We start from the raw sequence: 230,686 nt of genomic DNA on the forward strand, positions 1-230,686 counted from the left end.
CCACGCGCCGGTGGGGGTGAGCACGGCCTCGAAGCCGTTGTCCTCGGCCGCGGCGCCGATCTGGTTCAGATACCGCAGGCTGGCCGGGCGGTCACCGGACATGAACGTGCCGTGCCCGCCCGCGACCAGCCCGCGGGAATCGCCGTAGGTGGGGAGGAACCAGTGGAACGACAGACTCATGCGGAGCCAACTCCCTTCCGGAGACCGTGGCCGGGTCACCCTGGTGACCGCCGCGCACGCGAAGCGACCCGAACCGGCTCCCGGTCCGCGACGATGACAGACCCGCGACGCCTCGGGGTAGCGGGTTAGATCGAGGGCGGTGCGCCTTGTGGGCGCGCCGCAGTGATCCATGCTGAGCGCTCGACCGGCCGGGGTCACGGTTTGGAACCAGGCCGGTTTTTATTCGTGTGTCCGTACGTGTCACTATTTCCGTACTAGACGTAACCACGGATAACACGTAATCTGGCCTCAGCACGCACCCCACGGTGTGCGAGGCGGACGGACGAAACGAGTACCTCAATGACGCGGCATGTCGACGTACTGATCATCGGCGCTGGGCTGTCCGGAATCGGCATGGCCTGCCATCTCACCAAGGAGCAGACGGGACGCAGCTACGCGATCCTGGAGGGCAGGACCGCCATCGGCGGCACGTGGGACCTGTTCCGCTACCCCGGCATTCGATCCGACTCGGACATGTACACCTTCGGTTACGGCTTTCGGCCGTGGAACGGCACGAAGGTGCTCGCCGACGGACCGAACATCCGCCGGTACATCGAGGAGACCGCGGACGAGTACGGCGTCACCGAGCACATCCGGTTCGGCCGCAAGGTGACCACGGCGCGCTGGTCCAGCGAGACGTCCACCTGGACGGTCGAGGCACTCGACGAGCAGACCGGCGAGACCGAGGTCTACACCAGCGATTTCCTGGTCGGCTGCACCGGCTACTACGACTACGACAACGGCTATCGTCCGCGGTTTCCCGGCGAGGAGAACTTCGGCGGGCAGATCGTGCACCCGCAGCACTGGCCCGAAGGCCTCGACTACTCCGGCAAGCGAGTGGTGGTGATCGGGTCCGGCGCCACCGCGATCACCCTGATCCCGGCCATGAGCGATACGGCGGCGCACGTCACCATGCTGCAGCGCTCACCGACGTACATCACCGCGCTGCCCGCCGACGACCCGGTCGCGGTGGGGATGAAGGCCGCCAAGGTGCCCGCCGCACTCGCCTACCGGATCGGGCGCGCGCGCAACATCGCCTTGCAGCGCGCCAGCTTCCAGCTCTCCCGCACCAATCCGGAGGCGGCGAAGAAGCTGCTGCTCGCCGCCGTGCGAATGCAGGTCGGCTCGGGCATCGACATGCGCCATTTCACCCCGTCCTACAACCCGTGGGACCAGCGTCTGTGCGTGGTGCCCAACGGTGACCTGTTCAAGGTCCTGCGCAGTGGCAAGGCGTCCATCGTCACCGACCGCATCGAGACGTTCACCGAGACCGGCATCCGCCTGGCCTCCGGCGAGGAACTGCCCGCCGACCTGGTCATCAGCGCCACCGGTCTGAGCGTGCAGATGCTCGGCGGCATGAGCCTGGAGATCGACGGCGAGCCGGTGGCCACCCGGGATCGGGTGGTCTACAAGGGCGCGATGCTCGACGGCGTGCCGAACGCGATGATGGTGCTCGGCTACACCAACGCGTCCTGGACGCTGAAGGCCGACCTCGCGGCCGAATACTTCTGCCGCGTGCTCAACCACATGAAGGCGAACGGTTTCACCCGGGTCGAGCCCGTGGCCACCGACCGCGATCGCGGTACCGACTCCGTGATGGGCGGCGCGCTGAGCTCCGGTTACATCCAGCGCGGCGACGCGGTGATGCCGCGGCAGGGCACCAACGGCCCGTGGCAGGTGATCAACAACTACTTCCGCGACCGCAAGCTGCTGCGCAAGGGCGCGCTGGAGGACGGGGTGCTCTCCTTCAGTCGTGCCGAGAAGGCGCCGACCGCCGCACCGCGGCTGGAAGGCACGCGCAGCGCCTGAGTGTCGTCCGGCGTTTCACCGCGGCGGGCACGACCAGGTGCCCGCCGCGAATCCGGACAACTCGCACAGCGCGGTGCGCGGGTAGTAGGGGCCCATGATCTCTGCGGCATGCTCCGGCGGAGTTCCGCCGGGCACGTTCTGCACGGCATGCGGAAAGTCACTGTCCGGCAACATGTTCCGCAACACCAGCAATTGCTGTCGATCGGCGTGCGCGGCGTCGAAGGGTACGAAGGTCGCACCCGGGATCCGCTCGATCCGTTCCCGCTGCCGCTCGGTGCCGACGACGTAGGTTAGCCGTCGGCATCGACGGCGGTCCGGTCGTCCGTGCGGCATCCGTCATCGATCGTGCCGTCCGGCAGCGGATTACGGGCCACCGGGCCCGGCGGGATCGACGGGTAGGCGCACCTCGAGAAATAGCGCACGTCCGCCACCGAACGCGGCCACGGCGCCGGATGCTCGCCCCGCGCGGTGCGCGGCGCCTTGCCGCGGACGACGAGCACGCGGTCGTCGCGTGGCGGCACCAGCGCGTAGCGCAGATAGGCGTTGTCGACGTTCGGGAACGCCGAGACCGGGCCGCTGGTGTCGACGCGCGCGAAGCCCGTGCTGTCGGCGCCGGGACCACCCGAGGGCGAGTAGGTCCGCATGATCAGGAACCCCGGCTGCCCGGTCATCGCGTTCGCGGGTGCGAGCGGCAACGTATTCGGCTGCCCGGCGGCGACATCCGGACGCACGGCGATCGTGTACGGGCCCCGGGTGCGGTAGGCGTCCGCGACGGGTTGGCATCGCCGGGCTCCGGTTCGATCCGATAGTCGGCGATCGCCGACGAGACACCGTCGCGGGTGAATCCGTTGAAGGTCGAGGTGTTGAACGACAGGTACCGCGCATCGGGGAAGTGGCCGCGCAACGTCGCTACAGACCCAGCAGAGTCTCCGAGACCGTCACCATGGCGTCGCGGTACTCGGCGCGGCTGGGTCCGTCGGCGTCGCGGCGGGCCAGCACGCCTGCGGTGAGGGCGTAGCCGATGGTTTCCGCGATCACGCGCGGCGCGACCGCCGGGGTGATGCGGCCCGCGTCGAGCTGGCGCTGAAGATACCGGGTGAAGCGGCGGATCGGGCGCTCGGTGATCTCCGCGGCCAGGGCGGCCACCCTGGGGTCCACCGCTCCGCGTTCGTCGATCAGGCGCAGCAGCGGTCCCGCCGTCGCGACCGCGCCGGCGAACGACTCGATGGTGGCCCGCAACATCGTTCGCGGGTCGTCATCCTCGATACCCGGCTCCTGGGCGGCGAGGAAGTCGTCGCGCACCCGCTCGGCCAGCGCGAAGAAGATCTCTTCCTTCGAGGCGAAGTAGACGTACATCGTGGCGCGGGAGACACCGGCCTCGGCGGTGATCGTGGCGACCGTGGTGTTGTCGTAGCCGCGCTCGGCGAACACCCGCGCCGCGGCGTCGAGGAGGTCGCGGTGCCGGGAGGTGTGCGAGCGCTCCCGCGCGGCGCGCACCGACCAGGTGGACTGGGTCACGCAGGTCATCGTCGCGCATATTGACGTTGACGTCAATGTCAACGAGACTGACGGCATGCAGGTCGTCGTGGTGAACAGGGGAGAAGTGGCGGTTCGCGTGCTGCGCACCGCCCGGGAACGGGGTTGGCGAACCCTGGCGGTGTACACGGCCGAGGAACAGCACGCGCTGCACGTCCGTCTGGCCGACGAGGCCGTGGTGTTGCCGGGTGTCGGAGCCGCCGCCTACCTCGATGTGGCAGCCGTCGTCGCGGCGGCCGCGAAGGCGGCGCCGGGCGCACTCGTGCACCCGGGTTACGGATTCCTCAGTGAGAGCGCGGAATTCGCACGCGCGTGCGCGGCGGCCGAGCTCGTGTTCGTCGGTCCGTCACCCGAGGCGCTCGGCGTCTTCGGCGACAAGACCGCGGCCCGCGCAGCAGCCGAGCGCGCGGGCGTCCCGGTGATTCCGGCGACCCGTCGCGGCGCGGACTTCGCCGAGGTCGAGGCCCTGCTCACCGCTCATCCCGACGGGGTGATGGTGAAGGCCACGGCGGGGGGCGGAGGGCGCGGTATGCGGGCGGTGGGCGATGCGGCATCTCTCCCGGAGGCATTCGAGCGCTGCCGCGCGGAGGCGCTGGCCGGATTCGGTGACGCGGGGGTCTACGCGGAGGCGCTGGTCATCGACGCGCGCCACGTCGAAGTGCAGATAGTCGCGGACGGACGGGCGGCAACGGCCGTCGGTGACCGCGATTGCAGCGTGCAGCGCAGGCAGCAGAAGCTGGTCGAGGTGGCGCCCGCTCCCCAGCTGTCCGAGGCGCTGCGCGAGCGATTGCACAGTTGGGCCGTGCGGGTCGCCGAATCCGTCGGCTGTCGCGGCGTCCTCACCGTCGAGTTCCTGGTGCGCGGCGAGGACGCGTGGTTTCTCGAGGTCAATCCGCGACTGCAGGTCGAACACACCGTCACCGAAGCGGTCACGGGTATCGACCTGGTCGCCGTGCAATGCGATCTCGCCGGTGGCGCGACACTGGCCGATCTCGCGCTGCCCGCCCCCGGGACCGCACGCGGCTGCGCGGTGCAGGCGCGCCTGAACGCCGAAATCCTCACCTCGGGCGGCGATGTACTGCCCGGCACCGGCACACTGGCTCAGTTCGCTCCGCCGACCGGCAGCGGCGTGCGGGTCGACACGGCCGCGTTCGCCGGGATGCGGCAGGACGCGCGTTTCGATTCCCTGCTGGCGAAGATCATCGCTTCCGGTCCGTCGTATCCGGCCGCGCTGCGCCGGTGCGCGGACGCGCTGGCCGAGACCGTCGTGGCCGGGGTGGACACCAATGCCGCGGTGCTGCGCGCGGTCCTGGCGGAGCTGGCCGACGGCCGCGTCGTGCCGACCACCTGGTTCGAGCGGCACATCGACGAATTGATCGTGCGTGCCACGGATTTCCCGAGCCCGGTCGCGGTTGCGCCCGTCGCGGAAGTCGCGGCGACGGCGGTGACGCTGGCGGACGACGAACAGGCGGTGCTGTCGCCGATGGGCGGCACGGTGGTCGCCATCGCCGAGCCGGGCGCGATCGTTCCCGCGGGCGGCGAGGTCGCGGTGCTGGAGGCCATGAAGATGCAGCACGTGGTGCGCGCCGAGCAGGATTTGCGGGTGCACCGCCACGTCGTGGCGCGGGGCGCGGTGGTCGATCCGCATGCGCCGCTGCTGGTCTTCGTCGCCGCCGAACACGACGGAGCGGTCCTCGACGAGGTCGCGGTCGACTTGGACGCGATACGCGCCGATCTCGCCGAGGTGTACGCCCGTCACCGTGTCGGACTGGACGAATCCCGGCCGGAGGCGGTCGCGAAGCGGCGCCGGCTCGGGCGGCGCACCGCGCGCGAGAACATCGCCGACCTGGTCGATGCGGACAGCTTCGTCGAGTACGGCGCGCTCGCGGTCGCCGCGCAACGACTGCGCCGCAGCCAGGAGGATCTGATCGCGAACACCCCGGCGGACGGGTTGATCGCGGGCGTCGCGACCATCGATGCCGAGCGATTCGGTCCCGACCGATCTCGCGCGGTCGTGCTGTCCTACGACTACACGGTGCTGGCGGGCACCCAGGGCATGCGCAATCACGTGAAGACCGACCGCATGCTCGAACTCGCTCGTGAGCAACGGCTTCCGGTGGTCTTCTTCACCGAGGGCGGCGGAGGCAGGCCGGGCGACACCGACTACCCCGGTATCTCCGGCCTGGACGTCACCACTTTTCGCGCGATGGGCGCGCTCTCGGGGCGGGTCCCGCTGATCGGCATCGTGTCGGGGCGCTGCTTCGCGGGTAACGCGGCGCTGCTCGGCATGTGTGACGTCGTGATCGCCACTCCCGACGCGAATATCGGCATGGGCGGTCCCGCCATGATCGAGGGCGGCGGGCTCGGCGTGTACGCGCCGGAGGACATCGGGCCGGTCGAGGTGCAGCGCCGCAACGGCGTCCTGCACGTCGTCGCGGCGGACGAAGCGGACGCGGTGGCCACCGCCCGCCGCTATCTCGCCTACTTCCGAGGCGCGACCGAGGATTGGACCGCACCGGACCCGCGCCTGGCGCGGCACGTGGTCCCGGAGAACCGCTTGCGCGCATTCGACATCCGCGCCGCCATCGAGTCCGTAGCCGATGTCGGGTCGGTACTCGAGTTGCGCCGGGACTGGGCGGTGGGGATGGTCACCGCACTGATCCGGGTGGAGGGACGGCCGTTCGGCTTGATCGCCAACAACTGCCACCACCACGGTGGCGCGATCGACGCTCCCGCCGCGGACAAGCTCAGCATGTTCCTGCGCTTGTGCGACACCCACGGTCTGCCGATCGTCTCCTTGTGCGACACACCGGGCTTCATGGTCGGTCCGGAGGCGGAAAAGGACGGCACTGTCACGAAATTCAGCCGCCTTTTCATCGACTCGGCTGCGCTCTCGGTCCCGCTGGGAACCGTCATCGTGCGCAAGGGTTACGGTCTCGGCGCTCAGGCCATGGCCGCGGGCTCCTTCCGCTCACCCCGGTTCGTCGTCGCCTGGCCCACCGGGGAGATCGGCGGCATGGGTCTCGAGGGCGCGGTCCGCTTGGGGTTCGCCAAAGAACTGGCCGCGATAGAGGATCCGGTGCAGCGGCAAGAGGCGTTCGACAACTTGGTTCAGCTCGCTTACGCCAACGGCAAGGCCCTCACCGCCGCAACCGTGCTCGAAGTCGACGACGTCATCGACCCGGCCGACACCCGCCGCTGGATACGCACCCTGCGCTGACCCGCGACTGGTGTGGGCGTCAGGGCTTTCGAGCGACCGCGCCGCGTCACCGCGGACGTGGCCGTGGCGCACCGCCATACTCGGCGTCGACCGATACGTGGACAACTGGAGGTGCGCATGGCGCGTGAACTCGACGACCTGCCGTACGCGCGGTATCTGACCGACCTGGACGGCGGCCTCGAGGCGGAAGGCGACTACGACTGCGTCCGGGTGGACGGCGGCGAACTGGACGACCTCGACCTCCGGCACGCGCGATTCAGCGAGTCGGTGTTCACGACGGTCGGGTTCACCCGGGGGAGCCTGCGCTACAGCCGGTTCGCCGACGTGTGGCTCCGCCACGTGCGCTGGGTGGGCACCGAACTGGCCGACACGGTATGGCTCGACGGCGAGGTGGTGTCGGGGGCGATGTCCGGTGTCGACTTCGCGGGCGCGAACCTGCGACGGGTCCGGTTCGAAGGCTGCAAGTTCGACTCGGTCAACTTCCGCGGGGCCCAGCTGCGCGAGGTGTCCTTCATCGACTGTGTGCTGCGCGATTGCGATTTCGCCGACGCCGCGCTGACCGACATCACGGTGCCCGGCTCGGCGCTGGTCCGGCTGTCGTTGCGCAAGGCCCGGCTGGCGAAGGCGGACCTGCGCGGTGCGACCGCGCTCGACTTCACCGATGGGCTCGACAGCCTGCGCGGCGCGACGATCACCACGCTGCAGCTGATGGATCTCGCGCCCGCCTTCGCGCGCTCCGTCGGCATCACCGTGCGGGATTGAACCCGGCCGCGGCGTTCTCTGGTGAACGGCTTTCCGGCCAGGACAGCCGGCACCACCCACGGGCTCGAAAAGGACTGTGCGCCAGCGGCTGCCGGAACGCCATTTCGGCGAAGCGCCGATGCGCCGGACACCTGATTGATACATTGCGCCGACACCGCGCAGTACCGCTTCATCGAGGATGCGAGCCATGGTCGATCGGGATTCCCTCCGCAGCACCGTCGGCGTGCGCGCTCTGGTGCGCATCGCCGGAGAGCGGGGCATGGCGCCCGCGGAGTGCCTGGCCGGTACGGCGCTGGCGCCTGCCGAACTGGGTGACCCATCCGCCGAGATCACCGCGCACGACGAATTGCGGATCGTGCACACGGTGCTCGGCCGCTTCGGCGACGAGCCGGGGCTCGGCCTCGCCGCGGCGGTCCGCCACCATCTGCGCTCGCGTGGGCCGTGGGGACTCGCGCTGCTGGGCAGCCGGACCCTGCGCGAGCTGATCGAGGTGGGGCTGCGCTGTGTTGGTCGCACGGTGCCGTTCGGGCGGTTGACGGTCGAGGAAGCCGACGGCGAAGCGCGCCTGGTGTTCCAGGACGCCGACATCCCGGCGGGCATGCGGGCGTTCTTCGCCGAAGCGACGCTGGCGGGACTGCCCGCCTTCGATCGAGAGCTGTTCTCCATCGGCGTCCCGGTGCGGCGGGTAAGTTTCCGGCACGCGTCCCCACGCGACATCACGCGCTATCGCGACATCTTCGGCGTCGTGCCGGTCTTCGGTGCGCCGGTGAGCGCGGTGGTCTTCGACCGCGGGACGCTGGACCTGCCGCTGCCCCCGGCGAACGACACCGCGCGGGACAACTGCGGGCAACTGTGCCGCGACCTGCTCGACCGGCGCCGGGCGCGCACCGGCGTCGCGGCGTCGGTACGCGACCGCCTGGTGCGCACTCCCGGTGAGATCCCCGACCAGGCGACGGTCGCCCTGGGGCTGTACATGAGCTCGCGCACCCTCTCGCGGCGACTGCACGAGGAGGGGACATCGTTCCGGGCGCTGCTGGACGAGGTGCGCAAGACCATGTCGGAGGTGTTGCTCGCGCACACCGACATGACCACCGAACAGGTCGCCGCCCGGCTCGGCTACGCGGAGGCGGCCTCCTTCATCCGCGCTTTCCGCCGCTGGCAGGGCTGCCCGCCGCAGACGTTCCGCTCCCGGGGCAGGCAGTCGCATCGCACACCCGAATTGGTCTGAGCGTCATCGGCTCCGGTCGGGCGGGCCATCCGGCGCGACCCGGCCTTTCCGCGCCGGTGCGGGCAGACCGTCCGCTATCGTGCGGGCGGGTCGATCCAGTACTGGGATCAGAGGGCGGGGACGCTCCCGTACTATCGCGATCGGAGTCGGCCTGCCGGGGAGATGAAGGAGGAGGGTGTGGAAGTTCGCACCAGCAACGAGCCACTGTGGTTACGGTTGGGCCAACGACTTCCGGAGCATACCGTGGGCGCCACGGCGCCGTCGGCCGAGGAAACCGTCCGATGAGCGAGGAGGGCGCCGACCTACGCTGCGCGGGATGCTCGGCGGTCGGACTCGACAGCCGCCGGTGCGCGTCTTGTGATCTCGAACTCGGTTACCGGTACGTGGCGCTGCCCGGGAACGATCCGGCGCCGTGCGCCGACTGCGGGGGAGACCGGTTCCACGACGACGGCCGCTGTGCGCAGTGTGGCCGGTCCCGGACGATGCCGGATCGCTTCGACACCGATCTGGGCGCGGTCGCGGTGCTCACCGATCGTGGCATCGCCCACGCGCGCAACGAGGATGCCGTCGCCGCCGGGGTGCTCGAAGCCGTGGTGCCCGGAGTGCCGACGACCGTCGTGATCGCGGTGAGCGACGGCGTGTCGACCTCGTCGCGACCGCAGGTGGCCTCCGGTGCGGCGGTCCGGGCAGGCGTCGGCGCCACCGCCGCCGCGCTCGCCGCCGGACAGCCCGCGGCCGAGGCGATCATGACCGGGCTCGCGGCCGCGGCGCAGGCTGTCCGCGAGGTCGACGTTCCCGACGGTCCCGCGCCGTCGTGCACCTACGTGTGCGCCATCGTGTCGCACAACGGCGCCGAGACCGACGTCACCGTGGCCAACGTCGGGGACAGCCGGGCGTATTGGCTGCCCGCCGACCGCGGCGGCGAGCCCGCCCAACGGTTGACCGTGGACGACTCGTGGGCGCAGGCGCTGGTCGACGCCGGTGCGATGGACGAGCGCGCCGCGATGGCCGACCCGAGGGCGCACACGCTGATCCGCTGGCTCGGCGCGGACAGCCCGGCGAAGCCATGGGCGGACAACTGCGTGCGGACGGTGCGCGTCTCGGGACCGGGCATGCTGCTGCTGTGCTCCGACGGACTGTGGAACTATGCGCCCGCCCCGTCCGCGCTGGCCGAGCAGATGGCGGGTGCGGCTCCCGCGGCGGCGGCCGCCGCGCTCGCGGAGTTCGCCTTGCGTTGCGGCGGCGGTGACAACATCACGGTCGCGCTGGCGCCCGTCCCGTGGGAGGCGCGTTCAGCGGTTCCATAGACAGCCATGTTCATGGTTGCGTATGGTCGTCGACTATGACGAAGTTCGCCGGCAAAACCTGCCTGATCACCGGCGCGGCCAGCGGTCTCGGTCGCAGCACGGCGCTCGCGGCCGCGGCCAAGGGCGCCGCGCTCGTGCTGACCGATATCGCCGCCGAGGGTCTGGCACGGACCGCCGCCGAGGCGCGCGCCGCCGGCGCGACCGTCCACCTGGCCACGGCGGCCGACGTCAGTGACTACGACCAGGTCGTCGCGCTCGCGGCCGAGGCACACGACGCGGTCGGCAGCGTCGACATCGTCATGAACGTGGCGGGTATCGCCACCTGGGGCACCGTCGACCGGCTGACCCACAGCCAGTGGCGGCGCACCATCGATATCGACCTCATGGGCCCGATCCACGTGATCGAAGCGTTCGTTCCGCCGATGATCGCGGCCGGACGGGGCGGCCACGTGGTGAACGTGTCCTCGGCCGCGGGCTTGTTCGGGTTGCCATGGCACGCCCCCTACAGCGCGAGCAAGTTCGGCCTGCGCGGAGTGTCGGAGGTGCTGCGCTTCGATCTCGCGCGCCACCGAATCGGCGTCAGCCTGGTGTGCCCGGGTGCGATGGCCACGCCGATGGTCGACAGCGTCGACATCGCGGGCGTCGATCGCACGGCCGAGGCGGTACAGCGTGGCATCGCGCTGTTCATGCGGCACGCGGTCACCCCGGAGGCCGCGGCCCGATCGATCGTGCGCGGCGTGGAGCGCAACCGCTACCTGGTCTTCACCTCGCCCGACATCCGCGTCGGCTTCTGGGCGCAGCGGTACTTCCCGCCCGCCTACAACGCCGCGATGCGCGGGTTGAACTGGGCGATGAACCGCTATGTCCAGGAGAAGGCAGGCGCCGCCGCGAGCTGAGCGCAGCGGGCCACCGAAGTGGCCGCGCCCGAGCGGAAACCATTGGACGCCGCCGTGCGCGCTCGTCATGATCGACGCCATGACATCGGCTGTCTACCTGGTCACCGGCATTCAGGCCGCGGGTAAATCCACCGTCGCCCAGGCGCTGGCCGAACGGCTGCCGCGCTCGGCGCACGTGCGCGGAGACGTGTTCCGCCGATTCGTGGTGCAGGGCCGCGCGGAGATGAGCGCCGTCCCCTCCGCCGACGCGATCGCCCAGCTGCGGTTGCGGCATCGGTTGGCCGCCGCTACCGCCGACGCGTATGCCGAGGCCGGGTTCACGGCGGTTCTGCAAGACGTCGTCCTCGGCGAATTCCTGCCATGGACGGCGGATCTGATTCGCACCCGGCCGCTCTATGTCGTCGTGCTGGCGCCGCGCCCCGAGGTGGTCGCCGCACGCGAGGCCGGGCGCGGCAAAGACGCCTACGACGAATTCACCATCGCGGCCCTGGACAGTGTGCTGCGCGAGAACACGCCCCGAATCGGTCTGTGGCTCGACACCTCGGAGCTGACGGTGGAGCAGACGATCGATCGGATTCTCACCGACGCCGAGCCAGTGCGGGGCTGAAGCCCCGGTCGCCGTGCGCTCACTGGGAATCGCGCGGCACTTGAAGGGGAGTGAGCGAGCTGGTGGCCGGGCCTTCGAGCAGCGTGCCGTCGGCGGCGAAGCGCGAACCGTGCAGCGGGCAGTCCCAGGTGCGTTCGGCATCGTTCCAGTTGAGGATGCCGTACAGGTGCGGGCAGACGGCGGAGACCCGGTTGGTGACGCCGTCCACCGTGCACACGGCGGTCGGATGCAGGCCTTCGCGCAGTACCGTGCCACAGCCTTCGGCCGGAGCGACGCCGTCGCGGTGCGTCGCGACGCGCAACCAGCCCGCCGAAAGCTGTTGCGCCACCGCGCTGTTGGTCTTCGTCACCGCGGGCAGCGCCTTGAGTTCGTCCGGGCGCCAGCTGGCCAGTGCGCCCGCCCAGCGCGGCGGCGCTCCGGTGAGCCGTCCGGCCAGCGCGATGGCCGCGGCCACACCATTGGTCAGCCCCCATTTGGCGTAGCCGGTGGCCAGCTGGATCTCGTGCTGCCCGGGCAGCAGCGGACCCACGTAGGGTAGTTCGGCGACCGGCGAGTAGTCCTGGGCGGACCAGCGGTGCGTCGGCTCGGCGCTGGGGAACCAGGTTCGCGCCCAGTGCACCAGGTCCTCCACTTTCTCGCGGGTCGATCCGCCGCGGCCGACGACGTGGCCGTTGCCACCGACCAGCAAGAGTTCTCCGTCCGGCCCCTCCGCGCGACGCAGGGAGCGGGTGGGGCTGCCCGCACTGATGTACATATCGCGCGGAATCGGCTCGTCCACGGTGAACGCCGCCAGATAGGAGCGTTGCGGAACGAGGCGGGCGAAGAACCCGCCGCGATCGAGGATCGGTGTGCCGGTGGCCAGCACCACACGGCGCGCGCCGAGGTCGCCGTGTTCGGTCGACACGACGAGGTCACCCTGCGCGCCGTGATGCACGCCGCTCACCAGGGTGGATTCGTAGATCGGCGCGCCGTGCGCCTCCACATCGGCCGCGAGCGCGGCCAGCAGCGCCATCGGGTCGAGCTGCGCCTGATCGGCCAAGCGGACCGCGCCGTGCGCGGGGAACGGCACCTCCAGATCGCGGAGCAGTTCGGTGGGCAGTCCCGCCTTCTGGGTGGCGGCGTACTCGGCGCGCACGGCCGACATCTCGTCTTCGTTCTGCGCGTAGGTCAACGCGGCTACGCGATCGACCGCGACGCCGTGTGCGGCGCAGAAACGCAGCAGCCATTCCTGCCCTTCCCGATTCGCCGCCACATAGTCGCGCAGGACGTCGTCGGAATGGTGCCGGGCGATCTGCTGGGCCCGAGTCCCTTGCAGCAGACTGATTTTGCCGGTGGTAGCGCCGGTCGTCCCCGCCCCGACGCGCCTGCCTTCGACGACGGCGACCTCCACGCCGTGCTCGACCAGCAGCAGCGCGGTCACCAGTCCGGTGAGCCCACCGCCGATCACCACCGTGTCGAAGCGCGATCCCGGCGTCAACCGCAACCGCGCCGGGACCTGCGCTTCGTGCAACCATAGGGACGTCATAAGCCCGAGATAGCCGGTCTCGACGAGGTGAAACGCCCGTGCCGCATCCTCGTCACACCCGCACCCGACCGCTGAGCTGCCGATCCGCCGCGGCGAGCACTTCGGCCGCGCTGATCATCGAAAGTCCGGGCGCGGGAGTGTCCGCCAGTGGATCGCTCACCCGCCCGGCCCAGAGGGCGACATGCGCCTCGCGCTCGGGCGGCGGCCCCCAGATCGCGGGCGAATCGGGGCCGAAGATCAGCACCGACGGGGTGCCGAACGCCGTGGCCAGATGCCCCACACCGGTGTCGCCGCTCAGCACGAGAGCCGCGTCGGCCACGGTCACGGCCAGCTGCCGCAGCGTGAGTTCCCCTGCCAGCACACTGCTTTCGGGGAGTCCGGCCTGTTCGGCCACGTCCCGTGCGAGCGGGCGGTCTGCGGCACTGCCGACGACACGCACCGGGCAGCCCCAGTCGCCCAGGCCGGCCGCCACGGCTGCGAACCGCTCGGCGGGCCAGCGGCGGGCAGGCGCACCGCCGGGATAGACGACGATGCAGCGGCGCTCGCCGGTGCTCTCCGGCGGCGGGGTGATGTCCAGTCGCGCCGGGTCGGCGGGGATGCCCGCCCATTCCAGCAGTCGGCACCACCGCACCGTCTCGTGCAGGCCGGGCTCCCACTGTGGGCCCGGCAGCTGGGGAAAATCTTTGTGACGATAGGCGATCGTCCGCTCCGGATCGAGCGCGAGCAGTGCACCGGTGCTCTCGGCCGCGGCGCTGTGCAGATCGACCGCGAAAGTGGGCGGTGGCGCGTTCCAGCGCAGTGCGCTCGCCATCGGTGTGGCGTGCAGGTCGTCGACGCAATTCGCCAATTCGATCACGGGCCGTAGCCAGCCGGGTGCGGCGAGGACGAGCCGGTGTCGCGGGTGGGCGTCGTGCAGGGCGCGCAGGGCGGGAATCGCGGTCAAGAGCTCCCGCAGCCCGTGAGCGCGCAGCGCGAGCGTGACAGTCACGGAATGCCTCCAGATTCGGCGCTATGGGCACGGACCCCGCCACCGGGTCGACGTCGTCGGCGGCCCGGGGCGGGTGTGCCACAAAGCTTCGAGGTAGACGCGTCTCGAAGCCCGCCGGTCAGTGCGCTCCTCGACGCCGTTGTCGAGGGTTGCGCCGCAGTCCGGCGGTACTCCCACCGGGTTCGGCGCCTGGATGACCACGGTGGGAGCGGTATTTGCGTGGCGCGTTATTTCGGCACGAAAATGCCGGTGAGATCGGCCTTCCGGATCGGGGTGTCCGGATTGGCCTGTGCCGCGCACATCAGCTTGATCGCCGCGATAGCGGCATCGACGGTCCGCGCGTCGGGCGTCCCCTCGCCTTCGCGTTCCTGCTCGAGGAACTTCTCGGTGGTGATGCGCTGCTTGTCGGGATCCTGGGCGACGTATTCGTTGCAAGGGGTGTCGCCGCCCTTGTTCACGATCTTCTCCGGCTCGTCGCCGCACCCAGCCGCACTCAGTGCCAGCGCCGCCAGAACGGCTATGCCCATCCGGCCGGGCCTGCCCAGGGCGCTCATCGGCCGAACCCCGCCAGCGCCGAGGCCAGATCCGGCACATCGAGCGCCTCGACAGCTTGCTGACGCACGTCGGGGCAGTTCTGCGTGGTGATGGCGTCGATCCTGCCGCGGTCGGTGACGACCATATCGTTCAGGCCGCCGTTGCGGGCCGCCCAGTTGTGCACGGTGCCGTTGAACGTCACCTTGGCCACCGTCGCGCCCTGTCCGCGCCAGGTATCGATATCGGCGCGCATCATGTCGCACAGCTGCTGCGCGTCTTCCGCGGTGATCTGGTCGGTGTTCGGCACCTGCGCGGTGGTCGGGCCCGGCATGGTGATCGAGACGGTCGCCGGCTCGGGCGTCGACGCGCCCGGATCGGCCACGTCGTTCGAACATGCGGTGAGCGCCGAACCGGCCGCCAGCGCGCCGACGAGCAGGGCAAGGCGACCGAAGGGCCGGTTGAGCTGGTGTGTCATTCTTTCTCCCTCAGAATCGACCGCCGATCAGTGACCGGCGGCGTCCCGCAGCCGTTTGCCTTCGCGTACCTTGATCCGGCGGTGCTCGGCGACGATCACGAGGACGCCGACGAGGATGCAGAGACCGCTGACCACCCCGGCGATCACCGCCCAGCCCGCGAATCCGTATCCGGCGGCGGTCAGCGTGAGCGCGAGGCTCACGATGCCGATGGCGACCAGGATGATCCCGGGCCAGTTACGGGCGTCCTCGATGGATTCTCCGGCGTGTGAGCGGGAGGTGCGGGTGTCGTCGGGGAACGTGTGGGACCGGTGCTGCTCCCCAGCGCCGGATCCCGCGCTCGACTCGTTCGGTGCTGGCAGCATCGGATGTCCTTTCTCTTGGGCGGCAACGATTTCGGTGCGGGGCCGCCCCCGGGGCCCGGAGCGTTCGACTCGGATCATCCGGGGCGGCCATACCGGACGGATGCCCGCGTTAGCGGATCCGAAACGGGGGTACGACGTGAGCGAGCAGCCCGATCAGTGGGCGCTCGTACGGCGAGAAGTCCCAGGAGGACCCCGATGACAACAGCACGGGACATCATGACCCCGAATGTGGAATGCGTCCGCTCCAGCGACACGGTGGTGGCGGCCGCCCAGCGAATGGCGGAGCTGAACGTCGGCGCCTTGCCCATCTGCGGTGAGGACAACAAGTTGAAGGGAATGCTCACCGACCGCGACATCGTCGTCAAAGTGATCGCCCAGCGTAAGGACCCGCTCGGGGTCGACGCGGGCGAGCTCGGCGGAGAGTTGGTCACCGTGGACGCCGACGACGACGTGCGCAAGGTGATGTCGGTGATGTCGCAGCATCAGGTACGCCGCGTGCCGGTGCTGGAGCAGGGCCGGCTGGTGGGCATCATCGCGCAGGCCGATGTCGCGACCATGGTGGACAACACCCAGTCCGGCAGCACGGTGGAGGCCATCTCGACCGACTTCTGAGCTCGGCCCGCTCAGACCGCGGCAGGGTGCAGGTCGTAGACCGCGTACGCCGCACGGATCACCGGCTGGGCGACATTGCGCACCCGGATGCCGCCCGGCGTGGTGCCGCGCTCCGCTCCCGCGTGCGCGTGCCCGTGCAACGCCAGGTCGGCGCCGTGCTCATCGATCGCCTCGCCGAGCAGGTAGGACCCGAGGAACGGGTAGATCTCCCTCGGCTCGCCGTGCAAGGTGTCGCTGATCGGGGAGTAGTGCGTGAGCGCGACGGTGACGTCGGTGTCCAATGTCGCCAGCGCCTCGCCGAGCGCGGCGGCCACGTCCACGGTGTGCGCGGCGAATTCTCGCATGATGGGTTCCCCGAAGACGCTCGCGCATTTGCCCGCGAACCCGCCGCCGAAGCCCTTCGTGCCCGCGACCCCGAGCGTGCTCCCGTCGAGGTTCAGGGTTACCGCGGACCCTTCCAAGACCGTGATGCCGTGGTCGTCGAGGACGGTGGCGATCTCCTCTTCGGCGTCGCCGTGGTAATCGTGGTTGCCGAGAACGGCGACGACCGGCACGCCCAACTCGGCGAACTCCGCCGCGACGACCCTCGCTTCGTCGACGGTGCCGTGGCGCGTCAGGTCGCCCGCCAGCAAGAGCGCGTCCGCGCGCGAAGGGAGGTCGTGCAGGGCGGGCCGCCACTGCCCTTGCGAATCCGAGCCTAGATGTACGTCGCCGACCGCGGCTATCCGCATGCCGCTCAACTCCTTTCGGGTCCGTCCTGCTCCATCGTCTCGGTGTCGACGGGCGCCGTGGGACGGGTGACATGGACGTCGTTGTGGATCCGCGCGGACGGAAGCTGCTCGCGCACAATGGTTTCCATCTGCTGTTTACGCTGCTCGCTGCTGACCTCGCCGCCGAGCACCACGACGTCACCGCGAATGGTCACCTGCACACCGAGTTCGGCGGTGCGAGGGTCCTCGGCGAGCGCCCGGCGCAGTCGGGCGACGAGGTATTGCGGCTGCTCCATCTACTCCACCTTTCCGGTGCGGGTGATGCCGAGATCGTCCAGCAGGCCCATGAAGGCCCGCGCGTAGGGCGAGGCCTTGGTCTGCTCGCGCGCCGACTCCCAGTCCACCTGTTCGCGTAGGTCGCGCGCGATGTGCAGGATCGGGCTCAAATCGAGGCGGTGCGCGTCGAAGACCAGCATCTTGTCCACCATGAGATCGGTACCGCTGATCACCGGAGCCTTGGCGGGCCCGATCCGCATTTCCGTGGCCCGGTCGAGCAGTTCGTCGGTCACGTCGCGATCATTCGGGCGGTGGATCACGTCGACGAGAATGTCGTCGGCGTAGACCTTGCGCAGCCAGTTCTCCGGCGGGTCGCACACCCGCAGACCCGCGCGGGCCAGTGTCTGGATCGCCCGCGCGCTGTCCTCCGGTTTCACGAAGATGTCGACGTCGTGCTGGGAGGCGGGGCCGCCGCGGGCGTAGACCGCGCAGCCGCCCGCCACCGCGAAACGGATGTCCGTCGCGGCCAGTGCGTTCACCGTGCGGGTGAGCGCGTGGAGCAGCTGATCGGTAGTCGCAACCATGCAGCGGTGGTACCCGGCGGACGCCGGGTTAATCGGCGTTTCTCCGGGTATGCGACCCGATACCGGGGGCCGCGCGCGGCGTCGTACGGGGCTTTCGGACCATCGGCTTCGGGACCGAAAGGAGCGACTCATGCCCAAGACGACCGCACGCGGTGGAGTCGAGAAGTCCGAGTTGCCGAGCACCCTGCAGCGGTCGGAGCAGAAGGCGCAGCGCACCTTCGCCGAGGCGCACGACGCCGCGCTCGAACAGTACGACGGCGACGAGGAACGCGCCTACCGCGTCGCTTACGCCGCGCTGAAGCACAGTTACGAGCGGGTCGGCGACCGTTGGGAGCCCAAACCCAGCCGCGGCCCCTCCGACGAACGAGCCGAACAGCGCGGCCCGAACGCGCGGGGAGAGACCGCCGAGGGCGTGAATGCCAACGCTTCGAAGGAGCATCTGCTGGCCATCGCCCGGCGGCTGGCGATTTCCGGGCGCTCACGGATGACCAAGGACGAACTCGTCGAGGCGATCAAGAAACGCAATCGCCAGGAGGCGGCGCGTGCCCGAGAATGACGACGACTGGGCGCGCCGCGCGCGTGGCGAGACCGAACTCGAACGACTCGATCGGAACTGGGGCAGCCTGGTCCAGGAACTGCGCGTGGTGCAGACCGGTGTGCAGTTCCTGTTCGGGGCGTTGCTGATCCTGCCGTTCCAGGCGTCGTTCGGCACGCTGTCACCGGGGATGCGGGCTCTGTATATAGCCACGCTGGCCGCGGTGGTCGGCGCGACTGTGTTCTTGATCGCGCCGGTGTCCTGGCATCGGATCTTGTTCCGCAGGCACCGCTTGGGCAACGTCGTCGCCGCGGCGCACCGCTGTGCGATGGCAGGCGTCGCGCTGCTGGGGCTGGCCTTGATCGGGGCGGTGGTTCTCGTGGTGGACTACGTGACCGGGGCGATCGCGGCGGTGGTGACCGGCGTGGTCACCGTCGCGCTGTTCGTCTCGACCTGGCTCGTCGCGCCGTGGCGCTGGCGCCGCGCGTCCGAGAAGGACGCCGAAGCCGACCACTGCTGACTCACCGGGCCCAGGCTCACCGGGCCCAGGACACGACCTCTCCCGCGCGGGCGGGGGCGCCGCGGTGGTAGGCGCTGAGCGTCTCGGTCGCCACCCGATCCCACGAATTCCGGCTCGCGGCTCGCTGATAGCCTGCCGCACCCCATGTTTCGCGCAACGTCGAGTCGGTGAGCAGCGGGCGCACCGCCCGTGCGATCGCGTCGGGTTCGGGCGGTGCGACGAACCGTCCGGTGACGCCGTCGACCACCGTGTCCAGCAGACCGCCGACCGCGGTGGCGACCACCGGCTTCCCGCACGCCATCGCCTCCAGCGCCACCCGGCCCGATGGCTCGTACCAGGGGGTGCAGAGCACGACGTCGGCGGAGCGGTACAGCCGCGGCAACATCGGCCGCGACACCGATCCGGCCAGCCGAAGTCGTTCGCGCACACCGTGATCCGATGCGATGCGGCGCAGCCTGCGGCCTTCGGCGTCGTCTTCGTCATCGGCGGCGGGGCCGCCCGCGATCACCAGCTCGGTGTCCGGGAGGTCCGGCAGCGCCCGGATGACCGGGTCGAATCCGCTGCGCCGCACCAACTCTCCCGCCGCGAGCAATCGGTACGTGGCATGCCGGTCGGCGGCGGCGCCCTCCGGGGTGAACGTGGTGAGATCCACCCCGCACGGCACCATCGAGATGCGGAATCGCGGCACGCCCATCCTGGCCAGCTCCGCGACCTCCTCGGAGCAGGTCGCCACGACGTGCGCCGCTCGCGTCGCGATGAGCCGCTCGAATCGGATGCGCGAGCGAGGGCTCGGGTCGGCGAGACCTTCGCTGCGTCGCTGCACGGTGCCGAGCCCGTGGAAGGTCAGCACCACCGGAATGCCGTGCGCGCGTGACGCGAGTTCGGCGGCGAGCCCGGACTTCCAGTAGTGCGCGTGCACGAGGTCCGGTTGCTCGGCGGTCCAGTGCCGCCGCAGGAAGGTGCCGAAGTCGCCGAGATAGGGCAGGGTCCGATCGATCGGTAGCGGAGTCGGCGGTCCGGCTTGGACGTGTACCACCCGGTAGCCGCCCTCGGCGATCAGTTCGGCGGGTGCGCGCGAAGCGGTGCGCCGGGTATAGACCGTCACCTCGTGCCCGCGCCGCGCATACGCCGCGGACAGTTCGGCCACGTACCGGCCCCGGCCGCGCCCATCGGCGGGACCTTCCTCGGCGAGCGGGCTGGCGTCTTCGGAAACCATGGCAATCTTCACCGGGTGCTCCGTTCTCGTCGCGGGCGCGCGAATCCGCGCGGCTGCCCTACGACCGGCATCGCGTGACGTTCGGGATAGATGTTCGGGGTATGCCCCGGGGCGGCCCGATGAAACCCCACTTCAGCGGCCATATCGCCAGCCGAACGGTCGGTTCGTAACGGTGGGTGGAGCGTCCGGCGGCGGTCACGTTCTCCTACCGAACGCTGTCGATAGCGGGTCGGCCGTGCCACACTGTAGGGAGGTTGAGATCACAGCCGACCCCGGTTCGACGCATTCGGCGCAGCCGGTCGATGGGACGGCACGGCAACCGATTCGCGTTCGCGCCGTCCTTCGCCCTCAAAGCGCTGCCGAGGACTGGATACCCCCTACACGGGAGGTTCGACTTGTCTGCCATTTCTCTGCTACGGGAGCACGCGGAGGGCGTGCATCTCAATGGTTCGGGACCGGGGCGTCGCAGGGACAGCCGGTTGTGGGCACAGCGGGTGGACCGCCGCCGCGAATGCGTGGTGGTTCGAGTCGAAGGCGAGTTGGACGCCGCCGTGTCGGCCGAGTTCTTCGAGACGGTCGACCGTGCGTTGCAGTCCCCGTGCGATGCCGTGGTGATCGATCTGCGGGCGGCGAGGTTCATGAGTCTGCGCGCTGCCGTACGGCTCGGCGCGCTGCGCAGGGACGGGGTCGGCCGTCCGGATCTGCGAATCGTCGCGGGCGGACCGGGAGTGGAGCGGGCACTCGAGGTGACCGGCGTGCGGTCGTTGTTCCCCAGTTACCCCTCCATGCGGACAGCCCTCGACGCCTGAGCGGGGCGCCGCCGCGGAGCCTGCCGGTGCGACCCGTCCCGATCCGGTCACATCGGGTGCACCGGCATCGGATACTTCAGCGGTGAGTGATAGTAGGTCGGTGCAGCCCGAGGACGCTCTCGCGCTGGATCAGGTGATCGGCATGGGAACGCCGCAGAGTGTCGGCAGTTTCCGATTCTGGTTCGCCGACCAGCGCTGGGAATGGTCGGACGAGGTCGCGTCGATGCACGGCTACGCACCGGGGACGGTGACGCCGACCACGGAGCTGCTGCTGAGGCACAAACATCCGGAGGATCGTGACGCGGTGGCCAGCGCATTGGCGCGTTCGGTCGAGGACGCGGAACCGTTCTCCAGCCGACATCGCATCATCGATACCACGGGCATCGTGCGCCACGTGATCCTGGTCGCCGATCGTTTGGCCGACGAGTCCGGTGCGGTGGTCGGCACCGCCGGGTACTACGTCGACGTCACCGAGACCCTCGAGGAGCACCGGCAGGAGACGCTCGACGGCGCCCTGCCCGAGCTCTACGCCGCCAGGGCGGTGATCGAACAGGCGAAGGGCGCGCTCATGCTGGTCTACGGCATCGGCCCCGAGCAGGCGTTCCGGGTGCTGAGCTGGCGGTCGCAGGAAACCAACGTCAAATTGCGCACTCTGGCCGCGCGTCTGGTGGCCGATCTGCCCGGCCTCGCGGGCATCACGCCGGGTCTGCGGACCGAGTTCGATCATCTGCTGCTCACCGCCCACGAGCGCATCGACGACGTCTGACGGGCGTTTCGATCCGCCTGCGGCGGGTACGTCCTCGACGAGGAACGGGCGGTCTTTCTGCTCCACCGTCCGCGGCGTCGGCGGTGTTCCGGTGGCTCACCGGAACCCGCAGCGGTATCCAGGCCACAGGGCAGTGGCTGCGAGGACAAGGTGGTGATGGGCAATGGGGGAGTGGACTTTCCGATCCTCTACCGAGACGACGACAGTCGGGGTACGGGTACCCGCCCGGCTGGAGCAGTTGACCATGCTGCGCGCCCTCGCGGAGACCGTTGCCCTCATCGCCGACTTCGCCCTGGACGAGGTGACCGACATCCGGCTCGCGCTCGACGAGGTGGCCACCTCGCTGATCGTGGACGCGACCGCCGGTTCCATGATCGACTGCGAGTTCACCTACGACACCGACAAGATGTTCGTGCACGTGTCCTCGGTCGCCGCGACCGATTCGGTGGTCGGCCGAGCCGGCTTCGGCTGGCACATCGTGCGGACCTTGACCGACTCGATCGCCGCGGCTCAGGGATCCTACGACAGCGTGCTGGGTGGGTACCCGACCGTGATCGACTTCAGCTGGGTGCGGGGGGCGCCGAATGGCAGGTGAGCCGAGGTCGCGCGGGGACACCTACGACAACATCGAGCCGCTGTTCGAGAAGATCGCCGCTCTGGACCCGGACGATCCGCGCCGCGAGCCCATGCGTCAGGAGCTGATCGAACGCTGTCTTCCCCTGGCCGAGCACATCGCCCGCAAGTTCGCCGGGCGCGGCGAGAACTTCGACGACCTGTTGCAGGTCGCCCGCCTGGGATTGGTGCAGGCCGCCGACCGCTTCGACGTCGCGCGCGGGTCGTCGTTCCTGTCCTTCGCGGTGCCCACCATCATGGGCGAGGTCCGGCGGCATTTCCGGGACAACACCTGGGCCGTGCGGGTGCCGCGCCGGACGAAAGAGATCCAGCTGAGCATCGGCCCCACCGTCGAAACGCTGTCACAGCGGCTGGGCCGGATGCCGCGAGCCAGGGAGATCGCGGCGGCGCTGGACGTCGATCTGGTCGAAGTGACCCAGGCTCTGATCGCGGGCAACGCCTACCAGTCGTCGTCCATCGACGCGGTCGTCGGCGCCGACGCGGAGAGCGCTCCGCAGCCGCTGCTGGACAGCCTCGGGATCGAGGAGCCCTCCTATGACCTGGTCGAAGATGTCATGGCGGTGAAACCTCTGCTCGGGGAGCTTCCCGAGCGGGAGCGCCAAGTGCTGATCATGCGATTCTTCGAGTCGTTGACGCAGAACCAGATCGCCGAGCGGCTCGGCGTCTCCCAGATGCATGTCTCGCGCATCCTGTCCAGAACGTTGAACTCGCTGCGCGAGCAAGCGCTGCGGGACTGAGCGTCGGGCGCTACACCGGGTTCGGCGGCGCCGGGTCCGGTGACGGGCCGGGCAGTCCAGGGTCCGGTGACGGGCGGCCAGGGTCCGGCGCCGGGGGCGCCGGCGACGGCCCCGGAGGTCGCGGCGCGGGGCCGGGCACCGGCGGCAGCGGATGCGGATCTGGTTCCGAAGGAACGGGATTCGGATCCGGAATGGGGTCCGGCTCGGGAATCGGCGGCACCGGATCCGGTTCGGGGATGGGCGGCACCGGGTCCGGCTCGGGTGTGGGTAGGACCGATTGCGCCGCGCTGAGGCTGGACATGCGAACTCCTCCTTCTGGTCGGCGATCGCCGTGCGCCGCGGCAAGATCCGCGCGTCCGGCCGATCATCGGGCGGTTACCCATCGATCGCCGGACGAACCGGGCCGCGCCGGTGCGGTGCGCCGTTCGGCCGACCAGTTTGCGGATTATGTCCGACGGGTAGTCAGACAGGAGCCGGAGAACAGATGCCGATGGCTCGAGGAGCTCGTCATGACCGACCAGCGCCGACCACGCACCCGGAATCCGCGGTTCGGGCCGGGTGGTTCAGCGCCGACCCAGGCCGAGGGGATTTCCGTCACCAGGAATCACGACGTGATCCGTCGCTGGGCCGAACAGCGTGGCGCCCGGCCCGCGACCGTGCCGGGCAGCGAGTACAACGGACGGCTCGGGGTCCTGCGCTTCGACTTCCCGGGGTACGGGGGTGCGGTACTGCGCCGGGTGGGATGGGACGAATGGTTCGCCACGTTCGACGACAGGAAGCTGCGTTTCTGGTACCAGGAACCGAGCTCCGACCGTCCGCCGAGCAACTTCAACCGCTTGGAGCCGCCGCGATAGCCGGTGGACCGCTGGAACGGGCGTGAGACCGGTCACCGTCGCGCCTCCGCGACCGGAACAGGCGAAGTATGTGACGCAGGGCACGATTTCGACGTGAGCTTTCGCTATCGGGCCCGTGGTCGATGCGGGCGCAGGGGTATTCGGCTTCGCGATCGAAAACCTTTGCTGCCCAGCTAATTTCATGAATCGTTGCACCCTTGGCAGGCTACGGTGTCGCAGGGATTGTGGGTGGGGCCGGTCCCCCCTGTGCCCTGCCGAGGCCGCCGGGCGTATAGCGTCGAGAGAAGAACGAAGGGGCCCGCAACGGTCTGCCGGACGTTTACCGGCTGCGAACACGGGTACTCGAAGCCGAGCAAGGGTTGCTCGAAAAGCGGAAGGTCGCGTCGGAATGGGGATGCGGTTGTCCGCATCGTGACGCGCTTCCGCATGTCTGCAAGGGATAAGGTCTTGAGCGCAAACCTGATGATCGTGGAAGACGACGACCGGGTCCGTGGTGCATTGCGGCTCGCCATGGAGGACGAGGGCTACGACGTCGACGAGGCGGAGGAAGCCGAGGACGCGCTCACGCATCTGCGCAGCAATGGTGTTCCCGACGTGATGATCGTCGATCTGATGCTCGGTGGCATGGACGGATTCGAGTGTATTCGCGAGATCCGCCGTGACCACGATGTTCCGATCATCGTGGTCAGCGCCCGCGACGACACACATGACGTAGTGGCCGCGCTGGAGGCCGGCGCCGACGATTTCGTCACCAAGCCGTTCGAGATCAAGGAGATCACCGCCCGTATGCGCGCGGTGCGCAGGCGTTCCCGCCCCACCGCCGAACGGGAATCGCCGCAGGAAATGGTGCTCGAGGCCGATGAAACGGCGCCGCTGGTGCTCGCCCAGGACAGCGGTGTCGTGCGCCGCGGTGACGAGGAGATCCGGCTCACGCTCACCGAGTTCCGTTTGCTGTGTGAGCTGGCCGAGTCACCGGGGCGGGTGCTCAGCCGCACGGTGTTGCTCGAACGGGTTTGGGACCGTGGGTTTTTCGGCGACGAGCGCATCGTGGACGTGCACATGCGCCGGTTGCGCACGAAGATCGAACGGGATCCGTCCGATCCGCGCGTCGTGGTGACGGTGCGCGGGCTCGGCTATCGCCTCGATGTCCGGCGCTGAGCGCTGCCTCGACGTCCAACGCTGGAGTCCGAACGCCTGGAGCCTGCGCGCCCGGGTAACCGCCGTCTTCGCGACGATCGCCGCGCTGATGTCGCTGGTCCTGGTCGTCTCGGTGTTCGTGATCAGCCGTGGCTACCTGGAGGCGCAACGAGCGAGCGCGGGCAGCGAGTCGCCCGCCGATCTCAACGCCGATCTGGATCTGCTGCGCAATGTGCTGATCGGCTGCGCCGCCGTGGTCACCCTGATCGGCGCGGCGGTCGGCTGGTGGGCGAGCAGGCGGGTGCTCACCCCGCTGCACCAGCTCGCGGGCACCGCAGCACGGATCGCCTCCGGCGACCTCGACCAGCGGCTGCCCGCGACCGGGGACCAGGATCTCGCCATCACCATCGAATCGTTCAACACCATGGTCGACTCGCTGCAACGGCGCATCGAGCGCGAACACCGGCTCTTCGGTGACGTCAGCCATGAGCTGCGCACCCCGCTGACCACCTTGATGGCCAGTGTGGATGTGCTCAACCGGCACCGCGGCGATCTGCCGGAACGTTCGCAGCGGGCGCTCGGCCTGGTCACCGCCGAGGTGGAGCACCTGCGCAAGCTGCTGGACGATCTGCTCGCGCTGGCGCGGGTGGAAGCGGGTATGCACCACGGCGACGCCGAGCCGCTGTCGGTGCGCGACCTGCTGGTCCACACCCTGGCCGACCGGCGCTACCCGGGCGATCTGCTCACGGTGCGCCAGGACGTCACCGTGCGCGGCCGCAAGGTGGAGCTGGAACGCGCGGTGGCCAACCTGCTGCACAACGCCGACCGGCACGGCGGCGGTGTGCTCGCGGTCACCGTCGACCGCGACGGCACCGATGCCGTGCTCACCGTCGACGACGCGGGCCCCGGCGTGGCGCCCGCGGACCGCGCCCGGATCTTCGAGCGATTCGCGACCGCCCGAAGCGGCCGCCGCTCGCCCGATGGGACGGGCATCGGTCTGGCGTTGGTCGCCGAGACGGTCGCCACGCACGGCGGCCGCGTGGATTGCACCGACCGGCCGGGCGGGGGCGCGCGATTCGTCGTGCGGTTGCCCCGGCTCGGCGACATCCATCCGTAATACGACCGTAAAGAAGTCGACTGGTTCACCTCAAAGTCGCTTCGTAAGCCTGGATAAGTACTGCTGACCGACGAGGAGTTGTATGTCACTGCCAACCCTGTCCCCAGCGGAGATCGAGCGATCGCGCGTCGACAACGCCGCGGCCGCCCTGGGAGCCACCCCGAACCGGAAAGACACCGGACCGGCCGTGGTCCTGCGCACGCCCCGGTTGGGCGACGGCGCTCCGATGTGGCGAATCGCCAAGGATTCCGCGGTGCTCGACGTCAACTCGAGCTACGCCTACCTGTTGTGGTGCCGGGATTTCGCCGGAACCTCGGTGGTCGCCGAATCGGACGGCCGCGTGGTGGGATACGTGATCGGATTCGTCCGCCCGCAGGCCCCCGACACCGTGTTCGTCTGGCAGATCGCGGTGGACCGCGCGGCGCGCGGCCGCGGCATCGCCGCCGAGCTGCTGCATACCTTGCTCAACAGCGTTGCCGCGCAGGGCGTTTCGGTGCTAGAGACGACGATCTCGCCGGACAACGCCGCTTCCGTCGCGCTGTTCACGTCGGTGGCGAAGGAGAGGGACGCGGAACTGACCAAGCGTCCCTTGTTCGACTCCGGCGTCTTCCCCGACAACCACGCACCCGAAGACCTGTATCGCATCGCCCCGACCGCCCGCACCACCGAGGAGGATCACCGATGATCAACGCCGACACCACCGTTTTCGAGAGCCTGGAGTCGAACGTGCGCGGTTACTGCCGCGCCTGGCCCACCGTGTTCACCACCGCGAAGGGCAGCTGGCTGCGCGACGAGGAAGGCAAAGACTACCTGGACTTCTTCGCGGGCGCGGGCGCGTTGAACTACGGCCACAACAACGACGTGCTCAAGCGCTCGCTGCTGGATTACATCGCCGGCGACGGCATCACCCACGGCTTGGACATGTCCACCGCGGCCAAGCGGGAACTGCTGGAGGCATTGCGCGACACCCTCTTCACCCCGCGCGGCCTGGACTACAAGGTCCAGTTCCCCGGCCCCACCGGCGCCAACGCGGTCGAGGCCGCGCTGAAGCTGGCGCGCAAGATCACCGGCCGGGAAACGATCGTCAGCTTCACCAACGCCTTCCACGGCATGACCCTCGGCGCGTTGTCGGTCACCGGCAACGCGGCCAAGCGCGCGGGCGCCGGTGTGCCGCTGGTGCACGCCGCGCATATGCCCTACGACGGCTACTTCGACGGCACCACCGCCGACTTCCAGTGGATGGAGAAGGTGCTCGACGACACCTCGTCCGGCTTCGACCGCCCCGCCGCGGTGATCGTGGAAACCGTGCAGGGCGAAGGCGGCGTCAACGTCGCCCGCGCCGAATGGCTGCGCCACCTCGCCGGTCTGTGCGCGGAGCGGGAGATCCTGCTGATCGTGGACGACGTCCAGATGGGTTGCGGCCGCACCGGACCGTTCTTCTCCTTCGAGGTCGCAGGCATCACGCCCGACATCGTGACGCTGTCGAAGTCGATCGGCGGCTACGGCCTGCCGATGGCGCTGGTGCTGTTCAAGCCCGAGCTGGACGAGTGGTCGCCGGGTGAGCACAACGGCACCTTCCGCGGCAACAACCCGGCGTTCGTCACCGCGACGACCGCGCTGCGCCACTACTGGTCCGACGACGCCCTGCAGACCGCCACCCAGGCCAAGGGTGAGAAGATCGCGCGCACGCTGGGTGAGCTGGCCGGATACTTCCCCGGTATCTCGACCCGTGGACGCGGCTTGGTGCATGGCGTCGTGTTCGACGACCCCTCGCAGGCGGGTAAGGTCTGCCAGATCGCCTTCGAGCGCGGCCTGCTGGTGGAGACCTCCGGTTCCACCGACGAGGTGGTGAAGCTGCTGCCGCCGCTGACGGTCACCGAGCAGGAGCTCGACCAGGGCCTGCACATCCTCTCCGGCGCCGTCGAGTCGGTGTGCGGCGGAATGGGGGCGGTCGCATGATCGTGCGCACGACCGCGGAGATCACCGGCACCGAGCGTGACGTGGCGGGCGAGGGCTGGCGCAGCAAGCGCATCGTCCTCGGTGGCGACGGCGTCGGCTTCTCCTTCCACGAGACCACCATTGACGCGGGGACGGTGCACGAGTTCCACTATGTGCACCACGTGGAAGCCGTGTGGCTCGTCGAAGGCGAGGGCACCCTCACCGATCTGGACAACGGCGTCACCTACGAGCTCGCACCCGGCTCGATGTACCTGCTCGACGGACACGAACGTCACCGCCTGGAGGTGCGCACAACGATGCGGATGATGTGCGTGTTCAACCCGCCGGTGACCGGGCAGGAGGTTCACGACAGTAACGGCGTCTACCCGCTGGTCGCCGCGACGATCGGAGGTTGAGAACACCAATGGTTCTGCAGCACACCGAAACCCCGCCCGAGACGGCTCGCTACGATCGCTACCCGACCCGTCTCGGCGCGCCCGCTCCGCACTTGGAGCGTGCCGACCCCGCGGTGTGGGGGGAGGTCGAGAGCGCGGAGCTCGCCTCGTTCGACGCCGACGGGTTCGCCATCCTCGACCAGCTGCTCACGCCCGACGAAGTGACCGAATTCAGCGGCGAGATCAGCAGGCTCGCGAACGACCCGGCCCTGCGCGATGACGACCGGGTCATCGTGGAGAAGTCGTCGAACCGGGTGCGCTCGGTCTTCGAAGTGCACAAGCTGAGCGAGGCGATCGCCGACCTGGTGCGTCAGCCGCGGGTGCTCCAGTTGGCCGAGCAGGTGCTGGGATCGCCGGTGTACGTGCACCAGAGCCGGGTGAACTACATGCCCGGCTTCCGCGGCACCGGTTTCTATTGGCACTCCGATTTCGAGACCTGGCACGCCGAGGACGGCATGCCCGCGCCGCGTGCGGTGAGCCTGTCGATCGCGCTGACCGACAATTACCCGATCAACGGCAGCCTCATGGTGATGCCGGGCTCGCACCACACCTTCGTGCCGTGCCTGGGCAGCACCCCGGCGGAGCACTATCGGGAGTCGTTGCAGGAGCAGGAGATCGGCGTGCCGACGACCGACGACATCACCGCGCTGGCGAACCGCTACGGGATCAGCCAGTTCACCGGCCGGGCGGGGTCGGCGCTGCTGTTCGACTCCAACCTGATGCACGGATCGTCGAACAACATCACGCCGTTCCCGCGATCGAACATCTTCGTGGTGTTCAACAGCGTGCACAACACGCTCGTGGAGCCGTTCGCCGCGCCGGCGCCGCGACCGGGCTACATCGGCAGCCGCGATTTCACGCCGCTGTCGGCCTGATCGAGAGCCGCCCCGCGCGTGGGGCCCGCCCGATCGTTGGGCAGAGCCGCACGCGCGGGGCGTTTCGCATGGCCTGCGGCCCCGGGCATCGGTACCGGGTCAGGGCACGCGCCGGATCGCCTCCGGAGTGAGGTCGGCGATGGTCGGGTACCCGTCCACCGCCATGAGCAGGTCGGCCTCGGCCAGCAGCGAACGCAGCACGTGCACGAGGCCGTCGACGCCGCCGAGGGCGAGCCCGTACGGGTACGGGCGGCCGATACCCACGGCCGTCGCGCCGAGCGCCAGCGCTTTGACGATATCGGCGCCGGTGCGGACGCCGGAGTCGAACAGCACGGGCAGGCCGTCGGCCGCCGCCACCACCTCCGGTAGATGCTCGATCGCCGGGATGCCGCCGTTGGCCTGTCTGCCGCCGTGATTCGAGCAGTAGATGCCGTCGACGCCCGCGTCCTTGGCTCGCCGCGCGTCATCGGGATGACAAATGCCCTTCAGCACGAGCGGCAGGTCGGTCAGCGATCGCAGCCAGGCCAGGTCGTCCCAGGTCAACGCGTTGCCGAACAGCGAGATCCAGGTCAGGATGGCGGTTTTCGGGTCCTGTTCGGGCGGGCTGGGCAGCAAGGCGCGGAACACCGGATCGCTGAAGTAGTTGGCCAGGCAGTGCCCGCGCAGCTGCGGAAAGTTGGAGATCGCCAGATCGCGCGGTCGCCAGCCGGGCACCCAGGTGTCCAGGGTGACCACGATGGCCTTGAAACCCGCGGCCTCCGCCCGGCGGACCAGGCTCTGCGCCAGATCCCGGTTGGTCGGGGTGTAGAGCTGGAACATGCCGGGGGTGTCGCCGAACTCCGCCGCCACGTTCTCCAGCGGATCGACGGTGAGGGTGGAGGCGACCATCGGGACGCCGGTGCGCGCGGCGGCCTTCGCGGTGGCGATGTCGCCGTGCCCGTCCTGGGCGCACAGTCCGATCACGCCGACCGGGGCCAGGAAGATCGGTGTCGGCAGCGTCATCCCGAACAGCTCGATCGAAAGGTCGCGCGTCTTGCTCGCGCACAGCATGCGGGGGATCAGGCCCAGTTTCTCGAAAGCCGTCACATTGGCGCGCTGGGTGAGTTCGTCGCCCGCACCGCCCGCCACATACGACCAGATGCCCGGCGGCAGTGCCGCGCGGGCCTTCGCCTCCAGGTCGGCGTAAGTCATCGGAAGATCGGGCAGCACACCCCCGAGCCCCTGGAAGTAGATCTCGTTCTGGTAGTCGCCGAAGTTGGTCACGCTGCTCCTGTCCACGTCTCGATGCATGAATGTATCCGATACGTTCCTGTAGCGATCTCGGTTCCGGTCAGGCGCGCAGCGCGTGATACAGGGTCAACCAGCGATCGGGGGAGACCAACCCGACCGGCTGTTCGAGCGGTATCCCGGCCACCGCGCATGCGTTGCGCACGGTTCGGGCCGGGAACTCTCGGCGCAATGACGCCGCGACGCTGCCCCCGACGCCGGAGAAACCCAGCTCGACCACCCGGCGGTAGTCACCGATCTGCTCGCGTGGCAACAGCGCGACGGGCCGGTTGCGCAACCGCAGGACGGCGGCGTCGACCTGTGGCACCGGATGGAAGCTGTGCCTGCCGACGCGCGCTCCGAGTTCGATCGCCGTCGTGGGCCAGTGGCCGACGGTGAGCTTGGTCCACCGGCCGTAGGCGCCGGAGTGCTTGCGGGCGAACTCGAGCTGGGTGAGCAGGGTCGCGCAGGTGAGCTCTCGCGCCGCCAGGCACCAGCGCACGATGTCGGTCGTGATGGCGAACGGCACGTTGGCCACGACCGCGAACGGCTCATGTGGTGGATGCACGGTACGGAAGTCCTGGTGGTACAAGCGGATTCGGGGATCGTCGGCGTATCGACGGCGCAGTAGGGCCGCGTAGCGCAGGTCCTTCTCATAGGCGCGCACCCGGCCTGCCGTGCCGAGCAACTGCCTGGTCAGCATGCCGTCACCGGGTCCGATCTCGAGGACGAGGTCGTCGCCGGTGACGCCGGAGGTGCGCACGATCAACCGGGCGGCGCCGGCATCGGTGAGGAAATTCTGCGACAGCCGCTTGCGCGTGGTCGTGGAGTGGCCGCCGTTGCCGCGGGCATGCGAAACAGAACGATGACGGGACATGGGTGTCCTCCGAACGGAGTGGTCGAATCAGGAAGGTTGATTCGCCCGGACCCATGCCAGGGCACGAAGAGTCCGGCGGCCTATCGGCCGCCGACGTGGATTCCGATCGAACGGATCAGGAGATCGGAGCGTTACGGTGCGCCGGCAGAGCCCAGGCCTCCGTACGCAGCCGGATGTAGTACGCGCCGACCGCGCACGCTCCGTTCACACCAGGACTGCCACACATGCCCCGCAACGTACGACATTCGCGCAGTCGGGTGCCACTTCTTTTCCGGTGAGGTGAGTGATCCCGGGGCGCTTGCCGGAATCTGCCGCGCCGTGCTCAGCGCGACGTCGGCTGGCCGACCACGTCCGGGTCCTGCTGCTCCGCGGCGTAGGTCCGCCAGGACTTGGCTTCCGCGTGCTTGCCCAGCTGATCGAGCACATCGGCGAGTTCGGCGATGGCGCGAGGTTCGCGGCGGTCGGCGGCGGTGCGCCACCAGGATTCGGCTCCGACCGGATCGCCACGCCGCAGTCGCACCATGCCCAGTTCGTACGCGGCGCCCGCATGCCCCGCCTCGGAGGCCTGGGCCCAGAGACCGCACGCCTGTTCTTCCTCGCCACGCCGGTACATCGCGACGCCGAGGTCGTAGAGCGCGCCGCGGTAGCCGGGGTCGCCCGACTGCCCCGGCCTGCTCTCCCGCGGCGAGGGGCCAGCTGTCGCAGATCGTTCCCCGGGCTGCGCCGGCCCGTCGGGTGCCGGCGCGCTGCCGGGAACCCGACTGCTCGACAAGGCAACCGGTGTACTCGCCGCGGATCCGGTGCTCGTGAACGGCGAGCCCCCCGTATCCCCTGCGGGCGGCGCGGGTGCCTGTGGGATGGGGGACGACTCGACCGCCTGCACAGTTTGCGGCTCCGCGGCCGGAGCGCCGGAAGGCGTTGTCCGAGTCAGGACGGGGGTGTGCGTGGGGGTGGGGTCGAAAGCGGGGTACGAGTCGCCGGTGGTCCAGGGGCTCGTGGCCGGTGGGGTGGAACCGGTGTGCGGACCCTCGGCGGCGGGGCGGCCGTCGCCGGGGTTCGGAAAGGCTGGTGCGGTCTGGGATTCTGCTGGTGACGGATGGGAACCGGGTGGCGAAGTCCGGGTCGGGTCGGGCGTGGGTGCGGGGTCGAAAGCGCGGTACGAGTCCCCGGTCGCCCTAGGATTCGTGGCCGGTGGGGTGGAACCGGTGTGCGGACCCTCAGCGGTGCGGCGGCCGTCGCCGGGGTTCGGAAAGGCTGGTGCGGTCTGGGATTCTGCTGGTGAAGGGCGGGAATCGGGTGGCGAAGTCTGCGTCGAGGCGGGTGTGGCGGTCGGGTCGAAAGCGGGATACGAGTCCCCGGTGGTCCAGGGATTCGTGGCCGGTGGGGTGGAACCGGTGTGCGGACCCTCGGCGGCGGGGCGGCCATTGGCGGGGTTCGGAAAGGCTGGTGCGGTCTGGGATTGCGTAGGCGGAGGGCTTGGATCGTGCCGAGCGGTCTGTGCCGAGCCCGGAATGGGTGTGGCTGCGGGGTCGAAAGCGCGGTACGAGTCGCCGGTGGTCCAGGGGTTCGTGACGAGTGGGCCGGAACCGGTGTGCGAGCCGTCTGGTGCGGGTCGGGTGGTAGGGGAGGGCGGAAGTTCCGGTGTGGGCTGCGGATTGCCGATCAGCAGCCCGGCCGCGTGGCGTGCGGGGTCTTCGGGCGGATGTGTGTGCGCGACCGGAGGGCCGAAGGCGCCGTAAGGGTCCGCTGTGGCTCTACCGCTCGCGCCCCGGGAATCGGGAACAGACCGCTGCGCAGGTGGTTCGGCCCGGGCATGCGGTACCAGCAGGCCGGATGCCGAACTCGCGCCATCGGTTTCGGGCAGGGTGCCGCTGGTGGGTGGGGTGCTGCCTATGACGCCCGCGACCGGCGGTTCGGCCGATCGGCTCGGCGTGGGATGCCCGTTGTCCGGAGCCGGAACGCCCAGCGCAGATCCGGGAGTTTCCGGAGTCGACTGGCCGGTGCGCGACGACTGCATGTTCACGAAGAGGCTGCCCGAGCGCCGGAGCCGGCCGTCGTCTGGCGCTTGCCCGTTCGCGGGCCGGTGGCCGTTCCCCGCCACCGGCGGCTCGGGGGCGAGCGGCTCGATACGAGCTGCCGGTCCGGTCGAGGCGGGCGCGGCATCGATGCGGGGCACCGGCATGGTGGGCGCGGTGGGCGGACCTGCCGAGAAGGTGGGCGCGGCCATCCCGATCGGGGAGGTCGCGAGCGCGGCGGGCGCCGACGGTTCCGCCGCGACGGCTGAGGCTGCGGTGGATACTTCCACGACCAGATTCGCGAAGTTCGGCGGCCCCTCGCCGATGCTGCACCACAGGACGACGCGACCGTTGGGCCGGTGCTCCACGACGATGCCGTAATTACCCGACCAGGACTTCTGCGTGCCGAATTCGTCCACCCAGACCGGGGTCAGGGTCACCAGGGTCGCCGCGGCGGTCGGCGTGACATCGAAGCTGACCCCCGCGGCCAGCGCGTCGCTCCACGCGTCGACTCCGGCGAGCGAACGTCCGTGCAGGTCGAGATAGCCGTCGACGACCGAGAGCCCCATGCCGAGCCCACGCAGTCCGGTGGGCGGCGCCGCGGAGATCATCGTCAAGGTGACGGTGGTGGGCGCCGGGCCGACCTGCTCGGTGTACATCGGATAGACCATGCTGCCGTGCCAGACGATCGGGTCCGCACTCTGGTAGCGCGCGGCCAGCGGCAGCTCTTCGGGCGTATTCCGGGCAGCCCACGACGAATACCGCTCGTTCACTGTCGCGCGCCTGCCTTTCCACCCGATCCCGACCACCGCCCCCGCGCCGGGCGGCCGGGTATACCGTACTCGCCGCGAACCAGAACTGCGCCGTGATCCCCTGGCGGCCGGTATGCCCCTGGCCCTAACGCTACCGGGGAGTTCACCCCACTTCCCAATGGTGCGCAGCGGCGCGTCCGGCTCCCCGTCGGCACGGAATCGACCACACGGCGGTCGTCTCCCGCGGAGATGGACGGGATCCACCGGCCTTGCGCGCGACAACGCAGTGTGTGCCGTCGCGGGCACCGCCGTGACCGTCAGGCTCTCAGGGGGCGCGCAGCCCAGGGCTACCGACGCCCGGCGGCGAGCCGTTCCAGCGCGGCCAGGTCCTTTTCCAGCATCCGGAACAGCCAATACACGCCGATGAACGCCATCGCGCTGCCCGCGCAGAGCACTCGGAGCGGAACGATGACGGCGGGGATGTCCTCCGCCGGGATGAAGGTCGCACCCACGACGCCGAGCAGCGGGACGGCGGCGGCGACGGCCAGAAAGTATGTGCTGTCGGCGTCCAGTTGCCGCAGGCGCTGCGCGTCCTCGGTGCCGACCCCGCTGTGCGGGAGGAACATCGGATACAGCGACCGCACCGCATAGAAGGTCACCAAGAAGTAGGGGTAGGCCATCGCGATGGCGCCGCAGACGATCTGGGTGAGGAAGAAGTGCAGGTAGGACGCCGCGGTGATCTGGTTGCCGGACACCTGGACCGACACCGGGACCGCCACGCCCGCGAGCGCCCAGAGGGCGAAACACGTGAGCACGTTGCGGCTGCCCAGCCGCAAGGTGTCCGTCCTGGCCTGCGCCAGGGTCTGCGAGTCGTACGGTCTGCCCTTGCGCAGCCCGCGCGAGATCGACCAGAGCCGGGCGATCAGCAGATTGGTCACCACGAAGCCGATCAGGAAGCACACGGCATAGGTGCCGAGCGCGATCTGGTCGAAGCGGTGCTGCGCCTTCGCGTCGAGTTTGTCGATGATCAGCGTGCGATTGTGGTTGTAGCTGTAGAGGATCGCCAGCGCATTGGGTACGGCGATGGCCAGCGCCATGATCGGGTGCATCAGCAGGCGGGCGCGCGAGCGCCTGCTGTTCGGCGGCGGGTCGACGAGATCGCGAGCACGGGCGTCGAGGCTGACCGCCAGCTGCTGGGCCATATCGGCGCCGGACGGCCAGCGGTTGGCGGGATCCGGGTCGAGGGCCCGAACCAGGGCGCGTTGCAACGCCTCCGGGCAGTCCGGTGGCAAGTCCGCATAGGGCAGATCCCGCGGGCTGTGGGCTCGGCGTTCGAGCATCGCGTCGAGGGCGGTGCGATCGCCCCCGCCCGCCGCGTCGTCGAAGGGCTTGCGGCCGGTGAGCAGTTCCCAGAGCACCACGGCCAAGGCGTACAGATCGCTGCGAGTGTCGAGATCCGCGGCGGCGGCGGGCAGGTCCGGATGTACCGCGGCGAGTTGCTCGGGCGGCATGTACGCCAGCGAACCGCCGAAATAGGCGACCGGGCTGTCACCGGAGACGTTGCCGCTGAAGCTGATGTTGAAGTCGGCGAGCTTGGGGACGCCGTCGGCGGTGAGCAGGACGTTGGCCGGCTTGACGTCGCGGTGCAGCACTCCGGCTCGGCCCGCGTAGTCGAGCGCCTCCGCCAAGCGCAGCCCGAGCCATGCGACGGTCTCCGGCCAGGACAGCCCGGCCAGCTCCGCCCGCAGCGGCGATTCACTGGGCCGGATCTCGCCTTTCGCGGCGAGCACACCGTCGATGACGTCGAGCAGCATCGCTCCGTCGCGCCGTGACTGCGGTGTCGCGCGGACGCGTTCGAGCACCGTGAACAAGGTGCCGCCCGGCACGTACTGCATGTACAGCAGCCGCAGTTTCCGGTCGGCCAGCACGCGCTGGTCGAAGACGCGCACGATGTAGTCGTGGTCGAGCTGGGCGAGTGTCTGGGGCTCGGTGCCCTTGTCGCGGGAGATCTTCACCGCGACCAGTCGCTGCATCGATCGCTGCCGCGCCAGGAAGACCCGGGCGAACGCGCCGCGGCCCAGCCCGGTCATCAGGTCGAAGTCGTCGATCCTCTGTCCCGCGGCGAGGGTGTCGAGGTCCGCCGGTTCGGCGGCGGCCGTCATCAGCGTGCTGTGGTAGTCGTCGGTGGCGAGCAGCTCCGAGAGCTGGTCGGCCTGCTCGGGATAGGCGGCGGTGTATTCGGTGACATCGACCGAGCCCCCCGCGTGCTTGCGGACGTGGAACTCCTCGTAGATCAGGTCCGGCGGCAGCGGCCAGGTGCGCAGTTCCGGGAGTTCCTCGACATACTGGGCCAGCCGTTTCGGCGCGGCTGCGCGACCCCAGCGGTTGGCCAGGTCGACTTTGATCAGTTCGATCAGCGAGACCCGGCGGATCGCGGGGGAGTCCGGCAGATACGCGGCCAGATCCGGGGGAGTCTCGGCCGTGCGCCACGCGTCGGCGAAGCGCTCGACCACGTCGGCGACGCCGGTGCCTCGCGCCTCCGCGGGCGATCGGCCTGATGCGACCGTCGCCCCCTCAACCGGCGGGGCGGGGTGCGCCATGAGGGCATCGTAGCGCCGCGACCGAACGGAATCGGCCGTTCGGCGGGGTGATCGGCAGTGCTTTCGCCGAATCCGCCATGGCCGACCAAGCGCTTGCTACGCTCGATCGATGATCTCCACGGTGGTCTGGGGCACCGGCAATGTGGGCCGCGCGGCCATCCGGGCCGTCGACGCCCATCCGGCGCTGCGCCTGACCGGGGTGCTGGTGCGCAATCCGGAGAAAGTCGGTCGCGACGCGGGCGAACTCGGCGGACTCGGTCGAGAACTCGGCGTCGCCGCCACCGGCGACATCGGCGGCGTTCTCGATGCGCGCCCGGCCGCGGTGGTCTACGCGGCCTCCGGCGATATCCGCCCCGACGACGCGCTCGCCGATATCGTGCGCGCACTACGGGCGGGCTCGGTGGTCGTAACCCCGGCCCTCTACGCGCTCTACGACCCCCGCAACGCGCCGCCGGAGATACGGGACCCGGTCCTGGCCGCGATCGCCGAGGGCGGCGGATCGCTGTTCGTCTCCGGAATCGATCCCGGGTGGGGTAACGACGTGCTGCCCCTGCTGATCAGCGGGCTCGGCAGCACGGTGGAAACGATCCGCTGCCAGGAGATCTTCGACTACTCCACCTACGACCAGCCCGATTCGGTGCGCTATCTGGTCGGCATGGGTCAGCCGATGGACTACCAACCGCCGATGCTCGCGCCGTCGGTGCCGACCATGGTGTGGGGCGGTCAGATCCGGCTCATGGCCCGGGCGCTCGGCGTCGAACTCGACGAGGTCCGCGAGACGCTGGACCGGCGCGCCCTGGACAGCACCGTCGCCACGACGTCCATGGGCGAGTTCGCGGCGGGCACCCAGGGCGCCGTGCGATTCGAGGTCCAAGGCATCGTCGAGGGGCGCCCGCGTCTGGTCGTCGAGCACGTCACCCGCATCCACCCGTCCTGTGCCCCCGACTGGCCCACGCCGGCCGACGGCGGCGCCGGGGCGCACCGGGTGATCATCGAGGGCCACCCGCGTATCGAAGTGACCGTCGAGGCCACCGACGAAGACGGCAACCGCTCCGCGGGCGGGAACGCCACGGCCGTCGGCCGCCTCGTCGGCGCCATCGAATGGCTGGTGGCCGCGAAACCCGGACTCTACGACGCACTGGACATCCCCTTGCGTCCCGCGGTCGGCAAACTCGGAAGGAAGCATCCATGATCATCGACATTCCCGAGGGGAAGGACCCGATCGGCTACGTGTGGGGCGAAATGGTCCCCGGTATCGGCGTCGCCGCCTCGAATTTCTCGCTGTCGGTGTACTCGCACAGCACCCTCGGTCTCCGCGAATTCGAAGCGGCCAGGCTGCGCATCGCCCAGATCAACGGCTGCCTGTTCTGTATGGACTGGCGAACCGAGCGCGACGGGGCGAAGGTCGAGCCCGAATTCGCCGACGCCGTCACCAACTGGCGCACCACCGACGCCTTCGATGAACGCACCCGGCTCGCCGCCGAATACGCCGAACGCTACGCCACCGATCACCACAATCTCGACGAGGAATTCTGGGGCCGGATGTTCGCCCGGTACAGCCAAGCGGAAGTGGTCGAACTGAGCATGAGCATCGGCTCATGGCTGGCTTTCGGACGCCTGAACCACGTCCTGGGCCTGGATTCGGTCTGCGTACTGCCGAGTCATTCCACCGGCCGATAGCAGACGGCCCCAGCGGTCACGCCGGAATTCTCGACACCCACGCGGGCTGCCCATCGACCAGGCCCAGTTGGAACTCCTCGGGAGCGTCGAGCACGGCTCCGAGTTGGCGCAGCGCTTGATCCGCCGAGATCTCCGCGGGGAAACGGATGTATTCGAGGGTGGCGCCGGATATCCGGGCCCGGAACCGGTACCGGAATTCGACCTGGCCCGCGTAGGTCAGCGCGATGCGGCCCTGCCAGTCGATATCGTGCCTGCCGTCGGCGCGCCGGGTGAAGAACACTTCCTGGTCGGCGACCGAGTCGTGGCCGAGCAGATAGATGTTGAACGCCAGGAATTCGACGTCGTCGGCGTGGGCCAGGGGTAGTGGATCGACCGTGAGGCGTTGCGGCTGCCCGGATTTCAGCAGAAAGGGACGGCCCGGCGCCGCGGCGCGCAGCCCGGTGGCGTCGTCCTCGCCCCAGTACGTGGACGACAGGGTGCAGCTGTGATAGTTCTGCCAGACGATCGGCGACAGCCAGCTTTCGCCGTCCTGCTCGTCGCCGTCGGGATCGCGTTCGGCATTGTATGCCGCGGACCGCAGATGCAGATCGAACCACAGACTGCCGACCTGGTCCATGCGGCCGGTCCACGCGAACTCTTCGATCGCGTGCCCCTCCGGCCACGGATTTCCCGGGAAAACGATTCTCCCAGCCGGCGAAAAACGCACCAGGTCGGTCCTTTCCATGCCGACACACCCTAGCGACCGAGACCGACAAACTCGACATGCCAGATCCGGGAAGCCGCGTGCGCCCCGGCTTCCGCCTCAGGCGTTGGCCGGCGCTTCCTCCTCCGGCTGGTCGGCGGGCGGCTCCTCCACCGTGCGCTTGGGCCCGGTGAACCACCTGCGGGCCGACACCAGCCACCAGATACCGATGGCGCCCACCACGCCGACCAAGGTGATCGGCGCGTAATTGACGGTGTTCCAGGTGAAATCGCTGTGCCACGGGTACCCGCGCGCGTCGGTGGGCAGGATGAACAGGAAGCTGATCAGCGCGATCCAGATCAGCGCGACCACGCCGACCGGGCGGTACCACGCCCCCAGCCGCCATGGGCCGGTGCGGAATCGCGCTCCGTGACGCTGGCGCAACAGGATCGGAATGCCATAGGCGATGTAGAGCCCGATCGTCGCGACCGAGGTGGCCGCCGCGTAGGCGGTCGGCGCGTTCGCCGGCGGCACCAGCATCGAGGGAATCAGCAGCACGAAGGCGAAGAACGAGATGAACAGCACCGCGTTCACCGGCACTTTCCGCGCGGAGAGCCGGGACCAGTACTTCGAACCCGGCACCGCCCCGTCGCGGGCGAACGCGAACAGCATCCGGGAAGCCGAGGTCACCGAGGCGTATCCGCAGAACAGTTGCGCGACCGCCGCGATGATCAGCAGCAGGCCCGACCAGAACCCGCTCAGCGAGTTCTCCAGGATGTAGATCACGGGGTATCCGCTGTTCTTCTCCGGATCCAGCGCGTCGTTCAGGTCAGGGATGGCGAAGGTTACCGCCATGATGAGCAGATATCCGGCGATCGCCGAGACGATGATGGTGTTGATGATGCCTTTGGCCGCCATCCGGGACGCGTCGTGCGTTTCCTCCGACATATGGGCCGAGGCGTCGTAGCCGGTGAACGTGTACTGCGCGTGCAGCAGCCCGAGCAGGAAACTGAACGCCACCCCGCCGAATCCGATCGCGCTGTTGTCGACCGTCTCGGTGAAAACGAATTCGGCGCTCTGGTGGTGTCGCGCGCCGAACCCGAGCACGATCACGAAGATCGCCACACCGCCGACGTGCCACCACGCGGACACGTTGTTGATCACCGCCGACAGATGCGGGCCGATCACGTTCAACACGGCGTGCAGGACCAGGATCGCGGCGAACACCAGAAAGATCGCGGTGCGATCGGTGCCGATGTCGATTCCGACGACATTCAGCACGACCGTGGTGAAGATGGCCGCGCCGTAGTCGATCGCCGCGGTGACGGCGATCTGTCCGATCAGGTTGAACCATCCGGTGAACCAGCCCCATACCGGTCCGCCCAGTTCGGCGGCCCACCAGTACAGCCCACCCGAGGTCGGGTAGGCGGAGGCCAATTCCGCCATGGCGAGCCCCACGAACAGCACCATGACCGAGACCAGGGGCCACCCCCAAGCCATCGTGATCGGTCCGCCGTTGGCCAAACCGATGCCGTAACTGGCCAATCCACCGGTGAGGATGGACACGATGGTGAAGCTGATGGCGAAATTGGAGAAGCCGGACCAGGATCTGGCCAGTTCCTGTTTGTAGCCCAGTTCGGCGAGCCGACGTTCGTCGTCGGAAGGGGATCGGTTCTCGGTCATATCGTGCTCCCGGGTCAAAACGCTGCCCTCATACCGCGTTTGCCAGACGTTCAGTGTGAAGTACCGATCGGTCAACCGCACGGCAACCAGCAAATCCGCCGAACGGCGGCCCCGGCGGCCGTGCGGTGGACGCCGAACGTAGCGTGAGGACCATGAGCGAGCGACTGGTGGTCATCGGTGGTGACGCGACAGGGATGTCGGCCGCCTCGCAGGCGCGCCGGATGAAGGACGCGAGCGCGCTGGAGATCGTCGTCTTCGAACGCGGCCGGTTCACCTCGTACTCGGCCTGCGGCATTCCCTACTGGGTCGGCGGGCACGTCGCCGACCGGGACGCCCTCATCGCCCGCACACCGGAGGAGCACCGCTCCCGCGATATCGACCTGCGCCTGCACACCGAGGTGATCGAGATCGATGTCGACGGCGCCAGAGTGCGCTACCGCGACCGAGAATCCGGCGCACCGGTGTGGCTGCCCTACGACCACCTGGTGATCGCCACGGGCGCCCGGCCGCTGCGCCCTTCCCTGCCCGGCATCGACGCGAACGGTGTGCACGGCGTGCAGACCCTCGACGACGGGCAGGCGTTGCTCGAGACGCTGGAGCAGGCGCGCGGCAACCGCGCCGTGGTCGTCGGCGCCGGCTACATCGGCGTGGAGATGGCCGAGGCCCTGATCCGGCGCGGCTACGACGTCACGATGGTCAACCGCAGCGCCGAACCGATGTCGACGCTCGATCCGGACATGGGCGCCTTGGTCCGCGACGCCATGTGCGGAATGGGCATCAAGGTGGTCGGCGACGCGGAAGTGTTCGAGATCCGCACCGGTGCCGACGGCCGGGCCACCGCGGTCGTCACCGACACCGCGGAATACCCCGCGGACGTCGTGGTGCTCGGTATCGGCGTGCGCCCGGAGACCGACCTGGCCCGCGCCGCCGGTCTGCCGCTCGGGCAGCACGGCGGGCTGCGGACCGATCTCGCCATGCGGGTACGGGGGCACGAGAACGTCTGGGCGGGCGGCGATTGCGTGGAGGTACTCGACCTGGTCTCCGGCCGCGAACGCCACATTCCGCTGGGTACGCACGCGAACAAGCACGGTCAGATTATCGGAGCGAACATCGGCGGGGGATACGCGGTCTTCCCGGGCGTCGTCGGCACCGCGGTCAGCAAAGTGTGCGAACTGGAAGTGGCGCGAACGGGTCTGCGCGAGAAGGATGCTCGGGCGGCGGGCCTGCAATACGTGGCCGTCACCGTCGAATCCACCAATCGTGCGGGCTACTACCCGGACGCGGCCCCGATGACGGTGAAGATGCTCGCCGAGCGTTTCACCGGCCGCTTGCTCGGCGCCCAGATCGTGGGGCAGGAGGGGGCGGGCAAAAGGGTGGACATCGCGGCGGTCGCGCTGACCGCCCGGATGACCGTCGAGCAGATGACGATGCTCGATCTGGGCTATGCGCCGCCGTTCTCCCCGGTGTGGGATCCGGTTCTGGTGGCCGCCCGCAAGGCCGTCATGGTGGTCCGTCAGCGCGGGTGACCGCGCTCAGGCGTCGAAGAGTTCGAGCAGTTCGGTCTTGCCGAACATGACCGCGGCGGCGCGGGCCGACGGGGTACCCGCGTCCGGGTCGGCGCCCGCCGCGGCGAGTTGTCGCACGATGTCGGTCTCGCCCTTGAAGACCGCCCCCGCCAGTGGGGTCTGGCCCTTGTCGTTGGCGCGGTTCGGATCGGCGGACCGTTTCAGCAGCGCCGCCACGGCATCGGCGTGCCCGTGGTAGGCGGCGAGCATGAGCAGCGTGTCGCCCGTGTCGTTGGCGAGGTCGACCGGCACGCCCGCGTCCACGTAGGCGGCCAGGCTCGCGGCGTCTCCGCGGCGCGCGAAGTCGAACACCTTGGTGGCCAGCTCGATCAGTTCCGGGTCGATCTCCTCAGCGCTCATCCGCTCACTCCTATCACGAAACTCGAATCAGCGCTTGGCGGCGGGCTTTCCCAGTTGTTCGCGCACGATGCGCAGATCGGCGACGAATGCCTCGTAGGCCGCGGTCCGGTCGGGCGCGCGCAGCACCGATGACGGGTGCACCGTGGCGATCACGCGGAAGTCCGCCGTATCGATGACCTCACCGCGGCGCGCGCTGACCTTGAACGACGGGCCGAGCACCGCCTGCGCGCCGATCGCGCCGAGACACACCACCAACCGCGGCCGCAGCAGAGCGAGTTCGGCGTTCAACCAGGCCGAGCAGGCGACCACCTCGGTGCGGCCCGGCTGCTTGTGAATCCGTCGCTTGCCGCGCTCCACGAACTTGAAGTGCTTCACCGCGTTGGTCACGTAGACCGCGTCGCGGTCGATGCCGACCTCCGCCAGTGCGCGGTCGAGCAGGCGTCCGGCCGGACCGACGAACGGCTCACCCAGGACGTCCTCCTGATCGCCGGGTTGCTCGCCGATCAGCACCACGTCCGCGTCCGGGGGACCGGCGCCGAACACCGTCTGCGTGGCGTGGCGGTAGAGATCGCAGCCCTGGCAGTCACAGGCTGCTTGCCGCAGGCGCGCCAGATCCGCGTCCTCGGGTACGAACATCGCGGCGCCGGGTGCCTTCATCGCGGTTCGCCTCCTGCCTCGACGGGGGCCGCGACCACCGTTCGCCGCCTCCTGCAGTGTCTGGTGCTGGTGGCGGCTTACCCGTTTCCGCGGCCCGCACGCCACCGACGCCGATCTGCCTCCCACATGCTGAAGGAGCGGACCGAGGTCGGTATAGTCGCCGCGGATGAGTAGTGTCACCGCCACCGCCGCAACGCCGATGTCCCAGCACCGTCGACTCGGGCGTGTGGTGCGGCTGGCACCGGTCCTCTCGGTCGCCTTCTCCGCGTTCTGTCTCCTGACACCGGTCTGGCCGTTCCACAAGATCACCGGCGGGTTCATCGACCTGCAGGTGTATCGGCTGGGCGTGGACGCCATGCGGCACGGCGCCGACATGTACGGGCAACTGCCGCAGACCACGATCGGGGCGGGCCTGCCGTTCATCTACCCGCCGTTCGCCGCGCTCGCGCTCGGCCCCTTCGCGATGCTGCCGTGGGACGTGGCCGCGCTGAGCTTCTTCGTCTCCTCGGTGGCCGCGCTTGCCCTGACGCTCTATCTGGTGGCGCGGCGAGTCTGGCCGGACGAGGAGCAGCGACGGCTGGCGGTCTGGGCCACCGCATGTGCCACTCCGCTGGGGCTACTGCTGGAACCGATTCACTCCACACTGGACTTCGGTCAGGTCAACCTGCTGCTCATGGCGCTGGTCGCCGCCGATTGCCTCACGCACAAGCCGCGCTGGCCCCGGGGGATGCTGATCGGCATCGCCGCCGCGATCAAGCTGACGCCCGCGGCTTTCGTGCTCTACTTCCTGGTCCGCCGGGACTACCGCGCGGCCGCGACCGCCGCGGTCACCGGTGCGGCGGCGACGGCGCTCGGGTTCGCGATCCTGCCCAAAGAATCCGTCAAGTACTGGTTCGGCGGACTCGGCAACGTGTCCGGGCTGAGCGGCTCGGCTTTCCACACCAACCAGTCGATTCAAGCGGTGTTCGCGCGCTTCGAGGTGCCCGAGCCCGCGTTCACCGTCATCTGGCTGGTGCTGGGCGCCTTGCTGCTCGCGCTGGTCGTCACGGCGATGCGCCGGGCCGCCGACCTGCCCGCGCTCGCGCTGGCCCTCAACGCCGTCTTCACGCTGCTGGTCTCGCCGATCTCCTGGTCGCACCACTGGGTGTGGATCGCGCCGGCCTTGTTCGCCGTCGTCGGTTACGCGTCCCGCCTGCCCGGCAGGCGGGCGATCGGTTGGTGGGCGACATTCGTGGTGACCGCCGCGGTGTTCGTCATCGGCCCGCACAACTGGCTGCCCGACGGCGAGCATCGTGAGTCCGCGTGGACGCCTTGGCAGCATTTCATCGGCAACACCTACGTGTGGTTCAGCGTGGTGCTTGTCGTGCTGTTCGTACTCACCAGCAGGCGGTCGGTCACGAAGCGCGCCGACCCCGCACAGCTCGAACCGGCGCACCCGTCGGACGCCGAAACCTCGGCGCTGTCGGCGCGCTGAGGCGCGAGCGGTAGGGCCGTACGGCCGCATCAGCTCATGCCGACCGCTTCAGCTCATGCCGGGTGCGGACGGCGCGACGAAAAGGAAGCTCTTCTCCTCGACGCGCGAGTCGATACGCCACTGCCCGTCGACACGGACGAACGTGTCCAGGTACCAGAGGCCGCAGAACATCATCGTGGGTGGTCCGTCCCCGCCGGACACCATCATCGGGTTGTGGCACATTGTCCGCCCGGTGGCCGTGTCGCCGTCGACTGCGATGGACGAGTTGCTGATCAGGTGTTGGAAGGCCGGGAAGTTCGGTAGCACGGAGGCGAGGAATTCCTTGGTCGCCGCAAGGTCGCCTACCGAGCCACCCATCGCCGAGTAGTCGATGTGCGCGTCGGGGGTGAACACCTCGTCGAGCAGGTCCCACTGCCGAGTGTCGACCGCGTGCGAATAGCGCACCATCAGGTCTTCGATCTCGAGTCGATCCGAAATCTCCTGCAACGACAGCATGCCTGCCTCCGATTGACGTCGATACCCGATAGATGCCACCAGGGTTCGGCGTCCGAGGCAAGATCCGCCGCGGGCTAGGTCCGGTGCGGCAAGATGTTCAGTACCAGTGTGAGCCCCGCCACGATGCTCACACCCGCCACCAGAGTGGCGAACACGGACTGCGTGATCGTGGCGATGCCTATCGAAAAGGCAAGGCACGTGGCAAAAGCAAGCGCGCCGGTTCCCGGTTCCACACCGGCGATCCGGGTTGGTCGGTGATCCGTCATAGCTATGTGATACCCAGCGCGAGCCGTTACGAAACCGTGATAGGCCCTCGGTTTTCCGCCCCGGCGTGTTCGCAGGTCATAGCCTCGAGTGCCGGTCGGGCAGGTGATTTCGTGGCGGCGACGCCCACGGCGTATCGCGGTCTGATCCGTCAGTTGCTCTCGATCGACTCGGTCGAGACCTTCGTGTTCCCGTGCGTCGCCCTCGACAGCCCGCTGCGGCAACCTGCTCGCCGACGAGCGTGCGGTGCAAGTGTTGTCGGCCCGGGAGGAGGCCTGGTTGCGCCGGGTCGATGTCACACAAGCGTTGGCGCAGCGGGCTTATCGCCAGGCGGCCGCGATCGTGGTGGAGGTGGTCGATCCCGGCCGCGAACTCCGGCTGGTATCGCGTTGCGCTCGACGGTGTGCGACGAGTGCGGGAGACCGCGGACGTCACAGTGGGGACGGCCGACCTCGCGGCTGTCTATCTCGACGGAACCACCTGGCGCGCATTGGCTTTCGCGGGGACGTGTGGACGAGCATCACCCGTGGGCGGACGCGCTGTGCGCCACCGACGGGTTGTCGTTCTCGGGGACCTTCTGCTGAGCGCACCGACCGGCGTACAGTACGTACGTACGGTTTGGTAGCGACTATCGGAGCGGCCGATGTGGGATCCCCGGCAGTACCTCGCGTTCGACGACCATCGGTCCCGTCCCTTCTTCGACCTGATGACCAGGGTGACGGCGACCGAGCCGAGGGAGGTGGTCGACCTGGGCTGTGGACCCGGGCATCTCACGGCGATCCTGGCGCGGCGTTGGCCCGGTGCGAGCATGCGAGCCATCGATTCGTCCCCGGAAATGGTGGCGGCGGCGCGTGATCGCGGCATCGACGCGACGCTCGGGGCGGTGCAGGAATGGCGGCCGAGCGCGGAGACCGACGTTGTCGTCTGCAATGCCGTCCTCCACTGGGTACCCGAGCATCGCGGCCTGCTGTCTGAGTGGATGCGGCAACTACCCACGGGCGCGTTCCTGGCCGTCCAGGTACCCGGAAACTTCGACGCGCCGTCTCACCGGGCGATCCGGCAGGTGGCCGCGCGTGACGAGTGGCGCGACCGGCTCGCCCGAGCGGGCATACTCGAGCCGCGGGCGGTGCTCGATCCCGCCGGATACGCCGACCTGCTCGCCGTCTCGGGCGGGGCTGTCGATGCCTGGGAAACGACCTACCTGCAGCGCTTGACCGGTGACGACCCGGTGCTGGAGTGGGTGACCGGCACCGCGCTGCGCCCCGTGCGCGGCGCTCTGGACGACGAGCAGTGGCAGGAGTTCACCGCTCAGCTCGCCCCGTTGCTGCGCAGCGCCTATCCCCGGCGCGTCGACGGCACCACCTGGCTGCCGTTCCGCCGGGTGTTCGCCGTCGGCTGCAAGCAGTAGCGGACGCGTTCGTCCGGTACGGACAATCGCAGGACAATCTGCTGTCCGAGGCCCGAGTGCAGGCTTGTGCCCCGGGCGTCGGCGGACCGAACGCCCGGGGCCTTCCGCCGGTCGGCGGGTCGTCACCGGGCTTGCTCGTGCGCCGTCGACAGCAGTCGGGTGACGCGGGTGCGCAGCTCGCCGGGTACCGCGCGCACGCCGATCGACGGCAGCTCGGCGGCCACGTTGGCGGCGAGTACCCGCAGCTTGGTGTTGGTTTCCTGGGATCGAACGCGCAGCAGCGTGAACGCCTCGTCGGCGTCGACCCCGTAGACCAGCATCACCGCGCCCTTGGCTTGCTCGATCACCGCCCGCGCGGCGACCGGATCGAGGTCACTCGCCGTTGTGCCGTCACCGTGGTAGCTCACACCCCCGCACTACCCGGCCTCGGCGATTCGACACCGATTGCGGCAGACCGGCCGAGTCCGTGGATGTCCTCGGCCCAGCAGGAGGGGTTGACTGCGGTCGCCGGGATCGCGATACTTCGAAAGTCATAGCGATTGCGTATAACTTGTCCTTCGGCAACGCGACGGAGACAGATCAATGATGATCCATACTGCAGTCGAAGCGCTTCTTCTGGCCCAGGTGGAAGATCCCGTCCCCGAGGCTCCCCCGAACTCGGAGAAAATCCTCCAGCTGTTCCGGTATTTCACCTGGTTCGTGATTCTCTCCGGTGTCACCGGCATCGCCTACGCGGGAGGAAAATTCGCCTGGGAGAAGTGGAACGGCGGTCCACTCGCATCGGCGAAAATGGTGGCGGGTGGCATGCTCGGCGGCGTCATCGCCACCAGTGCGGGCACGATCATGAACGCGCTGATCGGTTGATCCGGTCGGCGGGGCCCGATGCGGCTCCGCCGTCCGCCGGTGTGCTCGAACTGGCCCTCGCTGCTAGTCGGTAACCTCCAGTTCGACCAATTGACCTGGGGTAAAGGACTTCTCGCGCCGGTTGGTCTCCACGCCGAAGACCGCGACCACGAGGTCGCCACCCGGCTGGACCACTCCCGCTTGCGTGAGGGTGCCGTAACCGACGACGGATTCGCCGACGTGATCGGCGAGCTCCGCCGCCGGGATTCGAATTGTCCTGCCCATGGGGCACCTCTATCGGGTCGAAGTGTCACGGCCTGCTGTGTCACTGTTCGCAGAACTCGATCCTAATCCGCTACGGCAGGCGCAGTACCCCCCTCCTGCCGCGGAAACACGCCGGGGCGCCGGAGGTGTCACAAACTCCACCGTCAGGACGGAATTCCCTGCGCCATAACGATTTACCTTCGCGGCATTGACCGGTTCGTGACCACGGCGAGCGCGCCGGCGACCTTGGCCCGGAAGTGCGGGCACTCGCGGAAGTCCTCGGCGTCGCAGTCGAGCGCGTGCGAAATGGTCTCCAGCGCTGCGGTGTCCCGGCTGATCCGGTGCGCGAGCTGGTCGCGGTGCGCGCGCAGCAGCTCGCGGCGAGCGGTGCGGTCGGATGCCTCGGCGAACAGCGCGGCGAGTTCGTCCAGTGACAAGCCGACCTGTTTGCCGAGCAGGATCATGGCCACGGTGTCGGCGTCGTCGTCGTGATACCGGCGACGCCCCGCGCCGTCGCGCCGCGGCGCGAGCAGTCCGACGTCCTCCCAGTGCCGCAGCACATGAGTGGCCAGACCGAACCGCGCCGCGAGCTCACCGATCGACATCTCGCCGCCAGCCATACCCGCACTCTAGGCGGCGCGGGCGGTGAGCCGCGCATACAGCCCGATCGGATGACGCCGCGGGCGTACCGGCTCCCGCCGCACCGTCGCCGCCTCGAAGCAACGGCGCAACGCGCCGAGTGCGGCCGCCGCGCGCACGAATCGGAAGTCGTAGATCGCCACGGTTCCGCCGGGACGCAGTACGCGCGCCAGCTCCGTGATCCCACGGTCGACCTGCGGCCACTCGTGCATGCTCAGGCTCGAGACGACCAGGTCGAAGCTGTCGTCGGGGTAGGGGAGCGCGCCGACGTCGCCGACCGAGAGCTCGGCCGCACCCGACAGCGCCGCCTCGGCGAGATCGATCATGTGCGGCGACAGGTCGACGCCGTGCAGCCGCAGATCGGGTCGCCGAGAAGCCAACTGCCCCAGCAGCTTTCCCGGACCGGCCCCGACATCGAGCACCCACGCGCCGGGTCGGGCGGCCGCGTCGATGTCGGTGGCGATGTGGCGATACAGGCCACCGAGCAGACGAGTCGCCCGCTGGTCGTAGCCCCGGCTCTGCTTTTCTCCGAACGTTGTCATGGTTGCCTCTCCTCGTTGTGCGCTCAGCTTGCGAGTTGAGGTCGACCTGAAGTCAAGCGACTCGGGGAGCCTTCCGGTGCGCTGCCGGATCGAGGGGAATCCCACCGGCGGCACACCGACCATGGCAGTTCGAGCCCGAGCAGCCCGAGTTACGGCTGGACGGGATATTTCCGGTCGAGCCATTGCCCGAATGTCGGCCCGGCGATGATCGCATCGGGTCCGGGCAAGAGGGCGCCACCGGCCTGCAATTCGTGATTCGGGTCGTCGGTGTCGACGATCTCTTCCACCCGGGCCGGTTCACCCCGTCGCGCCGCCACTTCGGCCGCGGCCGCGGCGAGGTCGAATTCTTCCGGCCCGGCGATCTCGGTCGACTCGGGCGCGGTCGGCGAGACGGCCGAGTCGGCCAGTTGCTCGGCGACCGTGCGGGCAGCGACGAGCTGCGCCCGGTACTTCGGGACGTATGCCGTGTCGCCGCGGGTCGTCCAGTCGAGCATCATCTCGGTGAATTCGTGGAATTGCGCCGCGCGCAGGATGCGCACAGGCACCGGACCTCGGCGGTAGGCGTGTTCTTGTGCCAGTTTCCCGGCATAGTGCCCCGCGGTGAATCGGTCGATGCCGATGATGGAGATCAGGGCGATTCGCTGCACCCCGGCAGCGGCGGCCTCGCGTTGCACATTCTCCGCGATCGTGCGGAAGAAATCGGTCACCGCTTCGGTGTCGGTAGTTGTCGCGTTGACCGCGTCCACCACGGCATCCACGCCGGCCAGCGCTCGAGCCAAGCCGTCGCCGGTGTAGACGTCCACACCGGCCGATCGGGCAATGGGGACGACGTCGTGGCCCCGGCTCGCCAGGACGTCGATCACATCCCGGCCGATCAGTCCGCTTGCTCCGATGACTGCTACTCGCATCGCAACCTTCCTCTACTCAGTGGTCCGGTGAGTAGACGAAGTAGGCACGGCCGGTGTGACAAGATCGGGTTCCGAGCACAGCCGCGCCGCATCGGTCGATCCACGCGCGGCGGCAACCGCTCGGTTTGTGCTTTTCAGACGTCGAGTTCGGGTGCGCGTCGGCGACCTACCCGGCACAGCGCCGGCCCGGACTCGGGCGAAGACATCGAACAGTTACGTGCGGCCGCCCTCGATCGGTGCGGCCGCACTGTAGGGCTCAAATGCACCAAACGGCGCTTCCGAGCGGAATGCAAAGAACGACCGAGCCCCACACCGGCGTCGCCGCGTCCGATGGCGTTTCGGCGGAAGCGGCGGGAGCCGCGATGACACCCACGGACAGGGCCATTGCGGTCGCGGCGAGGATTTTCGTAATTTTCATGGACATTTGTACATCCTTCGACTCGAGTGAAATCTCTAACTCATGGATTTCATAGTTCACCCATAGGGCGGTGAGCACCAGGCAAAGAAATGTCAAGTTCCCCGGTATTGCGTAACAGGAGGATCACCGGTGGTGCTCTTTCCGGGGCATCGGCGGCGAATCGGGGTCGAAAACATACCGCAGGTTGCCTTGTCCCCCGGTCACTACCCAAATTTGCGCCTCGGGCGCTGCTGAAGCGTCTTTGCCCAACGGATACCCGGTCTCGTATGGTACGGGCAACCGCTGTCGTGGGCCGCCGCCGACGCGCCGTCGATTACCTTTCGGGTCGAGCGCGAACGCCGGTCGGTAACGGTGATCGTTACGTCCGACCAGGACCGCCGCGTCGAATGCACGCGGGTAAAGGCGCTGGCCGGGCGTTGCCGGGCGCGCGGTGGGCCGAGGCCGGACACTTCCCACTGGAGGTGAGCTTTGCCCGAATTGGGGCAGTGATCCGGCCCTAAACTGAGCGAATGGTGCAGCCAACGCCCTGGCAGTCGAACAAAACTGGAGACGGCCGGTCCGCCCAGCAGGATCAGGCGGAGGGCGGCATCGCCCCCGTTAGTCCGCAGGCAATTCGGGCTGCGCTGCGCGGATATTGGGGCTACGCGTGGGCCGCCGTCGGTAGTCTCGTGACGCTCTTTTTGCTGTTCCAGCCTTGGATCACCGCCGCGGGCGCCGACGGCAGGGTCAGCTCCACCGCGTTCGGCCGGATGGAGATCACCACGCGCTTCCTGAACGCCTGGTCGGCGTCGAAGCCGCGCACGCCCCACATCACCGGTTTCTGGGCCCTGCTGGCCTGTGCCGCCATCGTGATCGCCATCTTGGCGATCCTGATCAACCTACGCCTGCGCATCGAGGCACTCAGTCGATTGGCGACGATAGCCACGTTGGTCACCTCGCTGTTCGTGCTGTTCACCGTGCTCTACATCAACAGCAAGGGCCCGGAGTTGAAGGCGATGGTGGGGCGCAGTTCGGATCTGGGCGGACAAGTCGGATCGCTCATCAACTGGGCCTTCGGCAACGGCAAACTCGTCGTGCCGGGCATCGGGCAGGTCGCGTATACGTCCGCGGGTCTCACGCCTTGGGCGCTGCTGGCCGGTGCGACGTCGCTCGCCTCGTCCGTCGCCGCTGTCACGCAGTGGATCCGCAACAGGTCCGGCGGTCTCTTCCACCTGCCGTGGCGCATCAACGTCGTCTCGTCGAAGCGGCCTGCCGACGCCGACGACGCGGACTGATCCGCGCAAGCTGCACCAGGGCGGGCCGGAGTAGACTCGCCCGAATCACCGTATGAGTACGCAGTCCGAGGCGGTATCGCATGGTCGGCACAGAGGTACTCATCGTCGGCGCGGGCCCGGTCGGACTGACCGCGGCGATCGAGTTGGCCCGGCGCGGTGTCGCCTGCCGGATCGTGGACGCGCTGCTCGAACCGCCCCGCTATGCGAAGGCCGTGGGAATCCAGCCACGAACGCTGGAGGTGTTCGAAGGTCTGGGCGTGCTGCGCCGGATCCTCGACGCGGCAATCCAGTTGCGCGGCCAGTTGGTCTACGTGAACGGCGCCGAGGTGGCCAGGACGGAACTGACGCTGCCCGCTGACGTGCCCTACGCATTCGTCGGGCTACCGCAGTACGTGACCGAGCGAATACTCCGGGAGCGTTTGGCGGAAACCGGCACCCGCATCGAGCGCGCCACCGAACTCACGACTTTCGACCAGGACGACAACGGTGTGCGTGCCGTGCTCAGCGCGGCGGACGGTGAGCACTGCGTCGACGCGCAGTTCCTGATCGGCTGCGACGGCGCGCACAGCGTCGTCCGCAAGACGCTGGGCCTGGCTTTCCAGGGCGCGGCGTTCACCGAGCAGTACATGCTCGGCGATGTCGAACTCGATTGGTCGCTACCGCCCGGCTACGGGATCCGGTCGATGCATCGGACCGAGGACGGCGCCGACGACTTGCTGGTGTGCATACCGCTGCCGGGACGTGGCCGCTATCGGGTGTCGATGCTGGTCCCCGACGAACTCCGCAGCGCGGAAACCCGCGACCCCGACGAGCTCGGGCACGGGTTCGAACGCGGACCGGCGCCGCAGCTGCGACATATCCAGCAGGTTCTCGATCGCCTCGCGCCCGAGCCGGCCACCGCGTCGAACCTGCGGTGGTCGTCGGTCTTCCGGATCAGTCACCGGATCGTCGATTCGTATTCGCGCGGAAGGGTTTTCGTGGCCGGCGACGCGGCGCACATTCACCCGCCCACCGGTGCGCAAGGAATGAACACCGGTATCCAGGACGCGCACAACCTCGCGTGGAAGCTCGCACTGGCGATCAGCGGCGACAGTTCGCCCCACCTGCTGGACAGTTACGACGCCGAACGCAGGCCGGTCGGCGCAGAGGTGGTCGGGCGGACCGTGCGCAGTGCAAGGGAGGGCATCGGGGCCGGCGAATCGGACCCGGATCTCGTCATCCGGCGAGAGGCCCAGCTGCTGATCGACTACGGCGACAGCCCGATCGTCGCGCGCACGGCCGACGGCGCGGCGGGTCCGTGGGCGGGCGTACGCGCCCCCGACGCCACGGGCTTGAGCCGTGACGCGGTCACCTTCCCGATCCGCCTGTTCTCTTTGCTCGGCCGGACCAACCACACCCTGCTCCTCTACGCCGACGACAGCACCGCAACCGACATCGGGACACTGGAGGAGCTCGCCGACACGGCCCGCCGGAGGGCGCACAGGCGGCTGGACGTGTACCTTCTCGCCGCGCCCGGCACCCGGGTCGAGGAGACGCTGCTGCCGGTCGTCCGGGATGGTGACGGCAATTTCGCCAAGGCTTACGGCGCTACCGGCGGAGCCGTCTATGTGGTGCGTCCCGACGGATATCTCGGCTATGCACGGCACCGAGCCGCCGCGAACGACCTGGCGAACTACCTCGCCGCCACCTTCCGCTGAACGCCGTTCGGTGCGCCGGTTCCAGCCGTACCCCGATCCGATCCCCCTCTTGCGCATTCCGGACCTGATCGGGTACGCCAGATATCAGGAGGTGTTCGATGCCGTCCGCACCCCGGTCCCCGACGCGGACAGAAGAGGTCATCGTGCCGGCCGAACGCACCCGGCTGGCCGGGATACTGGCTGTGCCACCGGACGGGACCGCCTTGATCGCCTTCGCACATGGCAGCGGCAGCGGCAGGCGCAGCCCGAGGAACCGGTTCGTCGCCGAGGTTCTCAACCGTGCCGGGTTCGCGACGATGCTGGTCGATCTGCTGACCGTCGAGGAGGAGGGCGACCGCGCGCATGTCTTCGACATCGAGCTGCTCGCTGGCCGCCTGGTCGAGGTGACGCGCTGGCTACGGACCCGGCCGGACCTCGGCGGCCTGCCCACCGGATATTTCGGTGCGAGCACCGGGGCGGGCGCCGCGCTGTGGGCGGCGACCGAGCCGGGTACCGAGATCGCGGCGGTGGTCTCGCGGGGCGGTCGGCCGGACCTGGCCGGTCCGCGGTTGAGTTCGGTCCGCGCACCGACACTGCTCATCGTGGGCGGTAACGACAAATGGGTGCTGGGGGTCAATCGGGAGGCTCAGCTACGGATGCCATGTCCGAGCGAACTCGACATCGTCCCCGGCGCGACTCACCTGTTCGAGGAGACCGGCGCGCTCGAACAAGTCGCCGACCTGGCCGCCCAGTGGTTCCACCGCCATCTCACCGCCGTGCCGCACTGAACACCACCGGCAGATCGTCGGGCCGAGGGGCGACGCGGGTGCCGAAGCCCCGGCTGATGTCCTCGATCTTTTCGCAGAGCCAGCGGGATTCGCTGCGCGGAGCCCACTCCAGGCGCATGTGCCGCTCCCGCAGCGGAATCAGCCGGACTTCCGCCGAGCCGGGGTCGATGCACACCAGATACAGCGGATGCAGATCGGTGTGGTAGCGCTCGTGGCCGCGGATGCCTTCGTAGTCGTCGATGACGTCGCCGCAGCCGTACAGGATCGGTTTGCCGCGGTAGATCTCGATCGGACGCGGATGATGCGCGGAGTGCCCGTGCACCAGATCGACTCCGGCGTCGATCAATCGGTGCGCGAACTGCGTCTCGGTGCGCGCGACTTCGTAGCCCCAGTTCGGCCCCCAATGCACCGAGACGATGCCGATATCGTTGTCGCGCTTGTACGCCGACATCTCGGCCGCGACTTCCTCGGCCGCCACGGCGCCGGGCGAGTAGCCCACCCGCCACAGCCCCGGCCTGTCGCGCCGTGCCGACCATGCCTCCGGAACCCCGCTCGAACCGGCCGCGACGGAGAGGATCACCACGCGGCGCCCGTCGGCGAGTTCCACTGTGGCAGGCGCGCGCGCACCCGCGAGGTCGGCCCCTGCGCCGGCATGGGCGATGCTGGCGGCGTCGAGCGCGTCGAGCGTGTCGGCCATCCCGGGAAGACCGAAATCGAGGACGTGATTGTTGGCCAGCGCGCAGACGACCGGTGCGATCGCGGTCAGCGCGGGCACGTTGTCCGGATGCATCCGGTAATGGATGCCTTTGGCGGGGGCGAACGCGCCGTCGGCGGTGATCGAAGTCTCCAGGTTGAGCAACCGCACCTCGGGGTCGATCCGGGCGAGGATCGGCAGGACATCACCCCACAGTTGCCGGTAATCGACCGGATGGGTGAACTCGCCGTACGCGCGTTCGGCCAGCTCGACGTAGGTCCGCGCGTCGTTGACATATCGTTCGCGCAGCCTCGGGTCGCCGGGATGCGGCAGAATCTGGTCCACACCTCGACCCAGCATGACGTCGCCGCCCAGCAGCACCGTCGCCATACATCCATTGTCGATCATCGCGGCGACAATGTGAATGTTCCGGTCGCCGCCGAACGCCACGAACTCTTGAAAACGAACTCGTGCCGCCTGCGGCGGAATTCGTTCTGATCACGGAAGATGTCCCGGGCCATGCGGCGCAGTTCGGCGCTTTCGAACGCGGTCAGGTCGATCGACCGCGTCTGCTTCGCGGCCATGATCGCCGCCCACCTGGCCGGGTGGGCGCATTCGGCGGCCAGCTCCGCGAGCCACGCGCGGAACTGCCCGTTCGGCGTCACGGCATCGATCATTCCGAGGTCGGCGGCGCCTGCCGCGTCGACGGGCAGGCACGCGTCCAGCAGGCGCTGGGCGGCTTCGTCACCGACCCGCCGCGGCAGGGTGTAGGTGTGGAATTCCGAGCCGGACAATCCGATCGTCCGGTAGTGCGGATTGAACACCACTCGTTCCGCGGCGACGACCAGATCGGCGGTCAACGCGAGCATGACCCCGCCCGCCCCGGCGCTTCCGCTTACCGCGGCCACCGTGACCTGCGTGGCACAGCTCAGAATCGCCCGGCACACTTTGTTGATCGCCAGCAGGTTCCGCCACGCCGCGCCCTCGGGATCCGCGGAGAGTTCCACCGCGTTCAGGTCGATGCCATTGCTGAAATACGGGCCGTCGTTCGCGAGTACGAGCACCTTCGTGTTCTGCGCCGCCGCGTAGTCGAACGCGGCGAGCAACCGCTCACACTGCCCGGTACCCATTGCGCCGTTATAGAAGTCGATGTCGAGGAATCCGATGTCCGCCGAGCGCCGGTACCGGATCTCCCCAGGTGTCCTGCCCTTCGCGCGCGGCACCGCCTCGACCGGAAATCCCGCCGCGGCGAGGACCGGCGCGGCTGGTCCTTTGCACGGCGGCCGCTCGCCGGCCAGGGGTTCGAGGCGGCCGATCCAGATACCGGCGTCGCCGCAGGCCACCTCGACGGCGTGGTCGCGGCGACGGAGCACGGTGCCGGGCGCCGCGCGAGGGGCGTCCTGTCCGTGGCAGGCGTCGTAGACCAGCATCGGCGCGTCACCGATGGTCGCAGGCGCACCAGGTGAGCCGTCGCCCGCGTGGATGCGTCTCAGGATCGTGTCGGCGTCGTCGTTCCAGCAGATTTCGCGGTCGCGACGGTGCATCGCGGGTCGGGTCCGCGCGTGTGCGACGGATCGAGGCATCTCGTCTTGGGGTGTGGGGGAGCGGGCCGGGTCGGCGGCCTTGTCCAGTGCTTCGAGCAGGCATTCGATCGCGGCGTCCGCGACCGCGGTGTTGTAGACGGCGGATTTGCGTTCCGCAGGCAACGGGAATGTCCGCGTGGACCAGATGGGACCCGCGTCCATCTCCTCGACGGCGGTCAGCGCCGTGACGCCCCATACGGGTTCGCGCTCGCTGACCGCCCAGTCCAGGGCATGGGGGCCGCGGTCGCCGACTGGGCCGGGATGGACGACGATGCACGTCCACCGGTCGTGGACGTCGGCGGGTATCTTCGTCGTCAGATACGGGCAGACGACGATGTCGAAGTCGTTCGTTCCGACCGCGGCGCGGATGTCCGCTGCGCGGCGCACGATTTCGGTCCGCGTGCGGCGTCCGGATCGGCGTATCGCGAGCGCGGCCCGTTGCGTCAGTCCGTTGTTCGCGCTGGCGAGAACGAGCACTCGCTGTGTCATGGCCGGTTCTCTCGCCGACCGCGTCACCTGCTGGACATGGACAGCAATTGTTGCGGGTCGTCGGCGTAGACGGTGGCGATGACGTTCGCTCGCGCGGCGAGATCGCGGGCGAGGTCACGGATCTCGTCCGACGCTGTCGGGTCGGCATCGATACCGATCAGCAGATCGCGGGTGTGGATCGCCGTCGCCTGCGCGCAGCGTCGCAGGCGAGCTTTCGCCACGGTATCGAGCGCGACGGGGCTGAGGTAGCGCTGAATGTGCTCACCGCGGTCGGTGATCTGGTTGACGACCGATTCGGTCGCCGCGTCGGTGAGCCATCGTTCCGCGTCGGCGGTGATCTCGAAGACGAGATCGTGGTCGCGGATATCGGTGGGATTCCCGGAGGTGGTCAACAGGGCCATGCTCGCGCGCCCGATCGCGAGGAACCCGCTCATCGCGTGGGCGAGTTGGACGTTCGGGTTTGCTGTCGGCAACCGATGGAGGCGTTGCCCGACGACGGTGACCCAGCAGGCGAGGTGTTCGGCTCCGGTGTCGATCGACGTCACTGTCGGCATAGCGCGACCATACGCCGTGACCCGGGCGAGACAAACGAAGAAACGCTAGAAGTTCGCCAGATGTCGCGAATCGCGGTGGCGAGAGTTGCGGCGCCGAGCGCGCGGTCTCTGGCCGCGCCGCCGCGGCGGTGCATCGACCGACGTCTCGATCGTCCCGTTTGTGCCGCGGTAGGACAGCACTCGCAGGGAGTTCGCCGAGGCGGAGTGTTCCTGCCCGAGTAAGTTTTCTGGCTCTGGCGTGGCGGGCGAGACCTCTGCGCCCCGGCCTCGGTTGCGGTAACTGTGATTGTGCCCGCCGATCCCGAAAGGTGCGGCGACGCTGTCGAAATCGCATTTGCACGTGCATTCCCGGCCTGAGTTGCATTGACCGCTACGGCACTTCGAGGAATGGCTCCGTGACCGCCGCTATCGGCGTGAACGAGGTCGCTGCGTGGTCGGCAAGTTTCCCGTCGTTCGGTCGCGGGGACTGGCGGTCGATCCGACGTCTTTCAGCCTATTCTTACGTGCAAACGGCTACGCGATCACATGGGCCGGATACGTCCGGTACCGGATGTATTGCCCGATTCCGCTCGAATTACCACCGAATATCCTGCCGCGCTTCAACGTATGCCGGGGCGGCCTTTTGCGGCATGCCCTGGGCGCTGCTCGATAATCGCAGGCCGAGTTTGTGACCGGGCGAACTGAACCGTCGGATACGGCGAGAAATTCGGGACGGCGATTCGCTGACCTATGCCGAGGAAATGGGATGCGACGAGCGAGGAAAACGCGCCGAACGTCGGCCCGGCGGGGACCCTGCCCTCGCCGGGTATGCCGCCGCCCTCGTCGCCTCCGTCGCGGCGGGCCGGTGGACTGCGACACCGAACCAAACGCTGAGTCATTGACCCAATGCAACAATCTCACTATCTTTAATGCATGAGCTCCGGCCGGGACGCAGTCGACGAGAAGATCATGGACGCGGCCCTCGACCGGATCCTGCAGGTGGGGATCCGGCGCAGCAGCCTGGACGACATCGCGAAACGCTCCGGTGTCAACCGGGTCACCATCTATCGCCGTTTCGCCGGTAAGGACAACTTGGTCGACGCCGTGCTGGAACGGGAGACGCAGCGCATGTTGGCCGAGGTCACCGCGATCGTGGCAACCTCGGCCGAGGTCGACGTCCGGATCGAGGAGACGGTGCTGCACGTGCTGCGGCAGACGCGGATGCACCGGCTGGTCCGACGGCTGCTGACCGTCGCACCGGAAGAGGCCCTCGCCTTCTACACCGTGCGCGGGGCCCAGATGGTGTCGCTGGGCATCCGCTACATCGCCGGTCTGCTCGAACGCGCTCAGGAGCTGGAGCTCATCGCCCGCTACGACGCCCTGCCGGTGGCGGAAATGATCGCGCGACTGGCCCATTCGGTCATGCTGACCCCCACCGCCTGCGTCGACTTCGCCGAAGACGACGCGACGCGCGAATTCGTCCGTGCCGCCATCGTTCCGATGGTGAAGCACGGGATCAGTGCCGGCTCGAAGGAGAGCGACGATGAACAAGCCACTTCCGCTGCGTCACCCGGACGCGCCGCGCAAGGTTCCCGGACTGCGACCCTTCGCACTGCTGCTGGGACTGGACAAGCCGGCCCCGGAGCAGTGGCGGGATCTGGGCGAGGCGCTGCTCATCGGTGACCAGCCGATGGACGACCTGGTGGACTGGATGTACCGGGAAGGCATGGGCCGCACTCGTCCGCTGTTCGAGCGGGCGCTGCGCGAGGGCATCGACAGCGTGCCGGACGCTCCGGAGCCGTTGCGGGCATTCTTCGTCCGCGTGCAGACTCCGCCCGAATGGCTGGACCGCGACAAGCTCGCGCGTGCGGAGCGGGTGTTCCGCCGCGGCGGTGCCGACGGGCTCTACATCGCGCGTGACGTCTCCTTCCTCGGCGGCTACCTCGCCTCGGGCTTCAACAAGACGTTGCTTCGCACGGGCGCGCTCGAGAAGGGGCCGGCCAAGCGATTCGCCGAAACGCTGCAGTGGGCGCTCGACGTCACCTCCGAGGGCGGGATGTCGCCACTGGGCCGCGGCTACCGGTCGACGATTCACGTGCGGCTGATCCACGCTCTGGTCCGCCGCCACGTGGCGGCGATGCCGGACTGGCGCGAGGACGAATGGGGCGTGCCGATCAACCAGACCGACATGGCCGCGACACTGGTCGGAGCTTTGATCGCTCCTTTCGTCGGCGGCCTGGCGATGGGGTTGTTCTCGACTCCCCGCGAACTCGACTCGGCCGCTCACCTCGCCCGCTACGTCGGCTGGTTGATCGGTGTCGAGGATCGGTTCCTGCCCAACGGATTCCGGGACTCCGTCCGAATCCTGTACCACAGTCTCACCGCCATCACGAACCCCGACGAGACCACACCGCAACTCGCCGTTCCGATGGCGGACGATCCACTTCACTGGCACTACCGGAACTTGCCCGCGCTACGCGGCCGCATCGCGCGGGCTCAGCATCTGTCCATCGCGAGCGCTTTCCTCGGGCCGTCCGCCATGCGCGAACTCGGCCTGCCCGCCTACATGCCGCCGTGGTATCCGATGCTGCGTATTCCGGTGAATCTCGTTCGTGGTGCGCTGGCCCGGGCGCTGCCGGGCGGTCTGGACCGTGCCACGGTACGGGGACGCCGGGAGCAGGAAGCGTTTCTGCTGACCCTGGTCGGGACCGAGGCGGCCGTCATCGGCGCGTCCGCGCAGCACGTCGGCCATGCCGCCTGAGGCCACCGCGGAAGCGGACGCGGAGCTGATCAGGCGTCCAAGCGGGCCTGGTAATCCCACGCGAGATCGCGTAGCGCCGTAGCCCCGTCCCCGGCGAAGCTCGAACCGTGCATGATCGCCAACGTGGTGGGCGCCAACTCCGCCAGCCTGTTCAGGGTGGCGGGCACGGCGGGGCCCAGTGAGGTGGCATGGAAGACGTCCTCCGCGACGCCTGCCTGCTCCACCAGATCCGAGGCGGTCAGCGCCGGTCCGTTGCCCAGCTGGGTCATCAGGTCACCGCAGAGCAGTACGCCGGTGGTCTCCTCGTAGAGCACTCGCGCCTCCCAGTTGTGCGGCGCGTGCGGCGTGTCCAGGTGTCGCACGCGCCGACCGCCGAGATCGATCACCTCGCCGTCGGCGAGCCTGCGCGGTTGCCGGTCGGCCAGATCGTCGATCGAGACGAGGCACCCGAGTAGGCCATGCGCCACCTGCGCCTGCGGTGCGGCAGCGAGGAAGAGGTTCATCGCGCCGCATTCGTCCGCTTCCACATGCCCGAACGTGATCCAGCGCAACCGTTCCACCGGCATGATCCGCGTGATCTGCGCGGACACCACCGGGAACAGCGCCCGCATGCCGGTGTGGAACAGCAACGGCTCCTCGGCGTCGAGGAGGAACTGGTTGAAGGTGAAGCCGGCGGGCCCGACCTCCGGAATGAAGGTCGAGATGCGGTAGATCTTCTCGGCTATCTCGTCTGTACGGGTTTCCATGAGGAGTCGATTCGCTGGTAGAAGCCGTTTTGGCCATTCTCGTACCTCGTTCTACTTCCTCACAGCGAATTTGCAGTTTCCGCGGGCGGATCGCAGGAACTCGGGGCGACGCCGTGGTTGTGTTCGGCGGGGGCGTTTTGCCGCAGCGCTGCGTAAGCCAGCAGCTAGCTGTCGCGGGTTCCGGTTGCGAGGGCCGTAGGCGCAGACCGAAAGGCGTGCGGTTCACTCACTCGTCGGCACACATCCCGCTATTCGGGACTCATCCTATGATTTAAAAGAGGATAGTAGTACTCTAAATTATCTACCTGCAGTTTTCACTATGTGAGATTCGCGCATCGTCTCGGTGACGGTCCGAATCTATCCAGCGAGGGAGTGTCGCGTGCTGGAAATCGATCACTTCAGCCACGGGTGGCTCACACCCATCGTCGCCTATCTCATGTCGTTCACCGGTTCATTGCTCGGACTACGGTGCATGGCCAGGTCCCGCACCGGATCCGCCCGCGACGGCTGGCTGCTCGCCGCGGCTGTCGCCATCGGCGGCACCGGAATCTGGGTCATGCACTTCGTCGCGATGCTCGGGTTCGCCATCGACGGCGCTTCCATTCGGTACGACGTCCCGGTCACGTTGATCAGCGCGCTGATCGCCATCGCGGTGGTGTGGATCGGACTGCGCATCGCCCATCAGCGGGCGCTGGGGACGTTGGCGCTGTTCGCCGGGGGCGGGGTCACCGGCCTCGGGGTCGGCGCGATGCACTACTCGGGCATGTACGCGATGAAATCGAACGCCACGATCGGCTACGACGGGCGGATCGTCGCTTTGTCGATGGTGATCGCCGTGGTCGCCGCGACGGCCGCGCTGTGGTTCACCCTGCATGTCCGCGGCACGCTCGCCACCGTCGGCGCGGCGCTGGTCATGGGTGTCGCGGTGTCCGGCATGCACTACACGGGCATGTTCGCGATGCACGTGCACGAAACCCAGCACATGCATCCGCCGTCCGGGGCCGGTGCGACGCAGTTGCTGACCCCGCTGATCGTGAGCATCAGCCTGGTGACGGTGCTACTGCTCTTGCATCTCGGCGTCACGGAGGTCGACGACGAGAACACCTATGTTCCGCAGGGCAGGCATGCTTCGAGCTACTGGCCGACTCGTGACTGAGCGGACTATGTGGCGGCCTCGTGCCGACGAAGTTCCGACCGTGCCCGGCTGACGTGGCAACCGCTGCTCGGGGCGGCCTCGCGCCGGCACGGACGCGCGCCGAAGTTTTCGCTGCCGGATGGCGGGTACGCGCGCCGAGAGCCGGTTTCACGAGGTGACCGGCCGCTGTCGAACCAGGAGGTGGCGATGAGTATCGGGTACAAACTGGCGGCCGAGGCATTCGGCCCGAACGAGCTTGTCCGTCAAGCGATTCGGGCCGAAGAAGCCGGATTCGACTTCGTCGAGATCAGCGATCACTTCCATCCCTGGCTGGACAACCAGGGGCATTCGCCGTTCGCCTGGACCGTGCTCGGAGCCATCGCGGCGAAGACCGAGCGGATCGAGCTCGCCACCGGAGTGACGTGCCCTATCCTGCGGTACCACCCCGCGATCATCGCGCAGGCGGCGGCGACTCTCGCGATCCTGTCCGGCAACCGCTTCACCCTCGGTGTCGGTTCGGGCGAGCGGCTCAACGAGCATGTCGTCGGCCGGGAGTTCCCGCCCGTGCGCATCCGGCAGCGGATGTTGCGCGAAGCGCTCGAGATCATTCGCTTGCTCTGGAGCGGCGGCTACCACTCCTACGACGGCGAGTTCCTGACCGTGTCCGAAGCTCGGGTTTTCGATCTGCCCGACAAGCTTCCGCCGATCGCGGTCGCCGGGGGCGGGCCGGAGGCGGCCCGGATCGCCGCCGAACTCGGTGACGGCCTGTTCGCCACCGAACCGAAGGCCGAGCTCATCGATAGCTATCGCGCGGCGGGCGGTACGGGCCCGCGTTACGCGGAGGTCGGCATGGCGTGGGCTCCCGACGAGGAGACGGCCGCGAAGGCGGTGCTCGACACGACGCGCTGGGCGGTCACGGGGTGGAAGGTGATGAGCGAGTTGCCGAACCCGGTCAACTTCGCCGCGGCGACCACCACCGTCCGCCTGGAAGACATTCTCGACAACTTCGCCTGCGGTCCGGACCCGGCCCGCTACCTCGACGCCGCGAAGCAGTACTCCGACGCGGGCTTCGACCATCTCGTGATGCAGAACGCGGGCCCCGACCCGGATGGCTTCCTGGACTTCTACCGCAGGGAACTCGACAAGCCCCTCCGCGCCCTGACACCGAGCGCCTGAGCGCGGAAGGGGTCGAACGGGCGTGGAGACACCGCGTCGGCGGGAGGCTGCGGGTCGCGAGCCGCGATTCGGGCAGGAGGCCGGTGCCTGGGCCTGCTCAACCGCCGATGAGGAGCTTGCGGAGCAGCTCGGTGAGCTGCGCCCGCTCGTCTGCATCGAGGGCGGCGAAGGTCCGGTCCAGAAACTCGGGAATCGTCTTCTCGGCGTCGGTGACGGCCTGCCTTCCTGGCCCGGTGATCGTCACCGCATAGGCGCGCCGATCGGCGGGATCGCGTTCGCGCCGAACGTAACCCGACGCCTCCAGATCGTCGGCGATGCCGACCATCACGCTGCGGTCGATGCGTAGTTCCTCGCTGAGCACCCGCTGCGAGCACGGGCCGGCGTCGGCCAGCATCTTCAGCACCAGGTGCTGGCCGACGCCCAGACCCTGTTCCTGTGCGTGTACTTCGGCCGCGCGGGCGACGAGGGACGAGACCCGGCACAGGGCGATATCCGGACGCTCCGTGGCGAGTCTCGGAAGGTAGTCCGCCTTCGCGTGCTGGATCCTGCTCGGCATTCGCCCAGCATAGCGGCTCGTCTGCGGTCAGATCGTTTGACGACAGATGATTGCTGTCCGTACTGTCACAGATTATCTGTCCACAGACTATCTTCAGAGAGATGGAAGGCGCCCCGATGTCGCTCAACCTGTCCGCGGATGAAGTCCTGTCCACCACGCGGGCCGTGCGCAAACGGCTCGATTTCGGCAAGCCCGTGCCGCGCGGGCTGATCGAAGAATGCGTCGACCTGGCCACCCAGGCGCCGACCGGACGAAACCGGCAACGGTGGCACTTTCTGGTCGTCACCGACGACGCGCGGCGCGAGGTCGTCGCCGATATCTTCCGCCGCGCCGTTCACGCCGCGGGCGCGCAGCCGCTCACATCGTCGGACGTGCGTCGCATGTCTGCTCATCCCTCCTCCATGCGCCGGATAGGGGAGGGGTTCGAGTATCTCTACGACAACATCCACCGAGTGCCCGCGTTCGTGATTCCCGCCGTCGAAGGCCGCACCGACCGCGCGGGCGTTCTCGAGCAGTCCATGACCTGGGGGTCGATCCTGCCCGCGGTGTGGAGTTTCATGCTCGCCGCCCGCGCTCGCGGGCTCGGCACGGTCTGGACGACCGCGCACGCGCCGCTGGAACGGGAACTCGCCGCCGCGCTCGGCGTGCCCTACGAAAAGGTCATGCTGGCGGCGTTCATCCCGCTTGCGTTCACCATCGGCACCGACTTCCGGCCCGCGAAACGCGTCGACCGCGAGCAGGTCCTGCACTGGGACAAGTGGTGACCACCGCGCGGACGGTCAGGCTGGTGGGGTGGACGTGCCGCGGATCGTGGTGAGCAGGCGCAGGCAGCGTTCGGTCATGGCGTCGGGTGTGTGGTCGGGATGGTCGCTCCACCAGGAGATGGTGGTGGACACGATGCTGAACCACAGCGCGAGCAGCAGCGAGTGATCGTCGGTGTCGGCGTTGCCTGCATCGGCCAGGGCCTGCGACACCCCTGCCGAGCCCATGCCGTTCAAGGCGTCCTGGTATTCCCGGGCCACCGAGTGGGCCGCGCTGCGCCGGGGGAGCGTGGCGTCGTAGATGATCTTCCAGTTCTGTGTGCGCCCGTCCAGTGCGTGAAAGATGCCGGTCAGCGTCGCGAGCGCCCGGTCGTGCGCACCGTGGGCGAACTGAGCGGCCGCGACCGCGTCGACCAGGCTCTTTCCGGCGCGGTGCACGCAGGCCGCGTGCAGTCCGTCGCGGGAGCCGAAGTAGGCGTACACGAGTGGCTTGGAGACTCCCGCGGCCGAGGCGATCTCGGTGACGGAAGCCTCGGCGTAGCCGCGTTCGCCGAACTCGGTGGTCGCGACGTCGAGCAGTTGCTCCTCACGCTGCTGTCGCGGCACGCCCTTGGTGCCCGGCCTGCTCACGGAGCCTCCCGGGTGGGCGGGTGCGGGGCCGGGTCGATCAGCACGCCGGGATTGAGGATTCCCGCAGGATCGAGTGCCGATTTGGCCGCCCGCAGCGCCGCGGCGAACGGTTCCGGGCGCTGGCGGTCGTACCAGGGGCGGTGGTCTCGGCCGACGGCATGATGGTGCGTGATGGTCGCGCCGCTGCCGTGGAGCGCTTCCGATACGGCGGTCTTGATCTCGTCCCACTGCTCGACGGTCCGTCCCCAGCGGCCTGCGGCGTAGATGCCGAAATACGGTGCGGGTCCGTCGGGGTAGACGTGAGTGAAGCGGCAGGTGAGCACACCGGTCACACCGGCGGATCGGAACGCGTCCGTGGTCGCTTCCTGCACCGCCGCGCGCAGGGCCTCGAAACGATCCCAGGTGCACGCGGTCTCGAAGGTCTCCACGATCATGGACTGGGCCGCGAGCGCGTCGCGCTGGTACGGCATACGGAGGAACGCCGAGCGCCACGTGTCGGCGGCGCCCGTGCGCGCCGAGTCTTCGGCCGAGTCGGTGGCGCGAACGCCGTCCGGGATCGTGCCGCCGTGCTCGCGGCAGATCTGCACCGCCCGGCGCATCGGCTCGTCGACGGGGTGGTCGGCGGACTCGAATCCGAGCACCAGCACCCCGCCGCCTGCGTTGGCGCCCGCGTTGATGAACGCCTCCACCGGATCCAGCAGCCTGCAGTTGGCCGGATACAGCGCGGACTGGGCGATGGCGCGCGTCGCGGCCACGGCCGCGCCGTAGTCGTCGAACACCACCGAAGCTCCGGACCGCCAGCGCGGCCGATCCTGCAAGCGCATCCACGCCTCGGTGATGACGCCGAGGATGCCCTCCGACCCGAGGAACATCCGGTCCGGCGATGGCCCCGCCCCCGACGCGGGCAGCCTGCGGGATTCGCTGATCCCGGCCGGTGTCACCACCCGCATTGATTCGACCATGTCATCGATGTGGGTGTAGACGGTCGCGTAGTGGCCGCCCGCCCGGGTGGCCAGCCACCCGCCGAGCGTCGAGAACTCGAACGACTGCGGAAAGTGCCGCAGCGTCAGGTCGCCCGGCCGCAGTGCCGCTTCCAGAGCCGGGCCGAGGATGCCCGCTTGGATCCGCGCCGCCCGGCTGGTGCGGTCGAGTTCGAGCAGCTCGCCCAGACGGCTCGTGTCCAGTGCCACGGACCCGGCGTAGGCGTCGGCGCATCGGGGTTCGACACCACCCACCACCGACGTTCCGCCGCCGAACGGCACCACGGCGACGCCCGCACTCGCGCACCAGTCCAGGATGTCGACCACGTCCTGCTCGGTACGCGGCCGCACTACTTGATCGGGTACATGGTCCACCCGGCCGAGCAGGTTGCGTACCACGTCACGAAACGCCTGACCGTGGCCGTGCGCGACGCGATCGACGAGGTCTTCCGAGGCCAGGCGATCCAGGGCGGCCGGCACCCGGACGCGCGGCGCGGGCACATTCAACGACTTCGGATCCGGCGCTTCGTGCACCGTCAACTCGGCTGCTGGGAGCAGGGCCGCTACGCGCTCGGTCAGCGCCTTCCGCTCGGGGCCGGTCACCGCGTCCTCCCGATTGCCCCATCCCCACCACGACCTCGTCGCCATCACCCGGCTCCATTCGACGAACTGAATTGACCCGAGGGTAAATTACCTGGGGGTCAATTGCCAGCGGCACTGGATGGCCCCGCGTGCAGGTGGTGCGGCGAGGCGGCGGCGCTTACGGCGCGAGTGCGTTGTTCCGGGTGACGATCAACGGGTCCGTGGTGGTGAAGGGCAGGTCGGGAAGTGCGTCGAGGGCGACGCCGAATGTCGCCGCGAGCACTTTCCGGGAGTAGGCGCTCATCGAGGCGCGATAGCCGATGTCCGCGGGTGTGGGTTGGTCGAAGAAGATCAGCAGGTGGATCTCCGGCGAATCGACGACTTCGATGTGGTGCGGATAGGCGCGGGGCACGAAGTACACCTCGCCCTCGTGCACGGTGTAGGTGTCCAACGTGCCGTCCGGATCCATGATCGTCATCCGCGCCGAGCCTCGGTGGACGTAGCCCATTTCGGCGGTCACCGGGTGCCAATGCGGTTCGCGCATACCGTCTTCCCGGACACGCAGGGAGTACATCGAGATGTCATGCAGCGCGGGCCAGAACTGGGCGCGCGCGGTGCGCGCGGAACCGACCGGTGAGTCCACCGGCGCGGGCATCGCCTCGAGCGCGAAGTGGTGCGGGTCGCCGAAGTGTGCGGTGGGCGGGATGTCGGGATCGCCGTCGCGTTTCACGACGAGCTTGGCGGTGGTGTCGCGCCGGATCTTCGCGAAGTCCTCGGCGGGCAGGTCGTAGGTGTTGCCGAGGACCGAATCGGTCATCGCGCCCAGAGCGGCGCTGAATCCGAAGTCCTCGGGGCGTTCGTGGCGGAAAGCCAGGATGAACTCCGCTTCGCTGTCGCCGACGTTCTCCACGTGGTGCAGCGCTCCGGAATCGATGTGGAACATCTCGCCCGCGCGCACCAGGAACGAGGAGAATCGGCTGCCGTCGTCCAGGACCGAGACCAGTGCCAGTCCGGCGGTGCAGTAGGTGAGTTCGGTCGCGTTGGCATGCCAGTGCGGCTCGCGGACAGCGCCCGGTGCGAGCGTCAGGCGCTTGATCGAGAGCCCGCTGAGGATCGGGAAACTGTCGGCGGTGAGCCTGGTGAGTGAGCCGAGTTCGCTGCGGTGGATCTCTTCGCCCTTCCGCAGAGAGGCGACATGAATCGACGGACTTCGCACGGTTCCTCCTCGCTCACGGTCAAAGGATCGTTCCGGTTCGATCATGCCGGTATCGGGGCGCGACCCCGGTAGGAAACCCGCAGTCGGCAGGTGCAGGCGAGCCCGCAGGCAGTGATATTGGTCACATTTATTCCGTACAGGAATGAATGTTCTTCACATCACACCATGTCATAGCCCAAAGTATGCCGGGGTACCCCTATGAACTTTCCCAACCTCCGCGCGCCGATCCGTTCGGCGTTCGCTAAGGTCCGATCTGCACGCTCGGGTCATGGTTCACGCATTTGAGGCATTGCTTCTGGCTCCATAGCCAGGGCGGCCGATGATCGACCAGAGAGTGAACTCGCCACCGCATGACCCCGACACGCCGTTCCGCACGTCGCGCCCATCATTCACGAGCACGCAATCTCCTGTTTCCGCAATTGCTGGCCGCAGCGGTCGACACGGCCTTCGACTCGGCCGCCCTCCGGTACAATCCGACGGGCGATCCTGCTGATCAGCGTGAACTCAGCTATCGAGAGCTGGACGAGACGTCCTCGCGATGGGCCCGCTATCTGATCGGTTCGGGTGTGGGGCCGGGAGACTGCGTCGCGGTGGCCATCACCCGCTCGGTGGAGTCGGTGCTTGCGGTCTGGGCGGTCGCGAAGACCGGCGCCGCCTACGTGCCCGTCGATCCCGCCTACCCCGCCGACCGCATTACGCACGTGATCGCGGACTCCGGCGCCGTCCTCGGCCTCACCGTCTCGGCGCATCGGGAGGCACTGGCCACCACCGGGACCGAGTGGATCGAACTCGACGCCCCGGCGCACCGGGAGCGGGTCGCCGCCGAGCCGGGCCATTCGATCTGCTACCTCGATCGGCTGCGTCCGCTGACCGAACAGCACCTCGCCTACGTGATCTACACCTCCGGCTCGACGGGCAAGCCCAAGGGCGTCGCCGTCACCCATGCCGGCCTCGCGAGCCTGGTCGAACACGAGATCGCCGCCCGCGCGGTCACCGGGGAGTCGCGGGTCACGCATCTGTGCACACCGAGCTTCGACTTCTCGGTGATCGAGATGCTGCTGGCCTTCTCGGCGGGCGCGACATTGGTCGTCGCGCCGCCCACGGTGTTCGGCGGCGTCGAGCTGGCGGATCTGCTGCGGCGTGAGCGGGTCACGCATCTGTGCATCACCCCGGGCGCGCTGGAGTCGATCGATCCGGCCGGTCTCGATGACCTACGGGCCGTTTTGTGCGGCGGGGAGCGCGTCGGTCCCGAACTGGTGGCCAGATGGGCGACCGGTGACCGGTCCTTCTACATCGTGTACGGCCCCACCGAGACCACCATCTTCGCCACCGGCACCGAGGCGCTTCGCGCGGGCGATCCGACCCATATCGGCACGCCGGTACCCGCGCTGGGCGTCCACGTGCTCGACGCGCGGCTGCGGATGGTGCCCACGGGTGTGATCGGCGAGCTGTACCTCTCCGGACCGGCGCTGGCTCAGGGATACCTCGGTCGGCCCGAGCTGACCGCCGACCGGTTCGTCGCCAATCCGTTCGCAGCGGTTCCCGGCGCCCGCATGTATCGCACCGGCGATCTGGTCCGGCGCACCGCGGCCGGACTGCTGGAATACCACGGCCGGGTGGACTTCCAGGTCAAGATCCGAGGGCTGCGGATCGAACTCGATGAGATCGATAACGCGCTGACCGCTCATCCCGACGTCGACTATGCCGCGACGCTGGGCACGACGTTGCCGTCCGGCGGCCGAGCGCTGGTGTCCTACGTACTGCCGCGCGTGGCGCCCACCGAGGCCGGAAACTGCGGCCGGGTGGCGCTGGACACCGGCGAACTCGCCGATTTGCTCGCGAAAACCCTTCCGGCATACATGATTCCGACGTCGATCACGGTGCTCGACGAACTGCCGCTGACGCCGGTCGGCAAACTGGACCGAGCCGCCCTACCGGCGCCGGTGCTCGCCAGCCGCCGGTTCCGGGCGCCCGCGACGCCGACCGAGTGCGTGGTCGCCGACATCTTCGCCGCGCTGCTCGTACCGGACGGCGGCGCGGGCCGAGTGGGCGCGAACGACGACTTCTTCGAACTCGGCGGCAATTCGCTGATCGCCACGCAAGCCGCGGCTCGGCTCGGTGCCGCGCTCGATGTCCGGGTACCGGTCGCGTTGCTGTTCGAGTCCTCGGTGGTGGCGAAATTGGCCGCGCGCCTGGACGAACTGACCCGAGTTTCCCACCCCGCGCCGCGACCGGTGGCGCGACCGGAGCGGGTGCCGCTGTCGTTCGCACAGCGGCGGATGTGGTTCCTGAATCGGTTCGACCCGGCCGCGGCGAGCAACAACATTCCGCTGGCCGTGCGGCTGAGCGGGCGGCTGGACGTGCAGGCGCTGCGCGCCGCTGTCCGAGACCTCGTCGAGCGGCACGAAGTGCTGCGTACCAGCTATCCCGAGTGCGACGGCACGGGCAGCCAGCGAGTGCACGCCATGTCGGATCCGGCCGCGGTACCCGAGCTGCCGGTGCTCGACGTCACCGAAACCGAGATTCCCGAGCGCACGGTGGCCGCCGTGGTCGAGGGTTTCGACGTCACGGCGGCGCCGCCGATCCGGTTGCGGCTGCTGCGCTCGAACGAGACCGAGCACGTACTCGTGGCCGTGGTCCACCACATCGCCGCGGACGGCTCCTCGATGGGCCCGTTGACCGCCGACCTGATGACCGCCTACTCGGCCAGGGCCGCCGGATGCGCCCCGAGCTGGAAACCGCTGCCCGTGCAGTACGCGGATTACACCCTGTGGCAGCGCGAGATGCTCGGCGAGGAAGGCGATTCGACCTCCACCCTCGCCCGCCAGATCGGATTCTGGCGAGAACGACTTGCGAACCTGCCGCAACGACTGGATCTACCCGCCGACCGGCCCCGGCCCGCGGTGTTCTCCGGCCGCGGAGCCACCCATGAATTCAAGATCGACGCGCCGGTGCACGCGGCGCTGAACCGGCTGGCCCAGCTCCACGACGCGACGCTGTTCATGGTCGCGCACGCCGCGTACTCCGTCCTGCTCGCCAGGCTGTCGAACACCCGCGACATCACCGTCGGCACACCGGTGGCCGGACGCGGCGAAGCCGCGGTGGACGGCTTGATCGGCATGTTCGTCAACACACTCGCGCTGCGCAGCGAGATCGACCCCGGGCATACCTTCGCCGAGCTGCTCGATCAGGTGCGCAGCCGCGACATCGAGGCGTTCGGCCATGCCGACCTGCCGTTCGAACGCCTGGTGGAGTTACTGGACCCGGTGCGCTCCAGCGCGCATCACCCACTGTTCCAGACGATGCTGACTTTCCAGAACTTCGCGCCGACGACGCTGGAACTGCCCGCGCTGCTCGTCTCCGCGCTCGACTTCGCGCTGCCCCTGGCGAAATTCGATCTCGAGCTGACCATGGTGCCGCACGAGGACCAGCGGACGCCGCTGGGCATCTCGGCGGCGTTCACCTATTCCACCGACCTGTTCGACGAGGCGACGGTCGCCGGCTTCGCCCGGCGGTTGTGCGCGATCCTCGCGGCCGCAGTCGATTCGGTGGATCGCCCGGTGGGCGAGATCGACCTGCTCGACGCCGCGGAACGCACCGCGATCCTGACGCACTGGAACGACACCGGTCACCCGGTTCCCGCCGGTCCGGTGCTCGACGGCTACCGGCGGGCGGTGGCGCGGCATCCGGACGACATCGCGGTCGCCTTCGCCGACCGGCAGCTGACCTACCGCGAGTTCGACGAGCGGGTCAACCGGCTCGCCCGGCTGCTCATCGACCGTGGCGTGGGCGCGGAATCGCTGGTGGGACTGGCGGTTCGGCGTTCACTGGATCTGGTGGTCGGCATGTACGCGGTCCTCGCCGCCGGTGGCGCGTACGTGCCGCTGGACCCGGATCATCCCGCCGAGCGGATCGCGCACGTTCTCGACCTCGCCCGTCCGGTCTGCGTGCTGACCAGGACCGCCGACGCGGTGCCGATGCCCGGCCATGTCGCCGTCCTGCATCTGGACACGCTCGGAACCGATCGGTATTCGGGCGCACCGATTCGCTCCGGGGAACTGCTGCGGCCGGTGCTGGCGGAGCATCCGGCGTATGTGATCTTCACGTCGGGGTCGACCGGACGCCCGAAAGGTGTGGCGGTCGCCCACAAGGCGATCGACAACCAGATCGAATGGATGCTCGCCCAGTACCCCATGGGCCCAGGGGATGTGTATCTGCAGAAGACGGCGACCACCTTCGACGTCTCGCTGTGGGGCTACCTGATGCCGCTGCGGGCGGGCGCGAAGCTCGTGGTGGCGGACCACGACGGGCACCGCGACGCGGCCTACCTCGCCGCGACCATTGCCGCCCACCGGGTCACCGTCACCGACTTCGTTCCCTCGATGCTGACGGTTTTCGCCGCCCACGCGGCGGCGGAAAGCCTTGCGACGTTGCGGACGGTGCTCGTCATCGGCGAGGCGCTGCCGCCGGAGACCGTGCGCGCGCTCCGCGCGGTCACCGATGCGCAAGTGCACAACCTGTACGGACCCACCGAGGCCGCGGTGTCGGTGACCTACTGGCCCGCCGGGGCGGCGGAGGGCTCGACCGTGCCGATCGGCCGTCCGCAGTGGAACACGCAGGTCTACGTGCTGGATTCGCGCCTACGACCGGTGCCCGCGGGGGTGCCGGGCGAGCTGTACCTGGCCGGAGACCAGCTCGCCCGTGGATACGTGCGGCAGGCGGCGCAGACCGCGGGCCGCTTCGTCGCGAACCCGTTCGACCACGGAACGAGGATGTACCGCACCGGCGACCTGGCGATCTGGCGTGCGCCCTGTGCCGAACAGCCCGAGCGACTGGAATTCCTCGGGCGCACCGATTTCCAGGTGAAATTCCGCGGCCAGCGGATCGAGCTCGGTGAGATCGAGACCGCGCTGCTGGCGCAGCCGTCGGTGGGCCAAGCGGTCGCGACGGTCGCGCCCTCCCCGGCGGGGGAGCGGCTGGTGGCCTACGTGGTCCCCCGCCCAGGTCAGGTCATGGACCGCGAGGAGCTCTCGGCCGGGCTCGCGGCGGTCCTGCCCGGGTACATGATCCCGTCCGCCCTGGTCGAGCTACCGGCGCTGCCGCTGAACGCCAGCGGCAAGCTCGACCGCAAGGCGCTGCCCGAGCCGGTGGCCGAGGCCGCGAAGTACCGGGCTGCTCGCAATCCTGTCGAACGAGCCGTCGCCGGAGTGTTCGCCGATCTGCTCGGCATCGAGCGGGCCGGAATCGATGACGACTTCTTCGCTCTCGGCGGCAATTCGCTGCTCGCGACCCGAGCCGTCGCGCGGATCAACGAGGCGCTGGAGTCGAAGATCACCGTGCGCGACCTGTTCGAGGCGCCCCTGGTGTCGGCACTCGCCGCGCGGGTGGTTCGCGGCAGTGCGGACCCCGCTCGTCCGCCCCTGATCCGGTCGCGACGGCCGGATCGCATCCCGCTCTCGCTCGCACAGCAGCGGATGTGGTTGCTCAACCGCATCGAGCCGGAGTCTCCCGCTTACAACCTGCCCTTCGCCATCCGGCTGACCGGCCGCCTCGACCTGCCCGCGCTGCGCCACGCGGTCGCCGACGTGCTCGAACGGCACGAGGTGCTGCGCACCCGCTACCCGGTCGACGCCGAAGGGCAGCCATACCAGGAGATCCTGTCGACGAACACGGTCCTTCCCGACGGACTCGCGGTCGAGGATCACGGCGCCGAGGTCGCGGAGATGGTGAACGGGCTGATGTCCGCTGGCTTCGACGTGACCGCGGCCGCGCCCATCCGCTTGCGGTTGTTCGCTTCCGGCGAGGATCACCTGCTCGTCATCGTGACGCACCATATTTCGGCGGACGGGGCGTCGCTCGCGCCGCTCGCGCGCGACCTGGTGGCCGCCTACATCGCCCGCCGTGACGGCAGTGCGCCGGCCTGGAGGCCGCTGCCGGTCCAGTACGCCGACTTCGCGCTCTGGCAGCACGCCGCCATCGGTCGCGACGACGCCGACGGTTCCCTTGCCGCGCAACAACTGTCGTATTGGCACGACCAGCTGGCCGGGCTCACCGGACCGCTGGAGCTGCCTGCCGATCGCCCGCGTTCGTCGACTCCCTCGACCCGTGGCGCGGCCACCGGCTACACGATCCCGGCGCAGGTGCACCGACGTCTGACCGCGATCGCCCGCGCGCACAACGCGACGCTGTTCATGGTGGTCCACGCGGCACTCGCCACGCTGGTCGGGCGCCTGTGCGGCGCCACGGACGTCGTGATCGGCACCCCGGTCGCCGGGCGCGGCGAACGCGCGCTGGACGACCTGGTCGGGATGTTCGTCAACACGTTGGCTCTGCGTGTCGACGTCGACCCGGCCGCGACGTTCGACGAGCTGGTCGAACGATCCCGGGAAACGGCCCTGTCGGCGTTCGCCAACGCCGACGTGCCCTTCGAACGCGTGCTCGAGGAGGCCGACCCCGCACGCACCGGGCTGCGCAACCAGCTTCTGCCGGTGATGCTGTCGTTCCAGAACATCGAGCAGCCCACGCTGGAGCTGCCGGACCTGACCGTCACAGCTGCCGACAGTGGCGAGATCACGGCGAAATTCGATCTGCAAGTCGTCGTCGAGCCACGGCCCGGCGACGAGGACGGCCCGGCGGGAATGGCCGTGACGTTCACCTACGCCACCGCACTTTTCGACGAGGCGACGGTCCGGGCGTTCGGGCGACGATTCGAGCGCATCGTGGCCGCGGTGGCGGCCGACCCCTCGGTGCGGGTATGGGACATCGATATTCTCGATGCCGACGAAGGCCTTCCCGCGGTCTCGCCCGCGCGCCGGGCCTGGGCGCCGCCGTTCGATGTCGTGGCCGCGCACGGGGTGACGCTGCCGGAGCTGATCGGCGAGCAGGCTCGGCGCAGACCGGACATGGCGGCCGTCCGCTTCGGCGCCGCCACGCTGAGCTTCGAGGCGTTGCTACGGCGCGCCAATCGCATCGCCCGTGCGCTGATCGCGGCCGGAGCGGGTCCGGAAACCCTTGTGGCCGTTGCGGTCTCGCGCACCGAGGAGTTGCCTGCCGCGCTGCTCGGCGTGCTCGCTTCCGGTGCCGCCTACCTGCCCATCGATCTCACCTACCCGGCGCAGCGGCTGGCCTTTGTGCTCGCCGACGCGGCGCCGGTGTGCGTGCTGACGACCGCTGCCGAGCGGTCCGCCATCCCGGACGCCGAACTGCCCACGGTCTTGCTGGAGCAGACCTCGCAGTTCGCCGACGGCCCGATCACCGATGCCGACCGGAGGGCGCCGCTGCTTCCGGACAACCTCGCCTACGTCATCTACACCTCCGGCTCGACGGGCGTGCCGAAGGGCGTCGGCGTGACGCACCGCAACGTCATGGAGCTGTTCGCCGGTGCGCAGCCGCTGTTCGAATTCGGCGAGCGCGACGTCTGGACGCTGTTCCACTCCTTCGCCTTCGACTTCTCGGTGTGGGAACTGTGGTGCGCGCTCGGCACCGGCGGCACCGTCGTCGTGGTCGACTACGCGACATCGCGCTCACCGGAGCTGTTGCGCGAGTTGCTGATTCGAGAACAGGTGACGGTACTGAACCAGACCCCGTCGGCGTTCTGCCAACTCGTCGAAGCGGACCGCGATGCTTCGGCCGCGGCAGAGGAATTCGCGCTGCGGTACGTGATCTTCGGCGGTGAGGCGCTGGATCTGCGGCACCTGCGACGCTGGTACGAGCGTCATCCGGGGGAGGCGCCGCGATTGGTCAACATGTACGGCATCACCGAGACCACCGTGCACGTCTCCTTCCTCGAGGTCGGCCCGCATCTGATGGACAGTCCGGTCAGTCTCATCGGCCGGGCGCTACCCGGGCTGGACGCCCATGTGCTGGACTTCCGTCTGCGCCCGGCGCCGTTCGGCACTCCCGGTGAGATCTATGTCGCGGGCGGTCAGCTGTCCCGCGGCTACACGGGAAGGCCCGGCCTCACCGCGACGCGGTTCGTCGCGAATCCCTTCGGGCCGCCCGGTTCCCGGATGTACCGCTCGGGCGACATCGCGCGCTGGGGCCGGTGCGACGGCGACGCCGGGCTCGTCTACGCCGGGCGCGGCGACCAGCAGGTGCAACTGCGCGGTTTCCGGATCGAACTCGGCGAAATCGAATCGGCGCTGGTGCGGTGCACCGGCGTGAGCCAGGCCGTCGCGCTGGTCCGCACCGATCCCGCACTCGGTGACCAGCTCGTCGCCTACGTGCTACCCGAGCCGGGCGCCCGGCCGGACCCGGCTCGGGTGCGCACCCAGGTGGCCGAACACTTGACCGGCTACATGGTGCCCGCCGCGATCGTGGTGATCGATGCCATCCCGCTGACTCCCAACGGCAAGCTCGACCGGCGCGCGCTACCCGCGCCCGAATTCCGCGCGCGGGAGTTCCGCCCGCCCGCCACCCCGGTCGAGGCCACCGTCGCCGCCGCCTTCGCCACGGTGCTCGGCGCCGAGCGCTTCGGCATGGACGACAACTTCTTCGAACACGGCGGAAACTCCCTGCTCGCCGCCAAACTGACCCTCCGATTGTCGTCCGGCCTCGGGACCCGGATTCCGGTGATGCGAGTGTTCACCGCCCCCACGCCCGCGGAGCTGGTCGCCGACCTGGCCCGCCGTGCGAACGGCGCGGTCGAGACCGAAGCGGCCTTCGACATGCTCCTGCCGTTGCGTCCCGGAGGTTCGGCCGCCCCGCTGTTCTGCGTCCACCCCGTGTCGGGGATCTCCTGGTCGTACGCGGGTCTGGCCGCCTACCTCGACCCGGAAAGGCCCATCTACGGGCTGCAAACGCCCGTGCTGGCGGGCGACGAGGTGATGCCGGATTCGATCGAGCAGTGGGCTCAGGGCTACCTGGAGCTGATTCGCGAAAAGCAACCGACCGGTCCTTACCACTTGCTCGGTTGGTCGTTCGGTGGCGTCATCGCGCACGAAATAGCAGTCCAATTGCAGCGCGCCGGCGAGCAGGTCGAGTTGCTAGCGGTGATGGACAGCTACATGGCCGATCCGCCGGGGACACCCCCCGAGGACGCGGGCCAGGTACCGGTGGCCGAACTGATCGGCGGCTTGCTCGGGGAGCAAGCAGGCGACCTGGGCAATGTCGCGGAGGCGGACTGGACCGCGCTACCCGGGAAAATGGCCGAACTCCCGGAGCCGTTCGCCTCGTTCGGCGCCGACCGCGTCAGCCGGATCCTCGACGCGGCCGTGCACTCGGTGGCGCTGCGCGGCGCTTACGACCCGCCCGTGTACCGCGGCGACGTCATCTATTTCACCGCCGCACTCGATGATCCGACCGGGTGCGTCGGCGCATCCATCTGGAGCCGGGTCGTCGACGGCCGGGTACACAACCACGCCGTGTCGACGACGCATTGGCGCATGACCGTCGCCTCCGGGCTGGCCCAGATCGCCGACGTGCTGACGCGGGCATGGCGTTCGGGCGAGCCGGGCGGAGACTGCCCGGTCAGCCGGTGAACCAGCGGCGCAGCCGGGCTTCGGCGGCGGCGGCCTTCTCCCGGGCCAGCTCCGGCGACGGCGGAGTGAACGGCGCGACCGGCGCGGGACCGGAGAGGAAATCGGCCTCGACCTTGCCGACCAGCCCGTCTCCGAACTCGATATGGCATGCGCCCCGGCCGCGGTACCGCTGCGGCGCCGCCGATCCGCGCAGCTCGGCTTCGATGGCCGCGGCGGCTGTGCGGGCGGCGTCCTCGGCGAACACGCCCGCCCGCGGGACCGGGGCGTCGGCGCAGTCGCCGATGGCGTAGACGCCCGGATACGGCGTGCCGAGTGTGTGCCGATCGACGGCGACCCAGCCGTCGGTCCCGCCTTCGGTCAGGCCCGATGCCTCGACGACTGCGGGCACCCGGTGCCTCGGCACCCCGATGAACAGGTCGTAGGGCAGATCGCCGGTCCCGGTGCTCGCCACGTGGCGGCTCGGGTCGAGTGCGTGCACGAGGCGTCCGGGCGCGTAGGCGATTCCGCGGCGGGTCAGCGCTTCGACGATGGCCCCGGAGGTCTCCGGGGAGACCGGAATCGGCGAGGCCATCGGGGTGACGACCTGAATGCGGGTGCGGTCACCGATCCCGCGCCGGGTGAACATCTCGTGCAGCAGCATCGCACCTTCGTAGGGGGCGGGCGGGCACTTGAAGGGAACGCCCAGGACGGCGAGGATCACGTCACCGCCGTCGAAGCCGGCGAGGCGGTCACGCAATCGACGGGCGCCGTCGATCGAGTAGTACTCGTAGCCGTCTTCGATGAAACCGGGGGTCGCGCCCGGGTCGTAGTCGGCGCCGAGCGCGACGACGAGAATGTCCGGTTCGTAATCGGAGCGGTCGGTGCGGACGCGGCGGGTCCGCGGGTCGATCTCGGTGACCTCCTCCTGCCGGAATTCGACGCGCGGATGCGCCAGGCGAGCGTACGGCACGCGCACAGCCTCCGGAGGTACATCTCGGCACAGGATGTCCAGTTTGGCGAAGCCGAAAGTGAAGGAGTCGTTGCGGTCGATGACGACGATACGGAGTTCGTCGACCGGCGAACCCGACAGGCGGGTGGCCAGCTCCAGTCCTCCGAACCCCGCACCGAGAATGAGTACGGTTCGCATACGTAGATTCTTCCCCCGCAGGTGGCGGACGTGCAGGAGAACGAGTGATGTGCTCCGGTGCGGCAGTCACAGGGTCCTTGCGCACGTCCCGTGGCCGGAGTGCCCTGCATTCGGTGACCTTCGGCCATCATCTCCGCCGGGCGATCGCGCGATGCTGGAGGGACGAACCGAGTAGATCCTGTTTCCGCACGCTCCGTACCGCTCGCCGCCGAGGCGCCGGATCCGGCGGGTCGGTGCCCGAACAGGTGATCGGGGTGTCGCGATGTGCGTCGCCGGGCCGTGCGCTGGGCGGGCGTCGGGCATCGACCACCCGGAATGAGCATGCCCCATGACAGAACTACGGCCCCTCGATTCGGGCTTCATGGAACTAGAGGACGCGGATCGGCACATCAGTCTCGGAATCGGTGCGGTGGCGATCCTCTCCGGCTCTCCGCCGAGCAGGGACGAGTTCACCGGCATACTGGCCAGGGGTGTGCAGCGGAACGCGCGCCTGCGCCAGAAGGTGCGGCGAGCGCCGCTCGATCTGGTTGCTCCGGTGTGGGAACCCGACCCGAATTTCGATCTCGCACACCACATCCGGTGGACCGCGCTGCCCACGCCGGGCGACGAGCCCGCGCTGTGCGAACTGGTGGCGACAGAACTGGAGGAGCGGCTGGATCGCGACCATCCGCTGTGGCAGTGCGTCGTCGTCGAACATCTCGCAGGGGACCGCTGGGCGCTGCTCGTCAAAGCGCATCACAGCCTGGTGGACGGCGTGTCCGGGATCTCGGTGTTCCGGAATCTCTGCGATACGGTGCGGGAGGAGCCGGAGAAGGCCGCGCCGGAGCCGCAGAGCCGTGTCGAGCCGCAGAGCAGTGTCGAGCCGCAATGGCTCGACGTGGTTCGAGAGGTGACACGGCTCCCCTTCACCGTGCCCCGCTCCGTGCTCGGGATAGCGCGCGGTTTGGCGCCACTCGCGTCGGCTGCCATGTCGCCCGCCACCGAGTGCTCGCTCAACGGCCCCATCGGACGACAGCGCCGGTACGTCGTGGCCCGGGCCGCCCTGTCGGACGTCCACGAGATCGGCGCCGTGTTCGGCGTCACCGTCAACGACGTCGTCCTGGCCGCGGTCGCCGCCGCCTACCGCGACCTGCTGATCGGCCGGAACGAACGGCCCGCCCCGGACACGCTGCGCATCCTCGTCCCGGTCTCGATGCGGTCGGACGAGGCGAAACATCTGCTGGACAACCGCGTTTCGGCAATGCTGCCGTTCCTGCCGATCGATGTCCGCGACCCGGTCGAGCGGCTGGACACGATTCGACAGCGGATGGCGCGACACAAGTCCGGAGGCGAGGCGCAAGCGGAGAATTCGGTGCTCGGGCTGGCGGGCCGGATGCCGTTCGCGCCCATGGCGTGGAGTCTCCGTCTGCTGGCCCGGTTTCCGCAGCGAACGGTCGGCGCGCTGGTGACGAACGTGCCCGGCCCGCGTGACCGGCTGTCCGTCCGGGGGCGCGAGGTGTTGGAACTGCTACCTGCCACGCCGATCGCGATGCGGTTGCGCACCGCGGTCGCGATTCTCAGCTATGCGGGCCACCTGACTTTCGGCATCACCGGAGACTACGACACCGCGCCCGACATCGCGGTGCTCGCCGAAGGCATCGAGCGGGAGATCCGGCGGCTGCGCGAACACGCCGCGATCCGGAGACCGGCGCGGCCGGAGGTGAGCGGATCGTGACAGGCGTCCGTGACGAAGGACGGATCGAGGACTTTTTGCCCTGTCCGACAGCGCGACTCGGTGATGGTATGGGAGGCCGCAGTGTCGAGTGAAGACCGGAAAGCGAGGACATTGCCAGGTGGTTTCGCGCGCAATGTGCCCCGGCACGAGATCATGATCGCATCGAACGGCCGCATCGCCGACACCGGCGTCCCGAGCCGCACGCTCGTCGAAATCGGCCGCGAGGAGGCGTTGCGGCTGCTGGCGAGTGTGGCCTACGGGCGGGTGGTGTTCACCCGCGATGCGCTGCCCGCGATCCGCCCGGTCAATCATTTCGTCGATGGTGGGGCGGTCGTGGTGCGCACCCGGGTCACCTCGCGGCTCACCGACACCATCCGGGCCGATCCCTGCGTCGTCGTGGCCTACGAGGCCGACGACATCGACCCCGTCAGCCATGTCGGCTGGTCGGTTGTCGTGACCGGCCTCGCCCGCACCGTCACCGACCCCGAACGGGTCGCCCGCTACGCAGAGTTGTTGCGACCGTGGGCCGACGGCGTCATGGACACCGTCGTCGCCATCGAGCCAACGATCGTCACCGGCTTCCGGCTCGTCGAGCAACCACGTTAGGCCACAGCGGCGGCCGGGCCGGTCGTACTCCGCTCAGCTGTACGGGCAGGCGTCAACGGGCCTTCACCGCAAGCGGTTACCGCCCGTGGCGTACTCCGGTGCGGTCTCGCCGTGGCGAGGGGACATTCGGGTGCGGAATGTGACCGGCGGCCGTCTCGGTATCCCTATCGGTCGAGACCGACGGTCCTCGGCAGCCGAGTGCGGGCGCTATCCCGAACAGCAAATTTGCCGAACCATCGTCCCTGAAAATTCGCAACGTATCGCGTGATTCGTCCGCGCGCGAGTTCCGTCGCGTGAATAAGGCAATCCATGGTGGCGGCCCGCGGTCGGGGCGGCTGCGACGCCACTTTTGTTTCCGCGGCGGTGCGCGTCCTCGGCGTGCTGCGGTGAGACCCGCTCGGCGGCAGGGATCCGCGGTCTGACCGGGCGGATGTCCTCGGTGGCCGCGGCTCGCGGTCGGTTTGCTTCCTCGTCGCGAGGCGATCTTGCGCACCGAAATACCGATGGTTCGGCGGCGTTGTCGGGGAATGACCGCGACGGCCGTTGCGGTGCGACGAGAAATTGCAGATGGCATGGAAGTGATTCTGTCCGGAACTATGTGATTGGCATCGAACATTCCGGCATGCGCATTCGAGCCGAGCGTGAGTATTGAATCGAAGATTATGGTCCGCGAGTAGGTGCAGTGTCCTGGGGCGCGGAGATGGCCGCTGATATAACAATTTGCCAGTAAATTGCCTTTATTATTGTTGCCCTACCGGTGCTCATTGGGTGTTACGGGTATCGGGCGGTAGTCGGTCCCGGTCCGCCGCCGCGGCGGCGATGGCCGTCCCGCCTCGATTCCGGCCTCGACCCGGCATGTACCATGCCCGATCGCGGGTGTTTCTCATCGGATCGGACTGCCCGGCAACAGGCACTTCCGTAGGAGATGCGTGCTATCGGCAGTCGCCGCCGCGCAGTCGCGCCGCACCGGTATTGCTCGAAACGAGATTGGAAACGCCCGGCTTCCGTGCGGAGTCGGAAGGGTTTGCTACCACTAGACTGAGCCCGACTGCTGTTGGATAGCTTGTCCCACCTGAGTGTCGCTGCTTCACCGCAGGTTCAAAAGTTCTGTTTTCAGATTTTGAGACGACTGGAAATGCCGACAAACGGGAGGTGTGGGAGTCGCCGTAGATGTCCGATTCGGATGCTGGACACCGGCGGATCGAGCTACACGCGAAACCTGAACGGTGCGGCGCAGCGCAGGGGCTGCGCCGCTTCGAGTAGACGAAGTGCAGATAAGAGCCAGATTTCGGATGCGGTGGGCCGACGTCCTTCCGTCGTGCCCTCGCGCGTCCGGGTATGAATAAGGGGTCATGCGATGAATCTGAAGTCAGACGGAACCGCCGACGGCGAGCTGGGGCTGATTCCGCTCTCGAGTGCGCAGTACGGCATGTGGCTCGCGGACCATGTGCCCGGTGGACCGGCTGTCAACATCGCACACTGCGTCGAGATCGAGGGCCCGGTGGATTACGACGCGTTCGCACAGGCGGTGAACGACGGCGGGCACGAAACCGAGTCCCTCGTGGTGCGCGTGGTCGAATCCGACGGCCGGCCCTATCAATTCGTCGACCGCAGCATCATCTACGACGAGCCGGTGCTGGATTTCAGCGATGCGGAGGATCCGGTCGCGGCGGCGATGGAGTGGATGCGCCGCGACTACAACACCAAGGCGGTCGACCTCAGCCGCGACCGGCTCACCCAGACGAGGCTCATCCGGGTCGGCGAAGACCACTACTTCTGGTACGGCCGCGCACACCATCTGGTGATCGATGGGTACGGCGCGTTCAACAGCCTGAACCGGATGGCCGAGCATTACAACGCCCTGCTGGAGGGCAGGCCCCCGACGCGACTGGACGCGGCGAGCCTGCGCGACATCGTCGAAGCGGAGCACGCCTATCGTGCCAGCTCGCGCTACGAGGCGGACAAAACATACTGGCTGAACAAGGTTTCCGACCTGCCGAAGCCGGTCAGCCTGTCCGGCCGCACGGCCCGTTCCGGCAAGGTCGACCGCGTGGCCGGTTTGCAGCTGCCCGCACACCTGTCCGACCGGCTCGACCGCTTCGCCGACGAGGTGAACGCCTCCGCCGCGCAGGTGGTGATCGGGGCGTTCGCCGCGTTCCTCGCCCGGATGACCGGCGCCGAGGAGGTCGCGCTGTCGCTGCCGGTGACCGCGCGCGTGACCAAGCGCCTGCGCAACTCCGCCGCGATGCTGGCGAACATGGTGCCGATTCGCTTCGCCGTGCACCACTCGACCACGGTGGAGGAAGTGGTCCGCGCCTCGGTGTCCGAACTCGTTTCGGCCATGCGCCACCAGCTGTACCGGTTCGAGGACCTGCGCCGCGATTCAGCCGCGATCGACCCGTCCGCGAATTCGTTCGGCCCGATCGTGAACATCCTGTTCTTCGACTCGGAGATTCGCCTCGGCTCGGCCGTCGGCCGCTACCGAGCACTGACCTCCGGCGCACTCGACGACCTGCAGCTGAACCTGTACCGCTCGGGCGCGGACGCGCCGCTGCTCATCGAGTTGCACGGCAATCCGAATCTCTACGGTCAGGACGAACTCGGATCCCACGCCGACCGGTTCCTCGACTTCCTGCACCGGATGATGGATGCGCCCCTGAACACCCGTATCGGTGACATCCAGCTCGTCGGACCAGCCGAGGAACTGCGCATCGTCGAGGAACTCGCGGGTCACGACGGCGAAACGGTCTCCGTCACACTGGTCGATCTGCTGACCCGACAGGCGGCGCAGACCCCGTCCGCGGTGGCCGTCACCTCGGACGCCGCCGCGCTCACCTACCGCGAACTCGACGAACGCTCCAACCGATTCGCCCGCAGGCTCATCGCGCTCGGCGCGGGACCGGAATCGCTGGTGGCCATCGCGATGCCCCGCGACGCCGATCTGATCGTCGCGGTGCTCGGCGTGCTGAAATCGGGCGCCGGGTATCTGCCGCTGGACACGGCCCACCCGGCCGAGCGGCTCGAATACGTACTGGGCGACGCGAACCCGATCGCGGTGGTCACGAAGCGTGGCATGCGCGAGCAGGTTCCGGGCGACCCCGGCCGCGTCGTGCTGTTCGACGACGTCCTTGCCGCCGAGCAGGCAGCGGACCCGATCACCGATGCCGATCGGACCGACTTGCTGCGTCCCGACCACCTCGCCTACGTCATCTACACCTCCGGGTCGACCGGACGTCCGAAGGGCGTCTCGATCACCCATCGCGCCGTGTCCACCTATCTGGTGAACTCGTGTGCCGAGATCGGCATCCGATCCGGCGACGTCTGGACGCTGTTCCACTCCTTCGCCTTCGACTACTCGGTCTGGGAGATCTTCGGCGCGCTGGTCACCGGCGGCCGGATCGTCGTCGTGGACAGCCTCACCGCCCGGTCGCCGGACGACGTCGTGCGCCTGGCGGCCCGCGAGCAGGTCACGGTCTTCAGTCAGACGCCCTCGGCGTTCTACCAGTTCGCGGCCGCGCGCCAGCGGTACGCGCACGCCGGGGAGCCCGAAGGCGAGCTGTCGCTGCGGCTGGTCATCCTGTCGGGCGAAGCTCTCGACCCGGCCGGGCTGGCCGCCTGGTACGAACACAACCCGAATCTGCCTGTGCTGGCCAACAGTTACGGCATCACCGAGACCACCGTCTTCGTCACCTACACCGACCTCACATCGGAGATCGCCGTTCCGGGCGCACCCAGCACGGTCGGCCCGGCGTTGCCGGGCTTGCGAACCTACGTCCTGGACGAGCGGTTGCGTCCGTGCCCGCTCGGTGCCTGGGGCGAGATCTACGTCGCGGGAACGCAACTCGCTCGTGGCTACCTCGACCGACCGGCGCTGAGCGCGGGGCGTTTCGTCGCGAACCCGTTCGGAAAGCCCGGGGAGCGCCTCTACCGCAGCGGGGACGTGGCGCGCTGGAATCATCAGGGCGAGCTGGAATATCGCGGTCGCGCCGACCAGCAGGTGCAGTTGCGCGGGTTCCGTATCGAGCTGGACGAGATCCGCAACGCGCTGCTGACCCATGACAGTGTCGCGGCGGCGGTCGTCGTCGTGCATCTGCCCGGTACGGAGGCAGCCCGGCTGGTCGGATACGTCGTCCCCGCCGTCGGCGCCGCCTGCGAAGCCGACGCCCTGCGCACCCACGTCGACGGGATACTGCCCGAATACATGGTGCCGTCGAGCATCGTGGTGATCGACGCGGTGCCGCTGACGGTGAACGGCAAAGTGGACTACCGGGCACTGCCCGAGCCGGTCTTCGATTCGGCCGCGGCGTACGTCGCGCCCCGCACGGTCGTCGAGGAGTCGATCGCCGACGTCTTCGCGGAGGTGCTCGGCATCGACCGGGTGGGCGTGCTGGACAGCTTCTTCGAACTGGGCGGCAACTCGATCACCGCGACCAGCGCGGCCGTGCGCATCGCGGAAGTGACCCGGTGCGACGTGTCGGTCCGCGATCTGTTCGTCAAGCAGACCGTCGCGGAACTCGCCGCGCATCTCGAGGACGCGCACCGCTCCGGCAGGCCGGTGCTGCGGGCCGTGCCCAGACCCGATCCCATTCCGCTCGCGCCTGCGCAGAACAGGATGTGGCTGGTCAACCAGACCGACCCGACCTCGGCGGCCTACAACATCCCGCTCATCGTGCAGCTGACCGGACGGCTCAACGCCGCGGCGCTGCGTGCCGCGCTGACCGACGTGATCGACCGGCACGAATCGCTGCGCACCGTGTACCCGGCCGTGAACGGCGAAGGGACGCAGGTCGTGCTGTCGGCCGAAGAGGTCGTCGCCGGTCTGGACCTGACCCCGCGGCCGACCGACCCGGACGAGATCGACCAGCGGATCCGCGAGCTGGCGTCGGTCGGGACCGATCTGCGCGAACGCGCCCCGATCCAGGTGGCGCTGCTCGCGACGGCCGACCGCAGGCGGCATGTCCTGGCCGTCGTCCTGCACCACATCTGCTGCGACGGATCCTCGCTGCGGCCCCTCGCGGCCGATGTCGCCGTCGCCTACGAGGCGAGGGCGGAGGGCAAGACACCGGACTGGGAGCCTTTGCTGGTCCAGTACGCCGACTACAGCATCTGGCATCGCAGCCTGCTCGGCGACCCGGACGATCCGGATTCGCGGGCCGCCCACCAGTTGCGGTACTGGTCGCAGCGATTGGCGGGGATGCCGCCGGTCCTGGAGTTGCCCGCCGACCGTCCGCGTCCGGCCCGCCAGTCCATGCGCGGCGACGTCGCGGACACCGTGATCCCCGCCGAGACCTTCGCGGGGATCGAGCGGCTGGCGCGCGCGGCCAACGTCACGACGTTCATGGTCGTCCACGCCGCCCTGGCCGTACTGCTGGCCCGGATGTCGGGTTCGGCGGACGTCACCGTCGGCACGCCGGTCGCCGGTCGCGGTGAGCGCGCGCTCGAGCCGCTCATCGGCATGTTCGTCAACACCGTGCCGTTGCGTACCGAGGTGTCCTTCGAGGAGTCGTTCACCGCGTTCCTGGCGCGCGTCAAGGACATCGACGTCGATGCCTTCGCCAACAGCGACCTGCCCTACGAGCGTGTCGTGGACGAACTGCATCCGAAACGGTCGATGGCGTACGCACCGCTGTGCCAGGTGTATCTCGCTTTCGAGAACATGGATCGGGCGAGCCTGGAGCTGTCCGAGCTGACCGTCGAGCTCCTCGATCCGGGCGCCGAACCGGCGAAGGTGGACATCATCGTCACGGTCGCGGAGAACACCGCGGCGGGCGGCGACGTCGCGTTGCGCGTCAACTACGCGACGGACCTGTTCGACCGGGAGACCGTCGAAGAGCTCGCCGAGCGATTGAACCGTCTTCTCGAGGCGTTCGTGTCGAATCCCCGGGTGCGCGTCGGCGACGTGGACCTGTTGTCGGGGGTCGAACGGCTGGAATTGGTCCCGGCTTCCGGCGGTCGCGCCGAGACGCCTCGGGTGCTGGCCGACGTCCTGCTGGTCGGTGATCGCGGCGCACCGGCCGTGGTGTCGGGGGAGCGGGTGCTCTCCTACGGAGAGCTGGACGAGTGGTCGAATCGTCTTGCGCGGGTGTTGATCGAATGGGGTGTGGGGCCGGGGGATCAGGTCGCGCTGGCCATGGGGCGGTCGGTGGAGTTCGTGGTCGGCGTGTGGGCGGTGGCGCGGGCCGGTGCCGCGTTCGTGCCGGTCGATCCGCGCTACCCCAGCGAACGGGTCGCGCACATCGTCGCGGACTCGGATGTGGAGGTCGCGCTCACCGTCGAGGCGTCGCGCACACTGCTTCCCGGTCACGTGCGGCAGCTGGTGCTCGATCATCCGGGCACCGGGGCGTTCCTCGCGGCGCAGTCCCCGGCCGCGGTGACCGACGCGGATCGCGTGCGCGCCTGCCGTGTGGCCGACGCGGCCTACGTGGTGTACACCTCCGGCTCGACCGGCAAGCCGAAGGGCGTGGCGGTCACCAACGAGGGCTTGGCGAATTTCGCGATCGAGCAGCGGGAACGCTATCGCGTCGATCGATGGTCACGGGTATTGCAGGTGGCGGCGCCGGGTTTCGACGCGGTGATGCTGGAGCTGCTGATGGCGCACGCGAACGGCGCCGTGCTGGTCGTGTCCCCGCCGGAGGTGTTCGCCGGTGCGCAGCTCGCGGAGTTGATTCGCGCACAGGATGTTTCGCATGCCTTCGTGACCCCCAGCGTGCTGGCGACGATGTCGCCCGCCGGCCTGGACTCGCTGCAGGTGCTGGTGGCGGGCGGGGAAGCGGTGTCGGCCGAGACCGTGTCGGTGTGGGCTCCGGGGCGGCGCTTGCACAACGGCTACGGACCCACCGAGACCACGATCATGGTCGCGATCAGCGATCCGCTGTGCGTGGGCGATCCGGTCACCATCGGCGGCCCGATCCGCGGCGTCGACGCGGTGGTACTGGACGAGCGGCTGCGGCCGGTCCCCGTCGGGGTGACCGGACAGCTGTACGTCTCGGGTGTGCAGCTGTCGCGCGGATACCTCAACCGGCCCGCGTCCACGGCCGCCACTTTCGTCGCCAACCCGTACGGCCCCGCGGGCACCCGCATGTACGGAACCGGTGACCTGGCGCGCTGGACCACCGAGCACACCCTGGAATACCTGGGGCGCACCGACTTCCAGGTGAAGATCCGCGGCCAGCGCATCGAACTCGGCGAGATCGAAGCCGTCCTCGCCGGGCATCCGGCCGTCGCGACCGCGGTCGTGGTGGGCGTACAGGCCGAGACCGGATCGCGATTGGCGGCGTACGTGGTGCCCGCCGACGGCGCCGTCGACACCGCGGAGCTGGTGAAGTACGCGGCGCAACGGCTGCCCTCGCACATGGTCCCGGACACGGTCATGGTGCTCGACAGGCTCCCGCTGTCGTCGGTGGGCAAGGTCGACCGCGCCGCGCTGCCCGAACCCGAGTTCGCTCCCGCCGCGGAGTTCGTCGCGCCGCGCAACGCGACCGAGCAGGTCGTGGCCGACATCTGCGCGGGCGTGCTTGGCATCGACCGCGTCGGCGTCCTCGACAGCTTCTTCGATCTCGGCGGCAACTCGCTGTCGGCCACCCGCGCGGCCGCGCAGCTCAGCGGCGCGTTCGGCGTCGAGGTGCCGCTGCGCGCGATCTTCGAGACGCCGACCATCGGGGCGCTGGCCGAGCGCCTGCGCAGCGCCGACGCGGCGACTCGGGAGCCGCTGGTACCGCAGGAGCGCCCGGCCCGGATCCCGCTCTCGCCCGCCCAGGCCCGCATGTGGTTCCTCAATCAGTTCGACACCGGTTCGCCGGTGTACAACATCCCGCTGGTCGTGCGGATGTCGGGAGACCTCGACGTGGCCGCGATGCACGCGACGATCGCGGACGTGCTCGAACGTCATGAGGCGCTGCGAACCGTCTACCCGGACAGCGACACCGGACCGCACCAGCTGGTCGTGCCGGTGGAGACGGCGCTGACCCCACTGGTGCCGATACCGGTCGCGGCGAGCGAGATCGAGGCGCGCGTCACCGCGGAGGTGACCGTGGGATTCGACGTCACCGCCGAGGTGCCGTTCCGGGTCGCGTTGCTGCGCAGCGCACCCGACGAGCACGCCCTGGTGCTCGTGGTCCACCACATCAGTTTCGACGGGTCCTCGCTGGCGCCGCTGGCCGCGGACCTCATGACCGCCTACAGAGCCCGCGTTCGGCACGAAGCGCCACAGTGGGCGCCCTTGCCGGTGCAGTACGCGGATTACGCGCTGTGGCAACGCAAGTTGCTCGGCGCCGAGGACGACCCGCACAGCCCGACCGTCGCCCAGACCCGCTACTGGCTCGCGGCCCTCGCCGGTCTGCCCGAGGTGCTGGATCTGCCCACCGACCGTCCGCGGCCTGCGAAGCAGTCGTTCCGCGGCGCGACGGTCTCGGCGATCCTTCCCGCGGATCTGCATCGCGAGGTGGTCGCGCTGGCTCGCCGCCACGACGCGACGGTCTTCATGGTGATGCACGCGGCGTACGCGGCGCTGCTGGCGCGGCTGTCCGGCACCGGGGACATCGCCGTGGGCACACCGATCGCCGGTCGTGGCGAGCCGGGACTGGACGGCTTGGTCGGCATGTTCGTCAACACGCTGGTGTTGCGGACGCACTTGGAGCCCGGCGCGTCCTTCGTCCGGATCCTGGATCAGGTCCGGGCCACCGACCTGGCCGCCTTCGAGAACGCCGACATCCCGTTCGAGCGCCTCGTCGAGGTGCTGAACCCGCCGCGCTCGACGGCACACGCACCGTTGACGCAGGTGGGCTTCTCGTTCCAGAACATCGAGATTCCCACGGTGAAGTTCGAGGGCCTGACGGTCTCGGCGCAGATGGCCGATCCCAGTGTGGCGAAGTACGACCTGCACCTGAATCTGGTCGACGCCTTGGAACCGGATGGCGAACCCGGCGACATGGCGGTCGAATTCGGTTACGCGACCGACCTGTTCGACGAGGCGACGGTCACGTCGATGTTCGATCGCTACCTGCTGTTGCTGCGCGCGATCGTCGTCGACCCCACCCGCGCCGTCGGCGACATCGACTTGCTGACCGAGCAGGAGACGCGTCAGCTCGCGGTGCGGTCGGCCGGGACGCGGACGCAGGCGCCGGCGGCGACGATCGCGGACTTGTTCGCCGCGCAGGTGGCGGCGACACCGGAGCAGACGGCGGTGCTCGACGCGGCGAGCGGCGCCCAGCTCGATTACCGAGCATTCGGAGCGCGGGTGAATGCGCTGGCCCGCGCGCTCATCCGGCGCGGCATCGGCCCGGAAAGCGTTGTGGCGGTGGCGATGCGGCGTTCGGTGGATCTGCTGGCCACGCTGTACGCGATCCACGCCGCGGGTGCGGCGTACCTGCCGCTGGACCCGGATCACCCGGTCGATCGGGTGCGCGCTGTCCTGGCCGCGGCACGGCCCGATGCGGTCCTCACCCGCCCGGACGACCACGCCGGCCTGCCCGCCGACGTGCCGGTCTGGACGCTCGCGGAACTCGACGCCGAGCGCGAGGACACCTCGGCGGTCATCGACGCCGACCGGACTCGCCCGCTGCGCGCGGACGATCTGGCCTACGTCATCTACACCTCCGGCTCGACGGGCGTGCCCAAGGGCGTGGCGGTCCCGCACGGCGCGGTGGTGAACCAGCTCCGCTGGCTGCACGAGCACTACCGGCTCGGCGGCGACGACGTCATGCTGCTGCGGACACCGGTGACGTTCGACCTGTCGGTCTGGGAGCTGTTCGCGGCGTCGACCTGTGGCGCGGCGTTGGTCGTCGCGGGCCCCGACGCGCACACCGACCCGCGCGAGGTCGCTCGGCTACTGGCCGAGTATCGGGTGACGACGGTGGATTTCGTGCCGTCTCTGCTGTCGGCGTTCCTCGAGGTGGCCACCCCGCACCGACTCCCGGAGCTGCGCCGCGTGCTGTGCATCGGCGAGGCCCTGCCCGCCGAAACCGTCCGTCGCTTCCGGGATTTCAGCGATGCGCGCATCGACAACCTGTACGGCCCGACGGAGGCCGCCGTCAGCGTCACCGCCCACCGGATCGACGCGGTCGAGGGCGTGGCCGTGCCGATCGGCGTCCCCGAGGCGAACGTGACCGTGCACGTGCTGGATTCGCGGCTGCATCCGGTGCCCGCCGGCGTGACCGGTGAGCTGTACCTGGGCGGCGTGCAACTGGCGCGCGGATACCACGCACGGCCGGGCCTGACCGCCGCGACGTTCGTCGCCGATCCCTTCGGGGCCGCGGCAGGCGCCCGCCTCTACCGCACCGGTGACCTCGTTCGCTGGGACGAGGGCGGCAGCCTGCGCTATGTCGGCCGCGCCGACACCCAGGTGAAGGTGCGCGGCCTGCGGATCGAACTCGGCGACATCGAAGCAGCGCTGACGGCACACGAGCAGGTGAACGCGGCCGTCGCGCAGGTGCGCGTCGACGGCGGCGAGCAGCGGCTGGTCGCCTACGTGGTCGCGGACGCCGGGATCGACGTCCGCCACGTCCGGCGCGCTCTGCTGGACCGGCTGCCCGCCTACATGGTGCCGTCGTCGGTGACCCGGATCGACGCGGTGCCGCTGAACGCGAATGGCAAGGTGGACTACCGGGCACTGCCCGAGCCGGACCACAGCGCCCAGGAGCCGGAGTTCCGCGCGCCGCAGGGCCTCGTCGAACAGGCTGTCGCCGCGGTCTTCGCGGAGCTGTTCGACCGGCCCGAGATCGGCGCGGACGACAACTTCTTCGAGCTGGGTGGCAACTCCCTCGTCGCGACGCGCGTGCTGAGCCGGATCGGTGACGTCGTCGACGTGACCATCCCCGTGCGTGCGATCTTCGAGGCCCCGACCGTGGCCGGCCTGGCCGAGCGGATCGCCCAGCTGCGCGCGGTTCCGAGCCTTCCCGCGCCGGCCCGGGTCCCGCGCCCGGACCGCATTCCGCTCTCGCACGCGCAGACCCGGATGTGGTTCCTCAACCAGTTCGATCCCACCGCGCCGGGATACGTGGTGCCGCTGGCGATTCGGCTCGACGGCACGCTGGATTCGGCGGCGCTCACCGCCGCTGTGGGCGATGTCATCGAGCGGCACGAGAGCCTGCGCACCATGTATCCGGCGATCGACGGCGCCCCCACCCAGGTCGTGTTGCCGGCCGAGGACGTGCTGGCCACGTGCGACCTGTCCCCGCAGGCGATCGGCGAGCGGGAACTGCCGCAGCGGCTGGCCGAGTTCTGCGGGACCGGATTCGACGTGGCGAAGGGCGTGCCCCTGCGCGTCGCGCTGTATCAGTTGTCGGACGCGGCATGGACGCTCGCACTGGCCGCCCACCACATCAGTTGCGACGGCTTCTCGGTGGCCCCGCTGGCCGCCGACCTGGTGGCGGCGTATCGGGCGCGCTGCGGCGGCACCGCGCCGGACTGGGCGCCGCTGCCCGTGCAATTCGCCGACTACGCCCTGTGGCAGCGCGCGGTGCTCGGCTCGGCGGACGACCCGGACTCGTACGTCGCCCGCGACATCGCCTACTGGCGAACACAACTCGCGGGCGTGCCCGATCTGCTCGAGTTGCCGACCGACCGGCCGAGGCCGATCGAGCAGTCCCAGCGCGGCGCGGTGATCGAGCTCGTCATCCCCGGCGAGCTGCAAGGCCGGGTGGAAGCGCTGGCGCGGCGAGCGGGAGCCACCACGTTCATGGTGGTGCACACGGCTCTGGCGGTGCTGCTGTCGCGGCTGTCCGGCAGCGACGACGTCACCGTCGGTGTTCCGCACGCGGGCCGGGGGGACCGGTCGCTGGACAACCTCGTCGGCATGTTCGTCAACACCTTGGTGATGCGCTCGCGGATCACGCTCGACCAGACCTTCCTGAGTCTGCTCGAGCAGGTACGACGCACCGACATCGAGGCGTTCGACCACGCCACCGTGCCGTTCGAGCAATTGGTGGACGCGCTGAATCCGGTGCGATCGACCGCGCACACGCCGTTGTTCCAGGTGCTGCTCGCCTACCAGAACATGGCGCGGGCTCGCGTGGAGCTGCCCGGGCTCACCGTCGAGAACGTTGACCCCGGCGACAGCGCCGCGATCTACGACCTGCTGCTGATGATGACCGAGGGGCACGGCACGCACAACGAGCCGACCGGCATGACCTTGCGCCTGACCTACGCCACGGACCTCTTCGACGAGGACACGGTGCGGGGCTTCGCGGGCCGGTTCGTCCGTGTCCTCGACGCCGCGGCCCGCGACGCCGAGGCCCCCGTCGGAGAGATCGGGTTGCTCGACGAGGCGGAGCGCTCCCAGGTGCTGGAGCGGTGGAACGACACCGGTGGCTCCGCCGCACCGGGCCGGACCCTCGTCGATGTCTTCGACGAACAGGTCGCGCGCACCCCCGACAGTGCGGCGCTCCTGCTGCCGGACGGCGGCACGCTGACCTACCGGGACTTCGACGCTCGCGTCAATCGTCTGGCCCGATGGCTCATCGCACGCGGTGCCGGGCCGGAAACGGTTGTCGCGGTGGCCATCCGCCGCTCGGCCGAGCTGGTCACCGCGCTCTACGCCGTGGTGAAGGCGGGCGCGGCGTTCCTGCCGATCGACCCGGATCATCCGAGCGCCCGGATCGCGCACGTGCTGGGCGCGGCCCGTCCTCTGGTGGTGCTCACCACCACCGTGGACGGCGCGGATCTGCCCGGCGGATTCGAATGCGCGTCCATCGACCTGCTCGACGTGACAAGTCTGTCCGAAACCAGGATCACGGATGCCCAGCGGCGGACACCGCTGCGTCCGAACCACCTCGCCTACGTGCTGTTCACCTCCGGGTCCACCGGCGTCCCCAAGGGCGTGGCCCTGACCCATGCCGCCACGGTGAGCCAGCTGGCGTGGGCGCAACAGCAGTGGCCACACGACGGCTCCGACGCGGTGCTGCACAAGACGCCGATCACCTTCGACATTGCGGTCTGGGAGTTGTTCTGGCCGTTGCAGACCGGCGCGCACATCGTCGTCGCCGAGCCGGACGGACATCGCGACCCCGCGTACCTGGCAGACGTCATCGCGCGGCACCGGATCACCACCGTGCACTTCGTCCCCTCGATGCTCGATGTCCTGCTCGAATCCACGGGCGCGGCGGAACTGCCCTCGATCCGGCGGGTGTTCGTCGCGGGTGAGGCGCTGGCACAACGCACCGTCGATGCCGCGGCGCGGGTCTTCGCGCACGCGGAACTGGTGAACTGGTACGGGCCCGCGGAGGCGGAAGTGGTCACCGCCGCGCGGTGCGCGCCGCACGCCGCGACCGCCGCGACGGTGCCGATCGGAGCGCCCGCGGCAGGCATGAAGGTCTACGTGCTGGATGCGCGACTGCGGCCGGTGCCGGTCGGGGTCGTCGGTGAGCTGTACGTCGCCGGCGTCCAATTGGCGCGCGGCTACCACTCGCGTCCCGAACTCACCTGCCGCGCCTTCGTCGCGAACCCGTTCGGGGCGGCAGGGGAGCGGCTGTACCGAACCGGTGACCTGGTCCGGTGGCGGAAGACGGGAGAGCTGGAGTACCTGGGCCGCAGCGACTTCCAGGTGAAGGTGCGCGGTCAGCGGGTGGAGCCCGGTGACATCGAAGCCGCGCTGCGCGATGTGGCGCAGGTGGCGCGTGCGGTGGCCGTCGTGACGACCGAACGCATCGTCGGCTACGTGACCCTCGCGCCGGGGGCGGTGACCGACGGCCGCGCCATTCGCGAACAGCTGACCCGCACGCTGCCGTCCTACCTGGTTCCGGACGCGGTGCAGGTGCTCGACGCGATGCCGCTCACCGCGAACGGCAAGCTCGACCGATCGGCGCTGCCGCAGCCGGTGTTCGACGACGGCGAAACGTTCGTCTCGCCGCGCACCGACACCGAGGCGGTGCTGGCGCGTCTGGTCGCCCAACTCACCGGCGCGGACCGGGTGAGCGTGACGGCGAACCTGTTCGAGATCGGCGTCAACTCGCTCTCGGCTGCCCAGCTCGCCGCGCGGGCACAGGCCGCCGTCGGTGTGGACGTCGGCATCCGTGACGTTTTCGACGCTCCGACGATCGCCGCGCTCGCCGAACGGATGTCGACCCGCACACGGTCCACGGCGGTGGCGCTCACGCCACGGCAACGCCGCGGGGCCGTCCCGTTGGCGGCGGCGCAGCGGCGGATCTGGTTCCTCAACCAGTTCGACACCGCCTCGGCGGCCTACAACATCTGCTTCGCGGCCCGCTTGACCGGCCCGCTGGACAACGCCGCACTGCGGGCCGCCTTCCTGGACGTGGTGACCAGGCACGAGCCCTTGCGGACGGTCTATCCGCTCGTCGACGGTGAACCCTGCCAGGTCGTGCGGGACGTCACGACGCTCGCCGCGGACGTGACGTTGGAACCGGAGCCGGTGACCGACACCGAGCTGGCCGAACGGATCCGCGATGCCGTCGAGGCGGGATTCGACATCGCCGAGTCGGTGCCCGTGCGGGCGCGGCTGTATCGCACCGCGGCCGAGGCGCACGTGCTGGTGGTCGTGGTCCATCACATCGCGGCCGACGGCGCATCGATGGCTCCACTCGCCGGTGATGTGTTCGCGGCCTACCGCGCAAGGGTGAGCGGCCATGCGCCGCAGTGGGAACCGTTGCAGGTCCAGTACGCCGACTACGCGATGTGGCAGCAGGAGATGCTCGGCTCGGAGGACGATCCGACCTCGCTGATCGCGCGTCAGATCGACTACTGGACCGACGCCCTCGACGGCGCGCCGGAGCTGCTCGCGCTGCCGACCGACCGGCCGCGGCCGGCCACCATCTCGATGGACGGCGGCAACGTCCGGTTCGAGCTGCCCGCCCGGCTGCACGACGACATCGTGCGGCTGGCCCACCGTGAGGGCGTCACCGTGTTCGTCGTCCTGCACGCGGCGTTGGCGATCCTGCTGGCGCGTACCGCGCACAGCGACGACATCTCGGTCGGCACCCCGGTCGCCGGGCGCGGCAGGCCGGAACTCGACGATCTGGTCGGCATGTTCGTGAACACGGTGGTGCTGCGCACGCGAATCGACGACGACCGGTCTTTCCGGGAACTTCTGGCCGAGGTGCGCGCCGTCGACCTGGAAGCGCTCGCCCACGCCGACCTGCCCTACGAAAGGCTGGTCGACGTCATCGGACGCCCGCGTTCCACGGCGTATTCGCCTCTGTTCCAAGTGATGTTCGGGTTGCAGAACACCCAGCAGGCCCGGTTCGAGCTGCCCGGCATCGGTGTCGAAGTCCTCGATCCCGGCATCGCGCAGGCCAAGGCGGACCTCACTGTGCTGATGACCGAACGGCGCGAGGGCGACGAGCCCGCCGGGATCGACGGCGAGATCATCTACGCCACCGATCTCTTCGTCGCGTCGACCGCGCATTCGCTGGCCGAGAGGTTCGTTCGCGTCCTCGAAGCGGTCACCGCCGATCCGGTCCGGCCGATCGGTCGGATCGGCCTGTTGAGCGCCGCGGACACCGAACGTTTGGTGCCCGCGCGGGGCACTGACGGCGTGCGGCACTGCTTGCTTCCGGATCTGCTGGCCGCGGCCGTGGCCGCGGATCCGGCGGGGGTGGCTCTCATCGGGGACACCGAAACCCTCACCTACGCCGAACTCGACCACAAGGCCAACCGGCTCGCCCGTCACCTGCTCACCCGAGGCGCCGGGCCGGGCGTGTTCGTCGCGCTGGCCGTGCCGCGGTCGGTCGACTATCACGTCGCCATGTGGGCCATCGCGAAGACCGGCGCCACGTTCGTTCCGGTGGATCTGCGCTATCCCGTCGAGCGAATCGCGCACATGGTGAGCGATTCCGGTGTCGAGATCGGGATCACGCTCTCGGCCGCGCGCGCATCGCTGCCGGACGGGGTGCGCTGGCTGACGCTCGACCAGCCCCGGACCGCGAAGGCGATCGCGGCGAAATCCGGTCGGGCGGTGACCGACGCCGATCGCGGACGCGTCCTGCGGGTCGAGGATGCCGCGTACCTGATCTACACGTCCGGGTCGACGGGAACCCCGAAGGGCGTCATGGTCACGCATGCGGGACTGGCGAACTTCGCCGCCGAGCAGCGTGATCGGTATCGGGTCGACGCCACGTGCCGCGTGCTGCAGGTGGCGGCGCCCGCGTTCGACGCGGTGCTGCTGGAGGCGTTGATGGCGCACGCGGCCTGTGCGGCTCTGGTCGTGTCCCCACCGGAGGTGTTCGGCGGCCCGGATCTGGCCGAGCTGATCCGGAAGCATCAGGTGACGCATGCGTTCTTGACGCCGAGTGTGGTGGCGACCATGTCGCCTACGGGCCTCGAGTCGGTGCGGATGCTCGCGGTGGGCGGGGAAATGGTGCCCGCGGAGTTGATCGCGGCGTGGGCGCCGGGACGGCGGCTGCACAACATCTACGGCCCCACCGAGACCACGATCGTGATCACCATGAGCGACCCGGTACTGCCGGGCGATCCGATCGCCATCGGCGGCCCGATTCGCGGTGCGCAGGCATTGGTCCTGGACGCGCGGTTGCGGCCGGTGCCCGTGGGCGTCGCGGGCGAGTTGTACCTCGCGGGGGCGCAGTTGGCGCGCGGATACCTCAACCGGCGCGCGGTCACGGCCGGTGCGTTCGTGGCGAATCCCTACGGCGGAGACGGTGCGCGGATGTACCGCACCGGCGACATCGTCCGGTGGACCACGCAGCGCACCCTGGAATACGTCGGCCGCAGCGACTTCCAGGTCAAGATCCGTGGCCAGCGCATCGAACTCGGTGAGATCGACGCCGCGCTCATCTCGCATCCGAAGGTGGCCACGGCGGTCACCGTCAGCCGCACCGGGCCCGGCGGGCAGCCGCTTCTGGCCGCGTACATCGTGACCGAAGCCGGAATCCACGTCGAAACGGCCGGCGTGCTGGATCATGTCGCGTCGATCCTGCCCGCGCACATGGTGCCGTCGGCGCTCACCGTGCTCGACCGGATGCCGATCACCTCGACCGGCAAAGTGGACCGGAAAGCGCTGCCGGAACCGGTCTTCGAACCCGCCGCAGACGGCGTCGTCGCGGCGTCGACCGAGCTGGAGCACACCATCGCGGCCGCGTTCGCGGACGTGCTCGGAATCGGGTCGGTCGGCGTCACCACCTCGTTCTTCACTCTCGGTGGCGATTCCATCCTGTCGATCCAGCTGGCTTCCCGGTTGAAGTCCGCGGGTGTCATCGTGACGGCGCGCGACATCTTCGAGCAGAAGACCGTTCGTGGCCTCGCACAGGTCGCCGCGGCCGCCGAACGGGTCGCGCTGGAGGAGTTGCCCGGCGGCGGGGTGGGCGAAATCCCGTTCACGCCGGTCGTCTCCTGGTTCACCGAGCGTCTCGGCGCCGCCCCGCGATTCGCCCAGTCGATGCTGGTTCGCCTGCCGGGCGACGCGCGCGTCGAGGACGTGACCGCCACGGTGCGGGCAGTGCTCGAACAACACGACATGCTGCGCGCGCGGCTGCGCGAACAGTGGCTGGAGGTGCCGCCGGCCGGCGAGGCCGACGCGGCGGAGGCCGTGTTCACCCACACGTTCGGGGCCGACGAGACGCCGGGCAGCGCGGGTTTCACCGCGGTGGTGGAAGCGGCGCTGGCCGAGGCATCCGACCGCCTCGACCCGTCCGAGGGACGAATGGTGCAGGTCGCGTGCCTGTTGCCCGAACCGGGCGTCGACGCCGAAGCGCGTGCCCTCGTCGTCGTGCACCACCTGGCAGTCGACGGCGTGTCGTGGCGAATCCTGGTCCCCGACTTCGCCACCGCCTGGCAGCAGGTCACCCAGGGACGGGCGGTGGAGTTGCCCGCGCAGGGCACGTCCATGCGCCGGTGGGCGCAGGCGCTCACCGAGGCCGCCGCGTCCCGTGCCGACGAGTTCGAGCTGTGGCACCGGATGGGCGCGGCTGCTGATCCGCTGCTCGGCAGCGCGCTGCTCGACCCCGCCCTCGACACCCAGTCGACCGTGCGGAATCTGACGGTGTCGCTGCCGGTAGAGGTCACTTCGTCGTTGCTCGACGCGGTGCCCAGGGCGGTGCACGGCAGTGTCGACGACGCGCTGCTGGCCGGTCTGGCCGTGGCCGTGGCACGCTGGCGCCATAGGCGCGGCATCGCGCACTCCGGTCTGAAGGTCCTGCTGGAGGGGCATGGCCGGGCGGAGCAGATCGCCGAGGGTGCGGATGTCTCGCGCACGGTGGGCTGGTTCACCAACACCTATCCGGTGGCGCTCGACATCGGCGAGGTCGGCCAGGACGATCCGCGCGCCGCGGTGAAGTCCGTGAAAGATCAGCTGCGCGCCATCCCGGACAAGGGAATCGGTTACGGCCTGCTGCGCTACCTGCACGCAGGCACGTCCGACCGGCTCGCGGCGCTGCCCGAGCCGCAGATCGGTTTCAACAATCTCGGCCGGGTCGGCGTCGATCTCACGACGCTGTCGCAGCTGGCGTGGATTCCGACCGACGAGCCGTTCGACCGGCGGGCCGCCTTCGATCCGGACATGCCCGCCGCGGCGGCCCTCACCATCGACGTGAACGTCGTGGACACCGAGGCAGGACCACGTCTGTCCGCGCACATCGGATACGCCTCCCGGTTGTTCGAGCACGACGACGTGGCCGAACTCGTCGACGAATGGGTCGGCGCGGTCACCGGCATCGCCGCGGCGGCCCGCGCGGACGAGGACTGGGGCTTCTCACCGGCCGATGTTCCGCTCGTCGAGGTCACCCAGTCCGACCTGGACGCGTTCGCCGGACGTTACGGTTCCCTGGGCGATGTCTGGTCGTTGGCGCCGTTGCAGGCTGGGCTGCTGTTCCACGCCGAACTCGCCGCGGGTGATCTCGACGTCTACACCGCGCAGTCGACCCTCGCCCTTGCCGGGGTGATCGATGAGCGGCGGCTCGAACAGTCGGCGAAGGCCCTGCTGGAGCGCTATCCCAACCTGCGGGCGGCCTTCGTCCGGACGGCCGACGGCATTCCGGCGCAGGTGATCCCGGCCGACGCGGTAGTGCGCTGGCGGCGAGTCGATCTGCGCGCGGGCACGACGACTCCGGAGGAGCTGATCGCGGCCGAGCGGGCGGTCCCGTTCGACCCCGCCGATCCGCCGCTGCTGCGGTTCCTGCTCATCGACGTGGGGCCACAGGATTTCCGGCTGGTGCTGACGGCGCATCACCTGCTGCTGGACGGCTGGTCGTTGCCGTTGCTGTGGCGCGAGCTGATCGGTCTGTACGCGGTGGGCGCTCGCACGGAGCTGTTGCCCGCCGCCGCGTCCTACCGCAGCTACCTGGAATGGCTGGATCGGCGCGAGCCGTCCGCCGGAATCGACGTGTGGCGCGAGGTCCTGCGCGATTTCACCGAACCCACGGTGGTCGCCGACGCGCGGACGCACACGACGGTCGGCATCCCGGTCGACTTGGCGGTCGTGCTGGACCGGGCCGTCACCGCCGAACTGGTGGAGTTCGCTCGGGCAAGGGCGGTCACCATGGCGACCATCGTGCAATTCGCCTGGGCAGTGGTTCTCGGGAACCTGCTCGGTGTCGAGCGCGTGGTGTTCGGCGGCACGGTCTCCGGACGCCCCGCCGAACTGCCGGGCGTCGAGTCGATGATCGGCTTGTTCATCAACACGATTCCGGTCGCCGTGCACGTCCCGCGGTCCTGGACCATCGAGGACGCGCTGCGGCGATTGCAGGCGGACAACACCCGGCTGCTCGATCATCACGACGTCGAACTGTCCCGGATCCTGTCGGCCGCGGGCGTCGCCCAGCTGTTCGACACCCTGGTCGTCTTCGAGTCGTATCCGGTCGACAGCAGCGGTCTGGGCGACGCGGACATCGACGGCATGCGGGTGGTGGCGGCGGACGGCAGCGACGCCGCGCACTACCCGATCACGGTGCAGGCCCACCAGACCGACCAGCTGCACGTCATGATCCGCTACCAGCAAGCCCGCGTGGACGACCTGACGGCCGCGGGTCTGGCCGCCCGTATGGAAACCGTGCTGCGCGCCATCACGATCGATCCGCGGGCGCGGCTGGGCTCGGTCGAGTTGATGTCCGCGGTCGAGCGCCGCGATCTGGTGCCCGCCACGGGCGGACGGTCCGAATCGCCGCGTCTGCTCGCGGAGTTGCTCGCCAGCGGCGCGGCGATGAATCCCGATGCGGCAGCGGTTGTTTCGGACGAGCGAGTGTTGTCCTACGCCGAGCTGGATGCCTGGACGAATCGTGTGGCGCGGGAGTTGATCGCCTGGGGTGTCGGCCCGGGCGATCAGGTGGCGCTGGCGATGGCACGGTCGGTGGACTTCGTGATCGGCATCTGGGCGGTCGCCAAGACCGGCGCGGCCTTCCTGCCCGTGGATCCGCGGAATCCGGCCGAACGTGTCGGGCACATGGTCGCCGATTCCCAGGTGCGGGTCGCGGTCACCGTCGCGGCGTCACGAGAGCTGGTCCCGGCTCCCGTCCGGCAGCTGGTGCTCGACGATCCGGAAACCTGTCGGGCGATCGCGGCGCGCTCCTCGGAGGCGGTGACCGACAGTGATCGAAGGCGTACGCCGCATGTGCGGGACACGGCCTACGTCCTCTACACCTCGGGGTCGACCGGCACGCCGAAGGGTGTCGCGATCACCCACGAGGGCTTGGCGAACTTCGCTGCGGTGCAGCGGGATCGGTTCGGCGTCGACAGCCGGTCGCGCGTGCTGTACGCGTCCGCTCCCGGTTTCGACGTGGTCGTGCTCGAAACGCTGCTGGCCCACACCAACGCAGCGGTGCTCGTGGTGCCGCCGCCGGAGGTGTTCGGCGGACCCGAGCTGGCCGAATTCATTCGGGCACAGCAGGTGTCGCACTCGTTCATGACGCCGAGCGTGCTGGCGACGATGTCGCCGGAGGGCTTGGACTCCTTGCGGGTGCTGATGGCCGGTGGCGAGGCGGTGACGCCGGAGATCGTCGCGCTGTGGTCGCCGGGCAGGCGCCTGCTGAACGGATACGGTCCGACCGAGACGACGATTCTGGCCGGAATCAGCGGTCCGCTGCATCCGGGTGCCACGGTGACGATCGGTGGTCCGATCGGTGGCGTCGAGGCCGTCGTGCTGGATGCGTGGCTGCGGCCGGTCCCGGTCGGCGTCGTCGGCGAGTTGTATCTCGCGGGTGTGCAACTGGCACGCGGATACGTGAACCGGCCGGGTGTGACGTCCGGCGCGTTCGTCGCGAATCCGTTCGGCGCGGCGGGATCGCGCATGTACCGCACCGGCGACTTGGCCCGCTGGACACCGGAACACACCTTGGAATACCTGGGGCGCAGCGACTTCCAGGTCAAGCTCCGCGGTCAGCGCATCGAGCTCGGCGAGATCGAAGCCGTTCTCGCCGGACAACCCGGTGTGGAGCACGCGGCTGTGCTGCTGCGCAAGGACGAGCGCGGCATCGGCAGGCTCGTCGGCTATCTGGTCGGCGCCGCGGACCTGGACCCGGAGGCGGTCAGGGCCGCCGCGCGGCTGCGCCTGCCCGCGCACATGGTGCCCGACGTGTGCACGGTGCTCGCCGAATTCCCGCTCACCAGGACCGGCAAGCTCGACCGCCTGGCGTTGCCGGTGCCGGAATTCTCGGCGGCCAGGACCTGGGTGGCGCCGCGCACGCAGACCGAACGGCAGGTCGCGGAAGTGTTCGGCACCGTCCTGGACATCGAACGGGTCGGCGCCACCGACAGCTTCTTCGACCTCGGCGGCAATTCACTGTCGGCGACCCGGGTGACGGCCCAGTTGGGCACGGCGCTCGGCGTGAACGTCGGTGTCCGTGATCTGTTCGAAGCGCCGTCGGTCGCCGAACTCGCCGCGCGGCTGGCCGCTTCCGAACGCACGGATCGGGTGCCGCTGGTGCCGCGCACCCGGCCCGCGCTGGTGCCGCTGTCGCCGGCCCAGCAACGGATGTGGTTCCTCAACCAGCTCGACACCTCCGTCGGCGCGTACAACATCCCGCTGGTGATCCGGCTGAAGGGCGAACTCGACATCTATGCGCTGCGGCGCGCGTGCGAGCTGGTCATCGCTCGGCACGAATCGCTGCGGACCAAGTTCCCGACGACCGACGCGACGCCGCATCAGGTCACCGTCCCGGTCGAGCAGGTGGTCCCCGCCGGGTTCACCGCGATCGCGGTCGAGACGGAGCAGCTGATGGAGCGGGTGCTCGCCACGGTCTCGGCGAGCTTCGACGTGACGCAGGCGCCCCCGCTGCGCGTCGAGCTGTTCCGGCTCGATGATCGCGAGCACGTTCTGGTCATCGCCGTGCACCACATCTGCGCCGACGGGCAGTCCATGCTGCCCCTCGCGCGGGATGTGGCGGTGGCCTACCAGGCGAGCAAGGAAGGGATGGAACCGAACTGGCCCGCTCTCGCGGTCCAGTACGCGGACTACACGCTGTGGCAGCGCGACGTGCTCGGGGACGAGCACGACCCCGGCTCGGTCATGTCCCAGCAGTTGCGTTTCTGGAAGGACACGCTCGGTGGGCTGCCCGAACTGCTCGAATTGCCCACGGACCTGCCACGCCCGCCGGTGGCGTCCATGCGCGGCCGGACGGTGGATTTCGAGATCCCCGCTGCGTTGCAGGAACGAATCGGCGCGCTCGCGCGTGCGGCGAACGCGACGGCCTTCATGGTCGTGCACGCCGCGCTGACCGTTCTGCTGTCGCGGCTGGCCGGCGTGGGCGACGTCGCGGTGGGCACGCCGGTGGCAGGCCGGGGGGAGCGCGAACTCGACGACCTGATCGGCATGTTCGTCAACACGCTCGTCCTGCGCTCGCGGGTGTCGTCGCGGCAGTCGTTCACCGACCTGCTCGCGGCCACGCGGGAAACGGACCTGGCCGCGTTCGCGCACGCCGATGTGCCCTTCGAGCAGGTCGTGGAGGCGCTGAATCCACCACGGTCCACCGCGCATCTGCCGCTGTACCAGGTGACGCTCGATGTGCAGAATCTCGGCAAGGCCGCGTTGGAGCTGCCCGGGCTCACCGTCGAGCCCGTCGAGAACGGATTCGAACCGGCGCAGGCCGACCTGAATCTGAACCTGGTCGAACGATCCGGTGACCAGGGACGGCCGGACGGCATCCGGGGACGGCTGACCTACGCCACCGACCTGTTCACCGAGGAGACGATGACCAGGTTCGCGCAGGCATACGTGCGGATCCTGGAGGAGGTGACCGCGAACCCCGCGGTCGCGGTCGGTGACATCGACCTGGCGGGCCCGGCGCAGCGTCGCGCACTGCTCGACGCGGCCGGTGACGCCGGCGTCACGGTGCCGGACACGACCCTCGCGGAGCTGTTCCTCGCCCAGACCGCCGCGCGACCGGACGCGATCGCGGTGACCGACGGCGCGTCGCGGCTGACCTACGCGGAGTTGAATCGGCGCGCCGCCGCGGTGGCGGCTCGGCTGACCGAGCAGGGAGTGGGTCCGGAATCGCTGGTGGCCGTGGCATTGCCGCGCACGGCCGACCTCGTCGTCGGCCTGCTCGGCGTCGTGCGCGCGGGTGCGGGATACCTGCCGTTGGATGTGGCGTATCCGCCGGAGCGATTGCGGTTCGTGCTCGACGACGCCCATCCGGCCGCGGTGCTGACTTCGGCAGGCCTGTCCGCGGCGGTGCCGGAGTGCGTCGCGCCGGTCGTGCTCATCGAGGATTGCGTGGACGACCCGTCCGGCGTTCCCGCTCCTGCGGTGAGCGCGCGACCGGGCAACGTGGCCTACGTGATCTACACCTCGGGGTCGACCGGTCGCCCGAAGGGGGTGACGGTCAGCCATCGGGAGGCGGTCACCTTGTTCACCAACGCGGCCGAGCGATTCGATCTCGGGCCCGACGACGTGTGGACGATGTTCCATTCCTACGCCTTCGATTTCGCGGTGTGGGAGATCTGGGGCGCGTTGCTGACCGGAGGCAAGGTCGTCGTGGTCGACTACGACACCTCCAGGTCGCCGGAGGCGTTCGTGGACGTCGTGGCCCGGGAGCGCGTGACCGTGTTGAGTCAGACCCCTTCGGCCTTCTACGGCTTCGCCGACGCGGAGCGCCGCTATCGCGAAGCGGATTGCCCCGCAGGCGATCTCGCTCTGCGATATGTCGTCTTCGGTGGCGAGGCGCTGGACGCGTCCCGGTTGAACGACTGGTTCGCGGCGCACGAGCCGCGATCACCACGGCTGGTCAACATGTACGGCATCACCGAGACCACCGTGCATGTGACGTTCTCCGAGGTCACCAGCGCGAGCACAGCCGGGATCGGATCGCCGCTTCCAGGGTTGCGGGTCTACGTCCTCGACGACCGGCTGCGTCCGGCGCCGATCGGCGTCGCCGGGGAGATCTACGTGGCCGGCGGCCAGCTCTCGCGTGGCTATCTGGCAGCACCGGCGCTGACCGCGGGCCGGTTCGTGGCCGACCCCTTCGGCGGCGACGGCGCCCGGCTCTATCGATCCGGCGACGTGGGCCGGTGGCGGAAGTCCGGGAGCGGGCTGGAGCTGGAGTACGTGGGCCGGGCCGACGCGCAGGTGCAGTTGCGCGGCTTCCGGATCGAGCTCGGCGAGGTGGAGTCGGCGCTGCTGCGGCACCCGCAGGTCACCCAGGCCGCGGTCACGGTGCACCGGCACGATCGCGGGGTCGACCAGTTGATCGGGTACGTCGTCGGCGCCGACGGTGCGCTGATCGACCCGGTCGAGGTCCGCGAGACCGCCGCCCGGGTGCTGACCGGTTACATGGTTCCCGCGGTGATCATGGTGCTGCCCGCGCTGCCGTTGACGGTCAACGGCAAACTCGATCGAAAAGCGCTGCCCGCTCCCGAGTTCGAGGCATCGGCGACCGCGTTCGCGGCGCCGCGCACGCACACGGAGAAGGTGATCACCGACGTCTACGCGCAGGTCCTGGGAGTTCAGCGGGTCGGGACCACGGACGGCTTCTTCGATCTCGGCGGCAACTCGCTACTGGCCACGATGGTGGTGACCGAGTTGCGCACCCGCGCAGTGACGATCCAGTTGCCGTGGATGTTCGACGACGCGACACCGAAAGCCCTGGCGGCCAGGGCCGACGGCGCGGCGGGCGGCTCAGGGATGCAAGTGTTGCTTCCGCTGCGGGCCCACGGCCGCAAGCCCGCGGTCTTCGCGGTGCACCCCGCGGGTGGGCTGGCCTGGTTCTACGGCGGAATGGTGGAACATCTCGACAAGGACCGGCCGGTCTACGGCTTGCAGGATCCGCATGTCGTGGCGGGCGAACCGGGCGCGACGTCCGTCGATGAACTCGCGGAGCGCTATGTGGCCGAAATTCGTCGCGTGCAACCGAGCGGGCCGTATCACTTGCTGGGCTGGTCGCTGGGCGGTGCGATCGCGCATGCTGTCGCGGTGCGGCTCCAGCGCGATGGGGATCGCGTCGGGATGCTGGCCATGATGGACAGCGCCGTCGGCGATTCGGAGGCGCTGGCCGCGTCGATGAGCACCACCGCGGACGAGCCCATGCCGGGTGAGCTGATGGCCGATCTGCTCGGCGGCTGGCGTGAGCTGTTCGCGCTCGGCGCCGAGGTGACAGCGGACACCCACGAGCAGGCATGGGCGGTGATCCGGGACCAGGTCACCGCCAGCGGGATGTTCACCGCCGAGCAGGTCGACCGGGTGATGGAGAGCTTCCGGACCGCGGGCGACATCGCGCAGGAGTACCGGCCGGGTGTCTTCGACGGTGACCTGGTCTTCTTCACCGCAGGAAAAGACCGCGCCGACCACGACGCCGTCATGCGGACGTGGCGGCCGTTCATCACCGGCGACCTGCACAACACGGTCGTCGACGCACGACATCTCGAATTGACCCACCCGCACGCATTGGCCGTCATCGGCCCGATTCTCGAAAGGTTCTCGAACGAATGCTGAAGACTCTCCAGCAACTCCAGCAACTCCAGCAACTTCGGCTCGACGACGAGGCGATGGCACTCATCACGGCCGGGCTGCACGAGGGCGAATGCATGGACGTCGAGATCACCACCGTTTCGGCGATCCTCCACGAGCACGGCCGGAATGCGGAGGTCGGGTTGCTCGAGATCGATGTCGAGCGAGCGGAACTGGATGTCCTGCACGGCATCGCCGAGGCGGACTGGCCGCGTATCCGTGCCGTCGTCGCCGAGGTGCACGACCGAAACGGTCGCTTGGCGCAGTGCTGCGAATTGTTGCGCGGGCACGGGCTGTTCGCGCGGACACGACAGGACCCGAGCCTGGTCGGCACCGAATCGCACGAGATGTACGCCGTGCGGCCCGCGAACGCCTGACGCGCTCCGCGCCGCTGTCGTCACGACCCGAATCGGAACGTCCGGCACGAGAACAGTCCCGGCATTTTCGGGGCTGTTCTCGTGCGGGTTCTTCGCCCCTCTCGAGGACAGCCGGGCACCGGCGGTTCTGGTCGGTGCTCGCGCTACTGCCGCGCCATGTGCATGCGCATTTCGCTCTGGACGTCGGTGATCAGCTCTCCGGAGAGGTCGACGACCACCGTGTGCAGGGTGCCGGTGAACCGGAAGGGCGGGTCGTAGTCGGATACCACCGCGGAGCCCGGGTTGGCGCCGCAGGTCATTCCGCCAGGGTTGAACGACACATCGGTCGTCCGTCCGATGATTCCGGGGAAAGCTGTTCCGCGTTTGTATTCCTCGAAGGCATCGATGGGCCCTCCGTCCTGCGGATGGGCTGGACACCGCCAGCCCGGTCGTCCGAAGAAAATGCCTGTGCTGACGACGAGCAGTTCCGCTGCGGCAAGTGCTGGGATTCTCGCCGTGCAACTTCGTCGGCCCTCATCTTCGTCGGCCTTCATCTTCGTCGGCCTTCATCTTCGTCGGCCTTCATCGTCTTCGGCCTTCATCGTCGATGCCTCGGCATGGGAGCCGGCCGGGGCCGAATGCCGACCTCGGGGAGCGCGATCCTCACCCGAGCGTTCGATATCGGTTCTCAGTCCATCCGCTGACGCGACGGCACAGTCAAATGCTAGACGACGATCGTCGCGGCTGTCAGGGGCGACGTGAAGCCTGCCGCGAAGGCCCGGAGGTGCCGGTAAGCCGGAAACCGCGGCCGGTGTACAACCGGCCGCGGTCTCGCGGTGGCCGACGGCGGAGGATACGCCGAGGAGCGCGTCTGATTCAGAAGGCGGCTTCGTCGAGCTCCATGACCGTGGTGTCGACGTCGGAGATGACCGACCATTCCGCGCTGAGGTGGGGCAGGACGGTCTTGGCGAAGAACGACGCGACGGCGATTTTGCCCTGATAGAAAGCGCGGTCCTGCTCGCCCGCGCCCGCATCCACCGCGGCGAGGGCGATCTCGGCGGCGACGATCAACCGCCAGGCGACGAGGAGATCGCCGACGGCGAGCAGGAACCGGACGGAGTTCAGGCCGATCTTGTACAGCTCGCCGGGATGCTCTTGCGCGTCGAGCAGATGCTGGGTGAATCGGCTGGCCATGTCCTGCACGTCTTCCAGCGCGGTGGCGAGCAGGACCTTCTCGGCCTTGAGCCGGCCGTCGCCGGCGGGGGACTGCGCCGTGTCCCGGATCTTGCCCGCCACGTGGGCGAGCGCGACGCCGCGGTCACGGGCGATCTTGCGGAAGAAGAAGTCCTGTGCCTGGATGGCGGTGGTGCCCTCGTAGAGCGAGTCGATCTTCGCGTCGCGGATGTACTGCTCGATCGGGTAGTCCTGCAGGAAGCCGGAACCGCCCAGGGTCTGCAGCGACTCGGTCAGGTACTGGTAGGCCCGCTCCGAGCCGACACCCTTGACGATCGGCAGCAGCAGATCGTTGACCCGCGCGGCCAAGTCGGCGTCCGCGCCGGAAACATGCTGGGCCACATCGGCGTTCTGGTGGGCGGCGGTGTAAAGGTAGATCGCCCGAAGGCCCTCGGCGTACGCCTTCTGCATCATCAGCGACCGGCGCACGTCCGCATGGCGGGTGATGGTCACCTTCGGCGCGGTCTTGTCCGCCATCCGGGTCAGGTCGCTGCCCTGCACGCGGGTCTTCGCGTATTCGAGGGCATTGAGGTAGCCGGTGGACAGGGTCGCGATGGCCTTGGTGCCCACCATCATGCGGGCTTCTTCGATGACCTCGAACATCTGCGCGATGCCGTTGTGCACCTCGCCGACCAGCCAGCCCTTGGCCGGGATGCCGTGGCCGCCGAAGGTGACCTCGCAGGTGGCGGACGCTTTCAGGCCCATCTTGTGCTCGACGTTGGTGACGAAGACGCCGTTGCGCTCGCCCAGCTCACCGGTCTGGTGGTCGAAGTGGAACTTCGGCACGAAGAACAGCGACAGGCCCTTGGTGCCCGGTCCTGCGCCCTCGGGGCGGGCCAGCACCAGGTGCATGATGTTCGGGAACAGGTCGTCGGAGTCGGCGGAGGTGATGAACCGCTTGACGCCCTCGATGTGCCAGGAGCCGTCTTCCTGCTCGACCGCTTTGGTGCGGCCCGCGCCGACGTCGGAACCGGCGTCGGGCTCGGTCAGCACCATGGTGGCGCCCCATCCGTTTTCGGTCATGTACCGGGCCCAGCGCTGCTGTTGCTCGGTGCCGATGCCGTGCATGATGTTGGCCATCATCGGCCCGGTCAGGTACATGTAAGCCGCGGGCTGCGCCCCCAGGACGAATTCGCTGATCGCCCAGCCGACCATCGAGGGGGCGGGCACACCGCCGATCGCCTCGGCCTTGCCGACGCGCCACCATTCGGCGTCGTACCAGGCGCGCACGGCCTTCTTGAACGAGTCCGGCAGGCTGACCGAGTGGGTGGCCGCATCGAAAACCGGGGGATTGCGGTCGGTTTCGGCGAACGGCTCGGCGACCGGCCCTTCGGCCAGGCGCGCAGCCTCCGCCAGCATCGACCGCACGGTGTCGCCGTCCAGGTCACCGAATGCTCCGGTGCGGAGGATGTCGTCGAGTCCGTACACCTCGAACAGGTTGAACTCGAGGTCACGCACGTTGCTCTTGTAATGGCTCACGAGCCAGGGCCTTTCGAGGAACGGCCGGTGGACCGGCATGGGATTCGGCGGGCGCACGCACAGGTGATCACCCACGGCACACTGTGCGGCACCGGGAACCCGAAATCAATCCGATGTTAATGACTACTAAGTAGATGGTCGAATGTCCGATTGCGTTCTATCCGCTGATAGCGGGTAATTGGGCTGAATAAGTTAATTGCGACTAAGTGGCATAAATCACTGGGCGGTAACTCGGCCATGGATCCGGGACGTTTCGATCCGCTCTCCGATCGCCACGAGTACGTCGACGAGGTCGGCGCGACGCCGGAAGCGCGGATTGCGGACGGCATCGATGACCACGGTGGTGACGGCGCGGCTGAGCACCCGGGCAGCCGGAGCGGACAAGTCCGGTCGTACGGCCTGCAACATGCGCGCCCACTGGGCGATGCCGTCCAGGCGCACCCTGCGGTAGCGCTGTACCGCCTCGCCTGGCAGGTGCCGGGTCTCGCTGACGGTGATGGCGAGCAGATCGGGCTCGTCCACGCCCAGCTGGGCGAAGCTGCGCATGAGTGAGCGCATGGATTCCTCGGCGCTGCGGCCCTCGGCGATCGCCCGGGCGAGCAGCAGTCGAAGCCACTCGTCCTGGCGCCGGACGATCTGGTCCAGCAGCTCGGCTTTGCTCGAAAAGTGATGGTACAAGGCGGGTCCGGTGACGCCGACGGCCGCGCCGATGTCTTCGATGCCCACGGCCGCGTAGCCGCGGGTGCTGAACAGTCGCGCCGCTTCGGCGATCATCCGCTCCGACCGCAGTGCTCGATCCAGTGCGGTGTTGCCGGTCTCCGTGCGCGGTGGCCGACTCGGCGCATGGCCCGCAGAGTGCTCGGGCATCTCGGTGGCGATCACCGCGGCGACGGCGGCGTCGAGCACCTGCGCGGCCGCAGGCGCGGGCAACTCGGCGCGGTGATAGGAAGGGCTGACGGCGATCGACAGCACGCACCAGCTCAGCAGCTCGACATCCGCGGCGCTCAGCTCGGGTCGGCGCATGCGGATCGTGTGGCGCAGGTACCGGGTGATCCGCGTGGCGCGCACCAGCACCGCGGTCTTGTCCGCGGCGGTCAGATTGCGGAACTCGAGTTGCCACAGTCGCGGCAGGCCGCGCAGTTCGAGTGCGACCCGGACCAGTTCGGCCAGGACCGCACCGCCGGAATCGTCGGAGCGATACGCGGCGTCGAGCCGGTCCAAGGTGTCGTCGAGCCCCACCAGCAGGCACTGCCCCAAGAGCTGCTGCTTGTTGCGGAAGTGCCGGTACAGCGCCGTCGCCGAGATGCCGACCGCCGCCGCGATATCGGCCATCGTCGTGCCGTAGTAGCCGCCGTGCGCGAAGGCGTCGACCGCGGCGTGCAGGATCATCTCGCGCCGATGAGGTGGTCTGCGCCGTGGCCGGCCGCCGTTCGCCTGTGTGCCCATCGCGGTCAGTGTCGCGTATCGGAATGTCCATGGCGAGGTCGGGCCGCATCCGGGTCCCTGGCGCCCCGGGATGGTTTCATAGGGGCGCTCCGGCCGGTATGACGATTTCGTCATAAACGACGCGCGGGTCCTACTGTCGAGTAGGCTTCCCGCAGCTATCGCCACCCCGGGGATCGTTGTCGATCAGGTAAGCAGAGGGAGCCGCCCGTGAGCGCAGACACCGCGGACGCCACAGAACTGTCCAGCATGGCCGCCCGCCTGCGCATCGCGTCGACCGTGATCCTGCGGCGCGCCCGAAGGGATCCCGAGGAGCGGCGGCTGTCCGCGACGCAGTGGGCGGTGCTGGGACGCCTGCACCGTTACGGCGCGCTGGCCGCGGTAGACCTGGCGCGGCTGGAGATGCTGCGCCCGCAGACGATGCGCAACGTGGTCGACGGCTTGCGCGATCAGGGCTTGGTCGTGGGCGTGCGTGATCCGAACGACGGACGCCGGGTGAATCTGACGCTCACCGACGAAGGCCGGGCCTGGGTGTGCGGCCACCAAGCGTCGGCGAACGATGCTCTGGCGCAGGTATTGTCCGAGAGCTTGCGGTCCGGCGAGTTGCCCAAGGTCGGCGAGGCGCTGGATCTGCTGGAACGGATCGCCTACGGTGAGCGCGGCACCACAGATGCGCCGATCGCCGCAGGTCCCGGCTTCGAAGCCGAATCAGCCTGTGCGGGCTGACTCACGATGATCCGGCGACCGATTGGCCAGGGTCGGCCGGCTGAGTGAGCGCTCGGGTCCAGAGATCGATGACGGCCCGGCAGCATCCGTCGGCGCTGCGAGGGCCTTTTCGAGTTGCCGCAGGCGCGCGATGCCTTCGGCGTGCGGGGCGCCTGATCGAACAGCAGCCGGTGCATGTCCGGTTGCGCGGTGTGCAGCTCCACCACGGCGACGACCAGCTGCCGGATGGTTTCCGCCAGCGGCGGTTCCTCGGCGCGCAGGCATTCGGCCGCCTCGAACAGTGCGCTCGAACCCGAGCAATTCACCGGCTGCCCGGTGTGGCTGGTTCACCCGGGCGCCGACCGATGGACACCGCTGTGCCTGAGCCGGGCGTTCTTCGATCGGATCGCCGCGCCGAAGCGCCTGGTCGTGCTGGACGCGGCGGGACACTATCCCGTGGAGGCGCCGGGCATTCACCAGTTGGCCGACGCGTTCATCGAGATTCGCGAGCAATTGGCGTCCCGTCCCGCATCGCCCGGCCGTTGAGGTTCCGCCGTCGCGGGCGTGCGCGACCACATGGAGCGGCTCGCATGCCGTCCGTGCGCGCATCGGCGAGGTAGGTAAGGTCTGAAGCGTCGTGGAACGGACTCCACGATGCAGCCGCCGAACAGCTTCGCGCGGACGCGCCGCCCTGTCGAACGAAGAGAGCTGATTGATGTCGACCTCTACAGCGCGTGCACAGATCGGTGTCACCGGTCTGGCGGTCATGGGTAGCAACATCGCACGGAACTTCGCCAGGAACGGCTATACCGTCGCGCTGCACAACCGCTCCGTCGCCAAGACCGACGCACTGCTCGAGGCACACGGCGACGACGGCGACTTCGTGCGGACCGAAACGATCGAGGAGTTCGTCGCAGCGCTGGAGAAGCCGCGCCGGGTGCTGATCATGGTCAAGGCCGGAACCGCGACCGACGCGGTCATCGAGGAACTGGCGGCCGCGATGGAACCGGGCGACATCATCATCGACGGTGGCAACGCCCTCTACACCGACACCATTCGGCGGGAAGCCGCCATGCGCGAGCGTGGGCTGAACTTCGTGGGCGCCGGCATCTCCGGTGGCGAGGAGGGTGCGCTCAACGGCCCCGCGATCATGCCGGGCGGCCCCAAGGAGTCCTACGACTCGCTCGGCCCGCTGCTGGAATCCATCGCGGCGAAGGTGGACGGCACGCCCTGCTGCACCCACATCGGCCCGGACGGCTCCGGACATTTCGTCAAGATGGTGCACAACGGCATCGAGTACGCCGACATGCAGCTGATCGGTGAGGCCTACCACCTGTTCCGCGACGCGCTCGGTTTCGACGCCAAGCAGATCGCCGACGTGTTCATCCAGTGGAACTCCGGCGACCTGGAGAGCTACCTCGTCGAGATCACCGCCGAGGTGCTCAGCCAGGTGGACGCGAAGACCGGCAAGCCGCTGGTGGACGTCATCGTCGACGCGGCCGAACAGAAAGGCACCGGACGCTGGACGGTGAAGTCCGCACTCGACCTGGGCGTGCCGGTGACCGGCATCGCCGAAGCGGTGTTCGCGCGGGCGCTGTCGGGTTCCCGCGATCAGCGCAGGGCCGCTGAGGGACTCGCGTCGGGCCGGTTGGCCGACAAGCCCACCGATGTCGAGCAGTTCACCGAAGACATCCGTCAAGCTCTGTACGCCTCGAAGGTGGTCGCCTACGCGCAAGGCTTCGACCAGATCGCCGCGGGCAGTGCGGAATACGACTGGGGACTGCGCCCCGGCGACCTGGCGACGATCTGGCGCGGCGGCTGCATCATCCGGGCCCGGTTCCTCAACCGGATCAAGGAAGCCTACGACGAGAACCCGGCGCTGCCGAGCTTGATCCTCGCGCCCTACTTCCGCGAAGCGATCGAGACCGCTATCGACAGCTGGCGCCGCGTCGTGTCCACCGCGACCCTGCTCGGAATTCCGGTGCCTGCGTTCGCGTCCTCCCTGTCGTACTACGACGCCCTGCGCGCCGAGCGCCTTCCCGCCGCGCTCACCCAGGCGCAGCGTGACTTCTTCGGTGCCCACACCTACGAACGTGTCGACGCCGAAGGCAAGTTCCACACGCTGTGGAGCGGCGACCGCAGCGAGGTCCGCGCGGACTAGTCCGTCGCGCTGCCGCGGTGCGGGAATCGCTCCCGCACCGCGGCATTGATCGTTTTGCGCCTGCGTCAGTCCCGTATCCCGGCGGCCCGCTCCCATGCCGCGCGGCGCAGCAGGCGTAATCCGTTGAGTCCGACGATAACGGTGGAACCCTCGTGTCCGGCGACGCCCAGCGGGAGGGGCAGGGTTCCGGCAAGGTCCCAGACGACCAGCACGCCGATGAAAGTGGCGGCGATGGCCAAGTTGGCGATCACCACGCGGCGCGCCTGCCGGGACAACGCGATCACCGCCGGGATCGTGGTCAGATCGTCGCGCACGACGACGGCATCCGCGGTCTGCAGGGTCAGGTCCGATCCGGCACCGCCCATGGCGATGCCGACCTCGGCCGCGGCGAGGGCCGGGGCGTCGTTGATGCCGTCACCGACCACGATCACTTTCCGCCCGTCGGCCTGCCACTGCCGCACCGCCGTCACCTTGTCGTCGGGCAGGAGGTCGGCGCGCACGTCGGTGATGCCGACCCGAGCGGCGAGCCGGTCGGCGGTGGCGCGGTTGTCACCGGTCAGCAGCGCCGGCTCCGCGCCGGTCAGCTCGGTCGCGGCGCGCACGGCCGCGGACGCTTCCGGCCTGAGCTGGTCGGTGAGGGCCAGCAGCCCGATCGGCTGGTGCTCGCAGGTCACGATCACGGCGGTGTAGCCGCGGGCCTGCACGGCCTCGACGGTGGCTTGCCCGGAGTCGAGGCCGGGTCCTGCCGTGGCGGGGGAGCCGACCCCGACGAGGCGGTCGCCGACGAGGGCGGTCACACCGCGGCCGGGATGTGCGGTGAACTCGGTGACCTCGGGCAGGCGCAGATCTCGGCCGCGGGCCGCGCGCACGATCGCCGCCGCCAGGGGATGCTCGCTCGGGCGCTCGGCCGCAGCTGCGAGCCGAAGCACCTCGTCCTCGGTGAAACGCTCGTCCAGGCAACGGATTTCGGCGATCTCGGGGATGCCGCGGGTCAAGGTGCCGGTCTTGTCGAAGGCGACGTGCGTGGTGGCGCCGAGCTTCTCCATGACCACGGCGGACTTGACCAGTACGCCGTGGCGGCCCGCGTTGGCGATGGCCGCCAGCAACGGTGGCATGGTGGCCAGCACCACCGCGCAGGGGGAGGCGACGATCATGAACGTCATCGCTCGCAACAGCGCCCGCTGTAGCGTGTCGCCGAGCAGTAGGGGGATGGCGAACACCGCGAGGGTGACCGCGACCATGCCGATCGAGTAGCGCTGCTCCACCTTCTCGATGAAAAGCTGTGTGCGCGCTTTGGTTCGGGCCGCCTCTTCGACAAGGGCCGCGATCCGCGCGACCACGGAGTCCTCGGCGCGGCGATCGACGCGGATGTGTAGCGCGCCGGTGCCGTTCAGGGTGCCTGCGAACACCTCGTCACCCGTGGTTTTGTCCATAGGCAGCGGTTCGCCGGTGATCGTGGCCTGATCGACCTCGCTGCCGCCGGAGATCACCGTCGCGTCAGCGGGGATCCGCTCACCGGGCCGCACCACCGCGACGTCCCCGACGCGTAATTCGGCGGCGTGCACGGTCTCCTCGTCGCCGTCGCGGGCGATCCGGGTCGCGGTGTCCGGCGTGAGGTCGAGCAGTCCGCGCACCGAGTCCTCGGTCCGGGCGGTGGCCAGTGCTTCCAGGGCGCCGGAGGTGGCGAAGATGACGATCAGCAACGCGCCGTCGGTGATCTGGCCGATCGACGCGGCGCCGATCGCGGCGACGACCATGAGCAGGTCGACATCGAGTGTCCTGTCCCGCAGGGCGCGCAATCCGGACCAGCCCGGCTCCCACCCGCCGGCGGCATAACAGGCCAGGTACAGGCCCCACCAGACCCATTGCGGGCCATCGGCCAGCTGCGCCGCCAGGCCGGTCAGGAACAACAGCACGGCCGCGGCGGCCCACCGCACTTCCGGTAGGGCGAACAGCCTGGTCCGGCGCGCGGGCACGAGACCGGATGACGGAGTCGGACGGGTCGGCGCGAGAGTCGGCGCGGCCACAGGTCACCTCCAAGACAGCAGCGAACAGACCGCCCGACCATATCAGAAAACATGAACATGTCTTCATTTGTTCCTAGAGTATGCTTTTCCCTTATGGGACACGGCGTCGAAGGCAGAGACCGCCCTGTCGCACGCCTGGATCCGGAATCTGCCGCACACGTAGCGACCACCCTGCAGGCGCTGGCCACCCCGAGCCGGTTGATGATCCTCACCGAACTGCGCCAGGGTCCGCTGTCGGTGAGTGCGCTGGCCGACGCCATCGGCATGGAACAGTCCGCCGTCTCCCACCAGCTCCGGCTGCTGCGCAACCTGGGCCTGGTCACCGGAACGCGGACCGGTCGCAGCATCGTCTACACCCTCTACGACAATCACGTCGCCCAATTACTGGACGAGGCGATCTACCACAGCGAACACCTCCGTCTCGGACTGTCCGACCGCCCCGAGACCGTCGGCTGACCGCCCGCGCGGCGAGGCGGTCCGTCCCTCGAGCTGTATCGGCCGCGGGTCCGAGGGGCTCGAGTCCGAGGCTTGACCTGGAGTGCGCTCCAGCACTTAGTGTGCGGTCGTACAGGGTTGACCAGCAGAAGGGTCCATGGCATGGAACTCGGTTTCCACATCCCGATCTTCGATATCGACGGTGGTACGACCGCGATCGCCGGTGAGCTGGCGCGGGTGGGAGCGGCGGCGGAGGAGTCCGGAGCGACCTGGTTGTCGTTCATGGACCACTACTTCCAGATCGAGCCGACCGGCCTGCCCGCGGAGGCGAACATGTTGGAGGGCTACACCACCCTCGGCTACCTGGCGGCGCACACTTCGAGCGTCGACCTCGGCCTGCTCGTCACCGGCGTGACCTATCGCCACCCCGGCCTGCTCGCGAAGATCGTCACCACACTCGACGTCCTCTCCGGCGGCCGGGCAGTTCTCGGGATCGGCGCCGCCTGGTTCGAGCGCGAACACCGCGGGCTCGGCGTGGCGTTTCCCTCGACCGCCGAACGGTTCGAGCGGCTGGAGGAGACGCTGCGCATCTGCCGCCAGATGTGGGACCCGCAGGACAACGGATCCTTCGACGGGAAGTACTACCAGCTGGCCGAGACGCTGTGCTCGCCGCAGCCCATCACTCGGCCGAAGATGCTCATCGGCGGTGGCGGGGAGCGCAAGACGCTGCGATTGGTCGCGCAGTACGGCGACGCCTGCAACCTGTTCGGCTCCGCGCCCGCGGATGTCGAGCACAAGCTCGATGTGCTGCGACGGCACTGCGACGACGTCGGCCGTGACTACGACGAGATCCGCAAGACGATAATCGCCAACAACCCGCGGCCGAGCCCGGAGGACCGCGAGGATTTCGTCCGGCAGATGGCCCCCTACGCCGAACTCGGCATCGATGCTGTCATCGTCACTCCCACCACCGGTTCGCCTGCCGCGTGGATCGATGGCATGGCGCCTGCCGTCCCGCAACTGGCGGAGCTCGGCTGAGGCCGCGGGCGCCCGCCTCGCCCAGGCCGGCTCGGAGGTTCGCTCACCGCGGTCCTACAGTTTGTAGCCGATCTGGCGCAACAGCTGCCTGCGGGCCGCCTGGTCGTCGGCATTCTCGACACCGAGCGGTACGAATCCGTCGACCACTCCGACGATGCCTCTGCCGAGTTCTGTTTCGGCGATCAGTACGTCCACCGGATTGGCTGTGGCGCAGAAGATTCCGCAGACCTCCGGGACCTGCCGCACGGCGTTGAGCACGTTGACCGGGTAGCCCTCGCGGAGGAAGACGACGAACGAGTGTCCCGCCCCGATGTCGAGGGCGTTCTTGGTGGCGAGCTCGACGAGGGACTCGTCGTTGCCGGAGCGGCGGACCAGGCGCGGACCGGAGGCCTCGCAGAATGCCAGCCCGAAGCGCAGGTGGGGGCTCACCCCCACCAGCGCCTCGTGCAGGTCCTCCACGGTTTTGATGAAGTGGGACTGTCCGATGACGACGTTGAGTTCGTCCGGTTTGTCGATGCGCACGGCTGTCAGCTCCACAGCGACATACTGCGCCCGAGCGAACTCGATTCATAGCATTTCGACATTTATTCGATTCGCGTCGTGGGTGGTCCGGGGGTCTCACCCGGCGTGAGCATCCGGGCTCAACCGTCGGCGGTGCGGAAAGGCAGGTCCACGACCAGCGCGGTGGCGTTGTCCCTTCCTCCGGCCAGGAGGGCGTCGTCCACCAGGTTGTTCGCGATCGCGTGGGCGGTGTCACCCTGCGCGAGGATCGCTTTGACGGTGGCGATGCCCAGCGGCTTGTGCACGCCGTCGGTGCTCAGCAGCAGCCTGCCCGTGCTCGACCCGGTGGCGGCGTACCCGATCTCGTCCGGCCGGACGGTGCGCGCCGAGGTGGTGACCAGATGTCCCATTCGCGGCGTGGGAACGAGCCCCCGCGCTCGGTGCAACTCGGCGACGGTGTGGTCGGTGGTGATCTGGTGCAGCGTCCGCCCGTTCCAGCGATACGCGCGACAGTCGCCGACCCAGGCAACTTCACAGGGGCCGTCGGGTCGACCGGCGGAAGGCGCTACCGCCACCACGAGCACGCTGTCGGCCGAGGGTTCCGGCACCTCGCGCAGCAGTTCCTCTTGCGCCGCGAGAATTCCCGCTCGCGCTCCATCGCGGGCTCCGGTGCGTGCCGCCGCGGCCGCCACCGTGCGTGCCGCACGGGCGCCGAGCAGATGATCTCCGATGCCGTCGGCGACGACGTAGGCGGTGAATCCGGTCGTGGCGTTCGTCTCGATCGCGACCGCGTCGGCGTTGATGGACCGTGACGAACGCCGAGAGGCCGAAGCGCCCATGGCCGCGCCCAGCCACGATGTCTCGATCCGCGGCATGCTCGCGGTGGTGCCGGTGTGCATGGGCTGGTCTCCTCGGGGGCTGGGATCTGAGTGCTGCCGACCAGCACCCTTCAATGAGACCGCTTCAGTATTTGGGCTTCGCGAGAGTCGGCCGTGTGAACGCTGAGAATTCGCTCTCGATCTGGTCACGGTCGGTCTCCCGGGCCGCCGCCGCGCACCGGCAATTCACCGGCACCGGCTGATATCACAGCGCATTAATCGATCACCGCTGTACCTTGTGCCGCACTCCACACGCCGGAGCGTATTTCGCAACATTGTTTCCTGACTCTGGCAATCAATCGGCTCACTGCACGTTGCTCGGCCCATTTACGTTCTCCGGCTGTGAAGCATGGGCGCACGCAGCGAATGACTCACCGAGGTCGTCCACCTTCGGCGAGGTCGGCTGGTCCGGACCGAAAACTGTGCCGGATGCCGTGACGGCCGCAAACTCGCAGCCGTCGGCTCGCTACGTCCCAGCGCAGTCACGGGGCATCTGCGCGCCCCTCCGCGCCCGGCGGCGCCGCGATCGAAAAGCCCTCTCGCACAGATGAATCGAAGCGTCGGGTCGAACTCGTGAGAACGGTTCGGCCGACGCACAACTTCGCACGCCGCCCCCAGGTGGGGCGCGGGCGTGTCCAGGAATGGAGTACTACGTGGTCATCGGTCCCGTCCAGGACGCTTCCCTACGTTCCGCGCCGCGGCTGGGCCCGCCGAGCGCGGGCGTGCCCCTCTCGCTCCTCGTGGTGGGCGCGATGATCAGCATCCAGCTCGGCGCGGTGATCGCCAAGCATCTGTTCTCCCTTGCCTCGCCCGTGACGGTCGCGTGCGCTCGGATCGTGTTGGCCGGGGCGTTCGCCATGCTGTTGTGGCGGCCGGCGCTGCGGATCGAGCGCACAGCGCTGCTGCCGATCGTCGGACTGGGTGTGGCTATCGCGGGCATGAACCTGTGCTTTTATGCGGCACTGGATCGCATTCCGCTGGGTATGGCGGTGACGATCGACTTCATCGGTCCGCTCGCCATTGCTCTGATCGGGTCGCGGCGCCTGCGCGACGCGCTGTGGGTGGCTCTCGCCGGAGCGGGTGTGTTGCTGCTGGTCGACGGCGACGGGCCGGTGTCATGGAGTGGCGTGCTGTTCGCGGTGGCAGCCGGCGCGGGATGGGGCGCCTACATCGCCTGCAGCGCTGTGGTCGGCAGGCATACCGCTGGACACGACGGATTGGCGTTGGCGATGGGTCTCGGCGGGCTGCTCGCCTTACCGGTGGTGATCGCGAACGATGCTGTGGCGCTGGCAGATCCGATCTTCTTGCTGGGTGCCGCGGCGTTGGCCGTGCTCTCGTCGCTGGTGCCGCACGCCATCGAGATGGCGGCCCTGCGCCGGATCACTCCCGCGACGTTCGGCGTCATGATGAGCTTGGAGCCGGCGGTGGCGGCCGGCGTCGGATTGCTCCTGCTCGGCGAGGACATGCGGGCGGCGCAGTGGCTGGGCATCGGCCTGGTGGTCATGGCGTGCGCCGGATCGGCGCGCGGCGCCCGCGACGACGGCTCGAACGGCGCCGAGGCCGGGTGCGCCGAAATGGCGGTGTCGAGCACCGTAGACAGAGCGATATGAATTTTCCGGGTGTCCATATCGCTGCCATGTTTCCGTCGCCACTACCGACAGCCGGGATGACTAGGCACAACGCATTCGTCGAACCGGATTTCCGATAGATCGCCACGTCGCCGGTGACATAGACAACATCGGAAACTCGGTCGAATTCACCGCCCTACCCGCGGGTACGTGATCAAATGCTCAACAACTGTCGTCTCGAACCGTGGTGCCGCGCGCGGGTCCCAAGAATTCAGGAGGTCGTGATTGTGGTCGACGCAAGCGTGCCCACGCTGCGTCCGTCCGAGCTGGAAAGGTTGGCTCAGCTCGACGAACACAACGAACTTTCAGCCGAACATGTGCGAGCGACCTCGCAGCGGCTCGGCGTGCCGGAGGAAAACCTGTGGCGGTGGCTGACGGACCGTCGCGACGCCTCCGCGCCCACCACGCGGCTCGATGTCCCTGAGCCGGCGACCACGCGGATCGTTGTCCCCGAGCCCCCGACCAGGCAGGTCGGCTACGGGCAGAGCAGTCACCGGCCATCGCGCATCATCACTCTCTCCGAAGCGGTCGGGGGCGAGTTGTTGCCGCAGATCCCGGATGGCGACGTCACCACCTTCCGGGCGGATGCCTACCGAAGCCTGCCGTCGGCGGAGTTCGAGCGCATCGACGCCGTCTATTCCGACGGAATCCAGACGACTTGCCGGTGGCTGGCCGAACACACCGGGCAGCCGTGCAGGCACAACCTGAACCAGAACGGCGGGGGAAGCTGGCTGGGCCCCCGAGGGGCCGGTCTCGCCGAATACATGCTCGCGGTGCTGCAACCACGCCTCACCACACCGGATCGCTTCCAACACGGCCGTGGCGCCGGTGTGGTGGACGAGTGGAACGACATCCTGAGCCTGTACAGGTTCCTCGGCGGGCTGGTTGCCGACAGCCCCAGCCGTGGGCACACGATCACACGCCTGCGGGGTGCTCAAGCGGCGTTCCTGCTGCACGGTCTACGACTGGACCTGCCGACGGATCTGCCGTACTCGGTCGGGCCGGGGCTGACGACGGTCCCGATCGACCACGACGTCATCGCCCGGGTCCGCGCCCGGACCACCGATCCGGTCGACGCGGCGGCGATCACCACCGCACTCTTCACCGGCGCCACCGCGATGGAACTCAACGCGATTCCCTGTGTCGCGCTCACCGCGGACGCACTGATCTTCAACGGCCCGATCGGCTACACCCGTGCGTCCGACCTGTATGTGTGGGTGGTGCCGCCGGTGGCGCGCCCGTTGCTCTACGAAGCCCGCGCCTACCAGGAATCGCGTGACGCACCCAACGACAAACTGTTCGCCGGCGCCATCGGCGGAGCAGGCTTCCGCCTGCGCAGGCTCGCGGCGGCGTGTGAGGTGATCCTCCCGGACCTGTACCACTGGCACCACAGCTGGATCCGCCATGCGGGTCTGCTCCGGATGTCCGAACAACCGACCCCGGCCCGGAATACCGATCTGCTGTTCGGACTGAAACTCGCACCCCGGCCCCGCCGCCGCCGCGCACGCTGAGCGAGACGACCGGCGAGAAGCCGAGTGGTATGCCGGACGGCCGCCATGGCGACCGGACGGCGCGGTCCGAGGGATGCGGATTCGTCAGCGACGCCGAACCGGGCGGTCACCGAGCGCCTCACCGCGGAATGGGGGTGCCTCGGTGCGGCGAGGTCAGCCGACGTCGTCGAGGAGATGCCGGGGTGCGGCCTGGCGCCAGGAGTCGAGCACGATGGCTTCCAGCTCGTCACGGTCGTCCAGGGCGGTGAGGCGTGCGCGGACCCAGGCGTTGTTGGCTTCGTGCGCCGCGATCCAGAACTTGTCCGGTTCGGCGACGACGAGTTCGTCGCGTTCGGCGATGGGGCATCGGACCGCCATCGATGTCTCCGCCTCGGGCAGAGTGAGGAACAGTTTGCCGCCGACCCGGAAGGTCGGCATGCCCCACGTGAACTGTTCGGACGTCTCCGGCAGCGACAGCGCGAACGTTCGGACATCGTCCCCGGTGAAACTCATGTACCGAATCCTTCCAGGCCACAACGGAACTTCGGTACGCGGTCGAGGGCGGAGCCGAATCGCCCGGACGCAGCCGGGCACCTGTCCGCGCGCCGTGGTGCGGGAGTTCATGATCGCCCAGGACAACGCGATCGTTGCCACCCCGTGGATCGCGGCCGAACGCGGATACATCGACGCCGTCATCGAACCGTCCCGTACCCGGCTGGAGATACGGCACGCGCTGGGACTTCTGCGGGACGAGGAAGCCGCCCGGAACGCAACCCGCGCAAGCACAGCCTGTACCCGATGTAGCGCAGTGCGCGGGTGATCCGCGGGTCGTAGACCCGGTACACGGTTTCCGTGAGCGTCGTTGCCGGTGCTTCGACCTGCGGTTTTCCTGCTGCTGGGCTGGGTATGCGCCCAAGAGGGCAGAACGTCCGCGGTCGGAGGAGTTGCGGGCATGGAGTGGTTCACGGCGTCCGAATACTGGTTGAGCAGGCAGCTGCTGACCCGCGGCGTCGCGGCCGTCTACCTGATCGCCTTCGTCGTGGCCGCCCGGCAATTCCGGGCGCTTCTCGGCGAGCACGGCATGCTGCCGGTGCCGCGATGGCTGGCCCGGCGGTCCTTCCGGCAGACGCCGAGTATTTTCCATCTCCACTACTCCGACCGGTTCTTCGCCGCTGTGTGCTGGATGGGGGCGGCGCTGTCCGCGGCGATGCTGGCCGGCGCGGCCGACCTGGTGCCGCTGTGGGCGGCGATGCTGATGTGGACGGCGTTGTGGGTGCTCTACCTGTCGATCGTCAACGTGGGCCAGGAATGGTATGCGTTCGGCTGGGAGTCGCTGCTGCTGGAATGCGGGTTCCTCGTGATCTTCCTCGGCAACGACCGGACCGCGCCACCGGTTCTGGTGCTGTGGCTCGCGCGCTGGCTGCTGTTCCGCGTGGAGTTCGGCGCCGGACTGATCAAAATGCGTGGCGACCCGTGCTGGCGCGATCTGACCTGCCTCTACTACCACCACGAGACACAGCCGATGCCCGGGCCGCTGAGCTGGTTCTTCCACCACCTGCCCAAGCCGCTGCACCGGGCCGAGGTGGCGGGCAACCACTTCGCCCAGCTCGTGGTGCCCTTCGGGTTGTTCGCCCCGCAGCCGGTGGCGAGCATCGCGGCGGCCGTCGTCATCATCACCCAGCTGTGGCTGGTGCTGTCGGGAAATTTCGCCTGGCTGAACTGGCTGACGATCGTGCTCGCCTGCGGCGCGATCAGCGTGCCCGCGGGAGCGCTGCTACCGGTGCCCGCCGCGCCGCCTCTGCCGGGTCCGCCGCCGTGGTTCGTCGGCCTGGTCATCGGGTTCACCATGCTGGTGGTGGTCCGCAGCTACCGGCCCGCGCGCAACCTGATCTCCCGCGACCAGGCCATGAACCGGTCGTTCGATCCCTACCACTTGGTCAACACCTACGGAGCGTTCGGCAGCATCGGCCGTACCCGCTTCGAGGTGGTCGTCGAAGGCACCGACGAAGCCACCGTCACCGACCGGACACTGTGGCGGGAATACGAGTTCAAAGGCAAACCCGGCGACCCACACCGCCTCCCACGGCAGTGGGCGCCGTACCATCTGCGGCTGGACTGGCTGATGTGGTTCGCCGCTGCCTCACCGCGGTACGCACAGCCGTGGCTGGGTCCGTTCCTCGCCCGACTGCTGGAAAACGATCCGGCCACACTGCGCCTGCTGCGGCACAACCCTTTCGCCGAAGCGGCACCGCGCTTCGTCCGCGCGCAACTGTACCTGTACCGCTTCACCACACCCCGCGAGTTGGCCCGCACCGGGGCGTGGTGGCACCGCACGCTGGTGAGCCCCTACCTCCCGCCCGTTTCCCTCGACGAACTGCGATATCGCAGGCATGCCCGCCCTCAATGACGCTCGGGCTGCACGCCTATCGAGCCGAGACCGCCCGGGTGGGAGCCGCGCGGTCAGGCCGGTGTTATTCGCCACAGTGGCGTGGCGACGATCGGCGGCGAAAGCGGGTATGCGACCGAGTGACGCAACCGACCGAAGGAGGATGTATGTCCATTTCGGCCTCGCGCTCGCAGTTTCGCGCCGACCGACGCGGTGACAGTGCTGATCCCGGCACCGAGGGTCCCGTCGAAACAACCGTCGTGGCATGGATCTCGATGCTGATCGTGCTGAGCATCGCACTGGTACTGCTGTAAAACACCGCCCCGCAGCGTGTTGCGCTGCCGTAGCGGCGAAACGTGCGGCAGCGCAGCTGATCCGGGTGGACGAAGAGAAGGAGTTCGATCTCTTGGAGGAAGTACTACGGCCGCTCATCGTCGTGTTCGGTACGGTCGCGATCACCGTTCTCGCCGGTCTGCTGATCGATCGACTCTTGCGGTACAGCGCGCGCAGACGTCCTGGTACCCAACTCCCCATGCTGTTGCGCCGGGTGCAATTGCCCGTGCAGGTATTGCTCGGATCACTGGCATTGCACGCCACTTACCCACTGGCACAACTCGATCTACGCCAGGACGCGATGATCCGAACCGTCCTGGCCACCGCCGCGATCATGGCGGCGGCATGGCTCGTCATTCGCGCCGCCGACGCCTTCGCGGAGAACATGCTGCGCTCCTATGCCCGGCGCACGCAGGAGATCACGCGGGTGCGGCAGTTGCGCACCCAGCTCGGCCTGGTGCGCCGCATCGTCACATCGGTCCTGGTGGTCACGACCGCCGCCGTGGCGATCCTGCTGCTGTTCCCGAGTCTGCGAACCCTGGGCACCTCGTTGCTGGCCTCGGCGGGGGTGATCGGAATCATCGCGGGCGTCGCCGCGCAGTCGACGCTGAGCAATCTGATCGCCGGTTTGCAGATCGCCTTCGGTGACTCGGTGAAGATCGGGGACACGGTTGTCGTGGAGGGGGAGTGGGGCATCGTCGAGGAGATCACCCTCGCGTTCCTGACCGTGCGGATCTGGGATGACCGGAGGCTGACCATGCCGGTCTCCTACTTCAACAACAAGCCGTACGAGAACTGGTCACGTGGTGGCCCGGAGATCACCGGCACCGTCTTCTTGTATCTCGACCACAGCACTCCGGTGCCGTTGCTGCGGGAACACCTGGGGGAGTATCTGCGTGAGCGAGCGGACTGGGACGGCCGCGACTGGGGTCTGGTGGTCACCGACAGCACGCCCACGAACATCGTGGTGCGCGCGACGATGTCGGCGGCCAATGCCGACGACGTCTGGAACTTGCGCTGCGCGGTCCGCGAGGAACTGCTCGACTGGCTCGGCCGCAACCATCCGCACGCCCTGCCGAAGATCGCCACCGCGATCACCGAGCCCGCCACCGGCGACCGCCACTTGGCGCTGGCGGGCGGCCGTTCCGGCGACGAGGGCGACGGTTACCGCGACTGACCCGCCACCGGTCGGTACCCCGCCCCGCTCTCGGCGTGCCCGGTATCGCGCGCTCGCAGGCAGCGAGATCATGTCCCAGTGCGGCGCTGATATCGTGTGTCCCGGCTGGCAGATGCCGGGGGGCAGATCGTGGCGGATTCGTTGGGCGGCGTCGGCGCGAGCTTCTTCGCCGGAACCGCTTGGCACTACGCGCGCTATCGTCCGGGCAATCCGCAGTCGTTCTTCGACGACATAAGGCGGCGGCTCCGGCTCGACGGCTCGGTCGACTGCTCGACCTGGGATGCGGCACAGGTCAACTGACCGTTCCGCTCGCACCGCACGTGGCCGAAGCGGCCACATCGCTGCCACTGCATCGGTTGCTGGGCGACCGGCGGACCGCCTTCGAACAAGCGGTCAGCGACGCCATGCTCGCGATCGACCCCGCGGGACGCTTCGTCGAACCGGTCGCGTCGGAAGTGCTGATCGCTATCAAGAGCTAGGGCCCGAACCGGCTGAGCCGGACAGGATGCCGCGCATCGATGGTCAGGGCCTCGGGAGCGTATGCAAACTCACCCGGCTCAGCCGGCCTGCCCGTATTTGCGCGGTCAGGAATGTGTGCTCCGGTTGCCTGCGCCGATCTGTCGGCGAGCCGGGGTTGAGCAGGCGCAATCCGGTGTCGGCGACACTGTCCCAGGGGATGTGACTGTGCCCGAAGACGAGCACGTCGGTGTCCGGGAACTTCCGGGCGCAGCGTTCCTCCCGGCCCGTCGCCGGCCCGGTCTCGTGCACGACCGCCAGTCTCAGCCCATCGAGGTCGGCGTGGGCGATCTCCGGTAGCCGCGCGCGGAGTGCGGGACCGTCGTTGTTGCCGTAAACGCCGATGAGGCGTTGGCTGCGCGCTTCCAATCGGTCCAGCAGGGCGAGCTCCACCCAGTCGCCCGCGTGCACCACCACGTCGGCCGCGTCGACCTCGCGCCAGAGCGTCTCCGGCAGATCCCGCGCCCGCTTCGGCACGTGCGTATCGGCGATGATCAGCAAGCGCATAGTGACCGGTGTACCACGCCGGCGAGCGCGCCTCGGCCCACTCCGCAGCGGGGGTTCGGGCGGGCGGCATTATCCCGGCTGCCCAGCAGGCGGCGCAGCCCATTCCTGGAGTGATATCAATCACACCTGCCGTGTGGCTCGGTGGAGATTGGACGCCCGAACGTGGGTATGCCCCGGCGTAACGGTGGCGCGACGCGGCGCTCCGGTACGACAGTTTCCATCGCGTAGTCCGGGAGGGCTTGTGTCTTCGATGCTTTCGTTTCTCATGCTGATGCTCATGCTACCGGGGATGGCGACTGTCGCGGCGTACGCGACGGTGGCGGTCAGCGTGTGGCTCGAGGAGCGTCGTGAAGCCGGCGACTCCGCAGTGCGGGTCGAAGCCCGCCACTCGTAGGAAAAGCCGAGTACAACGCTGTGGCGAGGCGCCGGCGCCACCCGCCTCGGCGAGGTGCGGCGCTCCAGTCGATACCCGTGGCCGCGGCGAAGGCGGCCGCGTCGGCGGAGGTCGTCGTCTTCGGATTCTCCCGCGCCCAAGTGGTGAAGGCCGCGGTGAAGTCGCCGTCGCAGGCGTGCACCAGCAGGGGAAAGCGCCGCGCGACCTCGCCCGCCCGCTTGAACAACAGCGCGTTCGCGGCCGCGCCGACGGCATCGGCGTCGAAACCCGCGGGTACCGCGGCCCCGGCGACCAGCGCCCGCACCAGCGCCGCTTGCCGCTCGGCCAGCGGCGCCGCGCCCGGTCCCGGCACCGCACTCACGCAGGCACCGTCCTGGCGCGGGTGGTGATCGGCGGCCGCGCGGCGGCCGCGGCGATGGCGTCCAGTTCGTCGAGCAGTTCGGCGGCGGGCGGGTAGTTGCCGTCACGCTCGAGCATCAACGGCGCCGGGTGCTTCGCGGCGAATTCCGTGACCAGCGCGAGTACTTCGGCGGGGAGCGGGTCGGTGTGGGTGTCGTGGTAGCGGCCGCCGGATTCGTGACCGCCCGCGACGTGGCAGTACGCCACGTGTTCGGCGGGCAGGCGCATGAGTTCGGCGCGTGGGTCGCGCCCTCGGTTGCGAGCGTTCGCGTAGACGTTGGCGAGGTCGAGCAGGAGCAGCACACCGGTTCGTTCGACGAGTTCGGACAAGAATTCCGCTTCGGTGTACTCGTCGTCGGGCCAGTCGAACAGCGTGGCGATGTTCTCCACCGCCAGCGGAACGTCCAGAGCCGCCTGGGTCCGGGTGATATTGGCGCTGAGTACATCCAGTGCTTCCCTGGTGCGCGGTACCGGCAGCAGGTGGCCGGCTTCCAGGCCGCCCGCTCGCACGAAAGCGACATGTTCACTCACCAGTGGCGCGGCGACCGCCGAGGCGCATGCCGCCAAGTGCTCGACGCGATGATCCGCGACCGGTTCCGCGCCGCCGAGGGACAGCGATAGGCCGTGCGGCACCACGGCGACGCCCCGCGCACGCAACGCCGCCAGTTCCTCGGGGACGGTGACCCGCCCGGCGCGGCGGTTATCCCTGGGCAACGATTCGGCGATGACCTCGCAGAACCCGAGCCCGTCCAATTCCGCGATCACTCCGCAGATTTCGGGCCGCCACCCGATGCCGAGCGCATTCGGCGGCAACGGCCCGGGCCGCTCAGCCACCGCAACCGCCGCATCCACCGCCGCCCCCGCCACATCCGCCGCCGTCGCCGCCGCTGTCACCACCGCCGCCGCCCGAGGAACTCGGCGGCACGACCGCCTGGGCGAGTCCGGGATCCAGCGCGATGAGCGCGCCGATGCCGAAGACGGCCGCCGCGAGCGCCGCGCTCTCGGCGCCATAGGTCGCATAAGACGGTGAATTGCCCGGCCGCAGATGCCCGTTGCGCGCCGTCGCGGCGTCGCGGGCATGGACGCCGAGCGGGGTGAGGCGGGGCTTGCGCACCACCAGCCAGTAGCAGATCGCCTGTGCGATCACCAGCACGACCAACAGGCCCACCGGGTTGCCGTGCGAGGCGCCCGCGATGACGCGTACGACGCCGAGCGCGCCCGTGACCAGGATCGGCATTCCCGCATCGCGCAGGCCGTGGCGCACCGCGGGCCCCGGGAGGTATCCCAGGTCGACCATCCTGGTACGCAGGGCGTCGACGGCGCCGGGCGATCCGTCGACGATCGCGCGGACCGTTTTGCGCTGCCCCACCGTGAGCCGGTCGTACACCGACACGGTGAACGGGTCGAGCCGCGCCCGCTCCTGCGCGGTGAGCGCGCGAACCGGCGCGGCCGCCGAATCGATCGCCTCGATGCCGCGCAGCCGTGCCAGCGCGGCCAGCGCGGCGTTCTGGTCGCCGAACAGCATGCCCACTTCGGGCAACGTCAGCTCCGCTCCGGGTGCGGCGTCCGCGTCGGATTCCGGGTCTGCGCGCGTGACCCGCGACCGCAGCCAGAACCCGGCGACGACCGCTACCAGCACCAGCGGTAGGTAGACGGCCAGGAATTCCGTCCCGGAGATTCCCCAGGTATTGCCTGCCGCGACAAGCCCGTCCGAGCCCACCCCGTTGATCACGCTCATCTTCCACCTCGGAATCGGTCCGACCTGCCCTCAGTATCAGGCCCAATCGGTCCGCGCGCCATGACGAATCGCCGCTGCGCGGACATGTCGCCGAGAGTTGGGCCGACGCTCACTCGCGACCGAGGCCGAGTTGCGCGGAAATCATCAGGGCGACCTCTGTCTCCAGCCGGTTGACCGTCAGTGGGTGACCGAGCACTTCTTCGGCCCTGCGTATCCGGTAGTGGACGGTGTTCTTGTGGACGTGCATGCGCGCCGCGGCATCGGTGAGACTGCCGCGGGCGTCCAGATAGGTCTGGACCGTCTCGCGCAGACGCGCGGTCGTCTCGTCATCGCGCATGAGGTCGCCGAGTACCCGGTGCACCCAGGCCTTCGTATCGGGAAGATGGTCGACGAGCAAGCTAGCCAACGCGACTCGGGAGTGCAGCGTCAGCGAGCGGGTGGGATCGGCGACCAAGGCCAGGTTGCGGGCGCGCTGGGCGTCGCGAAACGTCTGCCGGAAGCCGGCCAGTCCGGTTCCGGGATCGCCGACCGCGACGCGGATTCCGGGCCTGCGCCGCATGTCCCGCTCGAGCCGGTCGGCATCGAGCGACGGTTTGCCGACCGAGGATATCCAGGCCCAGCAATTCTGTTCGTCGACCAATACCATCAGCGGGTTCTTTCCGGTCGCGGCGGAAAGCATCGCGGCGCAGGCGTGCAGCAGATCGGTCGTCGCCGATGCGGGTTTGCCCACCCAGATGATCGCGGCCATGTGCCACCCCCGCAGGGATGCGGCGAGCATCTGCTCCGCGGCGGCCAGATCGAGGTTGTCGGTGTCGAGCACCGCCCGGATCTGCGCCGCGCGGGTGTTGTCCGAGCGCGCGTCCCAGCGGCGGCGTTCGCTTTCGTAGATGTCGATCACGCCTTCGATGACCTGGTCGATGTAGCTGTTGACCAGCAGCGCGATGCGGCTGGTGGTATCCAGTGCCAGGTCGGCGGGGGTCGCGGAGTGCCGGAGCAGGGCGATGGTCTGCTGCGTGAACATGTGCTCGCCGAGGCGATACGCGCGCAGAAGGGCCTCCAGGGACATTCCGTGCTGGGCGAACCGCCGGGCGTACTCGGCGGCGGCCGGCGGCACGGTGATGTCGTCGCGGGAGATGCTCAGCGCGAGCATGTCGAGGATCGCGGTGAGGTTGGACGCGGTGCTGGCGATCATCAGGCGCCGCACCTCGTCGTCGTGGCGGAACTCCGGGATCACCTCGGTGAACATCGAAGTCATCTCCGCGGTCAGCCGGTCGAGGTCGGCTTTGACACGTGCGACGACATCGCGGATGGTCGTGTCCACGTCAGCGTCCATGCCCGGACCGTACCGGAATCGGCACGGCGGCTCGGAGGCATTCCTTTCGTTTGTGCCACCGGTACAAAGCCGGGCGGAAACTCTGGGATGCGGGCCCGTAGCCCGGGCCCCGATTTCGGACCTACCTTTGCAATGTAATTCACATCACACCGTATCGGGTGAGGCTATCGTGCAGCAGGTTGTTGATTTACCGGAGTTTCGCGCCACCTGGAATCCGTCCGGCCCATGTATTGCGGACGACCGTGCGCAGCTCGACAATGCGACTTTCGCGGAACGCGTTCGCCGGGCAGCGGCTGTTCTGTACGCGCACGGAATTCGTGAAGGTGACGTCGTCGCCCTCGTTCTTCCGAACCGCGTCGAATTCGTCGTGATCATGTTCGCGGCGTGGCGGCTGGGTGCGGCCGTGACCCCGGTGAAGCCGGACGCCACCGTCGACGAGATCCGTTACCAGGTCGCGGACTGCGCGGCGAAGGTGGTGGTGGCCGATGGCGGGCGCGGAGCGGGGACGCTCGACCTGTCCGAGGTGGCCGGGCCCGAAGGCGAGCACACCGCGCCGGAAGCGGTGGCGGTCGATCCGGCCGCACCGGCGCTGATCATCTACACCAGCGGCACCACCGGGCAGCCGAAGGGTGTTGTCCTCGACCACACCAATGTGGCCGCGATGTGCGAGATGCTCGTCGAGGTCCTGGCTTTGAACGATACCGACCACAGTCTGCTGATCCTGCCCCTGTTCCACGTCAACGGAATCGTGGTGAGCGTTCTGTCGCCGCTGCTGGCCGGTGGCCGGGCGACGATCGCGGGCCGCTTCTCGGCCTCGGCGTTCTTCGACGTCGTCGAACGGGTACGGCCGACGTACTTTTCGGCGGTCCCGGCCGTGTACGCCATGCTGGTCGCGCAGCAGGCGAGCCGGAAACCGGACACCTCGTCGCTGCGCCGTGTGATCTGCGGGGCCGCGCCCATGCCCGCGGAGTTGATCGCCCGGTTCGAGGCCCGTTTCGGCGTGCCGATCATCGAAGGCTACGGACTGTCCGAAGGCACCTGTGCCTCGACGCTGAACCCCCCGACCGGTTCGCGCAAGCCGGGGACGGTCGGACTGCCACTGCCCGGGCAGGCGGTGGCGATCATGGACGCCGACGGAGTGCTCGTGGCCGACGGCACGAGCGGGGAAGTGGTGATCCGGGGCGCCAACGTGATGCGCGGCTACCTCGGCAGGCCCGAGGCGACCGCGCGAACGGTGGTCGACGGCTGGCTGCACACCGGCGACGTCGGTTACTTCGACCCGGACGGATATCTCGTCCTGGTCGACCGGATCAAGGACATGATCATCCGGGGCGGCGAGAACATCTACCCGAAGGAGATCGAGAACGTCCTGCACACCCACCCGGCGGTACTCGAGGCCGCGGTGGTCGGGGCGCCCGACCCGGTTCTCGGCGAGGTCCCGGTCGCCCATGTGGTGACGATGCCCGACGCCCGAGTCGGCGCCGAAGAACTCGCGCAGCACTGCCGGAAGTCTTTGGCGCGTACGAAGGTGCCGGTGTCGATCGAACTCGTCGAAGCGCTACCGCGGAATCCGGTCGGGAAGATCGACAAACGAAAACTTCGCGCACTCGTGGCCGAACCGGTCACCAGCGCATGAAAAACGTCCGTTCGATCGTGAGCGAAATCCCGCGCTCCGAACTCGTCTCCGTACGGGTTGTCGCCTGCGCTCGACGCACTGGATAGGAAAGGTCCGGACAATGGGATTCAAAACGGCGGATTTCCCGCCCGTGAATGTGGAGACATTTCTCGACCAGCCGCTGCGAGAGCGGATGAGAACGCTGGCCCTGCACTGGGTGGAATACGGCTTCGGAACGCCGAAGATGATCCACACGATTTATCTGCTCAAGGTCGTGTTCGTCTCGGTGCTGGCCGGTGTCGCCCTGGCGACGTGGAGTTCGGGCGTCGGCCCGTTCTGGGACGTCGCGGCGTGGTGGAGTCAGCCGGTCGTCTATCAGAAGTTGGTGCTGTGGACCGTCCTGCTCGAAGCGCTCGGCATCGCCGGATCGTGGGGACCGCTCGCGGGCAAGTTCAAGCCGATGACCGGGGGCATTCTGTTCTACGCCCGGCGCGGCACGATCCGCCTGCGGCCCTGGCGGCGGGTACCGTTCACCGGCGGAGACGAGCGCACCGGTTTCGACGTGCTGCTGTACCTGGCGTTCCTGGCGACGCTACTGGCGGCGATCGTGCTGCCCGGCGTGCCGAGCGCCGCGCTGAGCGCGGCGCTGCCGGACAACACCTCCGGCTTGGTGAATCCAGCTCTGCTCGTCGCTCCGATCGTGCTGTACGTCCTGTGTGGCGTGCGGGACAAGACGATCTTCCTCACCGCCCGCGGCGAGCAGTACCTGCCCGCACTAGTCTTCTTCGCGGTGCTGCCGTTCGTCGACATGATCATCGCGGCCAAGCTCCTGATCTGCGCGGTGTGGATCGGCGCCGGAGCGTCGAAGTTCGGGCGGCACTTCAGCAACGTCGTCCCGCCGATGGTCTCCAACAGTCCGGGCGTGCCTGCCAAGTGGATCAAGCGCTTGCACTACCGTGACTTCCCCCGGGACATCCGCCCGTCGAAGATCGCTTCGTTCCTGGCTCATGTCGGCGGCACCACCGTCGAGATCATCACACCGCTGGTACTGCTGTTCTCCACCAACCGTTGGCTGACCTTGGCCGGTGTGGTGCTGATGGTGGTATTCCACGTGTTCATCACCTCCACCTTCCCGCTGGCGGTGCCGTTGGAGTGGAACGTCCTGTTCGGCTACCTGACCGTCTTCCTGTTCCTGGGCTACCCCAACGACGGCGGCTACGGCCTCGGTGACATCTCCTCGCCATGGCTCGCCGCGGTGATCGTCGCGGCTCTGGCGTTCTTCCCCGTACTCGGCAACCTGCGCCCGGACCTGGTGTCGTTCCTGCCGTCGATGCGGCAGTACGCGGGCAACTGGGCGTCGGCTCTGTGGGCCTTCGCGCCCGGCGCGGAGCAGAAGTTGAACACGATCCGGCACCGTCCCACCGTGAATCAAGTCGACCAGCTGAAGGCCATGGGCTATCCGCCCGCGGTCGCGGAGATCACCATGCAGCAGACGATCGCGTGGCGCTCGATGCACAGCCAAGGACGCGGCCTGTTCTCCTTGCTGTACAAGCGCGTTCCCGAGATCGACCGCTGGACGGTCCGGGAAGCGGAGTTCGGCTGCAACTCGCTGATCGGTTTCAATTTCGGCGATGGTCACCTGCACAACCTCGATCTGATCAACGCGGTGCAATCCCGAGTCGGGTTCGCGCCGGGGGAGTGGATCGTGGTGTGGGTGGAGTCGCAGCCGATCCACCAGGGCATTCAGCGGTACCAGGTCATCGACGCGGCGATCGGTGTGGTCGAACGCGGCACCTGGCGGGTGCGTGACGCGGTCGAGGCGCAGCCTTGGCTGCCCGACGGCCCGATCCCGCACGAGGTGACGTGGCGGCTGGCGGGTTACACCGTGCCGACGCCGCCCGACGAATCGCCTCGGGAACTCGCGCCGCAGACTGTCAGTTGAGACCACCGCCAGGACGGGAGAGCGATATGAGCACCGCGGTCGTGGTCGGCAGCGGCCCCAACGGTTTGGCCGCGGCCATCACCTTGGCGCACGCCGGGCTGGAGGTCACGGTGCTGGAGGGCGCCGACCGGATCGGGGGCGGCACCCGCACCAGCGAGGCGATCGTGCCGGGCCTGCTGCACGACCACTGCTCGGCCGTTCACCCGATGGCCGTGGGCTCTCCCTTCCTGCGTGGCCTCGACCTGGAGCGCTACGGATTGTCCTGGGCGTGGCCGGAGGTCGACTGCGTTCATCCGCTCGACGACGGCACCGCCGGTGTGCTGCATCGCTCGGTCGCTCGGACCGCGGCCGGTCTCGGCGGTGACGACCGTGCGTGGCGGCTGCTGTTCGAACGCACGACGGCGGGCTACGACCGGATGAGCGCCGACATCATGCGGCCGTTGCTGCGCCTGCCCCGCCATCCCTTCCGGCTGACCCGCTTCGGGATTCCCGCCCTGGCCCCGGCCACGCTGCTGGCGGGGCTGTTCCGCACCGAGCAGGCCCGAGGGCTGTTCGGCGGCGTCGCCGCCCATGCCTTCCATCCGCTGGACAGACCGCTCAGCGCGAGTATCGGACTGGGCATCATCACCGCGGGGCACACCTACGGCTGGGCGGTCGCCGCCGGAGGATCTCAGCGGATCACCGAGGCCATGGCGGCTTACCTCGGCGACCTCGGCGGAAAGATCGAAACCGGTGTCCGCGTACGGTCGGTGTCCGATCTGCCCCCGGCGGACCTGACCATGTGGGACCTGGCGCCCACCGCGGTCGCGGAGATCCTCGGCGATCGGCTGCCGCAGCGAATCGCGAAGGCGTATCGAGGTTTTCGCTATGGACCGGGCGCCTTCAAGGTCGACTTCGCGGTCCACGGCGGCGTGCCGTGGACCGCGGAGGCCGCCCGGCGAGCCGGGACGGTGCACCTCGGTGGCACGTTCGCCGAGATCGCCGCCGCCGAACGCGACATCCACCGCGGCCGGATGCCCGAACGTCCCTTCGTCCTGGTGGGGCAGCAGTATCTCGCCGATCCGCGCCGTTCGGCCGGTGACATCCATCCGATCTGGGCGTATGCGCATGTCCCGCACGGCTACCGCGGCGACGCGACGGCGGCGATCACGGCTCAGCTCGAACGCTTCGCGCCGGGGTTTCGTGACCGCGTCGTGGGGACCAGCGTGCGCAGCGCGACGGAATTCGCCGACTACAACCCCAACTATGTCGGCGGCAACATCATGACGGGCGCGAAAGACATACCGCAGCTGGTGTTCGGTCCTCGAAAAACCTTGCAGCCCTACGATGTCGGTGTTCCCGGTCACTACATATGCTCTGCCGCCACACCACCGGGTCCGGGAGCGCACGGGATGTGCGGTGCGAACGCCGCGCAGCGGGCCCTGCGCCGATCGGGTTTCCGCCAGTCATCGCCGTTCGTGCGCAGTACTCCGTCCGGGCCGCAGTAGCGTCGGCATCGACTGATCCGGGTCGTCCGTGTAATTCCGTCCTCGCCCGCGCCTGTGGCTCGACTGCGTCCTCGGGGTCCGCCCCCGCCGAACTCGGCCTCCTCGGCCGTCGGCGGGGCATCGCTGTCCGGCCGCGTCGGCGAAGCGGAGGGTGCAGGCGTCGACTGCTTGAACTGGCAACGCTTGATTCTTTATCAACGCTATTGTCCACCGCCCTGCGCGCCGCATTGCGCTCGCCTGAATGCGGTGGGCTCGTGTTCTCCACGGGAAACCGACCGATGGGTGCGACCAGTCGGTTTCCTTCGGAGCCGCGCGGGAAACCGGGACGACATGGGAGCCGATGACAAGAGCCGGGTCACCGAAGATGTCCTGCGCAGACTGCTGGAGACCACCGAACCGGACGCACGCTTGGTCCTCGAAGAGGGGCAGGTGCGCATCGAACACAGTTCCAGGCTCGAACCGCGCGGGATGCTCATCGTGTCGCGCAACGACCTGAGCGACCAGCTCGGGGCCGATCCGGACACCGCCGCGCTGGCCGAAGCCGCCGCCGAGCTGGACGTTGAAGTCCGCCTCCGGGGAGCCTGAACCGAGTCTGTGATCTCGGACGTGGTGGACGCCGCCACACCGGACCACTTCCGCGCCCTTCGACGGCGACCGGGCCGCTCAGCCGGTGGTCAACGTTGAATCGGCAGAAGCGGATCGAGGCTCGTGGACTGCGGGGCCGAGGTCGGGATCGTAGAGTTCGGCGATCTCGGTGGCGTATTTCTCGGCGATCACGCGCCGCTTGAGTTTCATGGTGAGCGTGACTTCGTCGCCGCCTGCCTCCCAGAAGACGGGCAGCACGCGGAACCGTTTGACTTGCTCGACGCGGGACAGTTTCGCGTTGCCCGCGGCGATACCCGCGGCGATCTGCTCGACGACACCGGTGTCGGCCGCCAGGGCCGGTGCCGAGGGATCGGGCAGGTCGTGCCGTGCGGCGTACGGTCCGGCGGTCTCGGCGTCGAGGACCACCAGCGCGGTGTTGTACGGGCGCCCGTCGCCGATGACGGCGATGGCGCCGACCAGCGGGGTCGCCGCCTTGATCGTGTTCTCGATGTTGGTGGGCGACATGTTCTTCCCCGCCGAGTTGATGATCAACTCCTTCTTGCGGTCCACCACAGTGAGGTATCCGTCGCTGTCGACGGTGACGACATCGCCGGTGCGCAGCCACCCTTCGGCGTCGACCGCCTCGGCGGTCTTCTCCGGCTCACCGCGATAGCCCTTCATCACCAGCGGGCCGCGGACGTGGAGTTCGCCGTCCTCGGCGAGCCTGGCCTGCATGCCCGGCAGGAGTTCGCCGACGGTGCCGAGTCTGGCGTCGCGGGGATGGCTGACGCTGCAGATGCAGGTGAGTTCGGACATGCCCCAGATCTCGGCGATCGGGATCCCGAGCCCGGCGAAGAAACCCAGTGTCTCGGCCGGGATCGGAGCCGCGCCGGACATCGCCCAGCGCACCCGGTCGAGCCCGAGTTTCACCCGCAGCCCGGACAGCACGAGCTGGTCGGCGCGCGCCCATTCGGCGGCGACCGTTTCCGGTACCGGCTCCCCGTTCAATTGATGCGCACTGCGTTGGGCAGCGACCGCCAGCGCCCACTGCAGCGCCGCACGCCGATCGGCGGCGGGCTCGTTGGCGACCGCGAATTCGACGGCGGCCTTCAGCTTTTCCCAAACGCGCGGCACGGCTCCCCATATCGTGGGGTGCAGGTCGGCCAGAGCTACGCCGATCCGGGTCGGGTCCGCGACGCAGGTGACCTGCGTGCCGAAGACCTCCTGGAAATACAGCGCGGTCAGCCGGTCGGCGATGTGCGCGGTGGGCATGTAGGAGGTGATGGTGTCCCCGAAGCGGATGCCCAGGACCTGCTCCACCGCGTAGCACTCGAACATCAGGTTCGCGTGCGTGGTCTCCACGCCCTTGGGGTTGCCCGTGGTCCCCGAGGTGTAGATGAGCGTAGCGACGTCATGGGGCTGGACCGCCTGCCAAACCGCGTCGAAGTCGAAGTTCTCGTCGCCCGCGGCGACCAGCTCGGCGACCGACAAGGTCCCCGGCGGCGCGTCGTCGACGCAGACGATGTGGTCGAGTTCGACCCCGCTTGCCCGCACCGGTTCCACATACCGTGGCTCGCACATCACCACTCGCACACCGGCATTGCCCAGCACGTGGGCGATCTGCTCGGGCGACGCGGTATTGTACACCGAGAAACTGGTGGCGCCGAGGTGCTGTGCCCCTACTTCGAGCGGATAGAACTCGATGCGGTTGGACATCATCAAGGCCACCGTGTCGCCGCGGCGCACGCCCAGCCCGGAGAGTCCGGCGGCGATCTGCCGCACCTGTGCCGCGTACTCGCGCCAACTGAGCGTGGCGGCCTGCCCTGGGGTCCGGAGTGCGACCGCGTCGGGATCGACGCTCGCGTTGTGCTGGAAGGCGGCGGGAAGCGTGCCGAAGCGTTCGGTGCTCAAGAAAGGATTCCTTCGGGTCGGTTGACGTGTGTCGCGGCCGTGCGTGCTTCGACCCTGCGCAGCAGATCGTGCACGCGGGAATCGCGTGCGAGCGCGCTGTCGAGCACCACGTTGACGGCCCCGCGCAGCAGCGCGTAGGGCTCCCAGCCCGCCGGTGCGATCGTGCGCGCCGCGCGCCGCTCGATGCCGTCGGCGATGATCCGGGCTGCTCGATCCGCCGAGATCCGGACGTTCAACGGCCACGGCAGCAGACCGTCCAGCTCGCGGCCGAGGTCGTCGTGATCGAGCGTGTCGTGCGTCATCCGGGTGTCGACGATGCCGAAATAGGCGATACCGGCTGTGGCCCCGAACGGGGCGAGTTCCACGCGCAGCGCCCGGCCGAGCTGTTCGACGGCGGCTTTACTGATCATGTACGGGGCTCCCGCCATGCCGGGCGCGAACGCCGCGCACGACGACACCACCACCACATGACCCTCGGCGGCGACTACACGGTCGAGCGCCGGGCGCACCGTGTTGAACACACCGGTGAGGTTGATGTCCATGACACGGTCGAAGTCCGACCCGTCGAGGGTGCGCACCGTGGCCGGGCGCGGCACGACGCCCGCATTGGCCACCACCACATCCAGGCGGCCGAAATGGCTTGCGGCGCGGTCTACCGCCGCCCGCATCGCCGCGCGGTCGGTGACATCGGCGGCGATGGCCAGGGACCGGTCGCCCAGCGTGGCCGCCGCGGCGGCGACAGCGTCCTCGTCGACGTCGACGAGGACGACCGAAGCCCGCCTCTCGTGCAGCACAGTCGCCAGTTCGCGACCGATGCCACGACCCGCGCCGGTGATGAGCGCGACCCGTCCCGCGACGGCGTACCCGCGGCGGCCTCGACCGATCGGGAGAACGTCGGCAATCATCTGCTCACCTCGTAGGCTCTGGTATCGAATCGGCTGGTGCGGTGGCGGTATTCGAAGCTCCAGTTGGGGTAGAGCCCGGCATTGAGCCCGTCCGGCGTCTGGTAGTAGCTCTGGCATCCGCCCGTCAGCCACACCGTCGACGAACTACGCCGAGCCATTTCCGCGACGAAAGCCGCCTGTGCCGCCGGGCGCACCTCCACGCGGCGCGCTCCGGAGGAGCGCGTACTGCGCAGGGCGTCGACGATGTAGGCGATCTGGGACTCGATCATGTAGATCGCGGACTGGTTCCCGGCCGCGCCGAACGGGCCGAGCGTGCAGAAGAAGTTGGGAAAGCCGGCCAGTGCGACACCGAGATAGCTCTGCGGGCGCTCACGGTAGACCTGTGCCAGCGTTCGCCCGTCGCGTCCGGCGTAGCGTTCGTAGGCCGTGGGGATCGAGGTGAAGCCGGTGCCGAAGATGATGGTGTCGACCGCGTGCTCGCTGCCGTCGCGCAGGAGGATGGAATGCGGCCGGATCTCGGCGATGGGCTCGGTGACGACCTCGACATTGGGCTGGTCGAGCGCCGGGAGGTAGGTGTCGGAGAAGATGGCGCGTTTGCAGCCGATCACGTAGTCGGGCGTGAGCTTCTCGCGCAGCTGCCGATCGCGCACCTGACGCCGCAACTGCCACCGGCCGAGTGCTTCGTAGGGGTGCCGGAAGCGCTGATCGACCAGGGAGATCAGCCCGAACGTCTCGATCGCCGCGTAGAACCCGCCGCGAATCGCGCGTTGCGTCAGAGGGATACGCCGCAGCAGCCGCCGTTCCAATCCGAGTGTGCGGCGATCGAGTCGCGGGACGATCCACGGAGCCGAGCGCTGGAACAGCAGCAGTTCGGCCACCTTCGGCTGGATTTCCGGCACGAACTGAACGGCGGAGGCGCCGGTGCCGATCACCGCGACCCGCTCGCCGGTGAGATCGTGGTCGTGATCCCAGTGCAAGGAATGGAAGGACGTGCCCGCGAACGAATCGATCCCGGGCAGTCGCGGATACTTGGCCTCGGCGAAAAGGCCTGTCGCCGAGAGCAGGAAATCCGCGGTGAGCGTTCCGCGCGACGTCTCGATCCGCCACAGCGAGTGCCGCTCGTCCCACCGGGCATCGAGCAGTTCGGTGCCGAACCGGATGTGCCGGACGACATCGTGTTCGGTGGCCACCGCGCGGATGTAGTCGAGGATCTCGGGCTGCCGCCCATAGGTGCGCGACCAGTCCGGGTTGGGTGCGAAGGAGTAGCTGTACAGATGTGACGGCACATCGCAGGCGCAACCGGGATAGGTGTTCGCGCGCCACGTACCACCGAGGTCGTCGGCCCGTTCGAGAATGACCAGGTCGTCGAAGCCGGCCTCGCACAGCTTGATCGCCAAGCCGATGCCGCCCAGTCCCGCGCCGACGATCGCGATGGGTGTGTGCTCGATCCGATCGGGTGTCACCGGCGCTTCCTTCCATGTAGAACCGCGACGAGCAGGTCCACGATCGTGTCCACGCGGTGGTCGCGCCGGAACGAGGTCAACGGCAGTGGAGCCGGAAAGCGCTGCCGGGTGGTCGCTTTGGCGTAAGTGAATTCCATGAGCCCGTCCGGGCCGTGGACGCGGCCGAACCCCGAGGCGCCCACGCCGCCGAGCGGCAGTTCGGGAATGGTGGCGTGCGCGACGAACGCGTTGATCGAGACGCCGCCCGCCCGGATGCGGTCGGCGATGTCGCGCCCGTGGCGGCGGGCGAAGACGGTGGCGCCCAGCCCGTACGTGCCGCGGTTGACCAGTTCGACGGCCTCGTCCATGTCCCTGACCTTCGTGACGGTCAGGGTGGGCCCGAAGGTCTCCTCTGTCACCGCGGCCGCGTCCTCGGGGACGTCGACGAGGATGGTCGGCTGGACGAACTGCCGATCGATAGCGTCGGGGCCGCCGAGCAGAGCCCGCGCACCACGTGCGAGGGCGTCCTCGATGTGGCGGCGGACGATCGCCAGCTGTTTCGGCATGGTGATGGGCCCGATCTGCGAATCGGCCGCGCCGGCGTGGATCTCGGACGCCGCCGCCACCAGCCTGGCGAGGAACTTCTCGTAGACATCGGCGTGGACGTAGACGCGCTCCACCGCGAGGCAGGTCTGTCCCGCGTTGGACAACCCGCCCCAGACCGCCGCGTCGGCAGCGGCGTCCAGGTCGGCATCGGCGTCCACGATCAGTGCGTCCTTGCCGCCGCACTCCATCAGCACCGGGGTGAGATTCTCCGCGCACGCGGCCATGACGAGCTTGCCCGTAGCGGTCGAACCGGTGAACCCGATCTTCCCGACATCACTGCGGCACAGCGCGTTTCCGGTGTCGCCGAGACCGGTGATCACCTGCAGGACCGGTTCGGCGGGCGCGGTGCGGCCGAACGCCTCCGCGAGCCACAGTCCGACGCCCGGGGTGTACTCGCTGGGTTTGAACACCACGGCGTTCCCGGCGGCCAGCGCGAACGAGATGGAGCCGAGCGGGGTGAAGACCGGGTAGTTCCACGGTCCGATGACGCCGACCACACCGAGGGGTAGGTATTCGACCGTGGCCGCGTGGTTGAACGTGAGCAGACTCGACGGCACGCTACGACGCCCGAGCACCTTCTCGGCGTTGCGGGCCGCCCACTTCAAGTGCTCGAGTGCCATGGCGATCTCCAGCTTGGCGTCGGAGATCGGTTTGCCCATCTCCCGGTGGATGAGCTGGGCCAACTGGTCTCTGCCCGACGCTATTTCCGAGCGCCAGGCGTCCAGATGACGGGCGCGTCCGGCGTAGCCGAGATCGCGCCACCATGCCGCGGCCGCGTGGGCGGTGGACACGACGGCGTCGACGTCGTGGCGGTCGTGGACCGGGTAGGTGCCGACCACCGCGCCGGTGGCCGGATCGTGTACGTCGAAAGTCTCGACCACGGATGGTGCGCAGCTGTCGGTCGAGACGCTCATCGGGTCGTCTCCCAGGATCGGCAACGGATAGACAACGCTGTCCCTTTCGTGTGGCGGTCTCAGAGGTCGACCACGAGGTGGTCGCCGGCGGCGCGCGAGACGCAGACCAGCATCTGGCTCTCGCGTTCGGCGGTGGTCAGCAAGCGGTCACGGTGGTCGACGGCGCCGGAGACGACCGCCACCTTGCACGTGCCGCAGAAGCCCTGCCTGCAGGAGTACGGGGTGTCGGGCAGTTCGCGCTGGATCGCGGTGAGTGCCGTTTCGTCGGCCGCGACCCTGATGGTCGCGCCGGTGCGGGCCAAGGTGAGGTCGAACTCGGCGCCGTCGACGACCGGTTGGGCGGAGAACCGCTCGATGTGCAGCGATCCGGTCGGGTTGAGTTCGAACACGCACCGCTGCGCCGCCTCCAGCATGGGTGGCGGTCCGCACACGTACACGGCCGCACCGGGGCGGGCGCTGGACAGTAGTGCGGCGACATTCGGTGGGCCGAATTCGTCGTCCGGTCTGATCTCGGCATCCGGTAGGTCGGCGAGAAAGGGCATGGTCTCGCGCGAGCGGCCGACGTACACCAAGCGCCCTCGCGCACCCGCCGCCTTGACCATCGGCATGATCGGGGTGATGCCGATGCCTCCGGCCAGGAACAGATACGACGGCGCGTCCACGAGGGTGAACGCATTGCGCGGCCCGCGGATCCGGAGTCCGTCACCGACACGCAGTGATCGGTGTATCTCGCGCGAGCCGCCGCCACCGGCTGGAATCAGCCGTACCGCGATGCGATACCGGAACCGGTCGCTGGGGTCGCCGCACAAGGAGTACTGGCGCCTGCGGCCCGACGGCAGGAAGACATCCACGTGCGCGCCCGGCCGCCAGGCAGGCAGTGGCCCACCACCTGCCGCGCGCAGCGTCAGGCTCACCACGTCGGCCGCTTCGCGATCGATCGCGGTGATGGTGGTGTCCACATCGAACCCGATGCGGCGCACCGGGTTCGGGCGCGACAGGAGCGCGGCGGTGCGTCCGGTGACGAACACCTTCCGATAGGTGTCCATGACATCGCCGATCAGGCGCAGTCCCTGGGGCGCAGCGCGGTGGGCCGGGGCGGGCGTTCCGCTCATCGGTGCGCCGCCCGCGCCGCAGGCGAATGCGCCAGATAGCGCAGCGCCTTGTCCATCGGACCCAGCTGTGACGGATGGAATCCCGGTCGCAGATACCGCGGCATCTCGGTGATGAACACGGTCCATTTCGGGATGACGCCGCGCCGGGTGGCGCTCCAGAATTGCAGACCCCAGAAGCGGCCCTTGTCCGGCGAAGGGTCCTTCCGATACAGATAGGCGGTCGAGACGATGAACAGCGGCAGCAACGTCGCGCTCGCCAGGATCGCCGTACGCGCTTTTCGCGCGTAACTGCCGTCGAGATGCATGAACGCGTCGTAGACGACGCTGCGGTGCTCCACCTCTTCGGCGCCGTGCCACCTGACCAGGTCCAGCATCGCCGGGTGCATCCCTTTTTCCGCGAGGATGTCGGCGTTGAGCAGCCACTCGCCGAGGACGGCCGTGTAGTGCTCCATGCCCGCGAACAACCCCAGCCGCTCCTTGAGCCACTCGTCCCGCGCGCGTCCGGTCAGGCCGTGGTCGCCGAGGATGCGGTCGACCAGCCAGCCGACTTTGGCCACGTAGGAGTCGACGTCCAAGCCGATCGACTGCAGATGCCTGCGCGCTGCTTCGTGGCTGTTGGCGTGCATGGTCTCCTGGCCGATGAACCCGGTCACCTCCTCCCGCAAGCGCTCGTCGTCGATGTGCGGGAGGGCCTCGGCCAATGCCTGCGCCATGGCTCGTTCGCCTTCGGGCAGAACCAGGTGCATGACGTTGACGATGTGGGTGGCCAAGGCCTCGCCCGGCACGTAGTGCATGGGCACGGAATCGAAGTCGAAATGGACGTCGCGCGCGTTGATCGCATGCGCTTCGTCGCGATACCGGCGCTGCGTCGCGCCCGCTTGCTCAGCCATGACCCGACCGTACATAACAACAAAACGCATTGCAATGTTGCAGCAACAAGTCGTGCGGAATGTTGCAGAAAGGGCGCGTTTTGCTAGCGTTGGCCTATGCCCACCGCGTCGAAGACCACCGCGAGCAGCGAAAACGCCGCCGGTACCCTGGTCACCCGGATCCTGGACGCGGCCTTGGTGCTGTTCGAGCAGGTCGGCGTCAAGAAGACGACGGTCGAGGAGGTGGCCCGCAAGGCGGGTGTGGACCGGGTGACCGTCTACCGCCACGTCGGAGGGCGCGACGACCTGGTGCAAGCCGTGATCAGCCGCGAAGTGGCCGCTGTGCTCGCCGAGATCGCCGAGATCCCGGACCGGCACGACGACATCGGCGACCTCGTCGCCGACATCTTCGTCACCGTCATCACCCGCTGGCGCACCAATCCGCTCGTCGAACGCATGCTGGCGCTGGAACCGGCGCGCGTGGTGCTCAAGCTCACCGTCGACGGCGCGGGTCCGTTCGCGATGTCGGTCCGCACCACCGATACCGCGCTACAGCGTGCCGTCGAGCGGGGAATCCTCGCGCCCACAGCGGATTCGGCCACCCGCGCGGAAATCGTGTGCCGGATCGTTCACTCGCTGATCCTCGCGCCGCACGGACTCACCGAATTGCAGACCGACCGGCAACTCAGCGATTTCGCCCGGACGTACCTGGTGCCGGTGGTGGCCGGGCCGAACGCTCAGCCCGGCTGACGCCGAGACGTACCGGCCATCGTCCGCGCGAACCGAACCTTCCGGTCGCCGGTCGACCGCCGCGACTTCGTACCCGCCGATGCGGGGGTCCTCGGGAGCGGAGCACTCGGCGGCGGCATCCGAAGTCTTCCGGGCCGCCCGCTCCGTTCGGGCGCGGCAACCGCATTCAGCGACTTGTAGGGTTCACGAAGAGCCGGAAGAATATCCGGCGCAGGCGCGGAGGAAGGGACAGCGGGGATGTCGGACGCTTCGGTCGAGGTGCTCCTGGACGACTTCGAGGACAAGGACAGCTGGGACCTCGCCGGCAATGGGGCGGACCGGACACATCTCACGACGTTCGCCGAGGGCGCGCCCGGCAAGCGGCCCGGCGTGTACGCCGACGGCGTCGCGGGCGCCGATCACCGGGCACTCGTGCTGCTGATCCGTTCGGCCGCCGACGATCTCGAGGTCGACCTCGTGGCGAAGTCGGGACAGTCGTTCTCGATCGCAGGACGATTGGCCGCGCTGAACCTGTGGGTGCGCTCACCGCACGCGTCCATCCAGGTGTCGGCACGGCTGCGCAGCGCCGGGCAGGGCGAGCGAGAGTTGGTGCTGGGGGACATCTCCGCGACCGGAGAATGGCAGCGGCTCGAACACGAACCGGCCGAACCCTGCGACGACAGCGACCTGGTCGCGTTGACGATCCGGCTCACCCGAGTGGTGAAGCGGGAAGGGGAAGTCATGATTCTGCTCGACGACTTGACCGTCCGCACTACGGCATAGGCTCCGAGGGGGCACTGTAGGCCCGTGACGATGGCCCCCCGACCTGTAACCCAGGGGCGAAGGCTCACCGGGCGGTCCGGTAACGCTCAGTGCTTCAGCGTGTTTCAGGATCGGCCGCCAGAGGTCGTTCTGACGGTGGCCCGAGTGCGCACTGATCGGTGCGCCGACGAACAGGTGCGCACGCGTTGTGCGCCCGAGCGAGTCATCGGCGCGCTCGGGCGCGGCGGTGGGCGATGTGGCCACGCGGTGAACCGATCGGGGTTCCCGCCGTATCGTCTCGGCCGCAACATCTTTCATCTTCAGGGCTAGCGGCGCGGCCTCGGCGGGTTCCGACTGCTCGATTCCGGGGGCGGTCCAGGGTCATATCTGTCCGACGAATCTGCCCGCTCGATCGCCGGGATCCACTCGCCTTCACGATCTTCGGGCATGTCCAGGATCGGTCCGGCCGCCCTTCCTGCTCGACCGCCACTCGTCCAGAGCCGGACCACAGGGATGCGCGACCTCAGGTATCCCGGAAGTCGGCGCCTTCCTTCGGCCATTCCGGTGAACAAGCATGGGCCGTCAGGTTGCTAAAAGTGTGCCGATCGGGTACGGAAGGTGTGGCGAGGCAGGGCGCGAGCGTGGTCGACCGCTCGGCAACCGGCTCGCCGGACTATGTGCCGTTGGCGCCTGTCATATGCATTCCTACGGTGTGGCTCCGTGCTTTTCGCTCGTCCTCGCGGTCCAGGAGAGTGCCTTCGTGATCTTGCCATCCAGACCGCTCCAGCCAACGAAGAGATTGGGGTAGCTGAGTGTTGACCATGGACTGATCGTGAAGGAGGAGGGTGATGAACGCGATGACCTGCACAGTGGCCGTCGTCGGCGCGGGCTTCGGTGGCATCGGGATGGGAGTCGGGTTACGACGGGCCGGGATCACCGACTTCGTGATCTTCGAGGGGGGCTGCGACGTCGGTGGCGTCTGGCGGGACAACACCTATCCGGGGTGCTCCTGTGATGTGCCCTCCCACCTGTACTCGTTCTCGTTCGCGCCCTACCGCAGTCGTCGCATCCGGTATCCGCGCCAGGGGGAGATCCTGGACTACCTGCGCCGGGTCGCCGCCGACCATGGTTTGGCGCCGCACCTGAAGTTGAACACCGCGATCATCGCGGCCACCTTTCTGGAAAGCCGGGGTTGCTGGGAACTGATCACTTCCTGTGGACAGCGCGTGCTCGCCGACGTCGTGATCTTCGCCGTGGGACAGCTGCACCGGCCGAACATCCCCGATATCGCAGGTCGGGCCGACTTCGCCGGAGCGTCTTTCCATTCCGCGCGATGGGATCACGACCAGGACCTACACGGGATGGACGTGGCCGTGATCGGCACCGGCTCGAGCGCGGCGCAGATGTTGCCCACCTTGGCCGCGACCGCCCGCCGCGTCCGTGTCTTCCAGCGCACACCGCACTGGGTCCTGCCCAAACCGCCGGACGATTTCGGACCGCTGGCCCGAGCGGCGTTGCGGCTGCCCGGCGCGCACGGTCTCTACCGCCGCGCCCTCTACTACGGCGCGGACGTCGTACTCGCGCCGATCATGCACCGGGGCTGGTCGGCTCGGCCCGCGGAATGGGCTGCGCGCCGCTACCTGCACAGCCGGATCTCGGACCCGCGGCTGCGCGCGAAGCTCACACCCGACTATCCGATCGGTGGCAAGCGCATCATCTTCGACAGCCACTACTACTCGGCGTTGACCAGCGACAACGTCGAGCTGATCACCGCACCCATCACCCGGATCGTGCCCGACGGCCTCCGCACCGACGACGGCGCACACCATCGCGCCGATGTGATCGTCTATGCCACCGGCTTCCGCGCCCCGGAATTCCTGATCCCGATCACCGTGCGCGGACGTGGGGGAGCGCTCCTGCACGACCAATGGCGCACCGGCGCGGCAGCGCTACTGGGTGTGGCGGTCCCCGGCTATCCGAACGCCTTCCTGATCGCCGGACCGAACAGCTTCAACCCGGCGGGCAGCAATCCGGGGATGAAGGAACACCAGATCGACTACATCATCCGCTGCCTGCGCTGGCGTGACCGCATCGGCGCGGCCGCCATCGAGGTTCGCGCAGCCGCGATGCGGGCGCACCAGCAGTGGATCGAGCGAGCTCTCGCGAAGACGGTGTGGCCCGCCACGGGGCGGAGCTGGTACAAGCACGACAGCGGGCGCGTCACCAATCCGTGGCCCGCCTCGGCCCGCACCTTCGAGCGCGCACTGCGGCGACCGCCCTCCGCGTCGTTCTGCGCTGTTCCGCTCGATCCGGCGACGTCCGATCGGACGTCACCGGACCGAGCGAAGCGGAGGAACGTCTCGGCCGAGCCGGTAGCGGCCGGACCGGAAACGACCGAGGCGATTCGCGCCGACTGAGGCGCCGGCGGCTACTGCGCCGGCTCGGTCGGCGCCCGCCCCGGTGTGACGGATTCGTAGAGGGCGACATGCCAGGCAGAGCCGGGCGCCGGGCGCAGGACCGCGCGTCGTTCGTGCGGGCCGGTGATCGGCGGTTGTGCATCGAACCCGTTGGCCCGCAGCCGGTTCAACACGGCATCGAGGTCGTCGACCTTGATCGCGAGGAACGCAGTGTCGTCGTCGCGGTCGGTGCCCGCGAGCATGACGCGGACGCCGTCGCTGTCGAACTGGGCCCAGCGGTCGCCGTCGAGGACGGTGGGTCCGGCGCCGAAGACGGCGGTCAGCAGGGCCACGGCGGCAGGGAGGTCGTCGGTGGGGAAGGCGGGGCCGATCCGCTGGATCGTCATGGGTGCTCCCTGGCAGTTCGTGGTGCGGGTTCGTTCCCGGCGTTCGCGGCACGAATCGCCGAGTGGGCGGCGGTGTTCGCCCGTTCCGACTCGGGCAGGTGGCCCGCCATGCTCATGAAGCCGTGGAACATCCCGTCGTATCGGTGGATCTCGGCTTCCACACCGGCGTTCCGCAGCCGCTGCCCGTAGTTTTCGCCCTCGTCGCGCAACGGATCGAACTCGGCGGTGACGATGTGTGCGGGCGGCAGTCCGGACAGGTCGGCGGTCAGCGGGTTCACGTACGGGTCGGCGCCGTCGTGCGAGCCGAGGTACTGACTCCAATACCAGCGCAGGTGCGCGGCGGTGGTGAAGTAGCCTTCGGCGTTCGCGCGGTAGGACTCGGTGGCGCAGGCCGGGTCGAGCATGGGATACAGCAGCAGTTGCCGGGCGATCCTCGGGCCGCCGCGATCCCGCGCCATCAGCGCCGTGACGGCGGCGAGATTGCCGCCCGCGCTGTCTCCGGCCACGACGAGGCGGGCGGGATCGCCACCCAACGACTCGGTGTGGTCGGCGACCCAGCGCAGCGCCGCGTACGCGTCCTCGGCCGCCGCCGGAAACCGGTGTTCAGGGGCTTGGCGGTAGTCCACCGACACCACGATCGCGTCCGCTCCGACGGCCATGGCCCGGCAGAACTGGTCATGGCTGTCGAGACTGCAGATCACGAATCCGCCACCGTGGCAGAACATCACGACCGGCGCCGACCGCGGTGCGCCTTCGGGCCGGTAGATCCGGACCCGGACCTCGGATTCGCCCGGTGGACCGGGAATACGCTGCTCCCGCACCTGCGCGACGGGAATCGGCTCTGCGGCGGGTGCGGGGCGAGCGGCGAGCAGCCGCCGCGCCTCTGCGGCGTCGAGCACTTCGGTGCCCAGTGCGGGGAACGCGGCGGCGGCGATATCGACGATCACCTGCGCCTCGGGTGTCAGCGGCATCGCGGCTCGCTCCTTCGGCTAGTGCTCGGCGCCGGGCGGCAGGAACTTGCCCGCCGCCAGGCCGCCATCGATCGTCACCTCGGCGCCGGTGATGTAGGCGGAGGCATCGGAGGCCAGGAACGCGACCAGTTCGGCGACCTCCTCCGGCGCCCCGGTGCGTTGCAGCGGCAGGGATGGGAAACTGCCCGGGCCGGTGGTGAGATACGGGACCATCGGGGTCGCGATCGGGCCGGGATGCACCGAGTTGACGCGAATTCCGGCCGGGCCCAGCTCCAGGGCGGCGATTTTGGTCAGGCCGCGCAATCCCCACTTCGACGAGCCGTAGGCGGAGTGCCCCATCAGCCCTTCCAGGCCCGCCTGCGAGGAGATGTTGACGATCGAGCCGCCACCTGCCCGCGTCATCGGACCGACCACCGCCTGGATACCGCGGAACGGGCCGACCAGATTCACGCGCAGAATCCGCTCGAGCTCCTCGGGCGAGGTCTCGGTCAGCGGCCGGGCGGTGTAGATGGCGGCGTTGTTCACCAGGACGTCCAGGCTGCCGAACGCCGAGAGCGCCAGGGCGGCGGCGGCATCCCAGTCGGCGCCGACGCTCACATCGTGCCGGACGAAACGCGCTGCCTCGCCGAGTGATTCGGCGAGCTCGGCGCCTTCGGCTGCGAGAACGTCGGTGATCACGACGCGCGCGCCGCGCTGCACGAACAGCCGCGCTTCGGCCGCGCCCTGTCCCCGGGCGCCGCCCGTGATCAGGGCGACCTTCCCATTGAGGTCAACCATGTGGAACTCCTCGATATGTCGGCGAATGCCGGTCAGCTGTTGCGGAAGTGAGGGATGACTTTCTCGCCCCAGTGCCGGATGGTCTCCAGGCACGCCTCTTGCGGCACGGTGCCCATCTGGATGAGGCAGAGGATCTCGTCGGCGCCCGCCGCCTGCAGCCGCTCGACGTAGGCGATGGCGTCCTCGGGGCTTCCGTAGGCGTGCTCGACATTGAAGACCGAGGTGGCGCCGGTCTGCACGGGGATCTTGGCCTCGTGCAGGTAGGCCACGTGGTCGTCGGCGGCCCGCTTGATCGCGGCGACCTCGTCGGCGTTCGGATCGACGGCCTCGTCGGGCGCCGGGCCCGCACCGTAGTAGTGCTTGATGGACTGGGCGAAGAAGCGCTGCCCGCGGGCGCCGATCTGCTGTGCCTTCTCCCGGTCGTCCAGGACGATGGTCGGGCACAGCGCCGCGAAGTGGTCGTTCACGACGGTGGACACGAACCGCTCACCGGTGCGGGCGGCGATCGCCTCGTCGTAGGTGCGCCGCAGTTCCGCGATCTCCTCCACGCCGGCGAAACCGAGGACCAGCGCACCGATTCCGTAGTCGGCGGCCATCTTCAGCGTGTCCTTCTTGGTGCAGGCCATGAACAGCGGCGGATGCGGCAGCTGCTGCGGACGCGGCAGCAGTGAATGCGGGGAGACCTGCAAAAGCTCACCGTGGTACTCGAATTCGGCTTCCGGATCCTGCCACGCCTTGCCGATCATCCGCAGCGACTCCTCGACCTCCTGATAGGTGCGCTCGGGGTCGACACCGCACATGGAGGTCTCGACCGGCGTCGCGCCACGGCCCGCGCCCAGGTTGAGCCGGCCACCGGACAGCACGTCGAGCATCGCGGCGCGTTCGGCCGCCCGCACCGGGTGGTTGAAGTTGAACGGCATGCACACCACGCCGTGTCCGATCCTGATCCGCTCGGTCTTGGCGGCCACCCAGGTCAGGAAGACTTCGGGGGCGCTCATGTGCGCGTACCACTTCAGGCCGTGGTGTTCGACGGCCCAGACGGTGTCGAACCCCATTCGGTCGGCGAGCACCGCCTGCTCCACGCAGTCACGCAGCACCTGGTGCTCGTGCTCGCGCGACGGGTCGGCCATCTGGGCTTCGAAGATCATCGAGAACTTCATCCGGTCTCCTTTTCGCTCGCCCGGTCGGGGCGTTGTCTGCGGTTTCGTCGAGGGGCTCGTCCCGGGGCGGGACCACCGAAAGCGGTATGCCTAATCGAAATATGACCGCCGGAACATCTCAGGTCAGGAGCTAGTCCCGCTGGCCGGGACCGTCCGGTGCCGGGGGTCGGTGGGCGTCCTAGCGTCGGTGAGCAAGCGATGGTCAGAGAGGACGGGAATCGGTGGGACAACTCGACGGCAAGGTGGCGCTGGTCACCGGCGGGGCGCGCGGTATGGGCGCCGAGCACGTGCGGCAGTTCGTCGCCCAGGGCGCGCGAGTGGTGTTCGGTGACGTACTCGATCACGAAGGAACGGCGCTGGCCGCCGAGCTGGGTGCCGCCGCGCGATACGTGCACCACGACGTGACCAGTGAAGCCGATTGGTCCGCCGCGGTGTCCGAGGCGGTCGGCCACTACGGGCGGCTCGACGCGGTGGTGAACAACGCGGGCATCCTGCGGTTCGTCCCGATCGTCGAGATGGGCCTGGCGGACTTCACCACGATCATGACGGTCAACGTGACCGGCACCTGGCTCGGCATCAAGACCGCCGCGCCCGCGCTCGCCGAGACCGGAGGCGGATCGGTCGTGAACGTCTCCTCGGTGGAGGGGTTCGTCGGCGCTGCCGGTCTGTCCGCCTACAGCGCGAGCAAGTTCGCGATTCGCGGTATCACCAAGTCGGCCGCCCGGGAACTGGGGCCCCTGGGCATCCGGGTCAATTCGCTGCATCCGGGCGGCATCGCCACCCCCATGACCGCGGGAGTCGCCGGAGCCTCCGGCGTCGACGGCGATGACTTCTTCGCGAGCCTGCCGATTCCGCGCTGGGGGCAGCCCGTCGAGGTCTCGCACGTGGCGGTGTTCCTGGCCTCGGACGCGGCCAGCTATTGCACCGGAGGCGAATTCGTCGTCGACGGCGGCATGCTCACCGGTTGCGGCTACTGACGGAAGCGATGCGATGACTCAGGAATTCGAATTCGACGTGGTAGTCGTCGGTTCCGGCGCGGCGGGCATGACCGCCGCCCTGACGGCCGCCTACCGTGGGCTGTCGGTGACGCTGATCGAGAAGAGCCGATCCTTCGGCGGGTCCACCGCACGATCGGGCGGCGGCATCTGGATCCCCAACAACCCGGTATTGCAGCGCGAGGGCGTGCCCGACAGCCCGGAGCTGGCCCGAACCTATCTCAAAGCCGTTGTCGGCGAGCGCGTTCCCGAAGCCAAACAGCTGGCGTTCCTGGACCGCGGCCCCGAGATGATGCGCTACCTCGGCGCCCGCAGCAAATACTGGGAGTTCGTCTACGACCGCGGCTACTCCGACTACCACCCGGAGTACCCCGGCGGCCTGGCCCAGGGACGAAGCATCGAGCCCGCGCCACTCGACGGCAGGCTGCTCGGCGGCGACCTGCACAAGATCAACCAACCCACCATGTCCGGTCCCAAGGGAATCGCCTTCACGGTCAGTGACTTCCACGACCTGAACATGATCGCCCGCACCTGGGCGGGCAAGCGCACCGCGATCAAGGTGGGTGTGCAGGCGGTGCGGAACAAGCTGCGCGGACGGTTGCCGCTGAGCCTGGGCAAGGCGCTCGCGGCCCGGCTGTGGTTGTCGCTGCGTGAGGCGGGTGTGCCGGTGTGGCTGAACACGCCGCTGACCGACCTGATCACCGAAGGCGACGCAGTGGTCGGCGTACGCGCCGAGCACGACGGGACACCGGTGGTGATCAAGGCGCGCCGCGGCGTGGTGCTGGCCGCGGGCGGCTTCGAGCACAACCTGGAGATGCGCAAGCAGTACCTCAGCGGTCCACAGTCCACCGAGTGGACCGTGGGCGCCACCGAAAACGTCGGGGAGGGCATCGTCGCAGGCCAGAAGGCAGGTGGCGCGGTCGATCTCATGGACGACGCCTGGTGGGGACCATCCGTGCGCAATCCCGACGGGCCGCCGTTCTTCTGTCTCGCCGAGCGTTCCCAGCCCGGCGGCATCATGGTCAACCACGCCGGTCGACGATTCGTCAACGAATCGGCTCCGTACGTGAACGTCGTGCACAAGATGTACGAGCGGGAAGCGACCGGCGGCGGCCACATTCCGGCGTACTTCATCATGGATCAGCGCTTCCGGGACCGGTACCTGTTCCTCGGGAACTTCCCCAAGCGCCCCCTGCCACAGAAATACCACGACGCCGGGATCATCGAGCAGGCCGCTACCCTCACCGAGCTCGCGGCGAAAATCGGTGTGCCCCCGGCGAATCTGACCGCCACCGTGGAGCGGTTCAACCGCTTCGCCCTGGCCGGTCGCGACGAGGACTTCCGCCGCGGCGACTCCGCCTACGACCGCTACTACGGCGACCCGACCGTGCGGCCGAACCCGTGTCTGGCCCCGATCGAGCAGGGCCCGTTCTACGCGGTCGAGATGGTGCCGGGCGATCTGGGCACCAAGGGCGGCTTGGTCACCGACGAGCACGCTCGCGTTCTCGGCGCCGACGACCGGCCGATCGCGGGCCTGTACGCGGCGGGCAACAACTCGGCCTCCGTGATGGGCAACGACTACGCCGGAGCGGGCGCGACCATCGGTCCTGCCATGGTGTTCGGCTACATCGCCGCCGATCACCTCGCAGGCGGTCACCCGCGCGGCACCGCGAAATCCCCCGCACAGGCTGCGGCGAACCGGACCGAAGGAGATTGTTGATGGGACGGGTGGACGGCAAGAACGTCATCGTGAGCGGCGGCGCCCGGGGCATGGGCGCGGCCTTCGCGCGACGACTGGTCGCCGAGGGCGCCACCGTGGTGATCACCGACGTCCTGGTGGACGAAGGCGCCGCGCTGGCCGCCGACCTGGGCGACGCCGCGACCTTCGTGCCGCTCGACGTCACCGACGAGTCCGCGTGGAACGACGTGGTCACCTACACCGAGAAGGTTTTCGGGCCGGTCTCCGGCCTGGTCAACAACGCGGGCATCGTGCACGTCGATCCGATCGAGCAGCTGGCGGAAGCCGACTTCCGCAGGGTGATCGACGTCAACCAGGTCGGGGTGTTCCTCGGCATGAAGGCGGTGCTCGGGTCCATGCGCCGGGCCGGTGGCGGCTCCATCGTCAACATCTCCTCGATCGGCGGCATCATCGCCTTCTCCAACATCCTCGGCTACACCGCGTCCAAGTGGGCCGTGCGCGGCATGACCAAGACCGCTGCGCAGGAATTCGCCGCCGACGACATTCGCGTCAACTCGGTGCACCCCGGTGTCGTGGCCACGGAGATGACCGCCGATTCGGCACGCTCACAGGGCATGTCGGGCAACCAGCCGATCCGTAGGCCTGGCCGGCCGGAGGAGCTGGCCAACCTGGTGCTGTTCCTGGTCAGCGACGAGTCGAGCTTCAGCACCGGTTCGGAATTCGTCGCCGACGGCGGCTACACGTGCCTGTGACAACGCCCCGCAGGACAACCTGGCGGCCCGACCGCCGAGCGAGACAAGGAAATCAACCGTGAAGAACTTCGAGGGCAGGACCGCGGTGATCACCGGCGCGGGCGCCGGTATCGGCCGGGCCGTGGCGGTCGAACTCGCCCGCCGCGGCGCGCGGCTGGCGCTGTCGGGCCGCAACGTGGACAACGTCGCCGAGACCGCGGCGCTGTGCGGCAAGGAAGGCGCCCAAGCCCGCGCCTACAAGCTGGACGTCACCGACCGGGACGCCGTCTATCGCCACGCCGACGAGGTGGCCGGTGACTTCGGCGGGATCAACTTGGTCGTCAACAACGCCGGAGTCTCGCTGACCGCCAACGTGGAAGAACTCAGCTGGGCGGACTTCGAATGGATCGTCGGCATCAACTTCTGGGGCGTCGCGTACGGCACCAAGGCGTTCCTGCCCCATGTGATCGCCTCCGGTGACGGGCACATCGCCAACGTGTCGAGTATGTTCGGCCTGGCCGCTTGCCCCAGCCAGGGCGCCTACAGCGCGACGAAGTTCGCGATCCGGGCCTTCACCGACGCGCTGCGGCAGGAGATGAACATCGCCGGGCACGCGGTGGGCGTCAGCAGCGTCCACCCGGGCATGATCAAGACCGAGATCGCCTGGAAGGCGCGCGCGGGCGGCGACCGCGATCGCGACGCGCTGGCCGCCAACTTCGACCGGCTGGCCAAGACCACCCCCGAGCAGGCCGCGCGGGTCATCGTGAACGGCATCCGCAAGAACAAGGCGAAGATATTGATCGGCACGGACGCGCATGTGATCGACTGGCTGCCGAGAATTTTCGGCGCCGGATACCAGAAGATCCTGACCGCCCAGATGAAGAACGAAGTCGCTTAGCGATTTCGGCCGAATTGCGAGACCGCCCCGGCTTTCGTAGCGAGCTGGGGTTTCGTGAGCGAAGCAGCGCGGTGGCCGCCGGGCCGGCGTCGCTGGACGCCGTCGACGTGGCAGCCGCGGCAGCGGTGTACGTCGACGGTGTTCCGGTGGTCGGGCTCGCCACCGAGCGCGACCATGCGCGTCGCACGCTGATCGCCGTGCGGACGGCGGATGCCACCGGGCGCTCAGTATCGCGCCGCAGACGAACGCAGGACGCGTTTGAGAACCTTCCCACCCGCGTTGCGGGGTAGGGACGCCACGAACTCGATGCGGCGCGGGACCTTGTATCCGGCCATCCGGGTTCGCGCCCACGCGGTGATGTCCGCCGCGTCGATGGGCACCGGTCCGTTGCATACGACGAAGGCGCACCCCACTTCACCCAGTCGGCGGTCGGGGACGCCGACCACTGCCGCTTCGCGAATACCCGGATGGGTGAGCAGGATTCGCTCGATCTCGGCGGGATAGGCGTTGAAACCGCCGACGATGAACATGTCCGCGAGGCGGTCGGTGACGCGCAGGTAGTCGTCGCCGTCCAGGATGCCGATGTCACCGGTGTGCAACCAGCTCTCGGAATCCACGGCGGTCGCGGTGGCGTCGGGATCATCGAGGTAGCCGCGCATCACGTTGGGACCACGAACCACGATCTCGCCGGGCTCACCGGCCGGTACGGGCCGACCGGACCTGTCCACGACGCGAACCCGCACCCCGGGCAGTGCTTTTCCCACGGTGCCCGCGACGAGATCCGCGGGCGCGTCGGGCGAGCAAACCGTGGCGACGCCGGTCGATTCGGTCAGCCCGTAGCCGGTGAACACCTTCTCCACACCCAGATCACGGCGGATCCGCTCCACCAACCCGCTCGGCACGCTCGCTCCACCTGTGCCCGCCAGCCGCAGTGAACTCAGATCACGGTCGACGCGCCGGTCGCAGGCGAGCAGGTCGTGAAAGAGCGTCGGGGGACCCGTCAGCACGGTGATCCGCTCGCGCTCGACGACGCCGAGCACCTGCGCGGGATCGAATCGGGGCACCGGCACCATGGCGGCGCCGCGCAGCAGACACGCGATGATCCCCGCCTTGTATCCGAAGGTGTGGGCGAACGGGTTGACCAGCAGATACCTGTCGTCGCCGTCGAGCGACACCGCATCGGCCCAGCGGGTGAACGCCTCGATCGTCTGCCGGTGGGTGGCGGGCACACCCTTCGGCACGCCCGTGGTGCCGGAGGTGAACAGGATGTCGGAGACCGCCTCCGGATCCACGGCCGAACTCCGCGCCTCGGCCTCCCGCACAGATACGCCGGTACCGAGCGCGAGAAACCGAGACCACGACAGCGCATCGAGCCCCTCGTCCCGGGTGTCGTCGAGGTGAATCGTCGTCCGCAGATCCGGCAGCGCGTGCCCCGAATCTCGCAACATTCCCACGTAGTCGTTGCCGAGGAAGTCGCCGGAGGTGAACAGCATGCGGCTTCGGCTACGAGCGAGGAGGTCGGCCGCGTCGCAACCGCGTAGCCGAGTGCTGATCGGGACGAGCGTCGCCCCCGCTGCGAGTGCGCCGAGCGCGGCGATCACCCAGCGCGCACCGTTGGGCGCCCAGATCGCTACCCGATCGCCTGGTCGCACCACCGATCGCGCCATCATCGCCCGCGTGACGCGCTGTGCCGCGGCGGCGAGTTCGGCGTAGGTGAGCTGCCGCCGCGGGGTCACGACCGCGACGCGTGCGCCGTCGCGCCGTGCCCGGTCGGCCAGCACCGCGGGAATCGTCGCGAGCTCACCGGTCGCTTCGCGCCGTCGATCCATGGGGCGATCGTGCCGGACCAACCGCTCGATGCGGTCCGATCACCGCCACATATCCCGCTGACCGGGAACCTTCCTTCTCGAGACACCCGCACGGTGTCGAGCAGATAATCGCGCGCTGTCGCCTATCGGCGGCCCTGGGACCTGCTCGAACGGGCGTGGTCGTCGATCCTGCTGAGCGGGACCACACCTACGGCATGTGACCGCCGGCACGGCACGCTCGAATCGGGCGACAGGTGTGCGCGCCGCGGTTCGCACCCGGCACGACACAGTCCGCTGTACGAGATCCGAATCGCGCTGGGGCGCGCAGTGTTCAGTGAGTGCTAAGGAGTGACATGACCGCCGGAGCAGAGCTAGCGGAGCGAAACGACGAGGCAGCGGGCGCGGCGGCGGTCGTCGAACTCGACGGCGCCTGTTCGCTGTCCCGGGACCGGATCGGCGGGAAAGCGTGGAGCGTCAACCGCATGCGCGCACTCGGTCTTTCCGTGCCGCCCGCGTTCGTCATCACCATCGACGGCTGGGCCGACTTCGCGGCGCGCGGGGTGATCAGCGAGGACATCTGGCGCTCGGTCCGCGCGGGCATCACCGCGCTGGAACGGGGTACCGGACGGACCTTCGGATCCGGCGCCCGCCCGCTGCTGGTGTCGGTGCGCTCGGGTGCGGCGGTGAGCATGCCCGGGATGATGGACACGGTGCTGAACCTCGGAATGAACGAGGTTGTCGCAGGAGCGCTGGCGGCGGAGACCGGGAACTCGGACTACGCGGTCGATACCCGGGAACGTTTTCGCACCCAATATCGCGAGACCGTGCTGGGTGACCCGGCGGGCGCGGTGCCAGAGGACCCGTGGGAGCAGTTGCGCGCGGCCATCAGCGCCGTGTTCCGGTCCTGGGATTCGCCCCGGGCGCAGACCTACCGGCGCAATCGCGGCGTGCCCGGAACCCTGGGCACCGCGGTGACGGTGCAGGCCATGGTGTTCGGCAATCTCGACGAGAAATCCGGCACCGGCGTGCTGTTCAGCCGCAACCCGAACACCGGGGAGCGCGCGATGTTCGGTGAATGGCTGGTCGGGGGGCAGGGGGAGGACGTGGTGTCGGGCCGGACCACCCCGAGGCCGCTGGAGGAGCTGGCCGCCTCGCTGCCGCAGGTCCACCGCGAACTCGTCGCGGCGGCCGACCTGTTGGAACGCGACGGCCGCGATATCCAGGACATCGAATTCACCGTCGAGTCCGGCGCACTGTGGCTGTTGCAGTCCCGCCCCGCCAAGCGCTCGGCGCGGGCGGCTGTGCGGGCCGCGGTGGCGATGGCCGAGGAGAACCTCATCGGGACGGACGAGGCGCTGAGCCGGGTCACCGCCGAGCAGGTGCGGGCCGTGCTGCGTCCGGCGACCGGCGAGTACACCGGAACACCGCTGGCCCGCGGCGAATCCGCTTGCCCGGGACTGGCGACGGGCATCGTCGTGAGCGATCCGCACGAGGCTGAGCGCCGCGCGGAGGCAGGCGAGGACGTGATCCTGGTGCGCCCGACCACCAGCCCCGACGATCTGCACGGCATGATCGCCGCTCGGGGGATCGTCACCGGGCTGGGCGGCGTCACGTCGCATGCCGCGCTGGTCAGCCGTGAAATCGGCAGGCCGTGCGTGGTGGGCTGCGGTCCGGGTGTCGTCGCGGCGCTCGTCGGCACGCTCGTCACCGTGGACGGGGGCGCGGGCACGGTGTGGCCGGGCCGCGTCGAAGGCCGAGCCGTCGACGCGAGCACCCTCGCCGACGCGAGCAGGCTGGCCGGCTGGGCGGGCACCGACGTCGACGGGTTGGCGGGGTGGCTGGACGCGCGGGCGGCCGACGGCCCCGCCCGAACGGAGGCGGAGCCCTCGGCGACGGTGACCGAGATTCCCGACCTCGATCTGCTGCGGCTGATCGGGATCAAAGGCCGTGCCGCCCACGACGCGCTCGCCGCGGGCGTCGGTGGGGCAGTCGAGCCCGTCGCCGCCCGATGCGAGGAGCTGGTGGTCCGGGGCCTGTGCGCCGCGACGCCGATCGGTGTGCGCCTCACACCAGAAGGCAGACAGCACTTGGACGGCCTGCTGGCGACCGAGCGGCGGGCGGTCGACCGGGCTCGGATCGCCTCCGTCTATGCCGAATTCTGTGCTTTCAACGGCGATCTCAAGGCAATCGTGACCGCGTGGCAGATGAAGGATCCGGCCACTGTCAACGATCACGCCGACACCGACTACGACGGTGCGGTACTGGCCAGGCTGAGCGAACTGCACCGTGCGGTGCAGCCGCTGCTGCGGCGGATCGGCGACGTCGCGCCTCGGCTGACCCGTTACTCCGCTCGGTTCGCGCAGGCGATCGAGCGGATCGCAGCCGGTGAGCACGCCTGGGTCGCGCGGCCCGTGCTGGACAGCTACCACACCGTGTGGTTCGAGCTGCACGAAGACCTGATCGGACTGTGCGGCCTGAGCCGCGCCGACGAGGCGGCGGCCGGCCGTGCCCACTGAGACCGCGGGAGAAGCCACTGTGCCGGAGGATCGGTGGGTCGAGTTCGCCCAGATCGACAACGTGCGTGATCTGGGCGGGCTGCCCGTGCAGGGCGGCGGGACCACCCGCTTCGGGGTGGTCTACCGATCCAGCACTCCGCAGCACCTCACCGAAACCGATCTGGCGAAACTGCTCGGACCGCTCGGCCTGCGCACGCTGATCGATCTGCGATTGCCCGACGAGGTGGAGCGCGAGGGCTACGGCCTGCTGGCAGGCACGGATGTGCGGCGGGTCTGCCTTCCGGTGCGCAAGTCGCCGCAATCCTCGCTGGCGGCGAGGGATCTGGTCCCCGACGCGGGCCGGGTCGACTTGGTGGACCTCTACGGCAAGCTGCTGGCCGGCAGCGCCGACTCCATCCTGGCGGCCGTGCGGCTCGTCGTCGACGCGGGCGGCCATTCGGTGCTGTTCCACTGTGCCGCGGGCAAGGACCGTACCGGTGTGCTCGCCGCGGTGCTGCTCGACGCGGTCGGCGTGCCGCCGGAGGCGATCGCGGTGGACTACGCGCTCACCGGTGAACGCATGCAGCGGGTCCGTGACCGGCTCGACGCGCTCCCGTCCTACGCGGGCCTGCCCCCGGTCAGCACCGGCATCCTCGGTGTCGAAGCCGACGTGATGCGGCGCTTCCTCGCCACCCTGTCCACCGAACACGGCGGCGCTGGCGAATGGTTGCTGACCAGCGGTTTGAGCCGGGCGGAGCTGACCCGGCTGCGCGAAGTATTGACCGCGCCGGAAGGGTGATCCGCGCTCGCGCTACTTCTGGACACGAGCAGCCGTGACGATCGACAGCGCGGACAGACGAGAGAGCGGGCCGGTGGATACCATCCACCGGCCCGCTCTCGTCTACGACTACCGAGGCAGCAGCGCGGCTTTCAGCGCCTCGAGTGTCGCGCCGTCGATGCCGAGCCCGTCGGCGAGGAACCGGTCGAACGACCCGAACGACGCACCCGCCTGGTCGAAGGCGGCGTCGAGGAACTCAGCGCTCACGCCGAGGATCGGTTCGAACAGCGCGGGATCGGTGACCAGACCTTTGGCCATCAGACCGTCCATCAGCGCCTTGTTGCCCGCGGCCAGGTTGTCGTTCGATGCCAGATAGTCCTTGTACACCTGGCCCTTCGGGACACCGAGCGCCGTCATCAGGATCGCGGTCATCCAGCCGGTGCGGTCTTTGCCCGCGGTGCAGTGGAAGAGCACCGGCCCGTTCGCGGTCGCGATATCGCGGATGGCGGCCCCGAACTGCGTGCGGGCCGTGGCGTCGGTGACGAGCCAGCGGTAGTAGTCGCGCATGATGCCTGCGGCTTTGCCGTCACCGAACATCTGCTGCTGCACCGCCGGACCGCCCTGCACCGCCTTGCCCACCATCAGGTAGAAGTCGTTGGCCGGGTCGTACACCGGACGCGCGAGCGAAGGAATCGACGCGGGCAGTTTGTCGGGGTTGGCCCCGGCCTCCGCCGGGCTGCGGAAATCGATCACCTTGGTGATGCCGGAGGTCACCAGCTTCTGCTGGTCGGCGCCGGTGAGCTTGTCCAGGGCGTCGGTGCGGAAGACGACGCCCGTACGCAGTTTGCCATTGCCCTGGGTGGGATAGTCACCGATATCCCGGGCATTCGGCGCTGCCGATAGGTGCATGGAACGGTCGTGCACGGTGTGCACGAGCCCCGGGCCCGCCAGCGCGGTCGTGGTGGACGGGAATACGGCGATCAATGCGGCGGCGACACCGGTCACCGCACCGCGAATGGCACGCGAAATCGTCACTGGATCATTCCTTCCATAGGGTCGCGGCCCGGCGACGCCGAGCCGGCAGGTGGCCGGAGTGCGCGACCCCGGCCACAGCTCAGGCGTCGGCGAGCAGGGTGACCGTGCCGGCCGATCCGTCGACGCGCACCCGCTGGCCATCGGCCAGGCTGGCGCTCGCGGTCTTGGTGTCCACGACGCAGGGGATGCCGAATTCCCGGGCCACGATGGCGGCGTGCGAAGCCGAGCCGCCGATGTCGGTGACCACCGCGGCGGCGTAGGCGAACATCGCGGTGTGCCCGGTGTCGGTGACCGAGGCCACCAGGATGTCGCCCGGCTCGATGTCGTCGTCGAGGGACAGCACGCGTTTCACCGTGCCCTCCACGACCCCGGGGCACACGCCGATACCGGTAAGGCTCTCTCCGGGCGCCAGAGCGTCCGCGTCCGGTAGCGGCGCCCAATCGCCCGCGATGACATCCGGCATCCGCACGCCCTGCAAGCGCGTCAGCTCCGCCCGTCGTCGTGCTACGCGCTCGGCCATGTCGGCGGGCGCCCAGAGGATCTCATCGAGCGTGAGGAAGCAGGCGTCCTCGGCTTGCTGTAGCCGCCCGGCCCGGATCAGCCGTTCCGCTCGCTCGCGCACGGCCAGGCGCAGGCAGTGGGTGTACCGGACGACGGCATCGCGGACGCGTTCGCGCGCCATCGTCGCTCCGGCCGCCATCCGCGCGGTGCGCACCGGCGCCGGGTCGACCGGCTCCCGCTTGGGTGCTGGCATCTCGGCAGCTCGCGCGGCGGCGATCACCAGCAGTTCGGGTCGATCGCCGAACGTCGGGTTGAGCAGTTCGCACTCACCTGGGCCGCGGTGCCCGATCTTCCGGAGTTCCTCGTCCAGGGCGGCGGAGAATGCCGGGGAGATCGCCCGCGCCGCGGTGACGTCCCCCGCGTGTGCCGCTTTGTGCAACGCGGTGTCGGTGCGGCACAACTCGGCGAGCCGTTCGACGGCGAGCATCGTCCGGGCCGACTCCAGCCGCTCCAGATCGATCGGCACGGGCGCGGATTCCTTGCCACGGGAATGGATGGCCGTCGCCGCGCCGGTCATCATCACGCCGATGGATGCCGCCGCCCAGGACTGATTCAGCCGGTCCCGCCACAGCAGTGCTCTGGCATGGAGTTGCTCGTCGGTGAGTTCGCGAATCGCATCGGCGCCCAGGCATTCCCGATGCGCCGCGGCGTTGATCCCGTCGGTGGTCTCGCGATACCGCAGCGCGGTGCGCAGCACCCGGCCTGCCGCGCGCCAGGTGGCACGGGTACTGGCGAAGCCGGTCGGAGTGGGTGGTTTCCCGTGCGGGGTCAGGGAGATCTCCGCCGGGATGTTGCCGTAGACGTCGCGACGGATGCTCTGCTCGTCCCAGCCCGGCATGTTCTCCGCGGCAAGCACGCCGATGGAGGCGTTGATGTAGATGTGGTGGCCGAGCACGGTCGTGACGCGACTGGTCCAGTGCTCCAGCGCGATTCCGTCCAGCGCGATCATCCGGCCCATCGCCGCGTTGGCCAGCCGGATCGCGCCCGCTTGCAGGTCGACGGTCAGCGGTGTCAACGGCCCGGGCAGCGCCTCGGAGGTATTCGTCGCGGTGTGCACGGGATAGGCCGGGTCGACCCGATCGTCGAACTCGCCCTCGAGTCCCTCCGGTGCGACCGACACCAGGGAATGCCCGTCGGATGTGCTCGCCCGAGTGGGTATCACGTAGCCGGGCAGGGGGATCGCGCCGGTTTCGGTGACGAAGTCGTCCCCGTCGAACCTGCGGCCGACGAGACCGCGGACGATGTCGGCGGCGACATCCGAGGCGTTCCAGCCACAGCGGAATCCCCACTCGTCGCGCGCCGCCGTCGCGTCCACCAGCGGTACGTCCCGGGTACGGGACACCCATCGGGACGTCCGCGTCCCTGCCGCCCGGACGATGCGGCGCGCGTCCTCGTGCGAAATCACGCCGGAAGCGGCCAGTTCCACAACGCCGGTGCGCGGCGACCCTGCGGCCAGCACCAGGAAACGTTCGAAGTCATCGGTGTGCAGCACCTGCGGCCCGCTCGCCCTACGAGCACCCAGCAACGGCGCCAGGATGCGCCAATTCTCGCGCTCGATACGCCTGCCCGCGACCGGCGCGGTGCGCACGATCAGCGCCTGGACCCCGCTGGATCGGACGACGTCGGTGGCCATCGAATCCGAACCTGTGACCACGGGGACCACGATCCGGGCTCCGGCGGCTCGAGCCGCCTCGGCGATCGCGGCGAGCGAACCGCCGAGGTGCACCACCGTCGCGCAACCGGCGACGGCCTGCGCACAGGTCGATGGACCGGCCGGATCGCCCGTGATCACCTGGACCCGGGGGTCGACAAACCGGTGCCGCGCGCGGTCGAGCCCGACGACTTCGTGACCGGCGGCCAGCAGCATGCGCGCCACCGCGCGACCGGTCGGATCGGAAACTCCGGTGACCAGGACCCGCATGAACAATTCCTCCTCGCTGGCGTCCACGCAGACGTGACGCCGTTCACACACCATCGCCACCGGGCGTCCGAGCGACGGCCCGCAGTCCCGATGAACGGGACCGGTGGGTCGCTCACCAGGACGGGCGCGCTGCCACCTCCCGCGGAAGGGGAAGGTCGTTGCCATGAGTGGTCGGAATTCGGTCGCGCCCCGGGATGTCGCCGACATACGCGCCTACGACATCGAGACCGACGTGCTGGTGGTCGGCTACGGATGCGCAGGGGCCGCGGCGGCATTCGAAGCGGCGACGGCGGGCGCGCGGGTGCTGGTACTCGATCGGATGGGTGGCCCTGGTGGCGCGTCGGCCCTGTCCGGCGGCGAGATCTACCTCGGCGGCGGCACGCCCGTCCAGCAGGCGTGCGGATTCGACGACGACCCGGCGGCCATGGCCGCCTTCCTCGGCGCCGCGCTCGGTCCCGGCGCCGACCTGGACAAGATCGCTCGTTACAGCGAGGACAGCGTCGCGCATTTCCACTGGCTGGCCGATCGCGGCGTGCCGTTCAAACCCACCCTGTGGGACGCGCCCACCTGGGTGCCGCCCACGGACGACGGGCTCATGTGGCTGGGGGAGAACAGCAGGCCGTTCGCCGAACTCGCCAGGCCCGCGCCACGCGGTCATCGCCCCACCGCCGACGACTTCGGCGGCAGACTGCTGATGGACTGCCTTGCCGAAGCCGTCCGATCCGCCGGTGCGACAACTCTTTTCGACACCCGCGCGACCAGCCTGATCGTCGCGGGCGACGGCACGGTCGCCGGTGTCGTGGCCCGGCGGTACGGCGTGGAGCTGGCCGTGCGCGCCCGCCGCGGTGTGGTGCTGACCACCGGCGGATTCGTCGACAACGACGCCATGCTCGCCGCCCACGCACCGAAACTGCTGGGGCACACCAAGGTGAGCGCGGGCACCGACGACGGCAGCGGCATCCGGATGGCGCAGGTGATCGGCGCGGGCGTGCGGCACATGGCCACCGGCCAGGTCGGCATCTCGCTCATCCCCGGCCTCGCCGCGCGCGGCATGGTCGTGAACGGCCACGGGCAGCGGTTCGTCAACGAGGACACCTATCCCGGTCGCATCGGTCAGGCGGCGCTGTTCGGCCAGGGCATGGACACCTGGGTCGTGCTGGACGAACGGGCCTACGACGAGGTGCCGGAACAGCAGCGGTGGGGCGTGCGGCCCACACACGTGGCCGAAACGGCCGAGGAACTCGCCGACCTCATGGGCGTGCCGGGTGCCGCGCTGCGCGACACCGTCCGCCGGTACAACGCGTTCGCCGCGGACGGCACGGATCCCGAGTTCGGGAAGGCGTCGCGCTGGGTGCGCCCGCTCGAGCCTCCGTTCGCCGCGATCGACGTGAAGGCGGGAGTCCGGCCACCGGCGCAGGCGGGTGATCGCCGCGGTACCGGCGCCTCCGTCTTCACCCTCGGCGGCCTGCACACCTCGCTCGACGGCGCCGTGCTCGACATCGACGGCGCCGCGATCCCAGGGCTGTTCGCCGCCGGGCGCGCCGCGAGCAACCTGCACGGCGAGGGCTACATCAGCGGTACGTCGCTGGGCGACGGCACGTTCTTCGGCCGCCGCGCGGGCGTCGCCGCCGCCCGCGAGAGCTGATCGCGGCCGTGGGTTCCGATCATCGGGATGGATCGGTTCCCGGAGCACCGGACCGGCTTAGCGTCGAAACGAAGGCACTACGAGGAGGACTACCGGATATGACCAACAAGGTGCTCGATCGGGTACGGGATCTGCTGCCCGCGATCCGTGAGCGAGCCGCCGACACCGACCTGCGGCGCAGAGTGCCCGAGCAGAGTATCCGGGAGCTGACCGAGGCGGGGGTGTTCCGCATGCTGCAGCCGTCCCGCTTCGGCGGCGACGAATCCTCACCGGTCGCGTTCTACGAGGTGATCCGCGCCGTCGCCACCGCATGCCCGTCCACGGCGTGGGTCGCGTCGGTGCTGGGTGCGCACCCGTGGCAGCTGGCGCTGTTCCCGCTGCGGGCGCAGGAGGACGTGTGGAGCCCCGATCCGGACACTCTGGTCTCGTCGTCGTACGCGCCGACCGGCAAGCTGACGCCGGTCGAGGGCGGCTTCGAGATCAGCGGTCGCTGGAGTTTCTCCTCCGGGTGCGATCATGCCCGGTGGGCCTTCCTCGGTGCGGTCGTGCCGGACGACGACGGGGGAGCGGTGTACCTGACCGTTCTGGTGCCGCGCACCGACTACCGCATCGAGGACGTCTGGCACGTGTCCGGGCTGTCCGGGACCGGCAGCAACGACATCGTCATCGAGAACGCGTTCGTACCCGTCCACCGGACCTACCGCGCCAGTGACCAGGCCGCCTTGCGCGGGCCGGGCCAGGAGGTCAACACCGCTCCGCTGTATCGCATCTCGTTCGGCGCGGTGTTCTCCAACACGATCACCGCCCCCATCATCGGCGCCGCGCAAGGCGCCTACGAAGCGCACATCGAGCGCATGCGCGAGCGGGTGCGGATCTCCTACGGCGGGCAGAAAGCCGCCGAGGACCCGTTCGCGCACGTCCGGGTGGCCCGCGCCGCCTCCGAGATCGACGCGGCCGTCCTGCAGATGGAGCGCAACATCGGCGAACAGCTGCGTTATGCCGAAGCAGGCGAGGGGATCCCGTTCGAGCTGCGGGTACGCAGCCGCCGCGACCAGGTGCGCGGCACCGAACGCGCCATCGAGGCCATCGACCTGCTGTTCGACAACTCCGGCGGCCATTCGATCCGCAAACCCAACCCGATCGAGCGGCACTGGCGCGACGCGCACGCCGGGAGCGTGCACGTCATCAACGACGTAGAGCGCGCGCTCGTGCTGTACGGCCGGAACGCGTTCGGCCTGCCGGTCACCGATCGGATGATCTGATGACACTCACCGCCGAGAGCACCACGCGCCGGAGCACGACCGGTGGGCTTACCCTGCGGTACCACGAAGCGGGGTCGGGCGCACCGCTGGTGCTGCTGCACGGCTCTGGACCCGGCGTCTCCGGCTGGGCCAACTTCGGCGCGAACCTGCCGGTACTGGCCGAGCGTTTCCGCTGCCTGATCATCGATCAGCCGGGCTTCGGCGCCAGCGGCCGTCCGGAGGTCTACGAACGCAACTATCTGCGCATCTCCGCCGAAGCGGTGCTGGGGTTGCTCGACGACCTCGGCCTGGAACGTGTTCATGTGCTGGGGAATTCGATGGGCGGCGCGGTCGCGACGTTGCTGGCGCTGGAACATCCCGAACGGGTCGATCGGCTGGTGCTGATGGCCCCCGGTGGCGTCGGGGTGAACGTGCTCGGGCCGGAACCGTCCGAAGGCATCACGCGGTTGCTGGAGTTCAACGCCGAGCCCACCCGGGAGCGCCTGCTGCCGTGGCTGCGCACCATGGTGTCGGATCCGGCGACCCTGACCGACGAGCTGATCGATGCCCGGCTGAAAGCCGCCTCGGATCCGTCCGCCGTCACCGCGCTGCGCGACGCCTACGCGACCTTCGCCGACCCGGCTCTGGCCGAACCGATTCCGCTGTGGGCGCGGTTGCGTGGCCTGCGCGCGCAGACCCAGATCCTGTGGGGCCGCGACGATCGGGTGACACCGGTCGAGGCGGCACTGTTGCCCGCGCGGCAGATCCCGAACGCGGATCTGCGGGTTTTCGCCCGCTGCGGCCACTGGGTGCAGATCGAGCGCAAGCCGGCATTCGAACGGGCGGTCGTCGATTTCCTCACCGCCGGGCTCTGATCGCCCGGGCCGACAGCGGTCACACGTCGTGATCCCGGACCCAGCCCGCGATCTGGGTCCGGGAGGTGAAGCCCAGCTTGGTGAGTATGTGCTCGACGTGGGTCTCCGCCGTGCGCACCGAGATCACCAGGTCTGCGGCGATGCGTTTGTTGCTGTGGCCGGCCGCCACCAGCCGGGCGACGTCCTTCTCCCGGCGAGTGAGGACGTCGGCCGCCGCCTCGGACACGACCGGAGCGGGGTGCGCGGGGGCGGCGACGCGGCCCAGCGCGTAGTCGATCGCCTCGTCCAGCGACAACGCCGCGCCGCTGTCGAAGATCTGTTGGAACACTGTCGCGCCCAGCGCTTCTCGCACCTCGTTGCGCATCTTGTCGCCGAGGACGCCGGTGATGGCGTGGGCGAGACGTACCGTGCTGCGCGCGAGGATCTCCGCGGCGCCGAGCAGGCGAGCGGCCCGCTCGAAGTCACGGCGCGCGACCGCCGTCCAGGCCAGCCCTTCGAAGGCCGAGGCCAGCCAGACGCATCGGTCGAACAGGCTGAACATCTCGATGGATCTGGCGAGGTACTCGGTGGCGGCATCCTGGTCGCCGTGCCGCCAGCGATCCAGTCCCATCGACCACTGCGCCAACCCGCCGAGCAGGTGCGATCCCCGCGCGGCGGCCACCGCAAGGAGCCGTTCGGCGAGAACGGTCGAGCGCGTTTCCTCCAGCACCAGCGCGCACACGAAGGCGAAGGCGAGGCTGTCCATCTCCATCGCGTGGTGGCCGCACTCCGCGGCCAGATGGCTGGCCGTCTCGGCCAATTCGAGCGCCCGAGCGGTGTCGCCGTCGTTGAAGGCCAGCAGCGCCGAGTCGAGCATCGCCTCGGCGAGGATGTCCGGAGCGTTGAGTTTCCTTGCCAGCGTCACGCATTCGTCCACCAACTGGCGAGCGGACCCGCGATCGGACAGCAGTGCGGCGAGCGAGGCGGCCGCGGACAGTGCGCGTGCGCGCGGCTGTGTCGGTTCACCGGATTTCGCCAGCGCGTCGGTCAGCCAGCGATAGCCCTCGGTGAGGAAGCGGTTGTGCTCCCAGAACGGTCGCAGCACCGCGGCCATCTCCAGCGCCGGCTCCGGCGCGCCCGCGAGGCCGCACTGCAGCGCCGCGCGCAGATTCGCGTGCTCGCGGTTCAGTTCGCGGAACCAGGCGACGTCGTCGGAGCTCCAGTACGCGGTGCGGCCGCGCAGCGCCAGCCCGCGGTAGTGATCGAGGTGGCGCGCTCGCGCCGCGGGTTCGCCGCCGCGTTCGGCCAGCCGGTCGTGGGCGAACTGCCGGATCGGCTCCAGCATCGCGTACCGGCCGACGTCGCCGTCGTAGCGCAGACTCAATACGGATTTGTCGACCAAGCCGGTGAGCGCGTCGAAAAGCGTCCGATGACCGGCCTCCACCACGCACACGGCCTCGGCCGCTTCGATGTCGAAACCACCGGCGAACACCGACAGCTGCTCCCACAGCCGCTGTTCGGCCGGGGTGCACAGGTCGTAGCTCCAGCGGATCGCGCCTTCGATGGTCTGCTGTCGCTGCGGCGCGAGGCGCGGTCCCGCGCTGAGCAGGCCCATTGTGTCGTCGAGCCGGGCCAGGATCTGTTCGGGGGTGAACAGGCGAAACCGCAACGCGGCCAGTTCCAAGGCCAGCGGAATGCCGTCGAGCCGTCGGCAGATCGCAGCGAGCGCACCACGGTTCGTGGCCGTGGCCGCGAAGCTGGGGTTGGCGGCCCCGGCCCGTTCGGCCAGCAGCCGCATCGCATCGCTGTCCGCGGTCTCGTCGTCCGGTAGCGGCAGGGGTGCGACGGGCATGACCTGTTCGCCCTGCACCCCCAGCACCTCCCGGCTGGTCGCCAGTACCCGCACATCGGGGGTGGTGGCCACGATCCGGCCGACCAGCCGCGCGCAGGCATCGATCAGGTGCTCGCAATTGTCCAGGATCAACAGCAACCGTTTGTCCGCGAGGAACTCGGTCAGTCGTGGCAGCGGTGCCGCCGTGTCGTCGCGCAGGGCCAGCACCTCCGCGACGGTCACCGTCACCAGATCGGGATCGTGCACGTCGGCCAGCTCGACCAGCCACACACCGTCCGGGAATGCCCGCGCGACCGTGACGCCGACCTGGCGGGACAGCCGTGTCTTGCCGACGCCGCCCGGCCCGAGCAGGGTCAGCACCCGGGTCGTCGGCAGCAGCCTCTTCGCGGCGGCGAGTTCCTCCCGGCGCCCGACGAAGCTGGTGACCTCGGCAGGTAGATTGCCGATGGGACGCCGCGCCATGGGTGTCAACCCTAGGTACCGCGCGTGGCGCGCAAGAGCGTTCTGGACAAATTCGACTCCGGACCGCCGGTTCTCATCGGACGGCGACCGCGGCGTCGACCTCGGTCAGCTGGTGGCGCATGCGGTCGCGCTTGGCGCGCAGATAGCGTACGTTGTGCTCGGTCGGTCTGGCCTGCAACGGTATTCGCGTCTCGACGGCGATGCCGTACTCGGTCAGCCCGGCTTGCTTGGCCGGGTTGTTGCTGAGCAAGCGGACCGACCGCACACCCAGATCGGCGAGGATCCGCGCGGCGGCGTCGTAGCGGCGAGCATCGACGGGCAGCCCGAGCCGCAGGTTCGCGTCGACCGTGTCGGCGCCCTCGTCCTGGAGCTCGTAGGCACGCAACTTGTTCAGCAGGCCGACGCCGCGCCCCTCCTGGCCGCGCAGGTAGACCACGACCCCGCGTCCCTCGGCGGTCACGGCCTGTAGAGCGGCGTCCAACTGCTCGCCGCAGTCGCAGCGCAGCGAGCCGAACGCGTCGCCGGTGAGGCATTCCGAGTGCACCCGGGTGAGCACGTCCCGGTCCCCGGGCGCACCGAACACGAGTGCGAGATGTTCGGCGTGGTTCGTCTCGTCCCGGTAGCCGACCACCCGGAACTCGCCGAAACGGGTGGGCAGGCGGGTCTCGACGATCCGGACGACGCCCGACTCGAGCCGGTGGCGGTAGCCGATCAGATCGGCGATGGAGATGATGGGGATGCCGTGCACCCGGGCCATGGTCAGCAGCTCGGGCAGCCGGGCCATCGACCCGTCGTCGCGCACCACCTCGGCGATGACTCCGGCCGGGCGCAGACCTGCCAGCCGCATCAGGTCGACCGCGGCTTCGGTATGGCCGGGCCTGCCCAGCACGCCCGCCGGGTGCGCCCGAAGTGGGAACACGTGCCCGGGGCGAGTGAGGTCACCGGCCGTGGTGGCGGGATCGGCGAGCAGGCGCATGGTGCGCGCGCGGTCGGCGGCCGATATGCCGGTGCCGATGCCCGCCGCGGCATCCACGGAGACCGTGTACGCCGTGCCCTTCGGGTCTTGATTCACCGCCGTCATCGGTGGCAGTTCGAGCCGGTCCAGGTCGCCGCCCGCCATGGGAACGCACAGGACGCCGCTGGTGTGCCGCACCAGGAACCCGATGTTCGCCGCGGTCGCCTTCTCCGCGGCGAGCACCAGATCGCCTTCGTTCTCGCGGTCCTCGTCGTCCACGACGAGCGCCATGCCCCCGCTCGCGATCGCCGCCACCGCGGCAGGCACCGTGTCCAGTTCACCGGTCATCATCCGCCACCTCCATATGCCTAATCGAAATATGACGAGGCAGGAAGAACCAGGCGGCGTCTCACTCAGTGAGGCGATCGATGTCCGTGAGCAGCTCCCTGGCGAAATCGCGCTCGGCCTCGTAGTGCCGCACACACCAGCGCAGCACGAGTTCCGGATAGGCCCAGTCCGGATTCGCCTCGGCGCCCTGCGCGTCGGCCTCGGCCCGCTTGCGCATCTTCTCGGCGTAGGCGATGTGCTCGGTGAGGATCTCGCGCATCCGGTCGGGCTCGGCGAGATTGCCGAGCCACGCCCGCAGCATCACGCTGTGCTTGAGCACCGGCGCCTCGACCGGCGCGTGGTTGACCCAGTTCGCGGCGGCCGCACGGCCTTCCGGCGTGATGGCGTACATCCGCTTGCCGCGCACACCGTCCTCGTGCACCACCGTGCGGGAGGTGGCGTAGCCGTGCTTCTCCAACCGTTTGAGTTCGGCGTAGATCTGGCTGAACGACGGACTCCAATAGAAGAATTGCAGACTCCAGTCGGCCCACTTCTTCAGGTCGTAGCCGGAGAGTTCGTCGGCGTGCGAGAGCATTCCGAGCACGGCCCACGCGGTGGTCGGCAGATCGGGCACCGCGGGTGTCACGCCATCGGTCATCGTCGGACTGTACCGCCCAGGCATATGCGGATTCGGAACTAGCGCCAGCGCGCCCGGCGCGGGAACAGCGCCCGACCGGCCTCGTGGGAGATCTCGAGCAGCACCCGCGCCAGCTTGTCGAAGCTCATCGCGTCCGCCCGCCCGGACAGCGACAGGGCAGCGGGTGCGGTGCCTCGGCCGCGCATCGGCGCTGCGACGCAGGCGATTCCGTCCATCGATTCCTCGCGGTCCAGCGCCACGCCCTGCCGCAGCCGGATCTGGGCCAGGTTGCGGTGCAGCGCGTCGGGCTCGGTGATGGTGTGCGCGGTCAGTCGGGGCAGACGGGAAGGGAACGCCGCTTCGGCGATACTCGGCTCCAAGCCGGCCAGCATCGCCTTCCCGAGCGCGGTGCAGTGCGCGGGCATGCGGCCGCCGAGGCGGGTCGGCAGCATCGCCGCCAAACGGCCACCGGCCTTGTCCAGGTAGACGACCTCGCGTCCGTCGAGCACCGCGAGATGCCCGACCATGCCGGTGCGCTGACACAGCTCGTGCAGCAGCGGGCTGACGGCGTCGCGGATCTCGTTGTGATCGGCGGTCAGCCCACCCAGTTCCAGGGTGCGCATGCCCAGCCGGTACCCGCCGGAGGTGTGGGCCAGCCAGCGCAGCCGGATCATCTGGTCGAGGATCCGGTGGACCGTCGAACGCGGCAGGCCGGTGCGCTCCACCAGACCGAGCAGCGTCAGCGTCGGGGTGGCGGCGTCGAACGCGTCCAGGATGAGCGTCATCCGCTCGATCATCGACACCGGCACGTCGGCGCCGGGATCAGCCGCCTTGGGGCGGGCGCGGTGTGGGACACGGCCGGTGCTCGGCTGCGCGTCGGGCAGCAGGGTGACGGTCATCGGAACCTCCGTCGGTCGGATTCGGTCAGCGTCGACCAGGCATCAGGTGCTCGATCGTTTGTGTCTCCCATCACACTGACGGGTTCGTGACCGTGCCGAATCGGGAGAACTACGTAGCTTCCACGGATCTCCATCTCGGTGACCGGACACCGATCTTGACGCCCGCCCGGCGGAGCCTGCTGTCATAGCTATCAGGTATATGCCTGACCGCAATAGGAGGCCCGATGGAACCGGTGCTCGAGATGGACGGATCGCCGCTGGACGTGCGCGACTTCAAGGCCGTGCTCGGTCGCTTCTGCACGGGTGTCACGGTGATCACCGCGCGCTCGGAAGACGGGCCGGTCGGATTCACCTGCCAGTCGTTCTCGGCGCTGTCGCTGCAGCCGCCCGCGGTGTGCTTCTGTCCCGCGCGCACGTCCACGTCGTGGCCGCGTATCCGCACGGTCGGCCGGTTCTGCGTCAATATCCTGGCCCACGACCAGCAGGAGATCTGCAGGCAGTTGGCGCGCAGCGGCGCGGACAAGTTCGCGGGCGTCGACTGGGCGCCTTCGCCGAACGGGTCGCCGCGGCTGGCCGGAACCATGGCGTGGCTGGACTGCGATCTGGAGCAGGAGGTCGACGGTGGTGACCACACCATCGTGATCGCCCGCGTCACGGCGCTGTCGGAGCATCGGGAGGCCGCGCCGCTGCTGTTCTACCGCTCCGCTTTCGGACGGCTCGATGAGGCCTGAGCGTCTCCCGGCCAGTGGGACTTCACATTTCCGCGCCGGCATTCGGAAACGAAATATCGAGGCGACAAACGTGCGCGAATTGTGGAGGAACCGATGACTACCGACCCCGAGATTCGAGTGATCGACGCGGGCGCTCCGCCGGCCCGGTACGCGCGCGGCTGGCACTGCCTGGGACTCGCGGCGGACTTCCGGGACGGGAAACCGCACACCGTGGAGATCTTCGGCACCGAACTGGTGGTCTTCGCCGGCTCGGGCGGAGAGCTCTCCGTACTGGACGCCTACTGCAGGCATATGGGCGGCAACCTCGGAGACGGCCGGATCAAAGGGGACTCGATCGCCTGCCCGTTCCACGACTGGCGCTGGGGCGGCAACGGTCGCTGCACCGGCATCCCCTACGGCCGCCGCGTGCCGCCCCGGGCGCGGACCCGCTCATGGCCGACGTTGGAGCAGAACAAGCAACTGTTCGTGTGGAACGACCCGGAAGGCAATCCGCCGCCGGAACAGGTCACCATCCCGCGCATCGAGGGCGCGTTCAGCGACGAGTGGACCGACTGGACCTGGAACACCATGGCGATCGACGGCGCCAACTGCCGCGAGGTCATCGACAACGTGGTGGACATGGCGCACTTCTTCTACGTGCACTTCGGGTTCCCCACCTATTTCAAGAACGTCTTCGAAGGCCACATCGCCAGCCAGTACATGACGTCGGTCTCGCGCGAGGACATGATGGGAGAGACCGCGAAGGCGTTGGGCGGCAAGAACGTCCTGCACTCCGACGCCTCCTATTACGGCCCCTCCTACATGATCGACCACTTGCGCAGCGAGAGCGCGGGCCTGACGGTCGAGGGCATCCTCATCAACTGCCACTATCCGGTCTCGCCCACGAAATTCGTGCTGCAGTACGGCGCGATCGTGAAGAAGCCGCACGGCGTGCCCTCCGAGCAGGCGGAGGAGATCGCGGCGAAGTTCGCCGGCGGTCTGGGACGCGGCTTCGAACAGGACGCCGCGATCTGGCAGCGCAAGACCCGCATCGACAACCCGCTGCTGTGCGAGGAGGACGGACCCGTCTACCAGCTGCGCCGCTGGTACGAGCAGTTCTACACCGACGTGGCCGATGTCGACCCGAAGATGACCGACCGCTTCGAATTCGAAGTCGACACCACCCGGGCGGTCACGGCGTGGGAGGCGGAGGTCGCCGAGAATCTCGCCGAGCGCGCCGCCGCCGAAGCCTGAGCGGGATCGGTATATGGAACGAATCACCTGCCGCACCTGCGAAACCTGTGTGCTGGTCGAGAAGTTCAGTCCGCAGCACACCAGCGTGCAGTGGAGCGGTGCCGCGGTGGCGGCGTGCGCCGAGTTCGCCGGAGTGGACAGCGCGCGGAGGCGGACGTGCGCGGCGCTGCGCGACAGCATCGATGCCGCCGTCGCGGGCGGACTGCTCGTGGTCGGCACGCGGGACGGGGATGTGCCGTGAGCGTGGACCACGCGACGACAACCGTGGACGACCGGAGAGGAGACACGACAGTGGATCGGGTCGAAGCGGCCGTACCGTCGGCGCCTGCCGCCATTCCCGCCGGAATCCTGAGCCTGCGCGTGACCCGGGTGATCCGGGAAACCGGCGATGCGATGTCGCTCGAGCTGGAACCGGCGGCGCAGCAGTCGAATTCGATCGACTATCGCCCCGGCCAGTTCCTGACCTTGCGGATACCGAGCGAGCTGACGGGCTCGGTGAGCCGCTGCTACTCGTTGTCCAGTGCGCCGCACGAGGGCGGGCCGCTGAAGATCACCGTCAAGCGGACGCCCGGCGGCTACGGATCGAATTGGCTGTGCGACAACGCCGTGGCAGGCACGGCCGTCGACGCGCTGCCACCCGCCGGCGTCTTCACCCCCACGTCGCTCGACGACGACCTGCTGCTGTTCGCGGCGGGCAGTGGGATCACCCCGGTGCTGTCGATCCTGAAATCGGTGCTGGCGGCAGGGGCGGGGCACTGCACGCTGATCTACGCCAACCGCGACGAGCGATCGGTGATCTTCGCCGCCGAACTCGCCGATCTCTCGGCCCGGCATCCTGGGCGCCTGCTCGTGGTGCACTGGCTGGAGACCGTGCAGGGGCTGCCGACCCGCGCGCGGCTGGCGGCGCTGGCGGGGCCGTGGTCGGATCGCGAGGCGTTCGTCTGTGGCCCGGGCCCGTTCATGGACGCCGTCTGCGCCGCGCTCACCGGGCTGGGCGCCGACCGCAAGCGCGTGCACGTCGAGAAATTCGTGTCGCTGCACGGCAATCCGTTCGAGGCCGATACGTCGCAGGTGAGCGACCCGGCCGACAGCGCCGCGGTGGAAGTCGAACTCGACGGCGAGACGCGTGTACTGCCCTGGCCACGCCAACAGGTCTTGCTCGACGTGTTGCTGGCCAACGGGCTCGCGGCGCCCTACTCCTGCCGGGAGGGCGCGTGCAGCGCCTGCACCTGCCGGGTGGTCGCGGGGGAGGTCCGGATGCGGCACAACGAAGTTCTCGACGACGCCGACCTGACCGAGGGCTACGTGCTGGCCTGCCAGGCGGTCCCGGTCACCGACACGGTGCAAGTCACCTATTCCTGAGGAGTACGACGAACAATGGCTGACATCGCCTCGCTCGGTTACGTCCGAGTCGCCATCGCCGACGTGGACGCCTGGCGCGCCTTCGCCTTCGACGTGATGGGCTTCGCGCAGGCCACCGGACCGAATCCGGACAGCGTGTACCTGCGGATGGACGAGCACGCCTATCGCTTCGAACTCGTTCCCGCGGAGCAGGATCGAGTGCTGGCCGTCGGCTGGGAGGTGCGCGACTATCGCGCACTCGCCCGGCTGCGGGAAACGCTGGAACAGGCGGGCGTCACGGTCACACCGCTCGGCCAGGAGCAGGTCGACGCACTGCGCGTGGAAGAAGCCTTCACCTTCACCGACCCCGCCGGGTTCACCGTGGAGGTCTTCCACGGCCCGGTGCTCGATCACAGCCCAGTTGTCACCGCGCACGGGCACAGGTTCGTCACCGAGGGACTGGGGCTCGGCCACGTAGTGCTGCCGGTGCCGGACCTGGAGGAGGCGAACCGTTTCTACTGCGAGGTTCTCGGATTCCTGCCCCGTGGCTCGTTCCGGGTGCCGACCCCGCCCGGCGTCGGCCCGGTGCGCGTTCGATTCCTGGGGGTAAACCAGCGCCACCACAGCCTCGCCCTGATCCCCGGCACCCGCGCCGGCGGCCCGGGCCTGGTGCACATCATGGTCGAGGTCGACCAGCTCGACGCCGTCGGCCGGGCGCTCGACCGCGTCATGCGCGCGGGCTACCCGCTGTCCTCGACCCTGGGCAGGCACACCAACGACAAGATGATCTCCTTCTACGTCCGCACTCCCGGCGGCTGGGATCTCGAATACGGCACCGAGGGCGCGTTGGTCGACGAGTCCACCTACAGCGCCGAGGAGATCACCGCCGACAGCTACTGGGGCCACGAATGGTCACGCGGCTGACCCACGGAGGGCGCGGACGAGATCCGGTCCGCGCCTGCTCGATCCCGTCGCTGGGCCTAGACTGTCGGTTCGAGTAGGAAGGACGCTGATGAAGCGGAGACTGAACTGCCCCTGCGGAGAATCGATCGTCGGAACCGACGAGGACGATCTCGTGGAGAAGACACAGGCTCATCTGGCCGAGAACCATCCCGGACACGAGTACTCACGCGACGAGATCCTGTTCATCGCGTACTGATGCGGACGTCGGCCTGCGTCTGGGATCTGTGTACGGACAGCGAGACTACGATGCTCGCCCACTGCTGAGCCGCGAATCACCGCCTGTCTCTGGGCAGCCGGGCGGCGCGACGTACCGGAATCTCGTCGTAGTCGATGCCCATCCTGGCTCGGCGGCGCGCCCGCAGGCGACGGAGCAGGTCCCACTGCCGGTCGAGTTCGTTCTCGATCCGGTGTAACTCTCGCAGGTCTTCGTTGGTCACATCGCGTCCCACCAGGGACCGCTCGAAGGCGTGCTCCTCGTCGGCGAGCCGGTTGATCCGCGCGAGAACGTCCTTTTCCTCGTCCAAGTCTCCTCCTCGGTGCACAGCCGGGGATCACCTTCGTCGGCGCCGGAGGAACCTTCGCCTGCCGATCGGCGCCGCCGACTCGAGCCGTTGTCCGGCGTACTCCATCCGCTCCTGATCACCCTCGCAGAACTCCGGGCCTTCCGCGTGCACCCGGCAGGACGAAGTCGGCCCCGCTATCTCGACCTGCTGGACCCATACGGCCGGGAACCGGGTCGCCCCGCCTCGTCGCCGCGACCTATCGCGACGGAATCATCTCGGGCGCAGGCCGTCGATCATGTGCGTGATGGTCTCGTCCAAAAGTTCCTCGGCGGTCTCCGCGGCGATCACGCCGGACCCGACGAAGGTGGCCAGGCCCTGCAGCGTCGCGACCGCGGAGAGCGCGATGCGGCGCGGGTCGCCCTCGATCACCTCGCCGAGTCGCTGGGCTTCGGCGATGAGCGCGACGGGGGTCGCGAACGCGGCGTCCACCGCCTGGGACATCGCGTCGCCCGCCGCCGGGCTGTGCCTGCGCGCGAACATCAGCGCGACGAGCGCCGGGTTCTCGGTCGCGAAGCGAAGATAGGTACGGGCCAGGCCCCGGATGTGCCCGTCGATGGAGCCCGCTGCCGCGGTCTGCTCCAGGGCGGCCGCGAGGCGCTCGAACCCGGATACCGCGATGGCGTCCAGCAACGCCTGCTTGTCCTTGAAGTGACGGGTGGGGGCGGCGTGGCTGACTCCGACGTCTCGCGCCAGCCGGCGCAGCGACAGGCCGTCGACGCCGGACTCGCGCAGTGTCGCCTCGGCCCGCTGCAGCAACTCGGCGCGCAGGTCGCCGTGGTGATAGGACCGGCTTCGGGTGATCGGCATGGTGTTTGCAGGATAACAAAATGTAGGCATTGCCTACTTTGTAGGCAGTGACTACATTTGCTGGCATGACGGTCCGGACCTTCACCGCCCCGATCGCAGTGCTCATGGTCTTCGCGGCACTGCTCGCCACCATGTATCTCGGCTACGCCGGCAATACCGAGAAGAATCTGCACGACTTCCCGGTGGCCTTGGTGAACCAAGACGTCGGTGACACGCTCGACGGCAAGCCGGCAAACATCGGCGCCCAGGTCGCCGACGCGCTGGTCGCCGGTATCCCGGAGGAGAAGATCGATCTGCGCGTCGTCGGTATCGCCGAGGCGCGCAAGCAGTTGCAGCACGGCGAGGTCTACGGCGCCATCGTCATTCCGTCCGACTTCACCAAGCGGCTGGCGATCCTCGGCGCGTCCGCCGTGGTCCCCGGGCAGATCGAGCGGCCGGTGATCACCGTCCACACCAACCCCCGGATCGGTCCGTACACCACCGGGATCATGCAGCGCATCGCGGACCGCGCCCTGAACCAGGTGGACGTGACCGTCGGCAAGAATTTGACCGACCAGGTGAACTCCGCCCTCGCCGCGGGGCCGGGCGCGCCGGCCGAGCTCAGTGGCGCTGCCCGTCTGATGCTCGCCGACCCGGTGCAGATCGTCACCGCGCCGTATCGCCCCATGGACGACGGCGCCGGGCAAGGGCTCGTCGCGTTCTTCTACACCTTGATCCTGTTGCTGGCCGGCTTCACCGGCGCCATGATCATCCACACGCTCGTCGATTCGGTCCTCGGTTTCACGCCTACCGAGTACGGCCCGTGGTTCGTCCACCCGCCCGCCACCGGGATCTCCCGCTTCCGCACCCTGCTCCTGAAGTGGGCGGTGATCGTCACCGCGGCCCCGATTCTGTCCGGGATATTCCTCGCCGTCGCAGCGGCACTGGGCGTTCCGCTGGGCAGCCCGCTGCTGCTGTGGCTCTACGGGACGCTGGCCATCGTCGCCGTCGGCGTGACCGCGCTGGCCGTCCTGGCCGCCTTCGGCACCGCCGGACTGCTGGTCAACCTGATCCTGTTCGTGGTACTCGGCCTGCCGTCCTCGGCCGCCACGGTGCCGCTGGAAGCGACGCCCGCCTATATCGCGCACCTGGCGGCTTTCGAACCGATGCACCAGATCTACCTGGCCGTGCGCGCGATCCTGTTCTTCGACGCCCGCGCCGTAGCCGGTTTCGGCCAGGGGCTGTGGATGACGTTGCTCGGCCTCGGAATCGGCCTGCTCCTCGGCGCGACGGCCACGCTCGCCTACGACCGCCGCGGACTGCACCGCGCCACAGCGCCCACCGAGAGCGCACCCGTCGCCGGTGCTCCGGCCGTCGCCGGATAAGGGCGGACCGGTCCTCAGTCGTCGGCGGCGGCCAGGAGCGCGTCCAGCTTTCCGGGGTCGACGCCGAAACCGGTGAGGCGGTTGAGCGGGATGGCTGCGATCATCCGCATCATGTCCACGCCGAGTGCCGTTGCGTCGCCCATGCTTTCGGACATGCTGCCGAACGCTTCCGCCAGCGCGGCCGCGGCCGTCGGATCGGCCAGTGCCTCACCGAGGGTCGACTCCGCCGTGATCGGGATCCGTAGTTCGTCTCCGGCGAGGTCGATCTGCCCGGTGACGCGCAGATCCCGGCTCGAAGCGCCCGCCCAGACCTGGTAGCTACCGCCCTCCACGACCCAGCGGTCGACGCGGGTCTCCCAGTAGGCCAGGTCGTCCCGGGCAAGGAGGATCGAGACCTCCTCGCTCGCACCGGGTTCCAGCTCGGCGGTGACCGCGACGCCCTTCAGCTCCCGAGCCGGACGCGTGACGGCGGAACCGGGCACCGCCGTGTACACCTGCACCACCTCACGACCCGCGCGGGAACCAGTATTGGTGACCAGGACACGCACCGTGATTCCCGCCGCGTCCGCCGCGAGCGCCGAATCGGCGTACTCGAATGTGGTGTAGGACAGGCCGTGCCCGAAGGGGTAGGTCACGTCCATGTCCCGGCTGTCGTACCAGCGGTAGCCCACGTAGAGACCCTCGCCGTAACGCACGTGCGAGTTCTCACCGGGGAAGTTCAGGTAGGCCGGGGTGTCCTGCAGCCGTACCGGCACTGTTTCCGCGAGTCGACCCGACGGGTTCACCACACCGAACAGCACGTCGGCGAGTGCGCCGCCGCCTGCCTGGCCGAGCAGACCGCCGTCCAGGATCGCAGGCGCCGGCGCGGCCACCGGGGCCAGCCGGACCACTCCGCCGTGCGCGAGCACCACCACGGTGTCCGGTTGGGCCCGCACCACCGCGTCCAGCAGGTTGAGCTGATCGGCGGGCAGTTCGAGATGTTCCCGGTCGAACCCCTCGGATTCCTGGGTGGCGGCCAGGCCCAGGAAGAGCACGGCCACATCCGCCTTCTCGGCGGCGGCGACGGCTGCGGCGCGCAGCGCGGCGTTGTCCGCCTCGGTGTCGCTCGTGGTGAATCCCCGGCTGTAGGAAACGGTTCCGTCGCCGGACAGCGCGCGGATCTCGTCGAGTGGCACATCGAGCCGGGTCGGGGTGACGTGCGAGCTGCCGCCGCCCTGGTATCGCGGTTCCACCGCGAATTCGCCGATCACCGCCAGCGAGCGCCCCGGAGTGAGCGGCAGGAGGTCACGGTCGTTGCGCAGCAGCACGACGCAGCGCGCGGCGATCTCGCGGGCCAGCCGATGGTGCTCGTCGGCGTTGTCCGGCGCGTCGCCGAGCTCCCGTCCGGCCACCACCCTCGCCGCCAGCCTCGCCACGTTCCGCGCGGCGCGGTCGACGTCCGCCGGGTCGAGGGCGCCCTCGGCCATGGCCGCCACCACCTGTGTGTCGGAGACGCCGCTGCCGCCGGGCATCTCCAGATCCAGCCCGGCCGTCACGGAGGCGGTCCGGTCGGCCACCGCGCCCCAGTCGGAGACCACCGCGCCGTCGAATCCCCATTCGCCACGCAGCACGTCGGTGAGCAGCCAGCGATTCTGCGCGGCATGCACACCGTTGATCCGGTTGTAGGAGCACATCACCGTCCACGGCCGCGCGGTACGCACGATGTGGGCGAACGCGCGCAGGTAGATCTCGCGCAGCGGGCGCGGGTCGATGTCGGAACTCATACGCATCCGATCGTGCTCGGCGTTGTTGGCGGCGAAATGCTTCAGCGAGGCGCCCACTCCGGTGCTCTGCAGACCGGTCACCCATGCCGCGCCGAGCAGGCCGGTGAGCAGCGGATCCTCCGAGTAGTACTCGAAATTGCGCCCGCCGCGCGGATCCCGCTTGATATTGACGCCCGGCCCCAGCAGCACATCGACGCCCAGCGCGCGGGCCTCCCGGCCGAGCGCTTCACCCACCCGCCGCACCAGCTCGGCGTCCCAGCTCTGCGCGAGGCCGACCGCGGGCGGGAAGCAGGTGGCGGGCAGGCTCGCGGCCAGCCCGAGGTGATCGGTCGCGCCGGGCTGCCTGCGCACACCGTGCGGGCCGTCGGTCAGGGTGACCGAGGCGACCGGACCGATCGCCTTCGTGGTCCAGAAGTCGGCGCCGCTGCCGAGCGCCGCGCGGTCTTCCGGCGACAGGTCGGTGAGGTCGGGGTCGCTCGTCATCGCAGCTCCTCGGGTCGAAACCGATACCGAAAACAGTATGCCATTCGGTTTTCGTGGTGGGGCGATCCGAGTACAGTCGCGACGTGGTTCGGCGCGGCGCGTATTCGAAAGGGATCGCCAAACGAGAGGAAATCCTCGAGGCGGCGCTCGAGATCGTGGCGCGTGTCGGATACAGCCGGACTACCGTGCGCGAACTCGCCGAGGCCGTCGGCCTGAGCCAGACCGGCCTGCTGCACTACTTCGGCAGCAAGGAGGAGCTTTTCGCCGCCATCCTCGCGCGGCGCGACGAGGCCGACCGCGATACCTTCACCGCCCCGGCCGTGCCGCCCGACCTGCCCACAGCGCTGATCCGCCTGATCCGGCACAACGCGGAGGTACCCGGCCTGGTCGAGCTCTACGCTCGCTTCTCCGCCGAAGCCACCCGTCCCGAGCACCCCGCCCACGACTACTTCCGCGACCGCTACCGCACCGTCCGGACCGCCCTCACCCGCGCCGTCGCCGACCTCCGCGAATCCGGTCGCCTGCCCGCTGATCTCGACCCGGACCGCTTCGCCGTCATCGCCATGGCCCTGCTCGACGGCCTGCAGACGCAGTGGTTGTACGACCCGGCCGTGGACATGGCCGACCACCTGACCTACCTGTGGGAGCTGATCGAACGCGTCGGAAACGGAGCCGAGCGGTCGCGCCCACCCCGGTAGAATCGGGATCAGCGGTTTCGCGTCGGCCGTACCCTTATTCGGCCGGGCGACAGCCACGGGAGTGGGAAATGAGCGTACGCGACGGCCCCAGCCTGCGGCGGTTGCATCGCAGCACTCGGGTGCTGGTGATCGCCGCCACGGTGTTCGTCGTGTCGATGCTGATCGTTCCCCGCCTGATCAGGGCCTATGTCAGCTGGCTGTGGTTCGGTGAGGTCGGATTCCGCGGTGTCTGGCTCACCGCGCTGCTCACGCGCCTGTCGCTGTTCCTGGTAGTCGGCCTGCTCATCGGCGGTGCCGTGTTGGCGGCGATATGGCTCGCCTTCGCGTTCCGTCCGCCGTTCGTCCCCCGTGCCGGGGAGGAAGACAGCCTCCGGCCGTATCGGGCAGTGGTGTTGCGGCGGCCGCGGCGATTCGGGGCGGGCATCGCCGTCACACTCGGCCTCATCTGCGGTTTGATCGCGCAATCGAGCTGGATGAGAGTCCAGCTGTTCCTCCACGGCGGGTCCTTCGGTGTGTCCGACCCCCAGTTCGGGCACGACGTCGGGTTCTACGTCTTCGATCTGCCGTTCTACCGACTCGTCGTCAACTGGCTGTTCGCGGCCGTCGTACTCGCGTTCCTCGCCTGCCTCGCGACGCACTATCTGTTCGGCGGGCTGCGTCTGTCCAGGAAGGCAGGTGGCCTGACGCATGCGGCCCGTGTGCAGCTCGCGGTGCTGGCGGGCACGTTCATCGTGTTGAAGGCCGCCGCCTACTGGCTCGACCGGTACTCGTTGCTCGCGAGCCGCAGCAAGGAGCCCACTTTCGCGGGCCCCGGCTACACCGACATCAACGCCGTGCTGCCCGCCCGCTTGATCCTCTTCGCGATCGCGGTCATCTGCGCCGCGGCGGTATTCGCCGCCGTCGTCGTGCGCGATCTGCGCATTCCCGCGATGGCCGCCGCGCTTCTGCTGCTGTCATCGATCCTGGTGGGAGCCGTCTGGCCATTGGCCGTCGAGCAGTTCTCGGTCCGCCCGAACGCCGCCGACATGGAGCGCGCCTATATCGAACGCAACATCGCGGCTACTCGGCAGGCGTACGCGATAGGCAGCGACCGGGTCGATTACCAGCCCTATTCCGGAGTCGGTACCAAGCCGCCGACCGAGGTACCGGCGGACGCCACGACGATCGCGAATATGCGTCTACTGGATCCGAACGTACTGTCCCGAACGTTCACCCAGCAGCAACAGCTGAAGAACTTCTACAGCTTCCCGCCGCATCTGGACCTGGATCGGTACCGCGTCGGTGGGGAACTGCGCGACTACGTGGTCGCGGCGCGCGAGCTGACCCCGAGCGCGCTGAGCGGTAACCAGCGCCACTGGGTCAACCGGCACACCGTCTACACCCACGGGAACGGGTTCGTCGCCGCGCCCGCCAACCGCGTCAACGCGGCCGTCCGCGAGGCCGCCGGGGATGCCGCCAGCAGCAACAGCGGATACCCCATCTACGCGGTCAGCGACATCGCCTCGCAAGCATCCGGGAACCAAGTGATCCGGGTGGACCAGCCGCGTGTCTACTTCGGAGAAGTGATCGCGGGCGCCGACCCGGACTATGCCATCGTCGGCGGCGGCACCGAGCCCCGCGAGTACGACACCGATTCCACCAAGTACACCTACACCGGCGCAGGGGGCGTATCGATCGGGAACTGGCTCGACCGGCTCGCCTTCGCCGTGACCTACACCGAACGCAACATCATCTTCTCCAAGGCGATCGGTCCGGAGTCGAAGATCATCTTCAATCGCGATCCGCGTCATCGCGTCGAACTGGTCGCGCCGTGGTTGACCACCGACAACAACCCCTACCCGGCGGTGGTGGACGGACGGATCGTCTGGATCGTCGACGCCTACACCGCCGTCGACGGCTACCCCTACGCCAAGCACAGCTCGCTCGAGGCGCTCGAGCCGGGCGACGATACCGACCGCGGTTCCCCGCACGAGGTGTCCTATGTGCGGAATTCCGTCAAAGCCACGGTCGACGCGTACGACGGTACGGTGACCCTCTATCGAGTCGACCGGCAGGACCCGGTACTTGCGGCGTGGATGAAGGTCTTCCCCGGCACGGTCGAACCCGAGGAGTCGATCTCTCCGGAACTGCGCGCCCACTTCCGCTACCCGGAGGACCTGTTCACGATCCAGCGCGAGATGCTCGCCAAATACCACGTGGACGAACCGCGAGAATTCTTCACCACCAATGCTTTCTGGTCGGTGCCCAGCGATCCCACGGTGGAGACCAACCCCCACCAGCCCCCGTTCTACGTCCTGCTCGGCGGCCAGGACACCGCCGAGCCGTCGTTCCGGTTGTCCAGTGCGATGGTCGGGTACAACAGGGAATTCCTCTCCGCCTACATATCCGCCCATTCCGACCCCGAGGACTACGGCAAGCTCAGCGTCTTGCAGCTGCCCACCGACACGCTCACCCAGGGGCCGCAACAGATCCAGAACTCGATGATCTCCGACACCAGAGTGGCATCCGAGCGGACCCTGCTCGAGCGGTCGAACCGGATTCAGTACGGCAACCTGCTCACCCTGCCGATCGCCGACGGCGGCGTGCTCTACGTGGAGCCGCTGTTCACCGAGCGGATCTCGACGACACCGAACGCCTCGACGTTCCCGCAGCTGGCGCGGGTGCTGGTGAGTTACCGCGAACCCGGTACCGGCGGTGTCCTCGTGGGCTACGCGCCGACCCTCGCCGAGGCGCTCGACCAGGTGTTCGGCCCGGGGACCGGCAGACTCGCCACGCCGCCCGGCGGTGGCCCCGGCGTTCCACTGCCACCGAGTCAACAGCCGACCGGGCCGCAGCCCACCGGGCCGCAGCCGGCGCAACCGCCGACGGAAGCCACTCCGCAGGATCAGGCGAAGATCGCCGAACTCAACGCGCAGATCGACGAAATCCGCGCCGCCCTCGAACGTCTCCAGAAGCAGCTGAACGAACTCGATCGCAACGGTCGCTGATGCTCGCGTCGCCGATCAGCGCGGAAATCGCCTTGCGCCTACTTCGATTCCGTTGTCGGCGCGACACTTTCGGCGGCGGGATCGGGCTGCGTGTCCGGCAGGTGAACGAGAATAAGGCCCACGCCCGCGATGAGGAAGTTCTGCAACGCGGCGGACGACGCGTTCACGTCGTCGTTGGCCCACATGCGGAACCATTCGCCGCCGACGGTCAGGAACCCGCCCGCGAACAACAGCACCGCCATGGTCCAGCCCAGGCTCGACAGTTTCACGGCCACATCGAGACCGGCTCGCAGCCTGCGCGGCCGTCCGGTCAACACCCGGCCCCACGCGCCTCCCGCGGCCAGTAGCACGAAAGCGATCAGGAACTCCCAGATAACCACCAGGATGTAGGCGACGAGCGCGACATTGCCGTTGGTGATCGCGCGCCAGTCCGTGCCCGGATGGTGGATCGTCGCCTTCATCGACAGCACGGCGGCCACACCGTTGCGATTGGTGTCGGTGTCCACGCAGTTGGTGAACGCGACGAACAGATAGTAGAAGCCGGTGATGGTGGCCAGTGCCGCCACCGCCATCCGGCGGCTACCCACCACATCGAGAACCTTTGTGCCACCGTGCGTCATCTGCCTACCTCAGGTCGACTGGCATGTATGTCCGGACATCCAGGCGCCGACGATCATATAGGGTCTCCGATCGTGCCTACTCCCCATTGCGGGGAGCCGAAGTCGGCGTCGAGCGGATCGAGAAGCCTTATAACGCAGGTGGTTCCGGCCCGTCGCGCGGCCGGACGGCATCGTCGAGCCAGCCCGTACCCGAGGGCCGCCGTAGTGGCCGCCCTCGGGTACGGGCTGGCGTCAGATGTTCCCGTCGAGTACCTCGCGCAGCTTGTGCGCGAAGGCTTCCGGCTGTCCGGCGTACCCGAACTCTCCGTCGAGGAAGCCGCCGTGGTGGCTGGGGAACACGGTCGCCCGCTGACCGAGCAGTTCGGCGGTCGCGACAGCCGTACGTCCGGTGAACGTGCCCGCGGACTCCGCACCCACGGCGAGCACGACACGAGTCGGCGCCGCGGCCAGCGCGGCCACATCGGGCCGGTAGCTGCTGACCGCCCAGGACCGGTCGGACAGCAGCGGGTCGTCCCGGGAACCGTCGTCCTCCGACGGCATCCCGAACAGCGCGGGGTCCGCGGCGGGCTGGGCGAAGTAGTCGTCGGTGAATTCGCCTTGCCACGACGTCATCGCGAGGAAGGCTGCCATGCCCGCGCCGAAACCCTTGGCCTCGTAAGCGTCGCGTACGCCGGCACGGGCGCGCTCGGCTGCCCCGGCGTCGGGCAGCACCGGGATGAGCGGCGGCTCGTGGGCGACCAGCGTGAGCACGTCGCCGGGGTAGGCGACCACGAGCGCGAGCGCGGTGACCGCGCCGCCGCTGCTGGCGAACATCTCCACCGGTCCTGCGCCGAGCGCCTCGATCAGGGCGTGCACGTCCTGGGCCTGTACCTCGGGCGTATGGTCGACGGCGCCGTCTTTGCGAGTACTGCGACCGAGTCCGCGGGGGTCGTAGGTGACCACTGTGCGATCGGGGAAGTGCGCGGCCAGCGCCCGGAAACCGCCGGCGTCCATCGGCTGGCCGATCATGAGCAGCGGTGGGCGTCCCGCGACGGTGGGCAGCGGGCCGTGGACGTCGTAGGCGATGTCGACGCCGGGCGTCTCGAGCAAGTGGGTCGTCATACCACTGTCGACGTCTCCCGCGCCGGAAACTCATCGGACCTCGCGGAGGAACCGGTCCCGAGCGAGGGTCCCTGGAACACGACGGCTGCGCCACCTGGGATGGTGGCGCAGCCGCTTGCTGTGCGCTCCGACCGCTCGGCGGGGTGGCGGGGTGGCGGGCGCGCACCCCGCCGAGTTCGCCGGGTCCTACTGCGCGGTGGTCTGCCGCTTCGGCAGCTTCCACCCCGGGCGGGGGAAGTGGCAGGTGTAGCCGTCGGGGTAGCGCAGCAGGTAGTCCTGATGCTCCGGTTCGGCCTCCCAGAACTCGCTCGCCGGGGTCACCTCGGTGACCACCGTGCCCGGCCACAGGCCCGAGGCATCCACGTCGGCGATGGTGTCGAGGGCGACGCGCTTCTGGTCGTCATCGAGATAGAAGATCGCCGAACGGTAGCTGGTCCCGATGTCGTTGCCCTGGCGGTCCTTCGTCGTCGGATCGTGGATCTGGAAGAAGAATTCCAGCAGTGCCCGGTAGTCGGTCCGCGCCGGGTCATAGACGATCTCCACGGCCTCCGCATGCCCCGGGTGGTTCCGATACGTGGGGTGGTCGTTGCGGCCGCCGGTGTATCCGACGCGTGTCGACACCACCCCTGGCTGCTTGCGGATCAAGTCCTGCATGCCCCAGAAGCATCCACCGGCCAGAACGGCCTTACGCGTGTCGCTCACGCCTCCTCCTTCGCGAAGAGAGTCCTGTACTGCCCGTATCCTTCCGCCTCGAGGTCGTCGAGGTGAATGAACCGCAGTGCTTTCGAATTGATGCAGTACCGCAGGCCGCCCGCCTCGCGGGGGCCGTCGGTGAACACATGCCCGAGATGGCTGTCACCATGCGCCGAACGCACCTCGGTGCGGATCATCAGGTGACCGAAGTCCCGCTTCTCGACCACGTTCGCGGTATCGATCGGCTTGGTGAAACTCGGCCATCCCGTGCCACTGTCGAACTTGTCCACCGAGGCGAACAACGGCTCACCGGACACCACGTCCACGTAGATGCCCGGCTCGTGGTTGTCCCAGTACTCGCCCGTGAACGCCCGCTCGGTTCCGTTCTCCTGAGTGACGTGGTACTGCTCAGGGGACAGGGCGGCGACCGCCGCGGGATTCCGGTTGTACTCCTGTGCCACATGACCTCCTCATATCGGCTCCAGGTACAACCCGTGCGACGGCTCGGAAAATCCCGACCGAGCCGGGCGTCACACTTCGATTCGCTCGATCGCGCACCACGGCGGCCGCGCCCCTCGTCACCGGCAGCTTCGACCAACCGCCGACCCGCTACGCCGTGGGGCTCGCGGCTGTTTCCGGAGCGGGAGCAACAGCGTTTTCCGCTGTCTTTCTCCGCGGCACCGTGAATACGGCGATCACGCACAAGACAGCGATAACGAAGCAGGCGAGCGTGTACCAGAGATTTCCGATGGGGTCTCCCTCGCTCGTCGTGCCGTCGACAGCGCCGAAGAAATCGGGCAACGCGGTCACCCAGAGAAGAGCCATCACGCCCAGATACACCACGCTGTAAACGCGGACGAAGTCGTTCGTATAGGGCGCGGTGTCCGAGGCGCCCCGCCGCAGCCGAAGCCATTGGCGGGTGAGGACCAGGACGGCGACAATGCTGACGACGACCAGTTCGGCGGCGTAGAGGACGCCGCGCACGGTGGTACTACCCATGCCGAACACCGTTGCGGGGATGGGCAACACGGCTGTGCCCAGCGAGGCGAGCACGCCGATGACGACCGTGCGCCAGACCAATTGCGTTCCGGGGAAGGTTTGCCCCTGGTCGACGTGACGGCCGACGAACCATTGGACACAGAACGCGAGCGACATCGGCCACAGGGCGGCGAAGACGACCACGCTCGGAAGCGGTACCGAATCGAACATCGGCTGATTCATCGGATTGTCGATCGACCATTCCCACCAGCGCAACTGCGGGCCGAGGTGGTCGAAGATCTCGTAGAAGGCATGGTGGACGAAGCCCACGCAAGCGGCGCCGACGACAACGCCGTACCGCCGGAAGACTCCGAGTATCTTGACCGTTTCGAAGGCCAGGGTCGCCATGAACGGGTAGATCGCGATGATGTAGAGCGGTAATCGGCCCCAGAGGAATTCCACGGTGAACAAATTGTGCGCGAACATCGTGTCGACGTGCGCGTCGATGCCGAAGGCCGCGGGAAAGTACAGCGGTGGTTCGATGATGAACAGGTACGCGGTCGCGCCGAACCAGAGCACCAGGTTGGTGGGATCTCCATGGCGGCGCAACCGCACGGTCGCGTAGACCAGCGCGAGTACCGCGCCGAGGACGATCGTGACTTCGAGGACGGGCAGCGTCCAGTTCTCCAATGCGAAGGGGTTCCGCACCTCGACGAGGCCGCCTGCCTCCTCACACGAGAAGCCGAGCGCTGTCGCGAGCCGATCGAAAGTCGGGGCGCAATGATCTGCCATCGGTCCGGCTCCTAGGGTGCGACCGGGTCGGCGGTGTACCAGTGCGAGACGTCGTATCCGGCCTCGTAGCGCTGGAACCACACGTCGGCGAGTGCGGGCAGTTTCTCGTGGTCCGGGTTGTGCTTCGGCAACTGACTGCGGATGACGCCTGCCAATGCGACGAGCTGCTCACGAAGGGGGAGATGATCGAACGCGCGCGGCATCGGGCCGTGGTCCTGCGCATGCAGGAACGGCAACCACGTGCGTAGCTTCTGCTTGCGCCGGTAGGAGGCGAACATCGACAACGCGTCGACCTTCCGTTCCTCCAGCGGGACGTGCTCGTTGAAGCCCGCGCAGGCCACCCTGATCACTTTCAGCACGTGCCGGAAGATGGACGGAGCCATGCGCATTCGGTAAACGTCGCTGCCGACGACGGAGTCGAAGATGATCAGCGCCGAACTGCGATGCTCGACCTCTTCGACGAAGTGCCAGATGAACAGCGAAGCGACCCGGTCGTCTCCCGGCCGGAACAGGGTCGAGTCGTTGTCGAGCATCAGCTTGAACACCGGCGTGAAGGTCGCCTCCAGATCGGCGGTGTAGGCCAGCCGGTATTCGACCGGAGTTTGCACCGTGAGGCGGTCGAATTCCGCGATCACCTCGTTGAGCGTCTCCTGAAGCCCGGGGTATCGCCGGATCAGGCCGTTGGCATGTTGACGATGAGCGGTGGAGTGCTGCCCCTCCTGCCGCACGAACGCGTCGGCTTCCTCCGCGACCGCCGGATCCGTGATCAGGGGCATGGCCTCGCGAATCATGTTGACGATCATCTTCTCGAAGCCGATCGCCAGGAAGGACACCGCATTGGCCATGGACGAGAAGGCCGGATTCTCCTCGTTCCACAAGAACGGCACGTCGTAGTCGGCGAATGCGAAGCGCATCTTCCGGACTTGAAGCTCGGTCACTGGGCAGTACCTCGTCTTTCGGAATCGAACCGGTCCGGCGGCATCGCCCGGATGCCGCCGAGCCGCGTTGGACGTGATCATACACAGAACGATGTATGTGTATGATCAGAATCGACGCCCGATCCGTGGAACGGGGGACTGGCCCGCCCTGTGATACCGTCGAGCCCTTGATCCTGATGGTCGGCGGGCCCACCATCAGGGGGTTCGCCGGCGACAGGCTTCGAGTCGAGGAAGCGGGCAGTGGCAGGAAGGCGCGGGTGGGGCGGGAGTCCGCCGAAAGACGACGAGGAAGCGTCTCGTCGCATAGTCGCCGCCGCCGTCGAGCTGATCGGCCGGACGGGTTCGGAGATCAGCATCGCCGACGTCGCGGAGTCGCTGGGCGTCATCCGTCAGACGGTCTATCGATACTTCCCCAGTGCCGATGCGCTGATGACGGCCGCGGCCATGGCTTCGGTCGACGGTTTCCTCGATCGGCTGGCACGGCACGTCAGCGGCATCGAGGACGCGGTGGAAGCGATGACCGAGGGGGTCGTGTACACCCTGGCCGAGGTGCGCCGGACACCCCATCTCGGCATCCTGCTGTCGAGCACCTACTCCAACGTCCACCCCGAGAGCCTCACCTCCGAGGAGGCGCAAGCCTTCGGAATGACGATGATCAAACGCTTCGACGTCGACTGGGAGCGATACGGGTACGACGACGAGTCGCTGCACGAACTCGTCGAATACGTCCTGCGAACGATGCAGTCGTTCTTCATTTCCCCGGGCAACCCACCCCGCGGCGAGGATGATCTGCGGCGGTATCTACGCCGCTGGATGGGAGCCGCGATCGTCGCCCAGCTGAAGCCGTCCGCAAGCGTCTGATGCCGCTGGTGCGTCTCGGGCCACCTCGGCTCGCCGGCGCACCACCGATATGCGCGCCGGAGAGGCAGAGATCAGCTCGCGCCGTCGAGACGCACCTTCACGAAGACACGGCCGCGTTCGTCGCGCTGCGCTACCGCGTGTCCGTGCCGCTGCGCGCCGTTCAGATGCAGCGTGATGGGGCCGCCCTCGTCCAGAAAGTTCCGCCACCAAGTCTTCTTGTCGGGCAAGGCGACTCCGATGACGAGTTCGTCTCCCTTGCGCCAGTAGTTGACCGGCGTGCTGAACGTCCGCCCTGACCGCCGCCCCACATACGTGACCACCACGAATCCCTTGCCGAGCAACCGCCCGAGCAGCGGCACGTCGAGGAGGGCGGCGACCCCGCCGTTCACCGCCCGCACGGTGCGCCCCACCACCGTCTTCAGTTCCACAACTTTCCTCCAGGCCGGTCGCGCGGACACATCGAACACCGCCACCCTAGTCGCGGCGGTGGCGATCGGCCCGTTCCGGTCGACGTGCCGCCGCGGGCTCACCACGGGCCGCGCGCGGTGGCCAGGTCTCGAATGTCGTTTTCCGACACTCGAGTTCTGGTTGGAGGCAGGATTCTTCCGTTGCCGGGCCCAGCGGCCGGACTCGCCGAGATACTCGTGCACGACCGTCGCAACGACGGCTGGAGGCTCACGCGCAGAAGGGAATTCCCATGACAACCAGCCTGCCCGCATTCCCCGCCCCGAACGAGGATCTGCTGGACACCTGCATCCGGCTCCGGGAGATCGCGCCGGTGGTCGAGGTGGAGTTTCCCGGCGGCGTGCCCGCCTACCTGGCGCTGACGCACGAGGCGGTGCGCGAAATCCTCGCCGGGGACAACAAGACGTTCGCCAGAGATCCCAAGCACTGGCCCGCCCTGTACGACGGTTCCATTCCGGAGGACTGGCCCCTGCGGGCCATCGTGCAGGGCGATCACCTGTCCACCAAGGACGGCGCCGACCATCGGCGGCTTCGTGGCCTGATCAGCAAGGCGTTCACCCCGGGCCGGGTACAGGCGCTGGAGCCGCGCATCCAGCAGATCATCGACGGGCTGCTGGACGAGGTCGTCGCCGCGGGCGACGGTGTCGACCTGGTACCCACCTTCACCGAGGCGTTGCCGATGGCGGTGATCTGCGAACTGTTCGGAGTGCCGGAGCCGGAACGGGATCGGCTGCGGCGGTGGACCGCGACGCTCCTGGCGCACACCACTGCGCCGGAAGAGGCGTTCGCGACGCAGAACGCGCTGATGCTGTACCTGTACGAACTGGCGGACCGCAAGCAGCGCGAGCCCGGCGACGACCTGACCTCGGGCCTGGTACAAGCCCGCGACGAAGGCGACAAGCTCACGGCCGAAGAATTGGTCGCCGTTCTGTGGATCATGCTGGTCGCAGGCCACGAGACCACGGTGCACATGCTCGGTTACGCCATTCTGGCGTTGTCGCAGCACCCGGACCAACTCGCGCTGGCCAAGGCCGAGGATCGCTGGGCCGACGTGGTGGAAGAGACTGTCCGATACCGTCATTCGGTGATGATGACCAGTTGGCGGTTCACGTTGACGGAGGTCACCGTGGCGGGGGTGACCGTTCCCAAAGGCAGCGCGGTCGGTGTGGCCTACCAGGCGTGTGGGATCGACCCGGCCGAGTACGGCGAGACCGCGAACCAGTTCGACATCACCCGCAAACAGCAGGGCGGACACCTCGGGTTCGGCCACGGCCCGCGTTACTGCATCGGCGCCGGGCTGGCCCGTCTGGAGGGGAGGCTCGCACTGGCTTCCCTGTATCGGCGGCTGCCGGACCTGGAACTCGCCATCGACCCGGAGGACATCCCGTACTCGCCGTCCTTCTTCACCATCGGCCCGCTGTCGGTGCCGGTCAAACTGGGTGGCGAACAGTAAGGCCGGCTCACCCGAGGACGAACGGGAGGCGCGCTGCCAGCTCGTCCAGTTCGGCCTTCTCCGAGTCGGTCGGAGCCCGTCGTCCGGTGCTGACCAGCAGTGCGTCGGTGTCGGACATCGACGCGGGGAACGGCGCCCCGGCGATCTTCTCCAGCATCTCCCTGGACCGGGCGAGCCCCTCGGCAGGCGGCTCGTCCACGACCGGGAGGTGCGCGATCAGGTCGAGATGGTGCAGGGTGCTCTCCAGGACGTACGCGCCGAGGTAGTCGCCCGCGGTGAGGACCTCATCGCGCGTGCCGACCCGGAGGCCGGGGTCGGCGAGTTCGGCGGCGCGCCCGGCGGCGGAGCCGACGTCCTCGAAGTGGATCTTCAGCAACCTCGGCTCCTGGTACGCGGCGGCGAGCCGCACGATCAGCGCGTCGAGCGGGTGGTCGCCGGTCGGGGCCGTGTCGGCGACTTCCCAGTAGGTCACGGCGTCGCGCGTCGGTTCGGCTTCGGCGGGCGTCACGAGGGTGATCAGGACGTCCTGAGCGTCGATGATCAGATGGCACACCAGGTCTCGCACGAGCCAGCCGGTACAGCCGGACGGCTGTGCGAAATCCTCGTCCGAAAGATCGGCGACCGCCGCGCGCAACGCTGCCCAAGAGCGTGAGAAGTGATCCACCTCGGGAAGCTAGCAGCGCGCGGCGCGCCCCGCGACGGATTCAGCGGTCCGACCTGGGCGAGGTGTCGTCCTCGCGGAGCAGCGCCGCTCGACGTGAATCGCGCGGCCGAGACCAGTGGCAAACGGTAAGCACGAGACAGTGACAGGTGCCGTCGTTTAGTCGAAAATTGCAACGTTTCCGCTGTTCATAAGCCTGTTTCGAATGGGGAACACATCGCCTGATCCGCTCACTGCCGAGTACTTGCTGTGCCAAGCTGCCGCCGTCCGCTATTACGCAGCTAACTGGCAGGAAGGATCGATGACGCGTATGACGCAAGGAGATTCGATCGTCGGGACAACGTCCGAACAGCTCGCTCGGATCGCCGTCGAGGGGCCCTGGGACGCTCAGGGGCAGGTCCGCCCGGAGGCGGTGCAGTTCGCGTCGAACTTGGTGAGCGCCCTGCAGAAGCGGAGCGGCAAGGGCCTGGTGCCCGATCACGTGGACGACTTGGTGGGCCGGGCGCTGAACGTCGCCGTGCCGACGTTTCCGCGCATCGAGACCGAAGACGGCACCGGGCTGTCGGCGCACATGCTGCGGCAGACAACGAGCCGACGGTGCCCGCTGGTGGTCATTCCGGCCGGGTGGACGCCCGTCGGGTGGCCGTTGTTCGAGTACGCCTATCTCACGCTCGCGGTCAAGGGCTATCACGTCCTGGCCTACACCCCGCGCGGTATCGGCTGGACCGTCGTACCGGGAACGAACTTGCCGTGGTTCGGTACTTCCGAAGGCAAGATCGATGTCGCCGGTCCACAGGACTGGTCGGACGGCTCGGAGGTGCTCACCTACGCGATCGACGCACTCGACCCCAGCGGCATCGCCTTCATGGGTGAGTCGTACGGCTCGGGCATCAGCCAGCTCGTGGCCGCGCACGACGAGCGGGTCGACGTCGTCGTCGCTCTGAGCACGTGGGGCAACCTGGCTACCAGTCTGTACGACAACGCCACCCGCCATGTCAGGGCCGTCGATGCGCTGATCGACTTGACCGGCGGCGCCAAGGAGGAGAAATTCGACGAGGAGACGCTGGAGATCCTCGCGAAATTCGCCGAAGGCAAAGATATGAATCCGGTCGTCGAATGGGGCACCGAACGAGCGCCGGAACAATACGTCGGTTCCCGCGATATTCCGACCTTCTTCTCCAACACCTGGCACGAGGGGCTCTTCCCGGTGAACCAGGTTCTGGAGACCTTCGAGAAGCTCCCGCGACCCAAACGGCTGAACATGTGGATCGGCGATCACGCGGCGCCGGAAGGCCCGGGCCTGATCGCTCCACCCATGCCCGGCGCGGGACCGAACGAACCGCTGCGCGAGGCGTATGCCTGGCTCGACCACTACCTCAAAGACGAGGACAACGGGGTCGCCACGTGGCCGGAGATCAGCAATCAGGTCATGTTCACCTACGTGACCACTCCGGCATCCGGGGACGGTCAGAACGTGATCGTCGAACCCGCGCGGCGCGAGGAGAAAGCCTCGTGGGCCGACGTCACCACCGATACCGAAACACTGATCCTGACCGATACGCGCGAGGGCGGCGACGGTGCGCTGATCGCCGACGTCACGGCCGGCTGGCAGCGTGAATTCACGGTGGGCGAGGAGGCCGAGGTCCTCGCTATGGACAAGCTCATGACGACCGGCCAGGAGGAGTGGGCCGGCAATCCCAAGATCTACCGGACCAGCGAGATCGATCGCGGCCGTGCCCTGGTCTGGTCGACCGGGCCGCTGCTCGCGGTGCGCGGTGGCGTCGCCCGGCAGATTCGCGGAATCCCCCGGTTGCAGCTGACCGTCGACAGCACCGGCGAGTCCGCGACGGTGATGGCCTACCTGCTCGACGTCGATGAAGACGGTTCGGCGCGGATCATCACGCACGAGCCGAAAACCGTCGAGTCGGAAATGCCGGCCACCGTGTCCTGGGAGTTGCAGGCGGCCGCCTACGATGTGCCGGACGGTCATCGATTGATGCTGGTCGTCGACGGCGTGGATTTCCTCTATTCCAGCGCCAACACGGTCGGCTCGCGGATCACCATCAGTTCACCGCAGGGCGCCCCCTGCTGCCTGGAGTTGCCGCTCGGCTGATCGGCGCGCGTGGCCCGGACTCGGGAGTGAGTCCGGGCCACGTGACGGTCGATGGCTGGAGAAGGGCTGATCGAGCCCGTCCGCTCAGCCCGGCGCGAAGGTCACCACCAGAACATCGCGATAGGCGGGGCGGCTCGGGTCCATCGGATGCACCGGCGAGACGCTGTGCAGGGTGCGGCGGTCGTCGCCGAGCAGCAGGGCTCCGGGCGTGCCGAGTGTGGTGCGCAGCAGCTGCCTTTCGTTCGGGTCGAACACCGCACTCGCACCGCCGACAGCGTTCTGCCTGCCGACCAGAAGCGACGACACCAGAGTGACGCCGTCGCGGTGACGGCCTTCCGGTGTCGGCAGGCCGTTCGTGTCCGCCGAGGCCACGACTCGGAAGGGATGCACCTTCGCACTCCACTTCGACGGCTTGTCCAGAGCCGTCGCCAACCGCGCGAGCAGCCGCAGCACCGCCCCGAACACGGGATCGGCCACGAAGGCATCGGTCAGGGGCTCGAACGTGCGGTCCACGCCCACGTAGAGCGGATTGCTGTTCTCCGGCTGCACGAAGGAACCCTGCGGCAGCAGCCCGATCCGCCCGGCCGGGTCGGTGAGCGAGAACTGCCCGTAACGGCGCAGCCTGCACGTGCCGCGGGCGCCTGCGTAGATATCAGGGCTCAACTCGTCCCAATGCCGGCGGAAGTGGTCCCAGTCCGCTGTCGTCATGCCGAGACTCGACGTCGTGACCGCAGCGGGCATGAGGTGGACGCCGTCGTGGGCCAATGCCGCGCGGGCGGCCTCGACCGCCTGCTCGGCTCGCGGGGCCGCGGCCCGGACATCCATTCGCGCCGCAGTAGGGTTTCGCTTCACGGGTGGTCTGCCTCTCTGACCTCTCGCGACTGGGTCGCTCTCCGGGCAGGGGGTCAACGGACGCCGACTCGCGGCCGGTCGCTCAGCGGAGACTCGACGCCTCGGCGGGCGACTTCGGCGGGATCGTCTTCGGGCAGCTGCGCGAAGCTCCAGTGCCGAGTGCGAGAAGTTTCTCGGTCATGTGCTGCGGCTACCCACTGATGCGGCACCCATACCCGGAATCGGGATACCGCGCCCCCATGGCGAGCGCAGCAGCTGTCCGGCCTCGACGCATGGCCGGGGCCGGGTCGCTCGGTAGTCTGCAGGGGTGTCCGCCGCGCCCGCCGACGCTGACGCACCGATCGTGCCGGTGCGAAACGGCGTGTTCTTCACACTTCCGGAGGCACTGCCGCGTGGCAGGCACAACCTGGCGCGGGAGCAGGTGATGGCCGCGCAGCGGGAGCGGCTGCTCGTCGCCGTGACCGAACTGCTGGCCGCTCGCGGCTATGCCGGGTTCGGCCCGACCGATATCGCGAAACGGGCCGGAGTCTCCTTGGCGGCCTTCTACGAGGCGTTCGCCAACAAGGACGAGTGCGTATTCGCGGGCTACGACCGCTTCATCCAAGTACTGCTGACCCAGCTGACCGCGGCGGAGATCGTGGGCCGCGACCGCAGGGCCATCGTGGGCGACGCACTCGGCCAGTACCTGCGCACCCTGCAGAACGACCTGGTCGTCGCCCGCGCCTACCAGGTGGAGATCGAGGCGCTGGGCCCTGCCGTTCGCAGGCGCAGACGTAAGTCGTTGCGACTGTTCGCCGAATACATCCGCGGCTTGGTGCGCGGCGTGGGCGGGAAACGGTTACCGGCGCTGTCGGTCACCGCTTACCTGGGCGTCGTGTACGCGGTGCGTCAGCTCACCGCCGATGCGCTCGACGAGTCGGACGAGCCGGATCTGACCTCGCTCAGCGCCGACCTGGAACCGTGGCTGACCGATCTGTTCCGCGAGCGCTGACACCGGCGTGCGGCGCCGCCGCCCCCGCTTGACATGACAGCTGCCGTCCATCAGCATTGGCGTAAAGTTCGTTACTCCGATACCCACCTCGGCGTGGTCACCGCAGCCGAATGTCCGATAACGCCGTCGTCGATCCCCTCGATGGATGCCAGTCGTCGAAAATGACCATTGCATGGCCGTAACAATCGCACTTTTCACCCGTGACCTGCGCGTCAACGACAATCCGGCGCTGTCGGCCGCCGTGCGCGAGGGCGCTGCGGTGGTTCCGCTCTTCGTGGTCGACGACCGTATCGTCGGCAGCGCCCGCCCCGCAGGCAATCAACTCCGGTTCCTGTCCGCCGCGCTGGCCGAACTCGATGCCGAACTCCGCTGTGCTGGAGGGCAACTGGTGATCCGGCACGGGGACTATGTCGAGGCGGTGGATCGGGTGGTCGCGCAGGTGCACGCCGACACTGTCCATGTCGCCGAAGACGCCACCTGGTACGGCCGATGCCGGCTGCGGGCACTGCGCGAGCGGCTGGACCGGCGCAGCTGCCTGCTGCACATCCATCCGGCCACCCTCACGGCCGTGGATGCCGACGATTGCGCCCCGCGCGGCCGCAACGGCAAGGCTCCGGACTTCGCGACGTACTTCCGCCGATGGCTGGAGGCTCCGAAGCGGCTCCCGCTCGACAAGCCGGCGGAGTTGATCGTCCCGCGCATCGACAGCGATCCGGTTCCCAGATTCGATGACCTCGGCGATGCCGCGGTGTCACCGCAACTGGCCGTCGGCGGCGAGATCACGGGTCGCGCCCTGTGGCGGGGCTGCACCGCAGGCCAGAAACAGGCACGCGGCCGGGCCCGTGGCGACCTCACGCGCGAGGGATTCTCCCGGCTGTCGCCGTACCTGCATTTCGGCTGCCTTTCCGCAGCCGAAATGGTGCACCGCGCCGATATGGCCACGACCGACGGCCGCGCCTTCGTCCGCCTGCTGGCTCGGCGCGACTTCCATCTGCAGTTCCTCGCCGCCCGCGCCGACATCGCGCGATCGGATGATCGCCACCGCGGGCCGCAGGCCCACGATCCGGTCGTGGTCCGCGCCTGGCGCGACGGCCGCACCGGATATCCCATCGTGGACGCGGGCATGCGGCAACTGGCCGCACAGGGATGGATGCCGCAACGAGCCCGGGTGATCGCCGCCAGTTTCCTGACCACGACGCTGCGGGTGGATTGGCGCGTCGGTGCCGACCACTTCCGCCGCTGGCTGCTCGACGCCGATGCCGCGAGCAATCGTTTCACCTGGCAGCAGGTGGGGCGGCTCGATCCGGGAGCCGCGGGCACCGGCGAACGGTACGACCCCGAAGGTAACTACGTACGGCGCTGGATACCGGAACTGGCCGCCCTGCCGGGTTCGGAAATCCATCGCCCGTGGCGCCACAGCGTGCCGACCTCGGTATATCCCGCCCCCATCGCCGCACCGGCCGTACCTGACGGGTCGTGGTCGCGGTTTCCGGAATGGCTGTCGACAGCGCTGCCGGGATCGTAGCCTCGGCCTGTCCGACCGCCTCGATTGCTCGCGGCGCGCGGCCCCTGCTGCCGCGCGCCGCTCGCTGAGCGCCTGGCCCGAGATCAGGCCGCGATGGTCAGTCCGGTATGTGCGATTCGTGGGTGAACGGTTTGCTGCCGTGGACCGCGGGCTGGCCGTCGGGGTTGTTCTCGGCCCCGTGATTCACACGGTCGTCGGAATCGAGCCATTCGGTGACCGGATTGTCGATGTAGCGCCATTCCGTCCCCGCGGGCCAGGGGCCCTGTCCCTCGTTCCAGGGGCCGCGGGCGCTCGCGGCGCCGTTGGACATGTTGAACGCGACGTTCTGGAACCGATCGTCGCCGGGCAGGGCGCCCGGCGGGAAGTTGACCGGCAGTTCGTTCAACGCCGCGGTGAACTGCTGGAAATGCGCGATCTCGCGGGTCATCAAGAACGACAGCGTGTCCTGCACACCGGGATCGTCGGTGAACTGCTTGAGATACTCGTAGACGATCTTGGCGCGGGACTCGGCCGCGAGATTGCTGCGCAGGTCGACCGATGGCTCCCCGTTGGCGTCGACGTAGGAGCCCGACCACGGCACGCCCGCGGCGTTCGTCACGACGGGCCCGCCGCCGCTCAGCGCGAAGTACAGCGGATTCGCCGCGACCTGATGGATCACCTGGTCGCGTCCCTCGGACGTGCCCACGACCGGCATCCAGTCGCACCGCTCGTTGGCCTGCTTCAAATCGTCGTTGAGCCCGTCGAGCAACATGGTGATCATGGAGCCGACGATCTCGAGGTGACTCAATTCCTCGGTGGCGATGTCCATGAACAGGTCGTAGGTTTTCGGATGTTTGCCACGCAGCAGAAACGCCTGGTTGAAATATTGCATGGCGGCCTTCAATTCGCCGTTGGCGCCGCCGAACTGTTCTTGCAGCAGTGCCGCGAAACGCGGATCGGGACGGTCCACGCGAACCTCGAACTGGAGATCCTTGTTGTGGGTGAACATCGCTCTCCTTACCAGTATGGTCGGCCGTTCGAATGCCTTGCCCAACCGGCGATTCCGCGGCATCCGAGCCGACGTCACGACGTCCGAACAGCGCTGGCCGGCCTGGCGAAAGCAGTTCCCGTGCGAACCGCCACCGCTGCGCCTCCAGCGCGGGCTTTCATGCCTTACCCAGCGCAGGACGAGAAAGAGATGCGTTACTCGATTCCGTGGCGACGATACGGGCTCCGGCAGCCGGTCGTTCGCAACGACACGAAGTGCCGCAGGGGGCAGTCAGTCGCCGTCTCTCCGGTGCTTCCCGTGGGGGCGCTGGCTTTGGTGGGACGGATGGCCGAGCCGAACCCGCCGGGCGGGCGCCAGGGGCGGGCTGTGGCCGAGCTGCCCGGCACTCAGCGCGGACACCAGTTCCGCGCAGACCTCGCCCGCGCCGTGACACGGAGTCCAGCCGAGCTCCCGCCGCGCCTTGGCGGAGTCGATCAGCGAGGTGCGGTCGGCGAGCGCGAGCCACGCGGGGTGCAAGGGCGCGAGCCCGGTCCACCATCCCGGCCAGGCGGCGGCATCGAGCACTCGTCGTGGCACCGGTAGGTGGAAACCCCCGAATATCGTCGCGAGCGCGTCCGCACGCAGGCACGGTTCGGCGGCAAGGTTGAACGCTCCCTCCGCGCGGCGGTGGAGTATTCGCCGAATCGCCGAAGCCACATCGCAGCTGTGCACCAATTGCAGGCGGAACTCACGCCACAGCGGAACGGGCAGCAGGCGCCCACCGAGCAGCCGCCGCGGCAACCACGGTGGCAGGACCCAGTCGCCCAGTTCGGCGGCGGCCTCGGCTCCAGCTATGCCGCAGGGCCGAATTCGTGCCGTGCGGATTTCGGGGTGGTCGGCCTCGAAACAGTCCAATTGCTTCTCCAGCTCCGCCTTGGCGATGCTGTAGGCACTGCCGGGCACCCCGGAGGTAAGCCATTCTTCGGAAACCCGGCGCCACCGCTGGGCCGGGGTGTAGGCGGCGCACGAGGAGGCGGCGACAATATGGGGCACCCCCGTCTCCGCTACCGCACGCAGTACGTTCTCGGTGCCGATCAGGTTGGTCCTGCGCATCGGCGGGTCCCCGCGCCGCGGATGGATCGCCCACGCCAGATGCACGAGGACGTCGGCGCCCGCACAGGCGGCACGCAGCGGCTCGACCGCATCGTCGGTCCCGATATCGCAGGCTGCCCACCGGGCGGCCGAATAGGGTTCGTATCCGAGATCCGGCGTACGGCGGGCGATTGCCACAATCTCGCAATCGTCCGCACGCAGGGTGCGCAGCAACGCCGTTCCGACGTTGCCGCTGGCGCCCGTGACGACCACCTTCATCCGGCACGCCGTTCGGACCCGGTTGCGCCCAGCGGAGTATCCACCGTCATGTCCCGCCTCCTCTCGGCTCGTTCCAGGCGGGTACCCGGAATCGGAGGTCGTAACGTCGTGTGGACTTCCAGGCGAGGTGGCCGGATCCGTGGTGCGAGGACGGTGCCCCGCGTGTGGTCTGTGCCCGGCCGGGTAGTCGCGGAGCATGGGTACTACAGCTCCACTTCCGGAAGATCGGGCAGGCACTCCGCGGCGAGCGGTGGTGACCGGGGGAGACTCCGGCATCGGTGCGGCGATCGCGGTCGCTCTCGCCACGGGCGGGACCGATGTCGGGCTGACGTTCCGCGGCGACGAGCAAGGTGCGCAGGACACCGCGGCGCAGGTGCGCGAGCAGGGCAGGACCGCGGCCGTGCGCCGCCTCGACCTGTCGGATCCGTCGACCGCCGCGCCGGTCATCGATGCACTCGCCGAGGAACTGGGCGGCCTCGACGTGCTGGTGAACTGCGCGGGCACCGGATCGGCTCAGAAGGTCATGGATATGGATTTCGACGCCTGGCGGCACGTGCTGTCGGTCGATCTCGACGGTCCGTTTCTCTGCGCGCGGCGCGCCGCCGAACACATGATCGCCGCGGGGGACGGTGGCCGGATCATCAACATCACCAGCGTGCACGAACACGCGCCCCGGGTCGGCGCCGCGCCGTACTGTGCCGCCAAAGCGGGCCTCGGGGCACTGACGAAAGTGCTGGCACTGGAACTCGCCGAGCACGACATCACGGTCAATTCGGTGGCGCCGGGCGAGATCTCGACGCCGATGACCGGTCAGGAAGACGCCGATCCGCGGGAGCAGCACCGCCCCGGCGTGCCGCTGGGGCGAACCGGTCACGCCAAGGAGGTCGCCGCCGTCGTGGCGTTCCTGGCCACACCGGCGGCCAGCTATATCACCGGCGCGTCGTACCTCGTGGACGGCGGCATGCTCCTCATGGGCCCACAGGCCAGCACACTGCTGTCCGACGAGAAATGGCGCACGCCTTAGGGCGCCGCTGTCTCGCGCCGCTCGGGCAGCGCACCGAGTTGGAGAAGACTGTCGACGAGCGTGCGCGCGTCGGGAAATCCCAGGACGCGCGCGGCGATGTGCAGGTCGTCGAGAGTGAACGGATTCGGATCGACTACCGGTACCCAGCGCCTGATCGCGGGTCGTTCGCTGTCGAGGTAACGGGGCTTGTTTTCAGCAGACGGCATAACGAGAATTCCTCCTTTTCCAATCGCCTGAACAGCCAGGCTATGGCTCGGAGATGCGGGTCGGTGTCCAACATTTTGGACAGGAGCGCGACGACCCGGTGCTCACCGGCAACGGATCAGCTGCTATCTGTCCGCTACGGGGGTGAGGCAGCTGGCCGGGGGATCGACGAACAAGCAGATGGCCGGGTCCCGGGTGGGGCGGTAGTTGTCGGGGACTCCGCCCGCGCCGATGATCTGGGTGTAGGCGCCGACGGCGTCGGTGGGGCGGCGGGTGAGAGCAGGGTCGGTGCGCACGTCCACGGTGTAGAGGCCGAATCGTGGTGTGTAGCTGCCCCATTCGTAGTTGTCGGTGAGGCTCCAGTAGTTGTAGCCCATGACGTTCATACCGTCGGCTTTGGCGCGTTGCAGCCAATAGACGGTGTCGCGCAGGTGATCGCCGCGGGTGTAGCCGTCGGCGCGTGGACGGCCGTTCTCCGTGGGCATGCCGTTCTCGACGACGTAGAGGGGCTTGCCCGGGAACCGGCGCGAATAGAATTGCAGCGCATAGTAGATGCCCTCGGTGCGCAGCGGCAGTTCCCAGATCTGCGGCCCCGGCAGGTTCGGCATCGCCGAGCCGCTGGCCCGCATGACGGACTCGATCAGCGACTGGGCCGGATCGTAGGCGAAGTAGTAGTCGACGCCCACGTAGTCGAGCCGGTCGCCGATGCGGTCGACCAACGGGCCGTTGACCTGGGCCTCGGAGCCGGCCACATAGCCGACATTGCTGGTCACCTGGGCGCCCGGCTGCTGCTGGTGGATGTAGTCGTAAATGGCGTTGTGTGCCTGCGCGACCCGTTCCAGCATCTCTCCGGCATCCGCGGCGCCCCGGCGCACCTCGTGCATGATGTAGGCGACGGGCTCGTTCACGGTGACCCACAACGGATTTCGAGACGCGTAGCGGTCGACGACCTTGCGCATGTTGGCCAGCCAGTCCTCGACCATCCGCGGATTGCGCCAACCGCCGCGGTCGACGGCCCAGCCGGGGTAGACCCAGTGATCCAGGGTGATCATGGGGCGCATCCCGGCCTGCTCGACGCTCGCGACGACCGCGTCGTAGAAGCGAAATGCGGCCTCGTCCCACACCCCGGGCGCGGGTTGCAGTCGGGCCCATTCGATCCCGATCCGGAACACCTGCACGCCGAGATCGGCCGCGAGCTGGATGTCCGAGGCGTAACGGTCGTAGAAGTCGACCGAATCGCGCAGTTCGTCGTAGCCCGGGGTCCCGGCGACGTACCGCGTCCAATTACTGTCGGGCGCATGGCCTTCGGACTGGAATCCCGAGGTCGACACGCCCCAGAGGAAGTCCGAGCCCAGCGGAGCGGGGCCGGCGACCGGCTGGATCAGCGGGGTGGCCGGGGACTGGGTGGCCAGCAGCAGCGTGGATGCCGCGGCGGCGAGCGCGGCCAAGACGTACCGACGGAACCGGGATCGCATTGGCCCAGGGTAACCAAGCCCGTCCGGCGATTGTCGAAATCCGCGTATCAGGGCGATTCGAAGATGTGCGCAATCGTTGCCGCCGCAGGCATTGTCGCTACTGCATGGCGAAGCGCAGTAGCGCCTGCATGTCGCCCTGCTTGACCTTTCCTTGGCGGTTGAGGACTTCCAGCTGCCACTGGTTGCCGTTGCGGAAGGCGCGGGCAACCGCATTGGCGTTGTCGGTGCCGAGCAGCGAAGGCCAGATGTCGGCGACTTGCTGGCTGTTGCCTCCGGTCGCGTCGTAGATCCGGAAGGAGATGTTGTTCGCCTTCTCGAAGGAGCTGCCCTTCTTGAAGGCGGCTGCTACGAAGATGATCGCGTCGATCGCCGTGGGGACGTCGCCGAAGGTCACGTGGATGGTCTCGTCGTCACCGGAGGCGGCGCCGGTCTGCGCGTCGCCGGTGTGCGCGACCGAGCCGTTGCCCAAGGGATCCAGCGAATCGAGCCCAGCGAAGCGCACCGGCTCGTTGCCCTGCATGAGCACGGCGATCAGATCGAGATCCACACCTCGTTTGCGGCGCGCCCAGCCGAGCGCACCGCCGCTCGTGCCGGAGGACGGGTCCCAGCTCACCCCCACACTCAACTTCGAGATACCTGCGAGGTCTGCGGCACCGTCTTCTTTCCTGAGCGTAATCACGACATCAGGATACTGATGGTTACCTGCCGTGCTGGCGCACAATGTACTTCGCGAGCGGAGCCGCGTGCAGGACTCGTCACGTCCCCGCCGGAACCGTCACCGATCGACTCGGCGTGCCCACCATGCCTTGACGAGCCCGGTTGCCCCTACCTGCGCTCGCCGTCGATTCGGCACGGTGGCGCGATGGTCGAACACGGCGAAATCGCTGTCCTCGATGCGATCGAGGATTTCCGAATACAGCGTCGTCGCCGTGGTGACGCACGGACGTGAGCGAGGATGCAGCAGCGCGATTCCGGCGCGCGCGAAGCGGTAGACGTCGCGAGTGAGCGCGCACTGGGTCGCCAAGGCCCGGCGCACCCGGGAATCGGTGCGCTGATGTGCCAGGCACCAGTGCAGGAGGTCGCGATCGACGCCGAATGCGGCCAGTTCGTCGGCGGGGAGGTAGACCCGGTCGCGCAGCAGGTCTTCGCCGATGTCGCGCAGGAAGTTGGTCAGTTGGAACGCCTTGCCGAGTGCGGCGGCATAGGGCGCGGCCTCGTTTGCGCAGCAGGTTCCCAAGACCGGGAGGAGCTGCAATCCGATCACTTCGGCCGAACCGTAGATGTAAGTGTCGAGGGCCGCGCGGTCGGGGTAGGCCGTCACGCTCAGATCCATCCGCATCGACGCGATGAAAGCATCGAACAGGGCTGCTGGTATGCGATAGCGATCGGCGGTATCGAGAACCGCGGGGAGAACGGCGTCGGCGGTGGCCCGGCGTTCGCGGAAGTGACCGGCGAGGGCATCCAGCTCCCGGGCTCGCTCGATGGTGTCGCGGTGCGGGTCGAACTCGTCGAGGATGTCGTCGGCTCGGCGCGCGAATCCGTACAAGGCGTGCACCGCGGGGCGTTGGTCCGGTGCGAGCAATCGGGTCGCCAGGAAGAAGGTCTTTCCGTGGCGCGCGTTGAGCTGCCTGCAGTATCGGTAGGACCGGTGCAGTGGCGGGTCGCCGATCCGGTCGGTGCCGGGAGCGGTGCGAGTCATCTCGATTCCGATCACAGTCATGGTTCGATCCGGCCGGCGGCGAGCGCCGTACCCACGGGCACGGCGCGGCGATGCCGAGCGGCTGGAAGGCCGGTGATTCGGTCCGCGGCAAGGCGGCCCGAGATCAGCACCGGTGGTATTCCCACCCCCGGCACCGTCGAGCCTCCGGCCAGTACGACGTTGTCGATACCGCGCAGCATGTTGGCGGGTCGAAACGGTCCGGTCTGGGTGAACGTATGGGCGAGGGCGAACGGGCTTCCGGCGAGCATGCCGCGGCGCGCCCAGTCGGCGGGCGTGTCCACGCGCAAGAGTTCGACATCGCCGAACCGGGAACAGAGGCGCGCCTGAGCGATTTCCACCATGCGCTCGGCGTAACCGGTTGCGCCACTGTCCCAATCGATCCGGCCTCGTTCGAGGTTCGGCACCGGCGCGAGAACCGACAGCAGGTCCCGCTGTGCCGGAGCCGTCGACGGATCGGTCGCCGTGGGACGAGTGACCAGCAATGACGGATCGCGCATCACCTGCCCCCGGTCGATGATGTCGCGAAAGGACTCCGCCCACGCGTCCCCGAACAGCAGGCTGTGGTGCGAAATCTCCGCCGCGGGCGCGCATGCGAGATGCGCGATCACCGCCGACGGGGCGGAGGTGAGCGGTACCGGGCGCCGTGGTGTGCGCGCGATCAGCCGGTACGCCTCGTGCAGTTCCGTCGTCAGCACGACGGCGTCACAGGGTATGCGGACGCCGTCCTGGGTGATCACTGCGGTGATCCGGGAACCGGCGCGTTCCAGGGCGGTCACCGTGGTGTCGTAGCGGAATCGGACGCCGGCGTCGGTCGCCGCACCGGCCAGCGATTCCGGAAGTGCGCGCATCCCACCCTGCGGAAAGAAGACACCGCCGATGGTGTCCATATAGGCGATGACCGCATAGGCGGCCAGAGCCCGGGTGGGCGCGACGCCCGCGTACAGCGATTGAAAGGTGAAGACACGCCGCAGATCCGGGTCGCTTATGTAGCGAGCGACGGCGCGATCCCACCGCCCGAAGCCGCCCAGCGCGACCAGCCGACCCAGTGCGGGATTCAGCATCGACAGTGGTGAGTCGAAATTCGTCGCGATGAACCGGTCCATCTCCGCTCGGTACAACCGCGTCAGCCAATGCCGCAGCCTGCGATAGCCGTCCGCCTGGGCGGCGCCGGCGAAGCGGCGGATCTCCTCCTGCATCCGATCGGCGTCCGTGTGCACCTCCAGCGTCCGCCCATCGGCGAAATGCGCTCGGTACGCGGGTTCGACGGGCAGTAGCCGCAACCGGTCCGCGGCTCGGGCTCCGGCCGACGCGAACACGCTTTCCACGAGGTCCGGCATGGTCAGGACCGTGGGTCCGGTGTCGAGGCGGTAGCCCGCGAGATCGGCGTACCCGGCTCGTCCGCCCGGCACCGAGTCGCGTTCCAGGACCGTCACTTCGCGAGATCGGCCCACCAGGTGCATGGCCGCGGACAACCCCGCCAGGCCTGCCCCGACGATCACGATCCGGTCGGTGGCGCCGTTGACGGTGCGCATCGATGAAACCTCCTGTCAGGCGACGCGTTCGGTGCAGGCGGTGGCCATGTTCCCGAGCGCGGCGCGTAGCGGTGCGGTGAAGATCGCGCTGTCCAGTGCGCTCTGTGCTCGGGCGACCAGCTCGGCGATCATCGTCTCGGCCTTCGCGGGCGCACCGGTTTCGACGATCAGGGTTCGGGCGCGGTCGAGTTCCTCGGCGCCGAGCCGGGGACGATGCAGCAACTCCGCGAGCTCGGTCCGGGCCGACGGGGTCGCCATCTCGCGCGCGAGCACCACCACGGTGGTCGCCGTGCGTTCCGCGAGATCTCCGTCCGCGGGCTTGCCGGTCACGGGCTGCGACCCGAAGATGCCCAGAACGTCGTCGCGCAGCTGGAACGCCTCGCCGACCGCGGTGCCGTATCGGCCCAGCGCTTCCAGGACGGCCGCATCGCACCCGGCGAGTGCGGCGCCCATCTCCAGGGGGCGTCGCACCGTGTAGTTGCCGGACTTCGCCCGTGCGATGGCCAGGACCGAGGCCAGCGTCGGCTCGGTGCGCGCGTCATTGAGCAGATCGGCGAACTGCCCGGTCGCGAGCTCCAGCCGCATGGCGTCGTAGCGCGGCCATACCGGACGCAGCGCCGCCTCGGTGCAGCCGCTTTCCCGAAGCATCTGCTCGGCCCAGACCAGGCACATGTCGCCGAGCAATGTCGCGGCCGACTCGCCGTACCTGGCAGACGAGCCGGGCGCGCCGGTACCGCGGTGCAGCGCGGCGAACCGGACATGCGCGGCCGGAGCGGCTCGGCGAGTCGCGGACCGGTCCATGACGTCGTCCTGCAGGAGGGCGAACGCGTGCAGCAGTTCCAGACCGGCCGCGGCCCGCAGCGCCGCCGGGTCACCCGGTGCGCCGCACAGCCAGCCGAGATACATGAACGTCGACCGCAGGCACTTTCCGCCCATCGCGTATTGGCGCAGGACGTCCTGTGCGCCGAGCCGGCGCAGGGCCGCAGGGCATGCCCGCAGGAGGAAAACGCGGAGTTCCTCGAGTACGGCTCGGCGCACCGCGGCACGCCATTGTGGAAACGAGTCCCCGGCATCGAGGACCGGGATACCACCCGCCAAGTCGGCGGCCGGCGATCCGGGCGGCACGATGCTCATCATCGATCCCTTTCTCACGCCTCGGGTTACCACTCGAATATCAACAATGCTACGGCTAACGATGCACTATCGCTGCGAAACGCAGCCCTGCAATGTCTGAAAATCACCGGCGAAGGCGAAGCCGCCGCTGCACGTCGGCGTCGAGACGCCGGTGACCGCGACCGTGGCCCCGGGGCCTGCGATGCCGATCGACAATCCAGGGCGCACACCGGTCGTCGTGACGGCCGCGCCCGGCCCGATGGCAATCGCGGCCGGGCCGGACAGGGGAGCCGAGTTCGAGCTCGCCGTGCCGCCGTTCTGTGCGATCGCCAGCGACAGGCTGGTCGGCGCCGCGTTGGCAGAAGCGGTTCCATCGAGGCCGTAAGCGGCTGCGGCCCCACCGGCGTCGCTGGTTGCCGAACACGAGGCGCCGCTGCCGGAGGTTTGCGTCGCCGCGGGGCCCGGAGCCGGGCAGGCCGCCGGAGCCGCGGCGCCGGTAGGTGCGGCGACGAGAATGCCCAGCGCTGCCGCGCCGACGCCGATGGTCAGCCCGAATGCTCGCGGGCAAAGCCGTGGATGCATGACGTTCTCCTTCGGTCTCGGGCGTATAGGGCTTCACACTACGCCACTAATGATGCAAAATCGATGCATCAATAGAAATGCTCGCCCGCACTCGGATCGCCCTCAGCGCGCACCAGCCGCCGCCCGAAACGCGAGGAAATCGTGGCCTGTAGTTTCCGGTCCGCCCTATCGAACAGCGGTCGTGGATGCCGAAGCGGGATCCTTTCGTCGAAGATCGGCCGTTCGGCCCGCGTCGTCCCCGAAGCACGGCCTCTCGCGTCCGCGGCAGGTGGTGGCCGGTCCCGTATGCGACTGCTGCCGGACTCATCGCCTGGCTGCTCGGATCATGGCGAACGCGGGCAGGTGCGGTCCGGTAATGGTTGACGAACAGGCCGCGCAGTACACGGTGGGCGCGGTGGCGACGAGACTCGGCCTTCCGGTCGCCACGCTGCGTAGCTGGAACCAGCGCTACGCGATCGGCCCGCCGAGGCCGCGGGCCGGCGCCCACCGTCGATATACCGAAGCCGACATCGCCACGTTGGAGCGCATGATCGGACTCGTCAGAGCAGGCGCCACACCCGCCAGCGCGGCACGACAGGCGCTCGCCGGTGCCGAAGCCGATCCGGCGCACACGGATCGCAGCGCCCTACTGGCGGCGGCCGAAGGGCTCGAACCGGATGTCGCGCTCACCATGATCATGGCCCGGCTCGGGCGCGACGGCGTCGTCGCGACCTGGAACCGGCTGTGCCGCCCGGCCTTCGCGGCGATCGTCACCGGGCAGAACAGTGGCCGCGGGCTGATCGAGGTGGAGCATCTGCTGTCCTGGGCGACGATCGCGGCACTGCACCGCATGTTCCCGCCGGTCCGCCGCCCGCGTTCCCAAACGCCGATTCTGCTGGCGTGCACGGCAGGGGAGAATCACGTGTTGCCTCTCGAAGTGCTCCGGGCCGCGCTGGCGGAGCGCGGCATCGTCACGCTGCTACTGGGCGCCGCGGTACCCGACTCCGCCTTGACGGACGCCTTGTCGCACTACCGTCGACCGTGCCTGCTCACGCTGTGGTCGCAGATGCCCGAGACCGCCACGCCGGGAACGTTGTGCGCCGTGCGACCGGCGGCGGCGCGGGTGCTGGCCGCCGGACCGGGCTGGGCCACCGTCACGCTACCGTCCGAGGTGCCCTACGCCCGCTCGCTGGAGGACGCACTCGAGACGTTGAGCGAGCTCGGCAGTCGCCACGGCGCCCCGTGATCGGGACCACCGACCCGCGCCGCGCCGACGTCCGTACCGGACGGACCTGAGTGGTCTCCGGCGTTCGGCAGGAGGCGGACCTCAGGCGCGAGCCGCCACCGTGGACCGCACGTTCGGGAGACCGAGATTGTCGCGCAGCGTCGCCCCGGTGTACTCGGTGCGCAGCGCGCCGCGCTCTTGCAGCAGCGGCACCACCTTGTCGACGAACTCATCCAGGCCCCAGGGCACCAGATGTGAGCCGAGGATGAAACCGTCGGAGCCGTCCTCCTGGACGAAAGTGTCGATCTGCTCGGCGACCTGGGCGGGAGTTCCGACCAGGGCGCCGCGCTCGAACTGGTCGATCACCACCTCGCGCACACTGAGTTTCTTCGCCTCGGCGACCTGGCGCAGACGTTCGGCAGTGGCGAAGCGATCCTGGTGGACGAAGGCGCGGCCCTGGATGATCGGTGGAGCATCGGGATCGGGGTCGATAGCGGGCACCGGGCCCTCCGGGTCGTAGCCGGACAAGTCACGGTTCCAGATCTGCTCCAGCAGAATCAGCGCGGTCTGCCCGGTGACCTGTTCCTCACGGATGGCGTGATACTTCTCGATCGCCTCGGCCTCGGTGTCACCGAGAACGAAGCTCGCCGAGGGCAGGATCTTGATGTCGTCGGCCGCGCGTCCCGCCGCTACCGCGCGCGATTTGATGTCGCGGTAGAAGTCCGCGGCCTCCGGCTGCTTGCCGAACGGGGAGAAGATGGCGTCGGCGCTCGCCGCGGCGAACGCGCGTCCTTGGGGTGACACACCAGCCTGCAAGATCACCGGCCTGCCCTGCGGGCTGCGCGGCACGGTGAAACGACCGGAGATGTGGAACTGGCTGCCGTGGAGGGCGAACGCGCCCGCGTCCGGCCGGGCGAGGAACCGTCCGGAGCCCTTGTCGGCGACGATGTCCGCGGCGTCCCACGAATCCCACAGTGCGCGAACGGCGTTCAGTGTCTCCTCGGCCCGCGCGTAGCGGTCGGCCGGATCGAGGAATCCGCCGCGCCGGAAGTTCTGCCCGGTGAAGGCGTCGAAGGAGGTCACCACGTTCCAGGCGGCCCGGCCGCCGGACAGGTGATCCAGGCTCGCGAACTGCCGGGCCAGCTCGTAGGGCTCGTTGAAGGTGGTGTTGATCGTGCCCGCGAGCCCGAGATGCTCGGTGACGGCGGCGATCGAAGCCAAGACGGTGAGGGTGTCCGGGCGGCCGATGATGTCCTGGTCGAAGATCCGGCCCGCGCGTTCGCGCAGGATGAGCCCTTCGGCGAGGAAGAAGAAATCGAATTTGCCGCGTTCGGCGGTGCGCGCGGTGTGTTCGAAACTGCTGAAATCGATCTGGCTGCCCGCCTCGGGATGCCACCAGGCGGTGTGATGGTTGACGCCGCCGAGGTAGGCGCCCAGGATGACCTGCTTACGGGGGGTGCTCATAGGGTGACCTCGCTCAGGCAGTCGCGTAACGGTTGGGAACGTCGGTGGGCAAACCGAGCAGTGCGCGCAGCGAACCGTCCGGATAGCCGGAGCGGAATACCCCGCGTTGTTGCAGCGCGGGGACGAGCCGGTCGGTGACCGCTACCAGATCATCGACCGCTACACCGGGCCGCAATCGGAATCCGTCGAGTCCCTGCCCGCTCCAGTCGGTGAGCAGGTCGGCGAGCTCATCGGCACTGCCCGCGAAAATCGCCGCGTCGGAATCGAACTCGCTGCCCGCGACCTCACTCAACCGCGTCAGACGCTGCGGACCGGTCTCCTTGTCGGTGTCGAGGAAAACGGTCAGATCGGCGAAGACCCGCAGCGGCTCACCGTCGCGATCCACTCGTGCCGCCGCGGCCGCGACCTGCTCCAGGACGGCGGCCGGACCGGTCTCGCGAGGTGGCGTCACGAACACCAGATCCGCGCCGCGGGCGGCGAATTCGAACACCAGCGGGGCGTGCGCCAGCGCCGCCACCACCGGCTGCCCTTGGGGCGGACGCGGTGTGATCGACGGGCCCCGGACGCTGAAGAAGCGGCCCTCGAAGTCGATGTAGTGCAGTTTGTCGCGATCGATGAAGCGGCGGGTGGCCACGTCACGAATCTCGGCGTCGTCCTCCCAGCTGTCCCACAGTCGCCGAACCACCTCGACCGCGTCGGCGGCTTCGGCGAACAGGTCGTGGACATGGTCGGGGAAGACGCCGGACGCAACCGCCTGCGCGATTTCGGCGGCGGTGAGGTCGCGCACTTCGCGGCGTCCGAAATGGGCTGCCTCCTCCGCGGTTCCGGACACCCGTGCCTGCCAGCCCGCCCGGCCACGCGACGTGTAATCCAGGGTGGCGATCGCCTTGGAGACGTGGAAAGGCTCGGTGTGCGTGGTCGTCACGGTCGGGATGAGGCCGATGTGCCGGGTGGCCGGGGCGACCAGCGCGGCGATCAAGTGGGCGTCGATCCTTGCCCGCACCTGGTCTACGGCGTCATCGGTCTGTGCGTGCCATCCGCCCGGGATGCGGAGGCTGTCATCGATGCTGACGAAATCGAGCAGTCCACGCTCGGCGATCCGCACCAGGTCGGTCCAGTAGCCGGGGCTGAACAGCTCGGCGGGCCGGGAGTTCGGCTCCCGCCACGCGGCCGGATGCCAGCCCGCTCCGTCGAGCGCGACGCCGAGATGCAGTGGGTTCGGTGCCATCGTCTCCCGTTTCTGTGCATGCGCGAATGTCATGTCGTGCAACGTGCGAATCGGTGCGATGTGCCGAGACGATGGCGCGCCGAGGGATCGGCGAGATCGGCCGGATGAGCTCTACGACGCCACGGGACACGGATAACACCTGGATACGGCCGCATATCGAGTGGAGCGCGCGGCGCGGTCCCTGCTGGGTGCGATGCGTCAACGATTGAGATCAGCTCGAGCTATGGGAAATACCTACGCCCACCGGGAGCCGGTGGGAAGTCCGAGCCCGCCTGCCTCGAGGAAGCAGGCGGCGCCGTTCCGGTTCGCAGCGTTGGATCGACTCGGTGATGTTCACTGTGGCGGCGGCCGCAGAAGGTGTTCTCCGGCGAGCTGGATGGCTTCGCGCGTGGTGTACCCAGGGTGGTCGGCGACGATGAAGTGGCGGCCGATCGCGAGGGCGAAGGTCAGCGTGCTGCGTGCCTCGATCTCGTCGAGGTCGGTGAGGAAGGCCCCGAACATCTTGCGCAGGAACGCCATCCGCTCGTTGTCCATCCGCCGCAGGCGAGCGGCGACGGACTCGTCGTGGCGGGCCCAGGCCCGTACCGCGAGATCGATCCGGTGCAGGTCCTCGGCGAAGGTCAGGCGTCCCGCGCGGCGGATCCGGTCGGCGGCATCGGCGCCTTCGGCGTCGGCCTGGGCGATGACTTCGGTCGTGCAGCGCCGTTCCCATTCGTCGAGCATTTCGGCGAGCAGCGCGGGGCGGCCGTCGAAGTGCCCGTAGAACCCGCCTTTCGTGACGCCGAGCTCGGCGGCGAGCGTTTCGACGCGGACAGCGTCGGGCCCTCCCCGGGCCAAGGCTTCGAGTCCGGCCTCGATCCAGCGGGCTCGTGTCGTGCGGGGTATGGCGGGAATCGGGTCACCTCCATTGATCGCGCCGTATTCATACGCTACCGTACAGATGAACTGTACGGCACCGTATAAAAGAGCGGCACCGTGCCCGGCGAAAGTGCGAGAGAGCCGGGGCGGCATAGGAACCGGAAGGTCACGATGAACTCCACGAAGCGATTGCTCCGCTGGGCGGCCGGAATCATGCTCGTGCTGGGCACAGGGCACCTGATTCTGCTGGCGCTCGCCTCTTGGGAGGAGATCACCGGCTGGGTGGATCGGGGGCTCTGGGCTGCGGTCCCGCTCGAGCTTTCCGGCGCGCAGACGGTGGAGTCGCTGCAGAACAAGGTCACCTTCTGGGCCGGGCCGGGGAGCTTCGCCGTGCCGCTGATCCTCTTGGGTCTCCTGATCTGGCGCCTTGCCGGCCACGGCGTGGCCGTGCCCGCCTGGTTCGGCTGGGGCCTGGCGGTGTGGTGTGTGCTGGGTGGCGTCCTTCTGGTGCCGTCGCCGTACTTCGTCGGTGCCGTCGCCGGGGTACTGGTCATCTGGGCGGCGCGGCAGGACGATCGGCCGGAGAGCGCGGCGGGGCCGACATCGCCTGGTACCGAACGAACCTCACTCGACCCCCGCTGAGCGGGAGTGATCCTCGCGCGAAACGCGGCCGGGCGGTTTCGGCTATAGGCGGGTCGATTCGTAGATTCGAGGCGGCCGCCGACAACGGTCGCAACCGATGGTCGAAAGCCAGGGCCGATCATCACCGGCAAACGGCCGAAGTTCGACAGCGACCTGTGGCGGCCCGATCCGCGCGTGATCGAGGCGGCCGACCGTTCTGCTCGGCCGAGTAGCGGAGGCGAATTGCCGCCCCCGACTCGTCTACCTGGCCGGCACGATCGGTGTGCCGCTGCCCGGCCCTGGCGTGGGCGGAACCAGCGCGCCGGCGGGCGTATTGGCGCTGGGCGCCGAACGCGCGGGCGGGGGCGCCAGCATCTGCAACGGCAGAGCCGGTGGCGGCGCCGCGGGCCCGCGGGACCCGGGCTTGTCGGCGCCGCACGCGGCAGATGCGGGCCCGCTCGGTGTCTCTCCGCAGCTCGGCGGTGGACCGGCCGGAACGATGGGGTCGGCGGAGGCGGTCGCGGCGGCGATGATCAGTGACACCGACACACCGGCCGGCGCGATCCAACGCCGCCATGCCCGCGCCTGGATCACAGCCATATCGGGTCACCGTAGACGGCGACCGAATTGTCCGCCGTGGCCGTGGAAATCGACACGATCGCGAACGAACGCAGGCTGACCGCGCCCGCACACGCATCGATCTTGATCTGTATCTGATCGACGGAGATCGAGCCGTGCGCGCCCGCGAGCGCTTTCGTGCCGAACGTGATGCTGCTGATGGTGCCGGGCTTGATGGTCGTCGACATGTTCGGCAGCGCCAGCGCGCTGCCACCGACCGCGAGGCCGGGCGAGGGAGCGACGGTCACCATGGCGTTCGGGCCGATCGCCGCGGACAGGCCCACCGTGAGGCCGTTGGAGACATCGGCTTGGCAACCGATCTGATAGCCCAGCTGTAACGTCCCCGAGTTCACGGGCTCCCGGCCTTCGCCACCGATATCGGCCGCCGCCGACAACGTGACGAACCCTTCCCGGGTGAACGGGGTGGCGGCCAGATTGGGCACGCGTTGAACGTCTTCCGCGGTCTTGCTGATCCGCAGCTCCCAGCCGTCCTCGGTGTCGATGACGCGAGATTTGTCCGCTACCGGGTCAGCGGTCGCGGGGGCGCTGGTCATGCCGAACGCCGCGGTCGCAGCGATGCCGAGCATCGCTATCGTCGAGCCCTTCAATGAAATCCTTAGTCCTGTTAACAGTCGGACGTGATAGTACTGACTTCGTCCTCGCGGCGGCACGGAAGACTGTCCATTGTTGACCGGCAGCGGTTTTCGTCACCGGTGGATGTATCCCCGGGTGAGTGGTGCGTCGTCGAGTCGTGGGGCGATCGACTCGCCGCCGAGTGCCTGCCGCAGGATCGCCTGCTCGTCCTGGATGACGTGCATCACGGCGTTGATCAGGGCGAGGTGGGTGAACGCCTGGGGGTAGTTGCCCCAGTGCCGTCCGGTTCGGGGATCGATCTCCTCGGCGTAGAGGCCGAGGGGGCTGGCGTAGCCGAGTAGTTTCTCGCACAGCTGTTTGGCTCGTTTCTTTTCGCCGATCTCCGACAGCGCCGAGACCAGCCAGAACGAGCAGATCGTGAAGGCGCCTTCCTCCCCGGCGCAGCCGTCGTCGGTCTCGCCGACGCGGTATCGCAAGACGAGGCCGTCTTCGGTCAGTTCCTCGGCGATGGCCAGCACGGTGTTGCGCACCCGGTCGTCGTCCGGCGGCAGGAATCGGACCAGGGGGATGAGCAGGGTCGAAGCGTCCAGCGCCGTGCTGCCGTAGTACTGGGTGAACACCCGGCGAGAGTCGACCGCGTGTGCGCAGATGTCGGCGTGGATTTCGTCGGCGGCCCGTTGCCAGCGGTGCGCGCGGTCGAAATCCTGGTGGATGCGCGCCAGCCGGGCCCCGCGATCGGCGGCGACCCAGCACATGACTTTGCTGGAGGTGAAGTGCTGGGGCTGCCCGCGAACCTCCCAGATGCCGTGGTCTGGTTCGCGCCAGTAGGTGAGGGCGCTCTTGACCGCGCGGCCCAGCAGCGGCCAGGCGCGTGCATCGATTTGATCCTGGTGACGGGCGTAGAGGTAGACCGCGTCCAGCGCCGCACCCCATACGTCGTGCTGGCGTTGCCGGAACGCGCCGTTGCCGATGCGCACCGGGCCCGCGTTGTCGTACCCGCGCAGGTGGGGGAGGGTGTGTTCGGTGAGGTCGGTTTCGCCCCCGATGCCGTAGACGATCTGCATGTCCCTGGCTTCCTCGGTCAAGTCGAGGATGTAGGAGAAGAAGTCGTTCGCCTCCCAGCTGAAGCCCAGGGTGTACAGGCCCCACAACGCGAAGGCGGAGTCGCGGATCCACGAGTAGCGGTAGTCCCAATTGCGTTGTCCACCGGGGGTCTCGGGCAGCGATGTGGTCGCGGCGGCGGCGACCGCGCCGGTCGGTGCGAAGGTCAGTCCCTTCAGGGTCAGTGCGCTGCGGGTGAGTTCCGCGGTCCACGGATGGTCCGGAAAGCGCCCGCCGGCCAGCCAGTGCCGCCAATGATGAATCGTCCGCAGCAGGCGCTCTTCGGCCTCGTCGACGTCGCTGGGAGCGTCGCGCGTGCCCCAGGACAGCGCGCAGAAGCGGGTGTCGCCCGTCTTCAGCAGGGTGCGGGCGACCGCATGCGTACCTTCCAGCCCCAACCGCATGTCGGTGCTCAACGTCAGTTGCAGGTCGGTTCCCTCGGCGCTGGCCTGTGCGAGGTAGTAGCTGCCCAGGTAGTCCCACCGCGCGCGATACCTGCCGTAGTCGAAGGCCGGTTGACAATCGAGGTTGAAATGGATCTGTCCGGTCTCGCAGTGCACCGTCCGCAGCAGGATGTGCTCGGCGTCGTAGTCCGTGGGGGTGCGCCGATGGGCGCTGCGTCCCGGTGTCTGGTGCCGCCACGGCCCGACCAGCAAGACGTCCCGCACCGTCGCCCACCCGTCGCCGCTGCGCCAGCTCGTCTCCATGACCATGGTGCCGGGGATGTAGCGACGGTCGGTGGGCACCATGAAGTCGGCAGGGGCGAACCGGAACGAGCCTGCGGAGCGATCGAGTATCGCCGCGAAGACACTGGGGGAGTCCATCCTCGGCAGACACATCCACTCGATGGCCCCGCTCGGTGCGATGAGGGCGGTGACTTCGCAATCGGAGATGAACCCGTAGTCATCGATGCGCGGGAACGCCGTGAGCCGCGGTGCGCGTTCGATCTCGTCCATGCGTTGCTCCATCGTCGTCTCGGCCCCACTCCAGCCGGGCATCCGCGCGATTTACCTGCTGGACCGCCTTCCTTCAACGCTGCGAGCGGTACGGGCGTGCGTGATGTGACGCTCTACTAGCCCACCACCTTGTGGGTCGAGTCGGCAAGCCCCTGGGAAGTCAGCGACGGTCAGCGGTGCGGTGCGCGTCCGGGCTGACCAGTCGGTGGGCGGCGAGTACGGTGGCGGCACGGCGTTCGGTGATGTTGTGGTGGTCGGTGCGGGTGGCGTGCATGGCCGCCGTGCGGGCGAGATCGGTCAGCATGACGATCAGGGTGATGGGCTGGAACGCCGACGTGATCAAGCCCCGGTCCTGTCCATGGCGGATTTCGGCGAGCTTTCCCGCGATGATGCGGCGGATGGCGTCTTCGGCGGCGGGAATGTGGGTCTGTTCGATCTCGGCCCAGGCCTGCAGCCGGGCGTTGTCGGGGTGTGCGATGTAGTGATCGAACAGCCTGCCCACGTAACCGGGCAGGTCGGCGGCGTCGAGGGCGGTTTCGGCGGTCGTTTGGGTGACCCATTCCTCGGTGACCGCCGCATAGAGCTCGTCCTTGCCTGCGAAATACGCGTAGAGCCGGTCTTTGCTCGCTTTGGCCGCCTCGGCGATCCGGTTGATGCGCGCACCGGCGATGCCGTACCGGGCGAACTCCGCCTTCGCGGCGACGAGGATCCGTTCGCGGGTGGCCTGACCTGCTGCGCGCATGGCGGCATCCTATCTTGCCGAACCTTTTGGTTCGGATATAGAGTTTCCGAACCAAAAGGTTCTGGAACCACATCGGGAACGAGGATGGATATGGGCTCCGTGGGGAATGGCTGGCGCGATCTCGCCGAGCGGGAGACGGTGTCGGCGGCCGAGCTGGACGCGCTGTGGGCCGAGTTGCCGGTCGCGCGTGCCGAGGACATCCTGGGCGAGTGGAAGGGGGCCGCGTTCCCGACCGAGCATCCGCTGCGCAAAGCGCTGTCGGTGAATCGCTGGTACGGCAAAACCTTTCACGCCCTGCTCGATGCGAAGCCGTTGATCTGCCGCGCCGAGGACGGGTCGCTGTTCTCCAATGTCGAACTCGGCGGTGGCGGGGAAGCGACGCTGTGGAACATCGAATTCCGGGGCGAGGTGACCGCCACCATGGTCTACGACAGCCGCCCGGTCTTCGACCACTTCAAGTGGCTCGACGACAACACGCTGATGGGCATCATGAACGGCCGCCCCGATGTGGTGCTGGTCGGTGGTGAGCACTTCTACTTCCTGCTCGAGCGGATCTGAGCGATGGTGACCACCACCGCGGTGCTCTCCCGCGATCCCGCCGCGCCGTTCACCGTCGAAGCCGTCGACATCGATGAGCCCCGCGACGACGAGATCCTGGTGCGGGTGCAGGCCACCGGCATCTGCCACACCGACCTGGTCACCCGTGCGGCAGGGGGCGCCGACCATCCCGTGCTGCTCGGACACGAGGGCGCCGGAGTGGTGGAGACCGTCGGCGCGGCGGTGACCGGTGTGCGGCCCGGGGACCGTGTCGTGCTGACCTTCCGGCACTGCGGAACGTGCCGGAACTGCCGAGCCGCTCGCCCGGCCTATTGCGTGCGCGCGGTGGAACTCAACCAGTTCGGCGCCCGGGCGGACCGGACGCGCCGGGTCACCGTCGCGGGCACGCCGGTGCGGGACGGGTTCTTCGGCCAGTCGAGCTTCGCCGCGTACGCGTTGAGCACGGTCGACAACACGGTGGTCGTGGACACCGAGGTCGATCCGGCGGTGGTGGCTCCGTTGGGCTGCGGGTTCCTGACCGGCGCCGGAGCGGTGCTCAATGTGTTGCGGCCGGACCGGGATGCCCGGGTCGCGGTCTACGGCGCGGGCGCGGTCGGCATGGCCGGTGTGCTGGCGGCGCTGACATGCGAGGTCGCCGAAGTGGTCGTGATCGAGCCGTCGCCGTTCCGGCGGGCGTTGGCACTGGAACTCGGCGCCACCGCTGCCCTCGATCCGGCGGCCGACGACATCGTGCCCGCAGTTCGCAAGCTGACCGACGGCGGGGCGACCCATGCACTCGACACCACGGGATCGGCGAAGGTGCTCGCCGCGGCGGCCGCCGGACTCGCGATCGGCGGCACCGTGGTCGCGGTCGGTCTCGGTGCCGGAGTCCCTCCGATCGACCTGCGCGATATCGTCCTGGGCGGCAAGGTGATCCGCGGCTGCCTCGAAGGCGACGCGGTGCCCGCGACCTTCATCCCCCACCTGCTGGACTTGCATGCCGCCGGCCGTTTCCCGATCGATCGGCTCATCACCACATACCCGCACACCGACATCAACCTCGCGCTCGCACAGCAGCGCGAGGGCACGGTCGTCAAACCCGTCTTGACCTGGTGACCGTACGAGTCCGGCGGCTCGGCGGATTCGGACGGAAATGACGGTGCGGCGGTGAGCGCCGCGGGTATGTCCGGCACGCATTCCGAACCCGAAAACGGTTTGAGCGCTCCTTGCTCCGGTCCATACTCTCAGCGTGTGAACGAGTTTTCCGGGCTGCTGAATGTGGTCGATGTCGAGGCGACCTGCTGGGAAGGGAAGGTTCCCGCGGGTGCGGTCAGTGAGATCATCGAGATCGGACTGACCGTGGTCGACTTGGACGCGGGGGAGCGGATCGCCAAGCACCGTATCCTGGTTCGGCCTGCGCGATCGACGGTCAGCGCGTTCTGTACCGAACTCACCGGACTCACGCAGGAAGAGGTCGACACCGGCATGGAGTTCGTGGATGCGTGCCGCCTGCTGGCGCGCGAGCACTCGGCCGGGCTGCGGCCGTGGGCGAGCTGGGGTGACTACGACCGCAAACAGTTCGAACGGCAGTGCGCCGCCACCGGCGTCGAATATCCCTTCGGGCAGTGGCATACGAATGCCAAGCAGGTATTTTCAGAGGCCTACGGATTGAATCGCCGTCAGGGGATGGCCGGGGCGCTGCACATCGCCGGGCTGCCCCTGGAGGGCCGTCACCACTGCGGTGCGGACGACGCGTGGAACATCGCCGGTCTCGTCCTGAACATCCGCGAACGCGACGCTTGGCGCACCACTTCGGGAGCCTGACCCGCCGGACTGCTTCGGTAGCGCAGGTGGTAACCGGGCAGCAGTGCCGTGTCGCTCACCGCGGGTGCCCGGCCATCGTCCGCTGTGCATCAACCACGAACACGGGCCGCCCGATCCTGCCCACGACCGGGACCGCTGGGCGCGACCGGCCGCTGCCTGATCCTGGGCGACTTGCCTGGTTGGTGCGGTGCAAACGGGGGATACCACGCGAGAGGCCGGAGTGCGCAGGCTCCGGCTCCGGCGATCGCGGGAAGGGGCTGGCATGGTGTCGAGCACGCTCGTCGCGCTCTACCAAGCGTCGGCAGCGGAGCCGCCAGGTTTGCTGCCCGCGCGCCAGCAGATGGCGTTTTCCCTGGGGTGGCACATCGTGCTGGCCTGTTTCGGGGTGGCGTTTCCCGCCATGATCTACGTCGTGCATCGTCGCGGCATCGTTCGCGACGACCCGGTCGCCCTGGGGCTGGCCAAGCGGTGGGCGACGGTGTCGGCGATCCTGTTCGCCATCGGCGCGGTCTCCGGAACGGTGCTCAGTTTCGAAATGGGCTTGCTGTGGCCGGGGCTGATGGGCCGCTACGGCGACGTGCTGGGCTTGCCGTTCGCCTTCGAAGGACTTTCCTTCTTCATCGAAGCGATCTTCCTGGGCATCTACCTCTACGGATGGGGTCGCATGCCGCCGCGCCGACACCTCGCGATGCTGGTCCCGATGGGCGTCGCGGGGGTGGTCGGCACGTTCTGTGTGATCAGCGTCAACGCGTGGATGAACAATCCGACCGGATTCCGGCTCGTCGACGGCGAGGTGACCGATGTCGATCCGTGGCGGGCGATGTTCAACGGCGGCGTCTACCTCCAGTTCGCGCACATGTGGGTCGGGGCGTTCATGCTCGTCGGATTCCTGGTGGCCGGTGTCTACGCTGCCGGTCTGCTGCGGGGACGCCGCGACGACCACCACCGGCTGGGTTTCACGGTCCCCTTCGTCTTCGCCACGGTCGCCGCGCTCGCGCAACCTCTCATCGGGCACGTTCTCGGGATGCGGGTGCACGATACGCAACCGTCGAAGTTGGCCGCGTTCGAACTGGCCACCACCACCGAAGGGCCCGCTCCGCTGCGGCTGGGCGGCGTGCTGATCGACGGTGAAATCAGGGGAGCGCTCGAGATTCCCCGCCTGGGGTCCATCATCGCCCGCAACTCGCTGACCGCCCCTGTTCCCGGTCTGGACTCGGTCCCTCTCGCGGACCGGCCACCGGTCAACATCACCCACCTCGCCTTCCAGACCATGGTGGTGATCGGCACCCTGCTCGCGCTCATGGTGATCGTCTTCTGGTTGCTGCGCTGGCGGCGGCGCGACCCACTGGACTCGCGCTGGTTCCTGCGGGCGGTGGTCGCCGCCGGGCCCTTGGCGGTTCTCGCGCTCGAATGCGGCTGGATCGCCACCGAGGTGGGCCGCCAGCCGTGGACGGTGTGGCAGGTGCTGCGCACTACCGACGCCGCCAGCTCGAGCAGCGGCCTGTGGTGGAGCTATATCAGCGTGTTGCTGGTGTACGCCGGGATGACGGTGGGTGCGATCGTCGTCCTGCGTTCCATGGCCCGCCGCTGGCGCGCCGGCGCCGCGACCATCACCGCCCCCTACGGGCCCGGAGCATCGCCGGTCGACCAGGCGCAGCGCGCCCGCAGCGTCGGAAAGCCGTGACCGATGGATCTCTCGGACGTGGTCGCGACGGCGATGTTCACCGGAGTGGTGCTGTACGCGCTGTTCGGTGGCGCGGACTTCGGCTCCGGCTTCTGGGACCTGACCGCGGGCGGCCCCCGGCGCGGCAGCCGCCTGCGAGTGCTCATCGACCACAGCATCGGCCCGGTGTGGGAAGCCAATCACGTCTGGCTGATCTATATCCTGGTGTTCCTCTGGACGGCCTACCCGACGGTGTTCGCGGCCGTCATGACCACCCTGTTCATTCCGATGAGCCTGGCCCTGCTCGGAATCGTGTTGCGCGGGGCGAACTTCGCATTCCGCAAGTACTCCGCGACGCTGGGCCAGGCGCGCCTGTTCGGCGCCCTGTTCGCCGGCGCGTCGCTCATCACGCCGTTCTTCTTCGGGACCGCCGTCGGCGCGATCGCCTCCGGCCGGGTGCCCGCCGAGGGTTACGGCGACGTGGTGCGGTCGTGGCTGAATCCGACCTCTCTCCTGGGCGGCACACTGGCCGTGGGAACGTCCGCCTTCCTGGCGGGGGTCTTCCTCACCGCCGACGCCGCGCGGTCGGGCGATTACGCGCTCGCCGACTACCTGCGGCCTCGCACGCTGATCGTCGGCGGCGTGACCGGTGCGGTCGCGATCGCGGCGATCGCACCCATCCGCCACGACGCACCGACCCTCGGTGCCGGACTTCTCGGGCGCGCTCTACCCCTGATCGCGCTCTCGGCCGCCGCGGGCGTGCTCACCCTGGTGCTGGTGTATCGCCGACGCTACGGGTGGGCGCGGGTCCCCGCGGCGGTCGCGGTCGCCGCGATCGTCATCGGGTGGGCGGTCGCGCAGACGCCGTGGATCCTCGTGGACCGGATGCTCATCGCCGACGCCGCGGGTGCCCGAGCGACACTGCTCGGACTGCTCGCCGTCGTCGCCGTCGCCGCGGTCACCGTGCTACCCGCTCTGGGCTACCTGTTCTGGCTCACCCAGACCGATGCGTGGGTCCGCGACGAGCCGGTCTCCGTCGAGTCTCCGGAGCAGGCGTAGACACAGCCGTCCGGGCCCGCACACGAAGCCGGGCGACCGAGAACCGCACGGCAGCTCCGCGAACCAGGTACCGAAAGAACGGTTTGTTTGCGGCCGTGCGTGGTATTCGGCGCACGTATCGGCTCGACAGCGCGGTCGTGCCGGTACCCATCGGGGCACCCCTGCTGCTCGAATGACGGCGCGCCATGTTTCGCGCCGCACGAGAACGAGGTGCCTCTCTCTCGAGGCTTTACGGCGCAGAGGAATGCATTGTGATCGAGAACGCGAACGTGCCCATCACCGACGACGAAGACCCGGACCGGATCATCTGGCCGGAGTCCAGCTCTACGAGCGCCTGGTGGGCGGATGTGATGGGCCACCGATTCCCCGAACCCAAACCGTGACACGCGGTTGATTCCATCCCTCTCACCCGCAGTGCGCTGCTCGGCCGGTGTGACGGGGGATCGAGCTGGACCTCGCCGGAGACGGACCGGGCGCGCGCTACGCGCCGGAACCTTCGGGCTCCGGTGAACGGTGCAGCGCGAGGAGTTTGTCGATGATCTCGATCGCCGTCAGTGCGGACGGTGCCGTGTCACCTGCGGCGTCGGTGCGGAGCCGGGCGGCGATGCCTGCGGGGCACCCCGCTCCTGGCCGGGAGGTGGTCGCGCATGCCGTGCAGCTCTCGACGGCATCGGCGAGATGGGCTTCGACATTGCGCACGTCGAGCGCGGCGATCAAATCGAGCCCGCTCAAGAACTTGATCGGCATGTCGATGGGTTTCCTCTGGCTCAATATCCGATCGGTCGGCGGTCGCCCCGGATTGTTCCAGCCTCGCCCGTGCCGCGCAGCTCGACACGGCTGGGGCATCGGGACGGCTTTCCGATGACCGGTCGATCGAGCTGTTGGCAAGCGATGTCACGGAGGACGGGCTGGAACGGTGATCCGGCGGGTGCGAATCCGTTGCGCGGTCGACGGCGTTGTCGGCCTTCCGACGTCGTTGTCGGGGGCGGATGTCCGGTGACCGCGTTGTCGTCCGGACGAGGAGCAGCACCCGTTTATATAGGCTCCGCATCGGTAATGTAACAGATGGATATATCTCCTGGGAACCCCCAGCGAACTGCAAGGTCTGTATGCATACCCCCTGCCTGCGTGTGATTTCCTGTTCGCGTCAGGCGAAGCAGGCAAAGATTCAGCGACGGACCGCGACGGTATGGTGTGCGGACCTGGTCCGGCGAGCCGCCGGTAGCACCGGCGGAGTAGGTAGTGGGGAGGATCCCGGCGGCGTTCGCTGGGGACACCCGCCCGCCGAGCGGGTCTTTCCGCGCATCCGCCCCTTGGCCGCTGGCGCGCCGACCCCAGTGGTCGGGCGAATTCCTCAGGCGGTGGGTGTGGTCAACAGCCGGGTCCGCCGGGCGAGGGTGAGACCGATCCCATCGGCTGCCGCGCGGACCGACGCCGCGTGGGCATCGGGGTGGAACCGGTGGGACGGGCCTGCCACGCTGATCGCGGCCACCACCTGGTCCGCCTCGCGGACGGGGGCGGCCACGCATACGAGACCGGGAGCCGATTCCTCGAATTCGAACGCCACGCCCTCGGCCGCGATCCGATCGAGCTGGTTGCGCAGCGTGCCCGGCAGGATCATCGTGCGCGGAGTGTAGCGACGAAGCGGTCCGGCCAGTACCTGGTCGCGGAGCGCGGCATCGGCGTTGGCCAGCAGCACCTTGCCGATGGCCGTGCAGTGCACCGGCATCCGGCCCCCGATCCGGGACGGGGCGCTGGCCTGCCTGCGTCCGCCGATCTTCGTCAGGTACACCACATCCGTGCCGTCGAGAACGCCCAGATGCACGGTCTCGTGGATGCGCGCGTTGAGCTCCTCGAGGAACGGGATGGCCACCTCGAGCAAACTCCGCTCGACCGACGCGCGCATCCCCAGCTCGAACAGATATCCCCCGAGCCGATACCCGGCCTCGGTGCGGTCCAGCAGCCGCACCGCCACCATGTCGGCGAGGACCCGGTGCAGGGTTCCCTTCGGAATGCGGGTCCGCCGCCCGAGCTCGGCCAGGCTCAACGCGCTGTCATCGATCGCGAACGCCTCGAGCACCGCCATGATCTTTCCCAGCACGGTCGAACCGTCTACCGCGCGCCCGGCAGACGCAGATGACATCGTCGCCCTCCGCCCTTTCGCTCCGCACCCACCCTACCGGCAGCGTTCGACTCAGTGGAACGTAATGCTGGCGGGCCCGTCCCACCCGCGGCGACAGTGAGACCACTGCCTCGACCCTCCTCACGAATTCCGGGACTGCATATGCCAACACCTTCCGGCCTCGAACGGCGCACTGCCGCAGTGGACGCCACTGCACTTGCCGCCGACCTGCTCAGTGCCGCCGCCCGCTCCGGCACCCCGTGCGCCCCGGTGCGCGATCTGATCGGCGCCGACGACGTGGCCGCCGCGTACGAGGTGCAGGAGCGGCTGACCGTCGACCGCATCGCGGCGGGCGCCGAAATCGTCGGCCGCAAGATCGGCTTGACCTCCCCGGCCGTGCAGCGGCAGCTCGGCGTCGACCAACCGGATTTCGGAGTGTTGTTCGACGATATGCACTACCGGCAGGACACGCCCGTGCCGCTGAGCAGACTGCTGCAACCGAAGGTGGAAGCCGAGATCGCGTTCGTGCTGGCCGAGGACCTGGCCGATGGCCCGCTCGACGCGCAGCGGATTCGCGGCGCGGTCGACTACGCCGTGGCCGCGCTCGAGATCGTCGACAGCCGCATCGCGCGCTGGGACATCACGTTCGGTGACACCGTCGCCGACAACGCCTCCAGCGGCCTGTTCGTCCTCGGGACCGAGCGCCGCACCCTCGATTCCTTCGACCCCGTTTCGGTCCGGATGCGGATGGCGATCGGCGGCGTCGAGGTGTCGACCGGAACCGGCGCCGCGTGTCTCGGCGACCCGCTCCACGCGCTGGCCTGGCTGGCACGGACCACGCGGGAGTTCGGCCGTCCGCTGCGGGCAGGCCAGATCGTGCTCTCCGGAGCGCTCGGACCGATGGCCCCGATGGAGGGCCCAGGAACCGTCACCGCGGACATCACCGGCCTCGGCTCGGTGACCGCGACCTTCATTCAGGAGTGAGACCCATGAACGACAGCCCCGCGCTCAACGTCGCGGTGATCGGATCGGGCAACATCGGCACCGACCTGATGATCAAGGTGATCCGGCACTCGAAGGTGCTGGAGATGGGCGCGATGGTCGGCATCGACCCGGCATCCGACGGCCTCGCCCGCGCCCGCAGGCTCGGCGTCCCGACCACGGCCGACGGCATCCGAGGCTTGCTGGAGCTGCCGAACTTCGACGAAATCGACGTGGTCTTCGACGCGACTTCCGCCAAGGCCCACGCTGCCCACGCCGCGGTGCTCGAACCGCTCGGCAAGCGCCTGATCGATCTGACACCGGCCGCCCTCGGCCCGTTCGTCGTACCGGCGGTGAACCTCGACGAACACCGCCACGCTCGCAACGTCAACATGGTCACCTGCGGCGGGCAAGCGACCATCCCGATCGTCGCCGCCATCTCCCGTGTCGCCCCCGTGCCCTACGCCGAGATCGTCGCGTCCATCGCGTCGAAATCCGCCGGACCGGGTACCCGCGCCAATATCGATGAGTTCACCGAGACAACCGCGCACGCGATCGAAACGGTCGGCGGTGCCCGCCGCGGCAAGGCCGTCATCATCCTCAATCCCGCGGACCCGCCGCTGATCATGCGCGATACGGTGCTGTGCCTGGTCACCGCCCCGGATTCGGCCACCCACGAGGCGATTCGGGAATCGGTCGAGCGCATGGTCACGCAGGTGGCCGCCTATGTGCCCGGCTACCGGCTCAAGCAACAGGTCCAGATCACCGCCGTGCCGCAGGACCAACCCGTGCGCACCTTGCTCGGCGCAGGCACGGTGGCCGCGCCCACCCATCAGGTGACGGTATTCCTCGAAGTCGAAGGCGCCGCGCACTACCTGCCCGCATACGCGGGCAACCTCGACATCATGACCTCGGCCGCGGTGCGCTACGCCGAATCCATCGCCGACCCGATCGCCGCGGCGCGGGCAGGACAGGAAGCTCTCCGATGACCCGACAACTGTTCGTCCAAGACGTCACGCTGCGCGACGGCATGCACGCGGTGCGCCACCGCATCACTCCCGGCGACGTCGGCCGGATCGTGGCGGCGCTCGACGCCGCGGGAGTCGACGGCATCGAGGTCGCCCACGGTGACGGCCTCGCCGGAGGCAGCTTGAACTACGGCCCGGGCAGCAACACCGACTGGGAATGGATCGAAGCCGCTGCCGCCAACCTCACGCACGCTCGGCTGACCACGCTGTTGCTGCCCGGCATCGGCACCATCAGAGAACTGGAGCAGGCCTACCGGCTGGGCGTGCGGTCGGTGCGGGTGGCCACCCACTGCACCGAAGCCGATGTGTCCGCCCAGCACATCGCCACCGCACGGGAACTCGGCATGGACGTCTCCGGATTCTTGATGATGTCGCACATGGCCGAACCGGCGCGCCTGGCCGAACAAGCGAAACTGATGGAATCGTTTGGGGCGCATTGTGTCTACGTCACCGATTCCGGCGGCCGGTTGACCATGGACGGTGTCCGCGTCCGCGTCCGCGCCTACCGTCAGGTGCTCGATCCGGGCACCGAGATCGGCATCCACGCGCACGAGAATCTTTCCCTGTCGGTGGCCAACTCCGTTGTCGCGGTCGAAGAAGGCGTCACCCGGGTCGACGCATCGCTCGCCGGACACGGCGCCGGGGCGGGCAACTGCCCGCTCGAACCGTTCGTCGCTGTCGCCGATCTGTACGGCTGGAAGCACAACTGCGATCTGTTCGCTTTGCAGGACGCCGCCGACGATCTGGTGCGTCCGCTGCAGGATCGCCCGGTGCGCGTGGACCGCGAAACCCTCACGCTCGGATACGCCGGGGTCTACTCGTCCTTCTTGCGGCACGCCGAAGCGGCGTCGCGGCGCTACGGCATCGATGTGCGGACGATCCTGCTCGAGGTGGGACGCCGCGGACTGGTCGGCGGGCAAGAGGACCTCATCGTCGACATCGCCCTCGACTTGCTCGACGATTCCAGCGGGGTACGCGCCTGAAGCAGGGCAACGCCCTGAAACTCACCGCGCGGCAGGTACGCCGTACCCCGCTCCGGCCGGCACGATCCCCGGGCGGGTCGTGCTGGACGTGGGAACAGCAGGTGTGCTGCTGGCAGAGCGCACGACGAAGTCGGACTGACGGCACAGTGTGGATGTGCACGGGGCGAGAGCCGCTCGGGCGGTGCAATCGAGCGCACGCGGACGGTGCGGGAGGCTCGTCAACGGTTCCGTTGTGCGCGTGCGAGACTCGCTACGATGCTCACCTATTTTCAGGCGGCTGTCATCGGTGCGGTGCAGGGTGTCACCGAACTGTTCCCGATCTCCAGCCTGGGCCACTCCGTGCTTGTTGCGGGTTGGCTCGGCGGCGATTGGGAGAAGCTGACCGGTGCGGACGAGTCCGGTACGGGCACACCGTATCTGGCGTTCGTGGTGGCGTTGCACGTGGCGACGGCGGTGGCACTGCTCGGCTACTACTGGCGGGACTGGTGTGCCATCGTCGCGGGCTTCTTCACCACGCTGCGAACCCGGCGCCTCGACACCATTCCGCAGCGGCTGGCGTGGCTGATCGTCATCGCCACCATTCCGGTCGGTGTGCTCGGAGTTCTGCTGGAACATCCGTTGC

The 230,686-nt window shown here is 68.8% G+C and carries 192 protein-coding genes and 2 pseudogenes (2 of these 194 running past the window's edge); 96 read left to right on the forward strand and 98 right to left on the reverse strand.

Features of this window, described 5'->3' with window-relative positions; all coding sequences use genetic code 11:
• Positions 1 to 180 carry the start of an LLM class flavin-dependent oxidoreductase gene (locus tag IU450_RS11975; protein WP_195149843.1) on the reverse strand. 966 nt of this gene lie to the left of the window's left edge, so 180 of the gene's 1,146 nt are visible here — the first part of the coding sequence; the start codon lies at positions 178 to 180; its stop codon lies off the left edge, out of view.
• A gap of 339 nt (positions 181 to 519) precedes the next feature.
• Between IU450_RS11975 and IU450_RS11980 the strand changes: the two genes are divergently transcribed.
• Positions 520 to 2,028, forward strand: a complete 1,509-nt coding sequence (locus IU450_RS11980) for a flavin-containing monooxygenase (RefSeq protein WP_195149844.1) — start codon at positions 520 to 522, stop codon at positions 2,026 to 2,028.
• A 15-nt stretch (positions 2,029 to 2,043) separates the two neighbouring features.
• On the opposite strand, the gene IU450_RS11985 is transcribed toward IU450_RS11980, so the two are convergent.
• From IU450_RS11985 to IU450_RS11995, 3 genes are all read right to left on the reverse strand, one after another.
• Positions 2,044 to 2,361 carry a hypothetical protein gene (locus IU450_RS11985; RefSeq protein WP_195149845.1) on the reverse strand — a complete coding sequence of 106 codons (318 nt, stop codon included), beginning with the start codon at positions 2,359 to 2,361 and terminating at the stop codon, positions 2,044 to 2,046.
• On the reverse strand, positions 2,319 to 2,759 hold the full coding sequence (locus IU450_RS11990; RefSeq protein WP_195149846.1) for a hypothetical protein: 441 nt from the start codon (positions 2,757 to 2,759) through the stop codon (positions 2,319 to 2,321). Before IU450_RS11990 ends, IU450_RS11985 begins: the two co-directional genes overlap by 43 nt.
• Positions 2,760 to 2,937: 178 nt before the next feature.
• Positions 2,938 to 3,546, reverse strand: coding sequence for a TetR/AcrR family transcriptional regulator (locus IU450_RS11995; RefSeq protein ID WP_195149847.1), 609 nt, complete (start codon positions 3,544 to 3,546; stop codon positions 2,938 to 2,940).
• Between the two features lie 55 nt (positions 3,547 to 3,601).
• Between IU450_RS11995 and IU450_RS12000 the strand changes: the two genes are divergently transcribed.
• From IU450_RS12000 to IU450_RS12025, 6 genes are all read left to right on the forward strand, one after another.
• A complete protein-coding gene (locus IU450_RS12000) occupies positions 3,602 to 6,784 on the forward strand; it encodes an acetyl-CoA carboxylase family protein (RefSeq protein ID WP_195149848.1) in 3,183 nt (1,060 codons plus the stop codon).
• Between the two features lie 117 nt (positions 6,785 to 6,901).
• Positions 6,902 to 7,546 carry a pentapeptide repeat-containing protein gene (locus IU450_RS12005; RefSeq protein ID WP_195149849.1) on the forward strand — a complete coding sequence of 215 codons (645 nt, stop codon included), beginning with the start codon at positions 6,902 to 6,904 and terminating at the stop codon, positions 7,544 to 7,546.
• A 187-nt stretch (positions 7,547 to 7,733) separates the two neighbouring features.
• Positions 7,734 to 8,774, forward strand: coding sequence for an AraC family transcriptional regulator (locus tag IU450_RS12010; RefSeq protein WP_195149850.1), 1,041 nt, complete (start codon positions 7,734 to 7,736; stop codon positions 8,772 to 8,774).
• Between the two features lie 281 nt (positions 8,775 to 9,055).
• Positions 9,056 to 10,081: a PP2C family protein-serine/threonine phosphatase gene (locus IU450_RS12015; RefSeq protein ID WP_195149851.1), complete on the forward strand. Its 1,026-nt coding sequence runs from the start codon at positions 9,056 to 9,058 to the stop codon at positions 10,079 to 10,081.
• 35 nt (positions 10,082 to 10,116) lie between these two features.
• Positions 10,117 to 10,977 (forward strand): SDR family oxidoreductase, encoded by an 861-nt coding sequence (locus IU450_RS12020; protein WP_195149852.1) that lies wholly within the window; start codon positions 10,117 to 10,119, stop codon positions 10,975 to 10,977.
• 79 nt (positions 10,978 to 11,056) lie between these two features.
• Positions 11,057 to 11,584: an AAA family ATPase gene (locus IU450_RS12025; RefSeq protein ID WP_195149853.1), complete on the forward strand. Its 528-nt coding sequence runs from the start codon at positions 11,057 to 11,059 to the stop codon at positions 11,582 to 11,584.
• 19 nt (positions 11,585 to 11,603) lie between these two features.
• On the opposite strand, the gene IU450_RS12030 is transcribed toward IU450_RS12025, so the two are convergent.
• The 5 genes from IU450_RS12030 to IU450_RS12050 all read right to left on the reverse strand — a co-directional run bounded on the left by IU450_RS12030 (position 11,604) and on the right by IU450_RS12050 (position 15,469).
• Entirely contained in the window at positions 11,604 to 13,109 is a 1,506-nt protein-coding gene (locus IU450_RS12030; RefSeq protein ID WP_195149854.1) for an FAD-dependent oxidoreductase, read from the reverse strand.
• 52 nt (positions 13,110 to 13,161) lie between these two features.
• Positions 13,162 to 14,097, reverse strand: coding sequence for a glycosyltransferase family 9 protein (locus IU450_RS12035; RefSeq protein WP_195149855.1), 936 nt, complete (start codon positions 14,095 to 14,097; stop codon positions 13,162 to 13,164).
• Between the two features lie 227 nt (positions 14,098 to 14,324).
• Complete coding sequence (locus IU450_RS12040) at positions 14,325 to 14,651, reverse strand: hypothetical protein (RefSeq protein WP_195149856.1); 327 nt, start codon at positions 14,649 to 14,651, stop codon at positions 14,325 to 14,327.
• Complete coding sequence (locus IU450_RS12045; protein WP_195149857.1) at positions 14,648 to 15,106, reverse strand: hypothetical protein; 459 nt, start codon at positions 15,104 to 15,106, stop codon at positions 14,648 to 14,650. Before IU450_RS12045 ends, IU450_RS12040 begins: the two co-directional genes overlap by 4 nt.
• Before the next feature lie 27 nt (positions 15,107 to 15,133).
• Positions 15,134 to 15,469, reverse strand: coding sequence for a hypothetical protein (locus IU450_RS12050; RefSeq protein WP_195149858.1), 336 nt, complete (start codon positions 15,467 to 15,469; stop codon positions 15,134 to 15,136).
• Between the two features lie 195 nt (positions 15,470 to 15,664).
• On the opposite strand from IU450_RS12050, the gene IU450_RS12055 reads away from it, so the two are divergent.
• Positions 15,665 to 16,081: a CBS domain-containing protein gene (locus IU450_RS12055; protein ID WP_195149859.1), complete on the forward strand. Its 417-nt coding sequence runs from the start codon at positions 15,665 to 15,667 to the stop codon at positions 16,079 to 16,081.
• Between the two features lie 11 nt (positions 16,082 to 16,092).
• Here IU450_RS12055 and IU450_RS12060 read toward each other — a convergent pair whose 3' ends face one another.
• Genes IU450_RS12060 through IU450_RS12065 form a run of 3 tightly spaced genes read right to left on the reverse strand, consistent with a single transcriptional unit; the run spans position 16,093 to position 17,651 of the window.
• Positions 16,093 to 16,812, reverse strand: a complete 720-nt coding sequence (locus IU450_RS12060) for a metallophosphoesterase family protein (protein ID WP_195149860.1) — start codon at positions 16,810 to 16,812, stop codon at positions 16,093 to 16,095.
• Positions 16,813 to 16,817: 5 nt separating this feature from the next.
• Positions 16,818 to 17,087 carry a BON domain-containing protein gene (locus IU450_RS39630; protein WP_181725252.1) on the reverse strand — a complete coding sequence of 90 codons (270 nt, stop codon included), beginning with the start codon at positions 17,085 to 17,087 and terminating at the stop codon, positions 16,818 to 16,820.
• Positions 17,088 to 17,651 (reverse strand): nucleotidyltransferase family protein, encoded by a 564-nt coding sequence (locus tag IU450_RS12065; protein ID WP_043691449.1) that lies wholly within the window; start codon positions 17,649 to 17,651, stop codon positions 17,088 to 17,090.
• A gap of 130 nt (positions 17,652 to 17,781) precedes the next feature.
• Here IU450_RS12065 and IU450_RS12070 point away from each other — a divergent pair, with 130 nt between their 5' ends.
• The gene (locus IU450_RS12070) at positions 17,782 to 18,207 is read left to right on the forward strand and encodes a ChaB family protein (RefSeq protein ID WP_195149861.1); all 426 of its coding nucleotides are present in this window, start codon (positions 17,782 to 17,784) and stop codon (positions 18,205 to 18,207) included.
• Positions 18,194 to 18,706, forward strand: coding sequence for a DUF6328 family protein (locus IU450_RS12075; protein WP_324197640.1), 513 nt, complete (start codon positions 18,194 to 18,196; stop codon positions 18,704 to 18,706). Before IU450_RS12070 ends, IU450_RS12075 begins: the two co-directional genes overlap by 14 nt.
• A gap of 16 nt (positions 18,707 to 18,722) precedes the next feature.
• On the opposite strand, the gene IU450_RS12080 is transcribed toward IU450_RS12075, so the two are convergent.
• Positions 18,723 to 19,934 carry a glycosyltransferase gene (locus tag IU450_RS12080; RefSeq protein ID WP_195149862.1) on the reverse strand — a complete coding sequence of 404 codons (1,212 nt, stop codon included), beginning with the start codon at positions 19,932 to 19,934 and terminating at the stop codon, positions 18,723 to 18,725.
• Positions 19,935 to 20,317: 383 nt separating this feature from the next.
• Here IU450_RS12080 and IU450_RS12085 point away from each other — a divergent pair, with 383 nt between their 5' ends.
• The 4 genes from IU450_RS12085 (at position 20,318) to IU450_RS12100 (ending at position 22,867) form a co-directional block, all read left to right on the forward strand.
• Positions 20,318 to 20,731 (forward strand): STAS domain-containing protein, encoded by a 414-nt coding sequence (locus tag IU450_RS12085; RefSeq protein WP_195149863.1) that lies wholly within the window; start codon positions 20,318 to 20,320, stop codon positions 20,729 to 20,731.
• A gap of 142 nt (positions 20,732 to 20,873) precedes the next feature.
• Complete coding sequence (locus IU450_RS12090; RefSeq protein ID WP_195150038.1) at positions 20,874 to 21,497, forward strand: PAS and ANTAR domain-containing protein; 624 nt, start codon at positions 20,874 to 20,876, stop codon at positions 21,495 to 21,497.
• Between the two features lie 163 nt (positions 21,498 to 21,660).
• Positions 21,661 to 22,092, forward strand: coding sequence for an ATP-binding protein (locus IU450_RS12095; RefSeq protein ID WP_195149864.1), 432 nt, complete (start codon positions 21,661 to 21,663; stop codon positions 22,090 to 22,092).
• Complete coding sequence (locus tag IU450_RS12100; RefSeq protein ID WP_195149865.1) at positions 22,082 to 22,867, forward strand: RNA polymerase sigma factor SigF; 786 nt, start codon at positions 22,082 to 22,084, stop codon at positions 22,865 to 22,867. The genes IU450_RS12095 and IU450_RS12100 overlap by 11 nt, the downstream gene beginning before the upstream one ends.
• Before the next feature lie 10 nt (positions 22,868 to 22,877).
• On the opposite strand, the gene IU450_RS12105 is transcribed toward IU450_RS12100, so the two are convergent.
• Positions 22,878 to 23,168 carry a hypothetical protein gene (locus IU450_RS12105; protein ID WP_195149866.1) on the reverse strand — a complete coding sequence of 97 codons (291 nt, stop codon included), beginning with the start codon at positions 23,166 to 23,168 and terminating at the stop codon, positions 22,878 to 22,880.
• 208 nt (positions 23,169 to 23,376) lie between these two features.
• On the opposite strand from IU450_RS12105, the gene IU450_RS12110 reads away from it, so the two are divergent.
• The 7 genes from IU450_RS12110 (at position 23,377) to thpD (ending at position 29,243) form a co-directional block, all read left to right on the forward strand.
• On the forward strand, positions 23,377 to 23,721 hold the full coding sequence (locus tag IU450_RS12110; RefSeq protein ID WP_043691467.1) for a hypothetical protein: 345 nt from the start codon (positions 23,377 to 23,379) through the stop codon (positions 23,719 to 23,721).
• Positions 23,722 to 24,168: 447 nt separating this feature from the next.
• Complete coding sequence (locus tag IU450_RS12115) at positions 24,169 to 24,879, forward strand: response regulator transcription factor (RefSeq protein WP_195149867.1); 711 nt, start codon at positions 24,169 to 24,171, stop codon at positions 24,877 to 24,879.
• The gene (locus IU450_RS12120; RefSeq protein WP_195149868.1) at positions 24,866 to 25,975 is read left to right on the forward strand and encodes a sensor histidine kinase; all 1,110 of its coding nucleotides are present in this window, start codon (positions 24,866 to 24,868) and stop codon (positions 25,973 to 25,975) included. Before IU450_RS12115 ends, IU450_RS12120 begins: the two co-directional genes overlap by 14 nt.
• Positions 25,976 to 26,057: 82 nt before the next feature.
• On the forward strand, positions 26,058 to 26,660 hold the full coding sequence (gene ectA / locus IU450_RS12125) for a diaminobutyrate acetyltransferase (protein WP_195149869.1): 603 nt from the start codon (positions 26,058 to 26,060) through the stop codon (positions 26,658 to 26,660).
• Positions 26,657 to 27,934 carry a diaminobutyrate--2-oxoglutarate transaminase gene (gene ectB / locus IU450_RS12130; RefSeq protein WP_195149870.1) on the forward strand — a complete coding sequence of 426 codons (1,278 nt, stop codon included), beginning with the start codon at positions 26,657 to 26,659 and terminating at the stop codon, positions 27,932 to 27,934. The genes ectA and ectB overlap by 4 nt, the downstream gene beginning before the upstream one ends.
• Positions 27,931 to 28,329, forward strand: a complete 399-nt coding sequence (locus tag IU450_RS12135) for an ectoine synthase (RefSeq protein ID WP_063018406.1) — start codon at positions 27,931 to 27,933, stop codon at positions 28,327 to 28,329. Before ectB ends, IU450_RS12135 begins: the two co-directional genes overlap by 4 nt.
• 8 nt (positions 28,330 to 28,337) lie before the next feature.
• Positions 28,338 to 29,243, forward strand: coding sequence for an ectoine hydroxylase (gene thpD / locus IU450_RS12140; RefSeq protein WP_195149871.1), 906 nt, complete (start codon positions 28,338 to 28,340; stop codon positions 29,241 to 29,243).
• A gap of 99 nt (positions 29,244 to 29,342) precedes the next feature.
• Here thpD and IU450_RS12145 read toward each other — a convergent pair whose 3' ends face one another.
• The 4 genes from IU450_RS12145 to IU450_RS12160 form a co-directional block, all read right to left on the reverse strand.
• Positions 29,343 to 30,506, reverse strand: coding sequence for a lactate 2-monooxygenase (locus IU450_RS12145; protein ID WP_324197641.1), 1,164 nt, complete (start codon positions 30,504 to 30,506; stop codon positions 29,343 to 29,345).
• 67 nt (positions 30,507 to 30,573) lie between these two features.
• Positions 30,574 to 31,386, reverse strand: a complete 813-nt coding sequence (erm, locus tag IU450_RS12150) for a 23S ribosomal RNA methyltransferase Erm (RefSeq protein ID WP_195149873.1) — start codon at positions 31,384 to 31,386, stop codon at positions 30,574 to 30,576.
• Between the two features lie 322 nt (positions 31,387 to 31,708).
• Positions 31,709 to 34,174, reverse strand: a complete 2,466-nt coding sequence (locus tag IU450_RS12155) for a tetratricopeptide repeat protein (protein ID WP_195149874.1) — start codon at positions 34,172 to 34,174, stop codon at positions 31,709 to 31,711.
• A gap of 326 nt (positions 34,175 to 34,500) precedes the next feature.
• Positions 34,501 to 36,753 (reverse strand): serine/threonine-protein kinase, encoded by a 2,253-nt coding sequence (locus IU450_RS12160; RefSeq protein WP_195149875.1) that lies wholly within the window; start codon positions 36,751 to 36,753, stop codon positions 34,501 to 34,503.
• A gap of 109 nt (positions 36,754 to 36,862) precedes the next feature.
• Between IU450_RS12160 and IU450_RS12165 the strand changes: the two genes are divergently transcribed.
• Complete coding sequence (locus IU450_RS12165) at positions 36,863 to 37,945, forward strand: dihydrodipicolinate reductase (RefSeq protein WP_195149876.1); 1,083 nt, start codon at positions 36,863 to 36,865, stop codon at positions 37,943 to 37,945.
• Entirely contained in the window at positions 37,942 to 38,433 is a 492-nt protein-coding gene (locus IU450_RS12170) for a carboxymuconolactone decarboxylase family protein (protein ID WP_195149877.1), read from the forward strand. The genes IU450_RS12165 and IU450_RS12170 overlap by 4 nt, the downstream gene beginning before the upstream one ends.
• 16 nt (positions 38,434 to 38,449) lie before the next feature.
• Here the strand turns inward: IU450_RS12170 and IU450_RS12175 are convergent, their stop codons facing one another.
• Complete coding sequence (locus tag IU450_RS12175) at positions 38,450 to 39,157, reverse strand: hypothetical protein (RefSeq protein ID WP_195149878.1); 708 nt, start codon at positions 39,155 to 39,157, stop codon at positions 38,450 to 38,452.
• Positions 39,158 to 39,235: 78 nt separating this feature from the next.
• Positions 39,236 to 40,798: an amino acid permease gene (locus IU450_RS12180; protein ID WP_195149879.1), complete on the reverse strand. Its 1,563-nt coding sequence runs from the start codon at positions 40,796 to 40,798 to the stop codon at positions 39,236 to 39,238.
• A gap of 152 nt (positions 40,799 to 40,950) precedes the next feature.
• Between IU450_RS12180 and IU450_RS12185 the strand changes: the two genes are divergently transcribed.
• Positions 40,951 to 42,324 (forward strand): FAD-dependent oxidoreductase, encoded by a 1,374-nt coding sequence (locus tag IU450_RS12185; RefSeq protein ID WP_195149880.1) that lies wholly within the window; start codon positions 40,951 to 40,953, stop codon positions 42,322 to 42,324.
• 6 nt (positions 42,325 to 42,330) lie between these two features.
• On the opposite strand, the gene IU450_RS12190 is transcribed toward IU450_RS12185, so the two are convergent.
• The gene (locus IU450_RS12190) at positions 42,331 to 42,723 is read right to left on the reverse strand and encodes an ankyrin repeat domain-containing protein (RefSeq protein ID WP_195149881.1); all 393 of its coding nucleotides are present in this window, start codon (positions 42,721 to 42,723) and stop codon (positions 42,331 to 42,333) included.
• Between the two features lie 27 nt (positions 42,724 to 42,750).
• On the reverse strand, positions 42,751 to 43,380 hold the full coding sequence (locus IU450_RS12195; RefSeq protein WP_195149882.1) for a UdgX family uracil-DNA binding protein: 630 nt from the start codon (positions 43,378 to 43,380) through the stop codon (positions 42,751 to 42,753).
• A gap of 166 nt (positions 43,381 to 43,546) precedes the next feature.
• Between IU450_RS12195 and IU450_RS12200 the strand changes: the two genes are divergently transcribed.
• Entirely contained in the window at positions 43,547 to 44,854 is a 1,308-nt protein-coding gene (locus IU450_RS12200; protein WP_195149883.1) for a glycosyltransferase 87 family protein, read from the forward strand.
• Positions 44,855 to 44,902: 48 nt separating this feature from the next.
• On the opposite strand, the gene IU450_RS12205 is transcribed toward IU450_RS12200, so the two are convergent.
• Positions 44,903 to 45,349, reverse strand: coding sequence for a nuclear transport factor 2 family protein (locus IU450_RS12205; protein WP_195149884.1), 447 nt, complete (start codon positions 45,347 to 45,349; stop codon positions 44,903 to 44,905).
• 74 nt (positions 45,350 to 45,423) lie between these two features.
• On the reverse strand, positions 45,424 to 45,615 hold the full coding sequence (locus tag IU450_RS12210; RefSeq protein WP_228834440.1) for a hypothetical protein: 192 nt from the start codon (positions 45,613 to 45,615) through the stop codon (positions 45,424 to 45,426).
• Between the two features lie 641 nt (positions 45,616 to 46,256).
• Here IU450_RS12210 and IU450_RS12215 point away from each other — a divergent pair.
• Positions 46,257 to 47,021 carry a trans-aconitate 2-methyltransferase gene (locus tag IU450_RS12215; RefSeq protein ID WP_195149885.1) on the forward strand — a complete coding sequence of 255 codons (765 nt, stop codon included), beginning with the start codon at positions 46,257 to 46,259 and terminating at the stop codon, positions 47,019 to 47,021.
• Positions 47,022 to 47,143: 122 nt separating this feature from the next.
• Here IU450_RS12215 and IU450_RS12220 read toward each other — a convergent pair whose 3' ends face one another.
• Positions 47,144 to 47,428, reverse strand: coding sequence for an ANTAR domain-containing protein (locus tag IU450_RS12220; RefSeq protein WP_324197642.1), 285 nt, complete (start codon positions 47,426 to 47,428; stop codon positions 47,144 to 47,146).
• A 178-nt stretch (positions 47,429 to 47,606) separates the two neighbouring features.
• On the opposite strand from IU450_RS12220, the gene IU450_RS12225 reads away from it, so the two are divergent.
• Positions 47,607 to 47,885, forward strand: a complete 279-nt coding sequence (locus IU450_RS12225) for a hypothetical protein (RefSeq protein WP_195150040.1) — start codon at positions 47,607 to 47,609, stop codon at positions 47,883 to 47,885.
• Between the two features lie 63 nt (positions 47,886 to 47,948).
• Here the strand turns inward: IU450_RS12225 and IU450_RS12230 are convergent, their stop codons facing one another.
• The 5 genes from IU450_RS12230 to IU450_RS12250 all read right to left on the reverse strand — a co-directional run bounded on the left by IU450_RS12230 (position 47,949) and on the right by IU450_RS12250 (position 50,695).
• A complete protein-coding gene (locus tag IU450_RS12230; protein ID WP_043698611.1) occupies positions 47,949 to 48,149 on the reverse strand; it encodes a hypothetical protein in 201 nt (66 codons plus the stop codon).
• Positions 48,150 to 48,322: 173 nt separating this feature from the next.
• Complete coding sequence (locus IU450_RS12235) at positions 48,323 to 48,748, reverse strand: MerR family transcriptional regulator (protein ID WP_195149886.1); 426 nt, start codon at positions 48,746 to 48,748, stop codon at positions 48,323 to 48,325.
• Between the two features lie 9 nt (positions 48,749 to 48,757).
• Positions 48,758 to 49,309 carry a class I SAM-dependent methyltransferase gene (locus IU450_RS12240; protein WP_195149887.1) on the reverse strand — a complete coding sequence of 184 codons (552 nt, stop codon included), beginning with the start codon at positions 49,307 to 49,309 and terminating at the stop codon, positions 48,758 to 48,760.
• A gap of 149 nt (positions 49,310 to 49,458) precedes the next feature.
• On the reverse strand, positions 49,459 to 50,217 hold the full coding sequence (locus IU450_RS12245; protein ID WP_195149888.1) for an SDR family oxidoreductase: 759 nt from the start codon (positions 50,215 to 50,217) through the stop codon (positions 49,459 to 49,461).
• 256 nt (positions 50,218 to 50,473) lie between these two features.
• Entirely contained in the window at positions 50,474 to 50,695 is a 222-nt protein-coding gene (locus tag IU450_RS12250; protein ID WP_195150055.1) for a hypothetical protein, read from the reverse strand.
• Positions 50,696 to 51,144: 449 nt separating this feature from the next.
• On the opposite strand from IU450_RS12250, the gene IU450_RS12255 reads away from it, so the two are divergent.
• The 3 genes and pseudogenes from IU450_RS12255 to IU450_RS12265 all read left to right on the forward strand — a co-directional run.
• Positions 51,145 to 51,909 carry a hypothetical protein gene (locus tag IU450_RS12255; protein WP_195149889.1) on the forward strand — a complete coding sequence of 255 codons (765 nt, stop codon included), beginning with the start codon at positions 51,145 to 51,147 and terminating at the stop codon, positions 51,907 to 51,909.
• An 80-nt stretch (positions 51,910 to 51,989) separates the two neighbouring features.
• Complete coding sequence (locus IU450_RS12260; protein WP_195149890.1) at positions 51,990 to 53,606, forward strand: FAD-dependent monooxygenase; 1,617 nt, start codon at positions 51,990 to 51,992, stop codon at positions 53,604 to 53,606.
• A 95-nt stretch (positions 53,607 to 53,701) separates the two neighbouring features.
• Positions 53,702 to 54,373, forward strand: a pseudogene (locus IU450_RS12265) (dienelactone hydrolase family protein); the annotation flags it as partial.
• Here IU450_RS12265 and IU450_RS12270 read toward each other — a convergent pair.
• The 3 genes from IU450_RS12270 to IU450_RS12280 are packed head-to-tail and all read right to left on the reverse strand — an operon-like array spanning position 54,354 to position 57,693.
• The gene (locus tag IU450_RS12270) at positions 54,354 to 55,475 is read right to left on the reverse strand and encodes a CapA family protein (protein WP_228834441.1); all 1,122 of its coding nucleotides are present in this window, start codon (positions 55,473 to 55,475) and stop codon (positions 54,354 to 54,356) included. The pseudogene IU450_RS12265 and the gene IU450_RS12270 overlap by 20 nt on opposite strands.
• Positions 55,472 to 57,139: an enoyl-CoA hydratase-related protein gene (locus tag IU450_RS12275; protein ID WP_195149892.1), complete on the reverse strand. Its 1,668-nt coding sequence runs from the start codon at positions 57,137 to 57,139 to the stop codon at positions 55,472 to 55,474. Before IU450_RS12275 ends, IU450_RS12270 begins: the two co-directional genes overlap by 4 nt.
• A 23-nt stretch (positions 57,140 to 57,162) precedes the next feature.
• On the reverse strand, positions 57,163 to 57,693 hold the full coding sequence (locus IU450_RS12280) for a hypothetical protein (RefSeq protein WP_195149893.1): 531 nt from the start codon (positions 57,691 to 57,693) through the stop codon (positions 57,163 to 57,165).
• Positions 57,694 to 58,605: 912 nt separating this feature from the next.
• Between IU450_RS12280 and IU450_RS12285 the strand changes: the two genes are divergently transcribed.
• Together IU450_RS12285 and IU450_RS12290 are read left to right on the forward strand one after the other, a co-directional pair.
• Positions 58,606 to 59,355 carry a TetR/AcrR family transcriptional regulator gene (locus tag IU450_RS12285; protein ID WP_228834442.1) on the forward strand — a complete coding sequence of 250 codons (750 nt, stop codon included), beginning with the start codon at positions 58,606 to 58,608 and terminating at the stop codon, positions 59,353 to 59,355.
• Positions 59,270 to 60,433 carry an oxygenase MpaB family protein gene (locus IU450_RS12290; protein ID WP_324197652.1) on the forward strand — a complete coding sequence of 388 codons (1,164 nt, stop codon included), beginning with the start codon at positions 59,270 to 59,272 and terminating at the stop codon, positions 60,431 to 60,433. The genes IU450_RS12285 and IU450_RS12290 overlap by 86 nt, the downstream gene beginning before the upstream one ends.
• A gap of 29 nt (positions 60,434 to 60,462) precedes the next feature.
• Here IU450_RS12290 and IU450_RS12295 read toward each other — a convergent pair whose 3' ends face one another.
• Complete coding sequence (locus tag IU450_RS12295; RefSeq protein WP_195149895.1) at positions 60,463 to 61,179, reverse strand: MBL fold metallo-hydrolase; 717 nt, start codon at positions 61,177 to 61,179, stop codon at positions 60,463 to 60,465.
• 379 nt (positions 61,180 to 61,558) lie between these two features.
• Between IU450_RS12295 and IU450_RS12300 the strand changes: the two genes are divergently transcribed.
• Positions 61,559 to 62,335, forward strand: a complete 777-nt coding sequence (locus IU450_RS12300; protein ID WP_195149896.1) for an MHYT domain-containing protein — start codon at positions 61,559 to 61,561, stop codon at positions 62,333 to 62,335.
• Between the two features lie 186 nt (positions 62,336 to 62,521).
• Complete coding sequence (locus IU450_RS12305) at positions 62,522 to 63,490, forward strand: TIGR03557 family F420-dependent LLM class oxidoreductase (protein ID WP_195149897.1); 969 nt, start codon at positions 62,522 to 62,524, stop codon at positions 63,488 to 63,490.
• Between the two features lie 97 nt (positions 63,491 to 63,587).
• Here the strand turns inward: IU450_RS12305 and IU450_RS12310 are convergent, their stop codons facing one another.
• Positions 63,588 to 64,046, reverse strand: coding sequence for a MarR family winged helix-turn-helix transcriptional regulator (locus IU450_RS12310; protein WP_195149898.1), 459 nt, complete (start codon positions 64,044 to 64,046; stop codon positions 63,588 to 63,590).
• A 101-nt stretch (positions 64,047 to 64,147) separates the two neighbouring features.
• Here IU450_RS12310 and IU450_RS12315 point away from each other — a divergent pair, with 101 nt between their 5' ends.
• A complete protein-coding gene (locus IU450_RS12315) occupies positions 64,148 to 64,810 on the forward strand; it encodes a nitroreductase family protein (RefSeq protein WP_228834443.1) in 663 nt (220 codons plus the stop codon).
• A gap of 15 nt (positions 64,811 to 64,825) precedes the next feature.
• Here IU450_RS12315 and IU450_RS12320 read toward each other — a convergent pair whose 3' ends face one another.
• The 3 genes from IU450_RS12320 to IU450_RS12330 form a co-directional block, all read right to left on the reverse strand.
• Positions 64,826 to 65,437, reverse strand: a complete 612-nt coding sequence (locus IU450_RS12320; RefSeq protein WP_195149899.1) for a TetR/AcrR family transcriptional regulator — start codon at positions 65,435 to 65,437, stop codon at positions 64,826 to 64,828.
• Positions 65,434 to 67,065 (reverse strand): FAD-binding oxidoreductase, encoded by a 1,632-nt coding sequence (locus IU450_RS12325; protein WP_195149900.1) that lies wholly within the window; start codon positions 67,063 to 67,065, stop codon positions 65,434 to 65,436. Before IU450_RS12325 ends, IU450_RS12320 begins: the two co-directional genes overlap by 4 nt.
• A 112-nt stretch (positions 67,066 to 67,177) precedes the next feature.
• Positions 67,178 to 68,260 (reverse strand): cupin domain-containing protein, encoded by a 1,083-nt coding sequence (locus tag IU450_RS12330; RefSeq protein ID WP_195149901.1) that lies wholly within the window; start codon positions 68,258 to 68,260, stop codon positions 67,178 to 67,180.
• 305 nt (positions 68,261 to 68,565) lie between these two features.
• Here IU450_RS12330 and IU450_RS12335 point away from each other — a divergent pair, with 305 nt between their 5' ends.
• Entirely contained in the window at positions 68,566 to 77,694 is a 9,129-nt protein-coding gene (locus IU450_RS12335; protein WP_195149902.1) for a non-ribosomal peptide synthetase, read from the forward strand.
• On the opposite strand, the gene IU450_RS12340 is transcribed toward IU450_RS12335, so the two are convergent.
• On the reverse strand, positions 77,684 to 78,820 hold the full coding sequence (locus tag IU450_RS12340) for an NAD(P)/FAD-dependent oxidoreductase (RefSeq protein WP_195149903.1): 1,137 nt from the start codon (positions 78,818 to 78,820) through the stop codon (positions 77,684 to 77,686). The genes IU450_RS12335 and IU450_RS12340 overlap by 11 nt on opposite strands.
• 328 nt (positions 78,821 to 79,148) lie before the next feature.
• On the opposite strand from IU450_RS12340, the gene IU450_RS12345 reads away from it, so the two are divergent.
• The 4 genes from IU450_RS12345 (at position 79,149) to IU450_RS12360 (ending at position 107,354) form a co-directional block, all read left to right on the forward strand.
• Positions 79,149 to 80,534, forward strand: coding sequence for a wax ester/triacylglycerol synthase family O-acyltransferase (locus IU450_RS12345; RefSeq protein WP_195149904.1), 1,386 nt, complete (start codon positions 79,149 to 79,151; stop codon positions 80,532 to 80,534).
• Between the two features lie 153 nt (positions 80,535 to 80,687).
• Entirely contained in the window at positions 80,688 to 81,140 is a 453-nt protein-coding gene (locus IU450_RS12350) for a pyridoxamine 5'-phosphate oxidase family protein (protein ID WP_195150043.1), read from the forward strand.
• A 1,357-nt stretch (positions 81,141 to 82,497) separates the two neighbouring features.
• Positions 82,498 to 106,962 (forward strand): non-ribosomal peptide synthase/polyketide synthase, encoded by a 24,465-nt coding sequence (locus IU450_RS12355; RefSeq protein WP_195149905.1) that lies wholly within the window; start codon positions 82,498 to 82,500, stop codon positions 106,960 to 106,962.
• Complete coding sequence (locus IU450_RS12360) at positions 106,956 to 107,354, forward strand: FkbM family methyltransferase (protein WP_195149906.1); 399 nt, start codon at positions 106,956 to 106,958, stop codon at positions 107,352 to 107,354. Before IU450_RS12355 ends, IU450_RS12360 begins: the two co-directional genes overlap by 7 nt.
• A gap of 143 nt (positions 107,355 to 107,497) precedes the next feature.
• On the opposite strand, the gene IU450_RS12365 is transcribed toward IU450_RS12360, so the two are convergent.
• From IU450_RS12365 to IU450_RS12375, 3 genes are all read right to left on the reverse strand, one after another.
• Positions 107,498 to 107,653, reverse strand: a complete 156-nt coding sequence (locus tag IU450_RS12365; protein WP_228834444.1) for a hypothetical protein — start codon at positions 107,651 to 107,653, stop codon at positions 107,498 to 107,500.
• Positions 107,654 to 108,209: 556 nt separating this feature from the next.
• Positions 108,210 to 110,045: an acyl-CoA dehydrogenase gene (locus IU450_RS12370; protein ID WP_195149907.1), complete on the reverse strand. Its 1,836-nt coding sequence runs from the start codon at positions 110,043 to 110,045 to the stop codon at positions 108,210 to 108,212.
• Positions 110,046 to 110,261: 216 nt separating this feature from the next.
• A complete protein-coding gene (locus IU450_RS12375) occupies positions 110,262 to 111,491 on the reverse strand; it encodes a TetR/AcrR family transcriptional regulator (RefSeq protein WP_195149908.1) in 1,230 nt (409 codons plus the stop codon).
• Positions 111,492 to 111,698: 207 nt separating this feature from the next.
• Between IU450_RS12375 and IU450_RS12380 the strand changes: the two genes are divergently transcribed.
• The 3 genes from IU450_RS12380 (at position 111,699) to gndA (ending at position 114,354) form a co-directional block, all read left to right on the forward strand.
• Positions 111,699 to 112,214: a MarR family winged helix-turn-helix transcriptional regulator gene (locus IU450_RS12380; protein WP_195149909.1), complete on the forward strand. Its 516-nt coding sequence runs from the start codon at positions 111,699 to 111,701 to the stop codon at positions 112,212 to 112,214.
• 225 nt (positions 112,215 to 112,439) lie between these two features.
• Complete coding sequence (locus tag IU450_RS12390; protein ID WP_195149911.1) at positions 112,440 to 112,739, forward strand: alpha/beta hydrolase; 300 nt, start codon at positions 112,440 to 112,442, stop codon at positions 112,737 to 112,739.
• 169 nt (positions 112,740 to 112,908) lie between these two features.
• Positions 112,909 to 114,354, forward strand: a complete 1,446-nt coding sequence (gene gndA / locus IU450_RS12395) for an NADP-dependent phosphogluconate dehydrogenase (RefSeq protein WP_195149912.1) — start codon at positions 112,909 to 112,911, stop codon at positions 114,352 to 114,354.
• A gap of 65 nt (positions 114,355 to 114,419) precedes the next feature.
• Here gndA and IU450_RS12400 read toward each other — a convergent pair whose 3' ends face one another.
• Positions 114,420 to 116,381, reverse strand: coding sequence for a heavy metal translocating P-type ATPase (locus IU450_RS12400; protein ID WP_195149913.1), 1,962 nt, complete (start codon positions 116,379 to 116,381; stop codon positions 114,420 to 114,422).
• A gap of 93 nt (positions 116,382 to 116,474) precedes the next feature.
• Here IU450_RS12400 and IU450_RS12405 point away from each other — a divergent pair, with 93 nt between their 5' ends.
• Both IU450_RS12405 and IU450_RS12410 read left to right on the forward strand, forming a co-directional pair.
• Positions 116,475 to 116,837, forward strand: coding sequence for an ArsR/SmtB family transcription factor (locus IU450_RS12405; protein ID WP_043687098.1), 363 nt, complete (start codon positions 116,475 to 116,477; stop codon positions 116,835 to 116,837).
• Between the two features lie 141 nt (positions 116,838 to 116,978).
• A complete protein-coding gene (locus IU450_RS12410; RefSeq protein ID WP_195149914.1) occupies positions 116,979 to 117,854 on the forward strand; it encodes an LLM class F420-dependent oxidoreductase in 876 nt (291 codons plus the stop codon).
• A 54-nt stretch (positions 117,855 to 117,908) separates the two neighbouring features.
• Here the strand turns inward: IU450_RS12410 and IU450_RS12415 are convergent, their stop codons facing one another.
• Both IU450_RS12415 and IU450_RS12420 read right to left on the reverse strand, forming a co-directional pair.
• Positions 117,909 to 118,391, reverse strand: a complete 483-nt coding sequence (locus IU450_RS12415) for an adenosine-specific kinase (RefSeq protein ID WP_195149915.1) — start codon at positions 118,389 to 118,391, stop codon at positions 117,909 to 117,911.
• Between the two features lie 104 nt (positions 118,392 to 118,495).
• Positions 118,496 to 119,254, reverse strand: a complete 759-nt coding sequence (locus tag IU450_RS12420) for a PP2C family protein-serine/threonine phosphatase (RefSeq protein WP_228834445.1) — start codon at positions 119,252 to 119,254, stop codon at positions 118,496 to 118,498.
• A 632-nt stretch (positions 119,255 to 119,886) separates the two neighbouring features.
• Here IU450_RS12420 and IU450_RS12425 point away from each other — a divergent pair.
• Complete coding sequence (locus IU450_RS12425) at positions 119,887 to 120,843, forward strand: EamA family transporter (protein ID WP_324197644.1); 957 nt, start codon at positions 119,887 to 119,889, stop codon at positions 120,841 to 120,843.
• Positions 120,844 to 121,088: 245 nt separating this feature from the next.
• The gene (locus IU450_RS12430) at positions 121,089 to 122,372 is read left to right on the forward strand and encodes a hypothetical protein (RefSeq protein WP_195149917.1); all 1,284 of its coding nucleotides are present in this window, start codon (positions 121,089 to 121,091) and stop codon (positions 122,370 to 122,372) included.
• Positions 122,373 to 122,525: 153 nt separating this feature from the next.
• On the opposite strand, the gene IU450_RS12435 is transcribed toward IU450_RS12430, so the two are convergent.
• A complete protein-coding gene (locus IU450_RS12435) occupies positions 122,526 to 122,864 on the reverse strand; it encodes an MmcQ/YjbR family DNA-binding protein (protein ID WP_195149918.1) in 339 nt (112 codons plus the stop codon).
• Positions 122,865 to 122,952: 88 nt separating this feature from the next.
• Here IU450_RS12435 and IU450_RS39635 point away from each other — a divergent pair.
• From IU450_RS39635 to IU450_RS12460, 6 genes and pseudogenes are all read left to right on the forward strand, one after another.
• Positions 122,953 to 123,155 (forward strand): annotated as a pseudogene (locus IU450_RS39635) (methylmalonyl-CoA carboxyltransferase); the annotation flags it as partial.
• Positions 123,156 to 123,303: 148 nt separating this feature from the next.
• Positions 123,304 to 124,758, forward strand: coding sequence for a lipase maturation factor family protein (locus tag IU450_RS12440; RefSeq protein WP_195149919.1), 1,455 nt, complete (start codon positions 123,304 to 123,306; stop codon positions 124,756 to 124,758).
• Positions 124,759 to 124,904: 146 nt separating this feature from the next.
• Positions 124,905 to 125,051 (forward strand): hypothetical protein, encoded by a 147-nt coding sequence (locus IU450_RS12445; RefSeq protein WP_195149920.1) that lies wholly within the window; start codon positions 124,905 to 124,907, stop codon positions 125,049 to 125,051.
• 65 nt (positions 125,052 to 125,116) lie between these two features.
• Positions 125,117 to 126,247 carry a mechanosensitive ion channel family protein gene (locus IU450_RS12450; RefSeq protein ID WP_324197645.1) on the forward strand — a complete coding sequence of 377 codons (1,131 nt, stop codon included), beginning with the start codon at positions 125,117 to 125,119 and terminating at the stop codon, positions 126,245 to 126,247.
• Positions 126,248 to 126,376: 129 nt separating this feature from the next.
• Positions 126,377 to 126,547, forward strand: coding sequence for a hypothetical protein (locus IU450_RS12455; protein WP_195149921.1), 171 nt, complete (start codon positions 126,377 to 126,379; stop codon positions 126,545 to 126,547).
• 20 nt (positions 126,548 to 126,567) lie between these two features.
• Positions 126,568 to 126,726 (forward strand): hypothetical protein, encoded by a 159-nt coding sequence (locus IU450_RS12460; RefSeq protein WP_195149922.1) that lies wholly within the window; start codon positions 126,568 to 126,570, stop codon positions 126,724 to 126,726.
• Positions 126,727 to 126,769: 43 nt separating this feature from the next.
• Here the strand turns inward: IU450_RS12460 and IU450_RS12465 are convergent, their stop codons facing one another.
• The 5 genes from IU450_RS12465 to IU450_RS12480 all read right to left on the reverse strand — a co-directional run bounded on the left by IU450_RS12465 (position 126,770) and on the right by IU450_RS12480 (position 131,134).
• Complete coding sequence (locus tag IU450_RS12465) at positions 126,770 to 127,270, reverse strand: metallophosphoesterase family protein (protein ID WP_195149923.1); 501 nt, start codon at positions 127,268 to 127,270, stop codon at positions 126,770 to 126,772.
• Positions 127,271 to 127,593: 323 nt separating this feature from the next.
• Complete coding sequence (locus tag IU450_RS12470) at positions 127,594 to 128,025, reverse strand: hypothetical protein (RefSeq protein ID WP_195149924.1); 432 nt, start codon at positions 128,023 to 128,025, stop codon at positions 127,594 to 127,596.
• Entirely contained in the window at positions 128,022 to 128,876 is an 855-nt protein-coding gene (locus IU450_RS12475) for a DUF692 domain-containing protein (RefSeq protein WP_228834513.1), read from the reverse strand. The genes IU450_RS12470 and IU450_RS12475 overlap by 4 nt, the downstream gene beginning before the upstream one ends.
• A 13-nt stretch (positions 128,877 to 128,889) precedes the next feature.
• The gene (locus IU450_RS39640; RefSeq protein WP_228834446.1) at positions 128,890 to 129,801 is read right to left on the reverse strand and encodes a TIGR04222 domain-containing membrane protein; all 912 of its coding nucleotides are present in this window, start codon (positions 129,799 to 129,801) and stop codon (positions 128,890 to 128,892) included.
• Between the two features lie 109 nt (positions 129,802 to 129,910).
• A complete protein-coding gene (locus IU450_RS12480) occupies positions 129,911 to 131,134 on the reverse strand; it encodes a PucR family transcriptional regulator (RefSeq protein ID WP_195149926.1) in 1,224 nt (407 codons plus the stop codon).
• 169 nt (positions 131,135 to 131,303) lie between these two features.
• Between IU450_RS12480 and IU450_RS12485 the strand changes: the two genes are divergently transcribed.
• The 4 genes from IU450_RS12485 (at position 131,304) to IU450_RS12500 (ending at position 136,763) form a co-directional block, all read left to right on the forward strand.
• Entirely contained in the window at positions 131,304 to 132,770 is a 1,467-nt protein-coding gene (locus IU450_RS12485) for a class I adenylate-forming enzyme family protein (protein ID WP_324197646.1), read from the forward strand.
• Between the two features lie 100 nt (positions 132,771 to 132,870).
• Positions 132,871 to 134,691 (forward strand): DUF3556 domain-containing protein, encoded by a 1,821-nt coding sequence (locus IU450_RS12490; RefSeq protein ID WP_195149928.1) that lies wholly within the window; start codon positions 132,871 to 132,873, stop codon positions 134,689 to 134,691.
• A 26-nt stretch (positions 134,692 to 134,717) separates the two neighbouring features.
• Positions 134,718 to 136,178, forward strand: coding sequence for a phytoene desaturase family protein (locus IU450_RS12495; RefSeq protein ID WP_195149929.1), 1,461 nt, complete (start codon positions 134,718 to 134,720; stop codon positions 136,176 to 136,178).
• A gap of 330 nt (positions 136,179 to 136,508) precedes the next feature.
• Positions 136,509 to 136,763, forward strand: coding sequence for a hypothetical protein (locus tag IU450_RS12500; protein ID WP_195149930.1), 255 nt, complete (start codon positions 136,509 to 136,511; stop codon positions 136,761 to 136,763).
• Between the two features lie 78 nt (positions 136,764 to 136,841).
• Here the strand turns inward: IU450_RS12500 and fadD11 are convergent, their stop codons facing one another.
• Genes fadD11 through IU450_RS12530 form a run of 6 tightly spaced genes read right to left on the reverse strand, consistent with a single transcriptional unit; the run spans position 136,842 to position 144,543 of the window.
• The gene (fadD11, locus tag IU450_RS12505) at positions 136,842 to 138,674 is read right to left on the reverse strand and encodes a fatty acid--CoA ligase FadD11 (protein WP_195149931.1); all 1,833 of its coding nucleotides are present in this window, start codon (positions 138,672 to 138,674) and stop codon (positions 136,842 to 136,844) included.
• Entirely contained in the window at positions 138,671 to 139,579 is a 909-nt protein-coding gene (locus IU450_RS12510; RefSeq protein ID WP_195149932.1) for a short-chain dehydrogenase/reductase, read from the reverse strand. Before IU450_RS12510 ends, fadD11 begins: the two co-directional genes overlap by 4 nt.
• Positions 139,576 to 141,042, reverse strand: a complete 1,467-nt coding sequence (locus IU450_RS12515; RefSeq protein WP_324197647.1) for an NAD(P)/FAD-dependent oxidoreductase — start codon at positions 141,040 to 141,042, stop codon at positions 139,576 to 139,578. Before IU450_RS12515 ends, IU450_RS12510 begins: the two co-directional genes overlap by 4 nt.
• A complete protein-coding gene (locus IU450_RS12520; RefSeq protein ID WP_195149933.1) occupies positions 141,039 to 142,541 on the reverse strand; it encodes an aldehyde dehydrogenase family protein in 1,503 nt (500 codons plus the stop codon). Before IU450_RS12520 ends, IU450_RS12515 begins: the two co-directional genes overlap by 4 nt.
• A 59-nt stretch (positions 142,542 to 142,600) precedes the next feature.
• The gene (locus IU450_RS12525) at positions 142,601 to 143,653 is read right to left on the reverse strand and encodes a PDR/VanB family oxidoreductase (protein ID WP_195149934.1); all 1,053 of its coding nucleotides are present in this window, start codon (positions 143,651 to 143,653) and stop codon (positions 142,601 to 142,603) included.
• A complete protein-coding gene (locus IU450_RS12530; RefSeq protein WP_195149935.1) occupies positions 143,650 to 144,543 on the reverse strand; it encodes a metal-dependent hydrolase in 894 nt (297 codons plus the stop codon). Before IU450_RS12530 ends, IU450_RS12525 begins: the two co-directional genes overlap by 4 nt.
• Positions 144,544 to 144,639: 96 nt before the next feature.
• Between IU450_RS12530 and IU450_RS12535 the strand changes: the two genes are divergently transcribed.
• From IU450_RS12535 to IU450_RS12545, 3 genes are all read left to right on the forward strand, one after another.
• Complete coding sequence (locus IU450_RS12535) at positions 144,640 to 145,272, forward strand: TetR/AcrR family transcriptional regulator (protein WP_195149936.1); 633 nt, start codon at positions 144,640 to 144,642, stop codon at positions 145,270 to 145,272.
• Positions 145,273 to 145,509: 237 nt separating this feature from the next.
• Positions 145,510 to 146,034 (forward strand): hypothetical protein, encoded by a 525-nt coding sequence (locus IU450_RS12540; RefSeq protein ID WP_195149937.1) that lies wholly within the window; start codon positions 145,510 to 145,512, stop codon positions 146,032 to 146,034.
• A gap of 827 nt (positions 146,035 to 146,861) precedes the next feature.
• Entirely contained in the window at positions 146,862 to 148,430 is a 1,569-nt protein-coding gene (locus IU450_RS12545; RefSeq protein ID WP_195149938.1) for a flavin-containing monooxygenase, read from the forward strand.
• A gap of 11 nt (positions 148,431 to 148,441) precedes the next feature.
• Here IU450_RS12545 and IU450_RS12550 read toward each other — a convergent pair whose 3' ends face one another.
• Genes IU450_RS12550 through IU450_RS12565 form a run of 4 tightly spaced genes read right to left on the reverse strand, consistent with a single transcriptional unit; the run spans position 148,442 to position 151,724 of the window.
• The gene (locus IU450_RS12550; RefSeq protein WP_195149939.1) at positions 148,442 to 148,816 is read right to left on the reverse strand and encodes a VOC family protein; all 375 of its coding nucleotides are present in this window, start codon (positions 148,814 to 148,816) and stop codon (positions 148,442 to 148,444) included.
• Positions 148,813 to 149,787: an alpha/beta hydrolase gene (locus IU450_RS12555; protein ID WP_195149940.1), complete on the reverse strand. Its 975-nt coding sequence runs from the start codon at positions 149,785 to 149,787 to the stop codon at positions 148,813 to 148,815. Before IU450_RS12555 ends, IU450_RS12550 begins: the two co-directional genes overlap by 4 nt.
• Positions 149,788 to 149,805: 18 nt before the next feature.
• Positions 149,806 to 150,564, reverse strand: a complete 759-nt coding sequence (locus IU450_RS12560) for a glucose 1-dehydrogenase (RefSeq protein WP_195149941.1) — start codon at positions 150,562 to 150,564, stop codon at positions 149,806 to 149,808.
• A 32-nt stretch (positions 150,565 to 150,596) separates the two neighbouring features.
• On the reverse strand, positions 150,597 to 151,724 hold the full coding sequence (locus IU450_RS12565) for an LLM class flavin-dependent oxidoreductase (RefSeq protein ID WP_195149942.1): 1,128 nt from the start codon (positions 151,722 to 151,724) through the stop codon (positions 150,597 to 150,599).
• A gap of 221 nt (positions 151,725 to 151,945) precedes the next feature.
• On the opposite strand from IU450_RS12565, the gene IU450_RS12570 reads away from it, so the two are divergent.
• From IU450_RS12570 to IU450_RS12585, 4 genes are read left to right on the forward strand one after another with little or no spacing between them, the layout of a single operon-like run.
• Positions 151,946 to 152,701, forward strand: a complete 756-nt coding sequence (locus tag IU450_RS12570; RefSeq protein WP_195149943.1) for a glucose 1-dehydrogenase — start codon at positions 151,946 to 151,948, stop codon at positions 152,699 to 152,701.
• Positions 152,702 to 152,714: 13 nt separating this feature from the next.
• On the forward strand, positions 152,715 to 154,439 hold the full coding sequence (gene kstD, locus IU450_RS12575) for a 3-oxosteroid 1-dehydrogenase (RefSeq protein WP_195149944.1): 1,725 nt from the start codon (positions 152,715 to 152,717) through the stop codon (positions 154,437 to 154,439).
• The gene (locus IU450_RS12580) at positions 154,439 to 155,170 is read left to right on the forward strand and encodes a glucose 1-dehydrogenase (RefSeq protein WP_195149945.1); all 732 of its coding nucleotides are present in this window, start codon (positions 154,439 to 154,441) and stop codon (positions 155,168 to 155,170) included. The genes kstD and IU450_RS12580 overlap by 1 nt, the downstream gene beginning before the upstream one ends.
• A gap of 58 nt (positions 155,171 to 155,228) precedes the next feature.
• Positions 155,229 to 156,047, forward strand: coding sequence for an SDR family NAD(P)-dependent oxidoreductase (locus IU450_RS12585; protein WP_195149946.1), 819 nt, complete (start codon positions 155,229 to 155,231; stop codon positions 156,045 to 156,047).
• A 224-nt stretch (positions 156,048 to 156,271) separates the two neighbouring features.
• Here the strand turns inward: IU450_RS12585 and IU450_RS12590 are convergent, their stop codons facing one another.
• A complete protein-coding gene (locus IU450_RS12590; protein ID WP_195149947.1) occupies positions 156,272 to 157,876 on the reverse strand; it encodes a FadD3 family acyl-CoA ligase in 1,605 nt (534 codons plus the stop codon).
• Between the two features lie 332 nt (positions 157,877 to 158,208).
• Between IU450_RS12590 and IU450_RS12595 the strand changes: the two genes are divergently transcribed.
• Positions 158,209 to 160,371, forward strand: coding sequence for a pyruvate, phosphate dikinase (locus IU450_RS12595; protein WP_195149948.1), 2,163 nt, complete (start codon positions 158,209 to 158,211; stop codon positions 160,369 to 160,371).
• Entirely contained in the window at positions 160,361 to 161,149 is a 789-nt protein-coding gene (locus tag IU450_RS12600; RefSeq protein WP_195149949.1) for a tyrosine-protein phosphatase, read from the forward strand. The genes IU450_RS12595 and IU450_RS12600 overlap by 11 nt, the downstream gene beginning before the upstream one ends.
• A 108-nt stretch (positions 161,150 to 161,257) precedes the next feature.
• Here the strand turns inward: IU450_RS12600 and IU450_RS12605 are convergent, their stop codons facing one another.
• Entirely contained in the window at positions 161,258 to 162,163 is a 906-nt protein-coding gene (locus IU450_RS12605) for a tyrosine-protein phosphatase (protein WP_324197648.1), read from the reverse strand.
• Between the two features lie 79 nt (positions 162,164 to 162,242).
• Positions 162,243 to 164,672 (reverse strand): PEP-utilizing enzyme, encoded by a 2,430-nt coding sequence (locus IU450_RS12610; protein ID WP_195149951.1) that lies wholly within the window; start codon positions 164,670 to 164,672, stop codon positions 162,243 to 162,245.
• A gap of 136 nt (positions 164,673 to 164,808) precedes the next feature.
• On the opposite strand from IU450_RS12610, the gene IU450_RS12615 reads away from it, so the two are divergent.
• From IU450_RS12615 to IU450_RS12625, 3 genes are all read left to right on the forward strand, one after another.
• Complete coding sequence (locus IU450_RS12615) at positions 164,809 to 166,290, forward strand: FAD-dependent oxidoreductase (RefSeq protein WP_195149952.1); 1,482 nt, start codon at positions 164,809 to 164,811, stop codon at positions 166,288 to 166,290.
• Between the two features lie 98 nt (positions 166,291 to 166,388).
• Positions 166,389 to 167,552: a 3-hydroxy-9,10-secoandrosta-1,3,5(10)-triene-9,17-dione monooxygenase oxygenase subunit gene (gene hsaA, locus IU450_RS12620; protein WP_195149953.1), complete on the forward strand. Its 1,164-nt coding sequence runs from the start codon at positions 166,389 to 166,391 to the stop codon at positions 167,550 to 167,552.
• The gene (locus tag IU450_RS12625) at positions 167,552 to 168,406 is read left to right on the forward strand and encodes an alpha/beta fold hydrolase (protein ID WP_195149954.1); all 855 of its coding nucleotides are present in this window, start codon (positions 167,552 to 167,554) and stop codon (positions 168,404 to 168,406) included. The genes hsaA and IU450_RS12625 overlap by 1 nt, the downstream gene beginning before the upstream one ends.
• A 19-nt stretch (positions 168,407 to 168,425) precedes the next feature.
• Here IU450_RS12625 and IU450_RS40890 read toward each other — a convergent pair whose 3' ends face one another.
• The 4 genes from IU450_RS40890 to IU450_RS12645 all read right to left on the reverse strand — a co-directional run bounded on the left by IU450_RS40890 (position 168,426) and on the right by IU450_RS12645 (position 173,517).
• Positions 168,426 to 170,699: an ATP-binding protein gene (locus IU450_RS40890; RefSeq protein ID WP_195149955.1), complete on the reverse strand. Its 2,274-nt coding sequence runs from the start codon at positions 170,697 to 170,699 to the stop codon at positions 168,426 to 168,428.
• A gap of 73 nt (positions 170,700 to 170,772) precedes the next feature.
• Entirely contained in the window at positions 170,773 to 172,002 is a 1,230-nt protein-coding gene (locus IU450_RS12635) for a bifunctional 3,4-dihydroxy-2-butanone-4-phosphate synthase/GTP cyclohydrolase II (protein ID WP_195149956.1), read from the reverse strand.
• A gap of 61 nt (positions 172,003 to 172,063) precedes the next feature.
• Positions 172,064 to 172,639, reverse strand: coding sequence for a PadR family transcriptional regulator (locus IU450_RS12640; protein WP_195149957.1), 576 nt, complete (start codon positions 172,637 to 172,639; stop codon positions 172,064 to 172,066).
• A 38-nt stretch (positions 172,640 to 172,677) separates the two neighbouring features.
• On the reverse strand, positions 172,678 to 173,517 hold the full coding sequence (locus IU450_RS12645; RefSeq protein ID WP_195149958.1) for an IclR family transcriptional regulator: 840 nt from the start codon (positions 173,515 to 173,517) through the stop codon (positions 172,678 to 172,680).
• A gap of 224 nt (positions 173,518 to 173,741) precedes the next feature.
• Between IU450_RS12645 and IU450_RS12650 the strand changes: the two genes are divergently transcribed.
• From IU450_RS12650 to IU450_RS12675, 6 genes are all read left to right on the forward strand, one after another.
• The gene (locus IU450_RS12650) at positions 173,742 to 174,248 is read left to right on the forward strand and encodes a flavin reductase family protein (protein WP_228834447.1); all 507 of its coding nucleotides are present in this window, start codon (positions 173,742 to 173,744) and stop codon (positions 174,246 to 174,248) included.
• A 93-nt stretch (positions 174,249 to 174,341) separates the two neighbouring features.
• A complete protein-coding gene (locus IU450_RS12655) occupies positions 174,342 to 175,481 on the forward strand; it encodes a Rieske 2Fe-2S domain-containing protein (RefSeq protein WP_195149959.1) in 1,140 nt (379 codons plus the stop codon).
• A 13-nt stretch (positions 175,482 to 175,494) separates the two neighbouring features.
• A complete protein-coding gene (locus IU450_RS12660; protein WP_195149960.1) occupies positions 175,495 to 175,722 on the forward strand; it encodes a hypothetical protein in 228 nt (75 codons plus the stop codon).
• Between the two features lie 50 nt (positions 175,723 to 175,772).
• Positions 175,773 to 176,843 carry a 2Fe-2S iron-sulfur cluster-binding protein gene (locus tag IU450_RS12665; protein ID WP_416382860.1) on the forward strand — a complete coding sequence of 357 codons (1,071 nt, stop codon included), beginning with the start codon at positions 175,773 to 175,775 and terminating at the stop codon, positions 176,841 to 176,843.
• Between the two features lie 15 nt (positions 176,844 to 176,858).
• Positions 176,859 to 177,746: a VOC family protein gene (locus IU450_RS12670; protein ID WP_195149961.1), complete on the forward strand. Its 888-nt coding sequence runs from the start codon at positions 176,859 to 176,861 to the stop codon at positions 177,744 to 177,746.
• A gap of 88 nt (positions 177,747 to 177,834) precedes the next feature.
• Positions 177,835 to 177,981 (forward strand): DUF1059 domain-containing protein, encoded by a 147-nt coding sequence (locus IU450_RS12675; protein WP_195101874.1) that lies wholly within the window; start codon positions 177,835 to 177,837, stop codon positions 177,979 to 177,981.
• A 76-nt stretch (positions 177,982 to 178,057) separates the two neighbouring features.
• On the opposite strand, the gene IU450_RS12680 is transcribed toward IU450_RS12675, so the two are convergent.
• Positions 178,058 to 178,309: a DUF2630 family protein gene (locus tag IU450_RS12680; protein WP_195149962.1), complete on the reverse strand. Its 252-nt coding sequence runs from the start codon at positions 178,307 to 178,309 to the stop codon at positions 178,058 to 178,060.
• A 249-nt stretch (positions 178,310 to 178,558) separates the two neighbouring features.
• Positions 178,559 to 179,155, reverse strand: a complete 597-nt coding sequence (locus tag IU450_RS12685; RefSeq protein ID WP_195149963.1) for a TetR/AcrR family transcriptional regulator — start codon at positions 179,153 to 179,155, stop codon at positions 178,559 to 178,561.
• 65 nt (positions 179,156 to 179,220) lie between these two features.
• Here IU450_RS12685 and IU450_RS12690 point away from each other — a divergent pair, with 65 nt between their 5' ends.
• Positions 179,221 to 180,519 (forward strand): DUF3533 domain-containing protein, encoded by a 1,299-nt coding sequence (locus tag IU450_RS12690; RefSeq protein ID WP_195149964.1) that lies wholly within the window; start codon positions 179,221 to 179,223, stop codon positions 180,517 to 180,519.
• Between the two features lie 14 nt (positions 180,520 to 180,533).
• Here the strand turns inward: IU450_RS12690 and IU450_RS12695 are convergent, their stop codons facing one another.
• A complete protein-coding gene (locus IU450_RS12695) occupies positions 180,534 to 182,765 on the reverse strand; it encodes a glycoside hydrolase family 3 C-terminal domain-containing protein (protein ID WP_195149965.1) in 2,232 nt (743 codons plus the stop codon).
• 83 nt (positions 182,766 to 182,848) lie between these two features.
• Here IU450_RS12695 and IU450_RS40895 point away from each other — a divergent pair, with 83 nt between their 5' ends.
• Both IU450_RS40895 and IU450_RS12705 read left to right on the forward strand, forming a co-directional pair.
• Positions 182,849 to 183,463, forward strand: a complete 615-nt coding sequence (locus IU450_RS40895) for a TetR/AcrR family transcriptional regulator (protein WP_195149966.1) — start codon at positions 182,849 to 182,851, stop codon at positions 183,461 to 183,463.
• Between the two features lie 68 nt (positions 183,464 to 183,531).
• Entirely contained in the window at positions 183,532 to 186,450 is a 2,919-nt protein-coding gene (locus IU450_RS12705) for a UPF0182 family protein (protein ID WP_195149967.1), read from the forward strand.
• A 38-nt stretch (positions 186,451 to 186,488) separates the two neighbouring features.
• Here the strand turns inward: IU450_RS12705 and IU450_RS12710 are convergent, their stop codons facing one another.
• The 6 genes from IU450_RS12710 to IU450_RS12735 all read right to left on the reverse strand — a co-directional run bounded on the left by IU450_RS12710 (position 186,489) and on the right by IU450_RS12735 (position 191,572).
• Complete coding sequence (locus tag IU450_RS12710; protein WP_195149968.1) at positions 186,489 to 187,070, reverse strand: DUF2165 domain-containing protein; 582 nt, start codon at positions 187,068 to 187,070, stop codon at positions 186,489 to 186,491.
• Between the two features lie 231 nt (positions 187,071 to 187,301).
• Entirely contained in the window at positions 187,302 to 188,171 is an 870-nt protein-coding gene (locus IU450_RS12715) for an alpha/beta fold hydrolase (RefSeq protein ID WP_195149969.1), read from the reverse strand.
• 186 nt (positions 188,172 to 188,357) lie between these two features.
• A complete protein-coding gene (gene msrA, locus IU450_RS12720; protein WP_195149970.1) occupies positions 188,358 to 188,873 on the reverse strand; it encodes a peptide-methionine (S)-S-oxide reductase MsrA in 516 nt (171 codons plus the stop codon).
• Positions 188,870 to 189,325, reverse strand: coding sequence for a peptide-methionine (R)-S-oxide reductase MsrB (gene msrB / locus IU450_RS12725; RefSeq protein ID WP_195149971.1), 456 nt, complete (start codon positions 189,323 to 189,325; stop codon positions 188,870 to 188,872). The genes msrA and msrB overlap by 4 nt, the downstream gene beginning before the upstream one ends.
• Before the next feature lie 148 nt (positions 189,326 to 189,473).
• A complete protein-coding gene (locus IU450_RS12730; RefSeq protein WP_195149972.1) occupies positions 189,474 to 190,634 on the reverse strand; it encodes a hypothetical protein in 1,161 nt (386 codons plus the stop codon).
• 11 nt (positions 190,635 to 190,645) lie between these two features.
• The gene (locus IU450_RS12735; RefSeq protein ID WP_195149973.1) at positions 190,646 to 191,572 is read right to left on the reverse strand and encodes a metal-dependent hydrolase; all 927 of its coding nucleotides are present in this window, start codon (positions 191,570 to 191,572) and stop codon (positions 190,646 to 190,648) included.
• A gap of 240 nt (positions 191,573 to 191,812) precedes the next feature.
• Between IU450_RS12735 and IU450_RS12740 the strand changes: the two genes are divergently transcribed.
• Positions 191,813 to 192,433, forward strand: coding sequence for a TetR/AcrR family transcriptional regulator (locus IU450_RS12740; protein WP_195149974.1), 621 nt, complete (start codon positions 191,813 to 191,815; stop codon positions 192,431 to 192,433).
• Positions 192,434 to 192,504: 71 nt separating this feature from the next.
• Here IU450_RS12740 and IU450_RS12745 read toward each other — a convergent pair whose 3' ends face one another.
• A complete protein-coding gene (locus IU450_RS12745) occupies positions 192,505 to 192,855 on the reverse strand; it encodes a nitroreductase/quinone reductase family protein (RefSeq protein ID WP_195150049.1) in 351 nt (116 codons plus the stop codon).
• Positions 192,856 to 193,130: 275 nt separating this feature from the next.
• Here IU450_RS12745 and IU450_RS12750 point away from each other — a divergent pair, with 275 nt between their 5' ends.
• Positions 193,131 to 194,351 (forward strand): cytochrome P450 family protein, encoded by a 1,221-nt coding sequence (locus IU450_RS12750; protein ID WP_195149975.1) that lies wholly within the window; start codon positions 193,131 to 193,133, stop codon positions 194,349 to 194,351.
• A 7-nt stretch (positions 194,352 to 194,358) separates the two neighbouring features.
• Here IU450_RS12750 and IU450_RS12755 read toward each other — a convergent pair whose 3' ends face one another.
• Complete coding sequence (locus IU450_RS12755) at positions 194,359 to 195,015, reverse strand: maleylpyruvate isomerase N-terminal domain-containing protein (protein ID WP_195149976.1); 657 nt, start codon at positions 195,013 to 195,015, stop codon at positions 194,359 to 194,361.
• A gap of 298 nt (positions 195,016 to 195,313) precedes the next feature.
• Here IU450_RS12755 and IU450_RS12760 point away from each other — a divergent pair, with 298 nt between their 5' ends.
• Complete coding sequence (locus tag IU450_RS12760) at positions 195,314 to 197,125, forward strand: alpha/beta fold hydrolase (protein WP_195149977.1); 1,812 nt, start codon at positions 195,314 to 195,316, stop codon at positions 197,123 to 197,125.
• Positions 197,126 to 197,209: 84 nt separating this feature from the next.
• Here IU450_RS12760 and IU450_RS12765 read toward each other — a convergent pair whose 3' ends face one another.
• Positions 197,210 to 197,950 carry a 2OG-Fe dioxygenase family protein gene (locus tag IU450_RS12765; RefSeq protein ID WP_195149978.1) on the reverse strand — a complete coding sequence of 247 codons (741 nt, stop codon included), beginning with the start codon at positions 197,948 to 197,950 and terminating at the stop codon, positions 197,210 to 197,212.
• Between the two features lie 334 nt (positions 197,951 to 198,284).
• Here IU450_RS12765 and IU450_RS12770 point away from each other — a divergent pair, with 334 nt between their 5' ends.
• Both IU450_RS12770 and IU450_RS12775 read left to right on the forward strand, forming a co-directional pair.
• Positions 198,285 to 198,968: a TetR/AcrR family transcriptional regulator gene (locus IU450_RS12770; RefSeq protein WP_324197649.1), complete on the forward strand. Its 684-nt coding sequence runs from the start codon at positions 198,285 to 198,287 to the stop codon at positions 198,966 to 198,968.
• Positions 198,969 to 199,140: 172 nt separating this feature from the next.
• Positions 199,141 to 200,493, forward strand: a complete 1,353-nt coding sequence (locus tag IU450_RS12775; RefSeq protein ID WP_195149979.1) for an FAD-binding domain-containing protein — start codon at positions 199,141 to 199,143, stop codon at positions 200,491 to 200,493.
• 97 nt (positions 200,494 to 200,590) lie between these two features.
• Here the strand turns inward: IU450_RS12775 and IU450_RS12780 are convergent, their stop codons facing one another.
• Both IU450_RS12780 and IU450_RS12785 read right to left on the reverse strand, forming a co-directional pair.
• Positions 200,591 to 201,481, reverse strand: coding sequence for a manganese catalase family protein (locus tag IU450_RS12780; protein WP_195149980.1), 891 nt, complete (start codon positions 201,479 to 201,481; stop codon positions 200,591 to 200,593).
• Positions 201,482 to 201,751: 270 nt separating this feature from the next.
• The gene (locus IU450_RS12785) at positions 201,752 to 202,831 is read right to left on the reverse strand and encodes an NAD-dependent epimerase/dehydratase family protein (RefSeq protein ID WP_195149981.1); all 1,080 of its coding nucleotides are present in this window, start codon (positions 202,829 to 202,831) and stop codon (positions 201,752 to 201,754) included.
• 196 nt (positions 202,832 to 203,027) lie between these two features.
• Between IU450_RS12785 and IU450_RS12790 the strand changes: the two genes are divergently transcribed.
• The gene (locus IU450_RS12790; protein WP_195149982.1) at positions 203,028 to 203,855 is read left to right on the forward strand and encodes an SDR family oxidoreductase; all 828 of its coding nucleotides are present in this window, start codon (positions 203,028 to 203,030) and stop codon (positions 203,853 to 203,855) included.
• On the opposite strand, the gene IU450_RS12795 is transcribed toward IU450_RS12790, so the two are convergent.
• The 7 genes from IU450_RS12795 to IU450_RS12825 all read right to left on the reverse strand — a co-directional run bounded on the left by IU450_RS12795 (position 203,852) and on the right by IU450_RS12825 (position 210,481).
• Positions 203,852 to 204,061, reverse strand: coding sequence for a hypothetical protein (locus IU450_RS12795; RefSeq protein WP_195149983.1), 210 nt, complete (start codon positions 204,059 to 204,061; stop codon positions 203,852 to 203,854). The two genes, IU450_RS12790 and IU450_RS12795, sit on opposite strands and share 4 nt — an antisense overlap.
• Positions 204,062 to 204,184: 123 nt before the next feature.
• On the reverse strand, positions 204,185 to 205,534 hold the full coding sequence (locus tag IU450_RS12800) for a family 1 glycosylhydrolase (protein ID WP_195149984.1): 1,350 nt from the start codon (positions 205,532 to 205,534) through the stop codon (positions 204,185 to 204,187).
• A 97-nt stretch (positions 205,535 to 205,631) separates the two neighbouring features.
• Positions 205,632 to 206,213, reverse strand: a complete 582-nt coding sequence (locus tag IU450_RS12805) for a TerD family protein (protein ID WP_195149985.1) — start codon at positions 206,211 to 206,213, stop codon at positions 205,632 to 205,634.
• Between the two features lie 96 nt (positions 206,214 to 206,309).
• Positions 206,310 to 207,254, reverse strand: a complete 945-nt coding sequence (locus tag IU450_RS12810; RefSeq protein WP_416382861.1) for a phytoene/squalene synthase family protein — start codon at positions 207,252 to 207,254, stop codon at positions 206,310 to 206,312.
• On the reverse strand, positions 207,251 to 208,786 hold the full coding sequence (crtI, locus tag IU450_RS12815) for a phytoene desaturase family protein (protein ID WP_195149986.1): 1,536 nt from the start codon (positions 208,784 to 208,786) through the stop codon (positions 207,251 to 207,253). Before crtI ends, IU450_RS12810 begins: the two co-directional genes overlap by 4 nt.
• A 15-nt stretch (positions 208,787 to 208,801) precedes the next feature.
• A complete protein-coding gene (locus tag IU450_RS12820) occupies positions 208,802 to 209,920 on the reverse strand; it encodes a polyprenyl synthetase family protein (RefSeq protein WP_195149987.1) in 1,119 nt (372 codons plus the stop codon).
• Between the two features lie 66 nt (positions 209,921 to 209,986).
• Positions 209,987 to 210,481 carry a DUF6764 family protein gene (locus tag IU450_RS12825; protein WP_195149988.1) on the reverse strand — a complete coding sequence of 165 codons (495 nt, stop codon included), beginning with the start codon at positions 210,479 to 210,481 and terminating at the stop codon, positions 209,987 to 209,989.
• Between the two features lie 355 nt (positions 210,482 to 210,836).
• Here IU450_RS12825 and IU450_RS12830 point away from each other — a divergent pair, with 355 nt between their 5' ends.
• Positions 210,837 to 211,706 carry a MerR family transcriptional regulator gene (locus tag IU450_RS12830; protein ID WP_195149989.1) on the forward strand — a complete coding sequence of 290 codons (870 nt, stop codon included), beginning with the start codon at positions 210,837 to 210,839 and terminating at the stop codon, positions 211,704 to 211,706.
• 81 nt (positions 211,707 to 211,787) lie between these two features.
• On the opposite strand, the gene IU450_RS12835 is transcribed toward IU450_RS12830, so the two are convergent.
• From IU450_RS12835 to IU450_RS12845, 3 genes are all read right to left on the reverse strand, one after another.
• On the reverse strand, positions 211,788 to 213,149 hold the full coding sequence (locus IU450_RS12835; protein WP_195149990.1) for an NtaA/DmoA family FMN-dependent monooxygenase: 1,362 nt from the start codon (positions 213,147 to 213,149) through the stop codon (positions 211,788 to 211,790).
• Between the two features lie 13 nt (positions 213,150 to 213,162).
• Positions 213,163 to 214,410 (reverse strand): LLM class flavin-dependent oxidoreductase, encoded by a 1,248-nt coding sequence (locus tag IU450_RS12840; protein ID WP_228834448.1) that lies wholly within the window; start codon positions 214,408 to 214,410, stop codon positions 213,163 to 213,165.
• A 300-nt stretch (positions 214,411 to 214,710) separates the two neighbouring features.
• On the reverse strand, positions 214,711 to 215,388 hold the full coding sequence (locus IU450_RS12845; RefSeq protein WP_195149991.1) for a TetR/AcrR family transcriptional regulator: 678 nt from the start codon (positions 215,386 to 215,388) through the stop codon (positions 214,711 to 214,713).
• A gap of 18 nt (positions 215,389 to 215,406) precedes the next feature.
• On the opposite strand from IU450_RS12845, the gene IU450_RS12850 reads away from it, so the two are divergent.
• Positions 215,407 to 215,877 carry a DUF6463 family protein gene (locus IU450_RS12850; protein ID WP_195149992.1) on the forward strand — a complete coding sequence of 157 codons (471 nt, stop codon included), beginning with the start codon at positions 215,407 to 215,409 and terminating at the stop codon, positions 215,875 to 215,877.
• Between the two features lie 240 nt (positions 215,878 to 216,117).
• On the opposite strand, the gene IU450_RS12855 is transcribed toward IU450_RS12850, so the two are convergent.
• From IU450_RS12855 to IU450_RS12870, 4 genes are all read right to left on the reverse strand, one after another.
• Positions 216,118 to 216,456: a hypothetical protein gene (locus IU450_RS12855; protein WP_195149993.1), complete on the reverse strand. Its 339-nt coding sequence runs from the start codon at positions 216,454 to 216,456 to the stop codon at positions 216,118 to 216,120.
• Entirely contained in the window at positions 216,447 to 217,082 is a 636-nt protein-coding gene (locus tag IU450_RS12860) for an MspA family porin (protein ID WP_228820785.1), read from the reverse strand. Before IU450_RS12860 ends, IU450_RS12855 begins: the two co-directional genes overlap by 10 nt.
• A gap of 99 nt (positions 217,083 to 217,181) precedes the next feature.
• Positions 217,182 to 219,137: a glycoside hydrolase family 15 protein gene (locus IU450_RS12865; RefSeq protein WP_416382862.1), complete on the reverse strand. Its 1,956-nt coding sequence runs from the start codon at positions 219,135 to 219,137 to the stop codon at positions 217,182 to 217,184.
• Between the two features lie 148 nt (positions 219,138 to 219,285).
• The gene (locus IU450_RS12870) at positions 219,286 to 219,867 is read right to left on the reverse strand and encodes a TetR family transcriptional regulator (RefSeq protein ID WP_195149995.1); all 582 of its coding nucleotides are present in this window, start codon (positions 219,865 to 219,867) and stop codon (positions 219,286 to 219,288) included.
• 84 nt (positions 219,868 to 219,951) lie between these two features.
• Here IU450_RS12870 and IU450_RS12875 point away from each other — a divergent pair, with 84 nt between their 5' ends.
• The 6 genes from IU450_RS12875 (at position 219,952) to IU450_RS40555 (ending at position 225,333) form a co-directional block, all read left to right on the forward strand.
• Positions 219,952 to 220,425: a DUF4334 domain-containing protein gene (locus tag IU450_RS12875; RefSeq protein ID WP_195149996.1), complete on the forward strand. Its 474-nt coding sequence runs from the start codon at positions 219,952 to 219,954 to the stop codon at positions 220,423 to 220,425.
• Between the two features lie 6 nt (positions 220,426 to 220,431).
• Entirely contained in the window at positions 220,432 to 221,520 is a 1,089-nt protein-coding gene (locus tag IU450_RS12880; protein WP_195150053.1) for an NAD(P)-dependent alcohol dehydrogenase, read from the forward strand.
• 135 nt (positions 221,521 to 221,655) lie between these two features.
• Positions 221,656 to 222,228: a 3'-5' exonuclease gene (locus IU450_RS12885; protein WP_324197650.1), complete on the forward strand. Its 573-nt coding sequence runs from the start codon at positions 221,656 to 221,658 to the stop codon at positions 222,226 to 222,228.
• A gap of 262 nt (positions 222,229 to 222,490) precedes the next feature.
• Positions 222,491 to 223,912, forward strand: coding sequence for a cytochrome ubiquinol oxidase subunit I (locus IU450_RS12890; RefSeq protein ID WP_195149997.1), 1,422 nt, complete (start codon positions 222,491 to 222,493; stop codon positions 223,910 to 223,912).
• A gap of 3 nt (positions 223,913 to 223,915) precedes the next feature.
• Positions 223,916 to 224,950 carry a cytochrome d ubiquinol oxidase subunit II gene (locus tag IU450_RS12895; RefSeq protein ID WP_195149998.1) on the forward strand — a complete coding sequence of 345 codons (1,035 nt, stop codon included), beginning with the start codon at positions 223,916 to 223,918 and terminating at the stop codon, positions 224,948 to 224,950.
• A gap of 251 nt (positions 224,951 to 225,201) precedes the next feature.
• Positions 225,202 to 225,333, forward strand: coding sequence for a hypothetical protein (locus tag IU450_RS40555; protein WP_267470541.1), 132 nt, complete (start codon positions 225,202 to 225,204; stop codon positions 225,331 to 225,333).
• Between the two features lie 97 nt (positions 225,334 to 225,430).
• Here the strand turns inward: IU450_RS40555 and IU450_RS12900 are convergent, their stop codons facing one another.
• A complete protein-coding gene (locus tag IU450_RS12900) occupies positions 225,431 to 225,697 on the reverse strand; it encodes a hypothetical protein (RefSeq protein ID WP_195149999.1) in 267 nt (88 codons plus the stop codon).
• A gap of 607 nt (positions 225,698 to 226,304) precedes the next feature.
• Positions 226,305 to 227,093: an IclR family transcriptional regulator gene (locus tag IU450_RS12905; RefSeq protein WP_195150000.1), complete on the reverse strand. Its 789-nt coding sequence runs from the start codon at positions 227,091 to 227,093 to the stop codon at positions 226,305 to 226,307.
• Positions 227,094 to 227,234: 141 nt separating this feature from the next.
• Between IU450_RS12905 and IU450_RS12910 the strand changes: the two genes are divergently transcribed.
• The 4 genes from IU450_RS12910 to IU450_RS12925 all read left to right on the forward strand — a co-directional run.
• Positions 227,235 to 228,056 carry a 2-keto-4-pentenoate hydratase gene (locus IU450_RS12910; protein ID WP_195150001.1) on the forward strand — a complete coding sequence of 274 codons (822 nt, stop codon included), beginning with the start codon at positions 227,235 to 227,237 and terminating at the stop codon, positions 228,054 to 228,056.
• A gap of 5 nt (positions 228,057 to 228,061) precedes the next feature.
• Positions 228,062 to 229,042: an acetaldehyde dehydrogenase (acetylating) gene (locus IU450_RS12915; RefSeq protein WP_195150002.1), complete on the forward strand. Its 981-nt coding sequence runs from the start codon at positions 228,062 to 228,064 to the stop codon at positions 229,040 to 229,042.
• Positions 229,039 to 230,064 carry a 4-hydroxy-2-oxovalerate aldolase gene (dmpG, locus tag IU450_RS12920; protein ID WP_195150003.1) on the forward strand — a complete coding sequence of 342 codons (1,026 nt, stop codon included), beginning with the start codon at positions 229,039 to 229,041 and terminating at the stop codon, positions 230,062 to 230,064. Before IU450_RS12915 ends, dmpG begins: the two co-directional genes overlap by 4 nt.
• 255 nt (positions 230,065 to 230,319) lie before the next feature.
• Positions 230,320 to 230,686: the 5' end (the start) of an undecaprenyl-diphosphate phosphatase gene (locus tag IU450_RS12925; protein WP_195150004.1), read on the forward strand. The gene runs 572 nt beyond the window's last position; 367 of the gene's 939 nt are visible here — the first part of the coding sequence; the start codon lies at positions 230,320 to 230,322; its stop codon lies off the right edge, out of view.

It is taken from the genome of Nocardia abscessus (genome assembly GCF_015477775.1).
GTDB classification, from domain to species: Bacteria; Actinomycetota; Actinomycetes; order Mycobacteriales; family Mycobacteriaceae; genus Nocardia; species Nocardia abscessus_A.

Excerpts from the sequence above, each read along its gene's own strand:
- IU450_RS12330 (WP_195149901.1), bottom strand. The coding sequence starts at position 68,260 with ATGATCGAACCGGAACGATCCTTTGACCGTGAGCGAGGAGGAACCGTG.
- IU450_RS12730 (WP_195149972.1), bottom strand. The coding sequence starts at position 190,634 with ATGGCAGATCATTGCGCCCCGACTTTCGATCGGCTCGCGACAGCGCTC.
- IU450_RS12705 (WP_195149967.1), top strand. The coding sequence starts at position 183,532 with ATGAGCGTACGCGACGGCCCCAGCCTGCGGCGGTTGCATCGCAGCACT.
- IU450_RS12090 (WP_195150038.1), top strand. The coding sequence starts at position 20,874 with ATGGGAACGCCGCAGAGTGTCGGCAGTTTCCGATTCTGGTTCGCCGAC.
- IU450_RS12230 (WP_043698611.1), bottom strand. The coding sequence starts at position 48,149 with ATGGGCAGGACAATTCGAATCCCGGCGGCGGAGCTCGCCGATCACGTC.
- IU450_RS12530 (WP_195149935.1), bottom strand. The coding sequence starts at position 144,543 with ATGGCTGAGCAAGCGGGCGCGACGCAGCGCCGGTATCGCGACGAAGCG.
- ectA (WP_195149869.1), top strand. The coding sequence starts at position 26,058 with ATGTCACTGCCAACCCTGTCCCCAGCGGAGATCGAGCGATCGCGCGTC.
- IU450_RS12660 (WP_195149960.1), top strand. The coding sequence starts at position 175,495 with ATGGAACGAATCACCTGCCGCACCTGCGAAACCTGTGTGCTGGTCGAG.
- IU450_RS12245 (WP_195149888.1), bottom strand. The coding sequence starts at position 50,217 with ATGCGAGTAGCAGTCATCGGAGCAAGCGGACTGATCGGCCGGGATGTG.
- IU450_RS12235 (WP_195149886.1), bottom strand. The coding sequence starts at position 48,748 with ATGGCTGGCGGCGAGATGTCGATCGGTGAGCTCGCGGCGCGGTTCGGT.
- IU450_RS12800 (WP_195149984.1), bottom strand. The coding sequence starts at position 205,534 with ATGCGATCCCGGTTCCGTCGGTACGTCTTGGCCGCGCTCGCCGCCGCG.
- IU450_RS12865 (WP_416382862.1), bottom strand. The coding sequence starts at position 219,137 with ATGGAGCAACGCATGGACGAGATCGAACGCGCACCGCGGCTCACGGCG.
- IU450_RS12420 (WP_228834445.1), bottom strand. The coding sequence starts at position 119,254 with ATGCACACCGGCACCACCGCGAGCATGCCGCGGATCGAGACATCGTGG.
- IU450_RS12120 (WP_195149868.1), top strand. The coding sequence starts at position 24,866 with ATGTCCGGCGCTGAGCGCTGCCTCGACGTCCAACGCTGGAGTCCGAAC.
- IU450_RS12545 (WP_195149938.1), top strand. The coding sequence starts at position 146,862 with ATGAACGCGATGACCTGCACAGTGGCCGTCGTCGGCGCGGGCTTCGGT.
- IU450_RS12750 (WP_195149975.1), top strand. The coding sequence starts at position 193,131 with ATGACAACCAGCCTGCCCGCATTCCCCGCCCCGAACGAGGATCTGCTG.
- IU450_RS12105 (WP_195149866.1), bottom strand. The coding sequence starts at position 23,168 with ATGTCCAGCCTCAGCGCGGCGCAATCGGTCCTACCCACACCCGAGCCG.
- IU450_RS12540 (WP_195149937.1), top strand. The coding sequence starts at position 145,510 with ATGTCGGACGCTTCGGTCGAGGTGCTCCTGGACGACTTCGAGGACAAG.
- IU450_RS12565 (WP_195149942.1), bottom strand. The coding sequence starts at position 151,724 with ATGAAGTTCTCGATGATCTTCGAAGCCCAGATGGCCGACCCGTCGCGC.
- IU450_RS12785 (WP_195149981.1), bottom strand. The coding sequence starts at position 202,831 with ATGAAGGTGGTCGTCACGGGCGCCAGCGGCAACGTCGGAACGGCGTTG.
- IU450_RS12375 (WP_195149908.1), bottom strand. The coding sequence starts at position 111,491 with ATGGGCACACAGGCGAACGGCGGCCGGCCACGGCGCAGACCACCTCAT.
- IU450_RS12595 (WP_195149948.1), top strand. The coding sequence starts at position 158,209 with ATGACCGCCGGAGCAGAGCTAGCGGAGCGAAACGACGAGGCAGCGGGC.
- dmpG (WP_195150003.1), top strand. The coding sequence starts at position 229,039 with ATGACCCGACAACTGTTCGTCCAAGACGTCACGCTGCGCGACGGCATG.
- IU450_RS12365 (WP_228834444.1), bottom strand. The coding sequence starts at position 107,653 with ATGACCTGCGGCGCCAACCCGGGCTCCGCGGTGGTATCCGACTACGAC.
- IU450_RS12495 (WP_195149929.1), top strand. The coding sequence starts at position 134,718 with ATGAGCACCGCGGTCGTGGTCGGCAGCGGCCCCAACGGTTTGGCCGCG.
- IU450_RS12020 (WP_195149852.1), top strand. The coding sequence starts at position 10,117 with ATGACGAAGTTCGCCGGCAAAACCTGCCTGATCACCGGCGCGGCCAGC.
- IU450_RS12285 (WP_228834442.1), top strand. The coding sequence starts at position 58,606 with ATGAGCTCCGGCCGGGACGCAGTCGACGAGAAGATCATGGACGCGGCC.
- IU450_RS12490 (WP_195149928.1), top strand. The coding sequence starts at position 132,871 with ATGGGATTCAAAACGGCGGATTTCCCGCCCGTGAATGTGGAGACATTT.
- IU450_RS12355 (WP_195149905.1), top strand. The coding sequence starts at position 82,498 with ATGAATCTGAAGTCAGACGGAACCGCCGACGGCGAGCTGGGGCTGATT.
- IU450_RS12100 (WP_195149865.1), top strand. The coding sequence starts at position 22,082 with ATGGCAGGTGAGCCGAGGTCGCGCGGGGACACCTACGACAACATCGAG.
- IU450_RS12790 (WP_195149982.1), top strand. The coding sequence starts at position 203,028 with ATGGGTACTACAGCTCCACTTCCGGAAGATCGGGCAGGCACTCCGCGG.
- IU450_RS12095 (WP_195149864.1), top strand. The coding sequence starts at position 21,661 with ATGGGGGAGTGGACTTTCCGATCCTCTACCGAGACGACGACAGTCGGG.
- IU450_RS12835 (WP_195149990.1), bottom strand. The coding sequence starts at position 213,149 with ATGAGCACCCCCCGTAAGCAGGTCATCCTGGGCGCCTACCTCGGCGGC.
- IU450_RS12640 (WP_195149957.1), bottom strand. The coding sequence starts at position 172,639 with ATGACCGATGGCGTGACACCCGCGGTGCCCGATCTGCCGACCACCGCG.
- IU450_RS12480 (WP_195149926.1), bottom strand. The coding sequence starts at position 131,134 with ATGGACGCTGACGTGGACACGACCATCCGCGATGTCGTCGCACGTGTC.
- IU450_RS12240 (WP_195149887.1), bottom strand. The coding sequence starts at position 49,309 with ATGACAACGTTCGGAGAAAAGCAGAGCCGGGGCTACGACCAGCGGGCG.
- IU450_RS12810 (WP_416382861.1), bottom strand. The coding sequence starts at position 207,254 with ATGACTGTGATCGGAATCGAGATGACTCGCACCGCTCCCGGCACCGAC.
- IU450_RS12210 (WP_228834440.1), bottom strand. The coding sequence starts at position 45,615 with ATGACGGATCACCGACCAACCCGGATCGCCGGTGTGGAACCGGGAACC.
- IU450_RS12405 (WP_043687098.1), top strand. The coding sequence starts at position 116,475 with ATGGGACACGGCGTCGAAGGCAGAGACCGCCCTGTCGCACGCCTGGAT.
- IU450_RS12260 (WP_195149890.1), top strand. The coding sequence starts at position 51,990 with ATGGTCGGCACAGAGGTACTCATCGTCGGCGCGGGCCCGGTCGGACTG.
- IU450_RS12055 (WP_195149859.1), top strand. The coding sequence starts at position 15,665 with ATGACAACAGCACGGGACATCATGACCCCGAATGTGGAATGCGTCCGC.
- IU450_RS12915 (WP_195150002.1), top strand. The coding sequence starts at position 228,062 with ATGAACGACAGCCCCGCGCTCAACGTCGCGGTGATCGGATCGGGCAAC.
- IU450_RS12535 (WP_195149936.1), top strand. The coding sequence starts at position 144,640 with ATGCCCACCGCGTCGAAGACCACCGCGAGCAGCGAAAACGCCGCCGGT.
- IU450_RS12825 (WP_195149988.1), bottom strand. The coding sequence starts at position 210,481 with ATGCATCCACGGCTTTGCCCGCGAGCATTCGGGCTGACCATCGGCGTC.
- IU450_RS12845 (WP_195149991.1), bottom strand. The coding sequence starts at position 215,388 with ATGCCGCCCCGGCTCTCTCGCACTTTCGCCGGGCACGGTGCCGCTCTT.
- IU450_RS12305 (WP_195149897.1), top strand. The coding sequence starts at position 62,522 with ATGAGTATCGGGTACAAACTGGCGGCCGAGGCATTCGGCCCGAACGAG.
- IU450_RS12850 (WP_195149992.1), top strand. The coding sequence starts at position 215,407 with ATGAACTCCACGAAGCGATTGCTCCGCTGGGCGGCCGGAATCATGCTC.
- IU450_RS12695 (WP_195149965.1), bottom strand. The coding sequence starts at position 182,765 with ATGACGAGCGACCCCGACCTCACCGACCTGTCGCCGGAAGACCGCGCG.
- IU450_RS12625 (WP_195149954.1), top strand. The coding sequence starts at position 167,552 with ATGACACTCACCGCCGAGAGCACCACGCGCCGGAGCACGACCGGTGGG.
- IU450_RS12110 (WP_043691467.1), top strand. The coding sequence starts at position 23,377 with ATGACCGACCAGCGCCGACCACGCACCCGGAATCCGCGGTTCGGGCCG.
- IU450_RS12345 (WP_195149904.1), top strand. The coding sequence starts at position 79,149 with ATGACAGAACTACGGCCCCTCGATTCGGGCTTCATGGAACTAGAGGAC.
- IU450_RS12465 (WP_195149923.1), bottom strand. The coding sequence starts at position 127,270 with ATGCGCTTGCTGATCATCGCCGATACGCACGTGCCGAAGCGGGCGCGG.
- IU450_RS12655 (WP_195149959.1), top strand. The coding sequence starts at position 174,342 with ATGACTACCGACCCCGAGATTCGAGTGATCGACGCGGGCGCTCCGCCG.
- IU450_RS12060 (WP_195149860.1), bottom strand. The coding sequence starts at position 16,812 with ATGCGGATAGCCGCGGTCGGCGACGTACATCTAGGCTCGGATTCGCAA.
- IU450_RS12560 (WP_195149941.1), bottom strand. The coding sequence starts at position 150,564 with ATGGTTGACCTCAATGGGAAGGTCGCCCTGATCACGGGCGGCGCCCGG.
- IU450_RS12855 (WP_195149993.1), bottom strand. The coding sequence starts at position 216,456 with ATGGCTGTGATCCAGGCGCGGGCATGGCGGCGTTGGATCGCGCCGGCC.
- IU450_RS12500 (WP_195149930.1), top strand. The coding sequence starts at position 136,509 with ATGGGAGCCGATGACAAGAGCCGGGTCACCGAAGATGTCCTGCGCAGA.
- IU450_RS12070 (WP_195149861.1), top strand. The coding sequence starts at position 17,782 with ATGCCCAAGACGACCGCACGCGGTGGAGTCGAGAAGTCCGAGTTGCCG.
- crtI (WP_195149986.1), bottom strand. The coding sequence starts at position 208,786 with ATGCGCACCGTCAACGGCGCCACCGACCGGATCGTGATCGTCGGGGCA.
- IU450_RS12255 (WP_195149889.1), top strand. The coding sequence starts at position 51,145 with ATGGTGCAGCCAACGCCCTGGCAGTCGAACAAAACTGGAGACGGCCGG.
- IU450_RS12340 (WP_195149903.1), bottom strand. The coding sequence starts at position 78,820 with ATGCGAACCGTACTCATTCTCGGTGCGGGGTTCGGAGGACTGGAGCTG.
- IU450_RS12195 (WP_195149882.1), bottom strand. The coding sequence starts at position 43,380 with ATGAAGGCACCCGGCGCCGCGATGTTCGTACCCGAGGACGCGGATCTG.
- gndA (WP_195149912.1), top strand. The coding sequence starts at position 112,909 with ATGTCGACCTCTACAGCGCGTGCACAGATCGGTGTCACCGGTCTGGCG.
- IU450_RS12685 (WP_195149963.1), bottom strand. The coding sequence starts at position 179,155 with ATGCCGATCACCCGAAGCCGGTCCTATCACCACGGCGACCTGCGCGCC.
- IU450_RS12010 (WP_195149850.1), top strand. The coding sequence starts at position 7,734 with ATGGTCGATCGGGATTCCCTCCGCAGCACCGTCGGCGTGCGCGCTCTG.
- IU450_RS12445 (WP_195149920.1), top strand. The coding sequence starts at position 124,905 with ATGTCCATTTCGGCCTCGCGCTCGCAGTTTCGCGCCGACCGACGCGGT.
- IU450_RS12165 (WP_195149876.1), top strand. The coding sequence starts at position 36,863 with ATGATCTCCACGGTGGTCTGGGGCACCGGCAATGTGGGCCGCGCGGCC.
- IU450_RS12225 (WP_195150040.1), top strand. The coding sequence starts at position 47,607 with ATGATCCATACTGCAGTCGAAGCGCTTCTTCTGGCCCAGGTGGAAGAT.
- IU450_RS12775 (WP_195149979.1), top strand. The coding sequence starts at position 199,141 with ATGGCCGTAACAATCGCACTTTTCACCCGTGACCTGCGCGTCAACGAC.
- IU450_RS12550 (WP_195149939.1), bottom strand. The coding sequence starts at position 148,816 with ATGACGATCCAGCGGATCGGCCCCGCCTTCCCCACCGACGACCTCCCT.
- IU450_RS12315 (WP_228834443.1), top strand. The coding sequence starts at position 64,148 with ATGGAAGGCGCCCCGATGTCGCTCAACCTGTCCGCGGATGAAGTCCTG.
- IU450_RS12895 (WP_195149998.1), top strand. The coding sequence starts at position 223,916 with ATGGATCTCTCGGACGTGGTCGCGACGGCGATGTTCACCGGAGTGGTG.
- IU450_RS12715 (WP_195149969.1), bottom strand. The coding sequence starts at position 188,171 with ATGACGACCCACTTGCTCGAGACGCCCGGCGTCGACATCGCCTACGAC.
- IU450_RS12030 (WP_195149854.1), bottom strand. The coding sequence starts at position 13,109 with ATGACGTCCCTATGGTTGCACGAAGCGCAGGTCCCGGCGCGGTTGCGG.
- IU450_RS12675 (WP_195101874.1), top strand. The coding sequence starts at position 177,835 with ATGAAGCGGAGACTGAACTGCCCCTGCGGAGAATCGATCGTCGGAACC.
- kstD (WP_195149944.1), top strand. The coding sequence starts at position 152,715 with ATGACTCAGGAATTCGAATTCGACGTGGTAGTCGTCGGTTCCGGCGCG.
- IU450_RS12830 (WP_195149989.1), top strand. The coding sequence starts at position 210,837 with ATGGTTGACGAACAGGCCGCGCAGTACACGGTGGGCGCGGTGGCGACG.
- IU450_RS12025 (WP_195149853.1), top strand. The coding sequence starts at position 11,057 with ATGACATCGGCTGTCTACCTGGTCACCGGCATTCAGGCCGCGGGTAAA.
- IU450_RS12190 (WP_195149881.1), bottom strand. The coding sequence starts at position 42,723 with ATGAGCGCTGAGGAGATCGACCCGGAACTGATCGAGCTGGCCACCAAG.
- IU450_RS12635 (WP_195149956.1), bottom strand. The coding sequence starts at position 172,002 with ATGACCGGTGAACTGGACACGGTGCCTGCCGCGGTGGCGGCGATCGCG.
- ectB (WP_195149870.1), top strand. The coding sequence starts at position 26,657 with ATGATCAACGCCGACACCACCGTTTTCGAGAGCCTGGAGTCGAACGTG.
- IU450_RS12410 (WP_195149914.1), top strand. The coding sequence starts at position 116,979 with ATGGAACTCGGTTTCCACATCCCGATCTTCGATATCGACGGTGGTACG.
- hsaA (WP_195149953.1), top strand. The coding sequence starts at position 166,389 with ATGACCAACAAGGTGCTCGATCGGGTACGGGATCTGCTGCCCGCGATC.
- IU450_RS12905 (WP_195150000.1), bottom strand. The coding sequence starts at position 227,093 with ATGTCATCTGCGTCTGCCGGGCGCGCGGTAGACGGTTCGACCGTGCTG.
- IU450_RS12000 (WP_195149848.1), top strand. The coding sequence starts at position 3,602 with ATGCAGGTCGTCGTGGTGAACAGGGGAGAAGTGGCGGTTCGCGTGCTG.
- IU450_RS12180 (WP_195149879.1), bottom strand. The coding sequence starts at position 40,798 with ATGACCGAGAACCGATCCCCTTCCGACGACGAACGTCGGCTCGCCGAA.
- IU450_RS12200 (WP_195149883.1), top strand. The coding sequence starts at position 43,547 with ATGAGTAGTGTCACCGCCACCGCCGCAACGCCGATGTCCCAGCACCGT.
- IU450_RS12045 (WP_195149857.1), bottom strand. The coding sequence starts at position 15,106 with ATGACACACCAGCTCAACCGGCCCTTCGGTCGCCTTGCCCTGCTCGTC.
- IU450_RS12040 (WP_195149856.1), bottom strand. The coding sequence starts at position 14,651 with ATGAGCGCCCTGGGCAGGCCCGGCCGGATGGGCATAGCCGTTCTGGCG.
- IU450_RS12795 (WP_195149983.1), bottom strand. The coding sequence starts at position 204,061 with ATGCCGTCTGCTGAAAACAAGCCCCGTTACCTCGACAGCGAACGACCC.
- IU450_RS12005 (WP_195149849.1), top strand. The coding sequence starts at position 6,902 with ATGGCGCGTGAACTCGACGACCTGCCGTACGCGCGGTATCTGACCGAC.
- IU450_RS12295 (WP_195149895.1), bottom strand. The coding sequence starts at position 61,179 with ATGGAAACCCGTACAGACGAGATAGCCGAGAAGATCTACCGCATCTCG.
- IU450_RS12270 (WP_228834441.1), bottom strand. The coding sequence starts at position 55,475 with ATGATCGACAATGGATGTATGGCGACGGTGCTGCTGGGCGGCGACGTC.
- IU450_RS12820 (WP_195149987.1), bottom strand. The coding sequence starts at position 209,920 with ATGAGCATCGTGCCGCCCGGATCGCCGGCCGCCGACTTGGCGGGTGGT.
- IU450_RS12280 (WP_195149893.1), bottom strand. The coding sequence starts at position 57,693 with ATGCCGACAGTGACGTCGATCGACACCGGAGCCGAACACCTCGCCTGC.
- IU450_RS12325 (WP_195149900.1), bottom strand. The coding sequence starts at position 67,065 with ATGGCGACGAGGTCGTGGTGGGGATGGGGCAATCGGGAGGACGCGGTG.
- IU450_RS12065 (WP_043691449.1), bottom strand. The coding sequence starts at position 17,651 with ATGGTTGCGACTACCGATCAGCTGCTCCACGCGCTCACCCGCACGGTG.
- IU450_RS12360 (WP_195149906.1), top strand. The coding sequence starts at position 106,956 with ATGCTGAAGACTCTCCAGCAACTCCAGCAACTCCAGCAACTTCGGCTC.
- erm (WP_195149873.1), bottom strand. The coding sequence starts at position 31,386 with ATGTCCCGTCATCGTTCTGTTTCGCATGCCCGCGGCAACGGCGGCCAC.
- IU450_RS12555 (WP_195149940.1), bottom strand. The coding sequence starts at position 149,787 with ATGCCGCTGACACCCGAGGCGCAGGTGATCGTCGATATCGCCGCCGCC.
- IU450_RS12690 (WP_195149964.1), top strand. The coding sequence starts at position 179,221 with ATGACGGTCCGGACCTTCACCGCCCCGATCGCAGTGCTCATGGTCTTC.
- IU450_RS12650 (WP_228834447.1), top strand. The coding sequence starts at position 173,742 with ATGGAACCGGTGCTCGAGATGGACGGATCGCCGCTGGACGTGCGCGAC.
- IU450_RS12710 (WP_195149968.1), bottom strand. The coding sequence starts at position 187,070 with ATGACGCACGGTGGCACAAAGGTTCTCGATGTGGTGGGTAGCCGCCGG.
- IU450_RS12275 (WP_195149892.1), bottom strand. The coding sequence starts at position 57,139 with ATGACACAGCGAGTGCTCGTTCTCGCCAGCGCGAACAACGGACTGACG.
- IU450_RS12760 (WP_195149977.1), top strand. The coding sequence starts at position 195,314 with ATGACGCGTATGACGCAAGGAGATTCGATCGTCGGGACAACGTCCGAA.
- IU450_RS12215 (WP_195149885.1), top strand. The coding sequence starts at position 46,257 with ATGTGGGATCCCCGGCAGTACCTCGCGTTCGACGACCATCGGTCCCGT.
- IU450_RS12615 (WP_195149952.1), top strand. The coding sequence starts at position 164,809 with ATGAGTGGTCGGAATTCGGTCGCGCCCCGGGATGTCGCCGACATACGC.
- IU450_RS12590 (WP_195149947.1), bottom strand. The coding sequence starts at position 157,876 with ATGGATCGACGGCGCGAAGCGACCGGTGAGCTCGCGACGATTCCCGCG.
- IU450_RS12015 (WP_195149851.1), top strand. The coding sequence starts at position 9,056 with ATGAGCGAGGAGGGCGCCGACCTACGCTGCGCGGGATGCTCGGCGGTC.
- IU450_RS12175 (WP_195149878.1), bottom strand. The coding sequence starts at position 39,157 with ATGGAAAGGACCGACCTGGTGCGTTTTTCGCCGGCTGGGAGAATCGTT.
- IU450_RS12350 (WP_195150043.1), top strand. The coding sequence starts at position 80,688 with ATGATCGCATCGAACGGCCGCATCGCCGACACCGGCGTCCCGAGCCGC.
- IU450_RS12780 (WP_195149980.1), bottom strand. The coding sequence starts at position 201,481 with ATGTTCACCCACAACAAGGATCTCCAGTTCGAGGTTCGCGTGGACCGT.
- IU450_RS12910 (WP_195150001.1), top strand. The coding sequence starts at position 227,235 with ATGCCAACACCTTCCGGCCTCGAACGGCGCACTGCCGCAGTGGACGCC.
- IU450_RS12840 (WP_228834448.1), bottom strand. The coding sequence starts at position 214,410 with ATGACATTCGCGCATGCACAGAAACGGGAGACGATGGCACCGAACCCA.
- IU450_RS12580 (WP_195149945.1), top strand. The coding sequence starts at position 154,439 with ATGGGACGGGTGGACGGCAAGAACGTCATCGTGAGCGGCGGCGCCCGG.
- IU450_RS12870 (WP_195149995.1), bottom strand. The coding sequence starts at position 219,867 with ATGCGCGCAGCAGGTCAGGCCACCCGCGAACGGATCCTCGTCGCCGCG.
- IU450_RS12900 (WP_195149999.1), bottom strand. The coding sequence starts at position 225,697 with ATGCCGATCAAGTTCTTGAGCGGGCTCGATTTGATCGCCGCGCTCGAC.
- IU450_RS12520 (WP_195149933.1), bottom strand. The coding sequence starts at position 142,541 with ATGAGCGTCTCGACCGACAGCTGCGCACCATCCGTGGTCGAGACTTTC.
- IU450_RS12670 (WP_195149961.1), top strand. The coding sequence starts at position 176,859 with ATGGCTGACATCGCCTCGCTCGGTTACGTCCGAGTCGCCATCGCCGAC.
- IU450_RS12875 (WP_195149996.1), top strand. The coding sequence starts at position 219,952 with ATGGATATGGGCTCCGTGGGGAATGGCTGGCGCGATCTCGCCGAGCGG.
- IU450_RS12135 (WP_063018406.1), top strand. The coding sequence starts at position 27,931 with ATGATCGTGCGCACGACCGCGGAGATCACCGGCACCGAGCGTGACGTG.
- IU450_RS12645 (WP_195149958.1), bottom strand. The coding sequence starts at position 173,517 with ATGACCGTCACCCTGCTGCCCGACGCGCAGCCGAGCACCGGCCGTGTC.
- IU450_RS12440 (WP_195149919.1), top strand. The coding sequence starts at position 123,304 with ATGGAGTGGTTCACGGCGTCCGAATACTGGTTGAGCAGGCAGCTGCTG.
- IU450_RS12205 (WP_195149884.1), bottom strand. The coding sequence starts at position 45,349 with ATGCTGTCGTTGCAGGAGATTTCGGATCGACTCGAGATCGAAGACCTG.
- IU450_RS12310 (WP_195149898.1), bottom strand. The coding sequence starts at position 64,046 with ATGCCGAGCAGGATCCAGCACGCGAAGGCGGACTACCTTCCGAGACTC.
- IU450_RS12525 (WP_195149934.1), bottom strand. The coding sequence starts at position 143,653 with ATGAGCGGAACGCCCGCCCCGGCCCACCGCGCTGCGCCCCAGGGACTG.
- IU450_RS12160 (WP_195149875.1), bottom strand. The coding sequence starts at position 36,753 with ATGGCGCACCCCGCCCCGCCGGTTGAGGGGGCGACGGTCGCATCAGGC.
- IU450_RS40890 (WP_195149955.1), bottom strand. The coding sequence starts at position 170,699 with ATGGCGCGGCGTCCCATCGGCAATCTACCTGCCGAGGTCACCAGCTTC.
- IU450_RS12185 (WP_195149880.1), top strand. The coding sequence starts at position 40,951 with ATGAGCGAGCGACTGGTGGTCATCGGTGGTGACGCGACAGGGATGTCG.
- IU450_RS12890 (WP_195149997.1), top strand. The coding sequence starts at position 222,491 with ATGGTGTCGAGCACGCTCGTCGCGCTCTACCAAGCGTCGGCAGCGGAG.
- IU450_RS12335 (WP_195149902.1), top strand. The coding sequence starts at position 68,566 with ATGACCCCGACACGCCGTTCCGCACGTCGCGCCCATCATTCACGAGCA.
- IU450_RS12170 (WP_195149877.1), top strand. The coding sequence starts at position 37,942 with ATGATCATCGACATTCCCGAGGGGAAGGACCCGATCGGCTACGTGTGG.
- IU450_RS11980 (WP_195149844.1), top strand. The coding sequence starts at position 520 with ATGACGCGGCATGTCGACGTACTGATCATCGGCGCTGGGCTGTCCGGA.
- IU450_RS12390 (WP_195149911.1), top strand. The coding sequence starts at position 112,440 with ATGGTTTCCGCCAGCGGCGGTTCCTCGGCGCGCAGGCATTCGGCCGCC.
- thpD (WP_195149871.1), top strand. The coding sequence starts at position 28,338 with ATGGTTCTGCAGCACACCGAAACCCCGCCCGAGACGGCTCGCTACGAT.
- IU450_RS12765 (WP_195149978.1), bottom strand. The coding sequence starts at position 197,950 with ATGGATGTCCGGGCCGCGGCCCCGCGAGCCGAGCAGGCGGTCGAGGCC.
- IU450_RS12050 (WP_195149858.1), bottom strand. The coding sequence starts at position 15,469 with ATGCTGCCAGCACCGAACGAGTCGAGCGCGGGATCCGGCGCTGGGGAG.
- IU450_RS12510 (WP_195149932.1), bottom strand. The coding sequence starts at position 139,579 with ATGATTGCCGACGTTCTCCCGATCGGTCGAGGCCGCCGCGGGTACGCC.
- IU450_RS39640 (WP_228834446.1), bottom strand. The coding sequence starts at position 129,801 with ATGAGCGTGATCAACGGGGTGGGCTCGGACGGGCTTGTCGCGGCAGGC.
- IU450_RS11985 (WP_195149845.1), bottom strand. The coding sequence starts at position 2,361 with ATGCCGCACGGACGACCGGACCGCCGTCGATGCCGACGGCTAACCTAC.
- IU450_RS12435 (WP_195149918.1), bottom strand. The coding sequence starts at position 122,864 with ATGAGTTTCACCGGGGACGATGTCCGAACGTTCGCGCTGTCGCTGCCG.
- IU450_RS39630 (WP_181725252.1), bottom strand. The coding sequence starts at position 17,087 with ATGGAGCAGCCGCAATACCTCGTCGCCCGACTGCGCCGGGCGCTCGCC.